A 227561-nucleotide genomic window follows, 5' to 3' on the forward strand; every position below is an offset into this window, starting at 1 on the left:
CGCCGCGTGCCGTGGCCGTGCCGGTGTTGCCGGCACTGCCGCTGCCGGCCGGGGCGCCCAGGCCGGCCAGTTGCCCGACATCCAGCGGGCGCGAAGAACCTGAAGAAGCCGAAGAAGCCGCAGCTTCGGGAAGCTGCGCCAGGAAGATGTACCGCCGGGACACGCCGCCGCTGCAGCCGGCCGACACCGTGGCGGTGATGACGGGCTCGTCCGCCGTGATGAAAGCCCGCACGCGCACGGACGGCACGCGGCCCGCCGCGGCGGGCACGGGCGTGACCTGCACCTTGGAATCCGGCACGGCCGTGTCGCCCGACTGGAGCCGCACGCGCACGCAGGAGGACGCGACGTCGGTACCCGCATCGGGCTGCACGTCGAAGACGAGATCCACCGGGGCGCCCAGCACCACCGTTCCATGGCTCGCGCCCAGCGACAGCGCAGCGGCGCCGGTGGCGAACGCCGTGATGCCGGCCCCGATGATTGCGTTACTTATTTTCACAACGGTTGCGTTTTTATTCAATCCATTCTTGCACATAAGCGGCCGCTCCCCCAACGCCATAATGGCGCTCCATGACCAACCCTTTCCCGATCGTAGGCATCATAGGCACGGGCGCCATGGGCCAGGGCATCGCCCAGATGGCGGCGCAGGCGGGCAGCCAGGTGCTGCTGTTCGACAACCGGGCCGGCGCGGCGGACGCCGCCCTCGACCATATCCACCAGCAGTGGCAGCGCCTTGTAGGCAAGTGGCGCATCAGTGAGGCCGAAGCAGCCAGCCTGCGCGGGCGCCTGTCGTCCATCGCTTCGCTGGACGAGGCCGCGCGGTGCGACTTCATCATAGAAGCGATCGTCGAGCGCCTGGACGCCAAACAGTCGCTTTTTGCAGAACTTGAAAAGATCGTCCGCCCCGATGCGGTGCTCGCCACCAACACCTCATCGCTGTCGGTGACGGCGATCGGCGCGGCCCTGCGGCATCCGGAGCGCTTCGCGGGCTTCCACTTCTTCAACCCCGTGCCGCTCATGAAGGTGGTCGAGGTGGTCGCCGGCCTGAAGACCGACCCCGCGGTGTGCGAGCGCCTCGCGGAGCATGCGCGGGCCATGGGGCACACCCCCGTGCGCGCACAGGACACTCCCGGCTTCATCGTGAACCACGCGGGCCGCGGCTTCGGCACCGAGGCGCTGCGCATCGTCGGCGAGGGCGTCGCCGACTTCGCCACCGTGGACCGCATCCTGCGCGACCAGGTCGGCTTCCGGCTCGGCCCGTTCGAGCTGATGGACCTGACCGCGCTGGACGTGTCGCAGCCGGTCATGGAATCGATTTATCGCCAGTATTACGAAGAGCCGCGGTACCGCCCCAGCGCACTGGCCGCGCAGCGGCTCGCCGCCGGCCTGCTCGGCCGCAAGACGGGCGAGGGCTTCTACCGGTACGTGGACGGAAAAGCGCAGGTGCCCGACGAGCCGCCCGCTCCCACCGTCGCGGAGATTCCGCCGGTGTGGGTGTCTTCCCGCGCCGCGCGGCGGGCCGAGGTGTTCCAGCTGCTGAAGGACCTGGGCGCGCGGATCGAGACCGGCAACTCGCCCTCGCCGCAGGCGATCTCGCTCGTCGCGCCACTCGGCTTCGACGTGACCACGGTGGCCGTGGTCGAGCGCCTGGACCCGGCGCGCACGATCGGCATCGACATGCTGGTCGAGGACGCCGCCACGCGCCGCCGCGTGCTGGCCACCAATCCGGCCACCCGTGTCGACATCCGCGACGCCGCGCACGCCCTCTTCGCGCGCGACGGCAAGCCGGTGAGCGTGATCCGCGACAGCGGCGGCTTCGTGACGCAGCGCGTGGTGGCCACCATCGTGAACATCGCGAGCGACATCTGCCAGCAGGGCATCTGCAGCCCGGCCGACCTCGAATCGGCGGTCACGCTGGGCCTGGGCTATCCGCTCGGCCCCCTGGCGATGGGCAACCGCTGGGGACCGGCCAACATGCTCGAAGTGCTGTTCAACCTGCAGACCGTGTACGGCGATCCGCGCTACCGCCCCAGCCCCTGGCTGCGCCGCCGCGGCGCGATCGGGCTGAGCCTGCTGCACGTCGAGGCCTGACCCTTCCCCCGGCACGCTCCGCCGCGGGAATGCGCCCTGCGCGCCGCGGCGGGCCCGCTGCTCATCCACCGCGCCGCGCGCCACCCGCGCACGCGCCGAACACCGTCCCGACATGCCCGCAAGACTCGAGAGCAGCACCCACGCCCAGCACACCCTCGTGCTGACCATCCACCATCCGGAGATGCGCAATGCGCTCGATCCGGCGATCTGCGTCGCCGGGGTGGAAGCGTTGAACGGCGCGGAGCGCAGCGCCGATGTGCGCGCGGTCGTCATCACCGGTGCCGGCGCGCACTTCTGCGCCGGCGGCAATCTGCAGCGGCTGCAGGCGCGGCGCCAGGAAGACGCCGAGGCGCAGGCCCAGGGCGTGGAAGCGCTGCACCAATGGATCGAGACGCTCAGCACCTACCCGAAGCCCGTCATCGCCGCCGTGGAAGGCGCGGCCGCGGGCGCGGGCTTCTCGCTGGCGCTGGCCTGCGACATGGTCGTCGCCGCGCGCGACGCGGCCTTCGTGATGGCCTATGCCGGCGTCGGCCTCTCGCCGGACGGCGGCGCCACCTGGAGCCTGGCGCGCGCGCTGCCGCGCCAGCTCGCCGCCGAACTGCTGCTGTGCGGCGAGCGCATCGGTGCCGAGCGCCTGCATGCGCTGGGCGTCGTGAACCGGCTCGCGCGCCCGGGCGAGGCGCTCACCTGCGCGCTGGCCCTGGCCGAAACCCTCGCCGCGCGGGCCCCCAACGCGGTCGCCAGCACGAAGGAACTGCTGTCGGAGGCGCCCGCCAACACCCTCACCCAACAGCTCGCACGCGAGCGCGACCAGTTCGTGCGCAACCTGCAGCATCCGAACGCCGGGGAAGGCATCGCCGCCTTCCTCGAAAAGCGCGCGCCCCGCTACCGCTGAACCATCGCCACCGCCCGGCCGGCCACTTCGGCGGCCTTTCCGGCATTGCGACACCCGGCTCGCATGCCGGGCCGGCGCGCGGCCCCCGCACCCGGGCCGCGCACCACGGCCAGAGACACGCGTGCGACATCGCAGCGCCCCCGCAGCGCTGGCGCGCACGTCCCCCGGGCGACAATGCCCCGGCTTCCAGTCACGCAAAAGACAGACCATGGACGACCCCATTCTTACCATCGAAGAACGAGAGGCGATCAATACCGGTCGCTGGTTTTCCTCCCTTTCCCCTTCGCTGCGGCACGACATACTCCGATGCGCCTACGTCAAACGCTTCAAGGATGGCGGCCTGATCGCCGCCCGCGGCGATCCGCCCGAGGAGTGGATCGCCTGCGCGAAGGGCGCGGTGCGCGTGAGCTCCACGTCGATCTCCGGCAAGCAGATCACGCTGACCTACGTCGAGCCGGGCATCTGGTTCGGCGACGTGGCGATCTTCGACGGCGACCGGCGCACGCACGATGCGTATGCGCACGGGGACACCACCATCCTCTGCGTCGCCAAGGCGGATTTCCGCAAGATCCTGGCCACCCACGTGGAGTTCTACGAGGCCATGCTGCGCCTGCATGCGCGGCGCATCCGCCAGCTCTACGGCCTGGTGGAAGACCTCAATACCCTGCCCCTGCGGGCGCGGCTGGCCAAGCAGCTGCTGCACCTGGTGCGCAGCTACGGCATCCCGAGCCTGTCGCACGGCGACGAGGTGCGCATCGGCCTGCAGTTGGCGCAGGAGGAACTGGCCCAGCTGCTGGGCGCGTCGCGCCAGCGCGTGAACCAGGAACTCAAGGCCATGGAGCGCGAGGACGCCATCCGCATCGAGCCGGGCGGCCTCGTCGTGCGCGACCGTGACGTGCTGATGCGCATCGCCGAAACCGACCACTAGAACCCTTTTTCGCCGACCCCTCCATGACCGCTTCCTACGAACACTTCACCGGCACGCGCCCCGTCTCCGCGCAGCACGCTTTCGATACGGACGCGCTCTCGGCCTGGATGGCGGCCCATGTGGAGGGCTTCGAGGGGCCCGTGTCGGTGGAGATGTTCAAGGGCGGGCAGTCCAACCCGACCTACAAGCTCGTCACCCCCGGGCGCAGCTACGTGATGCGCGCCAAGCCCGGGCCGGTGGCGAAGCTGCTGCCGTCCGCGCATGCGATCGAGCGCGAGTTCCAGGTGATGAACGGGCTCGCCGGCACCGCCGTGCCGGTGCCGCGCATGTACGCGCTGTGCGAGGACGAATCGGTCATCGGCCGCGCGTTCTACATCATGGAGTTCCTGCAGGGCCGCGTGATGTGGGACCAGGCCCTGCCGGACATGGACCCTGCCGGCCGCGGCGCCATCTACGACGAGATGAACCGCGTGATCGCGGCGCTGCACACGGTGCCCTTCGCCGAACGCGGCCTCGCGGGCTACGGCAAGCCGGGCAATTACTTCGAGCGCCAGATCGGCCGCTGGAGCAAGCAGTACGTGGCCTCCATCACGCAGCCCATCGAGGCGATGGACCGGCTCATGGAATGGCTGCCCGCGCACATGCCCGCGAGCGCGCGCGACGAAAGCCGCGTCTCGGTCGTGCACGGCGACTTCCGGCTCGACAACCTGATGTTCCACCCCACCGAGCCGCGCGTGATCGCGGTGCTCGACTGGGAACTCTCCACCCTCGGCCATCCGCTGGCGGACTTCAGCTACCACTGCATGGCCTGGCACATCCCGCCCGGCATGTTCCGCGGCATCGGCGGGCTGGACCACGCCGCGCTCGGCATCCCCACCGAGGACGAATACATCCGCCGCTACTGCGAGCGCACCGGCCTGGGCACGCCCGAGGCGCTGCGCGCGGACTGGAACTTCTACCTCGCCTACAACCTGTTCCGCCTCGCCTCCATCCTGCAGGGCATCGCCAAGCGCGTGGAGGACGGCACCGCGTCCAGCGCCCAGGCGCGCGCCTCGGGCGAAGGCGCCCGCCCGCTGGCCGAGATGGCCTGGGGCTTCGCGCAGCGCATGTAGGCATCGGCAGGCACGAGCGCCGCCCCCCTTTTCCGCGCACCCGCGCGGCCCGATTTCAACCGGAGACACCGCGATGGATTTCGACTACTCCCCCAAGACCAAGGACCTCCAGGCCCGCCTGCTGAAGTTCATGGACGAGCACATCTACCCGTCCGAGGCCGCCTACACCGCGGAACTGGCCGCCAACACGGCCGCTGGCCGGCGCTGGACGGCGCTCGACACCATCGAACAACTCAAGCCCAAGGCGCGCGCGGCCGGGCTCTGGAACCTGTTCCTGCCGGTGGATTCCGCCGCGGCCTCGGGCTATGACGGCGCCGGGCTCACCAACCAGGAATACGCGCCGCTCGCCGAGATCATGGGCCGCGTGCCCTGGGCCAGCGAGGTGTTCAACTGCTCCGCGCCCGACACCGGCAACATGGAGACCATCGCCCGCTACGGCAGCGAGGAGAACAAGGCCCGCTGGCTGCGCCCCCTGCTGGAAGGCGAGATCCGCTCGGCCTTCGCCATGACCGAGCCCGACGTGGCCTCCAGCGACGCGACCAACATCGCCACCCGCATCGAGCGCGAGGGCGACGAATACGTCATCAACGGCCGCAAGTGGTGGATCTCCGGCGCGGCCGATCCGCGCTGCAAGGTCTTCATCACCATGGGCAAGAGCGACCCCGAGGCGCCGAAGCACTCGCAGCAGAGCATGGTGCTGGTGCCCGCGGACACGCCCGGCATCCGCATCCTGCGCCCGCTCAACGTGCTCGGCTACGACGACGCGCCCCACGGCCACGTCGAGATGGTGTTCGAGAACGTGCGCGTGCCGGCCAGCAACATCCTGCTGGGCGAAGGCCGCGGCTTCGAGATCGCCCAGGGCCGCCTGGGCCCCGGCCGCATCCACCACTGCATGCGCCTGATCGGCCTGGCCGAGCGCGCGCTGGAGCTGATGTGCCGCCGCGCTTCGTCGCGCGTCGCCTTCGGCAAGACCGTGGCCCAGCAGACCGTGACGCAGGAGCGCATCGCCGAGGCCCGCTGCAAGATCGACATGGCCCGCCTGCTCACGCTCAAGGCCGCCTGGCTGATGGACGTGGCCGGCAACAAGGTCGCCAAGACCGAGATCGCGATGATCAAGGTGGTGGCGCCCAGCATGGCCTGCCAGGTGATCGACTGGGCCATGCAGGTGCATGGCGGCGGCGGCATGTGCGACGACTTCCCGCTCGCCTATGCCTATGCGGGTGCGCGCACGCTGCGCTTCGCGGACGGCCCGGACGAAGTGCACCGCAACGCCATCGCGAAGTGGGAGCTGGGCAAGTACTCGGAATACGGCCGGGCGGCCGAGGTGCCGGTCACGCGCGGCTGCTGAGGGGCCTGCTGCCGCGGCTCAGTGCGGCGGCAGCGTATCCCAGGTCTCGGGCGTCTCGGAATCGGTGACGCCGAAGCCGATCGTCGGCGTATCCGTGCGCCCGAACGGCATGCCCAGGGCGATGTGGCCGCTGCCGTGCAGCAGGCAGGTGGAGCGCCGCAGCGCCACCACCGTTTCGCTGCCGTCGAATCGCACCCAGCTGCCGAAACTGCTCAGATCGGTGAACACGATGGAGGCGCCGCGCCATTCGATGCGCGCGTGCAGCCGCGAGACGCGCGCGTCCGGCAGGCGCACGGCCGATGTCGAGGCCCGGCCGACGTGCAGCGGCCCGTCCGCAGCGCCGAAGGTGCGGAAGGTGCCGGCCCAGGCCAGTTCAAGCCAGACGTTCGGCGGCTGCAGCGGTGCCAGTTCGCTGAGGCCGGCGCTCTGGGTCAGCAGCCCGTGCTCGTCGCCCTCGCGCCAGTCCACCTGGTACACCACGAGCTGCTCGGCGCGGCCGCGCAACTCCAGCGAGCCGATGCGCACATAGCCCGCGCCGCCGATGGGCCCCGCGGATTCCACGGTGCTCGCATCCGCCAGGATCTCGCGGGCGCCGGCCCGCTCGCACAGGCGCGAGGCGACGTTCACCGCATCGCCGTAGGTATCGCCGTCCACTTCCACCAGTTCGCCATGGGCCATGCCCACGCGCAGGTCCATCGGAACGGCCGCGTGCGTCGCCTGGTCGTGGTGCCGCCGGGCCAGGTCCACGACGGCACCGACGGCCGCGCCCGGATCGCGGAACACCGCCAGCACGCCATCGCCCAGCATCTTCACGACCCGCCCGCCGTGGGAGGCGAGCACCGCGCCCATCCATTCGGTGATCCGGGTCACCGTGGCGGTCGCGCGCGTATTGCCGTGCGCCTCGAACAGCGCGGTGGTGCCGACGATGTCGCAAAACACGACCGTGCGCCAGGCCGTCTTCATCGCGCCCTCGCCTTCCAGGCCGGCCCGGGATGCCCGGGGCCCGGTGGGATGCCGCGCCGCGCCACGGGCCCGCGCTCCGGGTCCCGGCGGGGCCGGACGGGGCGGGAATGCGTACGGTCGGGCATGGCTCGGCGTGGGGAGGACAAGGTCTTGTGTCCGATTATGGGTCGCCTGTCCGACGCGTGCATCCTCACGCTGCCCTCCGCGCGGAAAGCACTCACATGCTGGCCGCCGCGAAACGTGCCTTACGCCAGATGCCCCCAGTAGATGAGCGCGTCACGCCCTTCCACCGACAGCGACACCGGCGCCCCCACCGGCAGCAGCACCTTGGTGGGCACGTGCCCGAACGGCAGGTTGGTGAGCACCGGCGCCTTGATGCGCGTGCGCAGCCAGTCCACCACCGATTGCAGCTTGAAGCCCTTGTCGTGCGGCGCGAGCTGGTAACCCGTGAACTGGCCCATCACCACGGCCTTCTGCTGCGCGAGCACGCCCGCGTGCAGCAGTTGCGTCAGCATGCGCTCGACGCGGTAGGGGTGCTCGCTCACGTCCTCGATGAACAGGATGCCGCCCTTCACCTGCGGCAGGTAGGGCGTGCCGACCAGCGAGCACAGCATGGCCAGGTTGCCGCCCCAGAGCGTGGCGTCGCGCAGGTAGACGTCGCGCACCGCGGGCTTGCCTTCGGCGGACGGCTTCTCGTTGTGCATGCGCCAGCCCGCGCCCTCGCCGTGGCCGGTGAGCAGATCGTCGAGGCAGGCCATCATGATGTCGTCGGGCTCGCCTTCGCAGCCCAGGTCGCCCACCAGCGCCGGGCCGGCCCAGGTCACCGCGCCGGTCTTGGCGAGCAGCGCGCACTGCAATGCCGTGAAATCGCTCAGGCCCACGAACTGCGTGCCGCGCTCGACCGCCTTGGCCACGGCCTTGTAGCGGATGCCGTCCAGGATGCGCGTGAGGCCGTAGCCGCCGCGCGAGATGAGGGCCACGTCCGCGCCGCTCGCCGCGGCCCGGTGGATGGCGGCGAGCCGCGTGGCGTCGTCGCCCGCGAAACGGGTGTGGGTGGCGAGCGCGTCGGCATCGACTTCCACCTCGTGGCCCAGCGCCTTCAGGCGGGCGACACCGCGCTTGAAGCTGGCCTTGTCGCGCACGGCACCGGCCGGCGAGTAGATGTAGATGTGGCGCGGGCCATGGTGGTGGCCGCAGGCGGAATGGTCGTGATCGTGATCGTGTTCGGACAAGGCGTGTCGGGCCGTGGGGCCCGCTCCGGCGGGAACGGAAAAGAAAGTGGGGCTTTGGCGGCGCGGCCGGCCGGAACCGCTTCGGTGGGTTCCCGCCGCTGCGGCCAAGGATCGTCATGGTGGCGGCGTCTGGGGCGCGCCGCTCATGGACGGAAGTATTCCACAGCGCGCCGCGCGAGTTCGGGGCCGTGGGTTTCGGGCAGCCGATGCCCTGCGTCGGGCCACGTCCACGGCGCGCCGCAGCCCGCGGGCCAGGGCGGTGCCGACCGGGCATCGGCCAGCGCCGCGGCGCCCCAGGCCGCGTCCCGCAGGCCGACGGCCACGGCGCTGCGGCGGCCGGGCGCGGCCCAGAAGGCGCGCGCGCCCTCGATGATCGGCGCGGCCACGGATTGCGCGTCGGCCGGCAGCCAGTGGAGACCCGCGCGCAGCGCGGCGCGGTAGCCGGCATCGGGGAACGGTGCCTCGGCAGCGGCGGCCGCAGCCGCATCCAGGCCCGGTGCGGCCCCGGGTCGCAGCACTGCGGCCTGCCGCGCGACGAGCGCCTTGCGCCACGCGGCCAGGCCGGCTGGCAGCGGCGCGCCAGCGCCCGGCGGCAGCCAGGCGTTGACGGCCAGCAGCCCGGAGACGCGGGCGGCCACGTCCGCCGACGCGGTGGGCAGCGCCATCCCGGGCAGGCCGCCCTCCCCGTGCGCCACCACCACCGTATTGCGAAGATCCAGACGCTCCACGAGTTCGGCCAGCGTGCGCCGGTGCCATTCCAGCGTGTGTACCGCCTCTTTCTTCGGCTTGTCGCTGCGGCCGAAACCGATGAAGTCGGGCGCCACCACGCGATCGCCCGCTGCCAGAAACACCGGCAGCATGTGCCGGTACAGGTGGCTCCAGCCGCCAGCGCCGTGCAGGCACAGCCAGGTGCGCGGCGCATCGCGCGGGCCTTCGTCCAGGTAGTGCATGCGCAGGCCCGCCAGCGCCGGCAGGTCGCTCACGCAGCGCGGCTCCCAGGGACTGTCCTGCAGCCCGGCGAAGCGCGCATCCGGCGTGCGCAGCGCATCGTCGCGCAGCGGGTGCGCGGCCCGGGCCCGGGCACGCTGGTCGTCGCGCCGCGACCGGAAGAAGGCACTCAGCTGCGCGCCGCATTCCTGCGCCAGCACGCCGCCCTCGATGCGGGTGTGGTGGTTCAACGCCGGCTGCGCGAACAGGTCCACCACCGAGCCGGCGGCCCCCGTCTTGGCGTCGGGGGCACCGTAGACCACCCGGTCCAGGCGCGCATGCAGCATCGCGCCGCTGCACATGGCGCAGGGTTCCAGCGTCACGTAGAGCGTGCAGCCGTCGAGCCGGTAATTGCCCAGCCGCGCTGCCGCGGCGCGCAGGGCCATGATTTCCGCATGCGCGGTGGGGTCGTGCCCGCCGATGGGCGCATTGCCGCCGCGCGCGATCACCTCGCCGTCCTTCACCACCACCGCGCCCACCGGCACCTCGCCGCGGGCGCCGGCACCGGCGGCCTCCTGCAGCGCGATCCGCATGCAGGCTTCGTCGTGGGTTCGCTGCGGGCCTGCGTTGCCTTCCGCCATCGCCCGCCCTACTTCGCAGCGTCGTCGGGAATGTCCCGGGGCTGCTGCATGAGCGATTCCATCTGCTGGCGCACCTGCTCCTGCATCTGGCGGCTCTGCGTCCGCACGTCGGGCGTGGATGCGTCCGGTGCCGGGGCCTGCGCGCCGGGCACGACCGGGGCCGCGACCCGCGCGGCGCCCAGCTGCTTCTTGGCGAGCACGGCCACCAAGGCCAGGGCGACCAGCAGGGCCACCATTCCCAATGCCATGCGCATACGGTGTTTCTCCTTCCAAAACGAACGTGCCGCGCCCGGACACCCGGGCGCGGCACGCCACTGTAGCGAAACGCTGCGGGCACGGGACCCGCAGCGCCGGCGAGGGGCCTCAGTTGAGGGGCACGCGCGCGTTCGCCGGGTAGTGGTAGAGCGTCACGGCCGGCGTGGTCAGCTCGCCCTTCGGCGTGAACGACACGTTGGCCGTCACGCCCTTGTACTGGGTCTGGGCGAGGAACGGCGTGTAGACCTTCGGATCGACGGAATTGGCGCGCTTCATGGCGTCCACCAGCACCATCGCCGCATCGTAGGCGTAGGGGCTGTAGATCTGGAACTGGCCGGGGAACTTCGCGTCATAGCGCTTTTTCCACTCGGCGCCGCCCTGCATCTTGGCGACGGAAGCACCGCCGGTCGCGCAGGTCACGTTCTTGAGCGCCGCCGACTTGGCGGCCAGGTCGGGCAGCTTCTCGGTGCACAGCGCGTCGCCGCCGAAGAACTTCACGTCGCCCATGCCGAGCTGCTCCATCTGGCGCAGCATCGGGCCGGCCTGCGCGTCCAGGCCGCCGTAGAACACGCCGTCGGGCTTCTTCGGCTTGATGGAGGTCAGGATCGCCATGAAGTCGGTGGCCTTGTCGTTGGTGAACTCCTCGGCCACCACCTTCAGGCCCTTCTGCAGCGCCGTCGCCTTGAACACCTGGGCCACGCCCTGGCCGTAGGCCGTGCGGTCGTCGATGACGGCCACGGTCTTGAGCTTGAGGTGGTCGGCCGCGTAGATCGCCAGGGCCGCGCCCAGTGCGCTGTCGTTGGCGATCAGACGGTAGGTGGTCTTGTAGCCGGGCTTGGTGAGGTCCGGGTTGGTGGCGGCGGCCGTGATGTGCGGCAGGCCGCACTTGTCGTAGAGAGACGAGGCCGGGATCGACGTGCCCGACTGCAGGTGGCCGACCACGCCCGCCACCTTCAGGTCGCAGAACTTCTGGGCGACGGCCGTGGCCTGGCGCGGATCGCCCGCGTCGTCCTCCGCGGCGATCTCGAAGTGGATCTTCTTGCCGCCGATGACGAGGTTCTGCGCGTTCAGGTCGTCCACCGCCATGCGCACGCCGTTCTCGGTGTCCTTGCCGATGTGGGCGATGCCGCCCGAAACGGGGCCGGCGTGGCCGATCTTGACGTTCTGCACGTCCTGCGCACTGGCGGAGGCAGCGAAGGCGGCCAGGGCGGTGGCCACGATGGTGCAGGACACGGAGGGGCGGAAGCGGAGGGCGGAAGGCACTGAGGGGTCTCCTGGTGGGTCTCTGTTGGGCGAAAAGGTGCTGCGCTCGGCAGTCACCGGCCTTATCGTAGCGCCACTCGCACCATTGGCGGGCCGATGCCGCGCCAAATCGGTGCATGCGCTGTCACGCAGCTGCCCGCGGGGCACCGGCGGCCCGTTCCGGCGCGCCTGGGATAATCGCGCCATGTCCCTCCTGCCCCACCAGCTCGAACTGCTCTCCCCCGCGCGCGACGCCGACATCGGCATCGAGGCGGTCAACCACGGCGCCGATGCCGTCTACATCGGCGGCCCCGCCTTCGGCGCGCGGGCCGGCGCGGGCAACGAACTGCGGGACCTGGAGCGGCTCGTGCGCCATGCGCACCGCTTCCACAGCCGCATCTTCGTCACGCTCAACACCATCCTGCGCGACGACGAGCTGGAAGACGCCCGCCGCATGGCCTGGCAGGTGTACGAGGCGGGGGCCGATGCGCTCATCATCCAGGACATGGGCCTGCTGGAGCTGGATCTGCCGCCCATCCAGCTGCACGCGAGCACGCAGACCGACATCCGCACGCCCGAGAAGGCGCGCTTCCTGCAGGATGCGGGCCTCTCGCAGATCGTGCTGGCGCGCGAGCTGGACCTCGGCCAGATCGCCGCCGTGCGCGCCGCGACCGATCCGGCGCGCACCACCATCGAATTCTTCATCCACGGCGCGCTCTGCGTGGCCTACTCGGGCCAGTGCTACATCACCCACGCCCACACGGGCCGCAGCGCCAACCGGGGCGACTGCAACCAGGCCTGCCGCCTGCCCTACGAGGTGCTGGACGCGGGCGGCCGCATCATCGCCCACGAGAAGCACGTGCTCTCGATGAAGGACAACAACCAGAGCGACAACCTGCGCGCGCTGATCGGCGCGGGCGTGCGCAGCTTCAAGATCGAGGGCCGCTACAAGGACATGGGGTACGTGAAGAACATCACTGCCCACTACCGCAAGCTGCTCGACGAGATCATCGAAGAGCGCGAGTTCTCGGCCGAACCGCTGGCGCGCTCGTCCTCCGGCCGCACCACCTTCACCTTCACGCCCGACCCGGACCAGAACTTCAACCGCGAGTTCACCGACTACTTCGTCAACGGCCGCAAGGAGGACATCGGCGCGTTCGATACGCCCAAGACGCCGGGCCGCGCGATCGGCTGGGTCACGAAGGTCGGCGAGAACTCCGTGGACCTGGAGCTCTCCAGCCCCGAGACCGTGCTGCACAACGGCGACGGCCTGTGCTACTACGACCTGCAAAAGGAGCTGGTGGGCCTGCAGATCAACCGCGCCGAGGCGGTGAACGCGAAGAAGGGCCTGTGGCGGGTGTTTCCCAAGGACCCGATCGCCGGGTTCAAGGATTTGCGCCGTGGACTGGAGATCAACCGCAACCGCGACATGGACTGGGTGCGCACGCTCGACAAGAAGTCCAGCGACCGCCGCATCGGCCTGTGGGCGCAGCTGTCGGAAACCCCGGACGGTTTCGCGCTCACGCTGACCGACGAGGACGGCTTCACGGGCAGCGCCGCCATCGTCCAGCCGCACCAGGCCGCCACCGACGCGGCGCGCGCCGAACCCGCGCTGCGCGAGCAGCTGGGCCGCTTCGGCGCCACGGTGTTCGCGGTGCACGACATCGCCCTGTCGCTGTCGCAACCGTGGTTCGTTCCGGCCTCGGCGCTCAACGCGCTGCGCCGCGACGCCGTGGAATCGCTGGAGGCGGCGCGCGCGGACGGCCTCGCGCGCCTGCCGCGCGCCGCGCCGGTCGAGCCGCCGGCGCCCTTCCCGGAAGACACGCTCACCTATCTCTCCAACGTCTTCAACCACAAAGCGCACGACTTCTACCTGAAGCACGGCGTGAAGGTGATCGACGCGGCCTACGAGTCGAAGGAAGAGGAAGGCGAGGTCAGCCTGATGATCACCAAGCACTGCGTGCGCTTTTCCATGAGCCTGTGCCCCAAGCAGGCCAAGGGCGTGATCGGCGTGAAGGGCACCATCAAGGCCGAGCCGCTGCAGCTCGTCAACGGCAAGGAGAAGCTCACGCTGCGCTTCGACTGCAAGCCCTGCGAGATGCACGTGGTGGGCAGGATGAAGAAGTCGGTGCTGAACCAGCACGCGAAGGAGATGCAGGCCGTGCCGATGCAGTTCTACCGCACGCGGCCGGCACCGGGCGCGCCGCACTGAGGCAGGCGCCGCAACCGCGCCATCTGGTGCGGGTTCGGCCTGGTCTCGGGGCAGACGCCGCCCCCGTGTTTGCCGGACGAAGCACCGGCATGTCAACCCGCCTTCGTTGCGGACCCAGGCCGGTCGATCCAGCGCTCCAGCCACTCCACGATGCGCCGCACCGCGTCCTGCCGCACCGACGGAGCGCCGGTGGACGTGAAGCCGTGTCCCTCGCCGGGATAGACCACGAGTTCGCACGGCGGATTGGCCCCGCGCTTGAGCGCGCAGAAAAGCGCTTCGCTCTGGCCCACCGGGCAGCGCTGGTCGTCCTCGCCCTGCAGGATGAGGGTCGGCGTGCGGGCCTGGGCCGCGCCCGGCAGCGTCGAACGGTCGAGGTAAGCCTGCGGCACGCTCCAGGGCGTGCCGCCGAAGTCGAACGGGTCGGCGTAGTAGCCGCTGTCGGACGTGCCATAGTGGCTGCGCGCGTCCGCCACCGGCGCCATCACGACGGCCGCCCGGAAGCGTTCCGTGTGCCCGATGGTCCAGGCGCTCAGGAAGCCGCCGTAAGATTTTCCGCCCACGGCAATTCTTGCATCGGCCACGCCCTCGGCCTGCAGCGCATCGACGGCGGCCAGCACCTCGGGCAGGTCGCGCTCGCCCCAGTGGCCGCGCAGCCGCTCCGCGAACGCACGCCCGTATCCGGACGAACCAGAGGGATTGAGCGCCAGCACCGACCAGCCGCGCGACCAGAGCACCGACCAGTAGGCCGTGGCCGGGTAATCGAAGAGCGCGAAGGCCGCCGGCCCGCCGTGCAGGTCCACGAGCAGCGGCAATGCGCCTTGCGCACCGGCCGGCCGCAGCAGCCAGCCGTCGATCCCGTGCTCGCCGCCTTCGCCGTCCGGCACGGTGAAGCGCCTCCGCTCCAGCGTGGCGCCGCCGTGCGCATCCCACCACGCCGCGTTGAACGAGGTGGCCTTGCGCTCGCCGCTGCCGTCGTGCGCGCAGGCATGGACCTCCATCGGCTCCACGGGCGTGTGCGCGACGAACGCCAGCCGCCGGCGGGTGTGGGCGAGCGACGCCATCTGCCGATCGCCCTGCGCGATGGTCCGCATCGCGCCGTCGCGCAGCCCCACGGACACGACGGCATGCACGCCGCGCCGCGCGACGATGGCGAGCACGCGCTCCGCGTCGTCGCCCACGAACCGCACGCTCGCGGTTTCGGTGCCGATCTCGATCGACGCATCCCCCAGCGGCTGCACGGTGGCGCTGCCCGGGTCGCACTGCCAGAGCCGCACCATGGCGTCGCCGTCATCGCGCGTTCCCGAGAAGACGATGCTGCGCCCGTCGGGGGACCACACCGGCGACAGCACCTGCGCCAGATCGTGGGTGAGTTGCCGCGCGCCGCTTCCGTCGGCCTGCAGCGTCCAGAGATCGGTGCGGTGCGCGTCGTCGCCATCGCGCGTGCGCACCATCGCCAGCCGGCTGCCGTCGGGCGACCAGGCCGCGGCGCGCACGTTGAACGCTCCGTCGGTGAGCCGGCTGCACTGCCCGTCGGCCAAGCGCAGCACGAACAAATGCGTCTCCTGGCCCAGCACATAGCCGAGGCCGTCCGCCTTGTACGGCAGCCGCCAGACCACGCGCGGGCCGCCCGTGCGCGGCGGCGGCGCGTCCAGGCCGGGACGGCGGCCGCGCAGTTCGGGGTCCACCGCCACGGTGCACAGCACGGCGAAAGAGGCGCCGTCCGGCGACCATTCGGCCGAGAGCACCGTGCCGTCCAGCGCACCCACCTGCCGCGCCTCCCCGCCGTGGCGGGAGATCACGAACACCTGGCTCTGCCCGTTGCGCGAGGAAATGAACGCCACCTGGCTGCCGTCCGGTGACCAGCGCGGGCTGTTGTCCGAAGTGCCCGCCGTGAGCGGCCAGGGTGCGGCCCCGCCATCCAGGGGCACGCACCAGAGCGCGGTCTCCGCGCGGTCGGCCGCCGCGTTGACGCCCTGCACCGTGCAGACCAGCAGTTCTTCTGTGGGCGAGCCCTGTAGTTCCCGGAGGGACTGGTGGCCGTGGATGTCTTGCGGGTTCCAGGGTGCGGCGCTCATGCGGTCGCCCCCTGCAGCGCGGGGCCCCCGTGGCGGATCGGAGATGAGGAAAGGATAGAGGCGGTCCGGCGGGGGCCGCCAGGCCAGGGGAAAGAGAAAAGCGGTCGTTCGAGGCTCATGGATCGGTGACGGAATAGGAAAATTTCAGCGCGCCGGGGTCGGCGCACGGCGCAGGGAAATCGGCAAACGGCATTCCCGGCCGTGCAGGGGTGCAAGGCAGGGCCCCCACGGGGGGGCATAAGCACATAGCGAACGGTTCGTTCCAACGCCCACTGCCGGCCGACACAATGGCCCGCAGCACCACCGCAGGAGACGATGCACCATGAAGATCGAAACCCTCGCCGTCCATGCCGGACAGGCACCCGACCCGACGACGCGCGCCGTGGCCGTGCCGATCTACCAGACGGCGGCCTATGCCTTCGACAGCGCCCAGCACGGTGCCGATCTGTTCGATCTGAAAGTGCCGGGAAACATCTACACGCGCATCATGAATCCCACCACCGACGTGCTGGAAAAGCGCGTCGCGGCGCTCGAGGGCGGCATCGCCGCGCTGGCGCTGGCCTCGGGCATGGCGGCGATCACCTACGCGATCCAGACCATCGCCGAGGCCGGCGACAACATCGTTTCGGCCGGCACGCTCTACGGCGGCACCTATAACCTGTTCGCGCACACGCTGCCGCGCCAGGGCATCACCACGCGCTTCGCCGATCCGCGCGATCCTTCCAGCTTCGCGCAGCACATCGATGGCCGCACCAAGGCAGTTTTCGTCGAATCCATCGGCAACCCGCTGGGCAACGTGACCGATATCGCCGCATTGGCGCAGGTGGCGCACGACCACGGCGTGCCGCTGATCGTGGACAACACCGTGCCCAGCCCCTACCTGCTGCGGCCCATCGAGCACGGGGCGGACATCGTGGTGCACTCGCTCACGAAGTACCTGGGCGGCCACGGCAACAGCGTCGGCGGCGCGATCGTCGACAGCGGCAAATTTCCGTGGGCGCGGCACAGGGAGCGCTTCGCGCGGCTGAACGAGCCCGATCCGAGCTACCACGGGGTGGTCTACACCGAAGCCCTCGGAGACGCCGCCTTCATCGGCCGCGCGCGCGTCGTGCCGCTGCGCAATACCGGCGCGACGCTGTCGCCGCACAACGCCTTCCTGATCCTGCAGGGCATCGAGACACTGGCGCTGCGCATGGACCGCATCTGCGAGAACGCCCTGGCGATCGCGCACTACCTGCAGCAGCACCCCAAGGTGGCGCAGGTGCGCTATGCCGCCCTGCCCGGCCACCCCGACCATGCGCTCACCCAGCGGCTGCTGGGCGGGCGCGCGTCGGGCATCCTGTCGTTCGAACTGCGCTCCGCCGCGGGCGACGATCCCCGGGCGGCCGGCGCGCGTTTCCTCGATGCGCTGCAGCTCTTCACCCGGCTCGTGAACATCGGAGACGCGCGCTCGCTGGCCACGCACCCGGCCTCTACCACGCACCGGCAGCTCGACCCGCAGGAGCTGCAGCAGGCCGGCGTGAGCGAAGGGATGGTGCGCCTGTCGGTGGGCATCGAGCACATCGACGACCTGACCGCCGACCTCGCGCAGGCGCTGGACGCGGTCTAGCCACCGACGGCGGAGCCGCCCGATGCTACGCGTCACGTGCGAGCCGCAGGCCCGAGAACTGCCACCGCGCCGTGGCCGGGAAGAAGTTGCGGTAGGTGGCCCGCACATGCCCGGCCGGCGTCGCGCACGAGCCGCCGCGCAACACGTACTGGTTCACCATGAACTTGCCGTTGTACTCGCCCACGGCCCCCTCCGCCACCCGGAAGCCCGGGTAGGCGGCATAGCTGGACTGCGTCCACTCCCAGACGTCGCCGAACATCTGCTCCAGCAGCGGCGGCCGCGCTGCATCGGCCGGCCGGGGCGCCGCCGGCGCGGGGCGCGGATGCAGCACGCCACTGTCCGCGAAGTGGCCCTGCCCCGCCCGGGGCGCGGCGGACGCTGCGGCGGCTTCCCATTCGGCCTCGGTGGGCAGGCGCGCACCGGCCCAGCGCGCATAGGCGTCGGCTTCGTAGTAGGAGAGGTGCACCACGGGCGCAGCAGCCTGCAGCGGGCGCAGCCCCGCGAGCGTGAATTCGTGCCAGCCGGCTTCCTGCGTGCCGTCGCCCCGCCCGCCATCGGGCAGGCAGCGCCAGTAGAGGGGATGCTCCAGCCCTTGCGACTGGATCCAGTCCCAGCCCTCGGCCAGCCACAGCGCAGGATCGCGGTAGCCGCCCGCCTCGACGAAAGCCAGGTATTCGCCCGTGCTCACCGGCCGCGAAGCGAGGGCGTAAGGCTGCAGGTAGACGCGGTGCCGCGGCGATTCGTTGTCGAACGCGAAGCCCGCGCCTTCCGCCTGCGCGGCATGGCCGATCTCGGTCACTCCCCCTTCGAAGCGGCGCCACAGCAGCGGTGCGGCTTCCGCCACGGTGGGCCGGGCGTCCGCAGCCGCCACCGCACCGCCGGCACTCTGCAGGCGGTAGGCGGGCCACAGCGGGCTGCACGACAGCAGGTGCTTCACGTCGGTGAGGATCAGCTCCTGGTGCTGCTGCTCATGCTGCAGCCCCAGTTCGACCAGGGCCGCCAGGCCGGCCTGCTGCTCCGCGGGCGCCCCGTCCAGCGCGGCGAGGAGGCGGTCCATCCGAGCGTCGACGTCATGCCGGTAGTCCAGCACCTGCGCCATGGAAGGGCGCGTGAGCAGCCCGCGCTGCGGCCGCGGGTGCTTCGCGCCCACGCCGTTGTAGTAGGAGTTGAACAGCACGCGGAACGCTGGATGGAAAGGCGCGAAACCCGTCTCCCGCGGCTCGAGCACGAAGGTCTCGAAGAACCAGGTGGTGTGCGCGAGATGCCATTTGACGGGGCTCGCATCGGGCATCGACTGCGCGCAGCAGTCCTCGTCGGACAGCGGCACGGCCAGCGCCAGCGAGGCGCCGCGCACCTCGGCGTACCGGGCCCGCAGACCGGCGCCGGACGGGGCCGGGCGGCCGGGTGCCGTGCGCACCAGGGAAAGGGAAGAGGTCATGGTGAAAAGTCTCCTGGAACGGCCGGGCCGCGGACCGCATCCGCCGTGCCCGGAGCGCGGGGAATCGCGCGGCCGCTGCGCTGCGGGGCCTCAGGGCCGGGCATAGACCATCGCGAACCAGCCGCGATCGTCGGTCCAGGCGCGGGCGCGGGAGAACCCCGCCCGCACGAGCATCGCCTGGAACGCGGGCAGCGTGTACTTGTAGCTGTTCTCGGTATGGATGCGCTCGCCGGGCGCGAAGACGCGCGAGCCGCCGGGCCAGCGCACGTGCGCGCCCTGGGGCGTTTCCAGGTGCATCTCGATGCGCGAGAGACGGCGATCGAAGAACGCGCGGTGCTGCCACTCCTGCGGCACGAAATCGCTGCCGATGAGCCGGTTCACGTGCGCGAGCGCGTTGCGGTTGAATTCCGCGGTGACGCCGGCGGCGTCGTCGTAGGCCGCCTCCAGCACCGCCGTGTCCTTGGGCAGATCGAAGCCGATGAGCACACCGCCGTCGCGGTCCACCAGGCCGCGCATGCGGGTGAGCAGCGCCAGGGCCTGCGGCGGATCGAAATTGCCGATCGAGGAGCCGGGATAGAACACCAGCCGCCGCGTGCGGGGCACGTCCTGCGGCAGCGTCACCGGGCCCGTGAGATCGCCCGCCACCGCCCGGGCATCCAGCCACGGCAGCTCCTCCTGCAGCCGCGCCACCGCCCCGCGCAGGAAATCCGCGGAGATGTCCACGCCCACGAAGCGCTCGGGGCGCAGCAGCCGGCACAGGGCACGCACCTTCTCGCAGTTGCCGGCACCCAGCTCGATCACCGTCTCCGCCGGCCCGACGGCCTGCGCGATGTCGGCGCCATGCTGCTCCACCACCGCCTTCTCGGTGCGGGTGGGGTAGTACTCGGGCAGGCGCGTGATCTGCTCGAACAGCGTGGAGCCGTGCTCGTCGTAGAAATACTTGGGCGAGATGCAGGCCGGGTGCTGGAGCAGCCCCTGGACGATGTCGGCATGCGCCGGGGCGGGTTGCTGGAGTGCGTGGGCGTTCATCGGTGGGTTTCCTGGAGGGGTGGCAGGACAGGCACGAGGGCATGCGGCGCGCAGGCGGGCTGCACGCGGCGATGCCTGAGAGGGCGACGCGGCCGATGACCAGCATTGCAGAGAGAGCGGGACCACCATGTAGGACGCGCCCTCGTCCGCAGGCCGCTGCCGCGGTGCCGGAACCTGCCGCCGGCAACGGCACCGGCGTTCCGCAGCCGATCGTCCCCACGGACGAGCCACCGATCCATGGGACGGCCCTAGAATGCGACGGCGCGCATGCCTCCTGCGCGCGCAGCCTGCGCGGCGCCCGTGCATCCGGCGCGCCGCCTTCACCACTTTCATGGACTCCCTGACCCAGATCGCCCTCGGCTCCGCCGTCTCCCTGGCTGCCATGGGCCGGCGCACCGCCGCCTGGAAGGCCGTGCTGTGGGGCGCCGTGGCCGGAACCCTGCCCGACCTGGACGCACTCATCGACCACGGCGATCCCGTCTCGAACATGGTGCTGCACCGGGGATGGAGCCATGCCCTGCTCTACCTCACCCTCGCCGCACTGCCCCTGGGCTGGGCCGTGGCGCGGCTGCACGGCGAGCCCGGCCAGTGGAAACGCTGGTGCTGGGCCCTGGGGCTCGCGCTGTTCACCCATCCGCTGCTCGACTGGATGACGGTCTATGGAACGCAGCTGCTGCGCCCGTTCTCCCGCGAGCCCTACGGGCTCGGCAGCATGTTCATCATCGATCCGCTCTACACGGTGCCCCTGATCGTGGGCACCGCCGCGGCGGTGGTGGTGGCCGGACGGCGCGGGCTGCGCTGGAACGCGGCCGGCCTGCTGCTCAGCACCGCCTACCTGGCCTGGAGCGCCGCCGCACAGCAGCACGTCGCTGCGGTCGCCCAGGCCTCGCTCACCGCCATCGGCTGGCCCACCGGCCAGGTGCTGGTCACGCCGACCCCGTTCAACACCCTCGCATGGCGGATCGTGGCCATGGCTCCGGGCCGCTACGCCGAAGGGTTCTACGCGTTCGCCGACGGCGGCCGTCCGGTGCAGTTCACTCTGCATGACCGCGGCGAAGACCTCTTCCACCGCTACGCCGCCCTGGAGCCGGTGCGGCAGGTGGCGCATTTCAGCCACGGCTTCTTCCGCATGCGGGAAGAGAACGGCCATCTCTTCCTCACCGACCTGCGCATGGGCCAGGAGCCCGCCTACAGCTTCCACTTCGACCTGGGAACGCCCGCGGAAGCCGCCGCGGGACGCGCCCGGATCACGCAATCCTGGCAGCGCCCCGACCCGGCGGCCGCCCTGCCCGCGCTCTGGCGCCGCATCCGCGGCCACGGCGGCGGCGACGGGCTGTTCGGCACACCGGCCGTTGCGCCTTGAGACCGCACCGCATGCCCCGGAACGCCCGCCGCCACGACGACCATGCCCTCGCCGCCACCCCGGCGGCCGCGGCGCATGGCAGGCGGCTGCGCGTGCTGGTGATGGGCTTCCTCGCGCTGGCGATCACGGTCACCTGGGTGATGGTGGCCGTCTCCCTGCACATCAAGTCGCAGGACGCCGTCCGCGCCGAGGAGCGGCAGAACAGCAACCTGGCGCGGGTGCTGCAGGAGCAGACGCTGCGGGTCTTCGCGGCCGCGGACCAGGCCACGCTGCGGGTGGCGGCGGAGATCCGCGCCGGGGAATTCACCCCCCAGGACTATGTGCTCTTCGCCAATGAAACGGGTCTGGCGCCCGACATCCTCACCCAGCTGTCGGTGGTGGGGCCCGACGGCCGCTTCCTGGGCAGCAACCTCGATGCCGACGGCACCAAGAACCGCGGGCTGGACCTGAGCGGGCGCGAGCACATCCGCGTCCACCTGCTGCCGGGCTCGGTGCCCGACGGCTCGCTGCAGATGACGGCCTCCGGGCTCTTCGTGGGCAAGCCGGTGCTGGGGGTCGTCTCCGGCCGGTGGACCGTGCAGCTCAGCCGCCCGCTGCTGGACCAGGACGGCGCACCGGCCGGCGTCGTCGTGGCGTCGCTCAATCCCGATTACTTCGACAAGGTCTATGGCGACGTGGACATCGGCCCACAGGGCGTGGTGGCGCTCATGGGCTCCGACTTCACCCTCCGCTCGAGGGTGGTGGGCGGCCGCGCGGACGGCATCGGGCAGGCGGTCGATTTCCCTCCCGGCCATCCGCTGCACGACACCTCCCGCACGCAGGGCACCTACCAGCGCGTGAGCCATCTGGACGGCCTCGAACGCATCACCGCCTTCCACCGCGTGCTCGGCTATCCGCTGAGCGTCGTGGTGTCCACCACCAACGACGCGGCGCTCGACGAATGGAAGACCATGCGCAATTTCGCCGTGGTCTTCGCGGGCCTGTTCTCCGCCGCGCTGGTGGCGATCGGCGCGGGCTTCCTCCAGGGCGTGCGCCAGCTCGAGCGCAAGAACCTCGAGCTGGCGGCCAGCGAGGCCGAAGCACGCTCCGCCAACCGCGCCAAGAGCGAATTCCTCACGGCGATCTCGCACGAACTGCGCACGCCCCTCACCAGCATCCGCGGTTTCGCCGAACTGCTGGAACAGCGCCTGGAGCAGCCCTCGTACCGCGAGGCGTCCGGGCTGATCCGCAAGGCCGCGGACCACCTCAACACCCTGCTGTCCGAGATCCTCGATCTCGCCAAGGCCCAGGCCGGCGCCATGCCGATCGTGCCGGGCGACCATGCGGTGCGGGAACTGGTGCGCACCACGGTGGACCTGTTCACGATTTCGGCGGAGCAGAAGGGCCTCGACCTGCAGCTGCACGTCGAGCCCGGCGTTCCGCACACCCTGCGGTGCGACGGCGTCCGGCTGCAGCAGATCCTCAACAACCTGCTGAGCAACGCGCTCAAATTCACCGAGCAGGGCAGCGTGCGCCTGGAGGTGGACGCGGCGAAGGCCGGCACCGTCCGCTTCCACGTGGTCGACACCGGCCCGGGCGTTCCCGAGGAACTGCAGGACACCATCTTCGAGAAGTTCAGCCAGGGCCACGCCGACACCAGCACGCGGCACGGCGGCACGGGACTGGGGCTGACGCTGTCGCGCGCGCTGGCCGAACTCATGGGCGGCCGGCTGGTGGTGGCATCGGAGCTGGCGGGCGGCGCCCGCTTCACGCTGGAGCTGCCCGTGGACGCACCCGAACCTCCGCCGGCCGGCTGACGCGCCACGGCGCCCGGAAGCGTCCGCGCACGGACAAAAAAAAGGCCGGCGCACAGGCGCCGGCCCTTCCCCACCTCACACATTGCACGGCTGGCGCGCCCGTGCGCGCCCACCGGGCTCCGCGCTCAGAAACGCCAGCCGAGGCCCACGCCCGCCAGCACCGGATCGATCTTGAGCGTACCCAGCTTGGCGCCATTGGCCGCCACGTCGGTCCGGATGTAGACCTTCTTGATGTCGAAGTTCAGCGACAGGTTCTTGGTCAGCGGGATGTCCACGCCGAGCTGCAGCGCGCCGCCCCAGCTGCTCTTGTCGATGCTCACGCCGGCCGGCAGGCGCACGCTGGAGAAGCGCGTGTAGTTGATGCCGGCGCCCACGTAGGGGGTGAAGCCGGGCGCATCGAAGTGGTACTGGATCATCAGCGATGGCGGCAGGTGCTTGAGCGTGCCGATCTGCGCGCCCAGTGCGTCGGAGCGCACGTCCTGCTTCTGGGGCACGGTCAGCACCAGCTCGGCGGCGATGTTCTTGTCGAAGAAGTACGAGATGTCGACTTCGGGGATCGTCTTGTCGTTGATGGACAGGCCCAGGCCGGTGCTGTCCTTGTTGGCGCTGTCCAGGTGCACCGCGCGGGCGCGGACCAGCCAGGGGCTCGGGCCGTCGGCGGCCTGCGCGTGGGCGGCGCCGGAAGACAGGAGGCACAGTGCAGCCAGAGCGAGCAGATTCTTTTTCATACGGGAAATCGATGCGGTTGAACGGGGACGGCCCCCGTGCATGCATTGGGCCCCGGAACCGCGGCCGCTGCCTTGCCGCAGATCAAAGGGAACCGGGGCGTCAGTGCGCCGCGCCGCCGCGGCCCCGCAGCCGTTGCACGATCGTCACGGCAGCGAGCACGAGCGCGCCGGCCACAATGCCGCTGACCGCGTTGAGCCCGTTCACGGCCAGCACCTGCACCCAGCCGCCGCCCGCCCGCGCCGCAAGGCCCTCCACCGCGTGGTGCAGCGGCGCGAGGCCATGCACGAGGATGCCGCCGCCCACCAGGAACATCGCCGCCGTCCCGGCCACCGACAGCAGCTTCATGAGCCAGGGGGCCGCCGCGACGATGCCGCGGCCCAGGCCGCGTGCGGCCGCGTTCGCGCGGCGGCTGAGCCACAGGCCCACGTCGTCGAGCTTCACGATCCCGGCCACCAGGCCGTAGACGCCCACCGTCATGATCAGCGCGATGCCCGCCAGCACGGCCACCTGCTGTCCGAACGGCGCACCGGCCACGGTGCCGAGCGTGATCGCGATGATCTCGGCCGAGAGGATGAAATCCGTGCGCACCGCCCCGCGGACCTTGTCCTTCTCGAAAGCCGCGATGTCGACGGCAGGGGCCGCGGCCGCCGTCACCTGGGCTTCCCGGGCGGCGCCGCTCCCGGTGTCGCCGGCTGGGGCGTGCAGGAATTTGTGCGCGAGCTTTTCGGCGCCTTCGTAGCAGAGGAAGGCGCCCCCCAGCATCAGCAGCGGCGTCACGGCCCAGGGAATGAAGGCACTGATGAGCAGCGCCGCCGGCACCAGGATGGCCTTGTTCACCAGCGAGCCCCTGGCCACCGCCCAGACCACGGGAAGTTCGCGTTCGGCGCGCACGCCCGTGACCTGCTGGGCGTTGAGCGCAAGATCGTCGCCCAGCACGCCGGCCGTCTTCTGCGCCGCCGTCTTGGCCATCAGGGAAACGTCGTCCGCCATCGCCGCGCTTTTCCGGGCGGCCACTTTGGTCATGAGGGCGACGTCGTCCAGCACCGTGGCGATATCGTCGAGCAGGGTCAGAAGGCTGGCACCGGCCATACAAGGCTCCGAAAAGGGGATCGGGGGATTATGGAGGGGCATGGCCCGCGCATCGCCGGCACGGGAAGACCGCAGCGCGAACGCATCGCAGGTTAGCCCTATTCATACAAATGCATACATAAACCCCGACAATTGCTTATGCTGTGCAGCGCCTGTTGCCGGCAAAAACCTGCCAGCGGCTTTCAGCACCGTTTTTCCGATCCCATGAACCCCTCTCTCAGCGCAGAACACAGGCGGCTGGCGGCCCTGCAGGCCACCGGCCTCCTGGACACACCGCCGTCCGAGGAGTTCGACCGCATCACCCGGCTGGCCTGCCAGCTCTTCGGCGTGCCCATCGCGCTCGTGAGCCTGGTGGACGCCGACAGGCAATGGTTCAAGTCGCGGGTCGGCCTCGCGGTCCCCGAGACCTGCCGCGAAGATGCGTTCTGCGACCATACGATCCGCACGACGCAGGTGATGGTGATCGAGGACACGCTGGAAGATCCACGCTTCGCGCAGAACGCCCTCGTCCAGGGCGAGCCCCGCATCCGGTTCTATGCGGGCGCGCCGCTGGTGCTGCGCGGGGGACATGCCCTCGGCAGCCTGTGCCTGATCGACACCGCGCCGCGCCCGTTCGGCATCGCGCAGCAGCGGCAGCTGGAAGACCTGGCGGCGATGGTGATGGCGCAGATCGATCTGCAATGCTCCAACGCCCGCGTGGACGAGGCCACCCTGCTGCCCAACCGCGCCCAGCTGCTGCAGGACCTCGTCGGCCTGTGCCGCGCGGAGCCCGGCGGGCACCGCGTGCTCGCGCTGCTCGAACTGCTGCCGCACGACGGCCTCATGGACGCCATCCGTGCCGTGGGCATGCAGCCCGTCGAGCAGCTCACCTACGAAGCCGGCCAGCGGCTCGCGCAGTTCCTGGGCAGCGAATCACGCATCTACCACACCAGCATCGCGCGGATCGCGCTCGTGCTGCAGCCGCAGGAAGGGGACGCGCTGCGGGATTTCGCCGGGCAGCTGCTGGGCACCTTCCTCACTCCGCTGTCCGACGGCAGCAGCGGGATGGTCATCAACCAGCGGCGGCGCGTGGGCCTCGCACCCTTCACGCTGGAGCCCGCCGACGCGATCGACGCGCTGCGGCGCGCCAATGCGGCGCTCTACCAGCATCCCTCGCCCGACACGGCGATCTGCGACTACGACGCCGCGGTGGACGCCAACTACCGGCGCTCCTACGAACTCATCGCCAGCGTTCCGCGCGCCCTGTCGGCGGGCGAGTTCCGGCTGGTCTACCAGCCGCAGTTCGAACGCGCCACGACGCGCTACACCAGCGTGGAGGCGCTGCTGCGCTGGGACCATCCGCAGCTCGGGCCCGTGCCCCCGGGCGATTTCATTCCGCTGCTGGAGAAAACCGTCCACATCCAGGCCGTCACGCGGTGGGTGCTGGAGACGGCGCTCGCCCAGATCCGCGCCTGGGAGGACGCCGGCCTCGTGGTGGACGTGGCGATCAACGTGTCGCCCCGCAACCTCGAGCAGCCGGATTTCGCCGCCACGCTCCGGGAGGCGTGCGCGCGGCACCGCCTCGCACCCTCGCGCCTGGAAATCGAATGCACCGAGAACGCCGTGCTCACGGACGGCCCCACGCTGCAGGGGATCAACGCAGCGCGGGCGCTCGGCGTGCGCGTGGCGCTCGATGACTTCGGCACCGGGTACTGCAATTTCGGGTGCCTCTACGGGCTCTCCGCGGAGGTGCTCAAGCTCGATCAGGCGTTGATCCGCCCGATCGGCTGCGACGCGCGTGCGCTCGACGTCGTGCGCGGCATGGTCCAGCTCGGACACACCCTGGGCTACCGCCTTCTCGCGGAGGGCGTCGAGAACGCCGAAGTGTTCGACCAGCTCATGCTCATCGGCTGCGACTAGGTGCAGGGGTACTACCTGAGCCGGCCCCTGCCGCCCGCCGAGGCGTTCGAGTTCGTGCGGCGGTGGAACCAGCTCGTCACGCCGGAATGACCGCCCGCCCCGGGGCGTGGCCTGCAAGGCGCGGGCGGCGCTCCGTGGCACCGCCCTGCGCCGCCCGGCCGGCCGGCGCCTCTGGGCTCACCCCACCCACTTGCGCGCATTGCGCCAGATCCGCATCCACGGGCTGAGCGCGCTGCGGTCGCCGCTGGTCCAGCTCATCTGGACGTTGCGGAACACCCGCTCGGGGTGCGGCATCATGGCCGTGAAGCGGCCGTCCGCCGTGGTCACGGCCGTAAGGCCGCCCGCGCTGCCGTTGGGGTTGAACGGGTACTGTTCGGTGGCGGCGCCGTGGTGGTCCACGAAGCGCATCGCCGCGATCGCCTGGGCGGCATTGCCGCGGCGCGCGAAGTTCGCATAGCCCTCGCCGTGCGCCACCGCGATCGGCAGCCGGCTGCCGGCCATGCCCGCGAAGAACAGGCTGGGCGACTCCAGCACTTCCACCTGCGACAGGCGGGCCTCGAAGCGCTCGCTCTGGTTGGTGGTGAAGCGCGGCCAGGCCTCGGCGCCCGGAATGATGTCAGCCAGTTCGGCGAACATCTGGCAGCCGTTGCACACCCCCAGGCCGAAGGTATCGGCACGTCCGAAGAAGCCCTGGAACTGCTCCGCCAGCACCGGGTTGAACGTGATCGAGCGCGCCCAGCCGATGCCGGCGCCGAGCGTGTCGCCGTAGCTGAAGCCGCCGCAGGCGACCACGCCCTTGAAGTCCGCCAGCTTCGCGCGGCCGGCCTGCAGGTCGGTCATGTGCACGTCGTAGGCATCGAAGCCCGCTTCCGAGAAGGCATAGGCCATCTCGATGTGCGAGTTCACGCCCTGCTCGCGCAGGATCGCGACCTTCGGCCGTGCGAGGTTCAGGAACGGCGCCGCCACGTCCTCGGCGGGGTCGAACGTCAATGCCACGTGCAGGCCCGGGTCTTGGGGAGCGCCCGCGGCCGCATGCTCGGCATCGGCGCAGGCCGGGTTGTCGCGCTGCTGGCAGATCTTCCAGCTCACGGCGTCCCACACCTGGTGCAGATCGGACAGCGATGCGCTGAACACCGCCTTCACGTCGCGCCAGACCTGCAGCTCGCCCTTGCCCACGTCCATGGCGGAGGCCGCGGGACGCGTCTTGCCGACGAAGTGGCTGAACTTCGAGAGGCCGTGCTCGCGCAGGGTCTGCATCACCTCGTTGCGCTCGGCGGTGCGCACCTGCAGCACCACGCCCAGTTCCTCGTTGAACAGCGCCTTGAGCGTCAGCTCCTCGCGCCGTGCGCTCACCTGCTGCGCCCAGTTCTTGGCGTCGCCCGTTTCCATGCGGCTGTCGGCGATGCCGTCGCCTTCCGTCACCAGCAGGTCGACGTTCAGCGCCACGCCCACGTGGCCCGCGAAGGCCATCTCGGCCACCGCGGCCAGCAGGCCGCCGTCGCTGCGGTCGTGGTAGGCCAGGATGCGGCCCTGCGCGCGCAGCGCGTTCACGGCATCCACCAGCTTCACGAGATCCTGCGCGTCGTCCAGGTCGGGCACTTCGCCGCCTTCCTGGCCCAGCACCTGCGCGAGGATGCTGCCGCCCATGCGGCAGCGGCCCTTGCCCAAATCGACCAGCACCAGCGTGGTGTCCTCTTCCTGCGCGTCGAGCTGCGGCGTCAGCGTGCCCCGCACGTCAGACAGCGTGGCGAACGCGCTCACGATCAGGCTCACGGGCGACGTGACCTTCTGCGCGGCACCGCCCTCATCCTTCCACTGGGTGCGCATGGACAGCGAATCCTTGCCCACCGGAATGCTGATGCCCAGCTGCGGGCACAGCTCCATGCCCACGGCCTTCACGGTGGCGTACAGGTCGGCATCCTCCCCCGGCTCGCCGCAGGCCGCCATCCAGTTGGCCGACAGCTTCACGCGGGGCAGCTCGATCGGGGCGGCCAGCAGGTTGGTGATCGCCTCTGCCACGGCCATGCGGCCCGAGGCCGGCGCGTCGATCGCGGCCAGCGGCGTGCGCTCGCCCATCGACATCGCCTCGCCCGCGAAGCCCTTGTAATCGGCCAGCGTCACGGCGCAGTCGGCCACCGGCACCTGCCAGGGGCCCACCATCTGGTCGCGGTGCGAGAGGCCACCCACCGTGCGGTCGCCGATGGTGATCAGGAAGCGCTTGGAAGCCACCGTGGGGTGCGCCAGCACGTCGATCACGGCTTTTTGCAGCGGCACGCCGGTGAGCTCGATCGGAGCGGCCTCGCGGCGCACCGTCTTCACGTCGCGGTGCATCTTGGGCGGCTTGCCCAGCAGCACGTCCATCGGCATGTCCACGGGGAATTTCTGGTCGCCCGCTTCCACGGCCGTGTCTTCCAGCACCAGCTGGCGCTCGCCCGTGGCCGTGCCGATCACCGCGAACGGGCAGCGCTCGCGCTCGCAGAACGCGCGGAAGGTGTCCAGCGATTCGGGCGCGATCGCCAGCACGTAGCGCTCCTGGCTCTCGTTGGACCAGATCTCCTTCGGCGCCAGGCCGGACTCCTCCAGCTGCACCGCTCGCAGGTCGAAGCGCGCGCCGCGGCCGGCGTCGTTGGTCAGTTCGGGGAACGCGTTCGACAGCCCGCCCGCGCCCACGTCGTGGATCGCCAGGATCGGGTTCTGCGCACCCTGCGCCCAGCAGTGGTTGATGACTTCCTGCGCGCGCCGCTCGATCTCGGGGTTGCCGCGCTGCACGGAGTCGAAATCCAGTTCGGCCGCGTTGGTGCCCGTGGCCATGGAGCTGGCCGCGCCGCCGCCCATGCCGATGCGCATGCCCGGGCCGCCCAGCTGGATCAGCAGCGTGCCGGCCGGGAACTCGATCTTCGTCGTCAGCCCGGCGTCGATCACGCCCAGGCCGCCCGCGATCATGATCGGCTTGTGGTAGCCGCGGCGCACGCCCGCCACGTCCTGCTCGTACTCGCGGAAGTAGCCCAGCAGGTTCGGCCGGCCGAATTCGTTGTTGAAGGCGGCGCCGCCCAGCGGGCCTTCCACCATGATCTGCAGCGGGCTGGCGATGTGCTCGGGCTTGCCGCCCGCCTCGTCGCTCCATCCTCCCCAGAGCCTGGACACCGTGAAGCCCGTGAGGCCGGCCTTGGGCTTGGAGCCGCGGCCCGTGGCGCCCTCGTCGCGGATCTCGCCGCCCGCGCCCGTGGAGGCGCCTGGGAACGGAGAGATCGCCGTCGGGTGGTTGTGCGTCTCCACCTTCATGAGCACGTGGTGCGTCGCATCGCTCTTGCGGTAGGCCGGCACTTCATGGGCGGCGCGCCCGGTGGCGGCCGGCGCGATGAAGCGCTCGACGGCATTGCCTTCCATGATGGAGGCGTTGTCCGAGTACGCGACGATCGTGTGCTGCGGCGCCAGCTGGTGGGTGTTGCGGATCATCGCGAACAGGCTCTTGTCCTGTTCCTGGCCGTCGATGGTGAAGCGCGCGTTGAAGATCTTGTGGCGGCAGTGCTCGCTGTTGGCCTGCGCGAACATCATCAGCTCGACGTCGGTCGGATTGCGGCGCAGCGCCGTGAAGGCATTCACCAGGTAGTCGATCTCGTCGTCCGCCAGCGCCAGGCCCCAGCGGGTGTTCGCCCCTTCCAGCGCGGCGCGCCCGCCGCCCAGCACATCGACGAACTCCATGGGCACGGCAGGCAGTTCGGTGAACAGGTCGGCCGCGCCGGCCCGGTCCCAGAGCACCGATTCCGTCATGCGGTCGTGCAGCAGCGCGGCCACGGCCTGCTTCTGCGCCTCGGTCACCGTGGGCACGCCGCCCAGCAGGCCCGGGCGCAGCGACAGGCGGTACTCGGTGACGCGTTCCACGCGGCGCACGTGCAGACCGCAGTTGCGCACGATGTCGGTGGCCTTCGAGGCCCACGGCGACACGGTGCCGATGCGTGGCGCGACCACGATGGCGGGGCCGGCGTCCGGGCCGGCATAGGGGTCGCCATAGGTGAGCAGGGCCGCCAGGCGCTCGCGGTCCGCGGGCGTCGGCTCCGCGTCGGTGGCCACCAGGTGCACGAACCGGGCTGCGATCCCCTCGATGCGGTCGTGGATGGCCTGCAGGCGGGGCAGGAGCTGCTGGACGCGGAAGGGGCTGAGGGCATTGCTGCCCTCGAACGAGGTAAGGTGCAGGGTCACTTTGGCGGCCTGTTGCGGGGGATGGAGATGGGGCTCGGGATTCGGGGCAAGGGGGCCGCGCTCCGCCGGCGGGGCCGCTGAATGGGGCCTGCCTGTCCGGGCGTCGCGGCACTGTCGCAAGCCCGCCATTTTACCGGGCCGCCGGCACCGCCCGCACGGCGGGGCCGCCGCGCTCCGCCCGGCACGGCGCGGGCCCGGATGGGATAATCCCGCCATGAGCATCACCATCAAGTCCGCCGAGGAAATCGCCGGCATGCGCGAAGCCTGCCGCCTGGCTTCGGAAGTGCTGGACTACATCACCCCCCACATCCGCCCCGGCATCACCACCAACGACGTCGATCGCCTTGCCGCCGAGTGCATGGCCGCGCAGGGCACGGTCTCCGCCACCATCGGCTACCAGCCGCCGGGCTACCCGCCCTACCCCAAGTCGCTCTGCACCTCGCTGAACCACGTGGTGTGCCACGGCATCCCGAACGACAAGCCCCTGAAGAAGGGCGACATCATGAACGTCGACGTGACGGTCATCACCAGGGACGGCTGGTACGGCGACAACAGCCGCATGTACCTGATCGGCGACGTCTCCATCGCCGCCCGGCGCCTCTGCCAGCTCACCTACGAGGCGATGTGGCTCGGCATCGTGCAGGTCAAGCCGGGCGCGCGCCTGGGCGATATCGGCCATGCCATCCAGAAGTTCGCCGAAGGCCACGGCCTGTCGGTGGTGCGCGAATTCTGCGGCCATGGCATCGGCAAGAAGTTCCACGAGGAGCCCCAGGTGCTGCACTACGGCCGCCCCGGCACGCTCGAGGAACTGGTGCCCGGCATGACCTTCACGATCGAGCCCATGCTCAACGCCGGCCGGCGCGAGGTGAAAGAGCACGGCAACGACGGCTGGACCATCGTCACCAAGGACCACAGCCTCTCCGCGCAGTGGGAGCACACCGTGCTCGTGACCGAGACCGGCTACGAAGTGCTCACCCTGTCGGCCGGCTCGCCCACGCCGCCGCCCTTCGTCACGGCCGTCAAGACCTGACGGTGCCGGCCGGGCGGTGGCGGCAACGCGGCACGACTGCAGCACGTTTCTTGCTTGCAGTGGCGCCATGCCCCACCACCGGTCCCCGACGCCCTCCCCGTCCGCCCGCACGCCCATGCCGCTCCCACTCTCGGACCTCCAGCCCCTGCGGGACGCCTACCGGCAGGACAAGGCCGTGCTGCTCGCCAGCCTGCAATCCACGGGCGCATCGACCCGGGGGGTGCGCACCCTGCTCGGCAAGCTCTCGGCACTCGCCGACCGGCTGCTGCGCACCCTGTGGCAGCGCGCCGGACTGCCCGACACGATGGCGCTGCTCGCCGTCGGAGGCTACGGCCGCGCGCAGCTGTTTCCCCATTCCGACGTGGACGTGCTCGTGCTGCTGCCGGATGGCGGCGAGGCCGCCTGCGACGGCCCCCTGAAGCCCGCGATCGAGGCCTTCATCGGCAGCTGCTGGGACGCGGGACTGGAGATCGGCTCCAGCGTGCGCACCGTGGCCGAATGCCTGACCGAGGCCGCGGCCGACGTGACGGTCCAGACCTCGCTGCTGGAAGCACGCCGCATCGTCGGCAGCGCCGCGCTGGTGGCCGACTTCCATCAGCGCTACGACGCGGCGATGGACCCGGAGGCCTTCCTGGTCGCCAAGACGCTGGAGCTGCGCCAGCGGCACACCAAGTACGAAAACACGCCCTACGCGCTCGAACCCAACTGCAAGGAGTCGCCCGGCGGCCTGCGCGACCTGCAGACCGTGCTCTGGGTCGCCCGCGCGGCGGGACTGGGCCGCAACTGGAAGGAGCTGGCCGCGCACGGCCTCGCCACCGAATTCGAAGTGCGGCAGATCGAGCGCAACGAGGCCCTGCTGTTCCTGATCCGGGCCCGGCTGCATGCCGTCGCCGGCCGCCACGAAGACCGTCTCGTCTTCGACCTGCAGACCGCCGTGGCCGAATCCTTCGGCTACCGCACGCAGAACGCCGAGGGCCATCGAATGCGGCTGCGCGCGAGCGAGACGCTGATGCGGCGCTACTACTGGGCCGCCAAGGCGGTGTCGCAGCTCAGCCAGATCCTGCTGCTCAACATCGAGGAGCGCCTGGAGCCGCCCGCGCACGAGCTGCGCCCGATCAACGAGCGCTTCTTCGACAAGTCCGGCCTGATCGAGGTCTCGGACGACGATCTCTACCACCGCCAGCCGCATGCCATCCTCGAAACCTTCCTGCTCTACGAGACCGAGGAAGGCCTGAAGGGCCTGTCGGTGCGCACGCTGCGCGCGCTCTACAACGCCCGCGGCGTGATGGATTCCGCCTTCCGGCGCGACCCCGTCAACCGCCAGCAGTTCCTGCGCATCCTGCAGCAGCCCGTGGGCATCACGCACGCGATGCGGCTCATGAACCAGACCTCGGTGCTGGGCCGCTACCTCTGGTCCTTCCGCCGCATCGTAGGCCAGATGCAGCACGACCTCTTCCACGTCTACACCGTGGACCAGCACATCCTCATGGTGCTGCGCAACGTGCGCCGGTTCTTCATGCCCGAGCATGCGCACGAATACCCGTTCTGCTCGCAGCTCGCGGGCGGCTGGGACAAGCCCTGGCTGCTGTACCTCGCGGCGCTGTTCCACGACATCGGCAAGGGGCGCGGCGGCGACCACTCCAGGATCGGCGCCGAAGAAGTCCGCCACTTCTGCCGCCAGCACGGCGTGGGCGCGGAAGACGCCGCGCTCGTCGAATTCCTCGTCGCCGAGCACCTCGCCATGAGCCAGGTGGCGCAGAAGCAGGACCTGTCGGACCCGGACGTCATCGCCGCGTTCGCCCGGCGCGTGGGCAGCGAACGCCGGCTCACCGCCCTCTACCTGCTCACGGTGGCCGACATCCGCGGCACCAGCCCGAAGGTCTGGAACGCCTGGAAGGGCAAGCTGCTGGAAGACCTCTACCGCGCCACCCTGCGCACGCTCGGCGGCCGCGCGCCCGATGCAGCGGCCGAAGTGGAGGCGCGCAAGCGCGAGGCGCTCGTGCTGCTAGCCCTGAGCGCCCAGCCCTTCGAAGGCCACAAGAAGCTCTGGGACACGCTGGACGTCGGCTACTTCATGCGCCACGAGGCCGCGGACATCGCCTGGCATGCGCGCCACCTCGCGCGCCACGTCGGCGGCGGGCGCTCCGTGGTGCGCGCGCGCCAGTCGCTGGCCGGTGAAGGCCTGCAGGTGGCCGTCTACGCGCCGGACCAGCCCGACCTGTTCGCGCGCATCTGCGGCTATTTCGACCGGGCGGGCTTCAGCATCCTCGATGCGCGCGTGCACACGGCCAGCAACGGCTACGCGCTCGACACCTTCCAGATCGTCGCCTCCGAGCAGGCGGGCCACTACCGCGAACTCACCCACATGGTGGAGAGCGAGCTCACGCGCACCATCGAGGAAGGCGGCGCGCTCCCCGAGCCCGGCCGCAAGCGCGTGTCGCGCCGCGTCAAGAGCTTCCCGATCACGCCGCGCATCGCCCTGCGGCCGGACGAGAAGGCGCAGCGCTGGATCCTGCACATCTCCGCCAGCGACCGCGCCGGCCTGCTCTACCTGGTGGCGCGCGTGCTCTCGCGCCACCACCTCAGCGTGCAGCTCGCCAAGGTGAGCACGCTCGGCGAACGCGTGGAAGACACCTTCCTCGTGCAGGGTCCGGAGCTGCAGCACAACGCGCGGCAGATCCAGATCGAGACGGAACTGCTGGAAGCGCTCTCGGAATGAGGCGTGCCGCGGCCCTGGCCGGGCCCTCGGCTGCGGCCGTGATGGCGGCCGCGATCGCGGTTCCGGCTGCGGCCGCGCTTCAGTCGTCTTCCTGGTCGGCGATGTCCGGGAACAGCACCTCGGTGTAGCCGAAGCGGGAGAAGTCGCGGATGCGCATCGGGTAGAGCTTGCCGATCAGGTGGTCGCACTCGTGCTGCACCACGCGGGCATGGAAGCCCTCCACCGTGCGGTCGATCGGCAGGCCCTGCTCGTCGAATCCCGTGTAGCGGATGCGCGACCAGCGCGGCACCACGCCGCGCAGCCCCGGCACGGAGAGGCATCCCTCCCAGTCCTCTTCTTCCTCGTCGCCCAGCGGGGTGATGCACGGGTTGACGAGCACCGTGGGCGGCACCAGCGGCCGGTCCGGGTAGCGGGGATTGCGCTCGGTGGAACCGAACAGCACCACCTGCAGGTCCACGCCGATCTGCGGCGCGGCGAGCCCGGCGCCGTTCACGGCGCGCATGGTGTCCCGCAGGTCCTCCACCAGTTGCAGCAACTCGGGGGTGCCGAACGTATCGACAGGCCGGGCGGTGCGCAGCAGGCGCTCGTCGCCCATCTTCAGGATGGAATGGATGGTCATGGAAAGAAGGTGGGAATGGCGGGCGGCGCACCGGGCCGCCCGCCGCATGGGGGATGCGCAGCATATCGCCATGGCGCGCCGCAGGCACAATCGGACGATGCCCGAGCCGCTTCCGGACCGAATCCCCCCGCCCCCTGCGCACGCGCCGCTGCCGGCCCCCGTGCGCTGGCTGCTGCTGGTGTTCGCGGCATGCAGCCTGGGCCTGGGGATCGTCGGCATCTTCGTGCCCGGCCTGCCCACCACCGTCTTCGTGCTGATGGCCGGCTGGGCCGCCGCGCGCAGCTCCCCGCGCCTGCACGCCTGGCTGTGGCGGCATCCGCTGTTCGGATCGATGCTGCGCAACTGGGCCGACGGCGGCCGCGTCAGCCGCCGCGCGAAGTGGAGCGCCACCGCCATGATGGCGCTGTGCGGCGCGGTGCTGGCCATCAGTTCCGCCCCGCGGTGGGTGGCGCTGGGCGCCTCGGCCTGCATGGCGTGCGTGCTCCTGTGGCTCTGGTGCCGGCCGGAATGACGTCTTTCGGACGCGTTCTTGCCAATTCGCCTGAGGGCCGTTTTTTTGTGTATATAATCTAAGTCTTGTTCCTCGATAGCTCAGTCGGTAGAGCGCCGGACTGTTAATCCGTAGGTCCCTGGTTCGAGCCCAGGTCGAGGAGCCAGAAGTTTTTCCAGCAGGCATTGCAACCGAACGACGCCTGCGCAGCACAATTCGAAGATATTCCTCGATAGCTCAGTCGGTAGAGCGCCGGACTGTTAATCCGTAGGTCCCTGGTTCGAGCCCAGGTCGAGGAGCCAAAATCAAAGGCCACCCCACAAGGGTGGCCTTTTTGTTTTCCGCGCAGCGCACAATGGCGCGCTGTCGCGTGCCTGCACGCTCCCGACCGGCTGCCGGGCCGTTTCCGGGCATGCCGCCCCCGTCACCCGATCCGCCTCGCCCCATGCACCAGCCCGCGCCGCTCACCTGGCTCGAACCCGCCGATCCGTTCCCGCCCGCCGAACGGGCCTGGGGTGCGCACGACCCCGCCCCCGGACTGCTCGCCGCGGGCGGTGCGTTGAACGTCGAGACGCTGCGGCGCGCCTACGGCAGCGGAATCTTCCCCTGGTACAGCGACGGCCAGCCCACCCTCTGGTGGAGCCCCGACCCGCGCATGGTGCTCCCGGTGGAGGATTTCCGCCTGCACCGCTCGCTGCGCCGCACCCTGCAGAAATTCCGCGAGGCCCCGGACTGCGAGATCCGCGTGGACCACGACTTTTCCGCGGTCATCCGCGCCTGTGCCCGCGCACCGCGCAACGGCCAGCACGGCACCTGGATCCTGCCGGAGATGATCGCCGCCTACGAGGCCTTCCACGAGGCGGGCTACGCCCACAGCATCGAGACCTGGAAGGACGGGCAGCGGCTCGGCGGCCTCTACTGCATCGGCATCGGCCGGGCGGTCTTCGGCGAATCGATGTTCGCCCGCGCCACCGACGCCTCGAAGATCGCGCTGGCGGCCCTGGTCTGCCTCTGCCGCAGCCAGGGCGCCGGCTGGATCGACTGCCAGCAGAACACCGCGCACCTGGCGTCGCTCGGCGCGCGCGAAATCCCGCGCGCCGACTTCCTGCACGGGCTGGAGGCCGCGCGCGACCTGCCGCCGATCGCCTGGCGGTTCGAATCCGTATACTGGGATGCGTTGCTGGCCCCCTCCTCCCGAACGGAATGACGCAGCTCAACGACCTCCCACTGCAGACGCTGCAGTTCTATGCCACCGCGCCGTATCCGTGCAGCTACCTGCCGGAGCGGCAAGCGCGCTCCCAGGTCGCCACGCCCAGCCACCTGATCCGCAGCGATGTCTACTCCGACCTCGTGGCACGGGGCTTCCGCCGCAGCGGCATGTTCACCTACCGGCCCTATTGCGACGGCTGCCAGGCCTGCACGCCGCTGCGCGTGCTCGCCCAGTCGTTCAAGCCCGACCGCAGCCAGCGCCGTGCCTGGAAGCGGCATGCCCATCTGCAGACCCGCATACTGCGCCTGGGCTACGAACCGGAACACTACCAGCTCTACCTGCACTACCAGCGCGAGCGCCACTCCGGCGGCGGCATGGACCACGACAGCATCGACCAGTACACGCAGTTCCTGCTGCAGAGCCGGGTCAACTCGCGCCTCGTGGAGTTCCGCGACCCCGCCCCGGAAGGCGAGACCGGCACCCTGCGCATGGTCTCCATCCTGGACGTGCTCGACGACGGCCTCTCCGCCGTCTACACCTTCTACGACCCGGACCCGGCCGCCAGCTACGGCACCTACAACGTCCTCTGGCAGATCGAGCAGGCCCGCAGCCTCGGCCTGCCGCACGTCTACCTGGGCTACTGGATCGCGCAGAGCCCGAAGATGAACTACAAGTCGCGCTTCCATCCGCATGAACTGCGCATCGATGGCGAGTGGCAGCGTACCGCCCCCTGACACCTGCGCCGGCGGCCTGGCGTTTCATAAGATAAAATTATGGAATATTGCCTTGGCGGAAAACCATGAAAAAAGACGACGCAGGCGCCGCTTCCAAACCCAGCGTGCAGGTGCTGGAGCGCATGTTCACCCTCATCGACGTACTCGCCTCGCGGGAGGAAGCCATCCCGCTGAAGGAGATCAGCGAGAAGACGGGACTGCATCCCTCCACGGCCCACCGCATCCTCAACGACCTCACCCTCGGCCGGTTCGTGGACCGGCCCGAGTCGGGCAGCTACCGGCTCGGCATGCGGCTGCTGGAACTCGGCAACCTCGTCAAGGCCCGGCTGAGCGTGCGCGACGCGGCCCTGCTCCCGATGCGCGGCCTGCACAAGCTCACGCAACAGCCCGTCAACCTCAGCATGCGCCAGGGCGACGAGATCGTCTATGTGGAGCGCGCCTACAGCGAGCGCTCGGGCATGCAGGTGGTGCGCGCCATCGGCGGCCGGGCCCCGCTGCACCTGACCTCCACCGGCAAGCTGTTCCTCGCGGCCGACGACCCGCAGCGCGTGCGCGCCTACGCGATGCGCACGGGGCTGGCGGGGCACACCCGCAACAGCATCACCCAGCTGCCCGTGCTGGAGCGTGAACTGGGCAAGGCCCGGCAGTACGGCATCGCGCGCGACAACGAGGAACTCGAACTCGGCGTGCGCTGCATGGCCGCCGGCGTGTACGACGACCAGGCCCAGCTCGTGGCGGGTCTTTCCATCTCCGCCCCGGCAGACCGGCTCGACGAAAGCTGGCTGCCCAAGCTGCAGGCCACCGCGGAAGAAATTTCCATGGCCCTCGGCTACCACCGCGCCAGGGCGGCCAAGGATGCCGAAGCCGGGCATCCGCACCGGTAGGCGACGGAGGCAGCTCGCCCCCTCGCACGCGCGGCTGCGTGACGGCGCGGTGGCTCTGCGCCAGCGCTTCACTGCACACGGGTCCGGCAAGCCGCCCCAAACGATTCGGGCCATGCACCTCGCGGTACATGGCCCATCGGATTCTCGCGGGGGTCGGCAGCTCAGTCGAGCTTGGCCACGCCGCCGCCACCGGCGTGCAGGGTGCCGGGCGCGCCCAGCGACGGCAGCTTCTCGACCCAGTTGCGCACCCGCTCGGCGTCGCCCAGGCGGCTGAACTTGCCGGCCGAATCCAGGAACACCATGATGAGCTTGCGGCCGGCGACGTGCGCCTGCATCACGAGGCAGCGGCCGGCTTCGGAGATGTAGCCCGTCTTCTGCAGGCCGATCTCCCAGGCGGGGTTCTTCACCAGGCGGTTGGTGTTGTTGTAGTGCAGCGTGCGGCGGCCGACGGCCACTTCATAGCCGGGCGAGGTGGTGAGCTCGCGCAGCAGCGGATCGGAATGCGCCACGTTGACCAGCGTCGCGAGATCGCGCGCGCTCGACTGGTTGCGGCTGGACAGGCCCGTGGGCTCCACGTAGCGCGTATCCGTCATGCCGAGCAGCTTGGCCTTGGCGTTCATGTGCTCCACGAACACGGCGAGCCCGCCGGGGAAGGTGCGGCCGAGCGCATGCGCCGCCCGGTTCTCGCTGGACATGAGCGCCAGGTGCAGCATCTCGCCGCGCGTGAGCGTCGTGCCCACGGCCAGGCGCGAGCTGCTGAATTTCTCGGTATCGACGTCGTCCTGCGTGATGGTGATGGCCTCGTCCATCGGCAGCTTGGCCTGGGAGATGAGCAGGCCCGTCATGAGCTTGGTCAGCGAGGCGATCGGCAGCACCGCATGGTCGTTCTTGCTGAGCAGCACCTCGTGGGTGTCCTGGTCGATGACGAGCGCCACGCTGGATTTCAGGTCGAGCGGATCGGTGGCCGTGTGCAGGCCGGCGACCTGCCCGAACGACTGGCGCTCCGGGACGATGGCCGCCACGCGCGGAGCGAGCCTGGCGCTCGCGGCCACGGACCGCGTCGCCTTGACCCGCGCCACCGCCTTGCGCGGCACGGCCTTGGTCGAGCGTGCCGCGCTGCGCTGCTGCTTCGCGCTGGCCGCGGCCGGCTTCTTCGCCCCTGCGCTTTTGCGCTCGGCCGCATGCGCCCCGGGCGCCGCCAGCGCAATGCCCAACGCACAGAAAGCCAGTGCATGGATGAGCCGGGGGACGGGACGGCGGCGTTCTAGCATCGGGTGCTCCAAGCGGCAAAAAATGTGTGAGAGAGTGTACTTACACAAAAAAAGTCGCGCAAGATCAATATCTTGCGCGACCTTCTCAATGAAGAGACTCAATTATAAGTAAGCACTTCGCGCACTGCCAGCGTGCCGGCGTCTGCCGACACGATCACAGGGGAATTACCGGAACCCGCGCGGGGTTTTCCGTGCCGTACCTGCATTCAACCCTGGGCGGCCACGCGGTCGGCCTTGCTTTGCAGCTTGTTCAACGCGCTGAGGTAGGCTTTGGCTGACGCGACGACGATGTCCGGATCGGCGCCCACGCCGTTCACCACGCGGCCGCTGTTCTGCAGGCGCACCGTCACCTCGCCCTGGCTCTCGGTCGACCCGCTGATCGCGTTCACCGAATAGAGCACCATCTCCGCCCCGCTGCGCACATGCGATTCGATGGCCTTGAGCGAGGCATCGACCGGGCCGTTGCCATCGGAATTGCCATGCACTTCCTTGCCGTCCACCGTGAACACGACCGTGGCGTGCGGACGCTCGCCCGTCTCGCTGCGCTGCGCGAGCGACACGAAACCGTAGCGCTCATCCTCCCCGGCCGCCGATTCGCCGCTCACCAGCGCGAGGATGTCCTCGTCGAAGATCTCGCTCTTGCGGTCGGCCAGCTCCTTGAAACGCAGGAACGCTGCGTTCACCTCCGCCTCGCTCTCCAGCTGCACGCCCAGGTCCTGCAGGCGCTGCTTGAAGGCATTGCGGCCGCTCAGCTTGCCGAGCACGATCTTGTTGGCCGTCCAGCCCACGTCCTCGGCGCGCATGATCTCGTAGGTGTCGCGCGCCTTGAGCACGCCGTCCTGGTGGATGCCGCTCGCGTGGGCGAACGCGTTGGCGCCCACCACCGCCTTGTTGGGCTGCACCACGAAGCCGGTGGTCTGGCTGACCATGCGGCTGGCGGCGACGATGTGCTGGGTGTCGATGCCCAGCTCCAGCCCGAAATAGTCGCGGCGCGTCTTCACGGCCATGACGATTTCTTCGAGCGAGCAGTTGCCCGCGCGCTCGCCCAGGCCGTTGATGGTGCATTCCACCTGGCGCGCGCCGCCGATTTTCACGCCGGCCAGCGAGTTGGCCACGGCCATGCCCAGGTCGTTGTGGCAGTGCACCGACCACACCGCCTTGTCGCTGTTAGGAATGCGCTCGCGCAGCGTCTTGATGAAGTGGCCGTACAGCTCGGGCACGGCATAGCCCACGGTGTCGGGCACGTTGATCGTGGTCGCGCCCTCGGCGATCACCGCCTCCAGCACGCGGCAGAGGAAGTCGGGCTCGCTGCGGTAACCATCCTCGGGGCTGAACTCGATGTCGCCCACCAGGTTGCGCGCGAAGCGCACGGACTGCTTCGCCTGCTCCAGCACCTGCTCCGGCGTCATGCGGAGCTTCTTCTCCATGTGCAGCGGGCTGGTGGCGATGAACGTGTGGATGCGCGCGCTCTGCGCGTCCTTCAGCGCCTCGGCGGCGCGCGCGATGTCGCGGTCGTTGGCGCGCGAGAGCGAGCAGACCGTCGAATCCTTGATCGCCTGGGCGATCGACTGCACGGCCTCGAAGTCGCCGTTCGAGCTGGCCGCGAAGCCCGCCTCGATCACATCCACCTTCAGCCGCTCGAGCTGGCGGGCGATGCGCAGTTTCTCGTCCCGCGTCATCGAGGCGCCGGGCGACTGTTCGCCGTCGCGCAGGGTGGTGTCGAAAATGATCAGCTTGTCTGCCATCGTGTGCTCCTGTGGTTCGTATAGCGGCCGGCGCCGCAGGCGCCGAAGCGCCGGACCTGCAGGGACGCCCGGCATCCGGGGCGGCGGGCATATCCGCGGCAATGTAGCACAGCCGTCCGGCGCGCCGGCCCGGCCCTCACTTGTGCAGGCCGCGCTCGTCCGGCTCGTCCGTGGAGATGCTGATGACGCTGCTGTACTGGCCCTTGGCCTTGCGCCAGGCATAGACGCCGTAGCCGCTCAGGCCATACAGCACGAACACGCTGAAGAGCACCGTGGGCGGATGGATGTTGACCACGGCGATGCCCAGGGCGATCAGCACGATCGTGGCGAACGGCACGCTGCGCTTCATCTGGATGTCCTTGAAGCTGTAGAACGGCACGTTGGTGACCATCGTCAGGCCCGCGTACAGGGTGACCGCGAACATCAGCCAGCAGATGTGCCGCCATTCCATCCAGGCATCCATGCCGCGCACGATGCCCAGCTCTGTCATCAGCCAGATGAACCCGGCCACCAGGGCCGCCGCCGCCGGCGAGGGCAGCCCCTGGAAGTACCGCTTGTCCACCACGGTGGTGTTGACGTTGAACCGCGCGAGCCGGAGCGCCGCGCAGGCGCAGTAGACGAAGGCGGCGATCCAGCCCCAGCGACCCAGGCCCTTGAGCGCCCATTCATAGGCGATCAGCGCCGGCGCGGCGCCGAAGGACACCATGTCGGAGAGCGAATCCATCTGCTCGCCGAAGGCGCTCTGGGTGTTGGTCATGCGTGCGACGCGCCCGTCCAGGCTGTCGAGCACCATGGCGCAGAACACGCCGACCGCCGCGAGGTCGAAGCGGCCGTTCATCGCCATCACGATGGCGTAGAAGCCACCGAACAGCGCCGCGAGCGTGAACAGGTTGGGAAGGATGTAGATGCCCTTGCGGCGCTTGCGCGTCATCACGCCCGGCGTGTCGTGCAGGTCCTTGCCGCCCTGCATCATTCGCGCCCCCGGCACGGTGCGGCGGCGGAGGCCGCAGCGGCGCATTCAGTGAGTGGCTTCATAGGCATAAGGTCCAGTGGCGTAGGCGGAAAACCCCGCAGTGTAGAGCGCTCCGCCGCTCTCTTCGCAAAAGAAAAGCAGGAAGGCCACCCGAGGGTGGCCTTCTTCGGAGCACGCGGCGCACGGGCGCCGCGGCGGGAAGCACTGAGGAAATCAGTTGCGGGTCTGGTCCACGAGCTTGTTCTTGGCGATCCAGGGCATCATGGCGCGCAGCTTGTTGCCCACCACTTCGATGCTGTGGTCGGCCGTGTTGCGGCGGCGGGCCGTCATGCTCGGGTAGTTCAGGCGGCCTTCCTGGATGAACATCTTGGCGTAGTCGCCGTTCTGGATGCGCTTGAGCGCATTGCGCATGGCCTTGCGCGACTCTTCGTTGATGACTTCGGGGCCCGTCACGTATTCGCCGAACTCGGCGTTGTTCGAGATCGAGTAGTTCATGTTGGCGATGCCGCCTTCGTAGATCAGGTCCACGATGAGCTTGAGCTCGTGCAGGCATTCGAAGTAGGCCATTTCCGGAGCGTAGCCGGCTTCGACCAGGGTCTCGTAGCCCATCTTGATCAGCTCGACCGCGCCGCCGCACAGCACGGCCTGCTCGCCGAACAGGTCGGTCTCGGTCTCTTCCTTGAAGTTGGTCTCGATGATGCCGGCCTTGCCGCCGCCGTTGGCCATGGCGTAGGAGAGGGCCAGGTCACGGGCCTTGCCGGACTGGTCCTGGTGCACGGCCACCAGATGGGGCACGCCGCCGCCCTGGGTGTAGGTGTTGCGCACCGTGTGGCCGGGGGCCTTCGGAGCCACCATCCAGACGTCCAGATCGGCGCGGGGCACGACCTGGTTGTAGTGCACGTTGAAGCCGTGGGCGAACGCCAGCGAGGCGCCCTGCTTGATGTTCGGCTCGACGTTGTTCTTGTAGACCTCGGCGATCTGCTCGTCGGGCAGCAGGATCATGACGACGTCGGCAGCCTTCACGGCCTCGTTCACTTCGAGCACCGTCAGGCCGGCCTTGCCGACCTTGTCCCAGGACGCGCCGCCCTTGCGCAGGCCGACCACGACCTTCACGCCGCTGTCGTTGAGGTTCTGGGCGTGTGCATGGCCTTGGCTGCCGTAGCCGATGATGGCCACGGTCTTGCCCTTGATCAGGCTCAGGTCACAGTCCTTGTCGTAGAAAACTTTCATGTTGTGGGCTCCAGGTTGAATCGGTAAATAGAAGAAGGAATAGGGGTTGCCGGACCGGACCGGGCCGGGCTAGACGCGGAGGATGCGCTCGCCGCGGCCGATGCCGCAGGCACCGGTGCGCACGGTCTCGAGGATGGCGGTGCGGTCGATCGCCTGCAGGAAGGCGTCGTTCTTGGACTGGTCGCCGGTGAGTTCGACCGTGTAGCTTTTCTCGGTCACGTCGATGATGCGGCCGCGGAAGATGTCCGCCATGCGCTTCATCTCCTCGCGCTCCTTGCCCACGGCGCGCACCTTCACCATCATGAGTTCGCGCTCGGTGTAGGAGCCCTCGGTGAGGTCGACCACCTTCACGACCTCGATGAGGCGGTTCAGGTGCTTGGTGATCTGCTCGATGACGTCGTCGGAGCCCGTGGTCTGGATGGTCATCCGCGAGAGCGATGCATCCTCGGTGGGCGCCACGGTGAGCGATTCGATGTTGTAGCCGCGGGCCGAGAACAGGCCCACCACGCGCGACAGCGCGCCCGGCTCGTTCTCCAGCAGAACGGCGATGATGTGTTTCATGACTGAGGATTCCTCTTTTCGCTGCCCTCCCCTGGGACCGGTAAGACCCAGGCTCGGCAGGCAATAGATTCGTCGAAGGGTGCCGCCCGAAGAGGCGGCGGGGAAGCGTGAAGCAGGATGGGGGAGCGCGGGGCGCCGGGCGCGGCCTGCGAGGCCAGACCGGACCTTCAGCGGATCAGAGATCCTCCGAGCCCAGCAGCATCTCCGTGATGCCCTTGCCGGCCTGCACCATCGGGAACACGTTCTCGGTGGGGTCGGTGCGGAAGTCGAGGAACACCGTGCGGTCCTTCAGCCTGCGGGCCTCGCGCAGCGCGGGCTCCACGTCCTGCGGCCGCTCGATCAGCAGGCCGACGTGCCCATAGGCCTCGGCGAGCTTCACGAAGTTGGGCAGCGCGTCCATGTAGCTGTGGCTGTAGCGGCCGGAGTACTCGATCTCCTGCCACTGGCGCACCATGCCCAGGTAGCGGTTGTTGAGCGAGCAGATCTTGATCGGCGTGTTGTACTGCAGGCAGGTCGAGAGCTCCTGGATGTTCATCTGCACCGAGCCTTCGCCCGTGATGCAGAACACCTCGCTCTGCGGCTTGGCGAGCTTGATGCCCATGGCGTAGGGAATGCCCACGCCCATGGTGCCCAGCCCGCCGGAATTGATCCAGCGCCGCGGCTCGTCGAAGCGGTAGTACTGCGCCGCCCACATCTGGTGCTGGCCGACGTCGGAAGTGACGTAGGTGTCCGCGTCCTTGGTCATGTTCCACAGCGTCTCGACGACGAACTGCGGCTTGATGACGTCCTGGTTGCCCCGGTCGTACCTGAGGCAGTCGCGGCGGCGCCAGCCTTCGATCGTGTCCCACCACGAGGACAGCGCGCCCGCGTCGGGCCGCACCGTGGATTCGCGGATCATCGAGATCAGCTCGGTGAGCACGTCCTTCACGTCGCCGACGATCGGCACGTCGACCTTCACGCGCTTGGAGATGCTCGACGGATCGATGTCGATGTGGATGATCTTGCGGTCGTTCTGCGCGAAGTGCTTGGGATTGCCGATCACGCGGTCGTCGAAGCGCGCGCCCACGGCCAGCAGCACGTCGCAGTTCTGCATCGCGTTGTTGGCTTCGATCGTGCCGTGCATGCCCAGCATGCCCAGGAACTTCGGCGAGCTCGCGGGATAGGCCCCCAGGCCCATGAGGGTGTTGGTGACCGGATAGCCCAGCATGTCCACCAGGGTGCGCAGTTCCTGCGTGGCGTTGCCGAGCAGCACGCCGCCGCCGGTGTAGATGTAGGGTCGCTTGGCGGTGAGCAGCAGCTGCAGCGCCTTGCGGATCTGGCCGCCGTGGCCCTTGCGCACCGGGTTGTAGGAGCGCATTTCGACGCTCTGCGGGTAGCCGTGGTAGGGCACCTTCTTGAAGGAGACGTCCTTCGGGATGTCGACCACCACCGGACCGGGACGGCCCGTGCGCGCGATGTGGAAGGCCTTCTTCATGGTGGCCGCGAGGTCGCGCGGATCCTTCACCAGGAAGTTGTGCTTGACGATCGGGCGGGTGATGCCCACGGTGTCGCATTCCTGGAAGGCATCCAGGCCGATCGCCGGCGTGGGCACCTGGCCGGAGACGATCACCATGGGGATGGAATCCATGTAGGCGGTGGCGATGCCGGTCACGGCGTTCGTCAGCCCGGGGCCGGAGGTCACCAGCGCGACGCCGACTTCGCCGGTCGCCCGCGCATAGCCGTCGGCCGCGTGCACCGCGGCCTGCTCGTGCCGCACCAGCACGTGCTGGATGGTGTCCTGCTTGTAGAGCGCGTCGTAGATGTAGAGGACGGCGCCGCCCGGATAGCCCCAGATGTACTGCACGCCCTCGGCCTGCAGCGACTTGATGAGGATCTCGGACCCCATGAGGTCCTGGGGGGCGGAAGAAGACGGGGAGCCGGCCGCCTGCGCAGCGGTGGATGCCGAGGAGAGTTCGGCCCTGGAGATTTCCATGATCAACCTTTGTGAATTTCTCTGACGAAAAACCTAGGGTGCCCCTTGCACGTCTCTTGTGGAGGCGGCGTGGAACTTGAGGCCCCGGACATGGGCGAAATGATGGATGCGCCGGACCGGGACCCGTTTGCCTTTTTGAATTGCAGCGTGGATTATGGCACTGTCGCCCTGCCGACGGGGCCCGGGATCCAAAAAACATCGGGCCGATGCGATAATGCAGCGCATAAACCGCCGTGCCCTGGTGCCCCCCCGCCGCACGGCTCCCCCTGCCAGCCCCCACGGGCCCCGATTTCACTTGGCGACCGAACAAGAACTGTCCGACTTCCTCAAAAGCGTCGAAAAACGAGCCTTCAAGCGCTCGGTCTACCACGTGCGCAACGAGGAAGCCGCCCTGGACATCGTGCAGGACAGCATGCTCAAGCTGGCCGAACACTACGGCGACAAGCCCGCGGCGGAACTGCCGATGCTGTTCCAGCGCATCCTGTCGAACTGCACGCTCGACTGGTTCCGCCGGCAGAAGACGCGCAATGCGCTCTTTTCCAACATGAGCGACTTCGAGGGCCCGGGCGACGACGGCGACGATTTCGATCTGCTGGAAGCCTATTCGGGCCTCGAAGAGACGCAGACGGCGCAGAGCGCGGAAGATCTGGCACGCCGCGCCCAGGTCTTCCGGGACATCGAATCCGAGATACAGGAGCTGCCCGCCCGTCAACGGGAGGCCTTTTTGATGCGTTACTGGGAGGAGATGGATGTTGCGGAGACGGCCGCGGCCATGGGCTGCTCGGAAGGCAGCGTCAAGACCCACTGTTTCCGCGCCATCCAGACCCTCAGCAAGGCACTGAAGGCAAGAGGAATCGAACTATGAACTCCACCACCCCGCACCTCTCCCCCCATGAGGACGCCGCCGAACGGTTCGCGCGCCGCGTCACCGCGCGCCTGTCGGAAGGCACCGCGGACATGCCCTACGACATCACCGAGCGGCTGCGCGCCTCGCGCGTTCAGGCGCTCGCGCGGCGCAAGCGTGTGGTGGCGGTGCCCGTCCGCCAGGCGGCCGGTGCTGCCGCCGTGCTCGGAGGCAAGGGCGGCGCGGCCATGCTGGGCCGGGGCGGAGAGCGCGGGAACTGGTGGCGGGCGCTGGTGTCCGCCATTCCCCTCACGGCACTGGCGGTGGGCCTCGTCGTCATCAACATGTCGCAGGACGAGAAGGGTCTCCACGAAGTGGCGGAGGTGGATGCCGCACTGCTCACCGACGACCTGCCGCCGTCCGCCTACTCCGACCCGGGCTTCGTGCAGTTCCTCAAGACTTCCGCACAGACACCGAACCGCTGACACCCCTGCCCTGCATGCCCATTGACTCGCTCGCCGCCCCCCGATTGATGCCAGCCGCCGTGCTGGCTTTCGCGTTGCTGGGCGTGCTCTCCGCCGCCGGGTGGCAGGCATGGCGCCAGGCGGGCATGGCGCCGGGCGCGCCCGTGCCGGCCGAGGCCCTGGCCGGCAAGCACACGGCCCGCGGGCCCGAGGTGCGGCTGGCCCTGCCCGATCCGGACGGTGCCGGCACGGGGCCCGCATGGTCCGAGCTGACGGTGGTGCAGAAGCAGGCGCTGGCGCCCCTGAGCGACCGCTGGGCCACGATGAGCGAAGCGCAGAAGCGCCACTGGCTGACCCTGGCCGCGTCGTTCCCCGGCCTGTCGCCGCGCGAGCGCGAGAAACTGCAGGACCGCATCACCGACTGGGCCAATCTGAGCGGCCAGCAGCGGAGCCAGGCGCGTCTCAACTATGCGCTGACCAACCGGCTGGCCGCCGACGACAAGCGCGCGCAGTGGGAGGCCTATCTCGCACTGAGCGAGGAAGAGAAGCGGCAGCTCGCCGCGCGCGCCGCGCCCCGGCCGGCCGGAGCGGCGACCGCGATCCGGCCCGTGTCGCCGCGCAAGCTCGCCCGGGTGCCCGCGGCGACTGCAGCGGCCAACCGGGCCAATGCGCCGAAGATCCCCACGCCGCCGGCTTCGCACCCGATGCAGGCCCTGCCCGTGCTGCTGGCGCCGTCGCCGGCCTCGGCACCCGCCGCTCCCGCCTCGGCCGCGGGTGTCGCGACCCAGCCGGTGGCCGTTCCGAGCGCCGTGCCCGCGCCGCTGCCTCCCCTCGTACCCGGGTCCGAATCACAGTCGCCCTCTTCTTCGCCGTCTCCCGCCTCCCAGCAGGAGTCGCGCGATACCGAATCGCAGTACGCGCCGCAATAATCGCGGGATGCCTTCCACCACCCGCCCCCAGGATCCTGGTCTTTCCTCCGTTCCCGCGGCCGCCGGCAATGCGCCTGGCGCTGGCGGCACGGCCGCCCTCCCCGTCCGCACGCCGTCGCTGCGCCGGCGCATGGCATGCTGGCTGTACGAGGGCATCCTGATGTTCGGCGTGGTGTTCATTTCGGGCTACCTGTTCGACGCGCTCAGCCAGTCGCGCCATGCGCTGGACCACCGCGCACTGCGGATGGCGTTCCTGTTCGTCATCTTCGGCATCTATTTCACGTGGTTCTGGGCCAAGGGCCAGACGCTGGCCATGAAGACGTGGCACATCCGGCTCGTGGACCGCCGCGGTGCGCCGGTGACGCAGGCCCGGGCCCTGTGGCGCTATGTATTGAGCTGGCTCTGGCTGCTGCCGCCCCTGGCCGTGCTCGGCCCGCTGGGCCTGGGCGCCGGAGAGATCACTGTCCTCACGCTGGGATGGGTCGCCATCTGGGCGCTGCTGAGCCGGTTCCATCCGGAGCGGCAGTTCTGGCACGATGCGTGGGCAGGGACACGGCTGGTGGGCACGGAGGGAACACCCCCCTGAGCGGCTGCGCCGTTTCTCCCCGCGCTCGCCGTGCTGCGCGGGCGGGAAGAGGGACGGCGCCAGCGTCCCTGCGCCTGCTGGCCTGGCCTGCTCCGCGGCCTTCTGACGGGTGAGGCCGCGTCAGATTCCAGCGCGCAGGCAATGTTTGATGCCAAGCGCCATGGCTCCCTCTTGTCCCTGCTTTTGTCTTCGTATGAACACACCGATCTTCGACAATCCCCAAAAGGCCCGGCGCGGCATCCACCGCATCTGGCATGCGGGCCTCCATTCCTGCAACGGCCTGCGGGCCGGCTGGACCGAGAAGGCGTTCCGGCTGGAGGCGATGCTGGCCTGCGTGCTGCTGCCGCTGGCCTTCTGGGTGGCGAGGGGCTGGGTGGAAGCGGCCGTGCTGTGCGGCGCGGTGGTGCTGGTGCTCGTCACCGAACTGCTGAATTCCGCCGTGGAGGCCGCGATCGACCGCATCGGGCCCGAGTGGCATGCGCTGTCCAAGCGCGCCAAGGACATGGGCAGTGCCGCGGTGCTGCTGAGTCTGCTGTTCTGTGCCGCGGTGTGGGCCGCGGCGTTGTTCCAGAGGTTTTTCGGATGACCGTTCCTGCTTTTTCGATCTGCGTGTACCTGGGCTCGCGTCCTGGGGAGAATCCGGCGTTCGCCGATGCGGCGATCGCCGTGGGCGAATGGATCGGCCGCCATGGCGGCCAGCTGGTGTATGGCGGCGGCCGCAGCGGCCTGATGGGCACGGTGGCGGAAGCCACGCGGCGCGCCGGCGGCCGCGTGGTCGGCATCATCCCGCAGGCCCTGGTGGACAAGGAACTCGCCAACCAGGACTGCGACGAGCTGCACATCGTGCAGACGATGCACGAGCGCAAGGCGATGATGGCCGAGCGCTGCGACGCGTTCCTGGCGCTGCCGGGCGGCATCGGCACGTTCGAGGAACTGTTCGAGGTGTGGACGTGGCGCCAGCTGGGCTACCACGACAAGCCGCTGGGCCTCCTGGACGTGGACGGCTACTACGCCGGCCTGCTCGATTTCCTGCGGCACAGCGTGCGCAGCGGCCTGATGAGCGAATGGCAGATGGGCCTGCTGGCCGTGGGCACGGAGCCGGACGCGCTGCTGCGCGGGCTGGTGGAGGCCGCCGGCACCCGGATGGACACGGTGCCGCTGCGGTCGGTGATCTGAGCACCGGGCCCGGCACCTCGTCCCGAGGCCGGGCCGCGACCTGGACGGGCCCGACGCCGCCCGCCCCCTGCGGTCAGACCGCCGCGTCGTCGAGGTCGCCCGTGCGGATGCGCACCACGCGCTCCACTTCGGTCACGAAGATCTTGCCGTCGCCGATCTTGCCGGTGCGCGCGGCGCCGACGATCGCGTCGACGCAGCGGTCCACGTCGTCGGTCTTGACGACCACCTCCACCTTCACCTTCGGCAGGAAGTCCACCACGTACTCGGCGCCGCGGTAGAGCTCCGTGTGGCCCTTCTGGCGGCCGAAGCCCTTGACCTCCGTCACGGTCAGGCCGGTGACGCCGCATTCGGCCAGGGCCTCCCGGACCTCCTCGAGCTTGAAGGGCTTGATGACGGCGGTGATCATTTTCATGGGGGACAGACTCCTGGGCAAAAAGTGGATCGGGCGGACGGCGCGCGGGAGCGAGCAGTACCTCAGGCCCGGAAGCGGTTGGTGATGGGATAGCGCCAGTCCTTGCCGAAGCTGCGGCGCGTGACACGGATGCCGACGGGGGCCTGGCGGCGCTTGTATTCGTTGATCTGGATGAGCCGCGTCACCCGCTCGACGTCCGCCCGCTCGTAGCCGGCGGCGACGATGGATTCGATGGGTTCGTCGTTCTCCATGTAGCGCGCGACGATGGCGTCGAGCACGTCGTAGGGTGGCAGGCTGTCCTGGTCCTTCTGGTCCGGGCGCAGCTCGGCGCTCGGCGGGCGCGTGATGATGCGCTCGGGGATGGGGGCGGCGCCGGTGCCGAAGGGGTCGTGCGCATTGCGCCAGCGGGCGAGCCCGTAGACCGCCGTCTTGGCGACGTCCTTGATGACCGCGAATCCGCCGGCCATGTCGCCGTAGAGCGTGCAATAGCCCGTGGCCATCTCGCTCTTGTTGCCGGTGGTGAGCACCACCGCGCCGAACTTGTTGGAGAGCGCCATGAGCAGCGTGCCGCGGATGCGCGCCTGCAGGTTCTCCTCGGTGGCGTCCTCGGCCCGGCCGGCGAACTCCTCCGCCAACGCACTTTTGAAGGATTCGAACGCCGGCGCGATCGCGATCTCGTCGTAGCGCACGCCCAGGCGCTCGGCCATGCCGCGCGCGTCGATCCAGCTGATGTCCGCGGTGTAGGGCGACGGCATCATCACCGCCCGCACCTTGTCGGCGCCGAGCGCATCCACGGCGATGGCGAGCACCAGCGCGGAATCGATGCCGCCGGACAGCCCCAGCAGCGCGCCGGGGAAACCGTTCTTGCCCACGTAGTCGCGCACGCCCAGCACCAGTGCGCTCCACAGATCCGCCTCGGGCGCGGGAATCGGCGCCACGTCGGGCACGAACCGGAGCCCGCCCTCCCCGCCGTCTTGAGCGGCCTCCACGGTGACGTGGACCAGCGCCTCTTGGAAGCCCGGCGCGCGGACGGTGACGAAACCGGTGGCGTCCAGCGCGAACGAACGCCCTTCGAAGACGACCTCGTCCTGTCCGCCCACGAGGTGCGCGTAGACGAGCGGCAGGCCGGTTTCGGCGACGCGCTCGCGCATGATCTGCTCGCGCTCGGCGCTCTTGCCGAGGTGGAACGGCGAGGCGTTCAGCGTGGCCAGCAACTGCGCGCCCGCATCGGCGGCCTGCCGCGCGGGGCCCGGGAACCATGCGTCCTCGCAGATCAGCAGGCCGATGCGCACGCCCCGCACGTCGAACACGCAGGGTTCGGTGCCGGCGTCGAAGTACCGGCGCTCGTCGAAGACGGCGTAGTTGGGCAGCTCCTGCTTGGCGTAGGTGTGCTCGATGCGGCCGGCGCGCAGCACGCTGGCCGCGTTGTGGCACCACTCCACGCCGTCCACCGTGCGCCGCCAGGGGTGGCCGACCACCACGGCGAGGTCGCCGAGGTCGGCCGTCGCGCGTGCGATGCCGTCCAGCGCCCGCTCGCAGGCGGCCTGGAACGCGGGGCGCAGGAACAGGTCTTCGGCCGCGTAACCGCACAGCGCCAGTTCAGGTGTCAGCAGCAGGGCCGCACCCTGGGCATGGGCATCGCGCGCGGCATCGACGATCCTGCGGGCATTGCCTTCGACATCGCCGACGATGAAGTTGAATTGCGCGATGCTGATGACGAATGGCATGGAGAAGGTACGGAAGGAGACTCCGTCGATTATGTCATCCGCCTTCCGGCCCGGCAGGGCGGCGCGTTATCCCCGCACGCACTGGACAACTCTGTGGATAAGCCGTGGCTTGCGCTGTAGGGCGCGGGTAAACCCTTGGATTCATTACAGATTTGTTGCAATGCTGATTTTTTAGGCAGTGGATGGACGTACCTGCGCGGCGCCGCGGGTCACGCCTTTTGCGCCATCATGGAGCCCGCACCGACCACCACCCACGCTACGGACCGCGCCTTGAGCCTGCACGACGACGCCCCCACGGATTCCCCCGGCGACTACACCCTGCAATGCCATCCCTCGCCCGACGGGGTGCAGCCCCACGAATGGGACGCGCTGCTGGAGGCGCAGGCGCACCCCACACCCTTCATGCGGCATGCCTACCTCGCGGCGCTGCACGACAGCGGCAGTGCCGTGCCGGACACGGGCTGGACGCCGGTCTTCTGCACGCTGCGGCGCGCCGGTACGCTCGTGGCGGCCTGTGCGGTGTATGCCAAATCGCATTCGTACGGCGAGTATGTGTTCGACCATGCCTGGGCGCATGCGTACGCGCGCCACGGCGTGGAGTACTACCCCAAGGCGGTGGTCGCGGTGCCGTTCACGCCCGTTCCGGGAGCGCGGCTGCTCGCGGTGGATGCTGCGGCCCGCGCGATGCTCGTGCAGGGGCTGGTGCAGTGGTGCACGGAGACAGGGCTGTCGTCGCTGCACCTGCTGTTCGCCGCCAGTGAAGACGTGGAGGCGGCCCGCGCGAACGGGCTCATGCTGCGGCAGACCGTGCAGTTCCATTGGCAGAACGCCGCGCCGGGAACGGGTGCGGCCTTCGGAAGCTTCGATGAATTCCTCGCCACGCTGTCGCAGGACAAGCGCAAGAAGATCCGGCAGGAGCGCCGCCGCGTGGCCGAGGCGGGCGTGTCGTTCCGCTGGGCGCAGGGGCGCGCGATCACGCCGTCGGACTGGGATTTCTTCTACCAGTGCTACGAACGCACCTACTGGGAACACGGCAACGCGCCCTACCTGACGCGCGATTTCTTCCAGCGCATGGCGCAGGACATGCCCGAGGCCTGGCTGCTGTTCGTGGCCGAGCGCGGGGGCGAGCCCATCGCCTGCAGCCTGATCGCCCTGGGGGCGCCCGACGCGCCGGGCGGCGCGGTGGCCTATGGCCGCTACTGGGGTGCGCTGGAACGCGTGGACTGCCTGCACTTCGAGGCGTGCTACTACCAGCCGCTGGCCTGGTGCATCGCACACGGCGTGCAGCGCTTCGAAGGCGGGGCCCAGGGGGAGCACAAGATGGCGCGCGCGCTGATGCCGGTGGCGACCACCAGCGCGCACTGGCTCGCCCACCCGGGTTTTGCATCGGCGGTGGAGGACTTTCTGCGCCGCGAGGGCCGGGGCGTGGACGGCTACCTGCAAGAGCTGCAGGAGCACAGCCCCTTCAAGGCGGAGGCTGGCGAAGGCGCGGGCTGAGGCGCAAGGAGAGCCCCCTTGCGCCGCCGCGCACGCGCTCCGGCCCGATGGAAACCGGCAAGGGCGCCAAGGCGCCCGCCCGTCAGTTGGTGGCGACCGAGCGCACCAGGCCCATCTCGGCGCTGCTGAGCAGCGATTCGATGTCCATCACGATCAGCATGCGCTCGCCGAGCGTGGCGATGCCGGTGACGAAGGCGGAATCCACCTGGCCCTGGAACTGGGGCGCGGGACGGATGGCCTCTTTCGAGAGCTCGACCACGTCGGCGACGGCGTCCACCACCGCACCCAGCACCGTGCCACCCACGTTCAGGATGATGACGACGGTGAAGTCGGTGTACTCGGCCTTGGAGCAGTTGAGCTTCAGGCGCAGGTCGACGATCGGAACGATCACGCCGCGCAGGTCGATCACACCCTTGATGAACTCGGGTGCGTGCGCCATGCGCGTGGGCTGCTCGTAGGAGCGGATTTCCTGCACGCGCAGGATGTCGATGCCGTATTCCTCCTGGCCCAGGCGGAAAGTCAGGTACTCGGCGGGTGGGGTGGCAGCGGCCTGGCCTCCCGAGCGGTGGTGCGAGGACGAGGGGGTGGACAGCATGTCGGATCCTTTGATGAAGCGGGGGCGGTGCGCGACCGGGCAACTTCACGCCGGCGCAGCCACCCCAGGTATGGGGCAGCATAGCAGCCCCGTGGTTACTTGTGGTGACATTTACGCATTTTCTATCATTGCGCGCTGTCGGCGGGGATCTCGTCCTCACGGCACCTGCAGGTATCCACCGCCCTGCCCGGCCCCACGGCCCCACGCCGACCGGCCACTGCCGGGCCGCGCAGCCCGGGGGGGGCCGGGGCCGGCGCTTTCAGGACGCCAGCAGCTTCACGCCGGTCCTGGCCTGCAGCGCGTCGAACTCCACGCCCGGCGCGAGTTCGACCACGCGCAGGCCTTCGGGCGTGACGTCCATCACGGCCAGGTCGGTGATGATGCGGTCCACCACGCCGACGCCGGTGAGCGGCAGCGTGCAGGCCGGCAGGATCTTCAGGTCCTCGGTGCCGTCCTTCTTCTTCGCGACGTGCTCCATCAGCACGATCACGCGCTTCACGCCGGCCACCAGGTCCATGGCGCCGCCCATGCCCTTGACCATCTTGCCGGGGATCATCCAGTTGGCGAGGTCGCCTTTCTCGCTCACCTGCATGGCGCCCAGGATCGAGAGGTTGATCTTGCCGCCGCGGATCATGGCGAACGACTGGTCGCTGCCGAAGATGGACGAACCGGGAATGGTGGTCACGGTCTGCTTGCCGGCGTTGATGAGGTCGGCGTCCACCTGGTCTTCGGTCGGGAACGCGCCGATGCCGAGCATGCCGTTCTCGGACTGCAGCCACACTTCCTTGTCGCCCGTGTGGTTGGCCACCAGCGTGGGAATGCCGATGCCGAGGTTCACGTAGAAGCCGTCTTCCAGCTCTTGCGCCGCGCGCGCGGCCATCTGGTCTTGGGTCCAGGGCATGTCAGGCTCCTTCTTTCTTGTTGGCGGGCACGGTGGGGACGACGGGCAGTTCGGCTTCGGCGGCAGCGGCGGCCTGGGCGATGGCGGTCTGGGCCTCGACCTTGGCGGCGACCGGATCGACCGGCGCCGCGGCGCTCACGGTGCGCTTCTCGATGCGTTTTTCCGGCGTGGGGTTGTGCACGATGCGGTGCACGTAGATGCCGGGCAGGTGGACATCGTCCGGTGCGATGGCGCCGGTCTCGACGATCTCCTCCACCTCCACGATGCAGACCCTGCCGGCCGTGGCCGCCGCCGGGTTGAAGTTGCGCGCGGTGAGGCGGAACTGCAGGTTGCCGGACTTGTCGGCGCGGTGCGCCTTGACCAGCGCCACGTCGGGTACCAGCGAGCGCTCCATGACGTAGGTCTCGCCGTCGAACTCACGCAGTTCCTTGCCCTCGGCCACCATGGTGCCCACGCCGGTCTTCGTGAAGAAGGCCGGGATGCCCGCGCCGCCGGCGCGCAGCTTTTCGGCCAGCGTGCCCTGGGGAGTGAACTCCAGCTCCAGTTCGCCGGCCAGGTACTGCCGCTCGAATTCCTTGTTCTCGCCCACGTAGGAGGAAATCATCTTCGTGATCTGCCGCGTCTCCAGCAGCTTGCCGAGGCCGAATCCGTCCACGCCGGCGTTGTTGGAGATGACGGTGAGGCCCTTCACGCCGCTGTCGCGCAGGGCGTCGATCAGCGCCTCGGGGATGCCGCAGAGCCCGAAGCCGCCGACGGCGAGCATCTGGCCGTCGGCCACGACGCCCTTGAGCGCCTCGGCCGCGGAAGGAAAAAGCTTGTTCACTGGAGACTCCTCAACATCAAGGTGGATGGCCGCTACGATACTACGTACCCTATTACGTAGTTTTCCCTAAATACTTCCATGGATGTCGCCGACTACCGCCTCGCGTTCGACATGGCCCCGGTGGGTCTGGTCATATCGCGCCACCGCACGATGGTGGATTGCAACCGCCATGTCTGCGAAATGTTCGGTGCCTCGCGCGAGGTGCTGATCGGCCAATCCTTCCGCATTCTCTACCCCAGCGCCGACGAATACGAGCGCCTGGGCAAGCGCATGGAGCCGATCCTGAACGCGAAGGGCCACTATGCCGACAACCGCATCATGAAGCGGGCGAGCGGCGAGGTGTTCTGGTGCCACGTTTCGGGCCGCGCGCTCAACCGCGAGACGCCGCACGAGTCGGGCATCTGGAGCTTCGAGGACCTGAGCGCGCAGCGCCCGGTGAAGGCCGAACTGACGGGCCGCGAGCGCGAGGTGGCCGCGCGGCTGCTGGACGGCATGACCTCCAAGGAGATCGGCCGGGCGCTGGAGATCAGCCACCGCACGGTGGAGATCTACCGCGCGCGGCTGATGCGCAAGTACGCGGCATCGACCGCGGCCGATCTCGTGCAGAAGCTGATGGCGGGTTGAGTCCCCCCGGCGGCGGCGCCCCCTCCCCCGCCGGCCCACGCCCGCTCAGTGCAGCTTGAGCCGGCCGGACACGCGCTGCTGCAGCAGCCGTGCCAGCGCGAGCACCACCGTCTTGCCCGTGCCCAGGATGGCGCGGTGGTGGTTCAGGTGCAGCGAGATGTACATCCACTTGGCGATCAGGCCCTCGACGAAGAAGTTGCGCCCGCCGAGGCCGCCCATGAGGTTGCCCACGCCCTTGTTGTCGCCCAGCGACACGAGCGAGCCGAAATCCTTGTAGACGAAGGGCTTCGTCACCTCCCGCTCGCGCAGCAGCGCTCCGAGCACCTTCGCGAGGTAGTCCGCCTGCTGGTGGGCGGCCTGAGCGCGGGCGGGCACGATCTTGCCCTCGCCCCAGGGGCAGGCGGCGCAGTCGCCCATGGCCAGCACGTCGGGCGCCGAGGTGCGCAGGCGGTCGTCCACGATGAACTGGTTGAGGCGGTTGACTTCCAGCCCCAGGCGGGCGTTGCCCTCGGCAGCCTTGATGCCGGCCGCCCAGACCACCATATCGGCGGGAATCTCGCCGGCGGGGGTGACGAGCGCGCCGCGGCGGATCTCGGTCACGCGCGTGCCGGTGAGCACCTGCACCTGCTTGCGGCGCAGCGCCACTTCGGCCTGCCCGGAGATCTTCTCCGGCAGACCGCCCAGGATCCGGCTGCCGCCCTCGACCAGGGTGATGTCCAGGCGGAAGCGCTGGCTGGTGCCGAGGCTTTCCAGCAGCTCGGCATAGGCCTCCAGCAGCTCGGCGGAGAGTTCCACCCCGGTCGCGCCCGCGCCGACGATGGCGATCGACAGTGCCCGGCTCTCGGAGAACGAGGCCCGCGCGCAGGCGCCGAGCCAGTCGGCATGGAAGCGCTGCGCATCGCGCACGTTCTCGAGCAGGTAGGCATGCTCGATGCCCGGCGTGCCGAAGGCGTTGGAGCCGCTGCCGATGGCCAGGACCAGCCGGGTGTAGCTCACCGTGCGGCGGGGCACCAGCAGGTCGCCTTCGGCATTGCGGATCTCGGCGAGCTCGATGGTCTTGCGCGCGGTATCGAGCCCGGTGAGGTCGCCGATGGCGAAGCCGAAATGGTTGCGCCGGGCGAGCACGGGGTACGACAGGCCTTCCTGGTGCGCATCGAGCGTGCCCGCGGCCACCTCGTGGAGGGTGGGTTTCCAGATGTGGAAGGGCGAACGGTCGACCAGCAGCACGCGCTCGCGCCCCTGCCGCGCCCCCAGGCTGCGCCCGAGGCGGGCCGCCAGTTCCAGCCCGCCGGCCCCGCCGCCCACGATCACGATGTCCGAGTGCATGAAATGGCTCTCCCAGTGATGCAATGGCCCAGTCTATTGCGGCAAACCCTGATCCGCCATCCCCGGGGGCCATGGCCGGCCCGCGGAGAAGGTCAACGCCGCCACGGGGCGGCGGTCAGCGCGCGGCGCCGAAGGGCACCGGCAGGGGCTTGCCGTTCAGCGTCAGCTGGCCCGGCCGCCACTGGATCGCGCTGGTCAGGAACTCGCCATCCTCAAGCAGGTAGCCCGACGACTGGGCCATGGCCACCATGGCATCCACGTCCTGCGGCCGGGCGTCCGGCCGGCCCATGGACTGCACCAGCGGCTGCGCCCAGGCCCTGGGAACGCGCGCCGAGGCCTGCAGCTCGGAGGTCTGCATCAGTGCCGGCACCCAGCCCGACTTCGCCACTTCGGCATCGGAGGGCGCGCGCTTCACTTCGGCGCCGTATTCCAGCGCGCCGGTGCGCCCCTGGTAGGTGGCCTTCATCTTCATCGAATACGCCGGCAGGACCGCGACCAGGCGGGGCGCATTCTCGGTGAGCACGGCCGCGCCGCGCTCTTCCATCGAGGCCATCGCCTGGGCGATGCCGCCCGCGCGGTAGCCGTCGAGCATCGTGCGCTGCAAGTTGCGCAGGGCTTCGATGTCGATGCGCTGGATTTTCTCCTCCAGGCCGATCGACTCGAAGTCCAGCGGGCCGATGCGTCCCGTCGCGTTCATCGTCGTCGTCATGCCCAGCGTGCTGCCGGTCGCGTCGATGGCGTAGACCGCCGCGGCGTTTTTGACATCCAGCCTGGGGCGGGGGTCGCCGCCCTCCGCCGGATGGACACTTGCGAGCACCCGCGCGAAGCGCATGTCGGTTTTGCCGGGCCCGATGCCCCAGAGTCCGTCGATCGGGACGTAATCGAAGCGGCCTTCCATGCCCTCCACCGTGATCGAGGTGCGGTCCACCGGCCCGGCGGAGGCCGTCTCGTCGGCATCGTTCTCTTCCTCTTCCTCTTCTTCTGCTGCCGCCTGCGCGGCGGAGTCCGGGAGGCCCGTCATGCTGAATTCGGGCCAGCGAAAGCGCCCTTGCAGGTGCCGGCCGTCACGGCCGATGGCCATATCGGTCACCATCTCCTGCCACCGCAGGACCACGCCATCTCCGCCCGCCGCCTCGCCCGCGGGCAGCCGCAGGTGCACGTCGTGGCTGCCCGTGAGGTGGTGCACGCTCTTCAGCTCGGGGGCGGGCGCCTTCGCCAGGCTGGCCCGGGCCTGGTCGTCCAGCCCTTCCAGCGTGAACCGGTAGTCCGCCACCGCGGCGGCCACCCGGGCACCGGCCAGCGGGCCGTGCCGCACCACGGTGTCCACGATCATCCGCAGCGGCGTGGGGGCGGGAGCGCCCTCCTCCGCGGCGGGCGGCGCCCACTGCAGCACCAGGCGGGCCCTGGACGAGAAGAACCCCTTGTCGTAATCGCTGGACACCACGGCCCCGTCGCCGAGCGCCTTGCGCAGCTCGGCCACGGCATCCTGGTAGCCCGCCTGCACGCGCTGGCCCAGATACCAGGTCGCGCCGCCGTAGGCCGCCACGACCACCGCGACCGCTGCCGCCACGGCTCCCACTCTCTTGTTGTTCATTGCCGGTTCCGTTCCGTGAAAAATCGGGTGCCCCGTGCACCGGCCGGGAGTATGCCGGCAGACGCGCCCGCGACGAAAAAAAAGCCCGCCGCCCCTTTCCAGGGCAGCGGGCTCGGCGGCATGCGGCGGGGCCGCTCCGGGCGGTCAGCGCAGGTCGAAACGGTCCAGGTCCATCACCTTGGCCCAGGCCGCGACGAAGTCCTGCACGAACTTCGCCTTCGCGTCGGCGCTGGCGTACACCTCGGCCAGGGAGCGCAGCACGGCGTTGGAGCCGAAGACCAGATCCACGCGCGTGCCGGTCCACTTCTTCTCGCCGGTCTTGCGGTCGCGGCCCTCGAACACGTCGCCGGCGGGCTTCCATTCGGTGGACATGTCCAGCAGGTGGGCGAAGAAGTCGTTCGTCAGCGCGCCCGGCGTGGTGGTGAACACGCCGTGCGTAGAGCCGCCCACGTTGATGTTGATGGCGCGCAGGCCGCCGACCAGCACCGTCATCTCGGGCGCCGTGAGCGTCAGCAGTTGCGCCTTGTCCACCAGCAGCACTTCGGCCGGCACGCTGTAGCGGGCCTTGGTGAAGTTGCGGAAGCCGTCGGCCACGGGTTCGAGCACCGAGAACGATTCCACGTCGGTCTGGTCCTGGCGGGCGTCGGTGCGGCCCGGGGTGAACGGCACCGTGGCGCTGGTGCCGGCGTTGCGGGCGGCCTGCTCCACGCCGGCCGCGCCGGCCAGCACGATCAGGTCCGCCAGCGAGATGCGCTTGTCGCCGTCGGCGGACTTGTTGAAGTCGCGCTGGATGCCTTCCAGCACCTGCAGCACACGGGCCAGCTGCTCGGGCTGGTTCACGGCCCAGTCCTTCTGGGGCGCCAGGCGGATGCGCGCGCCATTGGCGCCGCCGCGCTTGTCGGAGCCGCGGAAGGTGGAGGCGGACGCCCAGGCCGTGCCGACCAGCTCCTGCACCGTGAGGCCGGAGGCGAGCACGCGTTCCTTCAGGGCGGCCACGTCGGCGGCATCGACCAGATGATGGTTCACGGCGGGCACCGGGTCCTGCCAGATCAGCTCTTCCTTCGGCACCTCGGGGCCGAGGTAGCGGGCGCGCGGGCCCATGTCGCGGTGGGTCAGCTTGAACCAGGCGCGGGCGAAGGCTTCGGCGAAGGCCTGCGGATTCTCCAGGAAGCGGCGCGAGATCTTCTCGTAGGCCGGATCGAAGCGCAGCGACAGGTCGGTGGTCAGCATGGTGGGCACGCGCTTCTTCGACGGGTCGTGCGCGTCGGGAATGGTCGCGGGCGCGTTCTTCGCCTGCCACTGGTGGGCGCCGGCCGGGCTCTTGGTGAGTTCCCATTCGAACTTGAACAGGTTCTCGAAGAACTCGTTGCCCCACTGCGCGGGGGTGCTGGTCCAGGTGACTTCGAGGCCGCTGGTGATGGCGTCGCCGGCCTTGCCGGAGCCGAAGCTGCTGGCCCAGCCGAGGCCCTGCTGTTCCAGGCCCGCGGCTTCCGGCTCGGGGCCGACATGGTCGGCCGCACCGGCGCCATGGGTCTTGCCGAAGGTGTGGCCGCCGGCGATCAGCGCCACGGTCTCTTCGTCGTCCATGGCCATGCGGCCGAAGGTCTCGCGGATGTCGTGCGCGGCGGCGACCGGGTCGGGGTTGCCTTCGGGGCCTTCCGGGTTCACGTAGATGAGGCCCATCTGCACCGCGGCGAGCGGGTTCTCGAGGTGGCGGCCCTGGCTGTCGGTGCGGTCCTGCTCGTGGCCGTGCATGGCGGGGTCGGCCACCAGCGTGCCGTCGCCGGGCGTGCCCTTGCCGTAGCGCGCGTCGCCGCCGAGCCAGGTCTTCTCGCGGCCCCAGTACACGTCCTGGTCGGGTTCCCAGGTGTCTTCACGGCCGCCGGCGAAGCCGAACGTGCGGAAGCCCATGGTTTCGAGCGCCACGTTGCCGGTCAGCACCAGCAGGTCGGCCCAGGAGATCTTCTGGCCGTACTTCTGCTTGATGGGCCAGAGCAGGCGGCGGGATTTGTCGATGTTGACGTTGTCGGGCCAGCTGTTGAGGGGTGCGAAGCGCTGCTGGCCCCGGCCGGCACCGCCCCGGCCGTCACCGGTGCGGTAGGTGCCGGCGGCATGCCAGGCCATGCGCACGAACTGCGGGCCATAGTGGCCGAAGTCGGCGGGCCACCAGTCCTGGGAATCGGTCATGAGCGCGCGCAGGTCGCGCTTGAGGCCTTCATAATCGAGCTTCTTGAACTCCTCGGCGTAGTCGAAGCCGCCGTTCAACGGCGTCGATTTGGAGGAGTGCTGGTTGAGAAGGTCGAGGCGCAACTGGTTGGGCCACCAGTCCTTGTTGATGGTCCCGCCGTTGGCAGCGGCGGCGTGGAACGGGCACTTGGTGGCTTCTTGCGTCATGGGGCACTCCTGAAGTGGCTGGTGAATGAAAGGAATGCTACGCAACAGTGGAAGAAAGCAGAAATCAAATGATCAAATCCCTGTCATAGGGTTTACCAAACCCGCAACCGGTGCAACGGCAGCCCCGCCGCGTCCAGCGTGGTGCGCAGCACGCGGCCGTGCGTGGAGTCGGTCACGTAGAGCGTGCGCCGCCCTTCCCCGCCGAAGGTGAGGTTGGTGGTGGAGCTGCCGGGCACGCCGCGCAGCACCTGCACCGGCTCGGCCCGGGCGTTGAGCACCCAGACCACCCCGAGGCCCGGGTTGGCGACCAGCACGCGCCCCTCGGCATCCACGGCCAGTCCGTCCGGGCCGCTCGGGCCGTAGGACGTGAAAAACTGGCTCACCTTGGCCACGCTGCCGTCGGGCAGCAGCGGCACGCGCCAGACGCAGTTGCCGCGCGTGACGGCGAGGTACAGCACGCGGCCGTCGGGCGAGAGCGCCACGCCGTTGGGACTGGGCACGTTGTGCAGCAGCAGATCGAGCTGGCCATTGGGCCGCAGGCGGTACAGGCGCCCGGACGGATCGTGCAGGCCGCTCTGCCCCTGGTCGGTGAAGTACAGGTTGCCTTCGGCATCGAAGACGAGGTCGTTCACCCCTTTGAAGCGTTCGCTGTTGCGGCGCTGCAGGTAGGGCGATACCTGGCCGGTGGCGATGTCCAGCCGCATCAGGCCGTTCTTGTAGTCGGTGATGAGCAGCGAACCGGCATCGAGGAACTTCATGCCGTTCGGCTCGCCGTCGTATTCGGCCACGAGACTCCAGGCGCCCTCGGGATCGATGCGGAAGATGCGGCCCCAGGGGATGTCGCTGACGTAGAGGTGGCCGGCCTCGTCGAACACCGGTCCTTCAAGGAACGAGTCGGTGACCGTGCCGCCGCGGTTGGCGTCGGCCCAGTCGCTGCGCTCGGGGCGGCGCAGTCCGGCCGGCATGGCCGTGAAGATTTCCAGCTCACGGATCTGGGGAGGCTGCAGCAGGAACATGGGAGTCGCTTTCCTTGGAATTCGTCGGTGGCAGGGGTCGTGCGTGCGGTCGGACGGGTGCGCGGCGTTCAGGCCGCCCCGCCGAAGCCGTAGAGCCGTGCGGGGTTGTCCACCAGGATGGCATCCATGGCCCAGTCCGGGCCCGCCCAGGCCCGCAGCAGATCGACCAGCGCGGCATCGTCCACGGTGCCGGGCGCCTCGGTGGTGTGCGGCCAGTCGCTGCCCCACACCAGCCGCTCCGGCGCGGCCTGTACCAGCGCGCGGCCGAGGGGCAGCGTATCCGCATAGCCGGGGCCGTGCATCGCGGAGCGCATGTAGGCGCCCGAGAGCTTGACCCAGGTGTTGCCGCCGTCCAGCAGTCCGCGCAGCACCCCATAGGCCGGGGCCGCGGTGCCATCGGCCGGGTCGATGCGTCCCAGGTGGTCGATCACCAGCGGCAGCGGCAATGCCCGCAGCAAGGGGGCCAGCGCCTCGATCTGCTCCGGTTGTGCGAACAGCTGGATGTGCCAGCCGCCGCAGTCCGGGTGGCCGGCCACCTGCCGCGCCAGGCGGGAAAGCATGTCGGGCGTGGTTTCGCCCCAGGACTGCGGCGAGACGAAGTTGACGCGCAACCCCCGCACCCGCCGCGCCGCGAGGCGCGCCAGTTCGGCATCCGATACGTCCTGCCCGACCACGGCCACACCGCGCGCGCTGTCGCCCAGCTGGTCCAGCGCGTCGAGCGTGCAGGCGTTGTCGGTGCCGTAGGTGGACGGGGTGACCACGACCGCGCGCGACGTGCCCAGCCGCTGCTGCAGCCGTCGGTAGGCCGCCACCGGCGCATCGGGCGGCGTGCGCGGCCAGTGCGGCGACGGCGCGAAACGCGCATCGAAGATGTGCATGTGGCTGTCGCAGGCCAGCGCAGGCAGCACGCGCGACGGCCGCGCCAACCCCACGGAGTGCGGCACGGGTTCGGCCAGGTCGGGCGGATGCATCGCGTTCTAGTCGAGCTGGATGTGGCCCTTGCGCACCACTTCGCCCCATTTCGCATCTTCCTTCTTCAGGAAGGTGGCGAACTCGGCCGGCGTGGAGCCGATCGGCTGGGCGCCCAGGTCGGTCAGGCGCTGGCGCACGTCCTCGTCCTTGAGCACGTCCGCCACGGCCTGCTGGAGCTGCGCGGCGATCGGCGCGGGCGTGCCGGCGGGCAGGAACACGCCATTCCATTCGTAGGCTTCGTAGCCCGGGATGGCGGCTTCGGCCACGGTGGGCACGTCGGGCAGGCGCCTGGAGCGTTCGGGCGCGGACACGGCCAGCGCGCGCAGCTTGCCGCCGGACACCAGCGGGTAGGTGGCCGCCACGGTGCCGAACATGAAGTCGACCTGCCCGCCCATCACGTCGGCGATGGCGGGGCCGCCGCTCTTGTAGGGCACATGCACCATGTCCAGGCCCAGCTGCTGCCGGAACAGCTCCGCGGCCAGCCGCTGCACCGTGCCGCTGCCGCCCGAGGCGAAGTTGAGCTTGCCCGGTTGCGCCTTGGCCCGGGCGATCAGGTCGTTCACGTTCTTGAGCGGGGAATCGGCCTTCACGATGAGCACGTTGGGGGCCAGCAGCACCAGCGACAGCGGCTGCAGCGCGGTGCCCGCATAGGGCATCTTGGGGAACAGGTGCGGATTGATCGAGTACGGCGTGGCGTCGTAGAGCATGGTGTAGCCGTCGGCCGGCGCCTTGGCCACGAAGCTCGCGCCGATGGTGCCGCTGGCGCCGGGCTTGTTGTCCACGATCACGCTGCCGCCCAGTTTGGCCCCCATGCGGGTGGCGATCACGCGCGCCACCGCATCGGCGGCGCCGCCGGGGGCGTACGGCACGACGATGGTGATGGGGCGCTCCGGGAAGGCTGCGTGGGCGAGTCCGGCAGCCAGGGCCACGGCGGCGACGAGGGGTTTGATGAAACGGTGCATGGTGTCTCCTTGCGGTGGTGGTTTCTGCGGACTGCGCTCACTCCGCTTTCAGGTCGAGGTCCTTGGCGATCTGCGTGTAGGTCGCGACTTCGCGCTCCACCTGCGCGGTGAAGGCCTTGCCGCAGGTGGAGTCCGCATCGAGTCCGAGGCCGCGCAGCTTCTCGGCCGCCCCGGCGCTGCCGGCGAACTCGCGCGCCACCTTCTCCAGTTGCTGCGCGACGGGCCCGGGCAGGCCGGCCGGTGCCAGCACGCCGTACCAGGCATCGGCGGAATAGTTGCCGCCGCCGGCCTCGGCGAACGTGGGCACGTCAGGCAGCAGCGACGAGCGCTTCGGCGACGCCACGGCCAGCGCCGCCAGCTTGCCGCTCTTGATCTGCGGAAGCACCGAGCCCAGGGTGGCGAAGGAGCTGTCGAGCTGGCCGCCCATCAGGTCGGTGACCACGGGCGCGGCGCCCTTGTAGGGCACGTGGTTCAGCTTCAGGCCGTTGGCGCGCGCGAACATCTCGGTGGCGAAGTGCCCGGAGCTGCCCACGCCCGCGGTGCCCGCGGTGACGCGGCCCGGCTCCTGGCGGGCCCGCGCCATGTAGTCGGCCAGCGTCTTCACCGGCAGGCCGTGCCCCACCACCAGCACCGTGGGGCTGGTGGCCACGGTACACAGTGGCTGGAACGACTTCACGGCGTCGAACTTCACGCGGCCGCTGTAGAGGCCCGGGATCATCGTGTGGTTGGTGGCGCCGAACAGCAGCGTGTAGCCATCCGCCGGCGCGCTGGCCACGGCCTGCGCGGCCAGGATGGTGTTGGCGCCGGGCTTGTTGTCGATGATGAACGGCTGGCCCAGCGCGCGGCTGGCATGGTCGGCGAAGGCGCGCGCCACCACGTCGGTGGGTCCGCCGGCCGCGAAGCCGACGACCAGCTTGACCGGCTTGGCGGGGTAGGTCCCTGCCTGGGCGAAGCAGGCGGCCGATGCGGCGAAGAGGACCGTGGCGGCCAGCACCTTCGCGGCGGGCACGGCGAAGCGGGCGGACGGGGCGCGCCCGGAAAGGGCAGAAATGGAATGCATGCGCATGTCTCCTGTCGTGGGCCGCGTCGCGCGCGGCCTCGTATGTTGAATCGTGTCCGCGCGGGGGCCCGGCTTGGCCTGGCGGCGGCGGAAGCCGGCGGTGCGCGGAGTCGAGTTCGAGATCGAGGGCAAGGGTGAGGACACGGCCCCGCCCTGCCCTTCCCGTCGGTCACGCCGCAGCGGAAGCGCGCTCCAGCACGGCCAGCAGGTTCTTCGCCGCGCCCACGCCCATGTTCACGTAGGCATCGCTCGTCACGCCGCCGATGTGCGGGGAGAGGATGAAATGCTTCTCACCCTGGAACGGGTGGCCGGGCGCCATCGGCTCCACGGCGAAGCTGTCCAGGCCCGCCGCCATCACCTGGCGGGAGCGCACGGCCTCCAGCAGTGCCGACTCGTCGATCAGGCCGCCACGCGCGGTGTTGACCACGATCACGCCGCGCTTGCACTGCGCCAGCGTGGCGGCGTTCAGCATGCCGCGGTTCTCGTCGGTCAGCGGGCAGTGCAGCGAGATCGCGTCCGACTCGCGCCAGATGGCGTCGAGCGCAACGCTCTGCACATAGTCCGGCAGGTTCTTCGCGAACGGATCGAAGCCGATCACGCGCATGCCGAGCGCATCGGCCATCTTCGCGAAGCGCAGGCCGATGGCGCCCAGGCCCACCAGGCCCACCGTGCGGCCGCCCAGCTCCAGGCTCTTGTGCGTGGCCTTGTCCCAGTGGCCGGCATGCATGCGCGCATCGAGTTCGACCACCGACTTGGCGCAGGCCAGCAGCAGCGCCAGCGCCTGCTCGGCCACGGCCGCGGCGTTGGCGCCCACGGCGGCCACCACCTCGATGCCGCGCGCCTTCGCCGCCACCTTGTCGATGGTGTCGGTGCCGCTGCCGTGCTTGGAGATCACCTTCAGGGACGGCGCCGCGTCCATGATGGCCGCGCCCACTTTGCCGTAGCGCACGATGATGGCGACGGGATCATGCTGCTTGGCCAGGGCGATGAGGTCTTCCTCCGTCGGCGTCTTGCCGGCATACACGACCTCGAAATTCTTCAGCAGGTCGAGCGCCTGCGGCGCCAGGTCGGCACCCGTGACGATGATGGTGCCGGCGCTCACAGCGACTCCCCTTCCTTCAGCACGCCGGCGGCGCGCAACGCGGCGGGCAGCCACTTCGACGCCGTGTCGCCCCGTGCGATGGCCTCGATGCGGGCGGCCTCGTCGGCCACCTTCTTGTCGGCCAGGGCCATCATGGCCGGGGCCTTCGCGCGCTCGATCACCACCACGCCGTCGGCGTCGCCCACCACCAGGTCCCCGGGGTTCACCACGGCGCCGCCGGCCGAGATGGGGTGGTTGATGCGGCCGGGCACGTACTTGGTGGGGCCCGCGGGGTTGAAGCCGGCGCTGAACACGGGGAAGTCCAGTTCCAGGATCTCCAGCTTGTCGCGGATCGCGCCGTCCACGATCACGCCGGCGAGGCCGATCTTCTTGCAGGCACTGAGCATCAGGGTGCCCATCAGCGCGGCGGTCTGGTCGCCCTTGCCGTCGATCACCAGCACGTCGCCGGGTTTCGCCAGCGCGATGGCCGCGTGGATCATGAGGTTGTCGCCGGGGCGCACCTCGACGGTGAAGGCCGGGCCGGCCACCTTCATGGACTGGTGCACGGGGGAGACGCGGGCATGCATGGTGCCGCGGCGGCCGGCCACGTCGGCCAGGATGGCGGCCTGGAAGGTCGCGGCCTTGGCGACGACGTCGGCGCCCACGCGTTCGATGTCGCGGATGACTTCAGGAAGTTGGCTCATGGTGGAGTCCGTTGCTGGGGTTGGATGGAAAAAGAAAAGGGACCGGGCCCGTCACTCGGCCTTGATGTTTCCGTCCCGGATGACCTGGGCCCACTTGGCCGAATCGGCCTTTTGCAGGTCGCCGAGCTGCCGGGGCGTGCCGCCGACCAGCGTCACGCCGAGCTTGTCGGCCAGGGCCACGACGGCCGGGTCCTTCAGGGCGTTGTTGATCTCGAGGTTCAGGCGCTGCACCACGGCGGCGGGCGTCCTGGCGGGCGCGAACACGGCCTGCCACTGCTCGACCACGAAGTCCTTCATGCCGACCTCGCCCATGGTGGGCACGGCCGGCAGCGCCTTGAGCCGCTGCGCGGAGGTGACGGCCAGCGCGCGCAGCTTGCCGGCCTGCACGTGCGGCAGCGCCGCGGCCACCGGGGCGAACATGAACTGCACCTGGCCGGCCAGCGTGTCCTGCAGGGCGGGTGTGTCGCCCTTGTAGGGCACGTGGATGAAGCGCGCGCCCGTCTGCTGCTGCAGCAGTTCGCCCTGCATCTGCAGGATCGTGCCGTTGCCGCCGGAGGCGAACGCCAGCTGGCCGGGCTGGGCCTTGGCCGCCGCCACGAGATCGGCCACGGTCTTGAAGGGCTGGTCGGCGCCCACCACCAGGATGTGCGGAATCGTGCCGATGGTCACCACCGGCTCGAAGCCGGCGATCGGGTCGTAGGGCAGCTTGCCCATCAGGTGCGGCGCGATGGCCTGCGGGCCGATCGAGGTGCCGAGCAGCGTGTATCCATCGGGCGCGGCCTTGGCCACGAAGGCGGCGCCGATGGTGCCGGTGGCCCCCGCCTTGTTGTCCACGATCACGTTGGTGCCGAGGGCGGTGCCCACCCGCTGTGCGATGTTGCGGCCCAGCACGTCGGTGCTGCCGCCCGGGGGATAGGGTACGACCCAGGTGATGATCTTTCCGGCGGGCCAGTCGGATTGCGCCAGCGCCGGGGCCGTGGCCAGCGATCCCAGCAGCAGCGCGCCTGCGGAGGCGATCAGGCCGCGGCGGCCGATGCCGGCGCGCGCGCCAGCGGGGCGGGATGCCGATGGAGGGAGGAAGTCGTTCATGGAATGTCTCTCGGTGTTCTTGTGGAGGGTTTCAGGGCACGGCCGCGGCGGGCGCGAAGCCGTAGAGGGCGGCCGGGTTGTCCACCAGCACGCGGTGCAGCGCCAGGCCATCGCCCGTCTGCCGGGCCCAGCGTGCCAGGCAGTCCAGCTGCTGCGCGTCGTCGGCAAGCGGCTGCAGGCCGGCCGTCGCGGTGGCATGGGGCCAGTCGCTGCCCCAGAGCACGCGGCCGGGGGCGGCGCGCAGGTAGGTGGCGGCCAGGGCGTCCAGCGCGGGGTCGTCCACCGCATGGCGCTCGCTCACGATGTAGCCGCCGGAGAGCTTGATCCACGCGCGCCCGGCCTGCAGCAGCTCCAGCAGCAGCGCATGGGCGGGATGCCGACCGGCCAGCGCGGGCGCGATACGCCCGAAGTGATCGAAGACCAGCGGCACCGGCAGCCGGCGCAGCACGTCGGCCTGTTCCGCCAGCAGACCGGGGGCCATCAGCAGTTGCAGATGCCAGCCGAGCGGAGCGATGCGCTGCGCGAGCGGCAGCAGCGACTCCACCGTGCCGGCCACCCCGAGCGACAGGTTCAGCCGCACGCCGCGCACTCCCGCGGCGTGCAGCCGCTGCAGTTCGGCGTCGCTCTCTCCGCCGCCGATCACCGCCACTCCGCGCGCGCCGTCACCCAGGGCCGCCAGCCCCTGCAGCATGCAGCGGTTGTCGGTGCCGTAGGTGGACGGCGTGACCAGTACGGCACGCGTCGTGCCGATGCGCCGCTGCAGTGCGCGCAGGTCGGACACCTGCGCATCGGGTGGCCGCAGCCGGGCCGCGGGATCGGCCGGGAAGCGGCTGTCGTAGAGGTGCACGTGGCAATCGCAGGCGCCCACGGGCACCGGCGTGCGCGGCGCGGCGGTGCCGGCCGAGAAGCGTACGGGCGTGGCGGGGCGGTCGTCGCGGTCCATGGCGAGCGTCATGCGGAAACGCGGAAAACGTCGGCGGCGGGCGCGGGCGGTCAGTCCAGGCTCGCGCCGGAGTCCTTGACGATCTTGGCCCAGCGCGGCACTTCGGCCTTGAGCAGCACGCTGAACTTCTCGGGCGTGCCGCCCAGCACGTCGCCGCCCTCGGACTTGAGCTTGTCGGCCACGTCCGGCTGGGCCAGGGCCTGGTTGATGGCCTTGTTGAGGGTCTGCACGATCGGCGCGGGGGTGCCCGCGGGCGCCAGCACGCCGTACCACGATGCGGCCTCGAAATCCTTGTAGCCGGATTCCGCCAGCGTCGGCGTGTCGGGCAGTTGCGCCGAGCGCTTGAGCGAGGTGATGGCGATCGCCTTGAGCTTGCCGTTGCGCACCTGGCCGAGCAGCGTGGGCACGGCGGACATATAGAGGTCGATCTGGCCGCCCACCAGGTCGGTCATGGCTTGCGAGGCGCCTTTGTAGGGCACATGGCGCAGCTTGATGCCGGCGGCGTTCTCGGCCAGCTCGCCGGCCAGGTGGGCCACGGTGCCGTTGCCGGAATAGCCCAGCGTGATGCCGTCGGGCCGTGCCTTGGCGGCCGCCACGATGTCGGCGAAGGTCTTGTAGGGCGAGTTGGCGGGCGCGGCCATCACGATCGGCGCGGACGACACCAGCGCCACGGGCACCAGGTCCTTGACCGGGTCGTACGGCAGCTTGGCATAGAGCGACGGGTTGATGGCCAGGTTGCTCGTCTGGCCCATGACCAGGGTGTAGCCGTCCGGCGCGGCCTTGGCCGCGGCGTCCACGCCCAGGTTGCCGCCGGCACCGGGGCGGTTGTCCACCACCACGTTCCACTTGTGCTGGTCGGTGAGCTTCTGCGCGACGGTGCGCGCGATCATGTCCGTGCCGCCGCCCGGCGGGAACGGCACGATGAGGCGGATGGGCTTGTTCGGATAGGCGGCCTGGGCATGGACGCCTCCGGCGCACAGGGCGGTGGCGGCCAGGGCCAGCAGCAAGGCGCCGCGGCGCGGCAGGGCAAGGCGGGAAGCCGGAAGGAATGGCATGTCGGTTGTCTCCGTTGTGTTTGTCGGCCCGGCGCCGTGGCGGTCGACGCCCGGCGTGGCGCCACTGTAGAAAAACGTTTCGCTGCATACAATGACGTTTCGCACAATGCAACGCGTACTGCCATGAGCAACCCTTCACGCAACCCCGCCGGCCCCTCCTCCCCTGCGCCCGCCGCGGGCGATGCGCAATCGCCCGCCACCGCGCGCGACGGCGGGGTCACCGCCGTCACGCGCGCGCTGCAGGTGCTCGCGGCATTCGGCGTGGGCGAATCGCATCTGTCGCTCGCCGAACTGAGCCGGCGCTGCGTGCTGCACAAGACCACGGTGCTGCGGCTCGCGCGCACGCTGGCGCAGTCCGGTTACCTGGTGCAGCGCGAAGACGGCGACTGGCGCCTCGGGCCGGCCGCCGGCTGGCTGGGGGCGCGCTACCAGGCCGGGTTCGACGTGCAGAACGTGCTGGAGCCGGCCCTGCGCGCGCTCACCCAGGCGACCGGGGAGAGCGCGGCCTTCTACGTGCGCGAGGGAGAGGTGCGCACCTGCCTGGTGCGCGTGGAGGGCCCCCAGGCCCTGCGGCACCACGCGCGCATGGGGGAAGGCCTGCCGCTGGACAAGGGCTCGCCGGGCCGCGTGATCCTGGCCTTCTCGGGCGCGCCCGGCGCGGAGTACGAGCGCATCCGCCAGCGCGGCTACTACTGGTCCATCGGCGAGCGGGAACAGGGCGTCGCCACGGTCTCGGCGCCGGTGTTCGGGATGCACTGGCGGCTGCTGGGCTCGGTGTGCATCTCGGGGCCCGCGTCGCGCCTGCAGGCGGAAAAGCTCGAAGCGCTGGCGCAGACCGTGGTCGCGGCGGCCAACCAGCTGTCGTACGCGCTGGCCGGCAGCGCTTCGGCCCCGGGCGTCCCGGGCGTGCGCGCCAGCCACTGGCATCCGTGATACCGTTTTCGCCGCGCGACGCATTCCAACGACGACAGGAGACAACCCCCGTGAGCCGCTATCCCCTTCCCGATCTGCAGACGCTGCCCGAAGACATCCAGGCCCGCATCCTCGAGGTGCAGGAAAAGGCCGGCTTCGTGCCCAACGTGTTCCTGGCGTTCGCGCGCCGCCCCGCCGAATGGCGCGCCTTCTTCGCCTACCACGACGCACTGATGCTCAAGGAGGAAGGCTCGCTCACCAAGGGCGACCGCGAGATGATCGTCACCGCCACCAGCGCCGCCAACCAGTGCCTGTACTGCGTGGTGGCGCACGGCGCCCTGCTGCGCATCTACGAGAAGAAGCCCTTCGTGGCCGACCAGGTGGCCGTGAACCACCGCAAGGCCGACATCACCCCGCGCCAGCGCGCGATGCTGGACTTCGCGATGAAGGTCTGCCAGGAGTCGCAGGCGATCGGCGACGACGACTTCGCGGCGCTGCACGCCCACGGCTTCGACGACGAGGACATCTGGGACATCGCCGCCATCACGGCGTTCTTCGGCCTCTCCAACCGCATGGCGAGCTTCGCGGGCATGCAGCCCAATCCGGAGTTCTACCTGATGGGCCGGGTGCCGCGGCAGCGCTGAGCGAACATAGGCCCCTCAGCCGTCGGCGCGCAGCACGCCCCAGAGCATGCGCACCAGTTCGTCCTCGAAGGCCGGCTGCCCGAGCAGCGGGGAGTCCTCGAGCGACGCGCTGCGGATCGCGCCCATCACCGCGCGGGTGGCGACGAACATCATCGCGGGCGTGGGCGGGCGGATGGAGCCGTCGCCCCCGTCCACCAGCCGCGCGAGTGCCACGGCGTTGCGCTCCGCGCCCTCGCGCAGCGCGGCGGTGAAGCGTTCGTGCTGGTCCACGCGCCAGCCCAGGCGCACCATCGCGCGCCGCACCCGCGAATGCCCGCCCGTGCCGAAAGCCGACACCAGCAGCCGCACCACGTCCTGCAGCACCTCGCGTACCGCGCGCTGGCGCTCCAGCGCATCGTCGAGCAACCGCTGCATTTCCTGCTGCACGCGGCCCCGCTCGCGCTCCACCATCGCCAGCAGCACGGCCTCCTTGGAGGGAAAGTACTGGTAGAGCGTGCCGATGGATACGCCCGCCACCTGCGCCACGCGGTTGGTGGTGAGCGCCGCCTCGCCGTCGTTTTCCACAATCTGAGCAGTGGCGCCGAAAATCGCCTCGATGGTTTGCAGCGCGCGCTCCTGCGTGGGCTGGCGGCGCATGCCGGCGGGGCCTGCGGAGGCGGGGGGCTTCTTCATGGGCATGGCGGATGGAATGTGAGCCCCAGGCGAGTAGCGGTGGGCGTTGAAAACTGAATAATGCTCAGAAAACGCCGGAACCGCAAGCGCGCCGCGCTCCGCCGTCCCGCCAGGAGAACCGCCGATGACCGCCACCGCTCCCCGCACTCCTGCAGTGCCCTCCGCCGCCACCCTCCCGGTGCGCAAGCTCGCCGTCGACCTGGCCCGGGGCTTTCCGCGCCACTGGCACGGCGGCGATGCCTTCCGCACGCAGTTCTTCAATGCCCTGTCGATGAGCTTTCCCGTGGGCGAGCAGTTCTTCATCGATTCGGTGCGCGCCGCGGCCGAGCAGCTCGACGCAGGCAGGCCGGACCATGCCGCGCTGCGCGCACTGGTGCGCGGCTTCGTCGGCCAGGAAGCCACCCACCGCCACATCCACGGGCTCTACAACGCCGAGCTGGAGCGGCAGGGCCTCGACAACCGCTGGCAGCACTGGGCGCTGGCCCGCCTGAAGCGGCTGCACCAGCGCACGTCGAATCCCCTGCATGCACTCGCCATTACCTGCGCCTACGAGCATTTCACCGCCCTGCTGGCCGACGGCACGCTGCGCTATGCGCGCTGGCTGGACGGCGCCGACGCGCAGATGCAGACCGTGTGGCGCTGGCATGCGGCCGAGGAAACCGAGCACCGCGCGGTGGCATTCGATCTCTACCGCGCGCTCGGCGGCAGCAATACGTGGCGCGTGCGCTGGTACCTCTACGTGGGCATCGTCTTCATGGTGGATGCGATGCGCCAGACCGTGCTCAACCTGCGGCGCGACGGCACGCTCTGGCGCCCGGGCACCTGGATCAGCGCGGTGCGGATGTTCTGGGGCCGCGACGGCGTCGCCTGGCGCAGCCTGCCGGCGCTCTTGCGCTACCTGCGGCGGGATTTCCATCCCGACGAGGAACACGCCCAGCCCGCGGCCGCGGTGCTCGCGGGCGACTGGCTGGCGGCCAATGCCGACCGCCTGCGCGTGGTGGGCGGCGGCGCGGCCGCCGCGGGCTGAGCCCGCCCCCACGGCCGGGGGGCACGCGGCCGGGCTCAGGCCCCGAATCCGTCGTCCGCCGCGATCACCGCGCCGTTCACGAAATGGCTCTGGTCGCTCGCCAGCGTGACGATGAGCGCGTCCAGATCGCGCGGCTGGCCCACGCGCTTGCGCGGCAGCATGTCCACCAGCTTGCGGCCCTGCTCGGTCTGCCAGTGGTGGTGGTTGATCTCGGTGTCGATGTAGCCCGGGCAGATCGCATTCACGTTGATCCCGAAGCGCCCCCACTCCAGCGCCATGGCGCGGGTCATGTGCACCACGGCCGCCTTGCTCATGCTGTAGGCGGCGATCTGCGGCAGCACCTTGAGGCCCGCCATCGAGGCGATGTTGATGATCCGCCCGCCCGTGAAGCTGCCCGGCGCCGCGCCGCGGGAGCGCGCCAGCATGCGCTTGCCCACCTCCTGCGCGACGAAGAAGGCGCCGCGTACGTTCGTGTCGAATACGAAATCGAAATCGTCCGGCGTGACATCCTGGATGCGCTGCGTGGTGGAGACGCCCGAGTTGTTCACGAGGATGTCGATCGAGCCCATCTCGGTCTCGGCATGGGCCACGGCCGCCTTGATGGAATCGTGGTCGGTCACGTCCAGCTCCACCACGTGGGCGTCGCCGCCCTCGCCCTCGATGCGCGCGCGCAGCGCCTTCAGCCGTTCGACGCGCCGACTCGCCAGCACCACGCCCGCCCCCGCCCGGGCCAGGGTGCGCGCGAACTGCTCGCCCAGGCCGCTGGACGCGCCCGTCACCAGGGCCACGCGGCCCGACAAATCGATGGTGTATGCCATGGAAAACCGCCTCCGGAGGGACAAAAAAAGAACGATCGTTCGATTGTTGCGCCGCAGGTGCATACAATGGACCGCACAGCGCCCGCGCGGGGCCCCACGCCCAGCACGCGACATCGTTCGATTATCAAATGCCGAGACGAGACAACCCATGACGAAAGACGAAATCCTTGCCCAATACGGCCCGCGAGAGGCCATGGAATACGACGTGGTGGTGGTCGGCGGCGGCCCGGCCGGGCTGTCCACCGCCATCCGGCTCAAGCAGATGGCCGCCGAGAACGGCCAGGACGTCTCGGTCGTGGTGCTGGAAAAAGGCTCCGAGCCCGGCGCGCACATCCTCTCGGGCGCCATCATGGACCCGCGCGCGCTCACCGAACTGTTCCCCGACTGGAAGGAGCGCGGCGCGCCCCTGAACCAGCCCGTGACGGAAGACGCCATGATCTTCCTGGGCGAGAAGTCTTCCTTCCGCACGCCCAACTTCCTGCTGCCCGGCTGCTTCCAGAACCACGGCAACTACATCGTGAGCCTGGGCAACGTGGTGCGCTGGCTGGCCGCGCAGGCCGAGGAACTCGGCGTGGAGATCTTCCCGGGCTTCCCCGCGGCCGAGGTGCTCTACAACGAGGACGGCTCGGTCAAGGGCGTGGCCACCGGCAACATGGGCGTCGGCAAGGATGGCCAGCCCACGGGCGATTTCCAGCTCGGCATGGAGCTGCACGCCAAGTACACCATCTTCGCCGAAGGCTCGCGCGGCCACCTGGGCCGCCAGCTCATCGCGCGCTACAAGCTCGACGAGGGCCGCGATCCGCAGAGCTACGGCATCGGCATCAAGGAGCTGTGGGAGATCGACCCGCAGCGCCACCAGCCCGGCTTCGTGATGCACACGGCCGGCTGGCCGATGAAGAGCGACACCTACGGCGGCTCCTTCCTCTACCACGCGGAAGACAACAAGGTCACGCTCGGCTTCATCACCGGGCTGGATTATTCCAACCCCTACCTGAGCCCGTTCGAGGAGTTCCAGCGCTGGAAGACCCACCCGAACATCCGCTACTACCTGGAAGGCGACGAAGCCAAGGGCATCAAGCCTGCCAAACGCATCGGCTATGGCGCGCGCGCGATCACGGCCGGCGGCCTGCTGTCGCTGCCGAAGTTCGTGTTCCCGGGCGGCGCGCTCGTGGGCTGCGAGGCGGGCTTCCTGAACGTGAGCCGCATCAAGGGCAGCCACGCCGCCATCAAGACCGGCATGCTCGCGGCCGAGGCCGCCTACGACGCGGTCCGCGCCGGCCGCCAGCACGACGAGCTCACCGCCTTCCCGCAGGCCTTCGAGAACAGCTGGCTGCACGAGGAGCTGAACAAGGCGCGCAACTTCAAGGCCTGGTTCAAGAAGGGCCTGGCCACGGCCACGCTGATGAACGGCATCGAGCAGTTCGTGCTCAAGGGCAACATCCCCTGGACGCTGCACCGCGACAAGCCGGACTACGCCTACCTGAAGCCCGCGGCCGAATGCAAGCCCATCGTCTACCCGAAACCGGACGGCAAGCTCACCTTCGACCGGCTCTCCAGCGTGTTCATCAGCAACACCAACCACGCCGAGCACCAGCCCGCCCACCTGACGCTGAAGGACGCGAGCGTGCCGGTGAACATCAACCTGGCAAAGTACGCCGGGCCCGAAGCGCGCTACTGCCCAGCGGCAGTGTATGAATTCGTGCCCGACGAATCGCAGGGCGGCAACGCGCAGCGCCTGCAGATCAACGCGCAGAACTGCGTGCACTGCAAGACATGCGACATCAAGGACCCGACGCAGAACATCGTGTGGGTGACGCCGGAAGGCGGCGGCGGACCGAACTATTCGGGGATGTGACCCAGGGGCGCGGCGGGCGCCCGGCCGGCGGCCGGCCTAGCCGAGCGCCGTGTCCAGCAGCATCATCGCCACGAAGCCCAGCATGAGCCCGGCCGTGGCCGAGGTCTCGTGGCCCTGCCGGTGCGATTCCGGAATGATCTCGTGGCTGATGACGTACAGCATCGCACCGGCGGCGGCCGCCAGGCCCCAGGGCAGCAGCCCCGCCGACAGGCCGATCAGCGCGACACCGGCCACCGCCGCGACCGGCTCGATCAGGCCCGACACCAGCCCCAGCCCGGCCGACGCCCAGCGGCCGTAGCCGACGCCGCGCAGCGCGAGGGCGACCACCATGCCTTCGGGCACGTCCTGGATCGAGATGCCGGCGGCCAGGGCCTGGGCGCCCACGCCGTCCGGCCCGGCGAAGGCGACGCCGATCGCCAGGCCTTCGGGCAGGTTGTGCAGCGTGATCGCCAGCACGAACAGCCAGGCCCTCTTGAACGCCCTCGCCTGCGGGCCTTCGAGGCCCTTCACGAAATGCTCGTGCGGCACCGCGCGGTCGATCCAGAGCAGCAGGAAGGCGCCCAGGAGGATGCCCGCGCCCACCGTCCCGCCGGCCCCCCAGGGGCCCGCGCCCTGGGCCCGCGCCGCCGCGATGGCCGGGATCACGAGCGAGAACGCGCTCGCCGCCAGCATCACGCCCGCCCCGAAGCCCAGCATGGTGTCGTGCGTGCGCTGCGAGAATTTCTGCGACAGCAGCACCGGCAGCGCACCCAGTGCCGTGGCGGCCGCGGCCATCAGCCCGCCGACGAGCGCGCCCCGCATGCGTTCGTCGTTGGACCAGACGCCCTGGAGCGCCTGCGAAGCCAGGACCGCCGCCCCCACCGCGGCGATGGCGAGCCCCAGCCATTGCCGCCAGGTGAGCGGCCTCGGAACGGATGAGGGTGGCGGTGCCGTGGCGGCCGGGGGCGGACCGCTGTGGATCGTGGGCATGGTGACTCCTCCTCTGCTGCGTTCTCTGGATGGGAACGCCGGCCGGCAGGCGAAAGCGAACGCCCGCCGGGACCGGCCGGACTCGCCTTACATGTAGGCGCTGCTCAGGCGCAGGTTGCCATTGACGCCCGCCGGGAAGAAGCCGCCCTGGCTCGCCGCATCCCGCGTCAGGTAGACGATGTTCAGCACGTCGTCGGGCGAGCGGCTGTAGGCGATGCCGTTGGCGTCCAGCGGCACGATGTTGGCGGCACCGGCGGCATCGGGCGCGATGCCCTGGTCGACGTCCTTGGAGTTGTCGAGCGAATCGCGGGCGTCGGAGATCTTGCCGGCCGCCGCCTGCGCATCGACCCCCTTCGCGTACAGCACGGTGCGCACCAGCCCGGCGTGGTAGGCCTCCGCGGCGAGGATGCCGGCGGCTGCTTCCAGGTACGTCTTGTTCTGGATCAGCGGCGAGGCGCCCTTGTAGGCGGTCACGCCCACGTCCTCGAAGATGAAGGCGCCCAGCAGGAAGCTGAGGTCGTCCTTGTAGGGGTTGAAGGCGGTGCCCACCGGCACCAGGCCCGCGGCCTGCGCGGCCTTGGAGAAGGCGCCGTTGGGATCGGTGCCGCCCACGTCGATCGACGGCATGGCCACGGCCGAGGAGCCCAGGGCGTTGCGCAGGAAGGCGACGTGCGCCAGTTCGTCCGCGGCGATCTCCTTGGCGTAGGCCGCCACGACCGGGTCCGAGAACGGCACCCGGCTGCCGCCGCGCGCTGTGCCCCGCGTGCCCGTGCCGGTGGTGAGCGCATCGGGCAGGCCTGCGCCGGTCGTCGCGTAGAGATAGAACTGCGCTTCGAGGTATTCGAGGTTCAGCGCGAAGTTGAGGATTTCGGCGTCGGTGGGCGCGTCCGCGCCGATGGCGTCGCCCGAACCTCCGCCGCAGGCCGTCAGGATGGCCCCGCCGGCCATCCCGGCGGCGAACCCGCCGGTCTTGCGGAAGAACATCCGGCGCTCTTTGAGCTTGTCGGAACGGCGCTGCAGAATTTCCTGGGGCGATGCGGGAAGGTCGATCATGGTGGCTCCTGTGGGGTGCGCACGGCGCACGGAATGGCACATGTCGGTCCAGCGGCGGATACGCCGTTGCCGTGGGAAGGGCCGGGCACGGGCGGCGCGGCCCTGTTCGCGGCCCTCGCCTCCCGCAGCACGTCCCTGCATGCGGATACGCCGCGCGGCGCCGGCCGGATTCAGCTTTGCGAAAAGAATTCGGCGGCGGCGCATTCCCACGACCAGGTGCGCCCCGCGCCTACAGGGCGCCGCATGGCACCTCGCGAGACTCGTGGCATTTGCCCGTCCCTTTGCAGGAGCCCCGAGAGATGCCCCGTCCAGACCTACAGCGCTACACCACCCACCGCCGCACGCCCATCGCCACGCCGCTCGTACTGGGTGCCGCGGCGGCAGCGGCCGGAGCGGCGGCGGCGCTGTACCTGCGGGCCAACGTGCGGCCACCGGCCGGCGTACAGCCGGTGCGGGGCTTCAACATCGACCGGTACGCCGGCCACTGGTACGAGGTCGCGCGCATCGACCAGCGCTTCGAGCGCGGCCTGGTGCGCACCAGCGCGCACTACAGCCGCCGCGGCGACGGCAGCGTGCGCGTGGTGAACCGCGGCTACGACCCCGAGCGCGGCCGCTGGCGCGAAGCCGTGGGCCGGGCGGAATTCCTGGGCGACACCGGCACGGGCGCGCTCAAGGTGTCCTTCTTCGGCCCGTTCTATGCCGGCTACTTCGTTGCGGCGCTCGACGAGGACTACCGCTGGGCGATGGTGATCGGGCCGCGCCGGGACGCTTTCTGGATCCTGTCGCGCACCCCCACGCTGCATGCGGTGGTGCGTGAACGCCTGCTGGCCCGCGCGCGTTCGCTGGGCGTGGACGTGGCTCGCATCCTGTGGGTGCCGCAGGAGGATGCCTCCGCGCCGGTGCCGAAGCGGCGCTGAGCGGCCCTTCCCGCACCGACGCCCCCTCTCCAGCGGCTTTCCGCCGATCCGCAGCGCGGCGCTGCGGCATCGCGGCCGTTGCGGGCCCTGCCGCGGCGTGCGCAGTAGACTCCCCACCCCGGGCCCCGCGGGCGTTGCCGTCCATCGGGCCCGGTTCCGTTCCGGCGAAACCGCGCCCGCCTCCGGCGGGCATCCGCAGTCACGCCCCCGCGCCCCGCCCCGTGCGTGGCCGGGCAGGCAGAAAGTTCGAGCATGAATCAGCATCCGTTCGGCGCCCTCGCGCTGGCCGCCGCGGCCACCCTGGCCGCCGTCTCCGTCCCCGCCGTGGCCCAGCAGGCCGCCGCGCCCAAGTCCGTGGCCGTGACGGCCATCGTCGAGCACCCCGCGCTGGATGCGATCCGCGACGGCGTGAAGGCGAGCCTGCAGGCCGCCGGCTACGAAGACGGCAAGACGCTCAAATGGCAGTACCAGAGCGCCCAGGGCAACACCGGCACGGCCGCGCAGATCGCGCGCAAGTTCGTGGGCGACCAGCCGGATGCGATCGTCGCCATCGCCACCCCGTCGGCCCAGGCCGTGGTGGCCGCCACCAAGACGGTGCCGGTGATCTTCTCCGCCGTGACCGATCCGGTCGCCGCCAAGCTGGTGAAGAACTGGGAGCCGAGCAAGAACAACGTGACCGGCGTCTCCGACCTGCTGGCCCTCGACAAGCAGATGGAACTGGTCAAGCAGGTCGTGCCGGGCGCCAAGCGCGTCGGCGTGGTCTACAACCCCGGCGAGGCCAACTCCGCCGTCGTGGTCAAGGAACTCAAGGCCCTGCTGCCCAAGATGGGCATGACCCTGGTCGAGGCCGCCGCGCCCCGCTCGGTCGATGTGGGCAGCGCCGCGCGCAGCCTGATCGGCAAGGCCGACGTGATCTACACCAGCACCGACAACAACGTGGTGTCGGCCTACGAATCGCTGGTCAAGGTCGGCCAGGAAGCCAAGCTGCCCCTGGTGGCGGCCGATGCCGACAGCGTCAAGCGCGGCGCGATCGCCTCCTTCGGCATCAACTACCGCGACCTGGGCGAGCAGACCGGCCGCATGGTGGTGCGCGTGCTCAAGGGCGAGAAGCCCGGCGACATCAAGCCGGAGATCAGCACCAAGCTGGAGCTGACGGTGAACCCCGGTGCGGCCGAGAAGCAGGGCGTGAAGCTCTCCGACGCCTTCATCCAGTCCGCCGCGCACGTGGTGAAATAAGAGCCTGCCCCGGTCCGGCACCCGTGCCGGGCCGCACGCAGCCTCTCTTCTTCCCCAGCCCGCAGGAGCTTCGGCTCCTGCTTTGCTTTCGCAAGGCCTCCCGCCATGTCCCTCTTCTCCCTGCTCGGCGCCGTCGAGATCGGGCTGATCTTCAGCCTGGTCGCGCTGGGCGTCTTCATCTCGTTCCGGCTGCTGCGCTTTCCCGACCTGACGGTGGACGGCAGCTTCCCGCTGGGCGGCGCGGTCTGCGCCGTGCTCATCTCCACCGGCACCAACCCCTATGTGGCGACGCTCGCGGCCACGGCGGCGGGCGCGGTGGCCGGGCTCATCACCGGCTGGCTCAACGTCAAGCTGAAGATCATGGACTTGCTGGCCAGCATCCTGATGATGATCGCGCTGTACTCCATCAACCTGCGCATCATGGGCGGCCCCAACGTGCCGCTGATCAACGACCCCACGCTGTTCACGCTGCTGCAGCCCGAGGGCCTGGCCGATTACATCGCCCGCCCCGCCCTGCTGCTGGTGATCGTCGTCGCCGCCAAGCTGGCCATGGACTGGTTCTTCGCCACCGAGCGGGGCCTGGCCATCCGCGCCACCGGCTCCAACGCCCGCATGGCCCGCGCCCAGGGCGTGAACACCGGCGCCATGGTGCTGCTGGGCATGGCGGTGTCGAACGCGCTGGTGGCGCTGGCCGGCGCCCTGTTCGCGCAGACGCAGGGCGGCTCGGACATCTCCATGGGCATCGGCACCATCGTGATCGGCCTGGCCGCCGTGATCGTGGGCGAGAGCATCCTGCCCTCGCGCCGCCTCGTGCTGGCGACGCTCGCCGTCGTCATCGGCGCCATCGTCTACCGCTTCTTCATCGCGCTGGCGCTCAACAGCGACTTCATCGGGCTGAAGGCGCAGGACCTGAACCTGGTGACGGCCGTGCTGGTCACCGTGGCGCTCGTGATTCCGCAAATCAAGCGCAAGCTCGCGTCGAAGCAGCGTTGAAAGGGACCGCACCATGCTGAGCGCACAAGACCTGCACATCACCTTCAACCCCGGCACGCCCATCGAGACGCGCGCGCTGCGCGGCATGTCGCTGGACATTCCGGCCGGCCAGTTCGTCACCGTGATCGGCTCCAACGGGGCCGGCAAATCCACCTTCCTGAACGCCATCTCGGGCGACCTCTCGGTGGACACGGGCCGCATCGCGATCGATGGGGACGACGTCACCCGCCAGCCCGTCTGGGCGCGGGCGAAACGCGTGGCGCGCGTCTTCCAGGACCCGATGGCCGGCACCTGCGAAGACCTGACCATCGAAGAGAACATGGCGCTCGCCCAGCAGCGGGGCACGCTGCGCGGCCTGCGCGGCGCGGTGAAGGCGCAGCAGCGGGGCACCTTCCGCGAAAGGCTCGCCACGCTGGGCCTGGGGCTGGAGAACCGCCTCACCGACCGCATCGGCCTGCTCTCGGGCGGCCAGCGCCAGGCCGTGAGCCTGCTGATGGCGGCGCTGCAGCCCTCGCGCATCCTGCTGCTGGACGAACACACCGCCGCGCTCGACCCGCGCACGGCCGATTTCGTGCTGCGGCTCACGGCCCGCATCGTGGCCGAGAACCGGCTCACCACCATGATGGTCACGCACAGCATGCGCCAGGCCCTGGACGTGGGCCAGCGCACCGTGATGCTGCACCAGGGCCAGGTGGTGCTGGACGTGTCGGGCGAGGAACGCAGCCGCCTGGACGTGCCCGACCTGCTGCAGATGTTCGAGAAGGTGCGCGGCGAGAAGCTGGCGGACGACGCGCTGCTGCTGGGCTGATGCGCGCGGATGCCAGCGCCGCCGCCGGAGCCGGCGCGGAATCCGCCAGCGGCTCAGGACATCTCGGCCAGCGCCTCCTTCACGCCTTCCTCGCGCAGCGGATGGTCGCCGCCTTCCAGGTGCAGGGCGGCTTCCGCAGGCGCAGGCGTGGAGCACTCCTTGAAAATCGCGCCTTCCTTCATCACCAGCTGGATGCGGGCCGGTTCGGTGAGTACCGACAGGTCCGCCAGCGGGTCGCCGTCCACCAGTACGATGTCGGCGATGTAGCCCTCCTGCAGCTTGCCCAGCTCGTGGGGGCGCATCATGATCTCGCCGCCCAGGGCAGTGGCCGCCAGCAGCGCCTCCTTGGGGGTCATGCCGATGTAGTCCACGAAGTACTGCAGGTCGTTAGCGTTCGTCCCGTGCGGCATCCAGGCGAACCCGTAGTCCCCGCCGGGCAGGATGCGGATGCCGCGCCGGTGCATCTTGCGCAGGGTGTCCGATGCCACCTCCAGTTCGCGCCTGTAGCCCATCTGCGTGGCCACGGCTTCGGTGATGCCGTACTCGGCGGCATGGTAGGTGGTGCGCACCAGCCAGCCGATGCCGGGCGCGACGAAATGCCGGTCCTTGGCGGCTTCCAGCATGTCCAGCGCTTCTTCGTCCGCGAAGCTCGCGTGGTAGACCATCTCGATGCCGTGGCGCACGCAGAGCTTCACCGATTCGCTGGATCGCGCGTGCGCCGCGACGCGTTTGCCGTAGCGGTGGGCCTCTGTCGCCAGCATCGCCACCTCCTCCTCGGAGAAAGGCGACATCTCCGCCGGCAGGCCCGCAATGTATTCGCCCGACAGATTGATCTTCAGGTGATCGACCCCGTACTTGACGAAGGTGCGCGCGGAGCGGCGGATCTCCTCGGGGCCGCTGCAGACGCTGCCGAAGCTCAGTTCCTCGAACGGCATGTGGGGCAAGGTGTTGTCGCCCAGTGCGCCGATGGTGGTGATTTCCTGGGAGCCGGCCAGGTAGCGCGGTCCGGGGAATTCGCCCGCATCGATGGCGTTGCGCAGCACCACGTCGAGTCGGGGCTTGGCGGCGGCCGCGCCGATGGCCGAGGTCCAGCCCATCTCCAGGTAGCGCTTGGCGACGCGTACGCACCAGAGCATGTGCTCCTCGGGCGGCATGAACTGGATGGCCGCGAGCGAGGGCTGGTCGTTCCACGAGAAATGGGTGTGGGCCTCGGTCATGCCGGGCATGAGGAAACGGCCGCGCCCTTCGAACACGCGCGCACCCGCGGTGTCCACCGTCGCGGGAGCGCGCGCCACCCGCACGATCCTGCCGCCATCGACCAGCACGTCGCCGGGATAGGGATCGGCACCGGTGCCGTCGAAGATGCGGACGTTCGTGAATGCATATCGGGTCATGTCTCTCTCCTTCTGCTTTGTGGGGAATGCCCGGCGGAATGCGCGCGGCGGCGCACCCGTTCCGGAAAGGGAATGCAGTCGGTCTGGAAGCCGTTCAGCGCGGCAACCGTGCGTGGAAGCGCTGCAGTTCCTGGATGCAGCGCGCGGGCTGCTCCAGCGTCGTCCAATGGCCGCAGCCGGGCAGCACGGTCACTTCGGCTCCCGCGATGCGCTGCGCCATCTCATCGACGCGCGCTGGCGGCGCCACGCCATCCTGGTCGCCCGTCACCAGCAGCACGGGCACACGCAACTGCTCGATGGGCGCGGACTGCGCTCCGGCCAGCGCCTCGCAGCTGCGGGCGTAGCCCTCGGGCGGCTGGCGCATGACGAGTTCGCGGATGGCAGCCAGCGCCGCCGGGTTGCCGGCCTTGGTTTCCACGCTGGTCGCACCCTGCACGATCGCGTCCGCGATGTCCTGCATGGCCGCGGCGCCCTGCCGCGCGAGTTCGGCGCGCGCGCGTATGCCGGGCCGGCCCGCGTCGGGCGGCGCCACCAGGGGGCCGAACAGCGCCAGCGAGCGCACGCGCTCCGGGTGGGCGGTGGCCAGGTGCTGCGCGACGATGGTGCCCAGCGAATGGGCCACGACGTGCACGGCATCCACCTCCAGTGCAGCCAGCAGCGCGGCCATGCGATCGGCCAGCGCCTCGACGCACAGCGCGCCGTCCGGCAGTCCGGACCGCGCGCTGCCCGGCAGGTCCGGCGCGACGCGACGGAACGGCTGCAGCGCCTGCGCGATGGGCGTCCAGACGTTGGAGGAGCCGCCCAAGCCGTGGATGCAGAGCACCGCCTCGCCGTCACCGGCCATCTCCACGGCCATGCCTTCGATGATGTGTGTCGCCATGGGTCCTCCGGTCAGACAAATGCGTTCTCGATGAAGCCGATGCCGTCGATCTCGACGCGGACGCGATCGCCCGGACGCAGATAGCGCGGTGGCGAGAGGCCCATGCCCACACCGGCCGGCGTGCCCGTGGCGATCACGTCACCCGGGTACAGCGTGATGCCGCGGGAGACGGTTTCGATCAGTGTCGGGATGTCGAAGATCATCTGCTCCGTGGGGCCGTCCTGGCGCAATTCGCCGTTGACCCGGCAGCGCACGCGGGTGCGCGTGCCGTCCAGTGCGTCGGCCGTCACGATCCATGGGCCCATGGGGCAGAAGGTGTCGAACGACTTGCCCATGTCCCACTGCTGGTGGCGCATCTGCACGTCGCGCGCGGTCACGTCGTTGACGATCGTGTAGCCGAAGACATGCTGCAGCGCGTCGGCGCGGGCGATGTTCTTGCCGCCGCGGCCGATCACCACGGCCAGTTCGGCCTCGTAGTCGATCTGCTCGGACACGCCGGCCGGCAACTGCACGGGATCGTGCGGGCCGACCACGCATTCGGGCACTTTGGTGAACACGATCGGCCACGACTCGGGATTGGCGTCGTTGCCCTTGAACACGGATGCCGACAGCTCCTTGGCATGCGCGTGGTAGTTGCGGCCCACGCACCAGACATTGCGCAGCGGCCTGGGCAATGGTGCACGCAAGTGCACGTCGGCTACCGCATGGGTGCGGCCGGTAGCCGGAGGCAGGGGCTTGCCCCGCGCCAGGGCCTGGATGAGCGGCAGCACGCCCAGGGCGGCATCGGCAGCGGAGACGTCGAGTGCGGAGAGAGTCTGCCCGGATGGATCGGCCAGTCCGACCGCGGGAAGCCCGTCCACGATGAAAGCGGCAAGGCGCATGGTTTCTTGCTCCAGAGAGGGTTGCGTATCGGTGCGCCTGCACCGCGGCGGTTGCCGGTGCAGTGCGCGCCCGGTTCCCAATTTATGGGTTCGCCCCCGCGCGCGCTTATCGCGCCGTCGCGCGACATATCAAACAGTCTGATCGCGTCCTAAGGAGATACCCGGGTGGGGGCCAACCCGGCCGCTGCGCGGCCGGAGAATCCCGCCATCGATGGTCGGAGCAGCACATGGCGGAGGCATATGCGTTACACGAAGGGGCATTCGGCACGGCCGTCGTGCTGGAGCTGCGCGCGGACCTCGTGCCGCATGCACACTCCGAGGCACAGCTCGCCTTCTGGCTGGGCGGAACGCGCGCCACCGCGCGCGTAGGAACGCAGCAGGTGGACTACGGCGAGGACACCGCCCTCGGTGTGAACGCGTTCGAGTCGCACGACCTGGCGCTGCACGGCGATGGCGAATCCGCGGTGTTTCTGGCGTTCATGGTGCGCCACGACTGGCTGCAGGAGCGCGCTGCCGCCGCGGGGCGGGGCTTCCGCTTCGCATCGCCACGGCTGCACATCGACGGCGCGCTGCGCAGGGCCTGCTGGCAGGTGCTGGACCTCATCCTCTCCGCGCAGGCGGCCCCTGCGGACATCGACGACCGGGTGGAGGAATTGCTGGTGGCGGCCACGAGCGCCGCGGGGGAGGCGGAGCGCCGGCCCTGCATCGGCGTGGGCGCGTCGCTCGACGCCCGCTTGCGCAACGCCATCGCCCACATGCGCGAGCACGTCTCCAGCAAGGCGACGGTGGACGAGATCGCGGCCCGGGTGGGGCTTTCCCGCGCGCACTTCTTCGCGCTGTTCCGCGACCAGCTCAACACCACGCCACAGGTCTTCTGGAGCGCAGTGCGGGTCGAGGAAGCGATGCGCCGTGTGGGCCTGGGCGCGCCGCTGACCGACGTGGCGCTCGACCTCGGCTTCTCCGCACCCAGCAACTTCTCGCGGTTCTTCAAGGAGCACACGGGCGTGCCGCCCTCGATCTTCCGGCGCGCCGTGCGCACACCCATGCCGGCCACGGTCACCGGCATTCCGCGCCAGGCGGCAGCGGCAGCGGCAGCGCCGCTCAGTCCGCGCGCAGCGGCAGGTCCGCCTTCTTGAGCGTGCGCAGCACGAAGCTCGACCGGCTGTGGCGGATGCCCTTGATCTTGTAGAGCTTCTCGCGCAGCAGGCGCTCGTAGTCGCGCGTGTCCTTCACGACCACGCGCAGCAGGTAGTCGTAATCGCCGGAGACGAGGTGCGCCTCGATCACCTCGGGAATGCTCGCGAGCGTTTCGCCGAACTTCTCCAGCGTATTGTCGGAATGGCTGTCGAGCGTGACCTGCACGAGCACGGTGTCGGCGAGGTCGAGCGCCTGGGCGTTGAGGCGCACGGTGTAGCCCTCGATCACCCCGGCCTCTTCCATCTTGCGGATGCGGCCCCAGCACGGCGAGGGGCTCAGGCCCACGGCCTGGCCGATCTCCTGCAGGCTCGCGCGGGCGTCGTCCTGCAGCACGGCCAGAATTTTTCGGTCGATGCGATCCATGGATGCATTCTGCCGGCAAAGCCGGTTAGGCAGAAGATTTTTCTGCGGAACATGCGGACCTGCAGAAATTCGAAAAATTCGTCGGCCACTCCACCGGCACAATCGTTCCCACAGGGCGCCTCCACCGGGGCGCCAGGCGAATGGCAAGGCCCCGGCCGGTTACCGCCGGCCCGGGGCGCTTGGCACCCCATCACACGGTGCTCCTCCACGCGGCGCCGAGACAGGCACGTGGCGCCAGAACCCGGGCACGGACGAACTTCGCCGCAGGGCCGCCGCACAGCCGTTAGAATCCGCCGGGTCAGGAGAGAGCGCCGCGCCCGCAACGGGTGGCCGGCGCCGCCGAAGGCGCAGGGAATCCCGAACGCTCAGGCAAAAGGACTGGCAAGGCGCCCGCAGGGATGCGGGCGTTTCCCCGGCTGGAGAGAGGCCTGCCCTGCACGGCAGGCCCACCGAAGGAGCAAGCCCGCCACGCGCCGCCCCCAGGCCGCGCGCACGGCGTGGTGAATCTCTCAGGTAAAGCGGACAGCGGGCACAGGCGTGGCGCTTCGATGGCGGCACGCGCGTCGTCCGTCCCCGCTCGCCCGAAAGGCCGCTCCGCCCATGTCCGCCGAATCCGCCCCCCTGCACACCACGCCGCTGCACGCGCTGCACCTCGAACTCGGGGCCCGCATGGTGCCCTTCGCCGGCTATTCCATGCCCGTGCAGTACCCCGCCGGACTGATGGCCGAGCACCTGCACACGCGGCAGGCGGCCGGCCTGTTCGACGTCTCCCACATGGGCCAGCTGCGCCTCGTCGGCCCCGATGCCGCCGCGGCCTTCGAGACGCTGATCCCCGTGGACGTGATCGGCCTCGGCCTCCACAAGCAGCGCTACGGCTTGCTGCTGAACGACGAGGGCGGCATCATCGACGACCTGATGTTCGTGAACCGCGGCGACGACCTGTTCGTGATCGTGAACGGTGCCTGCAAGGCCGGCGACATCGCCCACATCCAGGAGCGCATCGGCGGACGCTGCGAAGTCATTCCCCTGCCCGACCAGGCCCTGCTCGCCCTGCAGGGCCCGCAGGCCGCCGCGGCGCTCGCGCGGCTCGCGCCGGGCACGGCATCGCTGGTGTTCATGACCGGCGGGCGCTTCGAGATCGCCGGCTGCGACTGCTACGTGACACGCAGCGGCTACACGGGTGAGGACGGCTTCGAGATCTCCGTCCCGGCCGCCCAGGCCGAGGCGCTGGCGCGCGCACTGCTCGCGCAGCCCGAGGTGAAGCCGATCGGTCTCGGCGCGCGCAATTCGCTGCGGCTCGAAGCCGGCCTGTGCCTCTACGGCAACGACATCGACACCACCACCACGCCTCCCGAGGCCGCGCTGAACTGGGCGATCCAGAAGGTGCGGCGCACCGGCGGCGCGCGCGCGGGCGGCTTCCCGGGCGCCGACAAGGTGCTCGCGCAGATCGACGACCCGGCGCTGCTGAAGCGCCGCCGCGTGGGCCTGGTGGCGCGCGAGCGCGTGCCCGTGCGCGAGCACACGCCCCTGCAGAGCATTGACGGCGTGGCCATCGGCGAAGTGACCAGTGGCCTGCTGGGCCCGAGCGTGAACCAGCCCGTCGCCATGGGCTATGTGGCGCCCGGGTTCGCAGCCGCCGGCACGGTGGTCCACGCGATCGTGCGCGGCAAGGCGGTGCCGATGGAAGTCAGCCCCATGCCCTTCCTGCCGGCCCGCTACCACCGCGGCTGACCGCGGCGCGCCGCAGTCCGCGCCCGAGGCCTGCCGGCCGCGGCTACAGTCGCCATCGCGTGCCCCTTCCAGGGCCGCACCACCCTTTTTTCGTTTTCCCCGCCGCCTTTTTCCGCGGACCCTTTCTTCCAGGAGCCCCCCATGACCGTCAAATTCTCCCGCGACCACGAGTGGATCAACAGCGCCGACACGGGCGCCGCCGTCGTCGGCATCACCGTCCATGCGCAGGACGCGCTCGGCGACGTGGTGTTCGTCGATCTGCCCGAAGTGGGCAAGACCTTCGCCCAGGGCGAAGTGGCCGGTGTGGTCGAGTCCGTGAAGGCAGCCGCCGACGTGTACATGCCCGTGTCCGGCGAAATCGTCGAGGTGAACGAGGCGCTGCGCGCCGATCCGTCGCTCGCCAACAGCGCGCCGCTGGGCGATGGCTGGTTCTTCAAGGTGCGCCTGTCCGATGCGTCGCAGCTCGACGCGCTCATGGACGAGACGGCCTACACCGAGTTCTCCAAGAACGCCTGACCGGCTCTCGCGGCGGGCGGCGCTGCCCCCCGCCCGCCGCGGTGCGCACCTGCCGGTGCACCGCACCCCTTTTCCTTTTTCCCCCCTCCTTCCGCTGACCGGGATCCCTCCCATGCCCACGTCCACCCTGCCGCCGCTCTCCGCGCTCGAAAACGCCGCCGAATTCCAGCCCCGCCACATCGGCATCGATGCCGCGGACGAGGAGCGCATGCTCTCGGTCATCGGCGAGGCATCGCGCGCGGCGCTGGTGGGCGGCATCGTTCCGGCCTCCATCGCCCGCACCGAGCCGATGGAGCTTCCGCCCGCCGCGACCGAAGCGGCCGCGCTCGCGGAACTGAAGGCGATCGCTTCGAAGAACCGCGTGCTGCGCAGCTTCATCGGCCAGGGCTACTACGGCACGCACACGCCGGGCGTGATCCTGCGCAACATCCTCGAGAACCCCGCCTGGTACACCGCCTACACGCCCTACCAGGCCGAGATCTCGCAGGGCCGCATGGAGGCCCTGGTCAACTTCCAGACGATGGTGTGCGACCTCACGGGCATGCCGATCGCCAACGCCTCGATGCTCGACGAGGCCACGGCCGCGGCCGAGGCCATGACGCTCGCCAAGCGCTCCGTGAAGTCGAAGAGCCAGACGCTCGTCGTCTCGGGCGACACGCATCCGCAGACCATCGAGGTGATCCGCACGCGCGCCGAACCGCTGGGCATCAGCGTGGTGACCGCGAACTCGGAAGCCGAGTGGAACGCCGCGCTCGAGGGCGACTTCTTCGCCGCCGTCATCCAGTACCCCGCCAGCAGCGGCTGGCTCGCCGACTGGAGCGCCGACGTGGAGAAGATCCACGCGAAGCAGGCTGCCGCCATCGTCTGCGCCGACCTGCTGGCGCTCACGCTGCTGGTGCCGCCCGGCGAATGGGGTGCCGACATCGTCGTGGGCAGCACGCAGCGCTTCGGCATGCCGATGGGCGCGGGCGGCCCGCACGCCGCCTTCATGGCCTGCCGCGACGACTTCAAGCGCTCGCTGCCCGGCCGCCTGGTGGGCGTGAGCGTGGACGTGCACGGCCAGCCGGCCTACCGCCTCGCGCTGCAGACGCGCGAGCAGCACATCCGCCGCGAGAAGGCAACCTCCAACATCTGCACGGCGCAGGTGCTGCCGGCGGTGATCGCCAGCATGTATGCGGTCTACCACGGCCCCGAGGGGCTCAAGCGCATCGCCCAGCGCGTGGCGAGCTTCACGGCCATCCTGGCCAAGGGGCTCGTGGCGCTCGGCCATACCGCGCACCATCACGAGTCGGCATTCGACACCCTGTGCCTGCACACGAAGGAGCAGACCGGCGCGCTGCTGGCCCGTGCCGTGGAACGCGGCGCCAACCTGCGCGTGGCCTGGAACGACTACCTCTGCATCTCGCTCGACGAAACCACGACGCGGGCCGACATCGAACTGCTGTGGTCGGTCTTCGCCGCCGACGGGCAGGCCCTGCCGCGCATCGAGGATTTCGCGGACGGGGTGAGCCCGCTGATCCCGGCCGAACTGCTGCGCACGAGCGCCTTCCTCACGCACCCGGTGTTCAACACCCACCATTCCGAGACCGGCATGCTGCGCTACATCCGCCAGCTCTCGGACAAGGACCTGGCGCTCGACCGCAGCATGATCCCGCTGGGCAGCTGCACCATGAAGCTGAACGCCACGAGCGAGATGATCCCGATCACCTGGCCGGAATTCGCGCAGGTGCATCCGTTCGCGCCCGCCGACCAGCTGGAGGGCTACCGCCAGCTCGACGAACAGCTGCGCGCCTGGCTCTGCCAGGCCACGGGCTACGCCGGCATCAGCCTGCAGCCCAATGCCGGATCGCAGGGCGAATACGCGGGCCTGCTGGCGATCCGCGCCTACCATGCGGCGCAGGGCCAGGGCCACCGCAACATCTGCCTGATCCCGAGCAGCGCCCACGGCACCAACCCGGCCAGCGCCCAGATGGTGGGCATGCAGGTGGTGGTGACGGCCTGCGACGCGAACGGCAACGTCGACATGGACGACCTGCGCGCCAAGTGCGAGCAGCACGCCCAGAAGCTCGCCTGCGTGATGATCACCTACCCCAGCACGCACGGCGTGTTCGAGACGCAGGTGAAGGAACTCTGCCAGCTCGTGCACCGCCACGGCGGCCGCGTGTACGTGGACGGCGCCAACATGAACGCCATGGTGGGCGTGGCCGCGCCCGGCGCCTTCGGCGGCGACGTGAGCCACCTGAACCTGCACAAGACCTTCTGCATCCCGCACGGCGGCGGCGGCCCCGGCGTCGGCCCCGTCTGCGTGGTGGAAGACCTCGTGCCCTATCTGCCGGGCCATGCCACGGCCGGCGTGGCGGGCGGCACGGGGGCCGTCAGTGCGGCTCCTCTCGGCAATGCCGCCGTGCTGCCGATCAGCTGGATGTACATCCGCATGATGGGCCCGGACGGCCTGCGCGCCGCCACCGAGACGGCCATCCTCTCGGCCAACTACATCAGCGCGCGCCTGAAGGACCACTACCCCACGCTGTACGCGAGCGCCAACGGCCACGTGGCGCACGAGTGCATCCTGGACCTGCGCGGCTTCAAGGAGACCAGCGGCGTGATGGCCGAGGACGTCGCCAAGCGGCTGATCGACTACGGCTTCCATGCGCCCACGCTGTCCTTCCCCGTGCCCAACACGCTCATGGTGGAGCCCACCGAGAGCGAGACGCTGGCCGAGCTGGACCGCTTCATCAACGCGATGATCGCCATCCGCGGCGAGATCCGCCGGATCGAGCAGGGCGAGTGGCCCCAGGACGACAACCCGCTCAAGAACGCGCCCCACACCGCGCACAGCCTGCTGGGCGGCGAGTGGACGCACCCCTACCCGCGCGAGGCCGCGGCCTATCCGGTCGCGGCGCTGCGCCAGGCCAAGTACTGGTCGCCCGTGGGCCGGGTGGACAACGTCTACGGCGACCGCAACCTGTTCTGCAGCTGCGTGCCGGTGTCCGACTTCGCGTGAGAACGCGCGCGGGCTACCATCGCATCTTTTGACCGGAGACCCGAACCGTGAAGAAGTCCCTGCTGCCCGTCCTCGCCGCCGTCCTGCTGGCCGGTACCGCCTGCGCCCAGAAACCGGCGGGCGCCCCGGCGGAGTCCGCCGCGAAGGCGCCCGTGACCACCGCGAGTGGCCTGGTGTATGAGTCGATCAAGGAAGGCACGGGCGAATCGCCCAAGGCCACCGACGTGGTGAAGGTGCACTACCGCGGCACGTTCCTGGACGGCAAGGAGTTCGACAGTTCCTACAAGCGCGGCGAGCCCACCGAGTTCCCGCTCAACCGCGTGATTCCCTGCTGGACCGAGGGCGTGCAGCGCATGAAGCCGGGCGGCAAGGCCCTGCTGACCTGCCCGCCCGCCATCGCCTACGGCGCGGCCGGCGCGGGCGGCGTGATCCCGCCGAACGCCACGCTGCGCTTCGAGGTCGAACTCGTGTCCGTGCGCCGCTGAAGCAAGGTCCCGGGCGTGCAGTGGCTCCGCGTGGGCGAACTGGCGCGCCGCACCGGCCTGACGGTGCGGGCGCTGCACCACTACGACGAAATCGGCCTGCTGGCGCCTTCCGGACGCTCGGGCTCCGGCTATCGCCTCTACAGCGAGGCAGACGTGCGGCGGCTGCATGCCATCCAGACGCTGCGCCACCTCGGGCTGCCGCTCGGCGACATCGCCGGACTGCTGGAGGACGGCGGTCCGGACCCCGGGCACCTCATCGCGCAACAGATCGAGTCGCTGGACCGGCAGATCGCCCAGGCCGCCGAACTGCGTGCGCGGCTGTCCCTGCTGCGCGACGGCCTGATGACCGGATCTGCGCCCAGCATGGGCGATTGGCTCGATTCGCTGGCGCTGATGGCCACCTACGGCAAACATTTCAGCGCGGCCGAACTGCAGTGGATCTTCCGCAACTGGAAGCGCATCGAGGCCGACTGGCTCGTGGTGCGCGATCTCGTGCGCGGCGCGATGGACCGCAGGCTGCCGGCCGATGACCCACATGTGCAGCAGCTCGCCCACCGCTGGATGGACCTCATGCTCCACTGGATGGAGGGCGACATGGACCTGCTGGAGCGCTGGGGGCACATGTTCCGCACCGAACCGGGCGCGCAGGGCCGCAATCACGCACCGCCGGGCGACATGATCGCGTACATCGAGGCGGCGATCGACCTGCGCATGGAGCGTCTGCTGCGGCACGTCGACATGGCGGACCTGCGCCGCATGGGCCATGTTCCCTACACCGAATGGGCGGCCCTCGAAGCCGACGTGCAGGCGCTGATGGACCGGCGGCGGCCCCCGTCCTGCGACGAAGCCGCGGCGGCGGTCCGGCGCTGGAGTGCTCTGTTCGACACGCTGTGCGGCCACGACCCGGACCTGCGGCGCAAGCTGCTCGCGGCCTCGGCCGCCGAGCCGCTGCTGCGCGCGGGCGCGCCGCTCGGCCCGGCCGTACGGGCCTATCTGGAGACCGCCGCCCTGGCGTCTGCGCAACGGCACCCGGCACCGCTTGACCCTCACGCAACGTGAGGCTCGATATTCGGGGCCCATGACATCCGCTCCGACCTCCTCCCCTTCCGGTGCCCCGGCGCCCCTGTCGCGCAACCGGGATTTCCGCTGGCTCACGGCCAGCTCGGCCCTGTCGCTGCTCGGTGACCAGTTCTCGCTGATAGCCCTGCCCTGGCTGGTGCTGCAGAACACGGACGACACGCGTGTGCTGGGTACCGTACTGGCCCTCACCAGCGTGCCCCGGGCCCTGTTCATACTTGCAGGCGGCGCCATCGTGGACAGGCACTCCCCGCTGCGCATCCTGCGCACCACGCGCTGGCTGAACGCCGGGCTGACCGGCCTGCTGGCCCTGCTGGTCCTGGCCGGCCCGTGCCCGCTCTGGGCGCTGTACGCACTGTCGCTGGCCATCGGCATCTCCACCGCCTTCAGCATCCCGGCCGCGACCTCCATCACGCCGCGGGTAGTCGAGGCAGCTCAGCTGCACGCGGCCAACGGCGTCGGCATGGGATTGCGGCAGTTGGGCATGTCCGTCGGTCCGCTGTTCGCAGGTCTGCTGATCGCCGGGCTCGGCGGAGCGGGTGCGCGCCAGCCGGCGGACGCGACCGGCACCGGGGTGGCCTTCGCGCTGGATGCGCTGAGCTTCGCCGTCTCCGGCTGGATGCTCGGCCGGGTGCGGACGCGGCCAGCGGCCGGGCAGACGCCACCGGCCGGCGCCGTGGCGCGCTCCATCGGCGAGGGCCTGGCCCATGCCTGGCACGACCGGCCGCTGCGCACCTGCTTCCTCTACTGGGGGCTGCTGTCGGTGCTGGTGATGGGACCGACGCAGATCGCCCTGCCGGTGCTCGCGCACGACCACCCGCAACTCGGCGCCGCCGCCTTCGGCATCCTGGTGGGCGTGCACGGGGCCGGCACGCTTGCGGGCATGGCCCTGGCGGGCGCGCTGCCCCGACTGCGGCTCGTGAACCTCGGCACCACCCTGTTGGTGGTGGACGCCGTCGTGGGCCTGCTGATCGCGCCTCTCGGCGGCATCTCGGCGGTCTGGCAGGGCGCGCTGTTGATGGGTGGCGTGGGCCTGCTCGGCGGTTTCATCCAGGTGGGACTGTTCACCTGGATCCAGCAGCGCGTGCCTTCCCGCCTGCTCGGTCGCACCATGGCACTGTTCATGTTCATCTTCATGGGACTGCAGCCTGTGGCGGCGGCGGCCACCGGCTGGCTGCTGCGGGTCTTGCCGGCGGACCGGCTGTTCTTGGTGTGCGGCGGCACCCTGGTGCTGGCCGCGGCCATCGCAGCCGTGGTCACGCCGATGCGCCGGATGGAGGATGTGCGCCGGCCGCTGCCTTGACCGCGCAGGGCCGCGGGCCTTGGCGCATGGCTGCCGGCCCGCGGCGTACACTGGCAGGCTACCCACCACCGTGCCGCCGTTTCACGCGCCGGGTAGCGCAACCGTTCCCGAGCCGCCCCCGCCGCCCATGAGCCGTCCCCATCTGTCCTTCCTGCTGCCCCCCGATCCGGAGGGTGATCGCGGCGCTCCCCCGGACGGCGGGCCGGCAAGCCCGCCCCCGGACGCCGCGCCTGCTGCGCCGGCGCCGGCCGTCGGCGAGGCCGGTGCCAACCGGCGCAGCCCAGGCCGACCCGAAGGGCCCGTGGCCGCCCTCATCGCGGAGCTGCGCGCCTACCAGGCCGAACTGGAAGTGCAGAACAAGGTCCTGCGCTACAGCCAGGCCGCGGCCGAAAGCGCTTCCGAACGTTTCGAGACGCTCTTCGCCAGCGTGCCGCTGGCCCTCATGGTGCTCGACGAGCACGACATGGTGGTGCAGGCCAACTCGATGGCGCACCGCTGCTTCCAGCCCACCGAGGCCGACCGGCCGCTCACCTCGCTGATGCCGTTCGTGTGCTCTGACGACGCCGACCGCGTGCGCGACACCTTCGCGCAGGCACGCGACCAGGGCCACGGCGAGGCCAGCGAAGTGGTGTTCCCGATCGGCCGGCACGGCGCGGGCATCACGGGCGACCTGTACATCGCGCGCATCGAGGCCCCGCAGGCGGACGGCGCCCCCGCCCAATTGCAGTACCTCTGCGCGGTGGTGGACCAGGGCCCGCTCGTGGCCGAGCGGCGCGCCCTGCAGCAGAGCGCCGCGGCCCTGCAGGAGCGCAATGCGCAGCTCTACGCCAGCGAGCGGCGCCTGGAGGCCGTGATCAATTCCGCGCTGGACGCCATCATCTGCGTGGACCAGCACCAGCGCATCACCGTCTTCAATCCCACGGCCGCTGCGCTGTTCCAGTGTTCCACCGCCGACGCGCTCGGCAGCCCGCTCGACCGCTTCCTGCCCGATGCCGTCCAGGCGCTCGCGTTCGCCCAACTGGCCACCCAGGCGGTGCTCGGCGAGATGGTGGCCCTCACCGCCAGCGGCAAGGAACTGGCGGTGGAAGTGAGCGTGTCGTTCGAGCGGCATGCCGAGGGCGAGACCACCACGGTGTTCGCGCGCGACCTCACCGGCCGCAAGAAGGCCGAGGCGCACCGCAGCGAGCTGGAAGCGCAGCTGCGCGAGTCGCACAAGATGCAGGCCGTGGGCACCATGGCCGGCGGCATCGCCCACGATTTCAACAACATCCTGAGCGCCATCCTCGGCAACGTCGAGCTGGCCAAGGCCGACTGCGCCGCCGATGCGCCGGCGCTGGAGAGCCTGCGCGAGATCGAAAAGGCCGGCCGGCGCGCGCGCGACCTGGTGCGGCAGATCCTCACCTTCAGCCGCAACGAGCCGCCGCAGCGCACCGCCGTGCCCGTGTCGGAAGCCGTGCACGACACCGAGCGCCTGCTGCGCGTGACGCTGCCGCCCGCCATCGAGCTGCGCCTGCAGATCGACGCGCCCCTGCCCGCCATGCTCGCCGACGCCACCCAGGTCGAACAGGCGCTGCTGAACCTCTGCACCAACGCGATCCACGCCATCGGCGATGCGCGCGGCACGGTGCGGGTGGAAGCCTCGGCCACGCAGCCCGACCAGCGCCTGTGCGAACGGCTCGCCCTGCCCCCCGGCGAGTACGTGGTGATCAGCGTGATCGACAACGGCCCGGGCATGGACGCCGCCACGCAGCAGCGCATCTTCGAGCCGTTCTTCACCACCAAGCCCGTCGGCCAGGGCACCGGCCTGGGGCTGGCCGTGGTGCACGGGGTGATGCGCACCCACGGCGGCGCGGTGGACGTGCAGAGCGCGCCCGGCGAAGGCAGCCGCTTCACGCTCTACTTCCCCGCGGTGCCGCAGGCCCCCGCCGCCGCGCCGGCACCCGAACGGGACCGGCCTGCCGCCGCCGCGCGGCCGGCCCCCGCGCCCGCTCCCGCCCCGCGCGAGGCGGAAACCGGTGCAGGTGCGGAGGCCGCCAGCACCGCACCGCCCCCGCCCCCGCCCCCGCCCCCGCCCGCACAGGCCAGCCCGCCCGAGCGCCAGCACCACGTGATGTACGTGGACGACGACCAGGCGCTGGTCTTCCTCGTGCAGCGGCTGCTGCGCCGGCGCGGCTACCGCGTGAGCGGCTTCACCGATCCGCGGGAGGCGGCCGTGGCGCTGGCCGGCGACCCGCAGGCCTACGACCTCGTGGTGACCGACTACAACATGCCCGGCTACTGCGGCGTGGATCTGGTGCGCGAGGCCAAGCGCATCCGCGCCGACCTGCCCGTGGCGCTCGCCTCGGGCCACGTCACGGCCGAGATCGAGCGCGATGCGCTGGCCGAGGGCGCGAATGCGCTGATCCACAAGCCCAACGACGTGGACGAGCTGTGCGCCACGGTGCACCGGCTGGTGCACGGCTCCGCGACGTGAGCGCCGTGAGCGGTCCCGCGCCGGACGGCGGCGCGCAGCCGCCCGTGCCCGAATGCCTCTACGCCGATGGCGACCTCATCGTGCTCGCCAAGCCCGCGGGCCTGCTCTGCGTGCCCGGCCGCGGCCCGGACAAGCAGGACTGCCTGAGCGCCCGCGCCGCGCGCCAGTGGCCCGGTGCCTGCGTGGTGCACCGCCTCGACCAGGCGACCTCGGGCCTCGTGCTGATGGCGCTCCATGCCGGGGCGCAGCGCGCGCTCGGCCACGCCTTCGCCGCGCGCGAGGTGCACAAGCGCTACGTGGCGGTGGTGCACGGGAGCCAGGGCACCGTCCCGGACGGCCCCTGGCAGGCGATCGATCTTCCCATCGCCGCCGACTGGGAGCGCCGTCCGCTGCGCGTGGTGGACCCGCAGCACGGCAAGCCGAGCCTCACGCGCTGGCGGCCGGCGCCGGCCACCGAAGGCGCCCCGGCACCGGCGCCCGACACCCTGCGCGTGCTGCTGGAGCCCGTCACTGGCCGCACGCACCAGCTGCGCGTCCACATGGCGGCCATCGGCCATCCGATCCTGGGCGATGCGCTCTACGCGCCGCCGTCCGTCCAGGCCCGCGCGCCGCGGCTGCTGCTGCACGCGCAGCAGATCGCGTTCGCGCATCCGCGCACCGGCGCTCCCCTGTCCTTCCATCTGCCCGCGCCGTTCTGAGCAGGCCGCCGCAGTACCATCGCGGCACCATGCAAGGCACTTCCCTCCCCTCGTCCTCCGCGGCTGCGGCCTCCCCCTCGGAGCCGCGCCCGCTCGTCATCCTCACCGGCGCCTCGCGCGGCATGGGCCTGGCCATGGCCCGGCAGCTGCTGCAGCAAGGCCATGCGCTCGTCACGCTCGCCCGCGCCACCAGCGGCGAGCTGGCCGGCATCGCGCAACAGGCCGGCGCGCCGCTCGAACAGTGGGAGCAGGATCTCGCGGACGGCGCCGCTGCCGCCGGGCGCCTGCGCCAGTGGCTCACGGCCCGGCCGGCCGGCAGCTACGCGAGCGCCACGCTCATCAACAACGCGGGCGTGGTGCCCCGCATCGCCCCGCTGTCGGACTGCGAACCGGCCGATCTCGCGAATGCGCTGCGCGTCGGGCTCGAAGCGCCGATGCAGCTCACCGCCGCGTTCCTCGCCGCCACGCGCGGCTGGGGCGTGCCGCTCAAGGTGCTGAACATCTCGTCCGGCCTCGGGCGCCGCGCCATGGCGTCGCAATCGGCCTACTGCGCGGCCAAGGCCGGCATGGACCACTTCACGCGCTGCCTCGCGCTCGATGAAGCGCAGCGGCCTGGCGGCGCCCGGGTATGCTCGCTGGCTCCCGGTGTGATCGACACCGACATGCAGGTCCATCTGCGCGCCGCCGACCCGGCCGCTTTTCCCGACCAGCAGAACTTCGCCAACCTCAAGACGGATGGCGCACTGACCTCGCCCGATGACGCCGCCGCGCGCGTGCTCGCCTGGCTCGCCCGCCCGGACTTCGGCGACACCCCCGTGGCCGACGTGCGGCAGCCCTGAGGCCCTCGCGCTGCCGGGCCGCGCCCGGCCATCGCGAAGATTCCGCCGCGCCTAGCGCTTGCCCGGTTGCGCGCGGCCTCCCGGCACGCCAAGAATGGCGGCCACCGCATACGAAGTATTTCCTTCCGGAGACAAACCACCCATGATCCGCACCGCGATTTCTTTCGCCGCCCTCGCCTTCGCGCTGGGCACCGCCACGGCCCAGACGGCCCCGTCCGCCGCGCCCCCCGGCAATGCCTACCCCGCCAAGCCCGTGCGGCTCATCGTGCCCTTCCCGCCCGGCGGCGGCACCGACATCCTCTCGCGCCTCGTCGCGACCAAGCTCACCGAGACCCTGCACTGGACGGTGGTGCCCGACAACCGCGCCGGCGCCGGAGGCACCATCGGCATCACCGAGACCGTCAAGGCCGCGCCCACGGGCTACGACCTCGTCATGGGCCAGAAGGACAACCTCGTCGTCGCGCCCTACCTCTACAAGAACCTGCCCTGGGACCCGACCAGAGACCTCGTGGCCATCGCGCACGTGGCCTACACCCCGGTGATCATCGCCACCAGCGCCAATTCGCGCTTCAAGACCCTGGCCGACGTGGTGGCCGCCGCGCGCGCCGAACCCGGCAAGGTCACCTATGGCTCGCCCGGCAACGGCACCACGATCCACCTCGCGGGCGACCTGTTCGAGAAGGCCGCGGGCATCAAGCTCAGCCACATTCCCTACAAGGGTTCCAACCCGGCCCTGATGGACGCGATGGCCGGCAACGTGGACCTGCTGGTGTCCTCCGTGCCCTCGGCCATGGGCCAGATCAAGTCCGGCAAGCTGCGCCCGCTGGCCGTGACCTCCATCAAGCGCAGTTCCTCGCTGCCCGACGTTCCCACCGTGGCCGAATCGGGCTACAAGGGCTTCGACGTCAGCTCCTGGTACGGCATCTTCGCGCCCGCGGGCACGCCGGCCGGCGTGGTCGCCACCGTGAACACCGAGGTCAACAAGCTGCTCGCCCAGCCGGACATGCGCGCCGCCATCCAGGCCCAGGGCGCCGAGCCGGAGTCGATGAGCAGCGCGCAATTCTCGACGCTGCTCAAGACCGACTATGCGAAGTGGAAGGGCATCGTGGAGGCGTCGGGCGCGAAGATCGAGTAAGGGCAACCGCGGCGCAGCCGCGGGGCAGCGCGCGGTTCACGCCGGGGCCCGCGCGTCCGGCACCCCGGCCTCTTCCCGCGCGATGATGAAATCGATCAGGGCGCGCACCGCCGGCGTCTGGTAGCGGTCGGGCACGTGCAGCAGGAATTTCTGCGTCGACAGGAAATCGAGCGCATCCGGCTCCAGCGCCAACAACTGCAGACCGCCGCGCGCGACCGCTGTCTCCACCATGTAGTCGGGCATCAGCCCGACCCCCAGCCCCTGCGATATGGCGTCCAGCAGGAAGTGGAAGTTCGCGGAGATGAGGCGCGGCCGGATGCGCGCGACGCGCCGGCTCGTCCCCTGCACCCAGGTGGTCCGCAAGCGCTCGCTGGTCTGCGACGAAGCGATCAGCGGCAGCGCCCGCAGCGCCTCCAGGTCCTGCGGCCGGCCGTGCCGCTCCAGGAACGCCGGGGCCGCGCACGCCACGTAGCGCACCGTGCCCAGCCGGCGGGCCACGAGCTGCGCCGGGGGCTCGGCCATGACGCGCACGGCGAAATCGATCGATCCCTTCACCAGGTCTTCGAGATCGTTGTTGAAGATCGCGTGCAGGGCGATGTCCGGATGCGTGCGCATGAACTCCGTGAGCCACGCCGACATGCGCAACTGGCCATAGCCGATCGGCACGCCCAGCCGCACCGTTCCCTGCAGCCCCTTTCCCAGGTCGTTCACCACTTCGTCGGCCGCCATGACCTCGTGGCGCATCGCCAGGCCGTGCTCGTAGAGCTTGAGCCCGATCTCGGTGGGAACCAGCTCCCGCGTGGTCCTGCGCAGCAGTTGCACGCCCAGCTGGCGTTCGAACCGGTTGATCCGCTGGCTGACGTTGGCACGGCTCATGCCGAGGGCCGCCGCCGCCCGGCTCAGGTTGCCGGCCTCGATGATGTCCACCAGCAGGCCCAGGGCTTGCACATCCATTGTCAACCTCCAGTTAGCATAACCATCACCAATTTCGCACGATTGTAAATTTTCACGAACGTCCGAATAATCGGGGTCCAACGCCGCCGGCAGCCCGCCTGCTGCGGCCTCTTCTTCGTCCGTTGCTTCCCTCCCTCCGCCCACGATGCACCCCGGCACCCCCGCCCCCCTCCCGCTCTCCGGCCTGCGCGTCCTCGATCTGTCGCGCGTGCTGGCCGGCCCGATGTGCGCCATGGCCCTGGCCGACCTGGGTGCCGACGTGGTCAAGGTGGAGCATCCCGAGCACGGCGACGACACGCGCGACTGGGGCGTGCGCATCGGCGCGCGCAATACGTCGTACTTCAACAGCGCGAACCGCAACAAGCGCTCCATCGCGCTCGATCTGCAGGACGAGGCAGGCCTCGCGGTCGCACGGCGCCTGGCCGCGCGGGCCGACGTGGTGATCGAGAACTTCAAGCCGGGCGGGGCCGACCGGCTGGGGCTCGGCTACGCCGAGCTGAGCGCGTCGAACCCGCGCCTGGTCTATTGCTCGATCTCGGGCTATTCGCGTGCCACGGCCGAAGCGCAGCGCCCCGGCTACGACCTGGTGGTACAGGGCGAGGCCGGGATCATGGCCATGAACGGCGAAGAGGGACAGGGCCCGCTCAAGTTCGGCGTGGCTGCGGTGGACATGTTCACCGGCATGTACGCGGGCCAGGCGATCCTCGCGGCGCTGTACGAACGCCATGCGACCGGGCGGGGCCGCCACGTTCAGATGGCCCTCTACGACTGCGGGCTGATGATCACTTCCTACTACGGCATGGAGGCGCTGCTGCGGGACGGCGACCCCCCGAAATTCGGCAACGCGCATCCGGCGATCGTGCCCTACGGCGTGTTCGACGCGAGCGACGGGCCGGTCGTCATGACCGTGGGCAACAACGGCCAGTTCGAACGCTTCTGCCGCGACGTGGTGGGCCGGCCGGAATGGGTGGCCGACGAACGCTTCGCCACCAACACCGCCCGCTCCGCGCACCGCGCCGTGCTGCTGCCCATGGTCCGCGAGGCGCTGCTGGGATTCAGCCGGCGCGAACTGCTCGCCCGCCTGGAGCAGGCCCACATCCCCTGCGGCGAAGTGCTCGGCATGCATGCCGCGCTGAACTCTCCGCGCACGGAAGCCGCGGGCCTGCTGCACCGCTACGAGGACACCGAGGCGGGCGCGCAGGCGGTGCTGTCGCCCCCCTACGTGATGGACGGCGAACGCCTGCGCGTGCGCCGCACGCCGCCCCGCCTGGGCGAGCACACCGACGAGATCCTGCGCGAACTGCAGGCCCTGGAAGACGCGGCGGCGGCCGGCTGAGGCCGGACGCTGCCCCGCCGGCGCGGCCCCCGCGGCCGCACCGGCGCAGACGACGATTCATTCAACAAGGAGACAAGCATGCACGCCCATCCGACCACCCCCCTCACCCGCCGACGGCTGCTCCAGGCCGGCGCGGCCGCAGCCTTGGCGGGCACCGGCCTGCCCGTCCTGGCAGCGGAAGAGGCCTGGCCTGCCAAGATCGTCAAGATGGTGGTGGCCTTCCCCGCCGGCGGGCCGACCGACACGGCCGCGCGCATCGTGTCGCAGAAGCTCGCCGACCGGCTTGGTACCGCGATCGTGGTGGACAACCGCCCCGGCGCCTCGGGTTCGGTGGGCACGGGGTCGTTCATCAAGTCGCCCCCGGACGGCAACACCCTGTCGATGTTCGGCATGCCCGCGCTGCTGGCGCCGCTCATGTACAACAACAACGCCTACGACGTGGAGAAGGATTTCCAGTGCGTGTCCACGGTGTACGACCTGCCCATGGCCATCGTCGTGAACCCGTCGGTGATGCAGGGCGTGGATTCCGTCCAGGCGATGATCGCGCAGGCGAAGGCGGCCAAGCCGGCGTTGAACTACACCAGCTCCGGCACGGGCAGCTTCGGTCACCTGGCGATGGAGCAACTGAAGGATCTGGGCGGCTTCGACATGCAGCACGTGCCCTACCGCGGCAGCGCGCCCGCCGTCACCGACCTGCTCGGCGGGCAGCTGGGCATCATGTTCGCCGACGTGGTCGCGGCCCTGCCGCACATCCGCGCCGGCAAGCTGCGGGCGATCGCGCTCAGCTCGCCGCGCGGCCGGCTGCTGCTGCCGGGCGTCAAGACGATCTCCGAGCAGGGCTTCCCGAATTTCGACTTCGACTCCTGGGGCGGGATCATCGCGCCGCTCGGCACGCCGCCCGCCGTGAGTGCGCGCCTGAACCGCGAACTCAAGGACATCCTCTCGAACGACAAGGACGTGCAGGAAAAACTGCTGCAGGCCGGGGCCATCGCCGCCTACCAGCCCGCGGACGCCATGCGCAAGCGCCTCTCGACCGACCGGGCCCGCTGGACGAAGGTCGCGAAGGACAAGAACATCAGCGCGGCGACCTGAGGGTCTGCGCCCGGGCCGGCCCCTGGCCATGAAAAAACGGCTCCCGCGGGAGCCGTTCTTGATGGGACGCCTGCGGGATCAGTCCCGCACCACCAGCACCGGCGTGTGCACCGCGCCCAGCACGCGCTGCGTGACGCTGCCCAGCACCAGCTTCTCCAGCCCGCGGCGGCCGTGCGACCCCATCACGATCAGGTCGGCACCCGTGCTCTCCAGCGCCTGCAGGATGCCGTCGTGCACGGCATGGCCTTCACCGATCACCGTGTTCACGGTCACGCCGGCTTCTTCCATCGCCTTGCGGGTGGCGTCGAGCGCGGTGTTGGCCTCGGCGGTGGCGGCGTTCATGTACTGCGACTGCCCGTAGGCGAAATCCGCGCCCACGCCGGTGAAGGGGTACGGGTCCACCACGTACACGGCGGTCACCTGGGCGCCGAAGGCCTTGGCGAGGCCGGCGGCCTTGGCCACGGCCGTCATGGAAGTGGGCGATCCGTCCACCGGAATCAGGATGTGCTTGAACATGGACTTCTCCTTCGTTGATGGTTGTGGAAATGACTGCACCAGTGTGCCGCAATTGGCCGCAGCAGGGTTGATTCGCATCAAGCCGGTGGGGTTGCAGCCTCGTCCTGCTGGAAGCCGCCGCGCCGGCAGGTGACCACGAGCGTGTCGCGGAAGCCGGCACCCTCGCCCAGGGGCTGGATCGGCGTGGTCTCGTGGATCATGCGCGCGTCGTCCAGCAGCATCAGCGACCAGGGCTCGCTGAGCGTGAAGCGGTGGCCGCTCGGGCCGGCCGCCTCGAAGATGCGGGTCTCGCCGCCCTTCACGCCCTGGCGGCCCACGAGGAACACGGCCACGAGGTCGACGCCGTCGCGGTGCGCGCCCTCCGGTGTCGGCCGGCCGATGCCGTCGGTGGTGTCGATGCGGAACTGGTGCGCCTCCAGGAACCACGGCTCGGGCCGCTCCGCCAGCGCCTCCTGCGACAGGCGGGCCAGCGCGGCGAGCAGCGCGCGCCAGGCCGGTTGCGCGGTGGTGGCGTCCAGCATGGGCGCGAACCAGCGCTGCATGCCGCCGTGCAGGGCGTTGTAGTCGATCGGCTGCCAGTGCGCGCGGTGCGGTACCTGCCTCACGCCCTCCGCCCCCGGCCCCTCGGCCACGAAGCAGGAATGCCGGCGCCGGCGGTAGCGGCCGCCATCCTTCAGGAACTCGTCGGGCGGCAGGGCCGGCCAGTCGGCATGCAGCGCCTGCAGTTGCGCGAGCGGCACGCCGATCCACGCGGCGGTGTCTTCGGGCCGCAGCACGGCGTAACCGGTACTGCGCAGGTGCGGGGCGACCTGCCCGGGCGGCAGGTACGGCGGGGGAAAGGTGATGTGCGCCATGGTGCGGGAAGCTTAACGCCCTGCGCGCGTGCCGGCTGCAGTAGCATGCATGCCGCCGCGGCTGCCGCCCGGCCGAGCCCCCAGGAGATTCCCATGGCCCATGAACGCCGCAACTATGTCCGCGTCGCCTTCGAGGCGCCCGCCCGCCTTGCCGTGAGCGGCCACGGCACCTTCGAGGTGCAGGTGCTCGACGTCTCGCTGCGCGGCGCGCTGGTGGAGCTTCCCGCGGGCCAGTCCCTGCCGCAGGGCGTGGCCTGCGCGCTCTCCATTCCGCTGATGGAAGGCCAGGAGCAGATCGCGATGTCCGGAGAGCTGGCGCACATGGAAGGCAGCTGCGCGGGCCTGCAGGGCGACACGATCGACCTCGACAGCGTCACCCACCTGCGCCGGCTGATCGAACTGCAGCTGGGGGATGCGGCCCTGCTGGAACGCGACCTGCAGGCGCTGGTGTCGGGCCACCGGGGCCGCGGCGTGCCCGCCCAGCCGGCCATGGGGCACTGAGCGAGCGCCTGCGGGGGGCGGCGCCCCCGGCGTGCGCCGGGGAGTCAGTGCGCCGGCGCCTCCGCGGCGGCCGGGGCCGCGGCCTCCGCCTCCTGCAGCTGCCGCCACATCACCTTGCCGCTGCCGCTCTTGGGCAGCGCGTCGGCGAACTGCACCACGCGCGGCACCTTGTAGACGGCCATGTTGTCGCGGCACCAGGCGACGATGTCGGCCTCGGACACCTGCCCCCGGTGCGAGGGCCGCAGCACCACCACGGCCTTGACCGTCTCGCCGCGGTAGCTGTCGCGCGCGGAGATCACGCAGGCTTCCTGGATGGCGGGGTGGCGGAACATCAGCGCCTCGACCTCGGCGGGCCACACCTTGAAGCCGCTCGCGTTGATCATGCGCTTCAGACGGTCGGTGATGAAGAAATAGCCCTCCTCATCCACGCGGCCCAGGTCGCCGGAACGGAAGAAGCGCTTGCCATCGAGTTCGATGAAGGCCGCCTCGGTCGGCACGGGCAGCTTCCAGTAGCCGCTGAACACGCCGGGCCCGTGGATGACGATCTCGCCCTGCTCGCCCGTGGGTACTTCCTGCAGCGTGTCCGGATCGATCACCCGGGCATCCGTGCTGATGAAGGGAATGCCCAGGCACTGCTGCTTGGGCCGGTCCGGCGGATTGGTGTGCGACGGCGCGGCGGTCTCGGTCAGGCCGTAGCCCTCGGAGTAGCGCAGGCCGAACTGATCCAGCAGCCGCTGCGCGACGGCCTGCGGCATCGCCGCCCCGCCGCCGCCGATGTAGACCAGGCTGGAGAGGTCGTACCCCCCGAAATGCGGGCTCGCCATCAGGTCGATCACCATGGTGGGGATGTTCGTCCAATTGGTGACGCGGTAGCGCGAGATGAGCCGGCCCGCCAGGTCGCGGTCCCAGCGCGGCATCATCACCAGCGTCGCACCGGCGTAGATGGACGAATGCATCAGGCTGACCATGCCGGTGATGTGGAACATCGGCACCACGGCCAGGGTCACGCTCTCGGACGTGGCCGTGCCCCAGAGCGCGCTGGCGACCGCGTTGTGCATGATGCTGCGGTGCGGATGCATGCAGCCCTTGGGCAGCCCGGTGGTGCCGCTGGTGTAGGGCAGCACGGCGAGATCGTCCGGGCCGGCCTCGGGCGCGGGGATCGCGTCCCGGCAGGCCAGGGCCTCGCGCCAGGCATGCACCGCGCCGCCGTCGAGCGCCGGCAGCGGCCGGGCGGTACGGAGCCAGTCGCGCCAGGCCTCCGGCATGGCCTGCGCCTCTTCCGATGCCGGATCGAAGGCATCCGCGAACTGCGACACCACCAGGTGCTGCAGCCGCCGGTCGGCAGGGAGCGCATTGCTCGCGGCGGCCAGCTCGGGCGCGAGGTCGGCCGTGGTGATGGCCACGCGCGCATCCGGATCGGTGATGTAGTGCTTGAGCTCTTCCGCGCGGTTCATCGGATTGACGGGCACCACGACGGCGTCGGCACGCAGGATGGCGAAGTGCGCGATGACCAGCTGCGGGCAGTTCTGCATGCACAGCAGCACCCGGTCGCCCCGGCGCACGCCCGACGCGCGCAGGTGCGCGGCCAGGCGCTCCGCCGCGTCCGCCAGCGCCCGGTAGCCCAGCCGCGCGCCGAAGAACACCAGCGCAGGCTTGTCCGGATAGCGCTGGGCATTGATGGCCAGGTTGCTCCACAGGGAGGTGGCGGGCGGGGTGAGGGAGTGCGGCAGGCGCTTGGGCCAGTGGGCGTAGTGGACTTGTGGAGCAGGCATGGGACGGGAGATTTCCTGAGTTTCCATGGATCGAAACGAAGCCCCCATCGTGGGCCGCATGCGCCGCACCCGTATTGGGGATGGCCCCTAGGCTCCGTCACCCAGGCGACGCGCGGCCGGCGCTTTGGCCAAGGCGCCCCGGGGACGTTGCGGGACCCGGCGTTTTTGTAACCGCTTGTCCCACAGGCCCCGTTCCGGGCCAGCGGGGCAGCCAGGGCCTTTCCCCATGAACGACAATGCGGGCTGCGTCTGCGCGCCACCGTGCCCCGCCCTCCGCCGGGCCGGCGGCGCCGCAGCTTTTTTCCCGCACCTTCATCGCTATTTCATGCCGGCCCGCGCGGTGCTGCGCGCGGTCACGGCCTGCGGCCCATGGACTCCATGAACATTGTCATCCTCGACGACTACCAGGACGCCGTCCGCAAACTCCATTGCGCCGCGCGCCTCGACGCCTACACCGCCAAGGTCTACACCAACACCGTCAAGGGCCTCGGCCAGCTCTCCGTGCGCCTCAAGGACGCCGACATCATCGTGCTCATCCGCGAGCGCACGCAGATCACGCGGCAGCTCGTGGAGAAGCTGCCCCGCCTCAAGCTGATCGCCCAGACCGGCAAGGTGGGCGCGCACGTCGACGTGGCCGCCTGCACCGAGCGCGGCATCGCCGTCGCCGAAGGCGTGGGCTCCCCGGTGGCGCCGGCCGAGCTCACCTGGGCGCTGATCATGGCGGCCATGCGCCGCCTGCCCCAGTACATCTCCAACCTGAAGCACGGCGCCTGGCAGCAATCGGGCCTGCGCTCGGCCTCGATGCCGCCGAACTTCGGCGTCGGCACCGTGCTGCGCGGCAAGACCCTCGGCATCTGGGGCTACGGCCGCATAGGGCAGATCGTCGCGGGCTACGGCCGCGCGTTCGGCATGAACGTGCGCGTCTGGGGCCGCGAGGCGTCGCGCGCGCAGGCGCTCAGCGACGGCCTGCAGGTGGCGACCACGCGCGAGGAATTCTTCTCGCAGTGCGACGTGGTCTCGCTGCACCTGCGGCTCAACGACGACACCCGCGGCATCGTGCGCCTGGAGGACCTCTCCTCCATGAAACCCAACGCCCTGCTCGTGAACACCTCGCGCGCCGAGCTGATCGAGCCCGACGCCCTGATCGCCGCCCTGAACCGCGGTCGTCCCGGCATGGCCGCCGTGGACGTGTTCGAGAGCGAGCCGATCCTGCAGGGCCATGCGCTGCTGCGGCTCGAGAACTGCATCTGCACGCCGCACATCGGCTACGTAGAGCAGGACAGCTACGAGCTGTATTTCGGCGCGGCCTTCGACAACGTGGTGAACTACATCCGCGGCACGCCGACGAACATCGTGAACCCGGGGGCCCTGCAGGTGCGGCGCTGAGGGTGCGGGGCCGCAGCCCGACGCAGGATTAGCGTCTCCGGCCTGCGTTCTCCGGCACAACGAAAAAAGGCCTCCGCACGCGGAGGCCTTTTCACTGGAACGAAGCCGCTCAGTTCAGAGGCGTCTTCTTGCCGTCCTTGTAGTTGTACAGGGTGATGGCGGGGTTCTTCAGTTCGCCGTTGGGCTCGAAGGCGATCTGGGCGGTCACGCCCTTGTAGTTCGACTTCTGCAGCTCGGGGATGTAGACCTTCGGATCCCACGAGTTGGCACGCTTCATGGCGTCAACCAGCAGCATGGTGGCGTCGTAGGTGTAGGGGCTGTAGACCTGGAACTGGTTGGGGTACTTGGCGTCGTACTTGGCCTTCCAGGCGGTGCCGCCGGGCATCTTGGCCAGCGAGGCGCCGCCTTCCGCGCAGATCACGTTGGCGAGCGTCTTGGCACCGGCGGCCAGCTTGGCCACTTCGGCCGTGCAGATGCCGTCGCCACCGAAGTACTTCACGTTCGACAGGCCGAGCTGTTCCATCTGGCGCAGCATCGGGCCGGCCTGGGGATCCATGCCGCCGAAGAAGATGGCGTCGGGGTTCTTGGACTTGATCGACGTCAGGATGGCCATGAAGTCGGTGGCCTTGTCGGTCGTGAACTGCTCGTCCACCACCTTGATGCCCTTGGTCGCGGCCGTCTTCTTGAAGACGTCGGCCACGCCCTGGCCGTAGGCCGTGCGGTCGTCGATGATGGCGACCGACTTGAGCTTCAGCGTGTCGGCGGCGTAGGCGGCGAGGCCGGCACCCAGGGCGTTGTCGTTCGCGATAATGCGGAACGTCGTCTTGTAGCCGGGCTTGGTCAGGTTGGGGTTGGTGGCGGCGCCGGTGACGTGCGGGATGCCGCAGTCGTTGTACACCTTCGATGCGGGAATGGTCGTGCCGGAATTCAGGTGGCCCACCACGCCGGCGACCTTGGCGTCGCACAGCTTCTGGGCGGCGGCCGTGCCCTGCTTGGGATCGGCGGCGTCGTCTTCGGCCTGCAGTTCGAACTTGATCTTCTTGCCGCCGATGGTGATCCCCTGGGCATTCAACTCTTCGACGGCCATGCGGGCGCCATTTTCGTTGTCCTTGCCGTAGTGAGCCTGCGGGCCGGAAACCGGACCCACGTGGCCGATCTTCACCACCTGCTCTTGTGCGGAGGCGACACCGGCAAACGCCGCGATAGCGGCAACCACGGTCAGTTTCAACTTCAATTGCATATGAATCTCCAATAAGGGTGATCGCTGAGAACCTTCTTTTCCCCCAGCGCCGGAAACATATCGCAATTTATGGGCCAGGGCACGGGTAGTTGCGAGCAAATGTGATCGAAAACCACAGGGGAATACCCTGTAGCCATCGGTCATGTGCCACGGGCCGCGCCACCGGGGCGTTCAGCGCGGCGGGGCGCCGGGTGCCGCGAGTTCGTCCGCCACGGCTTCGTACACCGCATGGCGCACCACGGATTCGACCTCCTCGCGCAGGCGAGGCACCATGGAGCGGGTCTGCTCCTGCACCACGGTGGCGATGGCCTCGCGCAGGCGCTGGTCGAGCACCACGTCCACGCGCTGGATGATGCGGTGGATCACCATCTCCTCGATGCCGGAGAAGTCCGCGGCGGTGAGCGGCGGAACGGAGGGACCCGATGGGGCCGCGGCGAGCACGGGCGCGGGCACGGCGGCTGGCACGGGCACGGCGGCGATCGGGTCGCCGTCCGCCGCCGTCTCGGTGGCAGCCGAAGCCGGAGCCGAAGGTGGAGCCGGGAATGGCGTTCCCGTTGCGGACGCCGGCCGGGCGTCGCCGGCAGGCGGTGGCTCCGCCCCGGGCGTCGCCGCGTCGTCCCGGGCAGCACCCGGCACCGCATCGCCCAGGACCTGCACCACATCGGTGAGGGTGGGCACGAATTTGGGAGGCCCCTTGGGCGGCGTCGTAGGCATCGCTCAGCCCCCCTTCAGCACCAGGTCGTGGCGCACGATGGCATAGCCGCGCTGGGCGTAGTGCCGCCAGCGCTCGCGCGCTCCGGCGCGGTCGGCCTCGTCGGTGGAGCTCACCACTTCCACCAGCCGGCCGAAGCGCTCGAAGCCCGCGGGGACCGCGGGGCCCAGGTTCAGCAGCACCTGCGCATGGGCAGCGGCACGGGGATCGGTCGCCAGCAGCACGGGCGAGGCCTCGCGCAGATCGGCCTCGTCCTCCTGCCGGCAATGCGCGACGAAGTCCTGCGGGCCCAATGCCCAGAGGGCGCGGTCCACCGCATCGAGCATGGCGGAAGGCCCCGTGATCACCAGCAGCGCATCGCTGCGCACCGCCTTGCGCGCGAAGCGGCACGCATAGGCGAGCTTGTCCGGCGCATTGAAATGGAAGGCGATCTCGGTCATGCGGGCTCGCGCGCCTTCAAGCGGAATGCGGCCGTGGCGATCACGCGGCGCGCGCAGACCGGGCAGCGCGCGCAGGCGCCGCGGCACGCCGGGTACGGCCGGCGGCGGGTGCCGGTACCACTGCCGGTGCCGGTACCACTGCCGGTGCCGGTGCCGGTGCGGGAGCCGGTGCCGCGGCTGCAGCCGCCGTGCGGGAGCGTGCGCGGGCCGCGGGAGCCTGCACGGAATCGAGCAGGAACTGCACGAGCAGGCCGACGGGGCGGCCCGTCGCACCCTTGCCGCCGCCGCTCTTCCAGGCGGTGCCGGCGATGTCCAGGTGGGCCCAGGGCTGCGTGCCCACGAACTTCTGCAGGAACTTGGCGGCCGTGACGGCGCCCGCGGCGCGGCCGGCCACGTTGCCCATGTCGGCGAAATTGCTCTTCAGGCCTTCGGCGTATTCATCGTCGAGCGGCATGCGCCAGCACGGGTCCATCGCGGATTCGCCCGCCTGCTGCAGGCGCGTGGCCAGGGCCTCGTCGTTGGCGAACAGGCCGCTGCGCACCCCGCCGAGCGCGATCACGCAGGCGCCCGTGAGCGTCGCGATGTCCACCATCGCGGAGGGCTTGAAACGCGCGGCGTAGGCGATCGCATCGCACAGCACCAGCCGGCCTTCCGCGTCGGTGTTGAGCACCTCGATCGTCTGGCCGCTGAGGCTGGTGACGACGTCGCCCGGCTTCACCGCGCGGCCGTCGGGCATGTTCTCGCAGGCGGGGATCAGGCCGACCACGTTGATCGCGGGCCGCAGTTCGGCCAGCGCGCGGAACACGCCCAGCACGCTGGCGGCGCCGCCCATGTCGAACTTCATCTCGTCCATCTCGGCGGCGGGCTTGATGGAGATGCCGCCGGTGTCGAACGTGATGCCCTTGCCGATCAGGGCGACGGGCGCCTCGGTGCGGCCGGCGCCCTGGTAGCGCAGCTCGATGAAGCGCAGCGGCTCTTCGGAACCCTTGGCCACCGCGATGAAGGCGCCCATGCCGAGCTTCTGCACCTCGGCGGGCCCCATCACCTTGACCTGGATCGGGCCGTGTTTGGCCAGCGCCTTGGCCGCGCCGGCCAGCAGCGTGGGCGTGGCATGGTTGCCGGGCCGGTTGGCCCATTCGCGGGCGTATTCGACGCCCAGGGCGAGCGCGGTGCCGCGGGCGAATCCGGCCTTGGCGGCGGAGGCGTCGGCGACGCCGACCACCACGCGGGACAGCGCGCGCGGCTCGGCCTGCGACTTGGTGGCCGTGTAGACGTAGCTGGCGTCGGCGATGGCCTGCACGGCGGCACACGCGGCCGCGTCGGCATCGGCCAGGGCCGCGAGGCACACGGCCGCGCGCTTCACCTGCGGCGCCTTCCACTGCGCCGCGGCGCCCGTGAGCGCCTGGCGCACCGCGCGCGGGCTGCCATCGCCCGCGCCCAGCAGCAGCACGCGGCGGGCCGCGACGGCCGGGGCCTGGTAGAGCGCGAGGCTCTTGCCGGGCTTGGTTTCGAAGTCGCCCTGGCGGGTGGCATGGGCCACCAGCGCGGACAGCGCGTCGCCGGAGGGCTTGAAGCCCTCGGGCACCAGCACGGCGAGCAGATCGCATTTCTCGGCAGCGGCGGCGGCCAGGGACAGGGTCTTCAGATCGAAGTTCATAATCGGCGTTTTCCTTCGAGCCAATGTTATTCGATTCATCCATTCGCAAGGAACTGGCCCGCAGCTTCGGAGCGACGCTGGTGGTGCTGGTCACCGTGGTCATGACCATGATGCTGATCCGCACGCTCGGCCAGGCGTCGCGCGGCAGCGTGAACCCGTCGGACGTGATGCTCGTGATGGGCTTCACCGTGCTCGGCCAGTTGCCCACCATCCTCACCCTGAGCCTGTTCGTGGCCGTGGTCGGCACGCTCTCGCGCATGTACCGCGACAGCGAGATGGTCATCTGGTTCGCCAGCGGCCGGGGCATGCTCCATCTGCTCAGGCCCCTGCTGCGCTTCGCGTGGCCGGTGATGCTGGCGATCGCCACGCTGGCCCTGCTGATCTGGCCCTGGGCCAACCAGCAGATCCAGGAGCTCAAGGTGCAGTACCAGCAGCGCGGCGACATCGACCGGATCGCGCCGGGCGAATTCCAGGAATCCGCCAACGGCAACCGCGTGTTCTTCATCGACCGCGAGACGCCTGACAACCAGCAGGCGACCAATGTGTTCATCGCCTCCACCGAGCGCGGCCGCGAGACCGTCACCTCCGCGCGCAGCGCGCGGCTGGAGACGCAGGGGGGCCAGCGCATGGCGCTGCTGAGCGACGGGCAGCGGCTGGAGACTTCCGCCGACAAGCCGGGGCTCAAGGTGAGCGAGTTCACCGAGTACGGCACACGCATCGGCTCGGCCTCGGCCAACCCCTCCGACGACGTGGCCGTGAAGACGCGCACCACGCCGGAGCTGTTCGCCTCCAGCGATCCCACCTTCCGCGCGGAACTCGGCTGGCGCTTCGGGCTGGCGCTCGCGGCGCTGAACTTCGTCGTCCTCGGCCTGGCGGTGGCGAGCGCCAACCCGCGGGCGGCGCGCAGCACGAGCCTCGTCTTCGCGCTGTCCGCCTTCGTCGTCTACTACAACCTCATGACGTTCGGCCAGAGCTGGGTGGGCTCGGGCCGGATGGGCCTGGGCGCGTTCATGCTGCTGCTGCACGGCGGCACGCTGGCGCTGGGCCTGCTGCTGCTGGTGGCGCGGCACAACCGCTGGTCGCCGCGCATGCTGTGGCAGCGGCCGGCCGGAGGCAGCGCATGAAGACGATCCGCCGCCTCATCTACCGCGAGGCCCTCTCGGCCGTGGCCTTCGTCACGCTGGGCTTCCTCGCGCTGTTCGTGTTCTTCGACATGGTGGACGAGCTGCGCTACGTCGGCCGCGCCCTGGGCTACGAGGTGTCGCACGCGCTGCTCTACGTCGCGCTGGGCATTCCGAGCCACCTGTACGAGCTGCTGCCGATCACGGTGCTGATCGGCACCATCTTCGTGATGGCGCGCTTCGCGCAGAGTTCGGAATTCACCATCATGCGCACCAGCGGCCTGGGGCCGTGGCGCGCGCTGCGCACGCTGCTGGTGCTGGGCCTGGGGTTCGTGGTGCTCACCTTCGCCGTGGGGGACTACCTCGCGCCCGCGACCGACCGGCTCGCGCAGCTCGTGAAGGCGCGCTACCTGGGGCAGATCACCACCGGCGCCACCGGCGCCTGGCTCAAGGAGCGGCAGGGCGACCAATCGGTGGCCGTGAACGTGCGCTCGCTGCGGCACGACGGCGGCATGGGCAACGTGCGGATCTTCGAATTCGACGGCGACGGCCGGGTGGCCTCCACCATCCAGGCGGAATCGGGCGAGTTCGGCGCCGAGGGCTGGAAGCTGCATGGCGTGAAGCGCAGCGTCTTCCACCGCAAGGGCGCGGCCGAGGCACGCGTCGAGCGGCTGCAGGAGGCTCAGTTCCTCTGGCCCACCCACATCAGCAGCGACATGGTGGCGGCCTCGCTGCTCAAGCCCGACCGCATGGCGACGATCGACCTCTTCCAGTACATCCGCCACCTGGAGTCCAACGGCCAGACCGCGCAGAAGTACGAGATCGAGTTCTGGCGCAAGGTGTTCTATCCATTGAGCTGCCTGGTGATGGTGGTGCTGTCGCTGCCGTTCGCCTACCTGCATTTCCGCTCCGGCGGCATCGCGGGCTACGTGTTCGGCGGCGTGATGGCGGGCATCAGCTTCTTCCTGCTCAACAACGTGTTCGGCTATGCGGGCAACCTGCAGAACTGGTCGCCCTGGCTCACCGCGGCGGCGCCGGGGATCATCTATTCATTGCTGTCGCTCGGGGCGTTCGGCTGGCTGGTCCTGAGGCGATGACGACTACCACTAAGACTACGACGATGGCAACGGCAACGGCAACGGAAACGGCGATCGAAGACGGCACGGAATCTTCCGGCGGGCAGCCGCGGGCGCCCCATCCCGGGCACGGCGTGGTGCTGTTCGCCCACGGCTCGCGCGATCCGCTGTGGCGCGCGCCGATCGAAGCGGTGGAAGCCCGCATGCGGCAGCAGGTGCCCGGCACGCAGGTGTGCTGCGCCTACCTCGAACTGGCCGAGCCCGACCTGCCCACGGCGGTGCGCGGGCTGGCCGGCCGGGGCGTGCGGCGGCTCACGGTGGTGCCGATGTTCCTGGGCACGGGCAAGCATGCGCGGGAAGACCTGCCCCTGCTCGTGCAGGCGCTGCGCGAAGAGCATCCGGAAATGGAGGTCATCGTGCAGGGCGCCATCGGCGAGGACCCGCGCATGACGGCGCTGATGGCCGAGATCGCGGCCGGCCGCTGAGCACGCCACCGGAGGCGGCCCACCCCGCCCCGCCCGCATCCTTCCGGCGGCACGGACCCTGGCGCCAGCGGCGCATGCCACGGTTTTCCACCGCCAGGCCGGCATGGCTTAGATGGCTGCCGCATAATTGCAACCATCTTTAGCAGCAATCAGATATGAACCTGCACCAGTTCCGCTTCGTCCAGGAAGCCGCCCGCCGCAACCTCAACCTGACGGAAGCCGCCAAGGCGCTCCATACGTCGCAGCCGGGGGTGTCCAAGGCCATCATCGAGCTGGAAGAGGAGTTGGGCGTGGACATCTTCGCCCGCCACGGCAAGCGGCTCAAGCGCATCACCGAGCCGGGCCAGCACGTCCTGAAAAGCATCGAGCTCATCATGCGCGAGGTGGGCAACCTCAAGCGCATCGGCGAGCAGTTCAGCGCGCAGGACAGCGGCACCCTGAGCATCGCCACCACCCACACGCAGGCGCGCTACGTGCTGCCGGTGCCCGTGGCGAAGCTGCGCGAGGCCTATCCGAAGGTGAACGTGAGCCTGCACCAGGCCACGCCGCACGAGGTGGCGCGCATGGTGATCGACGAGGTGGCCGAGATCGGCATGGCCACCGAATCGCTCGCGGACTATCCTGACCTCGTCACCCTGCCCTGCTACGAATGGCAGCACGTGCTGGTGATGCCCACGGGCCATCCGCTCGCGCAGCGTGAACGCATCAGCGTGGACGACATCGCCCACGAGTCGCTCATCACCTACCACCCCTCCTTCACCGGCCGCGGCAAGATCGACCAGGCGTTCGCGGCGCGCAAGCTCCAGCCGCGCATCGTGCTGGAGGCGATCGATTCGGACGTGATCAAGACCTACGTGCGGCTGGGCCTGGGCGTCGGCATCGTGGCCGAGATGGCCATGCGCGACGATCCGCTCGGCGATCTGGTGGTGCGCCCCGTGGGCCACCTGTTCGGCCAGAGCGTGGCGCGCGTGGCGTTCAAGCGCGGCGCGTACCTGCGCAACTTCGTGTACCGCTTCGCCGAGCTGCTGAGCGACCGGCTGAGCCGCGAACTCGTCGCGCGCGCGATGACCGGGCACGTGAACGACTACGAACTCTGAGACGCTGACTTTTTCCTTCCCTTTCCTGCCAAGCACATGACCACCACCGCTGCCGCGCGCACGCCGGCCCTTCCGAGCAAGCTGCCCCAGGTGGGCACGACGATCTTTGCCGTGATGTCCGCCCTGGCGGCGGAGCACGGGGCCGTGAACCTGGGCCAGGGCTTCCCCGATTTCGACTGCGACCCGGCCCTGGTCGATGCCGTGGCGCATGCGATGCGCGCCGGGCAGAACCAGTATCCGCCGATGCCGGGCGTGCCGGCGCTGCGCCAGGCGGTGGCGCGCAAGATCGAGGCACTGCACGGCCGGGCCTACTCGCCGGACACCGAGATCACCGTGACGGCGGGCGCGACGCAGGGCATCCTGACGGCGATCCTGGCGGTGGTGCAGGCGGGCGACGAAGTGATCGTGCTCGATCCCTGCTACGACAGCTACGTGCCCAACGTGGAGCTGGCGGGCGGCACGGCGGTGCGCGTGCCGCTCACGCCCGGCACCTTCCGCCCGGATTTCGGCCGCATCGCCGCAGCGCTCACGCCGCGCACGCGCGCGATCCTCATCAACACGCCGCACAACCCCTCGGCCACCGTGTGGACGGACGAGGACATGCGGGCGCTCGAAGCGCTGCTCGCGCCGACGGACGTGGTGGTGATCAGCGACGAGGTCTACGAGCACATGGTGTTCGACGGTGCCGAGCACCAGAGCGCCGCCCGCTTTCCCGGGCTGGCCGCGCGGGCCTTCATCGTGTCGAGCTTCGGCAAGACCTTCCACGTCACGGGCTGGAAGGTGGGCACCGTGGTCGCGCCCGCGCCGCTCATGGCCGAATTCCGCAAGGTGCACCAGTTCAACGTGTTCACGGTGAATACGCCCGTGCAGTATGGGCTGGCGGCCTACCTCGCCGATCCGGCGCCCTACCTGCAGTTGCCGGCCTTCTACCAGGCCAAGCGCGACCTGTTCCGCCAGGGGCTGGAAGGCTCCCGCCTGAAGCTGCTGCCGAGCACGGGCAGCTATTTCCAGTGCGTGGACATCTCGCAGGTGAGCGACCTGGGCGACGTGGAGTTCTGCCAGTGGCTCACGCGCGAGATCGGCGTGGCCGGCATCCCGCTGTCGCCGTTCTACGGCGACGGGTTCGACCAGCGCGTGGTGCGCTTCTGCTTCGCCAAGCGCGACGAGACGCTGCGCGAGGCGCTGCAGCGGCTGCGCCGGCTCTGACCGGAGGCCTGCGGCCTCTTCGCTATCCCTTCGCTATTCCTCCGCTACCCCGCCGCTATCCCGCCGCTATCCCGCCACCAGCCGCGCCAGGGCACGGCACGGCAGGCTGGCCGGGTCCTCGAACGCCTGCACGGCGTCGAAGTGGTCGGCCCCCGGCATCGGCTGCAGCTCGGCCGCGTTGCCGGCCGCGCGCCACGCGGCGTGGAAGCCCTGGGATTGCTGCGCGAAGGCCTCCTGCTCGGCCGCGCCCCAGCAGAGCGTGACCGGCGTGGCGCTGGGCCGCGCATGCAGCACGGGGGAATTGCGGCGCACCGTGCCCTCGTCCAGCTGGATCGCGGGCTGCAGGTAGCTGTAGCGCAGCGGCGCGATGTCGTAGAGGCCGCTCACCAGCACCGCGCCCGCGAACGGGTCGGCCGGCAGGCCGTAGTCTTCCTCCCAGGGCGTACACAGCAGCATCGCGCCCAGGTGCCCACCCGCCGAATGCCCGCCGACGACGATGCGGGCCGGGTCGCCGCCATGCTCGCCGATGTGGCGCACCACCCAGGCCGCCGCGGCGCGCACCTGCCGCACGATCTCGTCGATCGTGACGGCAGGGCACAGCGCGTAGTCCACCACCACCGTGGCGAAGCCCAGCGCATGCGGGCCCTGCGCCACGCAGCTGAAGTCGCGTGCGCTGCGGGCGCGCCAGTAGCCGCCGTGGATGAAGAAGAACACCGGCGCGCCGGCCCGGTCGGCCGGGAAGATGTCCAGCGTTTCCGCCCGCGTGGGGCCGTAGGGCACGGCAGGCCTGTACGGCAGCGACTGGCGCGTGGCCTCGCTGCGTTCGGCGAAATGCCGGTTCGACGCGGCGGCATCGTGCGCGCGCTTCAAGGGGTCGTAGGCGTCGTCGATTTCCTGCTGGTTCGCGAAGCCGTGGGGGAGCGTCATCGCCATCGGGGGCTCCTGCTCGTCAATCCGGCACCACGGCCGTGACCTCGATCTCCACCTTGGCGCGGTCCTCGATCAGCGCCGACACCTCCACCGCCGTCATCGCCGCGTTGAAGCTGCCGATGATCTCGCGGAAGTCCTGGCCGATCTGCCGCAGAGAGGCCACGTAGTCCTTCTTGTCCGTCACGTACCAGGTCATGCGCACGATGTGCTCGGGCCGCGCGCCGCCTTCCGCGAGCACCTCGACGATGTTCTGCAGCGCCTGCCGCACCTGGCCGCACAGCGTGTCGGTATGGAACACGCCCTGCGCATCCCAGCCGATCATGCCGGCCACGAAGACCATGCGGCCGCGCGCCGCGACGCCGTTGGAGTAGCCCTTGGGCCGGGGCCATCCGGGGGGAAGAAGGACTTGCATGCGAATCTCCTGTCCGTTCGTTTCTCGAAAAATCGTCATCGCTCTTGCGCCGGGTCACACGCCCACGTAGCCCTCCCACAGCGCCGGGTCGGCCGCGAGCGCGCCCGAATCGCCCTGCCACACCACACGGCCACGCTCGATGAGGGTGTGGCGGTCGGCGAGCCGCACGAGACGGCGCACGTATTTGTCGATGACCAGGATGGTCTGGCCCTGCGCGCGCAGGGCGTCCAGGCAGCGCCAGATCTCTTCGCGGACCAGCGGCGCCAGCCCCTCGGTCGCCTCGTCGAGCACCAGCAGGTGCGGGTTGGTCATGAGCGCGCGTCCGATGGCCAGCATCTGCTGCTCGCCGCCCGAGAGCTGCCCGCCCATGTGCGAGGCGCGCTCGGCCAGCCGCGGGAACAGGGCATGCACGCGGTCGAGCGTCCACGGATCGGCGGCGGCATTGCGGCGCGCGGCGAACGCCACGAGGTTCTCGCGCACCGAGAGGTTGGGGAAGATCTGCCGGCCCTCGGGCACCACCGCGAGGCCCATGCGGGCGATGCGGTCCGGCGCCAGCCGCTCTATGCGCTCGCCGCGGAAGCGCACCGATCCGGCCTTCGCGCGCGTGAGCCCCAGCAGCGCACGCACCGTGGTCGTCTTGCCCATGCCGTTGCGGCCGAGCAGCGTGGCGACCTCGCCGGCACGGATGTCGAATGCGATGCCGAACAGCACCTGGCTGCTGCCGTAGGCAGCTTCGAGCCCTTCGACTTCGAGCAATGCGCTCATGGCGTGGCCTCCTCCAGTTCGTCGCCCAGGTAGGCGCGGCGCACGCCGGGATCGTTGCGGATCTCCTGCGGGCTGCCGGTGGCGATCACGCGGCCCGCAACGAGTGCCGAGATGCGGTCGGCCAGGCGGAAGACGGCGTCCATGTCGTGCTCGACCAGCAGCAGGGTGACCTCGCCGCGCAGCCCCTGCAGCAGGCCGACCATGCGCTCGGATTCCTCCGGGCCCATGCCGGCCATCGGTTCGTCGAGCAGCAGCAGCCGGGCCCGCAGCGCCAGCGCCAGCCCCACTTCGAGCTGCCGCTGCTGGCCGTGCGACAGCGCGCCGGCCAGTTGCGACGATCGATCGCCCAGGCCGACGCGCTCCGCCACGGCCCGCGCCTCGGCATAGCGTTCGCCCTCCGCGCGCGCCGGGCGCCAGAACCCGCGGGCGCCGCCGGTGCGCGCCTGCACGGCGAGCGCGAGGTTGTCCAGCACCGGCAACCGGGGAAAGACGCTGGTGATCTGGTAGGAGCGCACCAGCCCGCGCCGCACCCGCGCATGGATCGGCAGGCCGGTGATGTCCGCCCCGTCGAAGTGGATGTGCCCGCTGGTGGGCGCCAGCGTGCCCGAGAGCTGGTGGATCAGCGTCGTCTTGCCGGCGCCGTTGGGGCCGATGAGCGCATGCACCTCGCCTTCGAGCACCGACAGGTCCGCATGGTCGGTGGCGAGCAGCCCGCCGAAGCGGCGCACCAGCTGCTCGGTCCGCAGGAGGACGCGCGCGCTCATGGCCGCCCCGCCTTCGCAGCCCGGGCGCGCGCGAGGCTCAGCAGCCCGTTGGGCGCCACCAGCACCACGGCGAGCAGCACCGCGCCCAGGCCGAACTGCCAGTGCATGGTGTGGGCCGCGAGCACCTCCTCGATCAGGAGGAACGCCACCGCGCCGACGAAGCCGCCGTAGAGCCGCCCCACCCCGCCCAGGATCACCATCACCATCAGCATGCCCGACTGGCTCCACTGGAGCGCCGCGGGGCTCACGAAGCCGGCCTGGTTGGCCAGCAGCGCGCCCGCGAGCCCGGCGATGGCGCCCGCGAGCGTGAAGGCCGCGAGCTTGGTGCGGTAGACGGGAACGCCGAGCGCGGCCATGCGCGTCTCGTTCTCGCGGATGCCCTGCAGCGCGTGGCCGAAGCGGGCGTTGAGCAGCCGCGCCAGGCCGATGAAGACCAGCACGCAGATCGCCAGCACGCAGTAGTAGAAGCGCGCGTCATCCGTCAGATCGAGCCAGGGGCCGACCTGCGAGCGCGACGCGAGCGAGAGACCGTCCTCGCCGCCATAGGCCTTGAGCGACACCATCAGGTAGAACAGCATCTGCGCGAACGCGAGCGTGATCATGATGAAGTACACGCCCTGCGTTCGCAGGCTGACCAGGCCGATCACGAAGGCGAACAGCGCGCCCGCGGCGACGGCGGCCGGCCAGGCGATCCACGCAGAAGCGATGCCCTCCTGCATCAGGATGCCTACCGCATAGGCGCCCACGCCGACGAAGGCCGCATGCCCGAAGCTGACCATGCCGCCGAAGCCGAGGATCAGGTTCAGGCTGGTGGCGGCCAGCGCGAAGACCAGGATGCGGCTCGCGACGCCGATGTAGAAGCCCTCGTCCAGCGCCTGCGCGATGGTGGGCAGCAGCGCCAGCAGCACCAGCAGCGGGATGCTCCAGCGCGGGTGCAGGCCGTGGTCCAGCAGGCTGGGGGGATGGGATGGGGTGGGCGGCATGGTGCTTTCAGCCATGGGAGGGGAACAGGCCGCGCGGCTTCCAGAACAGCACCGCCGCCATCAGCACGTAGATCAGGATCGAGGCCACGGCGGGGCCCGCGCCCGCCGCGGCCGCGGGCCCCAGCAGGCGCTCGGCCAGCAGCGGCACGAGGGTGCGGCCGGCGGTGTCCACCAGCCCGACCAGCAACGCCCCCACCAGCGCGCCGCGGATGGAGCCGATGCCGCCGATCACGATCACCACGAAGGCCAGGATGAGAATGCTCTCGCCCATGCCCACCTGCACGGCCAGCAGCGGCCCGAGCATGCCGCCCGCGATCGCGCAGAGCGCTGCGCCCAGCGCGAAGATGCCGGTGAACAGCCGGCGCACGTTGGTGCCCATGGCCATCGCCATCTCGCGGTTGGAGGCGCCGGCGCGCACCTGCATGCCGATGCGCGTGCGCGTGACCAGCACATAGAGCAGCAGCGCCACCGCAAGCCCGACGCCGATGATGAACAGACGGTAGGCCGGGTAGGAGAAGCCCGGCAGCAGTTCCACCGGGCCGGCGAGCGCCGGCGGCGGATTGAGCGCCACCGGCTGAGAACCCCATACCATGCGCACGGCCTCGTTGGCCATGAGCAGGATCGCGAAGGTGCCCAGCACCTGCGAAAGATGGTCGCGCCGGTAGAGGCGCCGCAGCACCGACACCTCCAGCAGCACGCCGATCGCCGCCGTGGCGAGCGTGCCGCCCGCGAGGCCGATCCAGAATGAGCCCGACGCCGTGGCGATGGACGCGATCAGGTAGGCGCCCACCATGTAGAGCGAGCCGTGCGCCAGGTTGATCATGTCCATGATGCCGAACACCAGCGTGAGGCCGGCGGCCAGCAGGAACAGCATCAGCCCGAACTGCAGGCCGTTGAGCGATTGCTCGAGAAGCAGGAGCCCCGTCATGCGCGCGACCGCCTCACGGCCTCAGGAAGGCATGCGGCATTCGCCGGCGTAGGCGTCGGCATGCGCCTCGAACACGCGGCCGACGGTCTTGTTGGTGATGCGGCCCTGCCCGTCCTTCACCACCTCGCGCAGGTAGTAGTCCTGCACGGGGTAGTGGTTGGTGTTGAAGCGGAACGGCCCGCGCACGGATTCGAACGGCGCGGCCTCCAGCGCCTTGCGCAGCGCGGCCTTGTCTTCCAGCTTGCCGCCCACGCGGCGCACGGCACCGTCGATGAGCCGGGCGGCGTCATAGCCCTGCGCGGCATAGAGCGTCGGCAGGCGGCCGTATTCCTTCTGGAAGTCGGCCACGAAACGCTTGTTGGCGGCGTTGTCCATGTCGTGCGCCCACTGCGAGCTGTTGAAGATGCCCACCATGGCATCGCCCACCGCGCGGATCACGTCCTCGTCGGCCGAGAAGCCCGGCGCGAACAGCTTCATCTCCTTGCCCAGCCCGGCGCCGGTGAACTGCTTGACGAAGTTCACGCCCAGGCCGCCCGGCAGGAACACGAACACCGCATCGGCGCCCGAGGCGCGGATCTTGGACAGCTCCGCGCCGTAGTCGAGCTGGCTCAGCGGGGTGTAGGCCTCCATCACCACCTCGCCCTTGTAGTAGCGCTTGAATCCGGCGAGCGCATCCTTGCCCGCCGGGTAGTTGGGCGCGAGCAGCGCCACCTTCTTGAAGCCGCGGTCCTGCACGGTCTTGCCCACGGCCTCGTGCATGTTGTCGTTCTGGTAGGAGGCGCTGAAGAAGTAGGGATTGCACTGCGCCCCCGCGTACTGCGACGGCCCGGCGTTGGCGCTGATGTAGAAGGTGCGCGACTGGAACACCGGCTGGCCCACGGCCAGCATCACGTTGGAGAACACGATGCCGGTCATGAAATCGACGCGCTCGCGCTTCACGAGCCGGTCGGCCGTCTGCTTGGCCGCGTCGGGGCTCTGCTGGTCGTCCGCCACCGTCACCTCGGCCGGCAGGCCGCCGAGCTTTCCGGCGCCCTGCTTCACGGCGAGCTGGAAGCCGTCGCGGATGTCGATGCCCAGGCCCGATCCCGGGCCCGACAGCGTGGTCAGCAGGCCGACCTTGACCTGGTCCGCCGCCTGGGCGCCGCCGGCCAGCAGGGCGATGGCGGCGCCGAGGGCGGCGGCGCGTGTCGAGGGGCGGTGCGCGCGGGACGGGAGGAATGGCATCGAAGGCTCCTTGGCAGTGGGCGGCAGGCAGTGGATGGAGGGGATGGATCGCGCGGGACACGGGAAGGCGTCGCGCGCCGGCATCACGCCGGGGCGTGTAGCTTAAAGCGCTGCAGCTTGCCCGTCGGCGTGCGCGGCAGCCGTTCGATGAATTCCACGGCGCGGGGGTATTTGTACGGAGCGACCGTGCGCTTGACGAAATCCTGCAGCAGCTGCACGGTGGACCCGTCCGCCGCGGTGCCGGGCCGCAGCACCACGAACGCCTTGACGATCTGGCCGCGGTGGTCGTCCGGCACGCCGATCACCGCGCATTCGGCCACGGCGGGATGGGCCATGAGCGCCTCCTCGACCTCGGGCGCGGCGATGTTGTAGCCGGCCGAGACGATCATGTCGTCGGTGCGCGCCTGGTAGAAGAAGTAGCCGTCGGCGTCCATCCGGTAGGCGTCGCCGGTGAGGTTCCAGCCGTTCTGCACGTAGGCCTGCTGGCGCGGGTCCGACAGGTAGCGGCAGCCCGTGGGGCCCTGCACCGCCAGACGTCCGATGGTGCCCGGCGGCACCTCGCGGCCCGCGTCGTCCACCACGCGGGCCCGGTAACCCGGCACGGGCCGGCCCGTGGCACCCGGCCGCGCCCCCGCCTCGTCGTGGGAAATGAAGATGTGCAGCATCTCGGTGGCACCGATGCCGTCGATCAGCTCGATGCCGGTCGCTTCCTTCCAGAGCGCGCGCGTCGAGGCGGGCAGTGCCTCCCCGGCGGACACGCACTTGCGCAGCGGCGTGCCGCGCAGCAGCGCGCCCTCGGCGGCCAGCGTGCGGTACGAAGTGGGCGCCGTGAACAGCACCGTCGCGTCGAACTCCTGGATCGCCTGCAGCAACTGCGGGGGCCCGGCCCTGTCCAGCAGCACCGCGCAGGCCCCCACGTGCAGGGGGAACAGCAGCAGCCCGCCCAGCCCGAAGGTGAAGGCCAGCGGGGGGCTGCCGATGAACACATCGTCCGCGCGCGGGCGCAGCACATGGGGCGGCCAGCACAGGCAGATCGCCATCACGTCGCGGTGGAAGTGCATCGTCGCCTTGGGCACCCCCGTGGTGCCCGAGGTGAATCCCAGCAGGCAGCAGTCGTCGGAGGCGGTGTCGACGTTGGTGAACTCGGCCGAAGCCCCGGCCATCAATGCCTCCAGGCCTTCGGGTCCGGCATCGTGGAAGTGGCGCACCGCGCGCAGCGGCGAGCCGGGCTCCGCCGCGGCCAGCGCCAGTTCCTCGGCCAGCGACGCGTCGCAGAGCGCATGCGTAACCTGGGCGATGTCGATGATCGCCTTCAGCTCCTTGGCCCGCAGCAGCGGCATGGTGGCCACGGCGATGCCGCCGGCCTTCATCACCGCGAACCAGCAGGCCGCAAGCATGGGGTTGTTGGGCGCGCGCAGCAGCACGCGGTTGCCGGGCTGCAGCCCCATGCGGTGCACCAGCACGTTGGCGATGCGGTGGGCCTTCTCCTGCAGCTCGGCATACGTCCAGCACAGGCCGCCCGGTGCGCGGATGCAGGGGCGCCCGCCGCGGCCTTCGCGCACGTGCACGTCCAGCAGCGGATCGGCGCAGTTGAGGCGCTCGGGGAACTGCAGTTCGGGCAGCGCGAACAGGTACTCGGGCTGCTGCGCGGGCGGCGGCAGGCGGTCGCGTGCGAAGGTATCGACATGGGCGCTGGCATGCATGGCGTCTTCCTTGTCCAATCCGGTGGGCGGAGCGAGGGGATCGGTCGTCGTGCCGGGCGAGCCGCGTCAGCGGCGGTCGGGGCCCGCTGCGGCGGCCGCGGACTTGAGCAGATCACGGCCGATGATGAGCTGCTGCACCTCCGTCGCCCCTTCGTAGATGCGCAGCGCGCGGATCTCGCGGTAGAGCCGTTCCACCGGCTGGCCGCTGACCACGCCCAGCCCGCCGAAGAGCTGCACGGCCGCATCGATCACCTGCTGCGCGTTCTCGGTGGCCGTCATCTTGGCCATGGCGGCCTCGCGCGTGACCACGGCGCCGCGGTCGCGCAGCCAAGCGGCGCGGTAGGTGAGCAGCGCCGCGCTGTCGATGGCCGTGGCCATCTGCGCGAGCTTCGCCTGCGTGAGCTGGAAGTCGGCCAGCACGCCGCCGAACATGCGGCGCGTGGTGGCACGCGCCAGTGCCTCGTCCATCGCGCGGCGCGCGAAGCCCAGCGCCGCGGCGGCCACCGAGGTGCGGAATACGTCCAGCGTGCGCATCGCCACCTTGAAGCCCTCGCCCGGCGCGCCCAGGCGCCGCGCGGCCGGCACGCGGCAGCCGTCGAAGCGCAGCCGCGCGAGCGGGTGCGGCGCGATGACTTCGATGCGCTCGGCGATCGAAAAGCCCGGCGTGTCCGCATCGACGATGAAGGCGCTGATGCCGCGCGCCGCCGGTGCCTCGCCGGTGCGCGCGAACACCACGTAGAAGTCGGCGATCCCGCCGTTGGAGATCCAGGTCTTCTCGCCGTCGAGCACGTAGCCGTCGCCTTCAGCGCGGGCCGTGCAGCCCATGGCCGCGACGTCGGACCCGGCTTCGGGCTCGGACAGCGCGAAGGCGGCGATCGCCTCGCCGCGCGCCACGCGCTCCAGGTAGCGCGCGCGCTGCTCCGGCGTGCCGTGCAGGCTGATCGCCCCGCTGCCCAGGCCCTGCATGGCGAACGCGAAATCCGCCAGGCCCGAATGGCGCGCCAGCGTCTCGCGGATCAGGCAAAGCGTGCGCGTGTCGATCGCGGCGCCGGATTCGCCCACGGCGTGGCGCAGCCAGCCGCCATCGCCGAGCGCGCGTACCAGCGCACGGCATTCGGCGTCCACGTCGGGGCCGTGCTCCGCATGCAGGTGGACCCGTGCCCAGGCATCCAGATCACGCGCCAGCTGCGCATGCCGCGGCTCGAAGAACGGCCAGTCGAGATAGGTGACGTCCGCCATGTCAGTTCCCCTCGAAACGCGGCTTCTGCCTGGCGACGAACGCATGGTAGGCACGCGAGAAATCCTCCGTCAGCATGCAGATCGCCTGCGCCTGCGCCTCGGCTTCGATGGCCTGCTCGATGGTCATGGCCCACTCCTGGTGCAGCATGGTCTTGGTGATGCCGTTGGCGAAGGCCGGCCCCTCGGCCAGCTGCGTGGCGAGCGCCTGCGCCTCGGGCAGCAGTGCGTCGGATGCGCAGAGGCGGTTGAAGAAGCCCCAGCGCTCGCCTTCCTCTCCGCCCAGGCTGCGCCCGGTGTAGAGCAGCTCGCTCGCGCGGCCCTGGCCGACGATGCGCGGCAGCATCGCGCACGCGCCCATGTCGCAGCCCGCCAGCCCCACGCGGTTGAAGAGGAAGGCCGTCTTGCTGCGCGCCGTGCCCAGGCGCAGGTCGGAGGCCATCGCCATGATCGCGCCCGCGCCGGCGCACACGCCGTCCACCGCCGCCACGATCGGCTGCGGGCAGGTGCGCATGGCCTTGACCAGCTCGCCCGTCATGCGGGTGAACATCAGCAGCTCGGGCGCCTTCAGGGCGACCAGCGGGCCGATGATCTCGTGCACGTCGCCGCCCGAGCAGAAGTTGCCGCCCGCGCCCACCAGCACCACCGCCCGCACGTCGTCGGCCAGCCGCAGGCCGTGGAACAGGTCGCGCAGTTCGGCGTAGCTGTCGAAGGTGAGCGGGTTCTTGCGCCCGGGGCGGTTCAGCGTGATCGTGGCCACGCCGGCCTGCACGTCCCACAGGAAGTGCTCGGCCCGGTAGCCGGCGAGCGGACGGCGGTTGCCGGCGACGAGCCGGGAATCGATGCGGGATTCGGTCATGAAAGGGGTTTCCTGCTGCGTTTCGGAATGGGTTTCGTGGCATCGCCGGCGGGCGCGCCGGACGCTGCGGACAGGGAGGACCCGCCGGCGATCTGGCGCTGCACCAGATGCACCCGCAGGTCGCCGAGGTGTTGGTAGAGCGCGTCCTTGGTGGCCGCGGGCAGGCCCTCGAACAGCCCGCCGAGCCAGCGCTCGTGCTCGCCCGCCATGGCGGCGAAATCCTCGCGGCCCTGGTCCGTCAGGCGCACGCGCCAGGAACGGCGGTCTTCCGGGTCTTCCGTGCGCTCCACCAACCCCTCCTTCACGAGCTGGTCCGTCAGGCCCGTGACGTTGCCGCCGGTGACCATCAGGAAGCGCGAGAGCACGTTCATGCGCAGCCCGTCCGGATGGCGGTCCAGCTGGGCGAGATAGTCGAAGCGCGGCAGCGTGGTGTCGAAGCGGGCACGCAGCCACTGCCGGATCTGCTGCTCGATCTGGGTGCTGCAGGCGAGCAGGCGCAGCCAGATCTTGACGTCGAGGTGGTCGCCGGCCTGGGCGCGGGCCTCCAGGCCGATATGCTCTTCGCCCAGGGCCTGGACGAGGCGGAAACTCTGCTGGCGGGTGGTCGCGGCGGGGTTCGCCTTTTTCGCCCGCGCGCTCACATGACCTCCCCGCCGCTCACCGACACGGACTGCCCGTTCACGGACCGCGCCGCCTCGGTACACAGCCAGGCCACCGCATCGGCGACCTCGTCGGGCGCCACCAGGCGGCCCTGCGGATTGGCGCGCACGAAGCCCTCGCGCGCCGCCTCGGCGCTGCGGCCGGTCTTGGCGACGATGCGGTCGATGCTCTCGCGCACGATGTCGGTATCGGTGTAGCCCGGGCACACGGCATTCACCGTGACGCCCTTCGCCGCCAGTTCGAGCGCCAGCGCGCGCGTGAGGCCGATCACGCCGTGCTTGGCCGCGCAGTAGGCGGCCACGTAGGCATAGCCCACCTGCCCCGCCGTGCTGGCCACGTTCACGATGCGGCCCCAGCCCGCCTCCAGCATGCCCGGCAGCGCCACCTGCGTGCAGACCATCGTTCCGGTCAGGTTCACGTCCAGCATGCGCTGCCAGAGCTGCGCGTCCGTCTTGAGGAACGGCGCGCTCTCCGCCTGGCCGGCATTGTTCACCAGCACCTGCACCGGGCCGAAGCGTTCCCGGGCAGCGGCGAAGGCACGCGCCACCTGGTGCGCATCGGCCACGTCGGCGGCCACGCCGTGCAGGTGCCCGGCATCGGTGGCGGCGAAGGCATGTGCGGCTTGTTCACTGCGGCCCAGCACCGTGACGTGCAGGCCGTCGGCCACGAGCCGGCGGGCGATGGCGGCACCGATGCCGCGCGTGCCGCCGGTGACCACGGCGTGCCCCGGAGAGCGGGACGGTAAATAAGAAGGCGACTGCTCCATCGCTTCAGCCCTTTCCACCCGTGGACGCCGCCAGGGACTTCTCGCGCTCGAAATGCGCTTCCAGCTGCTGCTTGCCGGAGCGGTACTGCCGCGGCCACTCCACCGCGGTATAGCCAATGCGCGCGGCTTCGGTCAGCGTCCAGGCGGGGTTGGCGAGGTGCGGCCGCGCCACGGCGCACAGATCGGCGCGGCCGGCGGCCAGGATGCTGTTGGCATGATCGGCCTCGCTGATCGCACCGACGGCGATGGTGGCGATGCCCGCCTCCTGCCGGATGCGGTCGGCGAACGGCGTCTGGAACATGCGGCCATAGACCGGCTTCTCGCGCTTGCTCACCTGGCCCGAGGAACAATCGATCATGTCCGCGCCCGCCGCCTTGAACGCGCGGGCGATCTCCACCGCATCCTGCGGCGTAGTGCCCCCCTCCACCCAGTCGTGGGCGGAGATGCGCACCGACAGCGGCTTGTCCTGCGGCCAGGCGGCACGCACCGCCGCGAACACCTCCAGCGGATAGCGCAGGCGGTTCTGCAGCGGGCCGCCGTAGTCGTCATTGCGCTGGTTGGTGAGCGGCGAGAGAAAGCTCGACAGCAGGTAGCCGTGCGCGCAGTGCAGCTCCAGCCAATCCGCACCCGCAGCATGGGCGGCGCGCGCGGCCTGGACGAACTGATCGCGCACCGCATCCATGTCGTCGCGCGTCATCGCACGCGCCTGCTGGCTCACGCCTTCCAGGTACTGCTGCGGCGAGGCGGACAGGATCGGCCAGTTGCCTTCCGGCAGCGGCTGGTCGATGCCCTCCCAGGCCCGGCGCGTGGACGCCTTCGCTCCCGCATGCCCGATCTGGATGCCGAACTTCGCATCGCTGTGCGCATGGATCCAGTCGGCGATGCGCCGGAAGGCCGCCGTGTGCTCGGGCCGGTAGAGGCCCGGGCAACCCGGGGTGATGCGGCCCTCGGCGCTCACGCAGGCCATCTCTGCGAACACGAGGCCGGCGCCGCCCAGTGCGCGCGCGCCCAGGTGCACCAGGTGGTAGTCGCCCACCAGGCCGTCTTCGGCCGAATACTGCGCCATCGGCGAGACCACGATGCGGTTCTTGAGCGCCACGCCGCGCACGGTGAACGGCGTGAACATCGGCGGCGGCGGGCGATGGCCCTCAGGCACCTCGACGCCCGCACGCCGCGCGAACCAGCGCTCGTAGCCTTCGAGCCAGCCCGCGTCGCGCAGCCGCAGGTTCTCGTGGCTGATGCGCTGGCTGCGGGTGAGCATCGAATACATGAACTGCTCGGGCTCCAGCTGGTCGCAGTAGCGGTCGCCGCACACCTCGAACCACTCCATCGCGTTCCAGGCCGCGTTCTGGATGCGCAGCGTCTCCACCCGGCGCGCTTCCTGGTAGGCCGCCAGCACCGCGGGAATGTCTTCCGTGCCACCGCCGATCCGCTGGAACTGGCGCGCGAGTTCGATCGCATCCTCGATCGCGAGCTTGGTGCCCGAGCCGATCGCGAAATGCGCCGTGTGCACCGCATCGCCCATCAGCACCACATGGCTGCCGCAGCGGTTGCGCAGCCACCACTGCCCGCACACCACGCGCTGGAAATTGAGCCACGCGGAGCCGCGCAGGTGCCGCGCGTTGCTCATCAGGGGCGCGCCCTCCAGCGTATCGGCGAACACCCTCTCGCAGAAAGCGATGGACTCCTCCTGGCTGGCCTGGTCCAGCCCGTGGGCCTTCCACACGGCCTCGGGGCATTCGACGATGAAGGTCGTGGTGCGGTCGTCGAACTTGTAGATGTGCGCCTGGAACCAGCCGTGCCCGGTGCGCTGGAAGTCGAAAGTGAAGGCGTCGAACAGCTTGTGCGTGCCCAGCCAGATGTAGCGGTTGGGCCGCGTGACGATGTCGGGCTGGAACACGTCCACATGGCGGCCGCGGATGCGCGAGTTGACGCCGTCGCTCGCGATGACGAGGTCGGCATCGGGATAGTCCTCGTCCGAGGTGGCATCGGTTTCGAACACGAGCCGCACGCCCAGGCGCTCGCAGCGCGCCTGCAGGATGTTGAGCAGCTTCTTGCGCCCGATGCCCACGAATCCGTGCCCGCCCGAACGGATCGTGCGGCCCTTGAAGCGCAGTTCGATGTCGTCCCAGTGGTTGAAGGCCTCCTGGATCTCGTCGGCCGTCTCGCGGTCCCAGGTGCGCATGTGGTCCATGGTGGCGTCGGAGAACACCACGCCCCAGCCGAAGGTGTCGTAGGGCTTGTTGCGCTCCACCACGGTGACGTCATGGGCGGGGTTCTGCTGCTTCATGAGCAGCGCGAAATACAGGCCCGCCGGGCCGCCGCCGATGCAAACGATCTTCATGCGCTGGTCTCCAGGGCCGTCGGGCCTCGGAGACAACTTTAGGAATAGATGATTTAGATGTCAACTAATTAGCATCCAATCTTTCTCCGGGAAAACACGCAGGCGGCGCACCGCGGAGCGCTGTGCGGAGAGGGTGGCAGAGGCCAGGCGGCGCGGAGTCAGGATCGCCGTCCGGCCTCGATGTCCGGCAGGGGCTGCGCGCCAAAGCGGTGCCGCGCCCAGGCCATGAGATCGCAGGACGTGCGCCGCAGGCCTTCGCGGACCGTGCGGGCCACGTAGGCGCCGCCCCCGGCGACGCAGGGAACCCCCAACTCGATGGTGCCGGACATCAATGCCATGAGCAGCACCGATGACGCCCGCTTGGCCGACAGCATGCCGGCGTCTGCACGGTCGGCAGGCATGCCGGCGGGTGTGCCGGCACGGTCGATGGTCGCGCCGGCGGCGAACAGCTCGGCGACGAAGCATCCCACCGTGGCCACCACCGCCACCGGCACAGGAGAGGTCACGAGCGATGCCGCGCCTTCCAGCGCGGCGGGGCCGATCCCCCGGAGCGATTTCCTCCAGGGCCGGCGCATCCGGTCTATCACGTCGCCCAGGTCACTGCGCAGCAGCATGCGCGCGTCGTAGGGAACCGCCTGCGAGAGCGTGTGCACGCCGCGCGCCCCAGCGGCCAGCATGCCTCCGAAGCCGTCGAGCAGCGAGGCGTCGATGCGGTCCGCCCACACACGGTTCACGCTGTGGTCGCCCCGGCCTTCGATGGCGGCCTGCACCAGAGGCTCCGCCACACGGGGCAGGTTCTTGGCGACGCTGAATCCGACCGACAGGCCGACGTTCCTGATGCGCTCGGCATGCATGTGGGGGCGCAGCACGCCGGGCAACCGTTCCAGCCCCGAGACACCGTTGTAGAAGCGCGGAGCGATCACGGCGTTGCCCACCGCCTTCACCAGCATATCGAGCGCGCCGATGCCCAGCCCGGCCAGCAGCCCCAGCCGCGCGGGGTCGCGCAGCAGATCCGCGGGCATGAGGGAGAGCAGCTTCTCGTTGGCGGCCGTGATCCCCGCCATGTACCCTGCCCCGTTGCTGAAGCCCAGGCCCGCGAAGCCCAGCAGCGCATCGTGGCGCCATGCGTCCGACAGAAACCGCTGCAGTTTCTCCGGCGTGTCGATGCCCTTGTCGAGAAGCACCTGCGCATTGCGGCGCAGCTGTCGTACCACGGCCGCATCGCGCGCCTGCGTAGGCTCCAGCAGGGCGCGGACCATGTCCTGGGCACTGTGCAGCACGGGCAGCGCGTGTGCCGGCAGCGGCACGGACCTCCGGTATGCGCGCCCATCCGCAGCCCCGGGCGCCGCCTCCGCAAGGACGCTGGAGCAGCCCATGGGGGTCGCCTCGGCCGACGGCCTGCGGGCCCGGAAGGCATCGGCAGCGGCGGCAGCATCCGGCGGCGGACCCGGGGACGGTGCCGGCGCCTGCGGCGAGGGAAAGGAGCACGACCGGCGCAGCGGGCCCAGGGGTCCGGTGTCGGGGGCCGGCCGGGAGCTGCGCGGCCCACGGGACACCTCCCCGGCGGCCACGGCACGGGGCGCCGCCCCGGGCACTGGTGCGGTGGTGGCGGAGGGCACGGACGTCGGGCGCGGGGAGGAGGGATGCATGGCGCGCAGCAGTGGGGATGGCGTTGGCGAAGGAAGAGGAAGCCGGGCTCGCGGCCCGGGGGAGGCATCCCCGGCTGCCCCAATCTACGGACCACCGGGTCCGCAAGGCACGCGGCGGGCGAAGGCGGGCATGCCGGAGCGAATCGCCGCCCGTGTTCCCCCGCGCGGACCCCGGCCATAGCCGCGCATGCCGCACGGCGGATCACCCATAATCACTGCGGTCGAGCGCGTCTGCTGCGCGCGCGCATCACCAGGAGTTCCCATGTCGGTCTCGGTCGGGCGAAGAAACAATGTGAAGATCCGGGGCAGCGGCCCCACCAGCCTCGTGTTCGCCCATGGATTCGGTTGCGACCAGAACATGTGGCGCCTGCTCGCGCCGGAATACGCCTCGCGGTTCCAGGTCGTCACCTTCGACATGGTCGGCAGCGGCCTGTCCGACCTCCAGGCCTACGATCCCGACAAATACGGCACGCTCGCGGGATACGCCAGCGACGTGCTGGAGGTCATCGACGCGTTCGCCCCGGGCCCGGTGATCTTCGTCGGGCATTCGGTGAGCGCGATGATCGGCATGCTGGCGGGCCTGCACGCGCCCGGCAGGATCGCGGGCCACGTGATGATCGGGCCCTCGCCCTGCTACATCAACGAAGGCGACTACGTCGGCGGCTTCACCCGCGAGGACGTCGATTCGCTGCTGGACACGCTCGAATCCAACTACCTGGGCTGGGCCAGCAACATGGCGCCCGTCATCATGGGCGCACCCGAACGCCCGGAACTGGCCGAGGAGCTGAACCAGAGCTTCTGCCGCACCGACCCGGACATCGCCCGCGACTTCGCGCGCGCCACCTTCCTCTCGGACAACCGGGCCGATCTGCCGAAGCTGCAGGAACCCGTGCTGATCATCCAGTCCACCGAGGATTTCATCGCCCCGCTGTCGGTGGGCGAATACATGCACCGCCACCTGCCGCGCAGCACCCTGCGCCTGGTCGACAACGTGGGGCACTGCCCGCACCTGAGCGCACCCAGCGCGAGCAGCGCCACGATGGACGAATTCTTCGCGGCGATCGGGTACTAGCCGTGTCGGCCCAACCCCGGCCGGCGCTGCCCGGCACCGAGGCGCTGTTCGACCAGATGCCCTGCGGCCTGCTGGTGACCAGCACCACCGGGCTCATCCTGCGCGCGAACCAGACCCTGTGCCGCTGGACCGGCCTGCCGGCCGAGGAGCTGGTGGGCCACAAGAAGCTGCAGGAGCTGTTCAACGTGGGCGGGCGCATGTTCCACCAGACCCACTGGCAGCCGATGCTGGAGATGCAGGGCTCCATCTCCGAGGTCAAGCTGGACATGCGCCGCAGGGACGGCGGCACCTTCCCCGTGTTGCTCAACGCGAACCGCCGCGTCACGCCGCAAGGCACCTACGACGAGGTCGCCGTCATGGTGGCCGAAGAGCGCAACAAGTACGAGCGCGAACTGCTGGCCGCCCGCAAGCGCGCGGATGAAATGGTGGCCAAGGAGCGCCAGGCCCAGCAGGCCCTGCAGGCCTCGCAGTCGCGGCTGCGGCAGGCCATGCAGTCGGGCGCCATCCATGTCTGGGACCTGGACCCGGCCACCGGCCGGCGGCGTTTCGGCGCGGACGTGGCCACCCTGCTCGGCCTCGACCCGGGGCGCCCCGTGGGCGAAGAGGAGTTCGTGGCCCACCTCGTGCCCGAGGACCGCGCGGCCGACCGCGCCGCACTCGACCATGCCTTGAGGAGCGGCGAGCCCTACCAGTTCAAACACCGCCTCGTGGACGCGGCGGGCCAGCGCCGCGTGCTCGTGTCATCGGGCCAGGGCTTCCGCGCCGAGGACGGCTCGCTGATGGAGTTCGTGGGCATCTTCAGCGACGTGACCGAAGCGGAGCACGGCCGCGCGCTCGCGGAAGACCGCGCCGTGTTCGCGGAGCAGATGGTGGGCATCGTCAGCCACGACCTGCGCAACCCGCTCGCCACCATCCTGCTCGCCACCGAAAAGCTCACCCGCCAGGCCGCCGATCCGGCGGATGCGTCGCGGCGCATGCTGGGCAACATCACCCGCGCCGGCCAGCGCGCCCGCCGCCTGATCGCCGACCTGCTGGATTTCACCGTCGTGCGCCTCGGCTCCGGGCTGAAGGTCTCGCGCCAGCCGGTGGACCTGCACCAGCTGGCCGCCCGGATCGTCGAGGAACTGGCCGAGGCCTTCCCCGGCCGCACCATCGAACACGCACCCCGCGGCGGCGGAGCGGCCAGCGCCGACCCGGACCGCATCGCCCAGCTCGTGGGCAATCTGGTGGGCAACGCCATGGCCTACGGCACGCCGGGCACCCCCGTCACCGTGGCGTCGTCGGTGGATGCGTCGGGCATCGCGCGGCTGGCCGTGCACAACTGCGGGGAGCCGATTCCCTCCCACACCCTCGGCCGCCTGTTCGAGCCCATGGTGCGCGGCGTGGAGGACGGCGACAGCTCGGCCCGCAGCGTCGGCCTGGGGCTGTTCATCGTGCGTGCGATCGCGCAGGCGCACGGCGGGCAGGTGCAGGTGCGCTCCTGCAGCGCGGAGGGGACCGAGTTCGCGTTCTCGTTTCCGGCGCAGGTGGGTGAAGCTGTGGCCGACGCGCACCGGGCCTGAGCCTCCGAGCGGACAGTTCCTACTCGGTTATCTCGATAGCCGACACTCCTCATAAAAATGAGGAACCAGCTCGACAGTTGCGCTTGGTAACCATGCGGCAGTCCAGTCTTGTCGCGTTGGAGACTTTTGCCTCCAGAATCCGTCCCTAACAAAAACACCAGAGGGATGGGGCTGCATGAACGATATCGTCCGTGTCGATAAGGAGCGCCTGCGTGCGCATTTGGAAGCCAAGCTGCCGCCGAAGGTGAGGCGGTTTCGTCTCGATGACATTCGAGGCGTGATGCGCTCGCGTTTGGGGTGGCCGGTGGCGGCGAAGTTGATGGAGCGGTGGTTCAGCGGCACGGCATTCGAGTTGCCGAATGCCATCAAAAGTGGTCAACGCCGTCTGGTGGATTTGGATCCCGCGCAATTGGATGAAGGCACGGTCACTATGCAATGGGCATTGGGCTTTGCTCGTGTTCAGGCTGCAATGTCTCGTCTGCAGAACCAGTGGAACAGCGTTGCCGGACTTGAGCAGTTGCAAAGAAAGGTCACACGGCAGATGGCGGGACGGAATCGGCCCTGGCGTTTTGGCGATCTGGCACAGTCTGCCAAGGTTCTGGACCACGACTGCCAAGTGAACTTCCTGAATGTCGGTCGATTCGGCGACCCTATGGACGACTTCTGCGGCGCCATGGGCGAAGCCTCGCTCAAGATCGCGGTATCAGGCTTGGTGGCACCGCAGGGGCCAAGCAAGGTGTCCATAGCGATCGACGAACTAGCCTTCTACCTACGCGACTCTTACGACTTCAACGACGACTCTTTCCTATCGCAGCCATTGGGCTTCTGGGGGCGCGGTGGCGTGGAGCGCTTTCTACCATCCCCCTTGGCCATCCCTCTTACCGAACAATGGATGCATGCCGATGCCGCAGAGGCAAACCGCCAGAACTATCTGGTACAGAACCAGCATTTCAGGCAGTGGCGCTCTCTGTATGGCATGGGCGGAGACTTTATGGTCGTCTCCGATGTACACCGCGTGCGCCTTGCCTTTCCGATCGAGTTGGAGTGGTGATGAAGATTTCCAACCTCAAGAACGTGCCCTGTATCGTCTGGTGCCTGGGCCTGAATATGGTGTTCCTGGCCATATGGGCGTTGGCGACGCCGACCTTCCTTGATGCCGAGAACAGCCCGCATCGGGTGTACCGCCTGGAATTTCACCAGGCATCCCTGCTGCAGCGCATCGCCCACCCAAGCTTCAAGATGCCTTACGTGGTCCGGCTCTACCGCATCGAGCCCAAGACATTGCTGGGCCAAAGCGACGTGGTCGACCTCTGGATGAATGGCGATATCGAATGGCAACTCGACCCGCCCGTGCAAGCCAGCAAGGTCTATGTGGGCAGAGACGTCGTCTTTAAAGACATTCCGCCGGAATGCATAAACGCAGCCCAGATTCCCAGTTGCCCCAACGCCAAGCCCTGAACCTTCACAGCAGCACGATGTCGTACTGCTCCTGCCCCAGCCCCCCCTCCGCCTGCAGCGAGATCGGCTTGCCGATGAAATCCGACAGCCCCGCCAGGTGCTGGCTCTCCTCGTCCAGGAACAGCTCCACCACCTTCGCCGAGGCCACCACCCGGAACTCGCGCGGATTGAACTGCCGGGCCTCGCGCAGGATCTCCCGCAGGATGTCGTAGCAAACACTGCGCGCCGTCTTGATCTGCCCGGAGCCCTGGCAATGCACGCACGGCTCGCAGAGCATGTGGGCGAGCGACTCCCGGGTGCGCTTGCGCGTCATCTCGACGAGGCCGAGCTGCGAGAACCCGCCGGTCATGGTCTTGACGCGGTCGCGCGCGAGCTGCTTTCTGAACTCCGACAGCACGGCGTGCTGGTGGTCCTCGCGCGCCATGTCGATGAAGTCGGCGATGATGATGCCGCCCAGGTTGCGCAGCCGCAGCTGGCGGGCGATGGCCTGGGCAGCTTCCAGGTTCGTCTTGAAGATCGTGTCGTCGAAGTTGCGCGCGCCGACGTAGCCGCCGGTGTTCACGTCGATGGTGGTGAGCGCCTCGGTCTGGTCCACGATCAGGTAGCCGCCGGATTTGAGGTCCACGCGCCGGCCGAGCGCACGCGCGATTTCCTCGTCGATGCCGTAGAGGTCGAAGATCGGCCGCTCGCCCTTGTAGAGCTGCAGCTTGGGCACGGCGGCCGGGGTGAATTCGCGGCCGAAGGCCTGCAGCAGCGCGAACTGCTCGCGGGAGTCGATGCGGATGCTGGCGGTCTCGTCGCCGACCAGGTCGCGCAGCACGCGCTGCAGCAGGTTCAGGTCCTGGTGCAAGAGCGAGGCCGGCGGCTGCCGCAGCGAGGCATCCTTGATGCGCCCCCAGGTCTTGCGCAGGTAGGCGATGTCCTCGGCCAGTTCCGCGTCGGAGGAATCCTCGCCGTTGGTGCGCAGGATGAAGCCTCCGCCGCCGCCCGTGGCCTTGTCGCCCACCAGCGCCTGCAGGCGCGCGCGCAGCGCGTCGCGCTCGGCGGCCGGGATCTTCTGCGAAACGCCGACGTGGTCGTCCTGCGGCAGGAACACCAGCAGCCGGCCCGCGATGCTGATCTGCGTGGAAAGGCGCGCCCCCTTGGTGCCGATCGGGTCCTTGATGACTTGCACCATCAGCGACTGGCCCTCGAACACCTGCTTCTCGATCGGCACCGGCGGCTCGCCCTTGCGCGCGAACATCGGCGCCTCGCCGCCCTCCTGCCGGTGCCACACGTCGGCCACGTGCAGGAAGGCCGCGCGCTCCAGGCCGATGTCGATGAATGCCGACTGCATGCCCGGCAGCACGCGCGAGACCTTGCCCAGATAGACGTTGCCCACCAGTCCCTGCTCCAGCGTGCGCTCCACGTGCAGTTCCTGCACGGCGCCGTGCTCGACGACGGCGACGCGGGTTTCCTGGGGGGACCAATTGATGAGGATGTCTTGTTGCATGGCGGGCGGCGCGGATCGCGATGGGCGGGACGGGGCGGGAGGGAGGAAGGAGGCTCGGGAAGCGATGATGCCTCAACGGCCCGGCCGGCGCCGGGCACCCGCCGGGTATCCCGGTCCCGGCTCCGTCAGTCCGGCAGCCCGGCCTCGCGCAGCAGCAGCGCCGTCTCGTGCAGCGGCAGGCCCATGATGCCGGTGTAGCTGCCGGAAATGCGGGCCACGTAGCGCGCCGCCGGCCCCTGGATGCCGTAGGCGCCGGCCTTGCCGAGCGGGTCGCCGCTGGCGGCGTAGGCGGCGATCTGCGCCCCGGTCATCGCGGCGAACACCACCTGCGACACCGACAGCACCGCATGGCGCGCGCCGCCCGGCACCTGCACGGCCACGGCGGTGAGCACGCGGTGGCTGCGGCCGGAGAGCCGCGCGAGCATCTCCCGCGCATGGGCCGCGTCGTCGGGCTTGCCGAGGATCTCGCGCCCCAGGGCCACGGTGGTGTCGGAGCACAGGATCGGCGCGGGCGCCAGGCCGCGCCGCGCATGCCGCGCCACGGCCGCATCCAGCTTGAGGCCCGTCACGCGCTGCACGTAGCGCGCAGGCGCCTCACCGGGCCGGGGCACTTCGATCGCCTCGGCATCCTCGGCGACGGCATCGCCATCGGCGTTGGGCAGCAGCAGCACGTGGCGCACGCCGATCTGGTCGAGCAGCTGACGGCGGCGCGGGCTCTGCGACGCCAGATAGACGAACGGAAGCGACGCGGACGACCCGGAAGGCGAAGAAGAAGGAGCGGGGGAGGAAGGGGATGGATTCGGGTTCACGGCGGCAGGATAGCGGATGCCGGGGCAGCCGCCGCGCGCGCCGCGTCCCTACTCGCGGTGGTAGGGATGGCCGGCGTTCACCGACCAGGCGCGGTACAGCTGCTCGATCAGCAGCACCCGCACCATCGCATGCGGCAGCGTGAGGTCGGACAGGCGGATGCGCTCGTGCGCGGCCTGGCGGAATGCCGGATCGAGACCGTCCGGGCCGCCGATGACCAGCGCCACGTCGTCGCCGCCCAGTTGCCAGTCCTTGAGGCGGACGGCCAGGGCCTTGGTGGTGAGCGGGGTGCCGCGCTCGTCGAGCGCCACGATGCGCGTGCCGCGCGGAATGGCGGCCTCGATGCGCTCGCGCTCGGCGGCGTAGAGCGTCTCCAGCGTCTTGGAGCCGCGCGGCTCGGTCTTGACGGCCTTGAGTTCGACCTTCAGTTCCGGCGGGAACCGCTTGGCATAGTCGTCGTAGGCGGTCTGCGCCCAGTCGGGCACGCGCTGGCCCACGGCCACGATGAGGAGTTTCATTGGTCAGTGATCCGCGGGCGTTCCGCCGGCACCCGGTGCATGCCCGGGGCCTTCGGCGGATCGCCCGCCTGCCGGCCCACTCAGCCGGCCTTCTTGCGGGCCGGGGCCTTCTTGGCGGCCGCGGCCTTGCGCGGTGCGGCAGGGCGGGCCGACGGCGCCTTCTTCGCGGCGGCGGACTTGGCCGCGGGCTTGCGGGCCGCCGGCTTCACCACCACGGTCTTTACCTTCGGTGCGGCGGACTTGGCTGCGGGCGACTTGCCGGCTGCGGTCTTGGCCGCCCCGGCCTTGCCCGCGGTCTTCGCGGGGGCCTTGGCCTTGGACGGGGTCTTGGTTGCAGCCGCCTTCACGGGCGCGGCCTTGCCGGCGGATTTCTTCGCGGGCGCGGGTGCGGCAGCCGCCGCTGCGGTGGCCGCCTTGCTGCGGCCCGGCTTGCGTGCCGGCACTTCCGCTTCGGCGGCCGCGGCCTTCTTGCGCGGCGCGGCCTTCTTCTTGGCGGACGCGGCATCGCCGGTTTCGGCGGCCTTCACGGGCTTGGCGGCGCCGAGCTTCAGTCGCACCGGCGTCTCGCCCCAGATCTCTTCGAGGCGGTAGTACTGGCGGATGGCCGGTTGCATGATGTGGGCCACGGCGGCGCCGCAGTCCACGATGATCCATTCGCCGTTGTCCTCGCCCTCGGTGCGCGGCTTGGGGAAGCCCGCTTCGCGCACGGCATCGCGCACGCTGGCGGCCAGCGCCTTGGTCTGCCGGTTGGAGGTGCCCGACGCCACGATCACCCGCTCGAAGAGCGGCGACAGCTTCTCGGTGTTGAACACCTGGATGTCTTGCGCCTTGACGTCTTCCAGGCCATCGACGATGGCGCGCTGGAGCTTGGTGACGTCTTTCTTGGCGGCGGATTCCGAACGGGTGGAGGTGGTCATCAGGGACGGGAAGAAATGGGGGGTGAGGGGCAATATAGCGCGCAACCCGCGCGGGGGCCAATGGCGCGGCGCGCGGACGCGAGGGGCCGCGCGCCGTGGATCGGCGCCATCGGGGCCGGTCGACATGGGGCGACGGAGCCGGACAGCTATTGAAATTATAGCTTTCCGGTCCGCGCGGTCCGTCGCGGCCGGGTTCAGAGCCAGTCGCGCCGCACCAGGAAGCGCCGCGTCAGCTCGCCTTCGGGCGTGCCGGGCGGGTCCTGCCGCTGGTAGGCCCAGCCCGCCAGCGGCGGCATCGAGAGCAGGATCGACTCGGTGCGCCCGCCGGACTGCAGCCCGAAATGCGTGCCGCGGTCCCAGACGAGGTTGAACTCGACGTAGCGGCCGCGCCGGTAGCACTGGAACGAGCGCTCGCGGTCGCCGAAGTAGATGTGCTGGCGCCGCTGCACGATCGGCAGATAGGCCCCCAGGAAGGCGTCGCCCACCGACTGCATCATCGCGAGGCTGCGCTCGAAGCCGAGCTCGGAGAAGTCGTCGAAGAAGATGCCGCCGATGCCGCGCTGCTCGTCGCGGTGCTTGAGGTAGAAGTACTCGTCGCACCAGCGCTTGAAGCGCAGGTAGAGGCCTTCGCCGAACGGATAGACCGCGTCGCGGCAGCTGCGGTGGAAGTGCACCGCGTCTTCCTCGAAGCCGTAGCAGGGCGTGAGGTCCATGCCGCCGCCGAACCAGCACACGGGCGGCTGCCCGTCGCGCGCGGCGGCGATCATGCGCACGTTCATGTGCACCGTGGGCACGTAGGGGTTCTGCGGGTGGAACACCAGCGACACGCCCATGGCCTCGAACGGCGCGCCGGCCAGCTCGGGCCGGTGCTGCGTGGCCGAGGGCGGCAGCGAGGCGCCGCGCACGTGCGAGAAGCCGCAGCCCGCGCGCTCGAACACGCGGCCGGCCTCCAGGATGCGCGTGACGCCGTCGCCCTGCAGCGGCTCGCCCGGGCCCTTGCTCCAGGCATCCGTGAGGAAGCGCGCGCCGCCCTGCCCCTCGACGCTCTCGATCGCGTTGGTGATGCGCGACTGCAGGTCCAGCAGGTAGGCGCGCACGCGGTCGACCGCATCGGCCGGCGGTGCGGGCACGCCCGCGGCGCGGCCCGGTCCCGGTGCCGTCGCCATCAGCTCTTCACCGCCCGGTGGCCGATGTCGCGCCGGTACTGCGCGCCGTCGAAGTGGACGCCGCGCGCCACGTCGTAGGCACGCTGCTGCGCCAGCTTCACGCTGTCGGCCAGCACCGTCACGCAGAGCACGCGCCCGCCCGTCGTGCGCACCACGCCGTCCTGCAGCTCGGTGCCCGCATGGAACACCACCGCATCGTCGGCATCGGCCGGCAGGCCGGTGATGGCATCGCCCTTGCGCGGGCTCTCGGGGTAGCCGTGGGCGGCCATGACCACGCCCAGCGCGGGGCGGCGGTCCCACTGCAGCTCGACCTGGTCGAGCTTGCCGTCCACGCCCGCGGCCAGCACGTCCACCAGGTCGCTCTTGAGGCGCATCAGGATCGGCTGGGTCTCGGGATCGCCCATCCGGCAGTTGAACTCCAGCGTCTTCGGATGGCCCTTGGCGTCGATCATCAGGCCGGCGTACAGGAAGCCGGTGTACGGAATGCCGTCCTTCTCCATGCCGCGGATGGTCGGCAGGATGATCTCGCGCATGGCGCGCGCATGCACGTCGGCCGTGACCACCGGCGCGGGGGAATACGCGCCCATGCCGCCCGTGTTGGGGCCCTGGTCGCCGTCCTTCAGGCGCTTGTGGTCCTGGCTGGTGGCCAGCGCGGCGACGTTCTTGCCGTCGCACAGCACGATGAAGCTCGCCTCCTCGCCTTCGAGGAACTGCTCGATCACCACGCGCGCGCCACCTTCGTTGTGGCTCACGCCGTACTTGTTGTCGACGAGCATGAAGTCCACCGCGTCGTGGGCCTCCTGCGCGGTCATCGCCACGACCACGCCCTTGCCGGCGGCCAGGCCGTCGGCCTTGACCACGATCGGCGCGCCCAGGCGGTCGATGAAGGCATGGGCCTGGGCCGGATCGGTGAAGGTGTCGTAGTCGGCCGTGGGGATGCCGTGGCGGCGCATGAACGCCTTGGAGAACGCCTTGGAGCTCTCCAGCTGCGCGGCGGCCTTCGTGGGGCCGAAGATGCGCATGCCGTGCGCGCGGAATTCGTCCACCACGCCGGCGGCCAGCGGCGCCTCGGGGCCGACCACGGAGAGCTGGATCTTCTGCTCCTGCGCCCAGGCGCGCAGCGCGCGCACGTCGGTCAGGGGCACGTTTTCGAGCTTGGGGTTGAGGGCCGTGCCGCCGTTGCCGGGCGCCACGTAGACCTTGGTGACCTTGGGAGACTGCGCGAGCTTCCAGGCCATTGCGTGTTCACGGCCGCCGCCTCCGATGACAAGAACTTTCATGGGGTGTCCGGGTGCCTCTCGGTCAGAGCGCGGCGTTGTGGTAGACCTCCTGCACGTCGTCGAGATCCTCGATCACGTCCAGGAGCTTCTGCATGCGTTCGGCGTCTTCGCCGGCCAGGTCGATGGTGACGTCCGGGCGCATGGTCACGTCGGCCGCGTCGGGCACGAGGCCCGCGGCTTCGAGCGCGTTCTTCACCGCCTCGAAATCGCCCGGCGCCGTGAGCACCTCGATGGCGCCGTCCTCGTCGGTCACCACGTCTTCCGCGCCGGCCTCCAGCGCGACTTCCATCACCTTGTCCTCGCTCGTGCCCGGCGCGAAGATGAGCTGGCCCACGTGCTTGAACTGGAAGGCCACCGAGCCTTCCGTGCCCATGTTGCCGCCGTACTTGCTGAACGCATGGCGCACTTCGGCCACGGTGCGCACGCGGTTGTCGGTCATCGTGTCCACGATGATGGCCGCGCCGCCGATGCCGTAGCCCTCGTAGCGGATTTCCTCGTAGGTCAGGCCTTCGGCATTGCCGGTGGCCTTGTCGATGTTGTACTTGATGCGGTCGGCCGGCATGTTCGCGGCCTTGGCCTTGTCGATGGCCAGCCGCAGGCGCGGGTTGGCCGAGACGTCGCCCCCGCCGGCGCGCGCGGCGACGGTGATTTCGCGAATGATCCGGGTCCAGATCTTGCCGCGCTTCTCATCCTGCCGCCCCTTGCGGTGCTGGATATTGGCCCATTTGCTGTGTCCTGCCACAGGGAGTCCTTGCTGTTGTGTCTATCGATTAATCTACCGGTCGGAAGCGATTTTACTTTTGACTCCCCACCGCCATGGCCGAACCGATCCTGATTGCGAAGCGCGACACCACCGAATGCCATCTGCTGCCCGCGCTGGCCAACCGCCACGGGCTCGTCACGGGGGCCACGGGCACCGGCAAGACGGTCACCCTGCAGACCCTGGCGGAGGGCTTTTCCCGCATCGGCGTGCCGGTGTTCATGGCCGACGTGAAAGGCGACCTGACCGGCATCAGCCAGCCCGGCCGCATCGGCGGGAAGATGGCGGCCACCCTGGCCGAGCGCGGCCTGCCCCTGCCGGAGCCGATGGCCTGCCCCACCACGCTCTGGGACGTGTTCGGCGAGCAGGGCCACCCGGTGCGCGCCACGATCTCCGACATGGGCCCGCTGCTGCTCGGCCGCATGCTGGGCCTGAACGAGACGCAGCTGGGCGTGCTCAACATCGTCTTCAAGATCGCCGACGACAGCGGCCTGCTGCTGCTCGACCTGAAGGACCTGCGCGCCATGCTCGCCCACGTGGGCGAGCATGCGAAGGAGCTCACCACCGAGTACGGCAACATCAGCGCCGCCAGCGTGGGCGCCATCCAGCGCGGGCTGCTGCAGATCGAGGCCCAGGGCGGCGACCGGTTCTTCGGCGAGCCGATGCTGGACATCAACGATCTGATGCAGACCGTGGATGGCCGAGGCGTGGTGAACATCCTCGCCGCAGACAAGCTGATGCAGTCGCCGCGCCTCTACGCCACCTTCCTGCTCTGGATGCTGTCCGAACTCTTCGAGCAGCTGCCCGAGATCGGCGACCCGGACCAGCCGAAGCTGGTGTTCTTCTTCGACGAGGCCCACCTGCTGTTCAACGAGGCGCCCAAGGTGCTGGTCGAGCGCATCGAGCTGGTGGTGCGGCTGGTGCGCTCCAAGGGCGTGGGCGTGTACTTCGTCACCCAGAACCCGCTCGACATTCCCGACAGCGTGCTGGCCCAGCTCGGCAACCGCGTGCAGCACGCGCTGCGCGCCTTCACGCCGCGCGACCAGAAGGCCGTGAAGGCCACGGCCACCACGATGCGCCCGCAGCCCGGGCTGGACATCGAGGCCGCCATCACCGAGCTGGCGGTAGGCGAGGCCCTGGTGAGCTTGCTCGACGCCAAGGGCCGCCCCGGCGTGACCGAGCGCGTCTTCGTGCTGCCGCCGGCCAGCCAGATCGGCCCGATCACCCCGCAGCAGCGGCAGGCGCTGATGGCGCAGTCGCTCGTGGCCGGCGTGTACGAGAAGGCCGTGGACCGTGAATCGGCCTACGAGAAGCTGCGCGGGCGGGCGGACAGCGCGGCGGCCCCTGCACCCGGCGCGGCCCCCGCCGGCACCGCGGGCCCGGCGGGCGCCGACGGCGGCGGCGGCCTGCTCGGCGGGCTGAACGACGTGCTGTTCGGCTCCACGGGCCCGCGCGGCGGCAGGAAGGACGGGCTGGTGCAGACGATGGCCCGCTCGGCCGTGCGCACCATGGGCACCTCGCTCGGCAAGGAGATCCTGCGCGGCGTGCTCGGCAGCGTGTTCGGCGGCCGCAAGCGCTGACCCTCTCCGGCCGGCCCGCAGCCGCTGCGGGGTTTTCGCGGCGGCCCAGTGCGGGGCGCGGCAGCGCCCGCTACATTGGCCCGTCGCCCCGCGGGGCGCACGGCCCGCCCGGGCACGCTCCGCCCATGTCCCACCCCTGCCTGGAGTCTTTCCGGATGATCGACCTGCACTACTGGACCACCCCCAACGGCCACAAGATCACGATGTTCCTCGAAGAGGCCGGCCTGCCCTACCGCGTGCTGCCCGTGAACATCGGCCGCGGCGAGCAGTTCCAGCCCGAATTCCTGCGCATCGCGCCCAACAACCGCATTCCCGCCATCCTCGACCACGACCCGGCCGGCGGCGGCGAGCCGGTGCCCGTGTTCGAGTCCGGCGCCATCCTGCTCTACCTGGCGGACAAGAGCGGCCGGTTCATCCCGCAGGACCTGCGCGGCCGCACGGAAGCCCTCCAGTGGCTGTTCTGGCAGATGGGCGGCCTCGGGCCCATGGCCGGGCAGAACCACCACTTCACGCAGTACGCTCCGGAGCCGGTGCCCTACGCCATCGAGCGCTACGTGAAGGAAACCGCCCGCCTCTACGGCGTGCTCGACAAGCACCTGGCGGACGGCCGCGAATACATCGCCGGCAGCTACTCGATCGCCGACATGGCCTGCTACCCCTGGATCGTGCCGCACGAGCGGCAGCGCCAGGACCTGAAGGATTTCCCGCACCTTGCGCGCTGGTTCGCGCGCATCGCCGAGCGCCCCGCCACCGTGCGCGCCTACGACGTGGCGAAGTCGATCAACACCGCACCCACGGTCGACGAGGACGCGAAGAAGATCCTGTTCGGGCAGGACGCGGGCACGGTGCGCCGCTGACAGGGCCCACCGCGCCGGCGGATGCGGCGCGGCGCGCGTCGCGCAGGTGACGGCCGGCGCCGCGGCATCGCGCCTAGAGTGCGCCGCATGACCGACACCGCCGCCCTCACCTGCTTCCGCCTGACCGTCTCGGACCACGTCGCGCACCTGGTGCTCGACCGACCGGAGGCGCTCAACACCATGCACCCCACCTTCTGGCGCGAGCTGGATGCGGTGCTCGCGCGGCTGCACCGCGCGGGCGATGCGCGCGCGCTGGTCATCAGCAGCACCGGCCGGCATTTCTCGGCCGGCATGTCGCTGGAGACCTTCGGCGGCGCCGTCGCGATGGACGACCAGAGCCCCGAAGGCCGGGCCGCCATCTTCGACCTGCTCACCGACATGCAGGCCACCTTCACGCGCATCGAATCGCTGCGCATTCCGGTGATCGCCGCCATCCATGGCGGCTGCATCGGCGGCGCGGTGGACATGGTGACCGCCGCCTGCATCCGCTACGCAAGCGAGGACGCGTTCTTCTGCATCCAGGAGATCAACATCGGCATGGTGGCCGACGTGGGCACGCTGCAGCGCCTGCCCAAGCTGATCCCGCTGGGCATCGTCAAGGAACTGGCCTACACCGGCCGCCGCCTGCCCGCTTCCCGTGCCCTGGCCTGCGGGCTGGTGAACGAAGTGTTCTCCACCCAGGAGGCGATGCTGGAGGCCGCCCTGGCCTGCGCGCGCGAGATCGCCGCCAAGCCGCCCGTCGCGGTCTGGGGCACCAAGCAGGCGGTGCACTATGCGCGCGACCATTCGGTGGACGACAGCCTGCGCCAGATGGGCTGGCTGCAGGGCGCGGTGTGGAGCAACCGCCACGTCGGCGAGGCCGTGGGCGCGATGCGCGAGCGGCGCGCGGGCGACTTCCCCGCTCTGGCGCCGGTGCAGCGCTTCAGCGAACTGGGCTGAGGGCCCGGCGGGCGCGTCAGGGGCCCGCGCGCAAAGATGGCCTGGCCGGGTCTATGATGCGGCAACCCTTTTTCCGGCCACGGCCCACCGGAGGCCGCACACGCTTCGCGAGGACGCCCATGGAACCGCACCGCCCCGCCCTGCCCACCTACGACGACGTCGCCGCCGCGGCCCGGCGCCTGGCGGGCATCGCCCACCGTACGCCCGTGCTGCGCTCCAGCACTGCCGACGAGGCGCTGGGCGCGCAGCTCTTCTTCAAGTGCGAGAACCTCCAGCGCATGGGGGCGTTCAAGTTCCGCGGCGCCTACAACGCCCTGGTGCAGCTGGACGCCGCGCAGCGCGGGCGCGGCGTGCTGGCCTTCTCGTCCGGCAACCATGCGCAGGCGATCGCGCTCTCGGCCCGCCTGCTCGACATGCCCGCCGTGATCGTCATGCCCGAAGACGCGCCCGCCTCCAAGATGGCGGCCACGCGCGAATACGGCGCCCAGGTGGTCACCTACGACCGCTTCCGCGAAGACCGCGAGGCCATCAGCCGGCGCCTGGCCGAAGAGCGCGGCATGGTGCTGGTGCCGCCGTTCGACCATCCGCATGTCATCGCCGGCCAGGGCACGGTGGCGCAGGAGCTGCTGGAGGATGTGCCCCAGCTCGATTACCTGTTCGTGTGCCTGGGCGGCGGCGGGCTGCTCTCGGGCTGCCTGCTTGCGGCCGGGCATCTCGCGCCCGGGTGCAAGGTGATCGGCGTGGAGCCCGAGGCCGGCAACGACGTGCAGCAGTCGCTGCGCGCCGGGCACATCGTGCGCATCGAGACGCCCCGCACCATCGCCGACGGCGCGCAGACGCAGGCGCCGGGCGAGATCACCTTCCCGATCATCCAGCGGCTGGTGCACGAAGTCGTCACCGTGTCCGACGCCCAGCTCGCCCAGGCGCTGCGGTTCTTCGCCGAGCGCATGAAGATGGTGGTGGAGCCCACCGGGGCGCTGGCGCTGGCCGGCGCGCACCACGGCGGCATCGACCTGCGCGGTGCGCGCGTGGGCATCGTGGTGAGCGGCGGCAACGTCGATCTGCCGCGGTATGCGCGGTTTCTGGCAGACTGACCGGTTGTCTCCCTTTTCTCTCCCTTTCCCACGCCCATGAGCACCGAGAACCCCTCCGGCAACGTCCACGTCATCACCCACCCCCTGGTGCAGCACAAGCTCACCCTGATGCGCCGCAAGGACGCCAGCACCAACAGCTTCCGCCGCCTGCTGGGCGAGCTGAGCACCCTGATGGCCTACGAGATCACGCGCGACATGCCGCTGTCCGACATCGAGGTCGAAACCCCGCTCGAAACCATGACCGGCAAGGTCATCGACGGCAAGAAGCTCGTACTCGTCTCCATCCTGCGCGCGGGCAACGGCTTCCTCGACGGCATGCTCACGGTGGTGCCCGGCGCGCGCGTCGGCCACATCGGCCTCTACCGCGACCCGCAGACGCTGCAGCCGGTCGAGTACTACTTCAAGATGCCCTCCGAAATGGAAGAGCGCGACATCATCGTGGTGGACCCGATGCTCGCCACCGGCAACTCGGCCGCCGCCGCCGTCGCCAAGCTGAAGGAACTGAAGCCGCGTTCGGTGAAGTTCATGTGCCTGCTGGCCGCGCCCGAAGGCGTGGCCACGCTGCAGAAGGCGCACCCGGACGTGCCGATCTTCACCGCAGCGATCGACCGCGAACTGAACGAGCACGGCTACATCCTGCCGGGGCTGGGGGATGCGGGGGACCGGATTTTCGGCACCAAATGAGGGACGTGCCGCGGAGCGCGGATGGCATGCATCCTGCTTGACTGCGGCAATCTCCCGTTACGTCACTCTTTTTCGACCCAAGGAACCCGCGATGACCTCCCGCCGCCTCTTCACCGGCCGCCTGCTCTGCACCTCCCTGGCCATCTCCGCCACGCTGGGCCTTGCGCCCGTGGCGGCCTTCGCCCAGGCCAAATTGAAGGTGGCGGGCATCTATACGGTGCCCTACGAGCAGCAGTGGGTGAGCCGCATCCACAAGGCGCTGAAGGCGGCCGAGGCGCGCGGCGAGATCGAATACAAGAGCAGCGAGAACGTGGCCAATGCCGACTACGAGCGCGTGATGCGCGAGTACGCCAACGGCGGCAACCAGCTGGTCTTCGGCGAGGTGTTCGGCGTGGAGTCCGCGGCCCGCAAGGTGGCCAAGGACTTCCCCAAGACGGCCTTCGTGATGGGCTCCTCGGGCAAGCCGCAGGCGCCCAACTTCAGCGTGTTCGACAACTACATCCAGGAGCCCGCCTACCTCACCGGCATGATCGCGGGCGGCATGACGAAGACGAACAAGATCGGCATGGTCGGCGGCTTCCCCATTCCGGAAGTGAACCGCCTGATGCATGCCTTCATGGCCGGCGCGAAGGAAGTGAATCCGAAGGTGGAGTTCACCGTCACCTTCATCAACAGCTGGTTCGATCCGCCGAAGGCCAAGGAAGCCACCTTCGCGATGATCGACAAGGGTGCGGACGTGCTCTATGCCGAGCGCTTCGGCGTGAGCGACGCGGCCAAGGAAAAAGGCAAGCTGGCCATCGGCAACGTGATCGACACGCAGCCCCAGTACCCCGACACCGTGGTCGCCTCCGCCTTGTGGCACATGGAGCCGAGCGTGGACCGCGCCATCGGGCTCGTGAAGGCCGGCAAGTTCACGGCCGAGGACTACGGCCCGTATTCGATGATGAAGCACAAGGGCTCGTCCCTCGCGCCGCTGGGCACGTTCGAGAAGAAGGTGCCGGCCGACGTGGTGGCCAAGGTGAAGGCGCGCGAAGCCGAGATCCTGGCCGGAAAATTCACCGTGAAGGTGGACGACAGCCAGCCGAAGTCCACAGCGAAGTAAGCCGGCGGCCCGCCTCCCTTTCTTCCCCATGCCCGCACCGCCACCGGCCGCCGCGCCGGACACCGTGCTGCGCCTGTCCGGCATCACCAAGCGCTTCGGCAGCCTGGTGGCCAACGACGGCATCTCGCTCACGCTCGCGCGCGGCGAGGTGCTGGCGCTGCTGGGTGAAAACGGCGCGGGCAAGTCCACGCTGATGTCCATCCTGTTCGGGCATTACGTGGCGGACGCCGGCAGCATCGAGGCGTTCGGCCGCCCGCTGCCGCCGGGGCAGCCACGTGCGGCGCTGGCGGCGGGCGTCGGCATGGTGCACCAGCATTTCACGCTGGCCGACAACCTGAGCGTGCTGGACAACGTGCTGCTGGGCAGCGAGCCGCTGTGGCAGCCGTTCTCGCGCCGCGGCGCAGCACGCGCGCGGCTGCTGGAGGTGTCGCGGCGCTTCGGCCTGCCCGTGGTGCCGGAGGCCCGCGTGGGCGATCTCTCCGTGGGCGAGCGCCAGCGCGTGGAGATCCTGAAGGCGCTCTACCGCGGCGCACGCATCCTCATCCTCGACGAACCCACGGCCGTGCTCACGCCGCAGGAGAGCGAGGCGCTCTTCGCCACGCTGGGGCAGATGGTGGCCGAGGGCCTGTCGATCATCTTCATCAGCCACAAGCTCGGCGAGGTGCTGCGCGTGTCGCACCGCGTGGCCGTGCTGCGCCAGGGGCGGCTGGTGGCCGAAGCGCCCGCCGAGGGCACCACGCAGGCGCAGCTCGCGCAGTGGATGGTGGGCCACGCCGTCGAGCGCGCCGAGCGCCGGCCCGCGCGGCACGTGGGCGATGCCGTCTGCACCCTCGACGATGTCCATACCGCCGGCGGGCGCGATGCGCTGCACGGCGTGCGCCTTCTGCTCCGCGCGGGCGAGATCACCGCCATCGCGGGCGTGTCGGGCAACGGCCAGGTGGCCCTGGCCGACGTGCTGTGCGGCGTGCGCATACCCACGCGGGGCACGGCCGTGCTGCAGGGACGGCCGCTGCCGGCGAATCCCCAGCGCCTCGTCGCCCAGGGCGTGGCCCGCATCCCCGAGGACCGCCACGCCGTGGGCGTGGTGGGCGATCTGCCGGTCTGGGAGAACGCCGTCTCCGAACGCCTGGGCAGCCGCTGGTTCTCCCGCCCCTGGTTCACCGCCGGCTGGGTCAAGCGCCGCGCCGCGCGCGAGCATGCCCGCCGCGTGGCCGAGACCTTCGACGTGCGCGGCGGCGGGCCTGACGTGCCGGCGCGGTCGCTGTCGGGCGGCAACATGCAGAAGCTGATCCTCGGACGGGCGCTGCTGTCGCCCGATCCGCACCATCCGGAGCCTCCGAGGCTGATCGTCGCCCACCAGCCCACCTGGGGCCTGGACATCGGCGCGGTCACCTTCGTGCAGCAGCAGCTCATCACCGCGCGCGACGCGGGCGCTGCCGTGCTCCTCATCTCGGACGATCTGGACGAAGTGCTGCAACTGGGTGACCGCGTGGCGGTGATGCACGGCGGGCACCTGACCGACGCCTTGCCGGCCGAAGCCTGGACGCGCGAGGCCATCGGCTTGGCGATGGCCGGGGAAGGCTCTGGCGCGGGCCACGCACCGGGCAACGACACCCCATGAGACTCGAAAAACGCCACCGCACTTCCGCCGCGGCCTACGTGGCCGCGCCCGTCGGGGCCGTGGCCTTCACCCTCCTCGTCTCCGCGCTGCTGGTGCTGTGGGCGGGCGCCCCCGTGGGCCGCACCTATGCGCTGCTGGCGCAAGGCGCTTTCGGCTCCGTCTTCGCGCTCACCGAAACGCTCACGCGCGCCACGCCGCTGATCCTGACGGGCCTGGCCGCGGCCGTGGCCTTCCGCGCGCGCCTCTTCAACATCGGCGCCGAAGGCCAGCTCTACGCCGGCGCCATCGCCGCGGTCGCCGTGGGCGGCATGCACGGCGGCACGGGCCTGGAATGGTCGCCCTGGGTGCTGTTCCCGCTGATGATGCTGGCGGCGGCCCTGGCCGGCGCTGCGCTGCTGCTCGGCCCGGCGCTGATGAAGGCGCGCCTGGGCGTGGACGAGGTGGTGACCACGCTGCTGCTCAACTTCGTGATGCTGCTGCTGGTGTCGGCCCTGCTCGACGGCCCGATGAAGGACCCGTTGGCGCTGGGCTGGCCGCAGAGCGTGGCGCTGCAGGGCGACCTGGAACTCTCGCGGCTGGTGGCGGGATCGCGCCTGCACACCGGCCTGCTGATCGCCGTGGGCCTGGCGGTGCTGCTGTGGGCGCTGCTGGCGCGCACCGTGCCGGGCTTCCACATCCGCGCGGCCGGCGCCAACCCGCGCGCCGCGGCGTTCGCGGGCGTGCCGGTCACGCGCACCGTGGTGCTCGTGGCCCTGCTCTCGGGCGGGCTCGCGGGCCTGGCGGGCGCGGTCGAGGTCGCGGGCCGCACGGGCTACGTCACGCTCGACATGTCGCCGGGCTACGGCTACAGCGGCATCGTGATCGCCATGCTGGCCGGGCTGCATCCGCTGGGAGTGGTGGCCGCAGGCATCTTCGTGGCCGGCGTGCTGGTGGGCGCCGACAGCATGAGCCGCGCCATCGGCGTGCCCACCTACATCGCCGACGTGATCGTCGCCGCTTCGCTGATCGCGGTGCTGGTGGCGGGGCTGCTGGCCCAGTACCGGGTGAAATGGAAATGACCGAGCTGCTCGACATCCTGGCCAACCCGGCCTTCTGGATCGCGACGCTGCGCGTGGCCACGCCCCTCATCCTCGGCACGCTGGGCGTGCTGCTGTGCGAGCGCGCGGGCGTGCTGAACCTGGGCATCGAAGGCATCATGGTCGCGGGCGCCTTCACCGGCTGGCTCACCGTGTATGCCGGGCACGGGCTGTGGGCGGGCGTGGCGGTGGCGGCGCTCACGGGTGCGGTGTTCGGCCTGCTGCACGCCTGGCTCACCGTGGGCCTGGCGCTGTCGCAGCACGTCTCGGGCCTGGGCATCACGCTGCTGGCGACGGCGCTCAGCTACTACGGCTACCGCGTCGGCTTCCCCAAGGTGAACACGCCGCCCACCATCACGCCGTTCGCGCCCATGGAGTGGCTGGGCGTGCCGATCCTTTCGGCGCAGACGCCGCTCACGCTGCTCGCGCTGCTGCTCGCTCCGCTGCTGGCCTGGGCGCTCTACCGCACGCCCCTGGGCCTGGCGGTGCGCATGGTGGGCGAGAACCCGCAGGCGGCCGAAGGCCAGGGGATTTCCGTGGCGGCCACGCGCACGGGCGCCATCGTGGCGGGCTCGGCGCTGATGGGCGTGGCAGGCAGCTTCCTCACGCTGTCGGCGTTCAACGCGTTCTTCTTCAACATGGTCAACGGCCGTGGCTGGATCTGCGTGGCCCTGGTGGTGTTCGCATCGTGGCGGCCCGGCAAGGCACTGCTCGGCGCGCTGCTGTTCGCGTTCTTCGATGCGCTGCAATTGCGCCTGCAGCAGTCGGGCGAGGCATGGCTGCCGTACCAGGTGTACCTGATGCTGCCGTATCTGCTGTCCATCCTGGCGCTGGTGCTCGTGGCCCGCAAGGCCGCGTACCCGCAGGCGTTGATGAAGCCGTACCGCAAGGGCGAACGCTGAGCCACAGGCGCTGGAAAACGAACGCTGAGGGCCCGCGCACGGCGGGCCTCCATCGCCTGCAGGCATGGGGCGCACTACCATCGGCGGATGCCGAAACCCATGCCAGACCCTGCCGCTCCGGGCCAGATGCCGGGCGGCCCCACTTCCATCGACCCGGCCCTGCTGCGCTCGCCCCGGCTGCGCCTGCGCCAGTGGACGCCCGCGGACCGCGCGCCGTTCGCTGCGCTCAATGCCGACCCCGTGGTCATGGAGCATTTCCCGGCGCCGCTGGAACGGGCGCAGAGCGATGCCATGGCCGACCGCATCGAAGCGCTGATCGGCCAGCAGGGCTGGGGATTCTGGGCGGCCGAACTGGTGGACGGACAGGACGGCCCGTGCGCGCCCGGTGGAACGTTCATGGGCTTCATCGGCCTGCACCAGCCCACGGCACCGCTGCCCTTCACACCCTGCGTGGAGATCGGCTGGCGGCTCGCACGGCCCTTCTGGGGCCGCGGCCTGGCCACCGAGGGCGCGCGGCTGGCGCTACGGGCGGGATTCGAGGCGCTGGGCCTGGAGGAGATCGTCGCCTTCACCGCGCAGCGCAACCGGCGATCGCAGGCGGTGATGGCCCGCCTGGGCATGCGCGAATCGCCCGCGGAGGCGTTCGAGCATCCGTCCGTGCCCGAGGGCCATGCGGTGCGCCCGCATGTGCTCCACCGGCTCACGCGCGCGGCGTGGCGAGCGTCCCTTCAACCCGCCTGCACGGGCGTGCACAGGCCCACCAGCACGCCATCGCCATCTTCGACATAGGCGATGGTCTGGCCCCAGGGCATGCGCTCCGGAGCGCGCACCTGCCGGCCACCGGCGGCCACGGCGCGCGCGAGCTGACGCCGCGCCACGAAACGACGAGCTTACTTCCCCGCGGCACAGCGCCTGACCATCCAGGCCGCCGGTGCCTGGGCGCTCGCGGAAGACCTTGCCATGGCTCCCTTTCCACCCGCAGGGCCACAATGGGGCATGCGACGCGTCTCCCTTTCCGCCCTCCTGCTCGCCGCTGCCATCGCAGCCGCAGCCGCCTGGACCCTGGGCAGCCGCCACGCCGCGCCCCCTGCTCCGGCGTCGCCGCCGCTGGTCGCGGTGGAATCCCTGGGCGACCTCGTCTCCGTGCGCGTGCGTTACGCCAACGTGGTCGAATTCCACCGCGCGATGACGCAGGGCATCCCCTGGACCCGCTGGGAACTGCCGATCGGCGAAACCCGGGTGCTGCTGGTGGCGCGCGGCGATTGCCTGGTGGGCACGGACCTGCGGGCCGCCCGCTACGGGCAGGTGGACACGGCCGCGCGCACCGCCGTGCTGGCGCTGCCCGCGCCGCGCACCGTTTCGGCCCGCGTGAACCACGGCCCGCGCGACGAGGGCGGCTCGTACTTCTATGCCCTGCACGGCAGCGGCCTGGAGCCCTTGGTGCCGGGATCGGAGCACCGCACCCAGGCGATCGAGGCGGCGTTGCGCATCGCCCAGCAGGACGTGGCCCAGGCCTGCGCCACACCCGAGACGCTGCGGGAAGCGCGTTCGAACACCGAGGCCGTGCTGAAGCCCCTGTTGTCGGCCTCCGGCTGGAACGTGGTGGTGCGCTGGCCTTGAGAGCGGCTAACACGACCCAGCGAAGCGGTTCTGGCTAGGCGCTGCATCGCAGGCAGTACGAGCAGTACGACAAGATGCGGCAACGACGCCAGAAGGGTCGTGTTAGCCGCTCTAAGCCCGCGGCACGCTGGCGACTGGCCCAGAATATGCAATCGGCAGAGGATGTCTCTGCCGCCCTCCCGATGACCCCAGATCCACGAACCCCGGTGACCCCATGCTCGACCTGCTGATCCACGACGCCACCCTGCCCGACGGCCGCACCTCCATGTCGGTGGCGGTGCAGGACGGCCGCATCGCCGAAGTCACCGAAGGCTTGCGCGCGCCGGCCCATGCCACCGTGGATGCCGCCGGCATGCTGCTGAGCCCGCCGTTCGTGGACGCGCATTTCCACCTGGACGCCGCGCTTTCCTACGGCCTGCCGCGCGTGAACGCCAGCGGCACGCTGCTCGAAGGCATCGCGCTCTGGGGCGAACTCAAGCCGCTGCTCACGCAGGAGGCCATCGTGGAGCGCGCCCTGGCCTATTGCGACTGGGCGGTGGCGCGCGGGCTGCTGGCGATCCGCAGCCACGTGGACACCAGCGACCCGAGCCTGCTGCCCGTGGAGGCGCTGCTGGAGGTGAAGCGCCGCGTGGCGCCCTACCTCGATCTGCAGTTGGTGGCCTTCCCGCAGGACGGCGTGCTGCGCACGCCGGGCGGCCTCGACAACCTGCGCCGCGCGCTGGACCTCGGCGTGGACGTGGTCGGCGGCATTCCCCATTTCGAGCGCACCATGGCACAGGGCGCCGAGAGCGTGCGCCTGCTCTGCGAACTCGCCGCCGAGCGCGGGCTGCGCGTGGACATGCATTGCGACGAGAGCGACGACCCGCTCTCGCGCCACGTCGAGACCCTGGCGCACGAGACGCACCGGCTGGGCCTGCACGGCCGCGCCACGGGATCGCACCTCACGTCGATGCACAGCATGGACAACTACTACGTGAGCAAGCTGATCCCGCTCATGGCCGAGGCGCAGCTGGGCGTGGTGGCGAACCCCCTCATCAACATCACCCTGCAGGGCCGGCACGACACCTACCCCAAGCGCCGCGGCATGACGCGCGTGCCCGAACTGCTCGCGGCCGGGCTGACCGTCGCCTTCGGCCACGACTGCGTGATGGACCCGTGGTACGGCGGGGGCAGTGCCGACATGCTCGAAGCCGCGCACATGGGCCTGCACGTGGCGCAGATGACCGGGCAGGAAGCGATGCGCCACTGCTTCGCCGCGGTGACGGAAAACCCCGCCCGCCTGCTGGGCCTGGAGGGCTACGGCCTCGCTCCCGGCTGCCATGCGGATTTCGTGCTGCTGCATGCGCGCACGCCGGCGGAAGCGATCCGACTGCGCGCCACGCGCCTGGGTGTCTGGCGTCGCGGACGGCGGGTGGCGGGCAGCCCCGCACCCGCAGCGGACCTGTCGCTGCCGGGCCGGCCGTCGCAGGTGGATTTCCTGCACGGCCGCTGACGCAGGAACTCTCCGCGCCCCAGCGGCCAGCCCAGGACCTCCCCTGACCCGGGCCGGTCCAGCGGCTATCCCTTCCAGCCGGCCCGGCGCAGGCAATCGGTGTAATACGCCATCTGCCCGGCGTCGGCGAAAGGGTGGCAGGCCTTCAGCGCCTCGGCCGGGTACGGGCCGAACCGGCGCGCCTGCTCCAGGGTGCGGCGGCCGTCGACGGCATGGCCGGCCGCGGTCTGGCAGGCGGCCAGCAGGTAGTGGTTGAACAGCCAGTCCGGGCGCTGCGCGAGCGCCTGCAAGGCGAACCCCTCTGCTGCGGGGTAGTCGCCCTCGACGAAGCGCGCGATCGCCCGCGTGCGCACCCAGAGGCTCGTCTGCGGATCGAGCGGACTGGCCTCGCAGGCCTGCCGGGCGCAGGCGTCCGCCTCGCGCGTGCGGCCGCTGAATGCCAGCAGCCGTCCGAGCTCGCCCGTGGCCGCGGCGAATTGCGGGCACAGCGACAGCGCCAGCTCCTGCTCGGACACCGCCTGCGCGAACTGGCCGGAGAACGACAGCGCGGTGCCGAGCGTGAAATGCGCGAAGGCATCGGTCTCGTCGCTGGCCACCGCCCGCAGCGCCAGCCGGCGGGCCTCGGAGGCATCCATGCGCACGCACGCCGACCGGCCCGCCCACACGCTGGCGATGCGCACGAAGGCCAGCAGCGACAGGCTGGGTGAATCGTCGGGCCGTGCCCGGAGTGCCCGCTCCGCGTAGTGCTCGGCCTGCCGCAAGTGGTCGCGGCCGGAGCGCCAGAAATGCCAGCGCGCGCGCATGAGCAGCGGCCAGTACTGGCCATCCTGCGGCGCCACGGCCCCGTGCAGGCCTTCCTCGCGCCGCAGGTGGACCGGCTCGACGGCCCCCGCGATGGCGGCGGCAATGCCCGACTGCGCCGCGGCGAGGTCGTCCGCGGGCCGCTCGTAGCTCTCGGTCCAGATGGTCTCGTTGCGTGGCGCGTCGATCAGCTCGGCCGTCACGCGCACGCGGCCCGCGTGGAAACGCGCCTGCCCCGACACCAGGTAGCGCACGCCGAGTTCGCGGGCGACCACGGCATTGGACGGCAAGGCATCGCCGTAGCGCTGCGTCGCGTTGCGCGCGATCACCCCCAGCCAGCGGGAGCGGGACAGCCGGTGGATCACGTCCTCGGCCACGCCGTCGGTGAAGTGCCGCTGCACGGCCTCGGCGCCTCCGCCGAACGGCAGCACGGCGACCGCCCGGCCGTCGACCTCCGGCATCGGCCCCACCCCCGCCTCGCGCGCCGGCAGCGGCTCCCGCGGCCCTGCCACCCTCCCCACGAAGCGGTATCCCTGGCCCGGAATGGTGACGATGCGGTCCGCGCCCACGAGCTTGCGCAGCGCGGAGACATGCACCTGCAAGTTGTTCTCCTCCACCACCACCCCGGGCCACACCTGCCGGAACAGTTCGGATTTCGTGACGAGCATGCCGGCGCGGTGCACCAGCGCGCACAGCACGTCGAAAGCCCGCGCGCCCACCGCCACGGGGCAACCGTGCGAAAGCAGTTGACGCTCATTCACTTTCAGCAAGAAATGATCGAATGCGAATTCTGAGGCCATCATTTTTCTCTGGTACGGGCTTCGCGGTTCCTCCCCGCGGAACGCACTCTAACGCGTGCGCCACGCTGCCACGCATGCATGTAATCAAATGCAATCGCAAGTGGCACTACGGTACACAAGCGGGCGATTTCCAGAGAATGCATAAATAATATTTATCGCCAGGGAAATAAATAATTCATTGAAATCCGGCATATGAAACCCCGCCAGATCCCGAGAGGAATAACGCCGGAGGCGCCCTTTCATAAATATTCAGGAAAATAAAGCGACCCTTCAAGCCTGAATAATCGGGAAACCACGGAATGCGTCTGCCTTCCCAGCAGAGTGCGGCCCGCGAAAAGCGGAGCACCTCACTCCGAAGGCACCCCCATGGCCGGAGGCAGAAACATTGCATCGCTCCGGCTTACTTCCAACGCAACTGAAATCAGAGAGAGGAAAATCATGTCCGACTGCAATTGCAATCAAAACAAGGCATCCAGCAACGAAGACCACCTGCCGAATTACGCGGTGGAGGGATTCGCTTCCAGCACGTCGCCGGACAATTTCGACGATGTGCGTGCGCAGCTGGTGGGCGTCGATGCGGTGGCCATCCAGTCCTGCGTCACGGGAACCTACAACCCCAGCACGCACCAGCTGTGCTTCAAGGCACCGATCATCGGCACGAAGTGCGTCACGGTCCCCTCGACCGTGCCTCTGCCGGCGGGGGCGGTGAAGGTGTGCATCGCGACCTGCGGCACCATTCCGTGCGGCGCCAAGGTGACGGCCTACCTCAACAACAGCCCGGTGTACACCACCAAGTTCGGTTGCTGCTGAGCACCGCCCGGGCCGCGCGCACCACGCCTCGGGCGTGACGGGCGCGGTCCAGGAACAGCCCTTCAGGCCCTGCCGGAACGGCTGTTCTTGCGTGCAATCCGCTGTCCGGCTGCCTGCCGGGGCGTGGCGTCCGGCACCGCCGCCGGGTCAGTCGCCCGGCCCGTCCGCCACATGGCACTCGCGCCGCAGCAGGGCGCGGGCTTCCTCCAGGCGCTCGTCCCGCGGGTCGAGCAGCGTGCGGCCCGACTCGTCCACGAACGACTTCCAGAGCGCGAGGTAGCTGGCACGGCGCACGCTGGCCGCATGGTCGCGGATGAACGCCTCCGCCAGTGCGGGCTGCCAGCCGTGGCGGCGCACGCGGCGCACCAGGCTCGCGGCGGCCTTCTCGGTCAGCACGGTCTTGCGCGGCACGCCGGCCGCGAGGCACAGGAACAGGGTGAGCAGCGAATGCTCGTCCTCGTGGCCCTGCGTGAGGCGTTCCCAGGTGCGGCTGGTGGGCGTGGCGGGCTCGCCACCGTCCTCTTCGCCGCCCGCCTCCAGCAGCGCATCCAGGCCGTGGTGGTAGTCGTCCACCTCGGCGAGCGGATCGTCCTGCAGAAAGTACCGGGCGCGGAAGCTGCCCATGGGCCGCAGCAGCGTGCGGGTTGCCACGGACTCATCGAGGATGCGCGCGGCATCGGCGAGCACGGCCGGGGCCTGTGCTTCCGCCACCGCCGCCGCGTCGGCGGGCATGCCGCCCGGCAGCGGCAGGCGGGCCGGCGGCGGGATGCCCTTGCGGCGCATCGCCGACAGGCGCTTCTCGAACGACACGGCATGCGGCCAGGCCTCGGCGGCCGGATGCATCCAGTGCCAGAGCAGGCCCATGCGCACCACGGCCTCGGCCTCGGCGCCCGATTCCTCCAGGGCGGATTCGTCCACGCCCAGCCGCTCGGCGAACCAGCGCGCGGCGGCGATCGCGGCGGCGATGCCGCTGCGCCGCTCCAGCTCGGCGCGGTATTCGGCATGGCTGCGCAGCGACCACACGGAGAGCTGCTGCACGTCCGGCTCGCCCGTGGTGGACAGGAAGCCGAAATTGCTGCTCTGCGGCAGCGCGATCAGCCGGCGCAGCCGGTCCGATCCCGCCTTGGAGCGCGACAGGAAGGTGTGTTCGCGCAGCATCTGCGCGGCACGGCCCAGATCGCCGCCGCTTTCTTCCAGCAGGTCGAGGCTGACGAGGTTCACCATGCGATCGCGCGCCCGCTCCAGGTCGGGCCGCAGGAATTCGGTGCCGAAATAGCGGGCGATCTGCACCATGCCCTTGGGCGCGTCGGCGCCGATGGCCTCCACCTTCTCCGGCGGCACGATGCCGTGGCGGATACCGTGGAGCAGCGCCTTCTCGAAGAACGCGCGCGCGTCGTGCAGCGAGAGCGCCGACGAGGCGCCCTGCCCGGACGGTGCGGAATCGGGGATGGAAGACGTCATCGCAGCGCGCCTCGCGGGGTTCTCAGATCGCCGACTCTTCGTCGGAGGCGCGCGCGGCCGGCGTGGCCTTGCCGCGGTCGGTCTCGCTGGTCTCGAACTTGCCGTCGTCGTCCTCGTCCGTGCCCGCCTCGTCGTCGCCCAGCCCTTCGTCGTGGGCCTGCGCCTTGGCGCGCAGCACGAGCAGCGTTTCGATGAACAGGTCCGGGCACTGGTAGCGCAGCAGCCAGGCGAGCTGCATCCAGTCGCGGTCGGCCACCTCGTCCTGGTCCACCTTCGGCGGCGCGTAGGCCACGTTGAAGAGCTGGTCCTCGGTGAGCGAGGGGCCGTAGTCCTCGGTGGCATCGAAGAGGCCGGTGCGCGCGAAGGCCTCCAGGCGGCTCCACTTCTCCGCGAAATAGTGGGCCAGGGCCTCGCTGCCGCCTTCCAGGTCGCCGATGGCGGTGATGAACTCCAGCGGATCGGCGTCGCCGCGGAACACCACCGCGTTCACCATGCTGCGCAGGTGGGTGTGGGTGGCGTCCTTGTACTGCTTCTCCAGCACCAGCGCGCGCGCGAATTGCTCCGGCGTGACCAGCATGTTCACTACCGACGCCTTGGATTCGTCGTATTCGCGCATCACGGCGAGCACGTCCTTGGGCGCCAGCTCGCCCAGCACTTCCACCAGCGCGCCGTCGCCCTGGGTGTCGGCCAGTTCGGAGAGGGCGGATTCCGCGCCCACGATGTCGCCGGCGGCGATCAGGGCCTGGGTCTGGGTGATGAGGGCGAGGTGTCTTGACATGGGTGGGCAGCGGAACGGAAGCGGGTTCGGCAAAAAAAGAGGGAAAGGCAGGCGTTGGCGCAGGCGACGGACGGGGTCAGTCCTTGCGATCGAAGCCCAGGTCGGCGAGCCATTCGGCGCCGGCCTCTTCGCGGTCGGCATGCGTGCGCGGCTCGGAAGCGTCGTCCGCGCTCCAGCGTGCGGAGTCGTCGTCGCCCGCATCGGCGGCGTCGTCCCCTTCGCCGTCCGCGTCGGCGCCGTCGGCGGCCGATGCGTCACCGGCGGCCGCAGCATGGCGGGCATGCAGGCGCTGGTACTCCAGCAGCGCTGCCATGGTGAGGAAGCGCGCGCCCGAAGGCTCGGCCAGCACCACGTCGGCCAGCGGCTGGGCCCAGGATTCGAGCGCCGCCGCGCCGCCCAGGGCGGACCACTCGGGCAGGTCGGCCCCGGAGCGCGCCAGCAGCGGCTCGAGCGCCGCCGGCCGTTGGAAGCGGAAGCCCTGGTGGAAAGCCACGGCCACCATCTCGGGGCTGAAATCGATCATCTGCGCCAGGAAGGCGATCTCGCCGCGCTTCTGGGCGAGGCGCTTGCGCAGCACGTCCTTGCCCTCGGAGTCCTGGGCGAGGTCGTCCAGCTCGGCCTGGTAGGCCGAGCGCAGGTCATGGAAGAAGGGAGAGAGTTTCACGAGGAGAGAAGATTCTTGGAATAGGACTGCCAGATCTCCCGCGCCGTCTGCAGCGGGTCGTCCAGCAGGTTGCGGCGGCGGTTGTCGTCGTAGGCCTGGCGCGCCGCGTCGTCCGACAGCACCTCGTAGGCCTTCTGCACCGCGCGGAAGCGCTCGGCCGCATCCGGCGAGGGATTGCGGTCGGGATGGTAGAAGGCGGCCTTCTGGCGGAAGGCCTTCTTGACGTCGGCCAGGGTCGCGTGGGCGCCCAGCCCGAGGGCGGCGTAGTGATCGGTCATGCGCGGGATGGAAGGGGTGGGGGCGGACGGGCGCGCGGGCACCGCCCCGGAGCCCGGGGAGGCGCGGTTATACACCAAGAGCGCCCGCCGCGCCCGTGTGCGGTTTCGCGGGCCCTGGTGCGCGGCCGGGCCGCGGCAGCCGGCGAACCCGGCCGTGCGATGTGTTGCGCCACGGCACATGGGGTGTACCACGGGTGTTCCACAACGGAACACATGGAACACCTTCCGCGGGCCCGCTACGGCCCCGGGCGCCCTGCAGCGCCCTGGCATGGCGATTGCGCAATGGAAGGCACCGGGGCTGCGTGGTGCAGCCCACGGCACACATCCACCCTCAGGAGACAAGCACCATGGACATGGCAGAAATCGCCAACCTCGGCATCGCCAACCCCTACAAGAAGCAGTATGGCAACTACATCGGCGGTGCCTGGACCGCCCCGGTGGACGGCCAGTACTTCGAGAACAGCTCGCCGATCGACGGCCAGCCGTTCACCTCGGTGCCGCGTTCGAACGACAAGGACATCAACGCAGCGCTGGACGCCGCGCACAAGGCCAAGGCCGCCTGGGGCAAGACCTCGACCACCGACCGCGCCAACATCCTGCTGAAGATCGCCGACCGCATGGAAGCGAACCTGCTCACGCTCGCCGTGGCCGAGACGATCGACAACGGCAAGCCGCTGCGCGAGACCATGGCCGCGGACATCCCCCTGGCGATCGACCACTTCCGATACTTCGCGGGCGCGGTGCGCGCGCAGGAAGGCGGCATCAGCGAGATCGACCACACCACGGTGGCCTACCATTTCCACGAGCCGCTGGGCGTCGTGGGCCAGATCATTCCCTGGAACTTCCCGATCCTGATGGCCGTCTGGAAGCTCGCGCCGGCCCTGGCCGCCGGCAACTGCGTGGTGCTCAAGCCCGCCGAGCAGACGCCCGCGTCCATCCTCGTGCTGCTGGAGATGATCGGCGACCTGCTGCCCGCCGGCGTGCTGAACGTGGTCAACGGCTTCGGCCTGGAGGCCGGCAAGCCGCTGGCCAGCAGCCCGCGCATCGCCAAGATCGCCTTCACCGGCGAGACCACCACCGGCCGTCTCATCATGCAGTACGCCAGCCAGAACATCATCCCGGTGACCCTGGAGCTGGGCGGCAAGAGCCCGAACATCTTCTTCGAGGACGTGATGAGCGCCGACGACGCCTTCTTCGACAAGGCGCTGGAAGGCTTCGCGATGTTCGCGCTCAACCAGGGCGAGGTCTGCACCTGCCCGAGCCGCGCGCTCATCCAGGAATCGATCTACGAGCAATTCATGGAGCGGGCGCTCAAGCGCGTGGCCGCGATCAAGCAGGGCCACCCGCTCGACAAGGGCACGATGATCGGCGCGCAGGCCTCGCAGGAGCAGCTGGAGAAGATCCTCTCGTACCTCGACCTGGGCCGGCAGGAAGGCGCGGAATGCCTGATCGGCGGCGAACGCAATGCGCTGGAAGGCTCGCTCGCTGGCGGCTACTACGTCAAGCCCACGGTCTTCAAGGGCCACAACAAGATGCGCATCTTCCAGGAGGAGATCTTCGGCCCGGTGGTGTCCGTCGCCACCTTCAAGACCGAGGAGGAAGCGCTGGAGATCGCCAACGACACGCTCTACGGCCTGGGCGCGGGCGTGTGGAGCCGCGACGGCGCGCGCGCCTTCCGCATGGGCCGCGGCATCCAGGCCGGCCGCGTCTGGACCAACTGCTACCACGCCTACCCCGCGCATGCGGCCTTCGGCGGCTACAAGCAGTCCGGCATCGGCCGCGAGAACCACAAGATGATGCTCGACCACTACCAGCAGACCAAGAACCTGCTCGTGAGCTACAGCCCCGACAAGCTGGGCTTCTTCTGACGGCTTGACCTGCATCAGCAGCGACCGAGGGAGGGCGGCATATGGTGGAAGCCAGCCCTCCCCGTTGAGAACCTGCCCAGGTTCCGACTCTTCCGACACAAGAAAGGACTCCCATTCCATGCTTCCCAAGACCATGAAAGCCGCCGTCGTCCGCGAATTCGGCAAGCCGCTGACCATCGAAGAGGTACCGGTGCCGACGCCCGCCGATGACCAGATCCTCGTGAAGATCGAAGCCTCGGGCGTGTGCCACACCGACCTGCACGCCGCCGAGGGCGACTGGCCCGTCAAGCCCAACCCGCCGTTCATTCCCGGCCACGAAGGCGTGGGCTTCGTCGCGGCCATCGGCAAGAACGTGAAGCACGTCAAGGAAGGCGACCGCGTCGGCGTGCCCTGGCTGCATTCGGCCTGCGGCTGCTGCACCCACTGCCTGGGCGGCTGGGAGACGCTGTGCGAATCGCAGAGCAACACCGGCTACTCGGTCAACGGCGGCTTCGCCGACTATGCGCTGGCCGACCCGAATTTCGTGGGCCACCTGCCCAGGGATGTGAGCTTCGTCGACATCGCCCCGGTGCTGTGCGCGGGCGTGACGGTCTACAAGGGCCTGAAGGTGACGGACGCCAAGCCCGGCGACTGGGTGGTGATCTCCGGCATCGGCGGCCTGGGCCACATGGCGGTGCAATATGCCAAGGCCATGGGCATGAACGTCGCGGCCGTGGACGTGGAGGACGACAAGCTCGAACTCGCGAAAAAGCTGGGTGCGAGCGTCACGGTGAATGCGAAGCACACCGACCCGGCCGCCTACCTGCAGAAGGAGATCGGCGGCGCCCACGGAGCGCTGGTGACGGCCGTGTCGCCGAAGGCGTTCGAGCAGGCCCTCGGCATGGTGCGGCGCGGCGGCACGGTGTCGCTCAACGGCCTGCCGCCCGGCAACTTCCCGCTGCCGATCTTCGACATGGTGCTGCGCGGCATCACCGTGCGCGGCTCCATCGTCGGCACGCGCCTGGACCTGCAGGAATCGCTGGAATTCGCGGCCCGCGGCCAGGTGAAGGCCACCGTGGCGACCGAGAAGCTGGAGAACATCAACGACGTGTTCGCGCGCATGCACAAGGGCCAGATCCAGGGCCGCATCGTGCTGGACATGTCGGCGCACTGACGGCCGGGCCAGGCACGCCCTGCGCCCCGGCGGCAGGCGTGTGCCGCCACCGGGCGTGCGCCGCCGCCGCGCTTCGGGCACACTGCCGGAAGCGCCGATCCCATGACAGGAGACACCGCATGACGACGACGACGACCGCGCCCCCCGTTTCCGCCACGCCAGCCCCGGCCGGTGCCGCCACCCGCGTCTCCGCCACGCCCGAGGCCATCGCCCTCATCGAGCGGCTGCGGGCGCAGCACGGGCCGCTCATGTTCCACCAGTCCGGCGGCTGCTGCGACGGCAGCGCGCCGATGTGCTTCGCGCTCGGCGAGTTCATGCTCGGCGACTCGGACGTGCTGCTCGGCGAGATCGCGGGCACGCCCTTCTACATGAGCGAATCGCAGTTCGCGTACTGGGAACACACGCACCTGATCATCGATGCCGTGCCCGGCAACGGCGGCATGTTCTCCCTGGAGCGCCCCACCGGGCTGCGGTTCCTCACGCGCTCGCGGCTCTACGGGGACGAGGAGTGGGCCGCCGTCGAGGCGCTGGGGCCGCCGCAGCGCGGAGGCAGCTGAAGACGCGGCCCGGCACGCCGCTCGCAACGCGGCGAAGACGTGGCATGCTGGATGCTTTCAGAACCGTTCCGTCTCATGCGAACCTTTCTCGGACTGGCGGGCCTGGCCGTCGCATTGCTCGCGTGGGGCACTGCCATCGCCGTCTCGCACAGCGGGCTGCCGTACCTGGACAAAGACGCGGGTGCCCTGATCACCTGGGTGCTGTTCTGCCCGGCGGTGCTCTGCTTCCTGCCCTTCGCCGGCATGGCGCTGCAGCGGAATGCGGTGGCGGCGGTCTGGCTGGTGGCCGTCGCGCCCATCGCGGGCGTTGCCAATTTCTTCGTCCCTGCGTCCCTGGGCACTCCCGAACCCGATTCGCGCTGGGTGGTATGGGTGCTGTCCTTCCTCTGGGCATGCCCTGTCGGTTACGTGGGGTTGCGGTCCTTGTTTGCGTCGAGGTCAGCCAGGGAGCAGGCCCGGCGTTCGACCGACGAAGACCGGTTTTAGCAGGCCGGCAGCGCTCCACCGGGCCCGCGCGCAACGCCCGGCCTTTCGCCCCCGCCCCCGCAGGGCGTCCCCCCCTCAGTGCGCGGAAGGTGTCCCGTTCATGGCCTTGAGCCGCCGGTACACGGTATTGCGCGACACGCCGAGCGCGCGTGCCACGGCAGAAACGTTGCCGCCATGCACGGACAGCGCATGCCGCAGCGCATCCTCCACCGTCTCGTCCCACGACCGTACGGCGGACGGTGCCGGCGCTGCCGGAGCCGCGGCCGCAGCGGCGGGCGCTGCCACCTCGCGCCGCACGTGCGCCGAGTCCATCGCTTCGCCCGAGGACCCGCCGCCCGTGGGCAGCGGTGCCGCCGGGGCCGATGGGTCCTCCGCATCGAACAGATCCTCGGGCAGGTGGTCGATGTCGATCTCCTGCGCATCGCCGGCCATCAGCGCCGCCGTGCGCAGCGCGTTCGAGAGCTGGCGCAGATTGCCGGGCCAGCGGTGCGCGAGAAACAGTTCCATGGCGCGGGCCGAGACGCGCAGCGGCCCCGTGCCGCGAGGCCGCGGCCATCCGCCGGGCGCCGATGCATGCCCGGATGCGTTCGCGGCGCCTGCCGCGCGCTCGCGGTCCTGCGCCTGCAGCAGCCGCTGCACGATCACGCGCAGGTCGGTGCGCTCGCGCAGCGCCGGCAGGCGCACCACCAGCCCGTTGAGCCGGTAGTAGAGGTCGTCGCGGAACAGCCCCCGGGCCATCATGTCGCGCAGGTTGCGGTGGGTGGCGCACAGCACGTACACGTCCACGGGAATCTGCCGCGCCGATCCCAGCGGCGCCACGGTGCGCTCCTGCAGCACGCGCAGCAGCCGGGCCTGCATGGCCAGCGGCATGTCGCCGATCTCGTCCAGGAACAGCGTGCCGCCGTGCGCCTGGGCGATCTTGCCCACGCTGCCCTTGCGGCGCGCCCCCGTGAAGGCGCCCTCTTCGTAGCCGAACAACTCGGCCTCGATCAGCGTCTCCGGGATCGATGCGCAATTCACCGCCACGAACGGCCCGCGCGCACGGGGACCGTCCTGGTGGATCGCCTGAGCCAGCAGTTCCTTGCCCGTGCCCGTCTCCCCGAGGATCAGCATCGGCACATCGCTGCCCAGCACGCGCGAAACGCGGTCGAGCACCTGCGCGAGCTGCGCGTCGCCAGTGTCCAGATAGCGCAGGCCGGACATGCGGCCACCCGGCATCGCGCCCGCCGGCCGCGCCCATGGAAGCGGCACGGCCTGCCCGGGTCCGGGCTCCTGCCCGGTCCTCTGCCCCTGCCCCCGTGCCCGTTCGGGCGCCTGCCGGTCCGGCGACGGCAGCGGGCCGCGGCCCGAGACCCCGTCCGCCGCCCCGGCGGCATCGGGCATCCAGCCCAGCGCCGAGGCGCCCCTGGGCCGGAACTCCACCATCGCATTGACCACCACGCCGCCCGGCAGCGCCAGCCGCAGCGGCTGCGGCGTGGCGCTGCGGGCATGGGCCAGCAGCGCGCTCATCGGCATGCCGAAGAGCGAAGGAAAGGTCTGCGCCTGCATCGCGTTCGACGACAGGCCCAGCTGGAACTGGCCGCTGCGGTTCGCCGCGAGGAAGCGCCCTTCGGGCGTGAATGCCGCCAGGCCCTCCACCAGCGTGCCGAGGAACTCCGGCCGGGCATGGAAGCGCAGCCGCACGGCATCCTCGTAGACCTTGCCGAAGAGGTGGTTCTCCACCATGCGCGCCGACATGCGCACCAGCGCCAGCGTGTGGGCGCTCTGCTGGTGGCGGTCGCCGCTCACGTCGAGCGCGCCGATCACCTGCCCCTGCGGATCGCAGATGGGCGCGCAGGAACAGGTGAGGAACTGGTTCGCCGCCAGGAAGTGCTCGTCGCCGTTCACCTGCACCGCGTCGCCCAGTGCCAGTGCCGTGCCGATGGCGTTGGTGCCCTTGCTCTGCTCGGACCAGGTGCCCCCCGGGCGCAGCGCCACGCGCTGGGCGCGGCCCAGGAATTCCTCGTCGCCGAGCGCATGCAGCACGATGCCCTGCGCGTCGGTGAGCAGCACCATGCTCTGGGTGCCGGCGATCTGGGCGGAAAGCGTCTCCATCACCGGCACGGCATGCGCGCACAGCGCCTCGTTGCGGGCGACGGTCCAGGCCAGCGCATCGGCCGCCAGGGGCTGCAGATCGGCGGACGCGTGCCGGAGCAGCCCGAAGGAGCGGGAGCGCTCGTGCGCTTCGGCGATCACGCGGGCCGGCGGCAGCGGTACGAAGGCGGCGTGCTGTGCCGGCCCCGCACCGTTAAGGGAGCTCTGCATGGACTGTCTCCTCGGTGGCGCGGGCTCGCGTTCAGGGCGCGGCCCACTGCGTTATCCGGGCACCATAGCACCATCGGCGGGCACCGTCGCGCAAAACCGCCTGCAGCTCCGGGTCATGCGCCCGGCGAGGCTCCACCGGCCACGGCCGGGTCGTCCGCCAGGGCGCTCACCAAAGCCTCCAGCACACCGCCCACGTCGTCCTCGAGCTTGACCGCGATCAACCCGTCGGCGCGCGTCACGCCGCGGTTCACGGCGGCCACGGGCAGCCCGGCGTCCGCGGCCGCCTGCACGAATCGGAAGCCCGAATACACCATCAGCGACGATCCGGCCACGAGCAGGCCGTCGGAGCGCGCAAGCGCCGCCCGCGCGGCTTCCACGCGTTCGCGCGGCACGCTCTCGCCGAAGAACACCACGTCCGGCTTCAGCGGCCCGCCACCGCAGTGCGGGCAGGACGGCAGCGCGAACGTGGAGAAGTCGCGCCCGTCCAGGTCGGCGTCGCCGTCCGGCGCCGCGGCAGCCGTCAGCGCGGCCCAGGCCGGGTTGCGGTCCTCCAGCCAGGACTGCAGAGTGGCACGCGGCATGCGCGCCTCGCAGGCCATGCAGCGCACCGTGTCGATGCGCCCATGCAGGTCGATCACCCGCCGCTGCCCCGCGGCCCCGTGCAGGCCGTCCACGTTCTGCGTGAGCAGCATTTCCACGCGGCCCATCGCCTCCAGCGCGGCCAGGGCGCGGTGCGCCGTGCCCGGCGCGGCACCGCCCATGACGCGCCAGCCGATCATGCTGCGCGCCCAGTAGCGTCGGCGCACTGCCTCGTCGCCCATGAAGGCCTGGTAGGTGACGGGCGGAGAACGCTTCCAGGCGCCGCCCTCGTCACGGTAGTCGGGAATGCCGGAGGCCGTGCTGCAGCCGGCGCCAGTCAGCACGAAGAGCCGCGGGCAGGCGCGCGCCCAGGCCAGCAAGGCGTCCAGCCCGTCAGAAATCGGGAGCGATGCTTTCTGCATACTCGTACAGTGCTCCCAGGATCGCCTCGCCGCGCTCGTCCGCCGTCTCGCCCAGCGTGTCCAGCCGCGCGAACAGCGCGTCGAAGGTCAGGCCACCGCCCTCGCCTTCCATGAGGCGCGCCACGCGCAGCGCCTCCCAACGCTCGCGGTCCGCCCCGTCCAGCGTCTCGGGGAAATTGCGCGCACGGTAGCGCCAGGCCAGTTCCTCCAGGCGCTCGTCGTCGAAGCCCGGCCGGGCGAGCGCCAGCTCCTGCGGAGGCAGCGCGCGCAGCCGCTCCAGGCGCCGCCGGTCCTCGTTGCCGACGAAACCGCCGTACAGGTCCTGGTCCACGTCGGCCGGCCCCTCCTTGGGGCGCGCGAACACGTCCGACCAGATCGCGCTCATGTCCGGCAGCCCGCGCGCGATCTCCGCATGGGCGGCGGCGCGCTCCATGTCGATGCCCCAGCGCTGCGCCATCGCCGGCGTGAGGGTGTTGACGTTGCCCACCACCATCGGCGATTTGTTCAGGTGTACGCTCTTGACCGGCAACCGCACCACGCCTTCGGGCAGATCGGCCGTGCGCGTGAACATTCGCTCGCGGATGCGCGCGGCGTCCAGCCCGGCCAGCTCGGACGGGTCGTGCGCCAGATCCCAGGCGATCAGCTCGTTGCGGTTTGTGGGGTGGCTGGCGAGCGGCCACAGGATCCCCAGGCAGCCCCGGTCCGCCGAGAACATGCCCGACACATGCAGGAAGGGGCGCGCGGTATCGGCCGTGGCCGGCAGGCGCAGCTCCGCGGCCACGCGGTCCTTGCGGCGCAGGCCGAGCGCGAACTCGAACAGCCGCGGCTGGCGGTCGCGGATCAGCCGCGCCAGCGCGATCGTGGCGCGCACGTCCGACAGCGCATCGTGCGCGGCCTCGTGCACCAGCCCGTTGGCGCGCGACAGGTGTTCCAGCTTCAGGCTCGGCGATCCGTCCTCCTTGCGCGGCCATTCGATGCCGTCGGGGCGCAGCGCGTAGGTGAGGCGCACCACGTCCAGCAGATCCCAGCGGCCGCAGTCGTTCTGCCACTCGCGCGCATACGGGTCGATCAGGTTGCGCCAGAACATGAAGCGCGTGATCTCGTCGTCGAAGCGGATGGTGTTGTAGCCCACGCCGATCGTGCCGGGCCGGGCCAGTTCCGCCTCGATGCGGGCGGCGAACTCGTGTTCCGGCAGGCCGCGCTCCAGGCACAGCTGCGGCGTGATGCCGGTGAGCAGGCAGGACTCCGGATCGGGCAGGTAGTCCGGCGCCGGGCGGCAGTAGACCATCACCGGCTCGCCGATCTCGTTCAGGTCCGCGTCCGTGCGGATGCCCGCGAACTGCGCCGGGCGGTCGCGCCGCGGGTCCGCGCCGAAGGTTTCGTAGTCGTGCCAGAAAAACGTGTGCATGGATCGCGTCGTGGAAAAGAAAGGCTTGGCCGCAGGTAAAGCGCCAGCCCCCGAGTATGCCGGCACGGCCATGGCGCGTGACAATGGGGGGATGCAACGCAGAAACACGACGCCCGCCTCCGCCCTCCGTCCGTCCTCGCGCACTGCCGCCGCGCCGCCGCGGCCCTGGTGGCCCCTTGCCGGGGCCGGCCTGCTCGGCGCCCTGCTGGCCGGCTGCGCCTCCGCCCCGCCCGCCGCGCCCGGCGTGGTCTCCACGGGCGCGCCTGCCGGCAGCGCCCCGACCGCGCCGGCACCTGCCACGCCGGCGGTTCCCGTTCCCGTTCCGGGCGCGCAGGGCGCCACGCCGGCAGATACGGTGCCCCAAGCCTCCGCAGAGGCCGAGAAGGCCGGTTTCGCGCAGTGGCTCGCCACCTTCCGCCAGGAGGCCCTGCAGGCCGGCATCCGCCCGGCCACCGTCGCCGCCGCGCTGGACAGCGCCGAGTGGCTGCCCCGCGTGATCGAGCTGGACCGGTCCCAGCCCGAGTTCACGCGCACGCCCTGGGCCTACCTGGACAGCGCCGTCTCCGACGCGCGCCTCCAGCGCGGCCGCGCCGTCCTCGGCGAGCAGCGCGGCGCGCTCGATGCCGCGTCGGCCCGCTATGGCGTGCCCGCGGAGGTCATCACCGCCATCTGGGGCATGGAGAGCAACTACGGCTCCAACTTCGGCAGCTTCCGCACCGTGGACGCGCTCGCCACCCTCGCCTACGAAGGCCGGCGGCGCGACTGGGCGCGGGGCGAACTGCTGGCCGCGCTGCGCATCATCGACCAGGGCGACATCGCCGCCGACCGCATGATCGGCTCCTGGGCCGGCGCCATGGGCCATACCCAGTTCCTGCCTTCCGTGTTCCTGGGCTACGCGGTGGACGCCGACGGCGACGGCCACCGCGACATCTGGGGCAGCGTGCCGGACGTCGCCGCCTCCACCGCCAACTTCCTCTCGCGCATGGGCTGGCAGCCCGGCCAGCCCTGGGGCGTGGAAGTGCGCCTGCCGCAGGGCTTCGACTACGAGCGAGCGGAACTCGCCGTGCGCCATCCGTCCACCCAATGGGCGGTCGAAGGCGTGCAGTCCATCGACGGCCAGCCGCTGCCCGCGCTGGACGGCGCCTCCATCCTGGTGCCCGCCGGCGTGCGCGGCCCGGCCTTCATGGTGGGGCCGAACTTCCGCGTGCTGCTGCGCTACAACAACTCCACCAACTACGCCCTGGGCGTGGGCCTGCTCGCGCGCCAGCTCACGGGCGGCCCCGGCGTGACCGCGCCCTGGCCGCGCGATCTGCAGCCGCTCACGCGCACCCAGACGCGCGAACTGCAGAATGCGCTGAACGCGCGCGGCTTCGCGGCCGGCACCGCCGACGGCGTCATGGGCCCGTCCACGCGCGCCGGCCTGCGCCGCTTCCAGCAGAGCGCCGGGCTGGTGGCGGACGGGTACCCCACGCTGGAGCTGCTGCAGCGGCTGCAGGCGCCCTGAAGCACACGCGGCGCCCGGCGGTGCGGGAGCGGTCCGCCCGGGTCCGCGCCCGCCAGCGGACCGGTCTCACTGCCTGCCGGGAACGATATGGACGCCGATCCGCTCCGCGAGATCGAGCACGGCTTCATAGGTCGCCGCATCCCCGTGCAGGCTGCGCGATGCGCCCTGCGGCTGCAGCGCGCCTTCCGGAACGCGGTCGCCGAACAGCAGGAAGGCCCGCGCGGAGTCGTCCTGCCGGGAGATCCACGACAGCCCCTGCGCCAGCGGGCACTGCCGGTGGATCGCCCGCGCCCATTCGCGGGTTCTCGGGTACTGGTCCTTTTCGGTGTCGATGAGCTGCTTGCGCGTGACGCCCAGCCTGCGCAGGGCCACGCTGGAGAGGTCGGCCAGCTGCAGGCCCTGGCGTACTGCCACGGTCGAGTGCCATTGGTCCGACAGCTTGCTCTTGTCGAAGGTCTTGGTGCCCGCCGTGTGGGGAACGTCGTGGAAGACGGTTTCCATCAGCGCGCAATCCCGTGTGGTGCCGGCATACAGGGTCGGGACCGGCCGGCCCTGGTCGTCCCGGAGGGGACTGAACCGCGCATTTCCTTGGACCCCTGGGTTGAACTGGACCGCGCCGTATTGCGCCAGATGCACCCGGTGCAGGAGCTGCCCTGCCGGTAGCCCGATGAGTCGAAGCTGTAGCGCGTGCGCAGGCTCCGGGGTGATCGCCGCCGTGGAGAGGCCCTCGGGCACTGCCGGCTCCGAAGCGCCGGCCGGCGCCTCAGCCATGCGCAATGTCCTGCACCTCGTCCCGGGCTGCCTCGATCACCCTCTCGGGCTCCGTGGCGAGCAGGTCCTGCGGGCGTTGGCCCCCGAGGAAGCCGTTGTCGGAGTGGAACCAGTAGGCCATGCCCCAGCCGTCCTTGTGCCCGCCGAACGCCTCGATCACCTTCGCCAGTGCCTTCACCGGCCGGAACTGGCTGCCGGGGTCCAGCCCAAAGCCGGGAAAATAATCCACGCCGTTGTGGTGGATGGCGAAGATCGCTCCCTGCCGCTTCCACTTGTTCGGCTGGGTACTCGGGTTGACGCGGCTCAGGCCGGCCAGCTCGGCGATCTGGGCCGCGGTGAGCCAGTCGCCGCTGTCCAGCACCGCCCTGCGCGCCTTCACCCACATGGCGGCTTCCTTGAGCAGCCGGGGCGCCACGGGCGCACGAGGCACCAGCACCTCGGCGAGGCGCTCCAGGGATTCGTTGTCGTGCCGCTGCAGCAGCACATCGAACATCGAAGAGGCGACGCTGCTGACGTTCGCTGCCAGGGTTTCGAACACGGACCCATCGATCTTGTCGAAAGCGAGCACGAGCACCTGGTCCGCATGCGACCGGCCGAGGCGGGCCTGCACTTCCTTGGGGGTGCCACCCCAGGTGGCGACGCCCGTGCGGTCTTCGGCAACCTTCATGGCCCACTCCAGGAATATATGAATGATCAAAATTTACCATATCCACCATAGCCCTTCAAGCCATGCCTCGACGTGCCGAGAGGGTTTCGTCCCGGCCGGACCGGGCGGCCCGCAATCCGCCGGGCCAAAATGCTGGACGAAAAAAAGCCCGCAGACCCCAAGGGGGCTGCGGGCTCGGCGCGGTGCCGCAGGGCACCGGCGCATGGGGCGGGTGACGGTCAGTCGGCCGTGGCCTCTTCCGGCTCCGCCGGCTCCGATTTGGCCGAGCGGTCCCTCTTCGGCAGCGGCTGGATGTCCAGCAGCACCTCGGGCGTCTCGGTGCCCTTGTCGTCGGTCTTGACCTCGATGTCCACCGTCAGGCGGCCACCGTCGGTCAGGCGGCCGAACAGCAGTTCGTCGGCCAGCGCCCGGCGGATCGTGTCCTGGATGAGGCGCTGCATCGGCCGTGCGCCCATCAGCGGATCGAAGCCCTTCTTGGCGAGGTGCTTGCGCAGCGTGTCGGTGAAAGTGACCTCCACCTTCTTCTCGGCCAGCTGGGTTTCGAGCTGCAGCAGGAACTTGTCCACCACGCGCAGGATGATCTGCTCATCGAGCGGCTTGAAGTTGACGATCGCATCCAGCCGGTTGCGGAACTCGGGCGTGAACAGGCGCTTGATGTCGGCCATCTCGTCGCCGGCCTGCCGCGGGTTGGTGAACCCGATGGTGGCCTTGTTCATGGTCTCGGCACCCGCGTTCGTCGTCATGATGATGATGACGTTGCGGAAGTCGGCCTTGCGTCCGTTGTTGTCCGTCAGCGTGCCATGGTCCATCACCTGCAGCAGCACGTTGAAGATGTCCGGATGCGCCTTCTCGATCTCGTCGAGCAGCAGCACCGCGTGCGGCTTCTTCGTGATCGCCTCGGTCAGCAGGCCACCCTGGTCGAAGCCCACGTAGCCCGGGGGCGCGCCGATCAGGCGGCTCACGGCGTGGCGCTCCATGTACTCCGACATGTCGAAGCGGATCAGCTCGATGCCCAGGATGTAGGCCAGCTGCTTGGCCGCCTCGGTCTTGCCGACGCCGGTCGGGCCGCTGAAGAGGAAGGAGCCGATCGGCTTGTCGCCCTTGCCCAGGCCCGAGCGCGCCATCTTGACCGCGGAGGCGAGCACCTCCAGCGCCTTGTCCTGGCCGAACACCACGCTCTTCAGGTCGCGCTCGATGGTCTGCAGCTTGCTGCGGTCGTCGTTGGAGACGTTCGCGGGCGGAATGCGCGCGATCTTCGCCACGATTTCCTCGATCTCGGCCTTGCCGATGGTCTTCTTGCGCTTGCTGGCCACCTGGATGCGCTGGGCCGCGCCGGCCTCGTCGATCACGTCGATCGCCTTGTCGGGCAGATGGCGGTCGTTGATGTACTTGGCCGACAGCTCCGCCGCCGCCTGCAGGGCCGCGGTGGCGTACTTCACGCTGTGGTGCTCCTCGAAGCGGCTCTTGAGGCCCTTGAGGATGTCCACCGTCTCGGCCACCGTCGGCTCGACCACGTCGACCTTCTGGAAGCGCCGCGACAGGGCCGCGTCCTTCTCGAAGATGCCGCGGTACTCGCTGAACGTGGTCGCGCCGATGCACTTGAGCTGGCCGCTCGAGAGCGCCGGCTTGAGCAGGTTCGATGCGTCCAGCGTGCCGCCCGAGGCCGCGCCGGCACCGATCAGCGTGTGGATCTCGTCGATGAACAGGATGGCGTTCGGCTTGTCCTTGAGCGACTTGAGCACGCCCTTCAGGCGCTGCTCGAAATCGCCGCGGTACTTGGTGCCGGCCAGCAGCGCGCCCATGTCGAGCGAGTACACCGTGGCCTCGGCGAGGATCTCGGGCACGTCGTTCTGCGTCACGCGCCAGGCGAGGCCTTCGGCGATCGCGGTCTTGCCCACGCCCGCCTCGCCCACCAGCAGCGGGTTGTTCTTGCGGCGGCGGCAGAGGATCTGGATCGTGCGCTCGACCTCGTAGTGGCGGCCGATCAGCGGATCGATCTTGCCTTCCTTGGCGGCGACGTTCAGGTTCTGCGTGTACTGCTCCAGCGGCGAGGCCTTCTCGCTGCGCTCGCCGCCGTTGCCGCCCTCTTCCGATTCGGCGGGATTCTCGGCCTTGGCGGGCTCCGGCGGCTCGCCCTTCTTGATCCCGTGGGCGATGAAGTTGACCACGTCCAGGCGGGTGACGCCCTGCTGGTGCAGGTAGTAGACGGCGTGCGAATCCTTCTCGCCGAAGATCGCGACCAGCACGTTCGCGCCGGTCACTTCCTTCTTGCCGTTGCCGGTGGACTGCACGTGCATGATGGCGCGCTGGATCACCCGCTGGAATCCCAGCGTGGGCTGCGTGTCCACCTCGTCCGTGCCCGCCACCTGCGGGGTGTTGTCCTTGATGAAATTGGCCAGCGACGAGCGAAGGTCTTCGACGTTGGCGGAGCATGCGCGCAGCACTTCGGCTGCGCTGGGGTTATCAAGCAGTGCAAGCAACAGATGCTCCACGGTGATGAACTCGTGGCGCTGCTGGCGGGCCTCGACGAAGGCCATGTGCAAGCTGACTTCCAGTTCCTGGGCAATCATGTGAACTCCTTTGTGCTTGCGAGGAAGGGATAACGGTAGATCGGGACCCGGGGGCGGTTATTCAACCGGCTCGCTCAGGCATTGCAGCGGGTGGCCCGCCTTGTGCGCGGCCTCGCGCACCTGTTCGACCTTGGTGGCCGCCACGTCGCGTGAATACACGCCGCAGACGCCTTTGCCGTCCAGGTGGATCTTCAGCATGATCTGGGTGGCCGCTTCCCGGTCTTTGCTGAAGAACTCCTGCAGTACGACGATCACGAACTCCATGGGCGTGTAGTCGTCGTTGAGCATCACCACCTGGTACATCTGGGGCGGCTGGGTCTTCTGCGTGCGCCGTTCGAGCACGACCGAACCGCCATCGTCCCGTGACGGCGCTCCCGTGGGAGGCACCGGGGTGATTGAGGGTGGTTTTGTTGCCATGCGGACCATTCTAGAGCGTCTGGAGCAGTTTGCCCCAGAGCGAAAAGGCCCATTGCCGGGGTGCAAATTCCGGTCTCGCGACACGGCTCGGCACGGGTAGCGGCAGGGGCGGAAAATCCGCTGGAGAGAGACGCACCGTCCCATTTGCCGGCGGACACCGGAATTTCAAGATGGCAGCCCGGCCCGGGGCCACCCGCCCTTCAGCCGGCGTCGTACACCACGTTGACCACGCCGCTGCCGGCCTCCGCGCTCCAGGCCGCCAGGGCGGCGTCGGAGGGGAAGAACCGGCTGCCCTCGCCCAGCTGCAGTTCGGCCACGGCCTGCTGCCCTTCGGCCTGGCAGCGCACGCCCATGCGCACGCGCAGGCCGTGCACCAGCACCTCGCCCTCGGGCGTCTCCTGGCGCTTCGGCGGGAACTCGCGCACCAGCCGCTGCACATCCGGGGCGCAGTCGCCCACGGCCACCTGCAGGTAGCGGCCGAACTTGGCGCGCGCGCTGGCGAGATCCCAGCCCTGCATCACCTTCACGCGCAGCCCGCCGCTGAAATGGTCCAGCTGCAGCCGGCCCAGCAGCACCACGAATTCGTCGTCCTTCAGCAGGTCGCGGTGGGCGTTGATCACGTTCTCGTCGGCCGAGGCCTCGATGGTGGCCGACTTGTCGTCGAGCTTGAAGAGCGCCAGGCGTCCGCGCTGCCCGTTGATCACCCGGAAGTCGCTCACGATGCCCGCCATGATCTGCGGCTCGCGGCTGTCGGACAGCTCTTCGATCGGCGTGCGCACGAAACGCCGCACCTCCTTCTCCACCTCGTCGAACAGGTGGCCCGAGAGGTAGAAGCCGATGGCCGTCTTCTCCTGCGTGAGCCGTTCCTTCACGCCCCAGGGCACCATCTCCACGAGGTCCGGGTCCTGCGTGCTCGAACCGTGGGAATCGTCGCCCATCATGTCGAAGAGCCCGCCCTGGTTGGCATTGGCGATCAGCGCATTGGCGAAGTCGAACGCCCGGTCGATGGAGGCCGCGAGCGATGCCCGGTTCATCTCCATGGCATCGAAGGCGCCGCCCTTGATGAGCGCTTCCAGCGTGCGCTTGTTCAGGCGGGTACGGTCCACGCGCGCGCAGAAATCGAACAGGCTCGCGAACGGGCCCTTGGTCTCGCCGCGCGGTCCCACGCCGCGGCCCTCGCGGGCGGCGATGATGGCCTCGATGGCCTGCTGGCCGGTGCCCTTGATGGCGCCCAGCCCGTAGCGGATCACCTTGTCGGTCACCGGCTCGAAGCGGTACATGCCGCGGTTCACGTCCGGCGGCTCGAAGGTGAGCCCCATCTTCACGGCGTCTTCGTACAGCACCTTCAGCTTGTCGGTGTCGTCCATTTCCACCGTCATGTTGGCGCAGAAGAACTCGGCCGTGTAGTGCACCTTGAGCCAGCCGGTGTGGTAGGCCAGCAGGGAGTACGCGGCGGCGTGCGACTTGTTGAAGCCGTAGCCCGCGAACTTCTCCATCAGGTCGAACACCTCGTCGGCCTTGTCCTGGCCGATGCCCTTCTCGGCCGCGCCCTTGCGGAAGATCTCGCGGTGCTCGGCCATCTCCTCGGCCTTCTTCTTGCCCATGGCCCGGCGCAGCATGTCGGCGCCGCCCAGGCTGTAGCCGCCCAGCACCTGGGCGGTCTGCATCACCTGCTCCTGGTAGACCATGATCCCGTAGGTCTCGGCCAGCACCGGCTCCACCAGCGGATGCGGGTACTCGACCGGCTCCTTGCCGTGCTTGCGGTTCACGAAGGTGGGGATCAGGTCCATCGGGCCCGGGCGGTAGAGCGCGTTCAGGGCGATCAGGTCTTCCAGCCGGCTCGGGCGCGCTTCCTTCAGCATGCCCTGCATGCCGCGCGATTCGAACTGGAACACCGCTTCGGTCTTGCCGTCGGAGAACAGCCGGTAGGTGGGCGCGTCGTCGAGCGGAATGTTCTCGAACGCGAAGTTCTCCTGCCCCTTGTGGCGCTTCATGATGAACTCGCGGGCGATCTCCAGGATCGTCAGCGTCGCCAGGCCCAGGAAGTCGAACTTCACGAGGCCGATCGCCTCCACATCGTCCTTGTCGTACTGGCTCACGGCCGATTCGCTGCCCGGCTGCTGGTAGAGCGGGCAGAAATCGGTGAGCTTGCCCGGGGCGATCAGCACGCCCCCGGCGTGCATGCCGATGTTCCGGGTCATGCCCTCGAGCTTCTGCGCCATCTCGATGACGGTCTTGACGTCCTCTTCCTTGCGCACGCGCTCGTAGAGCATGGGCTCGAGTTCGAGCGCGTAGTTGTTCTTGTCGCCCTCCTTCTTCACCTCGGGCGGATAGGCCAGCGTGTAGGACATGCCGGGCTTGCCGGGCACCAGCTTGGAGATGCCGTCGCAGAAGGTGTAGCTCATGTCCATGACGCGGCCCACGTCGCGGATCGCCGCCTTGGCCGCCATGGTGCCGAAAGTGGCGATCTGGCTCACGGCGTTCTTGCCGTACTTGTCCTTCACGTAGTCGATCACCCGGTCGCGGTTGGACTGGCAGAAGTCGATGTCGAAGTCGGGCATCGACACCCGCTCCGGGTTCAGGAAACGCTCGAACAGCAGGTTGTACTGCAGCGGATCCAGGTCGGTGATCTTGAGCGCGTAGGCCACGAGCGAGCCGGCGCCGGAACCCCGGCCCGGGCCCACCGGGCAGCCGTTCACCTTGGCCCACTGGATGAAGTCGCCCACGATGAGGAAGTAGCCCGGGAAGCCCATCTTCAAGATGGTGCCCAGCTCGAACTCCAGCCGCTCCACGTAGCGCGGGCGCTCCTTGTCGCGCTGGGCTTCGTTGGGGAACAGGTGCGCGAGCCGCTCCTCCAGGCCCTGGAACGAGGCGAAACGGAAGTACTCTTCCGCCGGCATGCCGTTGGGCGTGGGGAAGTCCGGCAGGCGCGGCTTGCCGAGCACCAGCGACAGGCTGCAGCGCTTGGCGATCTCGAGCGTGTTGGCGATGGCCGTGGGCACGTCGGCGAACAGGGCCTCCATCTGCGCGCTCGACTTGAAGTACTGCTCGCGCGTGAAGCGGCGCACGCGGCGCGGGTTCGCGAGGATCTCTCCCTCGGCGATGCAGACGCGGGCCTCGTGCGCCTCGTAATCGTCGGCGGTGAGGAACTGCGTGGGGTGCGTGGCCACCACCGGCAGTTGCAGGCGCGCGGCCAGCTGCACGGCCGCCACCACCTGGGCTTCGTCCTCCGGGCGGCCGGCGCGCTGCAGTTCCAGGTAGAAGCGGTGCGGGAACAACCCGGCCAGGCGCAGCGCGGCCCGGGAGGCGCCCTCGTCGTCGCCGCGGGTGAACGCCTGGCCCACGGGGCCGGTGTGGGCTCCGGAGAGCGCGATCAGGTCGCCGCCCAGCTCTTCCAGCCATTCCCAGGTACACAGCGGAACGTTCTTCACGACGTTGCGCGTCCAGGCGCGGGCGAGCAGCTCGCAGAGGTTCAGGTACCCCTGCCGGCCCTGCACCAGCAGCAGGATGCGCGACGGGCCGCCGCTGCCGGATTCGGGCTCCAGGCTGACCTCGGCGCCCAGCACGGGCTTGACGCCCTTGCCCCGGGCTTCCTTGTAGAACTTGATGGCGCCGAAGAGGTTGTGGAGATCGGTGATGGCCAGCGCGGGCTGGCCATCCCTGGCCGCCGCCTTGGCCACTTCGTCGATGCGGGCGGTGCCGTCGACGACGGAAAACTCGGTGTGCAGGCGCAAATGGACAAACATGGACGGTATTGTAGGAATCCGCCCCTTCCCGGGCGGCCCGAGCGGGTGTCGGGCGGCCGGTACAATGGTCCGGGAACGTGCCCACGATCCAAGGGGCCGCCGGCCGGCGCCGCCGCGCGCGGCCCCGCCCGACCTCTTTTCACCGATTGTCAGAAAGCCGCTGCCATGCCGCGTTTTTCCCTGCCGCTGTTGACCGCCCTGCTCGCCGCAGGCGTGCTCGCGGGCTGCTCCACCACCACCGAAGACAAGACCGCCGGCTGGAGCCCCAACCGCATCTATTCCGAAGCGCGCGACGAGATGGGCAGCAACGCCTACGACAAGGCCGTGCCGCTGTTCGAGAAGCTCGAAGGCCGCGCCGCCGGCACGCCGCTCGCCCAGCAGGCGCAGCTCGAGAAGGCCTACGCCCAGTACAAGGGCGGCGAGAAGGCCCAGGCCATCGCCACGCTCGACCGCTTCATGAAACTGCATCCCGCGAGCCCGGCGTATGACTACGCGCTCTACCTGAAGGGCCTGGTCAACTTCAACGACAACCTGGGCCTGTTCTCGTGGCTGTCGCGCCAGGACCTGTCCGAGCGCGACCAGAAGGCCGCCAAGGATTCGTTCGAGTCCTTCCGCGAACTCGTCACCCGCTTCCCCGATTCGCGCTACGCCCGCGACGCGCAGCAGCGCATGACGTACATCGTCAATTCGCTCGCGCAGTACGAGGTCCACGTGGCCCGCTACTACTACCAGCGCGGCGCCTACGTGGCCGCCATCAACCGCGCGCAGATCGCCCTGGCCGACTACAAGGACGTACCGGCGCTGGAAGAGGCGCTCTACATCCTCATCAAGTCGTACGACGCTCTCGGCATGACCCAGCTGCGCGACGACACCGAGCGCGTGATGGCCGCCTCCTACCCGCAGAGCAGCTACATGCGCAACGGCTTCAAGGCGAAGGACGATCCGTGGTGGAAGGTGTGGTGACGGCGGCCAGCTCCCGCAGCGCCTCCGCCCACTCCGCCTCGTCCTGGATCCGGCGCATGGGCGGCAGCGCGGCCAGCAGCCGCTTGCCGTAGCCCATCGTCGCCAGGCGCACGTCCGCCACCGCCAGCAGGCCGCGGTCCTGCTCGTGGCGTATCAGTCTTCCCGCCCCCTGCTTGAGCGCAATGGCCGCCTCCGGCAGCGCGAAATGCCGGAATGCGCTCCGGCCTTCCTGTTCCAGCCGCTGCGAGCGCGCCTCCACCACCGGATCGCCCGGCGGCGGGAACGGCAGCTTGTCGATCACCACCAGCTGCAGCGCGTCGCCGGGCACGTCGAACCCTTCCCAGAACGTGGCCGAGGCCACCAGCACGCACCCCGGCCGCATGCCGTCGCCGTCGCCCTCGCGGAAGCGCTCCATCAGCCGGCGCTTCGGCCACTCGCCCTGCACCAGCACCTCGATGCCCGATCCGTCCGCGAAGCGCGCCTTCAGCGCATCGCCGATGGTGCGCAACGCGCGCAGCGTGGTGGTGAGCACCAGCGTGCGCCCGCCCAGCACGCGCGCCGCGTCGCCCGCCCAGCGGGCCACGGCCGCGCCGTGCCCCGGGTCGGACGGCGCGGGCAAGTGGCGCGGCACGTAGAGCCCGGCCTGCGCCGCGTAGTCGAAGGGGCTCGGCACCTGCAGCACGCGCGCGCCCTCCAGCCCGCACGCCTCGGTGAACCAGCGCAGCGAGGCGTCGTCGCCCAGGGTGGCCGACGTGAAGATCCAGGCACGCGGGCGTCCAGGCGGACCGGAGTCGGCATGCGGGGCGCCGTCGCGCCCCTCCAGCCCTTCCAGTCCGCCGGTCCCGGCGGGGCCCTGCGGCCAGAGCGGCTGCGCCAGGGGCGGCACGGGCGGCTCGTCGGCCTGCGCAGCGGCGACCGCTGCGGCGGGTTCGTCGCTCCAGGGCAGGTCCGGGTCGGCGCCGGCATCCTCCGGGACCGCCGGCGGGCCACTGCCGCCCGCTTCGTCGGCGGCGGCGGCAGCAGCAGCAGCGGCACTCTCGGGGAACCAGAGGCCGCGCAGCGGGACGGCGATGTCCAGCGGCGCCTGCGCGGCGCGCACATGGTGCGTGCCGATCTCCACCCAGCGCACGGCGCTGCCCGGCGCCGCGTCCAGGAACAGCCCGAGCCTCTCCATCAGCGCCACGCAGCGCTCGTGCAGGCGCACGAAATCCGGCGCGATCTCGCTCACCGTATCGAGGGCGGCCAGCGCCTGGCGGCAGGCGGCCGACAGGTCCTGCAGCGCCCGGCTCCAGCCCTCGGCATCGACGCCGTCCGGCACCTCCCCGGCCCAGCGCAGCCGGGAGCCGGGCGTGCGGGCCCCCACGGCCATGCGCCAGTCCCGCGCGGCATGCTCCAGTGCGGCGGCGACGCCCTGCCAGTCCGCCAGCCCCCGCGCCCACTGCAGGCCCGACGCCAGCACGTCGCGCGCCAGGTCGAGCCACTGCGAGGACGCCATCTGGCTGCCCAGGAACTGCACGCCCGTGTCGCTCAGCTGGTGCGCTTCGTCGAACACCACCACGCGGGTGCTCGGCAGCAGCTCGGCCACGCCGGTGCCGCGGATGGCATGGTCCGCGAAGAACAGGTGGTGGTTGATGACGACCACATCGGCCGCCATCGCCTCGCGCCGCGCCTGGTACACATGGCAGGCGCGGAAACGCGGGCAGGCCGATCCCAGGCAGTTGTCGCGCGTGGACGTGAACAGCGGTGTGGCGGCCGAGCGTTCGTCCCAGCCCGGCAGCTCCGCGAGATCGCCCGTGGCGGTGGCCTGCGACCAGACCTCCACGCGCGCCAGCATCCGGGCGACGGCGGAATCCTCCGCCGAGGGGTGCTGCCGCGCCAGCTCCAGCCGGTGCAGGCACAGATAGCTGCCACGCCCTTTCAGCAGCGCCACGCGCGCCGGCAGCGCGAGCGCCTGCAGCAGCTTGGGCAGATCGCGGCCGTGGAGCTGGTCCTGCAGGGCCTTGGTGGCCGTGGAGACGAGCACGCGCTCGCCGCTCAGCAGCGCCGGCACCAGGTACGAGAAAGTCTTGCCGACGCCGGTGCCTGCCTCGACGACCAGCGCTCCGCCCTGCTCGATGGTCTCGGCGACGGCCTCGGCCATGGCGGCCTGGCCCGGGCGCGGCTGGAAGCGGGCCTGCGCCAGCGCCAGGGCCCCGTCTTCCGCGAACGCCGCCGCCACGGCCTGCAGCAGCGTGGTGGGGTGCAGCGCGCCGGCGCTCATGCAACGGCCCCGCGGAGGGAGCGGGTGGGAGACACTTCTCCGAAACGGCTGTCCATCCCTCGATAATAGGGCCCCCGCCCGCATGCGGCCGCCTGCCGGCCCTCCTTCCTTTGCCTGACAACGCCATGAACCAACCGTTTCGCCTGATCGCGTCGACCGGTATCCACAGGGGCGACCGCGAGTACCAGCAGGACCAGGTACTGGTCATCGCGCATCCGCGGCACAACGGCTGTGTGCTGGGCGTGGTGGCGGACGGCATGGGCGGGCGCAGCGGAGGTCGCAAGGCCTCTGACCAGGTCATGCTGACCGCGCGCCAGCTCTTCGACCGCTACGCACCCGACAGCGACGATCCGGTGGCCATGCTGCGGCACATGGTGGAAGAAGCGCATCTCGTGATCCGGCTCACCGCGATCTCCGCCGAGCAGGAGCCGCACAGCACCGTGGCCGTGTTCCTTATCAACCCGCGCGGGGACTGCCACTGGGCCCATGCCGGCGATTCGCGCATCTACCATTTCCAGGGCACGCGGCTCGTGCACCGCACCAGCGACCACTCCTACGTGCAGGCCCTGGTGGACCGCGGCGAGATCACCGAGGCCGAAGCCCACGTCCATCCGCAATCCAACATCCTCGTGGGCTGCCTCGGCACCGAGAGCGACCCGCCCGTGGCGATCCACACCATTCCCCAGCTCGTGCCGGGCGACGTGCTGCTGGCCTGCAGCGACGGGGTCTGGCACTACTTCTCGCCGGCGGAACTCGGCGCGGTCGTGGATTCGCTCTCGCCGCGAGAAGCGAGCGAATTCCTGATCGAGAAAGCGCGGATGCGCGCACGCGGCGGTGGCGACAACCTCTCGCTCGCGATCGTGAAGATCGAGGCCATGGCCGAGCCCGTGCGCGGACCGGCGGCGCGGGCCCTGCCGGGCGCGGCCTGAGCAGGCCGGAAGACGGCCAGCACCGCCCGGCCAGGGGCACCACCGCGCGCGCGGCCTGTGGCGCAAAGTGAGGTTCAGGGCGCCGACGCCGTTCCGGCGGGCGGCGGGGGCGGCAGCGGCGACGCCGGCGTGCGGCCGGAGGCGGCGGCCTGCGCATTGGCACGCTCGCGCTTCTCCCGGCGCTCACGCGCGGCCTCCTGCTTGGCCTCGTAGCTCGCGCGCGCGGCCGCCGATCGCGCCGGCTGCGCGGCGGCCCGCTCGGCCTGGTCCGCTTCATGGGATTGCACGCGCGCACGCTGCTGGGCGGCGCGCGAGCGGGCCTCTTCCTCGCGCTGCGCGCGTTCCTGCGCCTGCGACTGCAGCTGCTCCTGCGCCGACGGCTGCGCGCCGGACGCCGGCCGCGCATGCGACCGCGAAGAGCGCGACTCCGCCCGCATCGGCGCGGGCCTCTCGCCGCTTTCGATCTTCTGGCGCTGCTCGGCCTGCTTCTGCTCGATGGACTGCATGCGCAGGGCGGCCTTCTCGCGGCGCTCCGCATCGTTCAGCACCACCTCGCGCCGGCGCAGCACCGCCTCGGCATCGCGCACCTGGGAGCGCACCTGGGCGAGGCAGTCCTCCACCGAGAAGCGCTGGTAGCAGACGGCCTCTTCCTTCACCTTGCGCTCGTTCAGTGCGCGGCGCTCCTGCGCGATGCGGGCGTGCTCCGCCTGGCGGGCGGCCTGCGCCTGCTCGAACGCGGCACGGGCGGTCGCGTCGCCCTCGGGCGCCGCGGCCCGGGCCCCGGTGGACACCATGCATGCAGCAGCCAGCGCGAAGGCCGTTGCGGTGCGGAAAATGGGGAAGATCTGCATTCGGAATCCTTTGCCGGCGGCAAGGCCGGCGTGCAGGGGGCTCAGGTCAGCCCGGTGTCCACCACCCGGCGCTCGAGCGCCAGGAATTCCTTGGACTGCATCTCGTTGAGGCGGGACACGGTGCGGGGGAACTCGTGCGCGAGCGGCCCTTCGGTGTAGAGCTGCTCGGGCGGCACGGCGGCCGACAGGATCAGCTTGACGCGCCGGTCGTACAGCACGTCCACCAGCCACGTGAAGCGCCGCGCCGGCGACGCCATCGCCACCGGCATGTAGGGCACGTTCGACAGCAGCACGGTATGGAACTGCGAGGCGATCTCGAGGTAGTCGTTCTGCGAGCGCGGGCCGCCGCAGAGCACCGAGAAATCGAACCACACCACGCCCCCGGCCTTGCGGCGCGCCAGGATCTCGCGCGCCTCGATGTGCAGCACCGGGTCTTCGTCGCGGGTCTCGGCGAGCTGGTCGAACGCGGCTTCCATTTCCGCATCGGCCTGCGGGCCCAGAGGGCAGTGGTAGAGCCGTACCTGCTCCAGCGTGCGCCGCCGGTAGTCGGTGCCGTTGTCCACGTTGACCACTTCCAGCTTCTGGTTGAGCAGGTCGATCGCCGGCAGGATGCGGTCGCGGTGCAGGCCGCCCGGGTACAGGTCGTCGGGCTTGAAATTCGAGGTGGTGACGAAGCCCACGCCGTTGTCGAACAGCGACACCAGCAGCCGGTGCAGGATCATGGCGTCGGTGATGTCGGCCACGTGGAACTCGTCGAAGCAAATGAGCTTGTAGCGCTTGGCGATGCGCTCGCCGAGCACGTCCAGCGGGTTCACCGTGCCCTGCAGCCCGGCCAGCTCGCGGTGGACCTCCCGCATGAATTCGTGGAAATGCAGCCGCACCTTGCGGCGGATCGGCACCGCGTTGAAGAAGCAGTCCATCAGGAAGCTCTTGCCGCGGCCCACGCCGCCGTACATGTAGACGCCGCGCGGCACCTCGGGGCGGTGGATGAGCTTCTTGAGCGCGTTGGAGCGCTTTTCCTTGTAGGCGGCCCAGTCGTCCGCGCAGCGCTGCAGCGCCTCGACGGCGCGCAACTGGGCCGGGTCGCTGCGGAAACCCTTGGCAGCCAGCTCGGCCTCATACGCCTGCTTCACGTTCACGGACGTCTCTCCCACGCAATCATCGATCCACGCATCCACACCAGAAAACGGCGGCTGCCGGAGCGCGGATGCGCGCGCCGGCAGCCCGGGGGAGCGCAGCGCGCTCCCGGTCGGCGCACGATCAGAAGTTGAGCGTGCGCTTGTCCACGGCCAGGGCCGCTTCCTTGGTCGCCTCGGAGAGCGAGGGGTGCGCGTGGCAGATGCGCGCGATGTCTTCCGCGCTCGCCTTGAACTCCATGGCCACCACGGCTTCGGAGATCAGCTCGCTGGCCATCGGGCCGACGATGTGCACCCCCAGGATCTCGTCCGTCGTGGCATCGGCCAGGAACTTGACCATGCCGGTCGTGTCGCCCAGCGCGCGCGCGCGGCCGTTCGCCAGGAACGGGAAGGTGCCGGCCTTGTACTGCACGCCGTCGGCCTTGAGCTGCTGCTCGGTGCGGCCCACCCATGCGATCTCGGGGTGCGTGTAGATGACCCAGGGAATCGTGTTGAAGTTCACGTGGCCGTGCTGGCCCGCGATGCGCTCGGCCACCGCCACGCCTTCTTCCTCGGCCTTGTGCGCCAGCATCGGGCCGCGCACCACGTCGCCCACCGCCCACACGCCGGGCAGGTTGGTCTTGCAGTCCGCATCCACCACGATCGCGCCACGCTCGTCGAGCTGCAGGCCCACGGCTTCGGGATTCAGGCCGATGGTGTTGGGCACGCGGCCGATCGACACGATCAGCTTGTCCACCGCCAGCTCGCGGGCCTCGCCCTTGGCATCGGTGTAGGCCACGGTGACGCCTTCGCCGCCCGTCTTCACTTCGCCGATCTTCACGCCCAGCTCGATCTTCAGGCCCTGCTTGTCGAAGGCCTTCTTGGCTTCCTTGGCGATCTGCTCGTCGACCGCGCCCAGGAACGTGGGCAGGCCTTCGAGCACCGTCACCTCGGCGCCCACGCGGCGCCACACGGAGCCCATTTCCAGGCCGATCACGCCGGCACCGATCAGGCCCAGCTTCTTCGGCGTGGCACCGATGCGCAGCGCGCCGTCGTTGGACAGCACCTTCTCTTCATCGAACGGCACGCCCGGCAGCGCGCGGGCGTTGGAGCCCGTCGCCACGATGATCTGCTTGCCCACCAGGGTTTCCTGGGCGGCGCCGGCCACCTGGATCTCGTAGCCGCCCGTGGAACCGGAGGTTCCACCCTCACCGGCTGGAACGGCCTTCACGAAAGAGCCGCGGCCGTGGAAGAAGCTGACCTTGTTCTTCTTGAACAGGTACAGGATGCCGTCGTTGTTCTGCTTCACGACCGCGTCCTTGCGGCCGATCATCTTGGCCACGTCGATCTGCACGTCGGTGGCGGTGATGCCGTGCTCGGCGAAGTGCTTGACGGCGTGCTCGTAGTGCTCCGAGGACTGCAGCAGCGCCTTGGAGGGGATGCAGCCCACGTTCGTGCAGGTGCCGCCGGGCGCGGGTCCGCCCTTCTCGTTCTTCCACTCGTCGATGCAGGCCACGTTGAAGCCCAGCTGGGCCGCGCGGATGGCGGCGATATAGCCGCCGGGGCCGCCGCCGATGACGATCACGTCGAATTGTTTGCTCATGTCGTTCTCACTGTGTCAGTTGGAGAAAGACCCACTGCCCGGCTGGCCCAGGGCCAACCATGCATGTGGGTCCGTCAATGGATTTCGGTCTTCACGGCGCTATGCAACACTCCTGCCCCCGCCATGCGCGCGGCCCAGGCCAGCCACCGCCGCGCAAGGGCCGCCCCGCAGCGCTGGCGGTGTCCCCCTTCCCGGATTGCGCAGCGATCCGAGAGAAGGGGGAAGGCGCGAAGCGCCTCAGGGGGTTGGTCCATCAAATATCGAACAGGAGGCGGGCCGGGTCTTCCAGCGCTTCCTTCATCGCCACCAGGCCCAGCACGGCTTCGCGGCCGTCGATGATGCGGTGGTCGTACGACATCGCCAGGTAGTTCATCGGGCGCACCACGATCTGGCCGTTCTCCACCACGGCGCGGTCCTTGGTGGCGTGCACGCCCAGGATGGCCGATTGCGGCGGGTTGATGATGGGGGTCGACAGCATCGAGCCGAAGGTGCCGCCGTTCGAGATCGAGAACGTGCCGCCGGTCATGTCCTCGATGCCGAGCTTGCCTTCCTGGGCCTTCTTGCCGAACTCGGCGATCTTCTTCTCGATGTCGGCGAAGCTCATCTGGTCGGCGTTGCGCAGGATCGGCACCACCAGGCCGCGGGGCGAGCCGACCGCGATGCCGATGTCGAAGTAGCCGTGGTAGACGATGTCGTTGCCGTCCACCGAGGCGTTCAGCACCGGGAACTTCTTGAGCGCATGCACGGCCGCCTTCACGAAGAAGCTCATGAAGCCCAGCTTCGTGCCGTGCTCCTTGGTGAAGCTGTCCTGGAACTTCTTGCGCAGGTCCATCACCGGGGCCATGTTCACCTCGTTGAAGGTGGTCAGGATGGCGTTGGTGGACTGCGACTGCAGCAGGCGCTCGGCGATGCGGGCGCGCAGGCGGCTCATCGGCACGCGCTGCTCGGGGCGGTCGCCCAGGTTCGGCGCGGCGGGCGAGGACACCTGCGGCAGCGACTTGGTGGGCACGCCCGTGGGGATGGCGGCCGGGGCGGCGGAAGGCTTGGCGCCGCCGGCCACGGCGGCCAGCACGTCGCCCTTGGTCACGCGGCCGTCCTTGCCGGTGCCGGCCACGGCCGACACGGACAGGTTGTTGTCGGCCAGCAGCTTGGCGGCGGCCGGCATGGCCACGTCGCCCTTGGAGCCGCCCGCGGCGGGAGCCGCTTCGGCCGCGGCGGCCGCCACGGCGGGTGCCTGGGCGGCGGCGGTCGGAGCGGACTGCGCGGGCGCAGCGGCCGCGCCGGCCTTGCCTTCGGTATCGATCTTGGCGATGACCTGGTCGGCCACCACGGTGGCGCCGTCGCCTTGCACGATCTCGGCCATCACGCCGGCGGCCGGCGCGGGCACTTCGAGAACCACCTTGTCGGTCTCGATCTCGATCAGGATCTCATCGATGGCGACGGCCTCGCCGGCCTTCTTCTTCCAGGTGAGCATCGTGGCCTCGGCCACGGATTCGGACAGTTGGGGGACTTTGACTTCTACGATAGCCATGACGATTCTTTCGATTCTTTCAGAACGTGTACGTGTCGCTGTGGGATGCGGATCGTGGGGGGCGCGCGGCGCTCACTTGGAGAGCACGAAGCCCTTGAGCTTGCCGAACGCACCTTCGACCAGCGCCTTCTGCTGTTCCTGGTGCAGGTGCGAGTAACCCACGGCAGGCGATGCGGAGGCAGCGCGGCCGGAGTAGCCCAGCTTCTGGCCATCCTGCATGTTCTCGTGGATGTAGTGCTGCACGAAGAACCAGGCGCCCTGGTTCTGCGGCTCGTCCTGGCACCACACGATCTCGGTCGCCTGCGGGTACTTCTTGACCTCTGCGGCGAAGGCCTTGTGCGGGAACGGATAGAGCTGCTCCACGCGGATGATCGCCACGTCGTCGGTGCCCTTCTCCTCGCGCTTCTTCACGAGGTCGTAGTACACCTTGCCCGAGCAGGCGATGATGCGCTTGACCTTGTCGGCCTTCTGGTCGATGGCCGCGTTCTGCTCCGGGATCACCGTCTGGAAGCTGCCCTTCGTGAACTCGGACAGCGGCGAGGTCGCGTCCTTGTTACGCAGCAGCGACTTCGGCGTCATGATGATCAGCGGCTTGCGCAGGTGGCGCACCATCTGGCGGCGCAGCACGTGGAAGATCTGGCTGGCCGTGGTGGGCTGGACCACCTGCATGTTGGCGTCGGCCGACAGCTGCATGAAGCGCTCGAGGCGCGCCGAGCTGTGTTCCGGGCCCTGGCCTTCGTAGCCGTGCGGCAGCATCAGCGTGATGCCGTTCACGCGGCCCCACTTCACTTCGCCGGAGGCGATGAACTGGTCGATCACCACCTGGGCGCCGTTGGCGAAGTCGCCGAACTGCGCTTCCCAGATCACCAGGGTGTTGGGATCGTTGGAGGCATAGCCGTATTCGAAGCCCAGCACCGCCTCTTCGGACAGGATGGAGTCGATCACGACGAACGGAGCCTGGTTCTCGCTCGCGTTCTGCAGCGGCACGTAGGTGCCTTCGTTCCACTTCTCGCGGTTCTGGTCATGGATCACGGCATGGCGGTGCGTGAACGTGCCGCGGCCGCAGTCCTCGCCGGACAGGCGCACCGGGAAGCCGCTGGCCACGAGCGATGCGAAGGCCATGTGCTCGCCCATGCCCCAGTCCACGTTCACTTCGCCGCGGCCCATGGCGGCGCGGTCGTCGTACACCTTCTTGACCAGCGGGTGCGGCGTGACGCCTTCGGGGATCGTGGTGATGCGCTCGGCCAGGCGCTTCCACTCGGTGAGCGGAATCGCGGTGTCGCCGGCATCGGTCCACTTCTTGCCCAGGAACGGGCTCCAGTCGACGGCGTACTTGCTCTTGAAGTTGGTCAGCACCGGATCGACCGTGTGCTTGCCGGCGTCCATGGCGGCGCGGTAGGCCTTCGACATGTCGTCGCCCAGCGTCTCGCCCAGGCCCTGCGCGCCCAGCTTGTCGGCATAGAGGCGGCGCGTGCCGGGATGCTGGCTGATCTTCTTGTACATCAGCGGCTGCGTGAGCGCCGGCGTGTCCTGCTCGTTGTGGCCCAGCTTGCGGTAGCAGATGATGTCCACCACCACGTCCTTCTTGAACTCCATGCGGAATTCGAGGGCGAGCTGCGTGGCGAGCACCACGGCTTCCGGATCGTCGCCGTTCACGTGCAGCACGGGCGACTCGATCATCTTGACCACGTCCGTGCAGTACAGCGTGGAGCGGCTGTCGCGCGGGTCGGAGGTCGTGAAGCCGATCTGGTTGTTGATCACGATGTGCACCGTGCCGCCCGTGGAGTAGCCACGGGTCTGGGCCAGCGCCAGGGTTTCCTGGATGACGCCCTGGCCGGCGAAGGCCGCATCGCCGTGCACCAGCACCGGCAGCACCTGCTGGCCGTGCGGATCGCCGCGGCGGTCCATGCGGGCGCGCACCGAGCCTTCCACCACCGGGTTCACGATTTCCAGGTGGGAGGGGTTGAAGGCCAGCGACAGGTGCACCGGGCCGCCGGGGGTGGAGACGTCGGAACTGAAGCCCTGGTGGTACTTCACGTCGCCGGCGGGCAGGTCTTCGGGGGCGGTGTGGTCGAACTCGGCGAACAGGTCCTTGGGCATCTTGCCCAGGGTGTTCACGAGCACGTTCAGGCGGCCGCGGTGGGCCATGCCGATGACGATTTCCTGCACGCCCTTGGTGCCGGCCGACTGGATCAGCTCGTCCATGGCGGCGATGAAGCTCTCGCCGCCCTCGAGCGAGAAGCGCTTCTGGCCGACGTACTTGGTGTGGAGGAAGCGCTCCAGGCCTTCGGCGGCCGTCAGGCGGTCGAGGATCTGCTTCTTCTTCTCATTGCCGAAGTTGGGCTTGCTGCGGATGGTTTCGAGCTTTTCCTGCCACCAGCGCTTCTGGTTCTGGTCGGAGGCGTACATGTACTCGACGCCGATCGTGCCGCAGTACGTTTCGCGCAGCGCGTTGATCAGCTCGCGCAGCGGCATCGATTCCTTGCCGAAGAACGTGTTGCTGGTGTTGAACACGGTCTCCTGGTCGGCGTCGGTGAAGCCGTAGAAGGAGAGTTCCAGCTCGGGGATGGAGGGGCGCTCGGTGCGCTTCAGCGGGTCGAGATCTGCCCAGCGCTGGCCGACGTTGCGGTAGGCGGAGATGAGCTGCTGGACGGCGGTGCGCTTGCGGCCGAGTTCGGAGTCGGCGCCGGTGGCCACCACGACCTGCGTGCCGCCCTGCTTGGCGCGCTCCGCGAAGGCGTTGATGACGGGCTGGTGCGGGACGTCCTTGGCGTTGGAGCCATCGACGGCGGGCACGTGCTGCAGCGCGTCGAAATACTCGCGCCACGTGTCGGGCACGCTGCCCGGGTTCACGAGATAACTCTCGTACATTTCTTCGACATAGGGCGCATTGCCGCCGAAGAGGTAGGTGTTGCCCTGGTAGGCTTGGTAGACGGATGTCGTCTCGCTCATTTCCGCTGACCTCCGCTTCCCTGAGGGAAGCATTAGCTGGTTGGTGAAACCTTCCGCGACACGGCTGAACCGGTTGGCGGATGCGACTGTGGCTGGGAAGGGCCTTGAATCTTGCGCCCATGATTGTGCCACCGATCGCAGGAACGCGCCTGCGCGGCCGTGTCCCACAGGGCGGCAGCTCCGTCCTCGCGTACATTTGCGCCACTTTTCGCCACTGCCGAGCCATGAAGACCACCCTGCTGCAGAACCGCACGTTCATCGCCCTGCTGATCGCCGTCAGCGCGGCCTTCGTGGCCATCCTCTGGCCCTTCCACGGGGCCGTCTTCTGGGGGATCATCCTCGCGATCCTGTTCGCGCCGCTGCACCGCCGGCTGCTGCGCCTCATGCCCCGCCACACCAACCTGGCGGCCCTGTGCACGCTCACGCTGTGCCTGCTGATCGTGATCCTGCCGATGACGCTGATCACCGTCTCGCTGGTGCAGGAAGCCAGCCTGGTCTACGAGCGCATCCGCTCCGGGCAACTGGATTTCGCGGCTTATTTCCACCAGGTGGTGCAGGCCATGCCTTCCTGGATGATGCAGATCCTCGACCGGCTCAACCTCACCACCGCGTCCGATCTGCAGGCGCGGCTGTCGTCCGTCACCGTGCAGGCCACGCAGTTCGTGGGCAGCAAGGCGATCGACTTCGGGCAGAACACGCTGCAGTTCCTGGTGAGCTTAGGCATCATGCTGTATCTGCTCTTCTTCCTGCTGCGCGATGGCCCGGCCCTCGCGGCACGCATCCGCGAGGCGACGCCGCTCGACGAAGGCCACAAGCGCCAGCTCGCCACCAAGTTCACCACCGTCATCCGCGCCACCGTCAAGGGCAACATCGCCGTCGCCGCGGTGCAGGGCGCGCTGGGCGGGCTCGCCTTCTGGTTCCTGGGCATCCAGGCCCCGGTGCTCTGGGGTGTGCTCATGGCCTTCCTCTCGCTGCTGCCGGCCGTGGGTGCCGGGCTCATCTGGGCGCCCGTGGCGATCTACCTGCTGGCCACCGGCGCGTTCTGGCACGGCGTGGGACTCGCAGCCTACGGCATTGCCGTGATCGGGCTCGTGGACAACGTCCTGCGCCCGGTGCTCGTGGGCAAGGACACCAAGATGCCCGACTACATCGTGCTGATCTCCACGCTGGGCGGCATGGCGCTCTTCGGCCTGACGGGCTTCGTGATCGGGCCGGTGATCGCCGCGCTCTTCATCGCCACCTGGGATCTGTTTGCGCCGCCCAACCACACGCGGCAACAATAGCGCACCCTGCCCAGGCGGGCCGCGTTCCCGCAACGATCCCGCGCGGGGCGGCGCGCTGCCGGCGGCTCCCTCCGCCACCGCCCATGCGTCTTCCTCTGCACCACCGACTGACCCTGCTCGCCCTGGCGCTGTCCGTCGGCATCGGTGCCCTGTTCGCGCGTGCCATCCTCACCATCCGCGACGATGAGTGGTCGTACGCGCGCGACGCCAATGCGGCGCTGGCCCGCACGCTCGAGCAGAACATCGGCCGCACGCTCGACGGTTTCGACCAATCGCTGCAGGGCGTGGTGGAAGTGCTGGGCCGGCCGGACTACGACGACGTGCCGGTGGAGATCCGGCGCGCCATGCTGTTCGACCACTCGCTGCGGACGCGGGGCCTGGGCGGCGTGGTGGTGCTCGATCAGGGTGGCAACGTGCTGCTGTCCTCCTACGACCGGAAGGGCGGCATGCCCAATCTCGCGGACCGGGACTACTTCCGCGTCCACACGCGAGAAAAGGTGCAGGGCGTGTACGTCGGCAGGCCGATCCAGGGACGGGTGACGGGCGAGTACAGCATCCCGATGAGCCGGGGGTACTACCGCGAGGACGGCAGCTTCGGCGGGGTGGTGGTGGGCACCGTGCAGCTGTCCTACTTCAACGAGCTGTTCGATTCGCTCGGCCTCGGGCCGCAGAGCCTGGCGGACATCGTGCGCACGGACGGCACCGTCGTCTCCCGTTCCCCGTTCCGTTTGGCCGACATCGGGAAGCCCGTGCCCGCCGCCCGCCTGCGGCAGCTGGACGCCGGCCGCGAGGGGCATTTCACCGAGTCCGCCGACCCGTCGGGCGACGGCGTCGCGCGCCTCTACGCGTACCGGCACGTGGGCAGTTACCCGCTCGTGGTGTCCGTGGCCCAGTCGGTGGACAGCATCCTGTCGAAGTGGCGCAGGAGCGCACTCGTGCTCGGCAGCTTCGCCGCGCTGCTGATGCTGTCGAGCCTGGGCCTGGCACTGCTCTTCGCACGGGAACTCTCGCGCCGCCAGGCCGTGGCCGCGCAGCTGGAACGGGCGCACCACGACATGGGCACGATCCTCGACAACCTGCCCTCGATGGTCGTCTACTGGGACCGCGACCTGCGCAACCGCTTCGCCAACAAGGCGTACCTCGACTGGGTGGGCATGTCGCAGGACCGGATCCGCGGCGCGCACATCCGGGATCTGATCCCGGCGGAGGCTTTCGACGTTGCGCGCCCCCACCTCGAGCGCGCATTGCAGGGGCGCACGGAAGTGTACGAGCGCACGATCCAGCAGCCCTCGGGCGAGGTGCGCCACGTGGCCGTATCGTGTGTGCCCGACCTGGACGGCACGGAAACCCAGGGCATCTTCGTGCAGATCGACGACCTGACGGAACGCAAGCGCATGGAAGACGTGCTCTTCGAGGAAAAGGAGCTGGTCCGCCTCACGCTGCAGTCGATCGGCGACGCGGTGCTGTGCACCGACGCCGCGGGCCACGTCACCTACGTCAACCCCGCCGCGGAGACGATGACGGGCTGGCAGGGCTTCCACGCGGCCGGGCAGGACATCGACACGGTGGCGCCGATCCAGGCCGCCAGCGGAGTACGGTCGGACCATCCCGCGCGCCGCGCGCTCGCGGGCGCTGGCGCGGCGCCGACCGAGCGCGGGCTCGTGCTGCACTGCCGCGACGGCCGGCGCATCGACGTGGAGACCACCGTGGCCCCGATCACCGACCGGCATGGCCAGATCACCGGCAGCGTCACCGTGCTGCGGGACGTGACCGAGGCGATGGCGCTCGCGCGGCGCATGGCGCATCTGGCGCAGCACGACATGCTGACCGACCTGCCCAACCGGATGCTGCTGCAGGACCGCGCGCAGCAGGCCATCGCGAAGGCGCAACGCGACGGGCACGGCCTCGCCCTGATGTACCTCGACCTGGACGGCTTCAAGCAGATCAACGACACGCTGGGCCACGACGCCGGCGACCTGCTGCTGGTGCAGGTGGCCCGGCGCCTGCGCCGCTGCGTGCGCCGTTCGGACACCGTGTGCCGCCAGGGGGGCGACGAGTTCATCGTGCTGCTGCCGATCGTGGAGCGAGCGGAGCAGGCCTGCCATGTCGCGCGCAAGATCATGGCGGCCTGCGAGGCTCCCATCGTGCTGGACGGGGAGCCGCGCCGGATCGGCGTGAGCGGCGGCATCGCGCTGTACCCGCAGCACGGCGAGGGCTTCGAGGAACTCGCCCGCAACGCGGACGTGGCGCTCTATGCCGCCAAGCGCGCCGGCCGCGGGCAGTTCATGCTCAGCGACGGCCCCGGCCGCGACCCGGTGCCGGCAGGCGCAACGGCGACCGCCCCGGCAGCGGAAGCCGAGCCGCCGCCGGCGTAGCCCGGCCCCGCCGCCGGCAGGGGGACATCCGCACCGGGGCACGTGCGCGCATGCGGCGCCAGCCACGCCGCGGCAGCCGTCACGCCGGGGGCAACGCGCCCTCCTCGGCCGCGGCCACCAGCCGCCGGGTGTAGGGGTGGCGCGGCGCATCGAGCACCTGCGCCACCGGGCCGGCCTCGACCACTTCGCCGTCCTTCATGACGATCACGCCGTGCGCCATGGCGCGGATCACCGCCACGTCGTGGGTGATCAGCAGATAGCTCAGGCCCCGCTCCTTCTGCAGGCGCTGCAGCAGGACCAGCACCTGCTGCTGGATCGTCACGTCGAGCGCGCTCGTGGGCTCGTCGAGCACCAGCAGCTGCGGCTCCAGGATCAGCGCACGGGCGATCGCGATGCGCTGGCGCTGGCCGCCGGAGAATTCGTGCGGGTAGCGGCCCAGCAGCCCCGGGAACTGCGCCTGCGTGAGTCCCACGTCGGCGAGCGCGGCCTCGACGCGCGCGCGCCGCTCGGCCGCGCCGCCTTCCGGGGCATGCACGCGCAGGCCCTCGCCCACGATCTCCTCCACCGTGAGGCGCGGCGACAGCGAGGAGAACGGGTCCTGGAACACCACCTGCACGCAGCGGCGCAGCGCCTGGTTGGCGGCGCTGTTGCGTTGCGCCGGCATCTCCCAGGTGCCGCCGGCCACCGCCAGCTCGCCCTGGAAGGGCAGCAGCCCGAGCAGCGCCTGCGCCAGGGTCGATTTGCCCGAGCCCGACTCCCCCACCACGCCCAGCGTGCGCCCGGCGGGAATGTCCAGGTCGGCCCCCTGCACGGCCACGAACTCGCCGCGGCGGAACCAGCCGCGCAGTCCGGGCTGTGGAATGGAATAGGCCACGCGCAGCCCCCGGGCCCGCGCTGCCGCGGGCCGATCCGCATCGGCAGGGGTCTCCACCACGTCGCGGCGCGGCACGCTGCCCAGCAGCCGGCGGGTGTAGGCATGCGCGGGCGCCGCGAACACGTCGGCCACGGGGCCCTGCTCCACCAGTACGCCCCGCTCCATCACCGCCACCCGGTCGGCGAAGCGCCGCACCAGGTGCAGATCGTGCGTGATCAGGAGCACCGCCATGCCGGTCTGGCGCTGCAGGTCCGACAACAGCCCCAGGATCTGCCCGCGCAGGGTGACGTCGAGGGCGGTGGTCGGCTCGTCGGCCAGCAGCAGCCGCGGGCGGCTCGCCAGCGCCATCGCGATCATCGCGCGCTGCCGCTGCCCGCCCGAGAGCTGGTGCGGGAACGCCCCGGCGCGGCGCGCCGGCTCCGGCACGCCCGTGGACGCCAGCAGCTCCACCGCCTGGGCCGTCGCCTGGCCCCGCGTGAGGCCCTGCTTGAGCTGCAGCACTTCCGCGATCTGCGCGCCGACCGACATCAGCGGGTTCAGCGCCGTCATCGGCTCCTGGAAGACCATCGCGATGTCGCCGCCGCGCAGGCCGCGCATCGCCTGCTCCGGCAGCGCCAGCAGATCCTGCGCGGGTGCGCCGTCGCGACCCTGCAGCAGCGCGCGGCCCGTGACGTGAGCGTCCGGCACCAGCCGCAGCAGCGACAGCGCCGTGATGGTCTTGCCCGACCCGGATTCGCCCACCAGCGCCAGCTTCTCGCCGGCCCCGATGTCGAAACCCACGCCCTGCACCACCGCCTTGTCGCCGAAGCGCACGTGCAGGCCCTCGACGCGCAGCAGCGGCGCGGTGGCCGACGGAGAAGGAGATGGGGTACTCATTGTTTCCGCGGGTCGAGGGCGTCGCGCAGCGCATCGCCCATGAAAGTGAGCAGCAGCAGGGTGCCCGCCAGCACGGTGAAGGTGAAGATCGAAATCCACCAGGCGTCGATGTTGTTCTTGCCCTGGTTCAGCAGCTCGCCGAGCGACGGCGTCCCGGGCGGCACGCCCAGGCCCAGGAAATCGAGCGACGTGAGCGACAGGATCGCCGCGCTCATGCGGAACGGCAGGAAGGTGACGACCGGCGTCATGCTGTTGGGCAGGATGTGGCGCCAGATGATCTGCCCGTTGGGCACGCCCAGGGCGCGGGCGGCCTTGACGTAGTCGAGCTGCCGGTTGCGCAGGAACTCGGCCCGCACGTAGTCCGACAGGCCCATCCAGCCGAACAGGCTCAGCAGGATCAGCAGCAGCGACAGGCTGGGCGAGAACAGCGCGCTGAAGATGATCAGCAGGTACAGCTCCGGCATCGAACTCCAGATCTCGATGAAGCGCTGGAACGCCAGGTCCGTCCGTCCGCCGAAGAAGCCCTGCACGGCCCCGGTGGCGAGCCCCAGCAGCACGCCGGTCACGGTGAGCGCCAGCCCGAACAGCACGCTCACGCGGAAGCCGTAGAGCAGCTGCGCGAGCATGTCGCGGCCGCGGTCGTCCGTGCCCAGCCAGTTCTCGGCCGTGGGCGCGGAAGGATTCGGCGATTTCGCGAAATAGTTCAGCGTGTTCGGGCCGTACCGGTTGATGGTGTAGAGCGCCCAGCTGTCGCCCGCGCTCAGGCGCTCCTGGATGTACGGGTCGAGGTAGTCGGTCGGCGTGTCGAAATCGCCGCCGAAGGTCGTCTCCGGGTAGGTCTTGAACAGCGGGAAGTACGTCTGCCCTTCGTAGCGCACGATGAGCGGCCGGTCGTTGCTGACCAGTTCGGCGCCGAGGCTGATCACCACCAGCACGCAGAACACCACGAGGCTCCAGAACCCCAGCCGGTTGCGCTTGAAGCGCTTCCAGGCGCGGCGGGACGGCGACAGGGACGCCGGCGCGGCGGGCACCGCCGCCTGCACGGAAGGATCGGTGGGAGGAATGCTCATGCGCTCAATCGAACTTCACGCGGGGATCGACCCACACATAGCAGAGGTCGCTGACGAGCTTGGTCACCAGCCCGATCAGAGTGAACAGGTAGAGCGTGCCCAGCACTACGGGGTAGTCGCGGCGGATCACGCTCTCGTAGCTGAGCAGGCCCAGGCCGTCGAGCGAGAACAGCGTCTCGATCAGCAGCGAGCCCGTGAAGAACGCGCCGATGAACGCGGCGGGAAAGCCCGTGATGATGGGGATCAGCGCATTGCGGAACACGTGCTTCCAGAGCACCTGGCGCTCCGACAGCCCCTTGGCCCGCGCCGTCAGCACGTACTGCTTGCGGATCTCTTCCAGGAAGGCGTTCTTGGTGAGCATGGCCGTCACCGCGAAGCTGCCGGCCACCATCGCCGTCACCGGCAGCGTGATGTGCCACAGGTAGTCCACGATGCGCGCGCCCCAGTTCATCTGCTCCCAGTTGGAGGACACCAGGCCCCGCAGCGGGAACCACTGCAGCTGCCCGCCGAACACCACGAGCAGCGCCACGCCCAGCACGAAGCCCGGAATGGCATAGCCCACGAGCACGAGCAGCGTGGTCACGAAGTCGAACCGCGAGCCCGCGCGCACCGCCTTGGCCACGCCCAGCGGCACGGCCACCAGGTAGCTGATGAAGAAGGTCCACAGCCCCAGGCTGATGGAGACCGGCAGCTTCTCCAGGACCAGATCCCACACTTTCTTGTTCTGGAAGAAGCTCTGCCCCAGGTCGAAGCGCGCGAACTGCGACAGCATCTGCAGGAACCGCTCGTGCGCGGGCTTGTCGAAGCCGTACAGCGCCTTGATCTGCGCCAGCCGCTTCGGGTCCACGCCCTGATCGCCGCGGTAGCTCATGCCGCCCGATTCCGCGCCGCCCCCGCCCTTGCCCGCGGCCGTGCGGGCCTCCGCCAGGTACTGCTCCACCGGCCCGCCGGGCACGAACTGGATGACGGCGAAGGTGAGCAGCAGCACGCCCAGCAGCGTGGGCAGCATCAGCAGCAGGCGTTTGGCGATGTAGGCGAGCATGCAGGCGTCCAGAAAATGAAAGCTTCAACGGTCCGGGCGCTGCGCGCCGTCCAGGCTCCACCATGTGGACATCACCCACTCCTCCGCACGCGCATATGGCGGCATGGGCGCCTGGTAGTCCAGGCGCTGCTGGTTGTAGACGAAGCGGTGCGAGGACAGCCGCCACTGCGGGATCAGGTAGTGGCTGTGCATGATCACCCGGTCCAGCGCGCGGCACACGGGCAGCAGTTCGGCCTTGGATTTCGCACGCGTCAGGGCGCCCGCCAGCGCATCGACCGCCGGGCTCTTCACGCCGGCATAGTTGCCCGATCCCTCGACGTCGGCCCGCTGGCTGCCGAAGAGCTCCTGCATCTCCTGCCCGGGGTTGTAGGTGCCGGCGAAATTCAGCGTGATCAGGTCGAAATCGAATTTGTCCAGCCGCTGCAGGTACAGCGCGAAATCCACCGAGACGAAGCGCAGCGTGATCCCCAGTTTCTCCAGGTTGCGCATCCAGGGCGTCACGGTGCGCGCGCCGGCCTCCTTGCTGTCGAGGTAATCGAGCACCATGGGCTCACCGCGGGCATTGCGCAGTGCGTCGCCCTGGTACGTCCAGCCCGCGTCGGCCAGCAGTTGGCGGGCGCGGCGCAGGTTGGCGCGCAGCGAATGTCCCTCGCCTTCGGTCACGGGCGGCTGGTACATCGGCCCGTACACGGCGTCGGGCACCTTGCCGCGCCACGGCTCCAGCAGCGCCAGTTCTTCCGGCCCCGGCGTGCCCGTGGCCTGGCAATCGGTGTTGCCGAACAGGTCCGTCACGCGCGGGTAGCTGCCGTAGAACATCTGGCGGTTCATCCACTCGTGGTCGACCGCCAGCCCGAGCGCCTCGCGCACCCGCGGGTCCTGCAGCAGCGGCCGCCGGGTGTTGAGCACGTAGCTCTGGAAGCCCGCGGGCAGGCGGTGCTCCAGCTCCTTCTTGACCAGCACGCCCTGCCGGAACAGCTTGCCATCGATGCGGCGCGCCCAGTCGCCGGCCGAGTACACGGTCATGAAGTCGAACTCGCCCGCCTTCACGGCCTCCAGGCGCGCGGTGTTGTCGCGGTAGATCTTGACGGTGATGCGGTCGAAATTGTGCGCGCCCCGGTTCACGTTCAGATCGCGCCCCCAGTACTGCGGATCGCGCACGTAGGTGATGTCGCGCCCGAACGCCACCGGGCCGATGCGGTAGGGCCCGCTGCCGATCGGCGTGTCGGTCACGATCTCGTCGAAGCGCTTCGGTTTGCCGTCCGGCCCGCGGCCCCACGCGCGGCTGAAGATGGGCAGGCTGCCCACGGTGAGGGGCAGCTCGCGGTTCGGGTGCTTGAAGCGGAAGCGCACGGTGCGCCGGTCGATGACGTCCACCCCGGCCACGTCCTGCAGCAGCGTGGCGTAGCTGGGCGAGGCGTAGGGGCCGATCAGCGTCTCGTAGGTGTATTTGACGTCTGCCGCCTCCACGGCGCCGCCGTCGTGGAAGCGCGCCTCGGCCCGCAGCCGGAAGGTGGCGCTCAGCCGGTCCGGCGGCACCTGCACGTCCTCGGCCAGGAGGCCGTAGCCGGAGGCGGTTTCGTCCATGGAGCCGGTCAGCAGGCTCTCGAACAGCAGATCGGACAGGTAGGCCGGGGGCGAACCCTTCATCGTGAACGGGTTGTATTTGTCGAACGTGGAATAGCGCAGGTTGCTCACCATGCGCAGCTCGCCGCCCCTGGGTGCGTCGGGGTTCACGTAGTCGAAATGGCCGAAGCCCGGCGGGTACTTGAGGTCGTCCCACAGCGCGTACCCATGCGCGGCCCATGCCGGTGCCGCGCACAGCCAGCTTGCCAAGACCCCAAAGAGCATCCAGAACCGCATGCGACAATTCTGCACTACGGTGGCGGGCCGCCCATGCCCGGCGGGGATTTTCCCGGCCCGGCGCATCTCCGCCGTGCCGTCCGCCCCGGGGCCGCATGGCACGCTCCGCCAGTCCCCTCGCCATCCCCCTCTCATCGCATTTCATTGGAGAACAACAAATGGGTTTCCTGTCCGGCAAGAAGCTTTTGATCACGGGCGTGCTGTCCAACCGCTCCATCGCCTACGGCATCGCCAAGGCTTGCCATGCGCAAGGCGCCGAACTGGCCTTCAGCTACGTGGGCGAGCGCTTCAAGGACCGCATCACCGACTTCGCGGCCGAGTTCGACTCCCAGCTCATCTTCGACTGCGACGTGGCGAGCGACGAGCAGATCGAGCGCATGTTCACCGACCTGTCGGCCACCTGGCCGAAGTTCGACGGCTTCGTGCACAGCATCGGCTTCGCGCCGCGCGAAGCGATCGCGGGCGACTTCCTCGAAGGCCTGTCGCGTGAATCGTTCCGCATCGCGCACGACATCAGCGCCTACAGCTTCCCGGCCATGGCCAAGGCCGCCCTGCCCTACCTGAACGACAAGGCCGCGGTGCTCACGCTCAGCTACCTGGGCGCGCTGCGCGCGGTGCCCAACTACAACACCATGGGCCTCGCCAAGGCCAGCCTGGAAGCCAGCGTGCGCTACCTGGCCGAATCGCTCGGCCCCAAGGGCATGCGCGCCAACGGCATCAGCGCCGGCCCGATCAAGACCCTGGCCGCCAGCGGCATCAAGGACTTCGGCAAGCTGCTGGGCACCGTGGCCGATGCCTCGCCGCTGCGCCGCAACGTGACGATCGAGGACGTGGGCAATGCCGCGGCCTTCCTGCTCTCCGACCTCGCGAGCGGCGTGACGGCGGAGATCATGTACGTGGACGGCGGCTTCAGCCAGACCGGCGGCATCAGCCGCGACAGCGCCAACCTGGCCTGACCGCACGCCCGCGCCGGCGGGCGGTGCCGGCGGCCTGGCGGCCACCGGATCTGCGCTTACTTGGGCAGCAGCACCTTGTCCACGACGTGGATCACGCCGTTGGACTGGTAGACGTCGGGGATGGTGACGGTGGACATGCCGCCCTTTTCATCCGTGAGCGCGATCGACGAACCGCTGGCCTTGGCCGTCAGCGTGCCGCCGGCCACGGTCTTCAGGCTGGCCGAGCCCTTGCCGTCGGCGATCATCTTGGAGAGCGCGGCGGCATCGATCTTGCCCGGCACCACGTGGTAGGTGAGCACCTTCGTCAGCGTGGCCTTGTTCTCGGGCTTGAGCAGCGTGTCCACCGTGCCGGCCGGCAGTGCGGCGAAGGCGGCGTTGGTGGGCGCGAACACCGTGAACGGACCCGGGCCCTTGAGCGTGTCCACCAGGCCCGCGGCCTTCACCGCGGCGACCAGCGTGGTGTGGTCCTTGGAGTTCACGGCATTGTCGATGATGTCCTTGGTGGGGAACATCGGCGCGCCGCCGACGGTCACCTGCGCGAAAGCGGGCAGCGCGGCTGCGGAGAGGGCGAGCGTGAGGCCGGCAACGGCCAGACGGGCATTCAGGCGGAAGGTCATAGGGGTCTCCATGCGTTCGGTGTGAGTGAAGGCCGCCGGAAAACCCGTGCGGCTGCACACTGATACGGGGCACGGAGCCGCCTGGATTCAACCGCACCACGTCCCGATGAAAAAAAAGCCCGGGGCGCTGGCGCGCCACCGGACTTGCGGATTCCGTGCCGGGGCGGGCGGTGCCGCCCGGCGTGCCGTCAGATCGTGCGGCCGAACGGGCCGTCGCTGCCCACCTGCACGATGTCCTCGGCATCCGGCGCGTCCTTGCGGCCGCCGCGGCGGCCGGGCTTGGCCTGCACCGTCCTGGTCACGCAATCGGCGTAGTAGCGCACGTGGCCGTTGTCGTCCTCGATCTCCACCAGGCCGTGGATGTCGGTCTCGAAGCCCGGGCAGAGCTTGGCGAACTCGCGCGCGAACTTGAGGTAGTCCACGATCTTCTTGTTGAAGACCTCGCCCGGGATCAGCAGCGGAATGCCCGGCGGGTACGGAGTGATCAGGCTGGTGGTGATGCGGCCTTCCAGCTCGTCGATCTCCACGCGCTCGGTCTTGCGGTGCGCGATGTGGGCGAACGCGTCGCTGGGCTTCATCGCGGGCGTGAGGTCCGAGAGGTACATCTCGGTGGTCAGGCGCGCGATGTCGTATTTCGCGTAGAGCTCGTGCACGTGCTGGCACAGGTCCTTCAGGCCCATGCGCTCGTAGCGCTTGTGCTGCTGGCAGAACTCCGGAAGGATGCGCCACATCGGCTGGTTCTTCTCGTAGTCGTCCTTGAACTGCTGCAGCGCCGCCAGCAGCGTGTTCCAGCGGCCCTTGGTGATGCCGATGGTGAACATGATGAAGAAGCTGTAGAGCCCCGTCTTCTCCACCACCACCCCGTGCTCGGCCAGGTACTTGGTCACGATCGACGCGGGAATGCCGGTCTTGTCGAACTTGCCGTCCAGGTTCAGGCCGGGCGTCACGATGGTGGACTTGATCGGGTCCAGCATGTTGAAGCCGTCGGCCAGCTGGCCGAAACCGTGCCACTTGCTGGCGTTCTTCCTGCCCTTGCCGTCGCTGCGGATGATCCAGTCCTCGGCACGGCCCAGGCCCTCGTCCACCAGCTTGTCCGGGCCCCAGACCTTGAACCACCAGTCGTCCTTGCCGAACTCCTCTTCCACCTTGCGCATCGCGCGGCGGAAGTCCAGCGCTTCGAGCAGGCTCTCTTCGACCAGCGCGGTGCCGCCGGGCGGCTCCATCATCGCTGCGGCCACGTCGCAGCTGGCGATGATGCTGTACTGCGGGCTGGTCGAGGTGTGCATCAGGTACGCCTCGTTGAAGAGCGGGCGGTCGAGCTTCACCGTCTGCGAATCCTGCACCAGCACGTGGCTCGCCTGGCTGATGCCGGCCAGCAGCTTGTGGATGGACTGGGTCGCATACACCACCGAGTGCTTCGGGCGCGCGCGCTTCTTGCCCATCGCGTGGTAGCTGCCGTAGAACGGGTGGAAGGCCGCGTGCGGCAGCCAGGCCTCGTCGAAGTGCAGGTTGTCCACGTAGCCGTCCATCATCGACTTGATGGTCTCGGTGTTGTAGAGCACGCCGTCGTAGGTGGACTGCGTGATGGTCAGCACGCGCGGCTTCACCGTCGCGGCGTCCACGCCCTTGAGCAGAGGGTTGGCGCGGATCTTGGCCTCGATCGCATCGCGCTCGAACTCGCTTTTCGGGATCGGGCCGATGATGCCGAAGTGGTTGCGCGTCGGCTTCAGGAACACGGGGATGGCCCCGGTCATGATGATCGAGTGCAGGATCGACTTGTGGCAGTTGCGGTCCACCACCACCACGTCGCCCGGGGCCACCGTGTGGTGCCACACCATCTTGTTCGAGGTGCTGGTGCCGTTGGTCACGAAGAAGCAGTGGTCGGCGTTGAAGATGCGCGCCGCGTTGCGCTCGGATTCACCGATGGCGCCGTTGTGGTCCAGCAGCTGCCCGAGTTCCTCGACCGCGTTGCACACGTCGGCGCGCAGCATGTTCTCGCCGAAGAACTGGTGGAACATCTGGCCCACGGGGCTCTTGAGGAACGCCACGCCGCCCGAGTGGCCCGGGCAGTGCCACGAATAGGAGCCGTCTTCCGCGTAGTCCAGCAGCGCCTTGAAGAACGGCGGCTGCACGCCCTCCAGGTAGCTCTTGGCCTCGCGGATGATGTGCTTGGCCACGAACTCCGGCGTGTCCTCGAACATGTGGATGAAGCCGTGCAGCTCGCGCAGGATGTCGTTGGGCAGGTGGCGGGCCGTCTTCGTCTCGCCGTGCACGTAGATCGGCACGTCGGAATTCTTGCGGCGCACTTCGGCGATGAACTTGCGCAGGCTGAGCACCACCGGATCGAGCCCCGAGCCGAGCGTGAACTCCTCGTCGTCGATCGACAGGATGAAGGCGCTGGCGCGGCTCTGCTGCTGCGCGAACTGCGTCAGGTCACCGTAGCTCGTGACGCCGAGCACCTCGAAACCCTCGGCCTCGATCGCCTGTGCCAGGGCCCGGATACCCAGGCCCGATGTGTTCTCGGAACGGTAGTCCTCGTCGATGATGACGATGGGAAAGCGGAATTTCATGCGCAGCCTCCGAGCGAGCGGGCCCAAAAAACGAAATAGGCGCGAAGTGTAAGGAATAACGGTGTCATTCCTTTGAAGACATCGGCATTTGACCCAGAATGGACGGGAAAGCGCCGGCCCGCCGGGCACAGGCACAAACGCGAACGCGAACGCGACGACACAAGACACGACAAGGAGGACCCGACCCGTGATGCAGCATTCCACCCTCTGGTGGCTGATGGCCGGCGCCATGGTCGCCGCCGAACTCGTGACGGGCACCTTCTACCTGCTCATGCTGGCCGTCGGGCTCGCGGCCGGCGCCCTCGCGGCGCATGCCGGCCTGCCGATCACCGCGCAGCTCGTGGTGGCATCCTGCGTGGGCGTGGCCGGCGTCTTCGCCTGCCACCAGCTGCGCCGCCGGCGCATGGCCGCCGTGCAGCCCGCCGCGAGCAACCGCGACGTGAACCTCGACGTCGGCGAAACCGTGCAGGTGGGCGCCTGGAACCCCGACGGCACCGCCCAGGTGCGCTACCGCGGCGCGCAGTGGACCGTGGTGCTGCGCAGCGGCCCGGCTGGCGCGGCCACGGCCCTGCCCGGCACCTACCGCGTGGCGGAGGTGGTCGGCAACCGGCTGGTGGTGGACGCCGCCGCCTAAGCCGCGCGCGCCGCGGGCACGCGGCCCGGTTTCGCGGCCGCCCGGCTGCGCCGACACGCCCCGTGTGTTTCTTTCCGCCTGCGCCCCGGCGCAGGATTCCATCCACCCATCCCCTTCCCGGAAACGCGCCGGGGCAGCAAAGGACTCCATGGAAATCGCACTCATCCTCTTCGTCATCGCCGGCATCTTCGTCGCCCGCTCCATCAAGGTCGTGCCCCAGCAGAACGCCTGGGTCAAGGAGCGGCTGGGCAAGTACGCGGGCACGCTCACGCCGGGCCTCAACTTCCTGGTGCCCTTCGTCGACCGCGTGGCCTACAAGCACAGCCTGAAGGAGATCCCGCTGGACGTGCCCAGCCAGGTCTGCATCACGCGCGACAACACGCAGCTGCAGGTGGACGGCATCCTGTATTTCCAGGTCACGGACCCGATGCGCGCGAGCTACGGGTCGAGCAACTACATCATGGCCGTCACCCAGCTCGCGCAGACCTCGCTGCGCAGCGTGATCGGCAAGCTGGAGCTGGACAAGACCTTCGAGGAGCGGGACATCATCAATGCACAGGTCGTCCAGGCCATCGACGAAGCGGCGCTGAACTGGGGCGTGAAGGTGCTGCGCTACGAGATCAAGGACCTGACTCCGCCCGCCGAGATCCTGCGCTCCATGCAGGCGCAGATCACCGCCGAGCGCGAGAAGCGCGCGCTGATCGCCGCCTCCGAGGGCCGCCGCCAGGAACAGATCAACATCGCCACCGGCGAGCGCGAGGCCTTCATCGCCCGCTCCGAGGGCGAGAAGCAGGCGCAGATCAACAACGCCCAGGGCGAGGCCGCCTCCATCACCGCCGTGGCCGAAGCCACCGCCCAGGCGATCGAACGCGTGGCCGCCGCCATCCGCCAGCCCGGCGGCGAGCAGGCCGTGCAGCTCAAGGTGGCGGAGCGCGCCGTGGACGCCTACAGCCGCGTGGCCGCGGACGCCAACACCACCCTGGTCGTGCCGAGCAACATGACCGAGGTCTCGACCCTCATCACCTCCGCGATGAAGATGGTGCAGGGTGCGCAGCGGCCCTGAGCGCGGATCGTCGTCGCAGGTCGTGGGTCGTGTGCTGCAGGCGCGGCTTCGGGCGATGCAACGGGCCACGCGAAAAATTCCTGCGCCGGCTCGCCGGGAGGCCCCGGAATCGCTGCTATACTTGCGGGCTTCCGGAGAGGTGGATGAGCGGTTTAAGTCGCACGCCTGGAAAGCGTGTGTGGGCTAATCCCCACCGCGGGTTCGAATCCCGCCCTCTCCGCCAGATGCACAGCCCAAGTAGTTCGCGCTACTTGGGCTTTTTTGCTTGGGGTGCCACGCGTTCCCGCACGCTGGCATTCCATCGGAACGCGGCACCCTCGGGTTTTCCTGCATGCGTGGGCCCGCACGCGGGCGCCCGGCAGCCGTTAAGGTCAGGGGCCTTCACACCCCACACGCCTCCCCAGGAAACTCCCCGTGTCGATCCGGCTCCTCCCGGCCCTGTGCGCTACCGCCCTGTCGCTGTGCCTCACCACGGCCGCAGCCGGCCCGCTGGGCCGCACCGAGTGCATCGTCCCCGCCAAGCCGGGCGGCGGCTTCGATCTGACCTGCGGGCTCGTGCAGGCCGCGCTGCAGCAGAGCGGAGGCATTTCAGAGCCGATGCGCGTGAGCTATCTGCCCGGCGGCATCGGCGCGGTGGCATACAACACGGTGATCGCCCAGCGCCCCGGCCAGGCCCAGGCGCTGGTCGCGTTCTCCAGCGGCTCGCTGCTGAACCTGGCGCAGGGCAAGTTCGGCCGGCACACCGAGCAGGACGTGCGCTGGCTGGCCGCGCTGGGCACCGACTACGGCGCGGTGGTGGTGGCGGAGGATTCGCCCTACCGCACCCTGGCCGACGTGATGCGCGCGCTGCGGGACGATCCGGCCAGGGTCGCCCTCGGCGCGGGCGGCACGATCGGCAGCCAGGACTGGATGAAGGCGGCGCTGCTGGCCCGGGCCGCGGGGTCGCACCCGAAGCGGATGCGCTTCGTGGCCTTCGAGGGTGGCGGCGAGGCGATCCGGGCGCTGCAGGGCGGCTACATCCAGGTGCTCACGGGCGACGTGGCGGAAACCCGGCGCCAGCGCGAGGCCGGCGCGAAGGTCCGCATCCTCGCCGTGATGGCGCCACACCGCCTGCCGGGCGATCTGGCCGGCGTGCCGACGGCGAAGGAGGCCGGCGCGGACATCGAGTGGCCGATCCTGCGCGGCGTGTACCTGGGGCCGGGCGTCTCCGATGCGGACTATGCGGCCTGGGCGCAGGCCTTCTCGCGGACCGTGGCCACGCCCGCGTTCGAGCAGTTGCGGGCGGGGTACGGGCTGTACCCGCCCGCGCTCGTGGGCCGGCCGCTGGACGAGCGCGTGCGGCAGCAGGTGGCGCGGTACCGCCAGCTGGCGGAGGATTTCGGGCTGCGCACGGCCCGGTAGGTCGCCTGCACCGGCACGCGGGCCCTCCTGCCTTCAAGGCAGCGGGAATTCCAGGCCCACGACCAGGCCACCTTCGCCCGTGGCGGGCGCCAGCACCAGGCGCGCGCCATGCCGCCGGGCGATCGCGGCGACGATGGCGAGGCCCAGGCCGGAGCCCGAACCCTGGGTGTTGCCGGCCCGGAAGAACCGCTCGGTCACACGCGGCAGGTCTTCGGCCGGAATCCCCGGTCCGTCGTCGGCCACGCTCAGAACCACTACCCCATCGCTGGCAGCCACGTGCACGGTGACGCATCCGCCCTCCGGCGTGTACTTCAACGCGTTGTCGATCAGGTTCGACAGAGCCTCTTCCAGCAGCCCCGGGTCGGCCTGCACGGCGGGAACCGGCTCCGGCATCTCGAAGCCGAGGTCGATGCGCCGGCTCCGCGCGGCGGCCCAGTGGCGCCGGGTCACGTCGCCCGCGAGCCGGCCCAGGTCCACGGGCTGCAGGGCCGCGTCGGGCGTGTCGGCCCGGGCCAGCGCCAGCATCTGGTTGGTCTGGCGGATCGTGTGCTTGAGCTGTTCGCGCAGGGCCGCGAGCGCGTCCTGCATGCTGTCCATGTCGCCGGCCCGCTGGGTGAAGGTCACCTGGGTGAGCAGCGTGCTGAGCGGCGTGCGCAGCTGGTGCGATGCGTCGTCCACGAACCGGCGCTGGCCCTCCAGCAGTTCCCGGTAGCGGAAGATGTGCTGGTTCATGGCCTCCACCAGCGGCAGCACGTCGCGCGGCACGCGGTGGGTGTCGATCGGCGAGAGGTCGTCCGGCGCGCGCGCCTGCAGGTCCCGGCGCAGTTGCCGCAGCGGGCGCAGCGACCACGCCACGGCCGCGGCGACCATGCCGGCGGCCAGCGCCGCCAGCAGCAGGTCCGGCCCGATCGCGCCGACGAGGAACTGCCGGCTGAACTGCTCGCGCGAGGCGAACGGCTCGGCCACCTGCACCACCAGGCGCCGGTCGCTGCTGCCGCCCACGGCATGCCGCAGCGGCCGCGTGTAGGTGCCCACGCGCACGGTCTCGCCCGCATAGTCCACGGTCTCGAAATGCGGCTGACGGTCCCGCAGCAGATGGGGCGCCGGCATCGGCAGGTCGGGGTTGCCGATCTCCACCAGCCCGTCCTGCGTGGCCACGCGGTAGTACACGGGCCCGGCGGCCGTCAGCTCGAAGAATTCGAACAGCGCATAGGGCAGCTCCACCGCCAGGCCGCCGCTTTCGGTGGAGACGTTGGCATCGATCGCCTTGATCGCACCGAACAGCGACCGGTCGAAGGCGGCATCCACGGCCGAGCGCGCCGTGTGCCAGGTCAGCCAGACCTGCACGAAGCTGCCGACCATCACGCCGGCGAGCAGCACCACGATCAGCGTCCTGCGCAGGCTGACGCGGTGCAGCGCATCGACATTCATGCGGCCGGCTCGAGCAGGTAGCCCAGTCCCCGCAGCGTCGCGATCTGCACGCCGGTGCCGGTCAGGCGCTTGCGCAGGCGGTGGATCAGCACCTCGATCGCCTCCGCCTGCACGCCCGAGTCGTCCGGGAACACGCGGTCGAGCAGTTCCCGCTTGGTGAGCGGTTCACCGCCGCTCTGGATGAGCGTCCGCAGCAGGGCGTGCTCGCGGGCCGTGAGGGTGAGCAGCGCGTTGCCGGCCTCGAACCGCTTGGTGGTGGCGTCGAACGTGAGGTTGCCGCAGGTGAAGCGCCGGGTCTCGCGCCCGCGGGCCCGGCGGGTGAGCGCGAGCAGGCGGGCCTCCAGTTCTTCCACCTCGAACGGTTTGGCGAGGAAGTCGTCGGCGCCCGCCTTCAGCGTGGCGACGCGCTCGGCCAGCGTATCGCGGGCCGTCAGGATGAGGATAGGGACCGGGTCGTCGTCCTCGCGCAGGCTCTTCAGCACCTCGTCGCCCGCCAGCCCGGGCAGGCCCAGGTCGAGGATGAGCGCGTCGTAGCGTTCGGCTCGCAGGGCCCGGCGCACCAGGCGCCCGTCGGCGACCCAGTCCACCTGGTTGCCGCCCTGGGCCAGGGTGCGCACCAGCCAGTCGGCCAGGGCCGCTTCGTCTTCGGCGAGGAGCAGTCGCATGCGGTGTCGTTCAGTGTGCCGGAATGGTCCGGCCACCGATTGTGCAGGCCGCGGGCGGCGCGCGCCATGCAGGCGCACGCGCGTGCCGAGGTCAATCGGGCTTGATCTGCGCCCGGGCGATCACTTTCTTCCAGCGCGCCTGCTCCGATGCGATGAACTCGGCGAACTGCGCGGGCGTTCCGCCGATCGCCTCGGCCGCATCGCCGGAGAGCCTGCGCATCGATTCCGGCGCCTTCACCGCCTTCATGGTCTCCGCGGCCAGCTTGTCGATGTGGGCCTGGGGCAGGCTGGCGGGTGCGAGCATGCCGTACCACTGGGTCATCTCGAAGCCGGGGTAGCCCTGCTCGGCCACCGTCGGCACGTCTGGCAACTGGGGCAGGCGCTGCGCCGAACCCGTGGCGATGCAGCGCACCTTGCCCGACTTGATGAACGGAATGATCGCCGCCGCGCCGATGGCGGAGGCATCCACGCGGCCCGAGATCAGGTCGGTGAGCATGGGGCCTGTGCCCTTGTAGGGCACGTGCAGCATGAACACGTCCGAGGCCATCTTGAGGTATTCGAATGCCAGGTGGCCGGCGCTGCCGTTGCCGGCGGAGCCGTAGCTCAGCTTGGCGGGATTGCGCTTGGCGTAGGCGATGAATTCGCGCAGGTTCTTGGCGGGAACGTCCGGATGCACCACGTAGAGGCTCGGCACCTTCGCGAGCAGGCTCACCGGCTTGAAGTCGCTCGGCGACCACGGCAGCTTGGAGAAGATGTACGGGTTGACGGCCAGCGTGCCGATGTGCCCCAGGATGATCGTGTGCTGGTCGTCGGCGCGCGCCACCTCCGACATGGCGATGTTGCCGGCGGCGCCGGGCTTGTTGTCCACGTACACGTTCTGCCCCAGCGTCTTCGACAGCTCGGCCGCGGTGGAGCGGGCGACGATCTCGGAGCTTCCGCCCGGGGCGAACGGCACCACGAAGCGCACGGATTTGGACGGCCACGCGGCTTCCGCGCGCGACATCCGAGGCCACAGGCCCAGGGCACCGGCCGTGCCCGCGGCGGCACCGGCGAGCAGCAGGCCGCGCCGGGCGATGAGGGGATGGCGGTCGTCCGCCGTAGAGAGGATGGGGGCCACGCGTGTCTCCGGTGTTGTCGTCGATGCGGCGATCATGTCGCCGCCCGCCTTTCAGCGGGCTTTCACGCGGCCCCCCTGTTTACCCCAGGTTCCGTCCCGGGCCAGGTATGGTCTGGCGGCTCAGGCGCCCTGCTCCACCACCGGCACGGGCACCGCGGGAGCCCGCCCCCGCTGGCGGAAGAACGACACCACCTGCCAGAGGATGAACGCACCGACGAAGGTGAGCAGCGTGCCGCTGATCGGCCGCGACACGAACACGCCGAAGCTGCCGCGCGACAGCAGCATCGCGCGCCGGAAGTTCTCCTCCAGCATCGGCCCCAGGATGAAGCCCAGCATCAGCGGGGACGGATCGAGCTCCAGCCGCATGAACAGGTAGCCCAGCACGCCGAACACCACGGTGATGTAGATGTCGTCCAGGTTGTTGTTGATGCTGAACGTGCCGATGCAGCAGAAGAACAGGATCGCCGGGAACAGCACGTTGTACGGGATCTTGAACACCGACAGCCAGTAGCGCACCAGCGGCACGTTCAGGATCAGCAGGAAGCAGTTGCCGATCCACATGCTCGCCACCAGGCCCCAGAACAGTTCGGGGTGGCCGGCGATCATGTTGGGGCCGGGCTGGATGCCCTTGATGATGAAGGCGGCCATCATCAGCGCCATCACCGCGTTCTCCGGGATGCCGATGCTCATGAGCGGGATGAAGCTCGTGCGCGCGGCGGCCTCGTCGGCGGCGGCCTGCCCGGCCACGCCCTCGATGCAGCCGGTGCCGATCTCGTGCTTGTACTTGCTGACCTTCTTGTCCAGCGCGTAGGCCGCGAACTGCGCGATCACCGGGCCGCCACCGGGCAGGATGCCGAGGGCCGAGCCGACGACGCTGCCGCGCAGCGCACTCGGGACGATGCGCTTGAATTCGGCCCAGGTCGGGATCAGCTTGATCTTGCCGTTGAAGGGCGAGCGCTCCTCGCGCGAATCCAGGTTCTTCGTGATCTCCGCGATGCCGAAGCAGCCCAGCGCGATGCTCACGATGCCCACGCCGTCGGCCAGGAACGGCAGGCCCAGCGTGAAGCGCTCCGCGCCGCTGTTCACGTCGGTGCCCACCGAGCCGAGCAGCACGCCCACCAGGCACATCGCCAGGCCGTTCAGCAGGCTGCCCGTGGTCACGAAGCTCACGCACACGAAGCCCACGAGCATCAGCGCGCAGTAGTCGGGCGGGCCGAACAGGAACGCCACCTCGCCCAGGCTGGGCGCCAGGAAGGCCAGCACCACGATCGCCACCGTGCCGCCGATGAAGCTCGACACCCCGGCCGTGAACAGCGCCAGCCCGGTCTTGCCCTTGAGCGTCATCGCGTAGCCGTCGATGCACGCCACGATGCTGCTGGCATGCGGTATCTTCATCGTGATCGCGCTCACGCTGTCGCCGTACTGCGCGCCGTAGTAGATGCCGGCGAGCATGATGAGCGCGCCGGTCGTGTCCATCGAATAGGTGAGTGGCAGCAGCAGGCTGATGGTGGCGAGCGGGCCCAGGCCGGGCAGCAGGCCCACCAGGGTGCCCACGGTGCAGCCCAGCGCGCAGAACATCAGGTTCTGGACCGTGAGGGCGTGGCCGAAGCCGAACGCGAGGTTGTGTAGGACGTCCATGTCGTGGCTCTCCGTCGGCTCAATAGAGCGGCAGGCTCAGGCCCAGCAGCTTCTGGAACGCGAACGCGATGGCGATCAGCACCGCCGCGATCTTCACGTTGCGCGCCACCGAATACGACGTGCCCGCGAACCCGGAGCAGAACACCAGGAAGACGATGCCCGCGATCATGTTCACGAAGTGCGAGATCAGCGCGAAGCCGCACAGGCTGGCCAGGATGATGGCGATGTTGCGCGGGTTGAAATTCAGCGGCACCGGAGCCACCAGCCGCGCGCGCAGCACCGTGATGCCGCCGATCACGAACAGCATGCAGCTCACGATGAACGGGAACATCCCCGGCCCCGCGTGGCTGAGCGAGCCCAGCGAGTAATGCACCGACGGCAGGCCGAAGGCCAGCGCCAGCGCCATGAGGACCAGGCCCCGGACGAGATTGCGGTTGTTCATGATCGATGCGTCTCCTTGTGATTTCGCCGCGCATTGCGGCCACGCGGCGGCGCCGGTGGCTGCGGTATGCTGGCGAGGGCACTATTGCCGTCCAACCTGATCGCGGGCTGACCCTCAGCGTGCGTAGTTCCACGTAGCCCCACGTAGCCCCTTTCCTCGCCGCGATGCGCATCCTTCTCGTGGAAGACGACCCCGTCCTGAGCCGCACCATGGCGCAGGGACTCGAACGCGCGGGCCACCGCGTCGAACTCGCCCGCAACGTGGAAGAGGCCCGGCACTGGTGGGCCGTGCAGCCCTTCGACGCGGTGCTGCTGGACCTGAACCTGCCCCACGGCCCGCAGGCCCGCAGCGGACTGGGCAACGGCCTCGCCGCGCTGCGCGCCGCACGCGCCCGCGGCGACCGCACGCCGGTGCTGGTGCTGAGCGCGCGCGACAGCACCGAGGAACGCATCGCCGGCCTGGACGCCGGCGCCGACGACTACCTCGGCAAGCCCTACGAACTCAAGGAAGTGGAGGCGCGCCTGCGTGCCCTGGCGCGGCGCGCTACCGGCTCGGGCGACCTCGTCGCCGTCGGCCGCCTGCAGCTCGATCGCACGGCGCGCCGCTGCAGCGTGGAGGACCAGCCGCTCGAACTGCCCGCGCGCGAGTTCGAACTGCTCTGGGAACTGATGACGCCGCCGGGCCGCGTGCTGAGCAAGAGCGAGCTGTCGCAGCGCCTCTCCGACGCGGGCGAGGCACTGGGCGACAACGCGCTCGAGGCCTTCGTCTCGCGCCTGCGCCGCAAGCTCGCCGGCAGCGGCGCGGCGATCCGCACGCTGCGCGGCCTGGGCTACACGCTCGAAGAAGATGCCGCCTGAGCCGCGCCCCGCGGGCAAGCCGGCGCTGCGCCAGCGCATCGGCCGGCACGTGCTGCTGTCGCTGCTGCTCATCTGGGCCCTGGGCAGCGCGGTGGTGCTCGTCGTCGGCGGCCACTTCGTGGCCGAGGCCTTCGACCGCGCGCTGCTCGACGACGCGCACGCCCTGGCGCTGCACGTGCGCGGCAGTCCTGACGGTGCACTGCACCTGGACCTGACGCCCCGCGAGGCGGACCTGCTGCGCTTCGACCAGCACGAGTCCGTGCGCTTCGCGGTGTGGAGCGACACGGGCGCGCTGCTGGGCGGCGACGAAGCCCTGGCCGCAGGCGCCCTGCCCGGCGGCACCAGCAGCGGCATCGCCGGCGGCGACCACCGCTACCGCTTCTCCGACACCGTGGTGGAGGGCCGCGCCATGCGGCGCACCACGCTGCGCGTCGAAGGCCCGCCGGGCTACACCGTCGTGATGGCCGAGACCACCTCCCAGCGCGCCCAGTTGCTGGGCAGGCTGCTGCTGTTCTCGGTGCTCGCGCAGCTGTGGCTGCTGGTGGTGCTGGGTTCGTGGCTGCTGCGCGGCATCGAGCGCGACCTGCGGCCCCTGGCCGACCTGCAGGACGCCATGGCACGGCGCGACGCGGCCGACCTGCAGCCCCTGCCGGGCGCCCTGACCGCCGGGGCCCGCACGAGCGACGTGGAACGGCTCGGCGAAGCGCTGGACGGCCTGCTCGCCCGCGTGCGCCGCGGCCTGCAGGCGCAGCGCGAATTCGCGGGCAACGTGGCCCACGAACTGCGCACCCCGCTCGCCGGCATCCGCGCGCAGGCCGCCAACGCGCTGGCCCAGGACGACCCCGCTGTCTGGCGCAGCGAGCTGCAGGGCATCGCCGACGCCGAACAGCGCGCGAGCCGCACCGTCGATCAGTTGCTGGCACTGGCACGCGCCGCCGAGGGCGAGATCGCCCTGCCCCTGCAGACCGTGGCGCTCGACGCCCTGGTGCGCGGCGTGCTGCTGCGCTACCTGCCCCGTGCCGACGCCCTCGGCGTGGACCTCGGCGCCGAAGGCCTGGACGTACCGGTCGCCGTGCGCGGCGACGCCGGCCTGATCGAAGGCCTCCTGCACAACCTTCTGGACAACGCCCTGCGCTACGGCCGCGGAGAGCCGCCGCGCATCACGGTCATCCTGGAGTGCGCTGCGCCCTGGGCGGTGCTGCGCGTGGCCGACAACGGACCCGGCATGGATGGGAGCCTGGAGGGTGGCGGCGATGGCGAAGACGCTCCCCTGGCCCGGCGCTGGATGCAGGGGGAGCAAGGCCAGCGCCTCGGCCAGGGCGCAGGGCTGGGCCTGGCGATCGTGACGCGGTATGCGGAGCTGATGAAAGGCCGCATGTGGATGGAGGAGTCGCCGGGCGGGGGGGCGACCGCGTGCGTGCGTTTGCCGCTGGCGGCGACAGAGCCGGATCAGAATGCGCCAGGCATCCAACCGCCCACGGCCCAATTCAACACCAGACCCTGCAGGGCATAAAAAAACCGCCACACGCTGGGAGTTCCAGTGTGTGGCGGTGTCCTGAGTGGTGGAGCTGGCGGGAATTGAACCCGCGTCCGCAAGCCTTCTTCGGGCAGATCTACATGTTTAGCGGTCTGTTTTGGATCTCACCTTCCGAGCCGCGCAGTCGCACGCTGCAAGGAAGGCCAGCACCCTTGGATCTCGCCCCATGCCAAGGTACCCGGCAGGAGGCCAGCTGACGTGAATAACCTTGCAGCCGGGAGGCCTTGCGGCCCCCTTGCCCAGCCCGTCAGCGTGCTGTTGCAAGGCTCACCGGTGTTTAAGCGGCGAGTGCGAAACGTTCGTCGTTTGCAGTTGGTTTGTTGAATGCAGATTTACGAGCGCCAATCAAGCTCGACATGCACCACACCGATTCCGAACCCACGTCGAAACCAGGGCAGCCCCAGACCTCCCATTTTAGGCCCTGGGAAGCCATTGCAAGAGGTCGAGGGGAAATTTAATTGCGCAGTGCGCCCCCCAAAGCTCCGGCTCCTTGTGCTGGCCGAGGTAGCCGTAGAGCGCCGCGACGGTGCCCATGCCGGCCGCGTTACCCGCGACGATGTCGCGCTCGTCGTCGCCGACGTAGAGGCACTCTTCGGGCGGGACGCCCAGGCGGGACGCGGCTTCCAGCAGGGGCGCGGGATGCGGCTTGGCATGCGGCGTGGTGTCGCCGCTCACCAGCACGCCGGACGTGCGGAACAATGGGATCGCCTCCGTGAGGGGCACGGAAAAGCGCGTGGCCTTGTTGGTGACGACGCCCCACGGCAGGCCGGCCTGCGCCAGCCGTTCGATGAGCGCCTCGACGCCGTCGAAGACGATCGTGCGGTCGTGGATGCAGGCTTCGTAGTTGACGAAGAACTCCTCCCGCAGGGCCGGAAAGTCGGGATGGTCGGGCGCCATGCCCAGCGCCACGGCGAGCATGCCGCGCGCACCGGCGCCCGCCATGGGCCGGTAATCCGCCAAGGCCAGCGACGGCAGGCCGCGGTCCGTGCGCATCTTGTCCGCGGCCGCGCCGAGGTCGGGCGCGCTGTCCACCAGCGTGCCGTCGAGGTCGAAGAGCACCGCACTCACGCGGGACGGGAAAGGGGGCATTTCCGCCATCACGCCTGCGCCCTCCGGCACGCGAGCAGGTAATTGACGCTGGTATCCCCACTCAGCGCATAACGCCGCGTCAACGGGTTGTATTCCATTCCACGGGAATGCTGCACGTCCAGATGCGCGGAACGGCACGCGGTGGCCAATTCGCTGGGTTTGATCAGCTTGGCATATTCATGCGTTCCGCGTGGCAGCATACCCAGCACATATTCGGCGCCCACGATCGCCAGCAGAAACGCCTTCGCATTGCGATTGATGGTGGAGAAAAACACCCAGCCACCCGGTTTGACGAGCCGTGAACAGGCCTGAACCACCGAGCCGGGATCGGGCACGTGCTCGAGCATTTCCATGCAGGTGACGACGTCGAATGCCGCCGGAGATTCGTCGGCCAGCGCCTCGACGCTGACTTCACGGTATTGGATATTCGGCGTGCCGGTTTCCAGGGCGTGGAGCTGCGCGACCTTCAGCGATTTGGTGGCCAGGTCGATGCCGGTGACCTCGGCCCCCCGGCGGGCCATGGCGTCCGCCAGGATGCCGCCGCCGCAGCCCACGTCGAGCACGCGGCGCCCGTGCAGCGGTGCGATCGAATCGATCCATCCCAGCCGCAGCGGGTTGATCTCGTGGAGCGGCCGGAACTCGCTCTCGGTATCCCACCAGCGGTGGGCCAGTTCGGAGAATTTGGCCAGTTCGGCCGGGTCGACGTTGGCGGAGGATGGGCTCATTGCCAAATTGTGCCCCATCGCCGCGCGGCCATAAAAAAAGCCCCGGAGACCGGGGCTTTCAGAGGCTGGAAACCTGTCGAAATCAGTTGGCGCGGGTGCCGACCACTTCGATTTCCACGCGACGGTTCTTGGCGCGGCCTTCCTTCGTCTTGTTGTCGGCGATGGGCTGCTTCTCGCCCTTGCCTTCGGTGTAGACGCGGTTCTTCTCGATGCCCTTGGACACGAGGTAGGCCTTCACGGCTTCGGCGCGGCGCACGGACAGCTTCTGGTTGTAGGCATCGGTACCGATGGAGTCGGTGTGACCCACGGCGATGATGACTTCCAGGTTCACGTTCTTGACCTTGGAGACCAGATCGTCCAGCTTGGCCTTGCCTTCGGGCTTCAGCACGGACTTGTCGAAGTCGAAGAAAGCGTCGGCGGCGTAGGTCACCTTGCTGGCCACGGCGGGAGCCGGAGCGGGAGCAGGAGCCGGAGCAGCGGAAGGTGCGGGGGCTGCGGCAGGAGCCGGAGCAGCCTGGGCCACCAGGGCGCCGTCGCAGCCTGCAGCGGCGGTGGCGGGCGTCCAGTTGGCATCGCGCCAGCACAGTTCGTTGGTGCCGTTCTTCCACACCAGCTCGCCGGTGCCGTTTTGCCAGTTGTCGATCACCTTGCCGCCGTCAGCGGCCTTGACTTGGGCACCAGCCGAGGTAGCCAGCACGGCAGAGGCCAACAACATCGCCACTTTGTTCAGTTTCTTCATGGTTCTCCTCTTGGGGAAAAAGCCGCAGCCGCGCTGCGAATATGGACGTCGTTAGTGACCATCACCAAAAACGTTGAATTGATTGTGCCATACGTAACAAGGCAAAGTGACCGCACCCCAACCCTCAACCGTAGGACAAAAGCGCTTTACCCCCCGATCTGTTGCGCACTTGCGACAAGGCGTTGCGCCTTAGAATGTCCGACCTCCGCCGCCCCGATCCTGATCGCCGATCCCCATGACCCAGTTCGCCAAAGAAACCCTGCCCATCAGCCTCGAGGAGGAGATGCGGCGCAGTTATCTCGATTACGCGATGAGCGTGATCGTCGGCCGCGCGCTGCCGGATGCGCGGGACGGCCTCAAGCCAGTTCACCGCCGCGTGCTGTTCGCGATGCACGAGCTGAACAACGACTGGAACCGCCCTTATAAGAAGTCGGCGCGTATCGTCGGCGACGTGATCGGCAAATACCATCCGCACGGCGACAGCGCGGTGTACGACACCATCGTGCGGATGGCGCAGGACTTCTCGCTGCGCCACATGCTGGTCGACGGCCAGGGCAACTTCGGCTCGGTGGACGGCGACGGCGCGGCCGCGATGCGGTACACCGAAATCCGCCTCTCGAAGATCGCGCACGAGATGCTCGCCGACATCGACAAGGAAACCGTCGACTTCGGCCCCAACTACGACGGCAGCGAGAAAGAGCCGCTGGTGCTGCCCAGCAAGCTGCCCAACCTGCTGGTGAACGGCTCCGCCGGCATCGCGGTGGGCATGGCGACGAACATCCCGCCGCACAACCTGAACGAAGTGGTGGACGGCTGCCTGCACGTGCTGCGCCACCCGGATGCGACGGTGGACGAGATCATGGAGATCATCCCCGCGCCCGACTTCCCCACCGCGGGCATCATCTACGGCATCAACGGCGTGAAGGACGGCTACCGCACCGGGCGCGGCAAGGTCATCATGCGCGCGCGCTGCCACTTCGAGGACATCGACCGCGGACAGCGGCAGTCCATCATCGTCGACGAGCTGCCCTACCAGGTCAACAAGAAGACGCTGCAGGAGCGCATGGCCGAACTGGTGCACGAGAAGAAGATCGAGGGCATCAGCCACATCCAGGACGAGTCCGACAAGTCGGGCATGCGCCTCGTGATCGAGCTCAAGCGCGGCGAAGTGCCCGAGGTGGTGCTGAACAACCTCTACAAGCAGACGCAGCTGCAGGACACCTTCGGCATCAACATGGTGGCGCTGGTGGACGGCCAGCCGCGGCTGTGCAACCTGCGCGACCTGATCGTCGTCTTCCTGCAGCACCGCCGCGAGGTGGTGACGCGGCGCACGGTGTTCGAGCTGCGCAAGGCGCGCGAGCGCGGCCACGTGCTGGAAGGCCTCGCCGTGGCGCTGGCCAACATCGACGATTTCATCCGCATCATCCGCGAATCGCCCACGCCGCCGATCGCCAAGACCGAGCTGATGAACCGCGCCTGGGACAGCCAGCTGGTGCGCGAGATGCTCACGCGTTCCCGCGCCGACGGCGGCGTGGTCAACGCCGACGACTACCGCCCGGAGGGCCTGGAGCGCGAATACGGCATGGGCCAGGACGGCCTCTACCGCCTTTCGGAAACGCAGGCCCAGGAAATCCTGCAGATGCGCCTGCAGCGCCTGACCGGCCTGGAGCAGGACAAGATCGTCGCCGAGTACAAGGACATCATGGCGGTCATCGAGGACCTGCTGGACATCCTGGCCAAGCCCGAGCGCGTCTCGGCCATCATCGGCGACGAGCTCACCGCGATCAAGCAGGAGTTCGGCCAGCACAAGCTCGGCATGCGCCGCACCCTGGTCGAGCACAGCGCGCAGGATCTCTCCACCGAGGACCTGATCACGCCGACCGACATGGTGGTGACGCTCTCGCACACCGGCTACATCAAGAGCCAGCCGCTGTCCGAATACCGCGCGCAGAAGCGCGGCGGGCGCGGCAAGCAGGCCACGGCCACGAAGGAAGACGACTGGATCGACCAGCTCTTCATCGCCAACACCCACGACTACATCCTGTGCTTCTCCAACCGCGGCCGGCTGTACTGGCTCAAGGTGTGGGAAGTGCCGGCGGGCTCGCGCGGCTCGCGCGGCCGGCCGATCGTGAACATGTTCCCGCTGCAGGAAGGCGAGAAGATCAACGTGGTGCTGCCGCTCACCGGCGACATGCGCACCTTCCCGGCCGACCGCTTCGTGTTCATGGCGACCAGCATGGGCACCGTGAAGAAGACGGCGCTCGACGAGTTCAGCAACCCGCGCAAGGGCGGCATCATCGCCGTGAACCTGGACGACGGCGACTATCTGATCGGCGCGGCGCTCACCGACGGCAAGCACGACGTGATGCTGTTCTCCGACGGCGGCAAGGCCGTGCGCTTCGACGAGAACGACGTGCGCCCGCTGGGCCGCGCGGCGCGCGGCGTGCGCGGCATGATGCTCGAAGAAGGCCAGAGCGTGATCGCCATGCTGGTGGCCGAGGACGAGACGCAGAGCGTGCTCACGGCCACCGAGAACGGCTACGGCAAGCGCACTTCCATCGTCGAGTACACCCGCCACGGCCGCGGCACCAAGGGCATGATCGCCATCCAGCAGAGCGAGCGCAACGGCAAGGTCGTGGCCGCGACGCTGGTGCATGCCGACGACGAGATCATGCTGATCACCGACAAGGGCGTGCTGGTGCGCACCCGCGTGGGCGAGATCCGCGAGCTGGGCCGCGCGACGCAGGGCGTGACGCTGATCGCGCTCGACGAGGGCGCGAAGCTGAGCGGCCTGCAGCGCATCGTCGAGAACGACGCGAACCCCGTGGTGGCCGAGGACGGCGACGAGCCGGCGCCCGATGCCGGCCCGGAAGCGGACTCCGGCACGGACGGCTCCGCCGACGCGTGACCGCGCAGTGCGCCGGCACAGGCCCCTCGGCCCGCGCCGGACGCCTTTCCCCAACGGCCCTGCCGCCCCGCGCGGCACGGCCTTTTCGATCGCCTGAACCGATGAACCGCCCGTACAACTTTTCCGCCGGCCCCGCCGCCATCCCTGCCGAAGTCCTGCAGCAGGCCGCCTCCGAAATGCTGGACTGGCACGGCAGCGGCATGGGCGTGATGGAGATGAGCCACCGGGGCAAGGAATTCCTGTCGATCTACGAACAGGCCGAGGCGGACCTGCGCGAGCTGCTCGCCGTGCCGCAGAACTTCAAGATCCTGTTCATGCAGGGCGGCGGACTGGCCGAGAACGCGATCGTGCCGCTGAACCTGTCGCGCGCCGCGACGGTGGACGTGGTGGTGACCGGCAGCTGGAGCCAGAAATCGCTCAAGGAAGCGCGCAAGTATGCTTCCGAGGTGCATGTCGCCGCGTCGGCGGAGGACAGCGGCTTCACCACCCTGCCCGATCCGGCGAGCTGGCAGCTGAGCCGCGGCGCGAGCTACCTGCACCTGTGCAGCAACGAGACGATCCACGGCATCGAATTCCACGAACTGCCGGACCTGCGCGCGCTGGGCAGCGATGCCCCGCTGGTGATCGACTTCTCGTCGCACGTGGCCTCGCGCCCGGTGGACTGGTCGCGCGTGGGCCTGGCCTTCGGCGGCGCGCAGAAAAACCTCGGCCCCGCCGGCCTCACGCTGGTGGTGGTGCGCGAAGACCTGCTGGGCCACGCCCTGCCCGCCTGCCCGAGCGCCTTCGATTACAAGGTGGTGGCCGACAACCAGTCGATGTTCAACACGCCGCCCACCTGGGGCATCTACATCGCGGGCCTGACGTTCCAATGGCTCAAGCGCCAGCGCGAGGGCGGGCTCTCCGGCGTCGCGGCGATGGAGGCGCGCAACGTCGCGAAGGCGCGGCTGCTCTACAACTTCATCGACCAGTCGCAGTTCTACGTGAACAAGGTGTCGCCGAACGCACGGTCGCGGATGAACATTCCCTTCTTCCTGCGCGACGAGTCGCGCAACGATGCCTTCCTGGCCGGCGCGAAAGAGCGCGGGCTGCTGCAGCTCAAGGGCCACAAGTCGGTGGGCGGCATGCGCGCGAGCCTCTACAACGCCATGCCGCTCGCGGGCGTGGAGGCGCTGGTCGCCTACATGCAGGAATTCGAGCAGCGCAGCGCCTGAAACGCGGCGGCGCACCGCGGCCCCTTCCGGCCGCCGCGCGCCGCCCGCAGTACCGATCCGATCGACCGAGCCATGTCCACTTCCCCACAAGCCTCCCCCGATCTCGCCAGCCTGCGGGTGCAGATCGACAACATCGACCAGCAGCTGCTCACCCTGCTCAACCAGCGCGCGCTGGTGGCCGAGCGCGTCGGCGAGGTCAAGAAGCGCGAAGGCACGCCCTTCTTCCGCCCCGACCGCGTCGCCCAGGTGATCGAAAAAATCCAGACGGCCAACCCGGGCCCGCTCAAGGGCCCGCACGTCGCGGCGATCTGGCGCGAGATCATGTCGGCCTGCCTGGCGCTGGAATCCCCCCAGCGCGTGGCGGTGCTGGGCCCGGCAGGCACGTTCTGCGAGCAGGCCGCCGTGGAATTCTTCGGCGGCGCGGCCGACCTGATGTACTGCGCCAACTTCGACGAGGTGTTCCACGCCACCGCCGCGGGCAGCGCCCAGTACGGCGTGGTGGGCGTGGAGAACTCGGTCGAAGGCGTGGTGACGCGCTCGCTCGACCTGTTCCTGCACACGCCCTGCCACGTGGTGGGCGAGGTCAGCCTGCTGGTGCGGCACAACCTGCTGCGCCTGTCCGATTCGCTGGAAGGCATCGAGGTGGTGCTGGCGCATCCGCAGGCGCTGGCGCAGTGCCAGGCCTGGCTCTCCAAGCACCTGCCGCATGCGGAACGCCGCCCCGTGTCGAGCAATGCCGAGGGCGCGCGCCTGGCCGCCGGCAACCCGGCGTGGGCCGGCATCGCCAGCGAGCGGGCGGGCACGCAGTTCGGCCTGCACCTCGTGTCGCACGCGATCCAGGACGACGCCTACAACCGCACGCGGTTCGCCGTGATCTGCCTGCCGCACACGCTGCAGACGCCGCCGCCTTCCGGCAAGGACTGCACGAGCCTCGTGGTGTCGGTGCCCAACCGCCCGGGCGCGGTGCACGACCTGCTGGTGCCGCTCAAGACGCATGGCGTGTCGATGACGCGCTTCGAGTCGCGCCCCGCCCGCACGGGGCAGTGGGAATATTATTTCTACATCGACCTCGACGGCCACCCGAGCCAGCCGCACGTGGGCAAGGCCCTCGAAGAACTGCGCTCGCTGTGCGCGTTCTACAAGGTGCTGGGCACCTACCCGGTGGCGCCATGAGCGCGGCATCGCCCCCCCCGGTGTTCGAGCAGCTCGGCCTCATCGGCTGCGGGCTGATGGGCGGCTCGTTCGCGCTCGCGATGAAGAAGGCCGGCCTCGTCAAGCGCGTGGTCGGCTACAGCAAGTCGCCCTCCACCACCGACCGCGCGCGCCAGATGGGCGTGATCGACGTCGAGGCGCCCTCCGCCCTGCTCGCGGTGGCCGGCGCCGACATCGTGCTGCTGGCGGTGCCGGTGGCGGCCACGGAATCCACGCTGCGGGCCATCAAGCACCTCGTCACGCCGCAGATGCTGGTGATGGACGTGGGTTCGACCAAGGCCGACGTGGTGCAGGCCGCCCGCAGCGCGCTGCGCGACCAGATCGGCTCGTTCGTGCCGGCGCATCCGATCACGGGCAGCGAATCCTCCGGCGTCGATCACGCGGAGGCCGAGCTCTATACCGGGCGGCAGGTCATCCTGACGCCGACCGAGCGCACGCTCACCGGACAGCTGCGCCGCGCCGAGGCGCTCTGGACCGCGCTCGGCTGCAAGGTGCGCAGCATGTCGCCGGAATCGCACGACGCGGCCTTCGCCGCGGTGAGCCACCTGCCGCACCTGCTCGCCTTCGCGCTGATGAACGGCATCAACGCCCAGCCGGAGGCCGACACCTTCCTCTCGCTCGCCGGCCCGGGCTTCCGCGATTTCACGCGCATCGCCGCCAGCGACCCGAAGATCTGGCGCGACATCCTGCTCGCCAACCGCGAGGAGCTGCTGGCGCAGTCGCGCCACTTCGGCCAGGCACTCCAGCAGATGGAGCAGGCCATGCAGCAGGGCGACGGCCAGGCGCTCGAAGACCTCATCACCCTGGCCAGCGAGACCCGCGCGCACTGGCGCATGGGCGCGCGCCGCGCCTCCTAGTTGCTCCGTTCCGCCGATGTACAGCACCGCCTTCCTCGACCTCCCTCCCCTGGCCGCCGCGGGCGGCACCGTGCAGTTGCCGGGCTCCAAGAGCATCTCCAACCGCGTGCTGCTGCTGGCCGCTTTGAGCGAGGGCACGACCGACGTGCACGACCTGCTCGCCTCGGACGACACCCGGGTGATGCTGGACGCGCTGCGCGAGATCGGCTGCGGCGTCGATGAGAGCGGCGCGGCGCAGGGCGTGGTGCGCATCACGGGCCTGGGCGCTGCGCCCGCGCGCTCTCCGGCGAAACTGTTCCTGGGGAATGCCGGCACGGCCATGCGTCCGCTCACGGCGGCGCTCGCGCTGCTGGGCGGCGAGTTCGAGCTCTCGGGCGTGCCGCGCATGCACGAGCGGCCGATCGGCGACCTCGTGGAAGCGCTGCTGCAGCTCGG

195 protein-coding genes, 3 tRNA genes, 1 other RNA gene and 2 riboswitches (1 of these 201 running past the window's edge) are annotated in these 227561 nt (G+C 69.9%); of the genes, 92 read left to right on the forward strand and 107 right to left on the reverse strand.

Annotated elements, in window-relative coordinates:
• On the reverse strand, positions 1 to 496 hold a 496-nt coding region (locus Q9R47_RS00005; protein WP_404977076.1), incomplete at its 3' end, for a FimV family protein.
• Between the two features lie 71 nt (positions 497 to 567).
• Between Q9R47_RS00005 and Q9R47_RS00010 the strand changes: the two genes are divergently transcribed.
• From Q9R47_RS00010 to Q9R47_RS00030, 5 genes are all read left to right on the forward strand, one after another.
• Positions 568 to 2088 (forward strand): 3-hydroxyacyl-CoA dehydrogenase, encoded by a 1521-nt coding sequence (locus Q9R47_RS00010; RefSeq protein ID WP_311231213.1) that lies wholly within the window; start codon positions 568 to 570, stop codon positions 2086 to 2088.
• A 112-nt stretch (positions 2089 to 2200) separates the two neighbouring features.
• Positions 2201 to 2983, forward strand: coding sequence for an oxepin-CoA hydrolase, alternative type (locus Q9R47_RS00015; RefSeq protein ID WP_311231214.1), 783 nt, complete (start codon positions 2201 to 2203; stop codon positions 2981 to 2983).
• Between the two features lie 208 nt (positions 2984 to 3191).
• Complete coding sequence (locus Q9R47_RS00020; RefSeq protein ID WP_311231215.1) at positions 3192 to 3911, forward strand: Crp/Fnr family transcriptional regulator; 720 nt, start codon at positions 3192 to 3194, stop codon at positions 3909 to 3911.
• A gap of 23 nt (positions 3912 to 3934) precedes the next feature.
• On the forward strand, positions 3935 to 5023 hold the full coding sequence (locus Q9R47_RS00025; RefSeq protein ID WP_311231216.1) for a phosphotransferase: 1089 nt from the start codon (positions 3935 to 3937) through the stop codon (positions 5021 to 5023).
• A 73-nt stretch (positions 5024 to 5096) separates the two neighbouring features.
• Positions 5097 to 6371 carry an acyl-CoA dehydrogenase family protein gene (locus Q9R47_RS00030; protein ID WP_311231217.1) on the forward strand — a complete coding sequence of 425 codons (1275 nt, stop codon included), beginning with the start codon at positions 5097 to 5099 and terminating at the stop codon, positions 6369 to 6371.
• 18 nt (positions 6372 to 6389) lie between these two features.
• Here Q9R47_RS00030 and Q9R47_RS00035 read toward each other — a convergent pair whose 3' ends face one another.
• The 5 genes from Q9R47_RS00035 to Q9R47_RS00055 all read right to left on the reverse strand — a co-directional run bounded on the left by Q9R47_RS00035 (position 6390) and on the right by Q9R47_RS00055 (position 11652).
• Entirely contained in the window at positions 6390 to 7334 is a 945-nt protein-coding gene (locus Q9R47_RS00035) for an adenylate/guanylate cyclase domain-containing protein (RefSeq protein WP_311231218.1), read from the reverse strand.
• Between the two features lie 245 nt (positions 7335 to 7579).
• Complete coding sequence (locus Q9R47_RS00040; protein ID WP_311231219.1) at positions 7580 to 8566, reverse strand: LD-carboxypeptidase; 987 nt, start codon at positions 8564 to 8566, stop codon at positions 7580 to 7582.
• Between the two features lie 143 nt (positions 8567 to 8709).
• On the reverse strand, positions 8710 to 10134 hold the full coding sequence (gene tadA, locus Q9R47_RS00045; protein ID WP_311231220.1) for a tRNA adenosine(34) deaminase TadA: 1425 nt from the start codon (positions 10132 to 10134) through the stop codon (positions 8710 to 8712).
• An 8-nt stretch (positions 10135 to 10142) separates the two neighbouring features.
• Positions 10143 to 10382 carry a hypothetical protein gene (locus tag Q9R47_RS00050; RefSeq protein ID WP_311231221.1) on the reverse strand — a complete coding sequence of 80 codons (240 nt, stop codon included), beginning with the start codon at positions 10380 to 10382 and terminating at the stop codon, positions 10143 to 10145.
• A gap of 115 nt (positions 10383 to 10497) precedes the next feature.
• Positions 10498 to 11652: a branched-chain amino acid ABC transporter substrate-binding protein gene (locus Q9R47_RS00055; RefSeq protein ID WP_311231222.1), complete on the reverse strand. Its 1155-nt coding sequence runs from the start codon at positions 11650 to 11652 to the stop codon at positions 10498 to 10500.
• A gap of 184 nt (positions 11653 to 11836) precedes the next feature.
• On the opposite strand from Q9R47_RS00055, the gene Q9R47_RS00060 reads away from it, so the two are divergent.
• Positions 11837 to 13843, forward strand: a complete 2007-nt coding sequence (locus tag Q9R47_RS00060; protein ID WP_311231223.1) for a U32 family peptidase — start codon at positions 11837 to 11839, stop codon at positions 13841 to 13843.
• A 92-nt stretch (positions 13844 to 13935) separates the two neighbouring features.
• Here Q9R47_RS00060 and Q9R47_RS00065 read toward each other — a convergent pair whose 3' ends face one another.
• The gene (locus Q9R47_RS00065) at positions 13936 to 15918 is read right to left on the reverse strand and encodes a S9 family peptidase (RefSeq protein WP_311231224.1); all 1983 of its coding nucleotides are present in this window, start codon (positions 15916 to 15918) and stop codon (positions 13936 to 13938) included.
• A gap of 322 nt (positions 15919 to 16240) precedes the next feature.
• On the opposite strand from Q9R47_RS00065, the gene Q9R47_RS00070 reads away from it, so the two are divergent.
• Entirely contained in the window at positions 16241 to 17527 is a 1287-nt protein-coding gene (locus tag Q9R47_RS00070) for an aminotransferase class I/II-fold pyridoxal phosphate-dependent enzyme (RefSeq protein ID WP_311231225.1), read from the forward strand.
• A gap of 25 nt (positions 17528 to 17552) precedes the next feature.
• Here Q9R47_RS00070 and egtB read toward each other — a convergent pair whose 3' ends face one another.
• Positions 17553 to 18965: an ergothioneine biosynthesis protein EgtB gene (egtB, locus tag Q9R47_RS00075; RefSeq protein ID WP_311231226.1), complete on the reverse strand. Its 1413-nt coding sequence runs from the start codon at positions 18963 to 18965 to the stop codon at positions 17553 to 17555.
• Positions 18966 to 19055: 90 nt separating this feature from the next.
• The gene (egtD, locus tag Q9R47_RS00080) at positions 19056 to 19994 is read right to left on the reverse strand and encodes an L-histidine N(alpha)-methyltransferase (protein WP_311231227.1); all 939 of its coding nucleotides are present in this window, start codon (positions 19992 to 19994) and stop codon (positions 19056 to 19058) included.
• A 331-nt stretch (positions 19995 to 20325) separates the two neighbouring features.
• On the opposite strand from egtD, the gene Q9R47_RS00085 reads away from it, so the two are divergent.
• A complete protein-coding gene (locus Q9R47_RS00085; protein WP_311231228.1) occupies positions 20326 to 21357 on the forward strand; it encodes a metal-dependent hydrolase in 1032 nt (343 codons plus the stop codon).
• Between the two features lie 11 nt (positions 21358 to 21368).
• Complete coding sequence (locus tag Q9R47_RS00090) at positions 21369 to 23153, forward strand: ATP-binding protein (RefSeq protein ID WP_311231229.1); 1785 nt, start codon at positions 21369 to 21371, stop codon at positions 23151 to 23153.
• Between the two features lie 125 nt (positions 23154 to 23278).
• Here Q9R47_RS00090 and Q9R47_RS00095 read toward each other — a convergent pair whose 3' ends face one another.
• Together Q9R47_RS00095 and Q9R47_RS00100 are read right to left on the reverse strand one after the other, a co-directional pair.
• Positions 23279 to 23881, reverse strand: coding sequence for an OmpW family outer membrane protein (locus Q9R47_RS00095; RefSeq protein ID WP_311231230.1), 603 nt, complete (start codon positions 23879 to 23881; stop codon positions 23279 to 23281).
• Between the two features lie 100 nt (positions 23882 to 23981).
• Entirely contained in the window at positions 23982 to 24971 is a 990-nt protein-coding gene (locus Q9R47_RS00100) for a DUF808 domain-containing protein (protein WP_311231231.1), read from the reverse strand.
• A gap of 204 nt (positions 24972 to 25175) precedes the next feature.
• Between Q9R47_RS00100 and Q9R47_RS00105 the strand changes: the two genes are divergently transcribed.
• Positions 25176 to 26870 carry an EAL domain-containing protein gene (locus Q9R47_RS00105; RefSeq protein WP_311231232.1) on the forward strand — a complete coding sequence of 565 codons (1695 nt, stop codon included), beginning with the start codon at positions 25176 to 25178 and terminating at the stop codon, positions 26868 to 26870.
• Positions 26871 to 27047: 177 nt separating this feature from the next.
• Here the strand turns inward: Q9R47_RS00105 and purL are convergent, their stop codons facing one another.
• Positions 27048 to 31070, reverse strand: coding sequence for a phosphoribosylformylglycinamidine synthase (gene purL, locus Q9R47_RS00110; RefSeq protein ID WP_311231233.1), 4023 nt, complete (start codon positions 31068 to 31070; stop codon positions 27048 to 27050).
• A 214-nt stretch (positions 31071 to 31284) separates the two neighbouring features.
• On the opposite strand from purL, the gene map reads away from it, so the two are divergent.
• Positions 31285 to 32100 carry a type I methionyl aminopeptidase gene (map, locus tag Q9R47_RS00115; protein ID WP_311231234.1) on the forward strand — a complete coding sequence of 272 codons (816 nt, stop codon included), beginning with the start codon at positions 31285 to 31287 and terminating at the stop codon, positions 32098 to 32100.
• A gap of 115 nt (positions 32101 to 32215) precedes the next feature.
• Entirely contained in the window at positions 32216 to 34819 is a 2604-nt protein-coding gene (locus Q9R47_RS00120; RefSeq protein ID WP_311231235.1) for a [protein-PII] uridylyltransferase, read from the forward strand.
• Positions 34820 to 34898: 79 nt separating this feature from the next.
• Here the strand turns inward: Q9R47_RS00120 and def are convergent, their stop codons facing one another.
• Entirely contained in the window at positions 34899 to 35438 is a 540-nt protein-coding gene (gene def, locus Q9R47_RS00125; protein WP_311231236.1) for a peptide deformylase, read from the reverse strand.
• Between the two features lie 97 nt (positions 35439 to 35535).
• On the opposite strand from def, the gene Q9R47_RS00130 reads away from it, so the two are divergent.
• From Q9R47_RS00130 to Q9R47_RS00155, 6 genes are all read left to right on the forward strand, one after another.
• Positions 35536 to 35949, forward strand: coding sequence for a YbaN family protein (locus Q9R47_RS00130; RefSeq protein ID WP_311231237.1), 414 nt, complete (start codon positions 35536 to 35538; stop codon positions 35947 to 35949).
• Positions 35950 to 36018: 69 nt separating this feature from the next.
• A tRNA-Asn gene (locus Q9R47_RS00135) sits at positions 36019 to 36094 on the forward strand.
• Positions 36095 to 36154: 60 nt separating this feature from the next.
• A tRNA-Asn gene (locus Q9R47_RS00140) sits at positions 36155 to 36230 on the forward strand.
• 143 nt (positions 36231 to 36373) lie between these two features.
• A complete protein-coding gene (gene aat, locus Q9R47_RS00145) occupies positions 36374 to 37135 on the forward strand; it encodes a leucyl/phenylalanyl-tRNA--protein transferase (RefSeq protein WP_311231238.1) in 762 nt (253 codons plus the stop codon).
• Positions 37132 to 37872 (forward strand): arginyltransferase, encoded by a 741-nt coding sequence (locus Q9R47_RS00150; protein WP_311231239.1) that lies wholly within the window; start codon positions 37132 to 37134, stop codon positions 37870 to 37872. The genes aat and Q9R47_RS00150 overlap by 4 nt, the downstream gene beginning before the upstream one ends.
• 65 nt (positions 37873 to 37937) lie before the next feature.
• Positions 37938 to 38756 (forward strand): IclR family transcriptional regulator, encoded by an 819-nt coding sequence (locus Q9R47_RS00155; protein ID WP_311231240.1) that lies wholly within the window; start codon positions 37938 to 37940, stop codon positions 38754 to 38756.
• 161 nt (positions 38757 to 38917) lie between these two features.
• Here the strand turns inward: Q9R47_RS00155 and Q9R47_RS00160 are convergent, their stop codons facing one another.
• From Q9R47_RS00160 to Q9R47_RS00185, 6 genes are all read right to left on the reverse strand, one after another.
• A complete protein-coding gene (locus tag Q9R47_RS00160) occupies positions 38918 to 40027 on the reverse strand; it encodes a serine hydrolase (protein WP_311231241.1) in 1110 nt (369 codons plus the stop codon).
• Between the two features lie 206 nt (positions 40028 to 40233).
• Positions 40234 to 41772 carry a 2-isopropylmalate synthase gene (locus tag Q9R47_RS00165; RefSeq protein ID WP_311231242.1) on the reverse strand — a complete coding sequence of 513 codons (1539 nt, stop codon included), beginning with the start codon at positions 41770 to 41772 and terminating at the stop codon, positions 40234 to 40236.
• A 136-nt stretch (positions 41773 to 41908) separates the two neighbouring features.
• Entirely contained in the window at positions 41909 to 42742 is an 834-nt protein-coding gene (gene pssA / locus Q9R47_RS00170) for a CDP-diacylglycerol--serine O-phosphatidyltransferase (RefSeq protein WP_311231536.1), read from the reverse strand.
• A 216-nt stretch (positions 42743 to 42958) separates the two neighbouring features.
• Positions 42959 to 43975, reverse strand: coding sequence for a ketol-acid reductoisomerase (gene ilvC / locus Q9R47_RS00175; protein ID WP_311231243.1), 1017 nt, complete (start codon positions 43973 to 43975; stop codon positions 42959 to 42961).
• A gap of 69 nt (positions 43976 to 44044) precedes the next feature.
• Complete coding sequence (gene ilvN, locus Q9R47_RS00180; RefSeq protein ID WP_011796185.1) at positions 44045 to 44536, reverse strand: acetolactate synthase small subunit; 492 nt, start codon at positions 44534 to 44536, stop codon at positions 44045 to 44047.
• 175 nt (positions 44537 to 44711) lie between these two features.
• Positions 44712 to 46508, reverse strand: a complete 1797-nt coding sequence (locus Q9R47_RS00185; RefSeq protein ID WP_311231244.1) for an acetolactate synthase 3 catalytic subunit — start codon at positions 46506 to 46508, stop codon at positions 44712 to 44714.
• Between the two features lie 295 nt (positions 46509 to 46803).
• On the opposite strand from Q9R47_RS00185, the gene Q9R47_RS00190 reads away from it, so the two are divergent.
• The 6 genes from Q9R47_RS00190 (at position 46804) to Q9R47_RS00215 (ending at position 50507) form a co-directional block, all read left to right on the forward strand.
• Positions 46804 to 47373 carry an RNA polymerase sigma factor gene (locus Q9R47_RS00190; protein ID WP_311231245.1) on the forward strand — a complete coding sequence of 190 codons (570 nt, stop codon included), beginning with the start codon at positions 46804 to 46806 and terminating at the stop codon, positions 47371 to 47373.
• The gene (locus Q9R47_RS00195) at positions 47370 to 47837 is read left to right on the forward strand and encodes a DUF3619 family protein (RefSeq protein ID WP_311231246.1); all 468 of its coding nucleotides are present in this window, start codon (positions 47370 to 47372) and stop codon (positions 47835 to 47837) included. The genes Q9R47_RS00190 and Q9R47_RS00195 overlap by 4 nt, the downstream gene beginning before the upstream one ends.
• Positions 47838 to 47851: 14 nt before the next feature.
• Positions 47852 to 48745, forward strand: a complete 894-nt coding sequence (locus Q9R47_RS00200; RefSeq protein ID WP_311231247.1) for a DUF3106 domain-containing protein — start codon at positions 47852 to 47854, stop codon at positions 48743 to 48745.
• A gap of 7 nt (positions 48746 to 48752) precedes the next feature.
• Entirely contained in the window at positions 48753 to 49331 is a 579-nt protein-coding gene (locus tag Q9R47_RS00205) for an RDD family protein (RefSeq protein ID WP_311231248.1), read from the forward strand.
• Between the two features lie 193 nt (positions 49332 to 49524).
• Positions 49525 to 49917, forward strand: coding sequence for a diacylglycerol kinase (locus tag Q9R47_RS00210; RefSeq protein WP_311231249.1), 393 nt, complete (start codon positions 49525 to 49527; stop codon positions 49915 to 49917).
• Positions 49914 to 50507 carry a TIGR00730 family Rossman fold protein gene (locus tag Q9R47_RS00215; RefSeq protein WP_311231250.1) on the forward strand — a complete coding sequence of 198 codons (594 nt, stop codon included), beginning with the start codon at positions 49914 to 49916 and terminating at the stop codon, positions 50505 to 50507. Before Q9R47_RS00210 ends, Q9R47_RS00215 begins: the two co-directional genes overlap by 4 nt.
• Before the next feature lie 73 nt (positions 50508 to 50580).
• On the opposite strand, the gene Q9R47_RS00220 is transcribed toward Q9R47_RS00215, so the two are convergent.
• Together Q9R47_RS00220 and Q9R47_RS00225 are read right to left on the reverse strand one after the other, a co-directional pair.
• Complete coding sequence (locus tag Q9R47_RS00220; RefSeq protein WP_311231251.1) at positions 50581 to 50919, reverse strand: P-II family nitrogen regulator; 339 nt, start codon at positions 50917 to 50919, stop codon at positions 50581 to 50583.
• Between the two features lie 62 nt (positions 50920 to 50981).
• The gene (locus Q9R47_RS00225; RefSeq protein WP_311231252.1) at positions 50982 to 52646 is read right to left on the reverse strand and encodes an NAD+ synthase; all 1665 of its coding nucleotides are present in this window, start codon (positions 52644 to 52646) and stop codon (positions 50982 to 50984) included.
• Between the two features lie 228 nt (positions 52647 to 52874).
• Here Q9R47_RS00225 and Q9R47_RS00230 point away from each other — a divergent pair, with 228 nt between their 5' ends.
• Positions 52875 to 54143 (forward strand): GNAT family N-acetyltransferase, encoded by a 1269-nt coding sequence (locus Q9R47_RS00230; protein WP_404977077.1) that lies wholly within the window; start codon positions 52875 to 52877, stop codon positions 54141 to 54143.
• Between the two features lie 82 nt (positions 54144 to 54225).
• Here Q9R47_RS00230 and Q9R47_RS00235 read toward each other — a convergent pair whose 3' ends face one another.
• The 3 genes from Q9R47_RS00235 to Q9R47_RS00245 all read right to left on the reverse strand — a co-directional run bounded on the left by Q9R47_RS00235 (position 54226) and on the right by Q9R47_RS00245 (position 56462).
• Positions 54226 to 54738, reverse strand: a complete 513-nt coding sequence (locus tag Q9R47_RS00235; protein ID WP_311231254.1) for a chemotaxis protein CheW — start codon at positions 54736 to 54738, stop codon at positions 54226 to 54228.
• A 259-nt stretch (positions 54739 to 54997) separates the two neighbouring features.
• A complete protein-coding gene (locus Q9R47_RS00240) occupies positions 54998 to 55639 on the reverse strand; it encodes a 3-oxoacid CoA-transferase subunit B (protein ID WP_311231255.1) in 642 nt (213 codons plus the stop codon).
• A 1-nt stretch (position 55640) separates the two neighbouring features.
• Positions 55641 to 56462, reverse strand: a complete 822-nt coding sequence (locus Q9R47_RS00245) for a CoA transferase subunit A (protein WP_311231256.1) — start codon at positions 56460 to 56462, stop codon at positions 55641 to 55643.
• A gap of 78 nt (positions 56463 to 56540) precedes the next feature.
• Between Q9R47_RS00245 and Q9R47_RS00250 the strand changes: the two genes are divergently transcribed.
• Positions 56541 to 57086 carry a PAS and helix-turn-helix domain-containing protein gene (locus Q9R47_RS00250; RefSeq protein ID WP_311231257.1) on the forward strand — a complete coding sequence of 182 codons (546 nt, stop codon included), beginning with the start codon at positions 56541 to 56543 and terminating at the stop codon, positions 57084 to 57086.
• A 45-nt stretch (positions 57087 to 57131) separates the two neighbouring features.
• Here Q9R47_RS00250 and Q9R47_RS00255 read toward each other — a convergent pair whose 3' ends face one another.
• The 12 genes from Q9R47_RS00255 to Q9R47_RS00310 form a co-directional block, all read right to left on the reverse strand.
• Positions 57132 to 58412 carry an FAD-dependent oxidoreductase gene (locus Q9R47_RS00255; protein ID WP_311231258.1) on the reverse strand — a complete coding sequence of 427 codons (1281 nt, stop codon included), beginning with the start codon at positions 58410 to 58412 and terminating at the stop codon, positions 57132 to 57134.
• A 115-nt stretch (positions 58413 to 58527) separates the two neighbouring features.
• Complete coding sequence (locus tag Q9R47_RS00260) at positions 58528 to 60006, reverse strand: DUF945 family protein (RefSeq protein WP_311231259.1); 1479 nt, start codon at positions 60004 to 60006, stop codon at positions 58528 to 58530.
• A 144-nt stretch (positions 60007 to 60150) separates the two neighbouring features.
• On the reverse strand, positions 60151 to 62400 hold the full coding sequence (gene katG, locus Q9R47_RS00265) for a catalase/peroxidase HPI (protein WP_311231260.1): 2250 nt from the start codon (positions 62398 to 62400) through the stop codon (positions 60151 to 60153).
• A gap of 92 nt (positions 62401 to 62492) precedes the next feature.
• Positions 62493 to 63416 (reverse strand): SMP-30/gluconolactonase/LRE family protein, encoded by a 924-nt coding sequence (locus Q9R47_RS00270; RefSeq protein WP_311231261.1) that lies wholly within the window; start codon positions 63414 to 63416, stop codon positions 62493 to 62495.
• A gap of 68 nt (positions 63417 to 63484) precedes the next feature.
• Positions 63485 to 64387: an amidohydrolase family protein gene (locus Q9R47_RS00275; RefSeq protein WP_311231262.1), complete on the reverse strand. Its 903-nt coding sequence runs from the start codon at positions 64385 to 64387 to the stop codon at positions 63485 to 63487.
• A gap of 6 nt (positions 64388 to 64393) precedes the next feature.
• A complete protein-coding gene (locus Q9R47_RS00280; protein ID WP_311231263.1) occupies positions 64394 to 65350 on the reverse strand; it encodes a tripartite tricarboxylate transporter substrate binding protein in 957 nt (318 codons plus the stop codon).
• A gap of 37 nt (positions 65351 to 65387) precedes the next feature.
• Entirely contained in the window at positions 65388 to 66410 is a 1023-nt protein-coding gene (locus Q9R47_RS00285) for a tripartite tricarboxylate transporter substrate binding protein (RefSeq protein ID WP_311231264.1), read from the reverse strand.
• 169 nt (positions 66411 to 66579) lie between these two features.
• Positions 66580 to 67512, reverse strand: coding sequence for an NAD(P)-dependent oxidoreductase (locus tag Q9R47_RS00290; RefSeq protein WP_311231265.1), 933 nt, complete (start codon positions 67510 to 67512; stop codon positions 66580 to 66582).
• The gene (locus Q9R47_RS00295) at positions 67509 to 68195 is read right to left on the reverse strand and encodes an RraA family protein (protein ID WP_311231266.1); all 687 of its coding nucleotides are present in this window, start codon (positions 68193 to 68195) and stop codon (positions 67509 to 67511) included. Before Q9R47_RS00295 ends, Q9R47_RS00290 begins: the two co-directional genes overlap by 4 nt.
• A 51-nt stretch (positions 68196 to 68246) precedes the next feature.
• On the reverse strand, positions 68247 to 69284 hold the full coding sequence (locus tag Q9R47_RS00300) for a tripartite tricarboxylate transporter substrate binding protein (RefSeq protein ID WP_311231267.1): 1038 nt from the start codon (positions 69282 to 69284) through the stop codon (positions 68247 to 68249).
• Positions 69285 to 69315: 31 nt separating this feature from the next.
• Positions 69316 to 70239, reverse strand: a complete 924-nt coding sequence (locus Q9R47_RS00305) for an amidohydrolase family protein (RefSeq protein WP_404977078.1) — start codon at positions 70237 to 70239, stop codon at positions 69316 to 69318.
• Between the two features lie 38 nt (positions 70240 to 70277).
• Positions 70278 to 71282: a tripartite tricarboxylate transporter substrate binding protein gene (locus tag Q9R47_RS00310; protein WP_311231268.1), complete on the reverse strand. Its 1005-nt coding sequence runs from the start codon at positions 71280 to 71282 to the stop codon at positions 70278 to 70280.
• 123 nt (positions 71283 to 71405) lie between these two features.
• On the opposite strand from Q9R47_RS00310, the gene Q9R47_RS00315 reads away from it, so the two are divergent.
• Together Q9R47_RS00315 and Q9R47_RS00320 are read left to right on the forward strand one after the other, a co-directional pair.
• Entirely contained in the window at positions 71406 to 72215 is an 810-nt protein-coding gene (locus tag Q9R47_RS00315; RefSeq protein WP_311231269.1) for an IclR family transcriptional regulator, read from the forward strand.
• 50 nt (positions 72216 to 72265) lie between these two features.
• Complete coding sequence (locus Q9R47_RS00320) at positions 72266 to 72838, forward strand: peroxidase-related enzyme (protein WP_311231270.1); 573 nt, start codon at positions 72266 to 72268, stop codon at positions 72836 to 72838.
• A 15-nt stretch (positions 72839 to 72853) separates the two neighbouring features.
• On the opposite strand, the gene Q9R47_RS00325 is transcribed toward Q9R47_RS00320, so the two are convergent.
• Positions 72854 to 73510 carry a TetR/AcrR family transcriptional regulator gene (locus Q9R47_RS00325; protein WP_311231271.1) on the reverse strand — a complete coding sequence of 219 codons (657 nt, stop codon included), beginning with the start codon at positions 73508 to 73510 and terminating at the stop codon, positions 72854 to 72856.
• Between the two features lie 124 nt (positions 73511 to 73634).
• Here Q9R47_RS00325 and Q9R47_RS00330 point away from each other — a divergent pair, with 124 nt between their 5' ends.
• Positions 73635 to 74537 (forward strand): metal-dependent hydrolase, encoded by a 903-nt coding sequence (locus Q9R47_RS00330; RefSeq protein ID WP_311231272.1) that lies wholly within the window; start codon positions 73635 to 73637, stop codon positions 74535 to 74537.
• A 35-nt stretch (positions 74538 to 74572) separates the two neighbouring features.
• On the opposite strand, the gene Q9R47_RS00335 is transcribed toward Q9R47_RS00330, so the two are convergent.
• The gene (locus tag Q9R47_RS00335) at positions 74573 to 75355 is read right to left on the reverse strand and encodes an SDR family oxidoreductase (RefSeq protein WP_311231273.1); all 783 of its coding nucleotides are present in this window, start codon (positions 75353 to 75355) and stop codon (positions 74573 to 74575) included.
• A gap of 148 nt (positions 75356 to 75503) precedes the next feature.
• On the opposite strand from Q9R47_RS00335, the gene Q9R47_RS00340 reads away from it, so the two are divergent.
• Entirely contained in the window at positions 75504 to 77210 is a 1707-nt protein-coding gene (locus Q9R47_RS00340; protein ID WP_311231274.1) for an electron transfer flavoprotein-ubiquinone oxidoreductase, read from the forward strand.
• A 36-nt stretch (positions 77211 to 77246) separates the two neighbouring features.
• Here the strand turns inward: Q9R47_RS00340 and Q9R47_RS00345 are convergent, their stop codons facing one another.
• On the reverse strand, positions 77247 to 78179 hold the full coding sequence (locus Q9R47_RS00345; RefSeq protein ID WP_311231275.1) for a ZIP family metal transporter: 933 nt from the start codon (positions 78177 to 78179) through the stop codon (positions 77247 to 77249).
• A gap of 87 nt (positions 78180 to 78266) precedes the next feature.
• A complete protein-coding gene (locus Q9R47_RS00350) occupies positions 78267 to 79232 on the reverse strand; it encodes a ferritin-like domain-containing protein (RefSeq protein ID WP_311231276.1) in 966 nt (321 codons plus the stop codon).
• Between the two features lie 299 nt (positions 79233 to 79531).
• Between Q9R47_RS00350 and Q9R47_RS00355 the strand changes: the two genes are divergently transcribed.
• The 4 genes from Q9R47_RS00355 (at position 79532) to Q9R47_RS00370 (ending at position 83186) form a co-directional block, all read left to right on the forward strand.
• Positions 79532 to 80149 (forward strand): lipocalin family protein, encoded by a 618-nt coding sequence (locus Q9R47_RS00355; RefSeq protein WP_311231277.1) that lies wholly within the window; start codon positions 79532 to 79534, stop codon positions 80147 to 80149.
• Between the two features lie 252 nt (positions 80150 to 80401).
• Complete coding sequence (locus tag Q9R47_RS00360) at positions 80402 to 81385, forward strand: ABC transporter substrate-binding protein (protein WP_311231278.1); 984 nt, start codon at positions 80402 to 80404, stop codon at positions 81383 to 81385.
• A gap of 105 nt (positions 81386 to 81490) precedes the next feature.
• Positions 81491 to 82378: an ABC transporter permease gene (locus Q9R47_RS00365; RefSeq protein ID WP_311231279.1), complete on the forward strand. Its 888-nt coding sequence runs from the start codon at positions 81491 to 81493 to the stop codon at positions 82376 to 82378.
• Between the two features lie 13 nt (positions 82379 to 82391).
• Complete coding sequence (locus Q9R47_RS00370) at positions 82392 to 83186, forward strand: ABC transporter ATP-binding protein (RefSeq protein ID WP_311231280.1); 795 nt, start codon at positions 82392 to 82394, stop codon at positions 83184 to 83186.
• A gap of 53 nt (positions 83187 to 83239) precedes the next feature.
• On the opposite strand, the gene Q9R47_RS00375 is transcribed toward Q9R47_RS00370, so the two are convergent.
• The 3 genes from Q9R47_RS00375 to Q9R47_RS00385 form a co-directional block, all read right to left on the reverse strand.
• Complete coding sequence (locus tag Q9R47_RS00375; protein ID WP_311231281.1) at positions 83240 to 84580, reverse strand: amidohydrolase family protein; 1341 nt, start codon at positions 84578 to 84580, stop codon at positions 83240 to 83242.
• 94 nt (positions 84581 to 84674) lie between these two features.
• Positions 84675 to 85460, reverse strand: a complete 786-nt coding sequence (locus Q9R47_RS00380; protein ID WP_311231282.1) for an alpha/beta fold hydrolase — start codon at positions 85458 to 85460, stop codon at positions 84675 to 84677.
• 11 nt (positions 85461 to 85471) lie between these two features.
• Complete coding sequence (locus tag Q9R47_RS00385; RefSeq protein ID WP_311231283.1) at positions 85472 to 86341, reverse strand: fumarylacetoacetate hydrolase family protein; 870 nt, start codon at positions 86339 to 86341, stop codon at positions 85472 to 85474.
• Between the two features lie 227 nt (positions 86342 to 86568).
• Between Q9R47_RS00385 and Q9R47_RS00390 the strand changes: the two genes are divergently transcribed.
• Positions 86569 to 87477: an AraC family transcriptional regulator gene (locus Q9R47_RS00390; RefSeq protein WP_311231284.1), complete on the forward strand. Its 909-nt coding sequence runs from the start codon at positions 86569 to 86571 to the stop codon at positions 87475 to 87477.
• Here the strand turns inward: Q9R47_RS00390 and Q9R47_RS00395 are convergent.
• Positions 87443 to 87901: an Lrp/AsnC family transcriptional regulator gene (locus Q9R47_RS00395; protein WP_053843023.1), complete on the reverse strand. Its 459-nt coding sequence runs from the start codon at positions 87899 to 87901 to the stop codon at positions 87443 to 87445. The genes Q9R47_RS00390 and Q9R47_RS00395 overlap by 35 nt on opposite strands.
• 289 nt (positions 87902 to 88190) lie before the next feature.
• A riboswitch (glycine riboswitch) is annotated at positions 88191 to 88288 on the forward strand.
• Between the two features lie 19 nt (positions 88289 to 88307).
• A riboswitch (glycine riboswitch) is annotated at positions 88308 to 88437 on the forward strand.
• Between the two features lie 64 nt (positions 88438 to 88501).
• Here Q9R47_RS00395 and gcvT point away from each other — a divergent pair.
• The 10 genes from gcvT (at position 88502) to Q9R47_RS00445 (ending at position 101162) form a co-directional block, all read left to right on the forward strand.
• Positions 88502 to 89632, forward strand: coding sequence for a glycine cleavage system aminomethyltransferase GcvT (gcvT, locus tag Q9R47_RS00400; protein WP_311231285.1), 1131 nt, complete (start codon positions 88502 to 88504; stop codon positions 89630 to 89632).
• A 141-nt stretch (positions 89633 to 89773) separates the two neighbouring features.
• Positions 89774 to 90148 carry a glycine cleavage system protein GcvH gene (gene gcvH / locus Q9R47_RS00405; protein ID WP_311231286.1) on the forward strand — a complete coding sequence of 125 codons (375 nt, stop codon included), beginning with the start codon at positions 89774 to 89776 and terminating at the stop codon, positions 90146 to 90148.
• Between the two features lie 112 nt (positions 90149 to 90260).
• Positions 90261 to 93152, forward strand: a complete 2892-nt coding sequence (gene gcvP, locus Q9R47_RS00410; RefSeq protein ID WP_311231287.1) for an aminomethyl-transferring glycine dehydrogenase — start codon at positions 90261 to 90263, stop codon at positions 93150 to 93152.
• 47 nt (positions 93153 to 93199) lie between these two features.
• Positions 93200 to 93637, forward strand: a complete 438-nt coding sequence (locus Q9R47_RS00415) for an FKBP-type peptidyl-prolyl cis-trans isomerase (protein WP_311231288.1) — start codon at positions 93200 to 93202, stop codon at positions 93635 to 93637.
• Positions 93638 to 93652: 15 nt separating this feature from the next.
• Positions 93653 to 94696, forward strand: a complete 1044-nt coding sequence (locus Q9R47_RS00420) for a MerR family transcriptional regulator (protein WP_311231289.1) — start codon at positions 93653 to 93655, stop codon at positions 94694 to 94696.
• Between the two features lie 19 nt (positions 94697 to 94715).
• Positions 94716 to 96017, forward strand: a complete 1302-nt coding sequence (locus Q9R47_RS00425; protein WP_311231290.1) for an MFS transporter — start codon at positions 94716 to 94718, stop codon at positions 96015 to 96017.
• A 127-nt stretch (positions 96018 to 96144) separates the two neighbouring features.
• On the forward strand, positions 96145 to 98490 hold the full coding sequence (locus Q9R47_RS00430; protein ID WP_311231291.1) for an ATP-binding protein: 2346 nt from the start codon (positions 96145 to 96147) through the stop codon (positions 98488 to 98490).
• Positions 98491 to 98495: 5 nt separating this feature from the next.
• Complete coding sequence (locus Q9R47_RS00435; RefSeq protein ID WP_311231292.1) at positions 98496 to 99188, forward strand: RluA family pseudouridine synthase; 693 nt, start codon at positions 98496 to 98498, stop codon at positions 99186 to 99188.
• Between the two features lie 29 nt (positions 99189 to 99217).
• Entirely contained in the window at positions 99218 to 100027 is an 810-nt protein-coding gene (locus Q9R47_RS00440) for an SDR family NAD(P)-dependent oxidoreductase (protein WP_311231293.1), read from the forward strand.
• 142 nt (positions 100028 to 100169) lie between these two features.
• Complete coding sequence (locus tag Q9R47_RS00445; RefSeq protein WP_311231294.1) at positions 100170 to 101162, forward strand: tripartite tricarboxylate transporter substrate binding protein; 993 nt, start codon at positions 100170 to 100172, stop codon at positions 101160 to 101162.
• A 36-nt stretch (positions 101163 to 101198) separates the two neighbouring features.
• On the opposite strand, the gene Q9R47_RS00450 is transcribed toward Q9R47_RS00445, so the two are convergent.
• Complete coding sequence (locus Q9R47_RS00450; RefSeq protein WP_311231295.1) at positions 101199 to 102116, reverse strand: LysR family transcriptional regulator; 918 nt, start codon at positions 102114 to 102116, stop codon at positions 101199 to 101201.
• A 145-nt stretch (positions 102117 to 102261) separates the two neighbouring features.
• Here Q9R47_RS00450 and Q9R47_RS00455 point away from each other — a divergent pair, with 145 nt between their 5' ends.
• Both Q9R47_RS00455 and Q9R47_RS00460 read left to right on the forward strand, forming a co-directional pair.
• Positions 102262 to 103452 carry a CaiB/BaiF CoA-transferase family protein gene (locus Q9R47_RS00455; RefSeq protein ID WP_311231296.1) on the forward strand — a complete coding sequence of 397 codons (1191 nt, stop codon included), beginning with the start codon at positions 102262 to 102264 and terminating at the stop codon, positions 103450 to 103452.
• Between the two features lie 78 nt (positions 103453 to 103530).
• Positions 103531 to 104544, forward strand: coding sequence for a tripartite tricarboxylate transporter substrate binding protein (locus tag Q9R47_RS00460; protein WP_311231297.1), 1014 nt, complete (start codon positions 103531 to 103533; stop codon positions 104542 to 104544).
• 78 nt (positions 104545 to 104622) lie between these two features.
• Here the strand turns inward: Q9R47_RS00460 and Q9R47_RS00465 are convergent, their stop codons facing one another.
• Positions 104623 to 105060 carry a universal stress protein gene (locus tag Q9R47_RS00465; protein ID WP_311231298.1) on the reverse strand — a complete coding sequence of 146 codons (438 nt, stop codon included), beginning with the start codon at positions 105058 to 105060 and terminating at the stop codon, positions 104623 to 104625.
• A gap of 77 nt (positions 105061 to 105137) precedes the next feature.
• Complete coding sequence (locus tag Q9R47_RS00470) at positions 105138 to 105914, reverse strand: 2OG-Fe dioxygenase family protein (protein ID WP_311231299.1); 777 nt, start codon at positions 105912 to 105914, stop codon at positions 105138 to 105140.
• 93 nt (positions 105915 to 106007) lie between these two features.
• On the opposite strand from Q9R47_RS00470, the gene Q9R47_RS00475 reads away from it, so the two are divergent.
• Positions 106008 to 106415, forward strand: coding sequence for a PilZ domain-containing protein (locus Q9R47_RS00475; protein ID WP_311231300.1), 408 nt, complete (start codon positions 106008 to 106010; stop codon positions 106413 to 106415).
• A gap of 44 nt (positions 106416 to 106459) precedes the next feature.
• Here the strand turns inward: Q9R47_RS00475 and Q9R47_RS00480 are convergent, their stop codons facing one another.
• Complete coding sequence (locus Q9R47_RS00480) at positions 106460 to 108187, reverse strand: long-chain fatty acid--CoA ligase (RefSeq protein WP_311231301.1); 1728 nt, start codon at positions 108185 to 108187, stop codon at positions 106460 to 106462.
• 378 nt (positions 108188 to 108565) lie between these two features.
• Between Q9R47_RS00480 and Q9R47_RS00485 the strand changes: the two genes are divergently transcribed.
• Positions 108566 to 109573 carry a D-2-hydroxyacid dehydrogenase family protein gene (locus Q9R47_RS00485; RefSeq protein WP_311231302.1) on the forward strand — a complete coding sequence of 336 codons (1008 nt, stop codon included), beginning with the start codon at positions 108566 to 108568 and terminating at the stop codon, positions 109571 to 109573.
• 109 nt (positions 109574 to 109682) lie between these two features.
• Here Q9R47_RS00485 and Q9R47_RS00490 read toward each other — a convergent pair whose 3' ends face one another.
• The 4 genes from Q9R47_RS00490 to Q9R47_RS00505 all read right to left on the reverse strand — a co-directional run bounded on the left by Q9R47_RS00490 (position 109683) and on the right by Q9R47_RS00505 (position 113622).
• Positions 109683 to 110813 carry a branched-chain amino acid ABC transporter substrate-binding protein gene (locus Q9R47_RS00490; protein ID WP_311231303.1) on the reverse strand — a complete coding sequence of 377 codons (1131 nt, stop codon included), beginning with the start codon at positions 110811 to 110813 and terminating at the stop codon, positions 109683 to 109685.
• A 171-nt stretch (positions 110814 to 110984) separates the two neighbouring features.
• A complete protein-coding gene (locus tag Q9R47_RS00495; protein ID WP_311231304.1) occupies positions 110985 to 111527 on the reverse strand; it encodes a hypothetical protein in 543 nt (180 codons plus the stop codon).
• Between the two features lie 3 nt (positions 111528 to 111530).
• A complete protein-coding gene (locus Q9R47_RS00500) occupies positions 111531 to 111965 on the reverse strand; it encodes a DNA polymerase III subunit chi (protein ID WP_311231305.1) in 435 nt (144 codons plus the stop codon).
• A gap of 40 nt (positions 111966 to 112005) precedes the next feature.
• Positions 112006 to 113622: a leucyl aminopeptidase gene (locus tag Q9R47_RS00505; RefSeq protein ID WP_311231306.1), complete on the reverse strand. Its 1617-nt coding sequence runs from the start codon at positions 113620 to 113622 to the stop codon at positions 112006 to 112008.
• A 23-nt stretch (positions 113623 to 113645) separates the two neighbouring features.
• Here Q9R47_RS00505 and lptF point away from each other — a divergent pair, with 23 nt between their 5' ends.
• The 5 genes from lptF (at position 113646) to Q9R47_RS00530 (ending at position 118607) form a co-directional block, all read left to right on the forward strand.
• Positions 113646 to 114746, forward strand: a complete 1101-nt coding sequence (gene lptF / locus Q9R47_RS00510) for an LPS export ABC transporter permease LptF (RefSeq protein WP_311231307.1) — start codon at positions 113646 to 113648, stop codon at positions 114744 to 114746.
• Positions 114743 to 115840 carry an LPS export ABC transporter permease LptG gene (lptG, locus tag Q9R47_RS00515; protein WP_311231308.1) on the forward strand — a complete coding sequence of 366 codons (1098 nt, stop codon included), beginning with the start codon at positions 114743 to 114745 and terminating at the stop codon, positions 115838 to 115840. The genes lptF and lptG overlap by 4 nt, the downstream gene beginning before the upstream one ends.
• Before the next feature lie 119 nt (positions 115841 to 115959).
• On the forward strand, positions 115960 to 116304 hold the full coding sequence (locus Q9R47_RS00520; RefSeq protein WP_311231538.1) for a CbiX/SirB N-terminal domain-containing protein: 345 nt from the start codon (positions 115960 to 115962) through the stop codon (positions 116302 to 116304).
• Between the two features lie 155 nt (positions 116305 to 116459).
• The gene (locus Q9R47_RS00525) at positions 116460 to 117401 is read left to right on the forward strand and encodes a CysB family HTH-type transcriptional regulator (protein ID WP_311231309.1); all 942 of its coding nucleotides are present in this window, start codon (positions 116460 to 116462) and stop codon (positions 117399 to 117401) included.
• Positions 117402 to 117437: 36 nt separating this feature from the next.
• A complete protein-coding gene (locus tag Q9R47_RS00530; RefSeq protein ID WP_311231310.1) occupies positions 117438 to 118607 on the forward strand; it encodes a pyridoxal phosphate-dependent aminotransferase in 1170 nt (389 codons plus the stop codon).
• Positions 118608 to 118673: 66 nt separating this feature from the next.
• Here the strand turns inward: Q9R47_RS00530 and Q9R47_RS00535 are convergent, their stop codons facing one another.
• The 14 genes from Q9R47_RS00535 to Q9R47_RS00600 form a co-directional block, all read right to left on the reverse strand.
• Positions 118674 to 119540 carry an alpha/beta hydrolase gene (locus Q9R47_RS00535; RefSeq protein ID WP_311231311.1) on the reverse strand — a complete coding sequence of 289 codons (867 nt, stop codon included), beginning with the start codon at positions 119538 to 119540 and terminating at the stop codon, positions 118674 to 118676.
• A 16-nt stretch (positions 119541 to 119556) separates the two neighbouring features.
• Positions 119557 to 119949, reverse strand: coding sequence for a RidA family protein (locus tag Q9R47_RS00540; protein WP_311231312.1), 393 nt, complete (start codon positions 119947 to 119949; stop codon positions 119557 to 119559).
• A gap of 54 nt (positions 119950 to 120003) precedes the next feature.
• On the reverse strand, positions 120004 to 120714 hold the full coding sequence (locus Q9R47_RS00545) for an ABC transporter ATP-binding protein (protein WP_311231313.1): 711 nt from the start codon (positions 120712 to 120714) through the stop codon (positions 120004 to 120006).
• Positions 120711 to 121478, reverse strand: a complete 768-nt coding sequence (locus Q9R47_RS00550; RefSeq protein ID WP_311231314.1) for an ABC transporter ATP-binding protein — start codon at positions 121476 to 121478, stop codon at positions 120711 to 120713. Before Q9R47_RS00550 ends, Q9R47_RS00545 begins: the two co-directional genes overlap by 4 nt.
• Positions 121475 to 122461 carry a branched-chain amino acid ABC transporter permease gene (locus Q9R47_RS00555; RefSeq protein ID WP_311231315.1) on the reverse strand — a complete coding sequence of 329 codons (987 nt, stop codon included), beginning with the start codon at positions 122459 to 122461 and terminating at the stop codon, positions 121475 to 121477. Before Q9R47_RS00555 ends, Q9R47_RS00550 begins: the two co-directional genes overlap by 4 nt.
• 7 nt (positions 122462 to 122468) lie before the next feature.
• A complete protein-coding gene (locus Q9R47_RS00560; RefSeq protein WP_311231316.1) occupies positions 122469 to 123389 on the reverse strand; it encodes a branched-chain amino acid ABC transporter permease in 921 nt (306 codons plus the stop codon).
• A gap of 21 nt (positions 123390 to 123410) precedes the next feature.
• Complete coding sequence (locus Q9R47_RS00565; RefSeq protein ID WP_311231317.1) at positions 123411 to 124613, reverse strand: ABC transporter substrate-binding protein; 1203 nt, start codon at positions 124611 to 124613, stop codon at positions 123411 to 123413.
• A gap of 83 nt (positions 124614 to 124696) precedes the next feature.
• Positions 124697 to 126316 (reverse strand): AMP-binding protein, encoded by a 1620-nt coding sequence (locus tag Q9R47_RS00570; protein WP_311231318.1) that lies wholly within the window; start codon positions 126314 to 126316, stop codon positions 124697 to 124699.
• 66 nt (positions 126317 to 126382) lie between these two features.
• Positions 126383 to 127555 (reverse strand): acyl-CoA dehydrogenase family protein, encoded by a 1173-nt coding sequence (locus Q9R47_RS00575; protein WP_311231319.1) that lies wholly within the window; start codon positions 127553 to 127555, stop codon positions 126383 to 126385.
• A 1-nt stretch (position 127556) separates the two neighbouring features.
• Positions 127557 to 128411 carry an enoyl-CoA hydratase family protein gene (locus tag Q9R47_RS00580; protein ID WP_311231320.1) on the reverse strand — a complete coding sequence of 285 codons (855 nt, stop codon included), beginning with the start codon at positions 128409 to 128411 and terminating at the stop codon, positions 127557 to 127559.
• Positions 128408 to 129052 (reverse strand): MarR family transcriptional regulator, encoded by a 645-nt coding sequence (locus Q9R47_RS00585; RefSeq protein WP_311231321.1) that lies wholly within the window; start codon positions 129050 to 129052, stop codon positions 128408 to 128410. The genes Q9R47_RS00580 and Q9R47_RS00585 overlap by 4 nt, the downstream gene beginning before the upstream one ends.
• On the reverse strand, positions 129049 to 129837 hold the full coding sequence (locus Q9R47_RS00590; RefSeq protein WP_311231322.1) for an SDR family NAD(P)-dependent oxidoreductase: 789 nt from the start codon (positions 129835 to 129837) through the stop codon (positions 129049 to 129051). The genes Q9R47_RS00585 and Q9R47_RS00590 overlap by 4 nt, the downstream gene beginning before the upstream one ends.
• Before the next feature lie 4 nt (positions 129838 to 129841).
• Complete coding sequence (locus tag Q9R47_RS00595) at positions 129842 to 132181, reverse strand: bifunctional salicylyl-CoA 5-hydroxylase/oxidoreductase (RefSeq protein ID WP_311231323.1); 2340 nt, start codon at positions 132179 to 132181, stop codon at positions 129842 to 129844.
• Positions 132182 to 132339: 158 nt separating this feature from the next.
• Positions 132340 to 133488, reverse strand: a complete 1149-nt coding sequence (locus Q9R47_RS00600; RefSeq protein ID WP_311231324.1) for a hypothetical protein — start codon at positions 133486 to 133488, stop codon at positions 132340 to 132342.
• A gap of 604 nt (positions 133489 to 134092) precedes the next feature.
• On the opposite strand from Q9R47_RS00600, the gene Q9R47_RS00605 reads away from it, so the two are divergent.
• The 4 genes from Q9R47_RS00605 to Q9R47_RS00620 all read left to right on the forward strand — a co-directional run bounded on the left by Q9R47_RS00605 (position 134093) and on the right by Q9R47_RS00620 (position 137922).
• Positions 134093 to 134902 carry an alpha/beta hydrolase gene (locus Q9R47_RS00605; protein WP_311231325.1) on the forward strand — a complete coding sequence of 270 codons (810 nt, stop codon included), beginning with the start codon at positions 134093 to 134095 and terminating at the stop codon, positions 134900 to 134902.
• 2 nt (positions 134903 to 134904) lie between these two features.
• Positions 134905 to 136464: an ATP-binding protein gene (locus Q9R47_RS00610; RefSeq protein WP_311231326.1), complete on the forward strand. Its 1560-nt coding sequence runs from the start codon at positions 134905 to 134907 to the stop codon at positions 136462 to 136464.
• A 175-nt stretch (positions 136465 to 136639) separates the two neighbouring features.
• A complete protein-coding gene (locus Q9R47_RS00615) occupies positions 136640 to 137515 on the forward strand; it encodes a DUF6402 family protein (RefSeq protein ID WP_311231327.1) in 876 nt (291 codons plus the stop codon).
• Positions 137515 to 137922: a hypothetical protein gene (locus Q9R47_RS00620; RefSeq protein ID WP_311231328.1), complete on the forward strand. Its 408-nt coding sequence runs from the start codon at positions 137515 to 137517 to the stop codon at positions 137920 to 137922. Before Q9R47_RS00615 ends, Q9R47_RS00620 begins: the two co-directional genes overlap by 1 nt.
• Positions 137923 to 137926: 4 nt before the next feature.
• On the opposite strand, the gene rng is transcribed toward Q9R47_RS00620, so the two are convergent.
• From rng to Q9R47_RS00655, 7 genes are all read right to left on the reverse strand, one after another.
• Positions 137927 to 139414 carry a ribonuclease G gene (rng, locus tag Q9R47_RS00625; RefSeq protein ID WP_311231329.1) on the reverse strand — a complete coding sequence of 496 codons (1488 nt, stop codon included), beginning with the start codon at positions 139412 to 139414 and terminating at the stop codon, positions 137927 to 137929.
• Between the two features lie 125 nt (positions 139415 to 139539).
• Positions 139540 to 140142: a Maf family protein gene (locus Q9R47_RS00630; RefSeq protein WP_311231539.1), complete on the reverse strand. Its 603-nt coding sequence runs from the start codon at positions 140140 to 140142 to the stop codon at positions 139540 to 139542.
• 129 nt (positions 140143 to 140271) lie between these two features.
• The gene (gene rlmH, locus Q9R47_RS00635; protein WP_311231330.1) at positions 140272 to 140739 is read right to left on the reverse strand and encodes a 23S rRNA (pseudouridine(1915)-N(3))-methyltransferase RlmH; all 468 of its coding nucleotides are present in this window, start codon (positions 140737 to 140739) and stop codon (positions 140272 to 140274) included.
• A gap of 80 nt (positions 140740 to 140819) precedes the next feature.
• Positions 140820 to 141656 (reverse strand): ribosome silencing factor, encoded by an 837-nt coding sequence (gene rsfS, locus Q9R47_RS00640; protein WP_311231331.1) that lies wholly within the window; start codon positions 141654 to 141656, stop codon positions 140820 to 140822.
• Between the two features lie 194 nt (positions 141657 to 141850).
• Positions 141851 to 142822 (reverse strand): oxygen-dependent coproporphyrinogen oxidase, encoded by a 972-nt coding sequence (hemF, locus tag Q9R47_RS00645; RefSeq protein WP_311231332.1) that lies wholly within the window; start codon positions 142820 to 142822, stop codon positions 141851 to 141853.
• Positions 142822 to 144102, reverse strand: a complete 1281-nt coding sequence (gene purD, locus Q9R47_RS00650; RefSeq protein ID WP_311231333.1) for a phosphoribosylamine--glycine ligase — start codon at positions 144100 to 144102, stop codon at positions 142822 to 142824. Before purD ends, hemF begins: the two co-directional genes overlap by 1 nt.
• Before the next feature lie 22 nt (positions 144103 to 144124).
• Positions 144125 to 144844, reverse strand: a complete 720-nt coding sequence (locus tag Q9R47_RS00655) for a YebC/PmpR family DNA-binding transcriptional regulator (RefSeq protein ID WP_019703071.1) — start codon at positions 144842 to 144844, stop codon at positions 144125 to 144127.
• 74 nt (positions 144845 to 144918) lie between these two features.
• Here Q9R47_RS00655 and Q9R47_RS00660 point away from each other — a divergent pair, with 74 nt between their 5' ends.
• The 12 genes from Q9R47_RS00660 (at position 144919) to Q9R47_RS00720 (ending at position 157829) form a co-directional block, all read left to right on the forward strand.
• Positions 144919 to 146442: a helicase HerA-like domain-containing protein gene (locus tag Q9R47_RS00660; protein WP_311231334.1), complete on the forward strand. Its 1524-nt coding sequence runs from the start codon at positions 144919 to 144921 to the stop codon at positions 146440 to 146442.
• A gap of 155 nt (positions 146443 to 146597) precedes the next feature.
• Positions 146598 to 147299, forward strand: a complete 702-nt coding sequence (locus tag Q9R47_RS00665) for a glutathione binding-like protein (RefSeq protein ID WP_311231540.1) — start codon at positions 146598 to 146600, stop codon at positions 147297 to 147299.
• Positions 147300 to 147386: 87 nt separating this feature from the next.
• Positions 147387 to 148238, forward strand: a complete 852-nt coding sequence (locus Q9R47_RS00670) for an enoyl-CoA hydratase-related protein (RefSeq protein WP_311231335.1) — start codon at positions 147387 to 147389, stop codon at positions 148236 to 148238.
• 119 nt (positions 148239 to 148357) lie between these two features.
• The gene (locus Q9R47_RS00675; protein ID WP_311231336.1) at positions 148358 to 149332 is read left to right on the forward strand and encodes a threo-3-hydroxy-L-aspartate ammonia-lyase; all 975 of its coding nucleotides are present in this window, start codon (positions 148358 to 148360) and stop codon (positions 149330 to 149332) included.
• 36 nt (positions 149333 to 149368) lie between these two features.
• Positions 149369 to 150016, forward strand: coding sequence for a uracil phosphoribosyltransferase (gene upp / locus Q9R47_RS00680; RefSeq protein ID WP_026431280.1), 648 nt, complete (start codon positions 149369 to 149371; stop codon positions 150014 to 150016).
• A gap of 91 nt (positions 150017 to 150107) precedes the next feature.
• Positions 150108 to 151118 carry a BMP family protein gene (locus Q9R47_RS00685; RefSeq protein WP_311231337.1) on the forward strand — a complete coding sequence of 337 codons (1011 nt, stop codon included), beginning with the start codon at positions 150108 to 150110 and terminating at the stop codon, positions 151116 to 151118.
• A 28-nt stretch (positions 151119 to 151146) separates the two neighbouring features.
• Positions 151147 to 152739 carry an ABC transporter ATP-binding protein gene (locus tag Q9R47_RS00690; protein ID WP_311231338.1) on the forward strand — a complete coding sequence of 531 codons (1593 nt, stop codon included), beginning with the start codon at positions 151147 to 151149 and terminating at the stop codon, positions 152737 to 152739.
• Entirely contained in the window at positions 152736 to 153797 is a 1062-nt protein-coding gene (locus Q9R47_RS00695) for an ABC transporter permease (RefSeq protein WP_311231339.1), read from the forward strand. Before Q9R47_RS00690 ends, Q9R47_RS00695 begins: the two co-directional genes overlap by 4 nt.
• Complete coding sequence (locus Q9R47_RS00700; RefSeq protein ID WP_311231340.1) at positions 153794 to 154717, forward strand: ABC transporter permease; 924 nt, start codon at positions 153794 to 153796, stop codon at positions 154715 to 154717. Before Q9R47_RS00695 ends, Q9R47_RS00700 begins: the two co-directional genes overlap by 4 nt.
• A 126-nt stretch (positions 154718 to 154843) precedes the next feature.
• The gene (locus tag Q9R47_RS00705) at positions 154844 to 155506 is read left to right on the forward strand and encodes a GNAT family N-acetyltransferase (RefSeq protein ID WP_311231541.1); all 663 of its coding nucleotides are present in this window, start codon (positions 154844 to 154846) and stop codon (positions 155504 to 155506) included.
• Positions 155507 to 155713: 207 nt separating this feature from the next.
• Entirely contained in the window at positions 155714 to 156337 is a 624-nt protein-coding gene (locus Q9R47_RS00715) for a DUF4230 domain-containing protein (RefSeq protein ID WP_311231341.1), read from the forward strand.
• A gap of 214 nt (positions 156338 to 156551) precedes the next feature.
• Positions 156552 to 157829, forward strand: coding sequence for an amidohydrolase family protein (locus tag Q9R47_RS00720; protein WP_311231342.1), 1278 nt, complete (start codon positions 156552 to 156554; stop codon positions 157827 to 157829).
• A 65-nt stretch (positions 157830 to 157894) separates the two neighbouring features.
• Here Q9R47_RS00720 and Q9R47_RS00725 read toward each other — a convergent pair whose 3' ends face one another.
• Entirely contained in the window at positions 157895 to 159391 is a 1497-nt protein-coding gene (locus tag Q9R47_RS00725; RefSeq protein ID WP_311231542.1) for a winged helix-turn-helix domain-containing protein, read from the reverse strand.
• A 477-nt stretch (positions 159392 to 159868) separates the two neighbouring features.
• Here Q9R47_RS00725 and Q9R47_RS00730 point away from each other — a divergent pair, with 477 nt between their 5' ends.
• Positions 159869 to 160240, forward strand: a complete 372-nt coding sequence (locus Q9R47_RS00730; RefSeq protein ID WP_311231343.1) for a hypothetical protein — start codon at positions 159869 to 159871, stop codon at positions 160238 to 160240.
• A 147-nt stretch (positions 160241 to 160387) separates the two neighbouring features.
• Here Q9R47_RS00730 and Q9R47_RS00735 read toward each other — a convergent pair whose 3' ends face one another.
• The 4 genes from Q9R47_RS00735 to Q9R47_RS00750 form a co-directional block, all read right to left on the reverse strand.
• The gene (locus Q9R47_RS00735) at positions 160388 to 161701 is read right to left on the reverse strand and encodes a hypothetical protein (RefSeq protein WP_311231344.1); all 1314 of its coding nucleotides are present in this window, start codon (positions 161699 to 161701) and stop codon (positions 160388 to 160390) included.
• Positions 161702 to 161723: 22 nt separating this feature from the next.
• Entirely contained in the window at positions 161724 to 162479 is a 756-nt protein-coding gene (locus tag Q9R47_RS00740; protein ID WP_311231345.1) for a hypothetical protein, read from the reverse strand.
• 76 nt (positions 162480 to 162555) lie between these two features.
• A complete protein-coding gene (locus Q9R47_RS00745) occupies positions 162556 to 163143 on the reverse strand; it encodes a hypothetical protein (RefSeq protein WP_311231346.1) in 588 nt (195 codons plus the stop codon).
• Positions 163140 to 163421, reverse strand: a complete 282-nt coding sequence (locus tag Q9R47_RS00750) for a DnaJ domain-containing protein (protein WP_311231347.1) — start codon at positions 163419 to 163421, stop codon at positions 163140 to 163142. Before Q9R47_RS00750 ends, Q9R47_RS00745 begins: the two co-directional genes overlap by 4 nt.
• A gap of 347 nt (positions 163422 to 163768) precedes the next feature.
• On the opposite strand from Q9R47_RS00750, the gene adh reads away from it, so the two are divergent.
• The 4 genes from adh to Q9R47_RS00770 all read left to right on the forward strand — a co-directional run bounded on the left by adh (position 163769) and on the right by Q9R47_RS00770 (position 167485).
• Complete coding sequence (adh, locus tag Q9R47_RS00755; protein ID WP_311231348.1) at positions 163769 to 165289, forward strand: aldehyde dehydrogenase; 1521 nt, start codon at positions 163769 to 163771, stop codon at positions 165287 to 165289.
• Between the two features lie 118 nt (positions 165290 to 165407).
• Positions 165408 to 166442 (forward strand): alcohol dehydrogenase AdhP, encoded by a 1035-nt coding sequence (gene adhP, locus Q9R47_RS00760; RefSeq protein ID WP_311231349.1) that lies wholly within the window; start codon positions 165408 to 165410, stop codon positions 166440 to 166442.
• A 119-nt stretch (positions 166443 to 166561) separates the two neighbouring features.
• Complete coding sequence (locus Q9R47_RS00765) at positions 166562 to 166999, forward strand: DUF779 domain-containing protein (RefSeq protein ID WP_311231350.1); 438 nt, start codon at positions 166562 to 166564, stop codon at positions 166997 to 166999.
• Between the two features lie 51 nt (positions 167000 to 167050).
• Positions 167051 to 167485 carry a hypothetical protein gene (locus Q9R47_RS00770; RefSeq protein WP_311231351.1) on the forward strand — a complete coding sequence of 145 codons (435 nt, stop codon included), beginning with the start codon at positions 167051 to 167053 and terminating at the stop codon, positions 167483 to 167485.
• A gap of 75 nt (positions 167486 to 167560) precedes the next feature.
• Here Q9R47_RS00770 and Q9R47_RS00775 read toward each other — a convergent pair whose 3' ends face one another.
• The 3 genes from Q9R47_RS00775 to sbcB form a co-directional block, all read right to left on the reverse strand.
• Positions 167561 to 169789, reverse strand: a complete 2229-nt coding sequence (locus Q9R47_RS00775) for a sigma-54-dependent Fis family transcriptional regulator (protein WP_311231352.1) — start codon at positions 169787 to 169789, stop codon at positions 167561 to 167563.
• 113 nt (positions 169790 to 169902) lie between these two features.
• Positions 169903 to 170790, reverse strand: a complete 888-nt coding sequence (locus tag Q9R47_RS00780; protein ID WP_311231353.1) for an NAD-dependent protein deacetylase — start codon at positions 170788 to 170790, stop codon at positions 169903 to 169905.
• A complete protein-coding gene (gene sbcB / locus Q9R47_RS00785; protein WP_311231354.1) occupies positions 170762 to 172198 on the reverse strand; it encodes an exodeoxyribonuclease I in 1437 nt (478 codons plus the stop codon). The genes Q9R47_RS00780 and sbcB overlap by 29 nt, the downstream gene beginning before the upstream one ends.
• A 91-nt stretch (positions 172199 to 172289) precedes the next feature.
• Here sbcB and Q9R47_RS00790 point away from each other — a divergent pair, with 91 nt between their 5' ends.
• Positions 172290 to 173702, forward strand: coding sequence for a lytic murein transglycosylase (locus tag Q9R47_RS00790; RefSeq protein WP_311231355.1), 1413 nt, complete (start codon positions 172290 to 172292; stop codon positions 173700 to 173702).
• A gap of 66 nt (positions 173703 to 173768) precedes the next feature.
• Here the strand turns inward: Q9R47_RS00790 and Q9R47_RS00795 are convergent, their stop codons facing one another.
• The 5 genes from Q9R47_RS00795 to dnaE form a co-directional block, all read right to left on the reverse strand.
• Positions 173769 to 174473, reverse strand: coding sequence for an RES family NAD+ phosphorylase (locus tag Q9R47_RS00795; RefSeq protein WP_311231356.1), 705 nt, complete (start codon positions 174471 to 174473; stop codon positions 173769 to 173771).
• Positions 174466 to 175140, reverse strand: a complete 675-nt coding sequence (locus Q9R47_RS00800) for a hypothetical protein (protein WP_311231357.1) — start codon at positions 175138 to 175140, stop codon at positions 174466 to 174468. Before Q9R47_RS00800 ends, Q9R47_RS00795 begins: the two co-directional genes overlap by 8 nt.
• 218 nt (positions 175141 to 175358) lie before the next feature.
• Positions 175359 to 177710, reverse strand: coding sequence for an ATP-dependent Clp protease ATP-binding subunit ClpA (clpA, locus tag Q9R47_RS00805; RefSeq protein WP_311231358.1), 2352 nt, complete (start codon positions 177708 to 177710; stop codon positions 175359 to 175361).
• A gap of 57 nt (positions 177711 to 177767) precedes the next feature.
• A complete protein-coding gene (clpS, locus tag Q9R47_RS00810; protein WP_311231359.1) occupies positions 177768 to 178136 on the reverse strand; it encodes an ATP-dependent Clp protease adapter ClpS in 369 nt (122 codons plus the stop codon).
• 191 nt (positions 178137 to 178327) lie between these two features.
• On the reverse strand, positions 178328 to 181873 hold the full coding sequence (dnaE, locus tag Q9R47_RS00815) for a DNA polymerase III subunit alpha (protein WP_311231360.1): 3546 nt from the start codon (positions 181871 to 181873) through the stop codon (positions 178328 to 178330).
• Between the two features lie 165 nt (positions 181874 to 182038).
• Here dnaE and Q9R47_RS00820 point away from each other — a divergent pair, with 165 nt between their 5' ends.
• On the forward strand, positions 182039 to 182836 hold the full coding sequence (locus Q9R47_RS00820; RefSeq protein WP_311231361.1) for an outer membrane protein assembly factor BamD: 798 nt from the start codon (positions 182039 to 182041) through the stop codon (positions 182834 to 182836).
• Here the strand turns inward: Q9R47_RS00820 and Q9R47_RS00825 are convergent.
• The gene (locus Q9R47_RS00825) at positions 182799 to 185096 is read right to left on the reverse strand and encodes an ATP-dependent DNA helicase (protein WP_311231362.1); all 2298 of its coding nucleotides are present in this window, start codon (positions 185094 to 185096) and stop codon (positions 182799 to 182801) included. The genes Q9R47_RS00820 and Q9R47_RS00825 overlap by 38 nt on opposite strands.
• Positions 185097 to 185221: 125 nt before the next feature.
• Between Q9R47_RS00825 and Q9R47_RS00830 the strand changes: the two genes are divergently transcribed.
• Entirely contained in the window at positions 185222 to 186025 is an 804-nt protein-coding gene (locus Q9R47_RS00830) for a protein phosphatase 2C domain-containing protein (protein WP_311231363.1), read from the forward strand.
• 74 nt (positions 186026 to 186099) lie between these two features.
• Here the strand turns inward: Q9R47_RS00830 and Q9R47_RS00835 are convergent, their stop codons facing one another.
• The 5 genes from Q9R47_RS00835 to Q9R47_RS00855 all read right to left on the reverse strand — a co-directional run bounded on the left by Q9R47_RS00835 (position 186100) and on the right by Q9R47_RS00855 (position 194077).
• On the reverse strand, positions 186100 to 186876 hold the full coding sequence (locus Q9R47_RS00835) for a hypothetical protein (RefSeq protein ID WP_311231364.1): 777 nt from the start codon (positions 186874 to 186876) through the stop codon (positions 186100 to 186102).
• Between the two features lie 41 nt (positions 186877 to 186917).
• The gene (gene zapE, locus Q9R47_RS00840; protein WP_311231365.1) at positions 186918 to 188015 is read right to left on the reverse strand and encodes a cell division protein ZapE; all 1098 of its coding nucleotides are present in this window, start codon (positions 188013 to 188015) and stop codon (positions 186918 to 186920) included.
• 121 nt (positions 188016 to 188136) lie between these two features.
• Complete coding sequence (gene lpdA / locus Q9R47_RS00845; protein WP_311231366.1) at positions 188137 to 189594, reverse strand: dihydrolipoyl dehydrogenase; 1458 nt, start codon at positions 189592 to 189594, stop codon at positions 188137 to 188139.
• Between the two features lie 253 nt (positions 189595 to 189847).
• Positions 189848 to 191125, reverse strand: a complete 1278-nt coding sequence (gene odhB, locus Q9R47_RS00850; RefSeq protein WP_311231367.1) for a 2-oxoglutarate dehydrogenase complex dihydrolipoyllysine-residue succinyltransferase — start codon at positions 191123 to 191125, stop codon at positions 189848 to 189850.
• 72 nt (positions 191126 to 191197) lie between these two features.
• Complete coding sequence (locus Q9R47_RS00855) at positions 191198 to 194077, reverse strand: 2-oxoglutarate dehydrogenase E1 component (RefSeq protein WP_311231368.1); 2880 nt, start codon at positions 194075 to 194077, stop codon at positions 191198 to 191200.
• A gap of 224 nt (positions 194078 to 194301) precedes the next feature.
• On the opposite strand from Q9R47_RS00855, the gene Q9R47_RS00860 reads away from it, so the two are divergent.
• A complete protein-coding gene (locus Q9R47_RS00860; protein ID WP_311231369.1) occupies positions 194302 to 195360 on the forward strand; it encodes an AI-2E family transporter in 1059 nt (352 codons plus the stop codon).
• A gap of 83 nt (positions 195361 to 195443) precedes the next feature.
• Complete coding sequence (locus tag Q9R47_RS00865) at positions 195444 to 197735, forward strand: diguanylate cyclase domain-containing protein (RefSeq protein ID WP_311231370.1); 2292 nt, start codon at positions 195444 to 195446, stop codon at positions 197733 to 197735.
• Positions 197736 to 197814: 79 nt separating this feature from the next.
• On the opposite strand, the gene Q9R47_RS00870 is transcribed toward Q9R47_RS00865, so the two are convergent.
• From Q9R47_RS00870 to Q9R47_RS00885, 4 genes are read right to left on the reverse strand one after another with little or no spacing between them, the layout of a single operon-like run.
• Entirely contained in the window at positions 197815 to 199485 is a 1671-nt protein-coding gene (locus tag Q9R47_RS00870; protein WP_311231371.1) for a dipeptide ABC transporter ATP-binding protein, read from the reverse strand.
• Positions 199482 to 200555 carry an ABC transporter permease gene (locus Q9R47_RS00875; protein WP_311231372.1) on the reverse strand — a complete coding sequence of 358 codons (1074 nt, stop codon included), beginning with the start codon at positions 200553 to 200555 and terminating at the stop codon, positions 199482 to 199484. The genes Q9R47_RS00870 and Q9R47_RS00875 overlap by 4 nt, the downstream gene beginning before the upstream one ends.
• Before the next feature lie 4 nt (positions 200556 to 200559).
• A complete protein-coding gene (locus tag Q9R47_RS00880; RefSeq protein WP_311231373.1) occupies positions 200560 to 201597 on the reverse strand; it encodes an ABC transporter permease subunit in 1038 nt (345 codons plus the stop codon).
• 24 nt (positions 201598 to 201621) lie between these two features.
• Positions 201622 to 203457 (reverse strand): extracellular solute-binding protein, encoded by a 1836-nt coding sequence (locus tag Q9R47_RS00885; protein ID WP_311231374.1) that lies wholly within the window; start codon positions 203455 to 203457, stop codon positions 201622 to 201624.
• Between the two features lie 158 nt (positions 203458 to 203615).
• Here Q9R47_RS00885 and fabI point away from each other — a divergent pair, with 158 nt between their 5' ends.
• Positions 203616 to 204413, forward strand: a complete 798-nt coding sequence (fabI, locus tag Q9R47_RS00890) for an enoyl-ACP reductase FabI (protein ID WP_311231375.1) — start codon at positions 203616 to 203618, stop codon at positions 204411 to 204413.
• Between the two features lie 56 nt (positions 204414 to 204469).
• On the opposite strand, the gene Q9R47_RS00895 is transcribed toward fabI, so the two are convergent.
• Positions 204470 to 205030 carry a fasciclin domain-containing protein gene (locus Q9R47_RS00895; RefSeq protein WP_311231376.1) on the reverse strand — a complete coding sequence of 187 codons (561 nt, stop codon included), beginning with the start codon at positions 205028 to 205030 and terminating at the stop codon, positions 204470 to 204472.
• 188 nt (positions 205031 to 205218) lie between these two features.
• Positions 205219 to 207600: an arginine/lysine/ornithine decarboxylase gene (locus Q9R47_RS00900; RefSeq protein ID WP_311231377.1), complete on the reverse strand. Its 2382-nt coding sequence runs from the start codon at positions 207598 to 207600 to the stop codon at positions 205219 to 205221.
• Positions 207601 to 207790: 190 nt separating this feature from the next.
• On the opposite strand from Q9R47_RS00900, the gene Q9R47_RS00905 reads away from it, so the two are divergent.
• From Q9R47_RS00905 to Q9R47_RS00920, 4 genes are all read left to right on the forward strand, one after another.
• A complete protein-coding gene (locus Q9R47_RS00905; RefSeq protein WP_311231543.1) occupies positions 207791 to 208234 on the forward strand; it encodes an NfeD family protein in 444 nt (147 codons plus the stop codon).
• Between the two features lie 148 nt (positions 208235 to 208382).
• Positions 208383 to 209297 (forward strand): stomatin-like protein, encoded by a 915-nt coding sequence (locus tag Q9R47_RS00910; RefSeq protein ID WP_311231378.1) that lies wholly within the window; start codon positions 208383 to 208385, stop codon positions 209295 to 209297.
• Positions 209298 to 209430: 133 nt separating this feature from the next.
• A tRNA-Ser gene (locus tag Q9R47_RS00915) sits at positions 209431 to 209520 on the forward strand.
• Between the two features lie 191 nt (positions 209521 to 209711).
• Positions 209712 to 210698, forward strand: coding sequence for a tripartite tricarboxylate transporter substrate-binding protein (locus tag Q9R47_RS00920; protein ID WP_311231379.1), 987 nt, complete (start codon positions 209712 to 209714; stop codon positions 210696 to 210698).
• 33 nt (positions 210699 to 210731) lie between these two features.
• Here the strand turns inward: Q9R47_RS00920 and Q9R47_RS00925 are convergent, their stop codons facing one another.
• The 5 genes from Q9R47_RS00925 to Q9R47_RS00945 form a co-directional block, all read right to left on the reverse strand.
• Entirely contained in the window at positions 210732 to 212129 is a 1398-nt protein-coding gene (locus Q9R47_RS00925; protein ID WP_311231380.1) for a sensor histidine kinase N-terminal domain-containing protein, read from the reverse strand.
• A complete protein-coding gene (locus Q9R47_RS00930) occupies positions 212126 to 212794 on the reverse strand; it encodes a response regulator (RefSeq protein ID WP_311231381.1) in 669 nt (222 codons plus the stop codon). Before Q9R47_RS00930 ends, Q9R47_RS00925 begins: the two co-directional genes overlap by 4 nt.
• A 91-nt stretch (positions 212795 to 212885) precedes the next feature.
• Positions 212886 to 213911: a tripartite tricarboxylate transporter substrate binding protein gene (locus Q9R47_RS00935; RefSeq protein WP_311231382.1), complete on the reverse strand. Its 1026-nt coding sequence runs from the start codon at positions 213909 to 213911 to the stop codon at positions 212886 to 212888.
• A gap of 120 nt (positions 213912 to 214031) precedes the next feature.
• Complete coding sequence (locus tag Q9R47_RS00940) at positions 214032 to 215549, reverse strand: tripartite tricarboxylate transporter permease (RefSeq protein ID WP_311231383.1); 1518 nt, start codon at positions 215547 to 215549, stop codon at positions 214032 to 214034.
• A 19-nt stretch (positions 215550 to 215568) separates the two neighbouring features.
• Complete coding sequence (locus Q9R47_RS00945) at positions 215569 to 215991, reverse strand: tripartite tricarboxylate transporter TctB family protein (RefSeq protein ID WP_311231384.1); 423 nt, start codon at positions 215989 to 215991, stop codon at positions 215569 to 215571.
• A 164-nt stretch (positions 215992 to 216155) separates the two neighbouring features.
• Here Q9R47_RS00945 and Q9R47_RS00950 point away from each other — a divergent pair, with 164 nt between their 5' ends.
• Together Q9R47_RS00950 and Q9R47_RS00955 are read left to right on the forward strand one after the other, a co-directional pair.
• A complete protein-coding gene (locus Q9R47_RS00950; protein WP_311231385.1) occupies positions 216156 to 216848 on the forward strand; it encodes a response regulator transcription factor in 693 nt (230 codons plus the stop codon).
• Positions 216838 to 218361, forward strand: coding sequence for a sensor histidine kinase (locus Q9R47_RS00955; RefSeq protein WP_311231386.1), 1524 nt, complete (start codon positions 216838 to 216840; stop codon positions 218359 to 218361). Before Q9R47_RS00950 ends, Q9R47_RS00955 begins: the two co-directional genes overlap by 11 nt.
• 47 nt (positions 218362 to 218408) lie before the next feature.
• Here Q9R47_RS00955 and ssrA read toward each other — a convergent pair.
• The 4 genes from ssrA to ompA all read right to left on the reverse strand — a co-directional run bounded on the left by ssrA (position 218409) and on the right by ompA (position 220938).
• Positions 218409 to 218787, reverse strand: a transfer-messenger RNA (tmRNA) gene (gene ssrA / locus Q9R47_RS00960).
• A gap of 12 nt (positions 218788 to 218799) precedes the next feature.
• Positions 218800 to 219483, reverse strand: a complete 684-nt coding sequence (gph, locus tag Q9R47_RS00965; RefSeq protein WP_311231387.1) for a phosphoglycolate phosphatase — start codon at positions 219481 to 219483, stop codon at positions 218800 to 218802.
• Positions 219483 to 220199, reverse strand: a complete 717-nt coding sequence (ubiG, locus tag Q9R47_RS00970; RefSeq protein ID WP_311231388.1) for a bifunctional 2-polyprenyl-6-hydroxyphenol methylase/3-demethylubiquinol 3-O-methyltransferase UbiG — start codon at positions 220197 to 220199, stop codon at positions 219483 to 219485. The genes gph and ubiG overlap by 1 nt, the downstream gene beginning before the upstream one ends.
• 82 nt (positions 220200 to 220281) lie before the next feature.
• Positions 220282 to 220938, reverse strand: coding sequence for an outer membrane protein OmpA (gene ompA / locus Q9R47_RS00975; protein ID WP_311231389.1), 657 nt, complete (start codon positions 220936 to 220938; stop codon positions 220282 to 220284).
• A 235-nt stretch (positions 220939 to 221173) separates the two neighbouring features.
• On the opposite strand from ompA, the gene gyrA reads away from it, so the two are divergent.
• From gyrA to Q9R47_RS01000, 5 genes are all read left to right on the forward strand, one after another.
• Positions 221174 to 223846, forward strand: a complete 2673-nt coding sequence (gene gyrA, locus Q9R47_RS00980; RefSeq protein ID WP_311231390.1) for a DNA gyrase subunit A — start codon at positions 221174 to 221176, stop codon at positions 223844 to 223846.
• Between the two features lie 101 nt (positions 223847 to 223947).
• Complete coding sequence (gene serC, locus Q9R47_RS00985; RefSeq protein ID WP_311231391.1) at positions 223948 to 225057, forward strand: 3-phosphoserine/phosphohydroxythreonine transaminase; 1110 nt, start codon at positions 223948 to 223950, stop codon at positions 225055 to 225057.
• 72 nt (positions 225058 to 225129) lie between these two features.
• Complete coding sequence (gene pheA / locus Q9R47_RS00990) at positions 225130 to 226230, forward strand: prephenate dehydratase (RefSeq protein ID WP_311231392.1); 1101 nt, start codon at positions 225130 to 225132, stop codon at positions 226228 to 226230.
• A 20-nt stretch (positions 226231 to 226250) separates the two neighbouring features.
• Positions 226251 to 227126, forward strand: coding sequence for a prephenate dehydrogenase/arogenate dehydrogenase family protein (locus Q9R47_RS00995; protein ID WP_311231544.1), 876 nt, complete (start codon positions 226251 to 226253; stop codon positions 227124 to 227126).
• A 16-nt stretch (positions 227127 to 227142) separates the two neighbouring features.
• Positions 227143 to 227561, forward strand: partial view of a bifunctional 3-phosphoshikimate 1-carboxyvinyltransferase/cytidylate kinase gene (locus Q9R47_RS01000; protein ID WP_311231393.1) — the 5' end (the start) only. Its footprint extends 1621 nt past the window's final position; only the first 419 of its 2040 coding nucleotides appear in the window; its start codon is at positions 227143 to 227145; its stop codon lies off the right edge, out of view.

This window comes from Acidovorax sp. PRC11, from assembly GCF_031844105.1.
Classification (GTDB): Bacteria; Pseudomonadota; Gammaproteobacteria; order Burkholderiales; family Burkholderiaceae_C; genus Paracidovorax.

Excerpts from the sequence above, each read along its gene's own strand:
- Q9R47_RS00010 (WP_311231213.1), top strand. The coding sequence starts at position 568 with ATGACCAACCCTTTCCCGATCGTAGGCATCATAGGCACGGGCGCCATG.
- Q9R47_RS00015 (WP_311231214.1), top strand. The coding sequence starts at position 2,201 with ATGCCCGCAAGACTCGAGAGCAGCACCCACGCCCAGCACACCCTCGTG.
- Q9R47_RS00020 (WP_311231215.1), top strand. The coding sequence starts at position 3,192 with ATGGACGACCCCATTCTTACCATCGAAGAACGAGAGGCGATCAATACC.
- Q9R47_RS00025 (WP_311231216.1), top strand. The coding sequence starts at position 3,935 with ATGACCGCTTCCTACGAACACTTCACCGGCACGCGCCCCGTCTCCGCG.
- Q9R47_RS00030 (WP_311231217.1), top strand. The coding sequence starts at position 5,097 with ATGGATTTCGACTACTCCCCCAAGACCAAGGACCTCCAGGCCCGCCTG.
- Q9R47_RS00035 (WP_311231218.1), bottom strand. The coding sequence starts at position 7,334 with ATGAAGACGGCCTGGCGCACGGTCGTGTTTTGCGACATCGTCGGCACC.
- tadA (WP_311231220.1), bottom strand. The coding sequence starts at position 10,134 with ATGGCGGAAGGCAACGCAGGCCCGCAGCGAACCCACGACGAAGCCTGC.
- Q9R47_RS00050 (WP_311231221.1), bottom strand. The coding sequence starts at position 10,382 with ATGGCATTGGGAATGGTGGCCCTGCTGGTCGCCCTGGCCTTGGTGGCC.
- Q9R47_RS00060 (WP_311231223.1), top strand. The coding sequence starts at position 11,837 with ATGTCCCTCCTGCCCCACCAGCTCGAACTGCTCTCCCCCGCGCGCGAC.
- Q9R47_RS00065 (WP_311231224.1), bottom strand. The coding sequence starts at position 15,918 with ATGAGCGCCGCACCCTGGAACCCGCAAGACATCCACGGCCACCAGTCC.
- Q9R47_RS00070 (WP_311231225.1), top strand. The coding sequence starts at position 16,241 with ATGAAGATCGAAACCCTCGCCGTCCATGCCGGACAGGCACCCGACCCG.
- egtB (WP_311231226.1), bottom strand. The coding sequence starts at position 18,965 with ATGACCTCTTCCCTTTCCCTGGTGCGCACGGCACCCGGCCGCCCGGCC.
- egtD (WP_311231227.1), bottom strand. The coding sequence starts at position 19,994 with ATGAACGCCCACGCACTCCAGCAACCCGCCCCGGCGCATGCCGACATC.
- Q9R47_RS00085 (WP_311231228.1), top strand. The coding sequence starts at position 20,326 with ATGGACTCCCTGACCCAGATCGCCCTCGGCTCCGCCGTCTCCCTGGCT.
- Q9R47_RS00090 (WP_311231229.1), top strand. The coding sequence starts at position 21,369 with ATGCCCCGGAACGCCCGCCGCCACGACGACCATGCCCTCGCCGCCACC.
- Q9R47_RS00095 (WP_311231230.1), bottom strand. The coding sequence starts at position 23,881 with ATGAAAAAGAATCTGCTCGCTCTGGCTGCACTGTGCCTCCTGTCTTCC.
- Q9R47_RS00100 (WP_311231231.1), bottom strand. The coding sequence starts at position 24,971 with ATGGCCGGTGCCAGCCTTCTGACCCTGCTCGACGATATCGCCACGGTG.
- Q9R47_RS00105 (WP_311231232.1), top strand. The coding sequence starts at position 25,176 with ATGAACCCCTCTCTCAGCGCAGAACACAGGCGGCTGGCGGCCCTGCAG.
- map (WP_311231234.1), top strand. The coding sequence starts at position 31,285 with ATGAGCATCACCATCAAGTCCGCCGAGGAAATCGCCGGCATGCGCGAA.
- Q9R47_RS00120 (WP_311231235.1), top strand. The coding sequence starts at position 32,216 with ATGCCGCTCCCACTCTCGGACCTCCAGCCCCTGCGGGACGCCTACCGG.
- def (WP_311231236.1), bottom strand. The coding sequence starts at position 35,438 with ATGACCATCCATTCCATCCTGAAGATGGGCGACGAGCGCCTGCTGCGC.
- Q9R47_RS00130 (WP_311231237.1), top strand. The coding sequence starts at position 35,536 with ATGCCCGAGCCGCTTCCGGACCGAATCCCCCCGCCCCCTGCGCACGCG.
- aat (WP_311231238.1), top strand. The coding sequence starts at position 36,374 with ATGCACCAGCCCGCGCCGCTCACCTGGCTCGAACCCGCCGATCCGTTC.
- Q9R47_RS00150 (WP_311231239.1), top strand. The coding sequence starts at position 37,132 with ATGACGCAGCTCAACGACCTCCCACTGCAGACGCTGCAGTTCTATGCC.
- Q9R47_RS00155 (WP_311231240.1), top strand. The coding sequence starts at position 37,938 with ATGAAAAAAGACGACGCAGGCGCCGCTTCCAAACCCAGCGTGCAGGTG.
- Q9R47_RS00160 (WP_311231241.1), bottom strand. The coding sequence starts at position 40,027 with ATGCTAGAACGCCGCCGTCCCGTCCCCCGGCTCATCCATGCACTGGCT.
- Q9R47_RS00165 (WP_311231242.1), bottom strand. The coding sequence starts at position 41,772 with ATGGCAGACAAGCTGATCATTTTCGACACCACCCTGCGCGACGGCGAA.
- pssA (WP_311231536.1), bottom strand. The coding sequence starts at position 42,742 with ATGCAGGGCGGCAAGGACCTGCACGACACGCCGGGCGTGATGACGCGC.
- ilvC (WP_311231243.1), bottom strand. The coding sequence starts at position 43,975 with ATGAAAGTTTTCTACGACAAGGACTGTGACCTGAGCCTGATCAAGGGC.
- ilvN (WP_011796185.1), bottom strand. The coding sequence starts at position 44,536 with ATGAAACACATCATCGCCGTTCTGCTGGAGAACGAGCCGGGCGCGCTG.
- Q9R47_RS00185 (WP_311231244.1), bottom strand. The coding sequence starts at position 46,508 with ATGGAAATCTCCAGGGCCGAACTCTCCTCGGCATCCACCGCTGCGCAG.
- Q9R47_RS00195 (WP_311231246.1), top strand. The coding sequence starts at position 47,370 with ATGAACTCCACCACCCCGCACCTCTCCCCCCATGAGGACGCCGCCGAA.
- Q9R47_RS00200 (WP_311231247.1), top strand. The coding sequence starts at position 47,852 with ATGCCCATTGACTCGCTCGCCGCCCCCCGATTGATGCCAGCCGCCGTG.
- Q9R47_RS00205 (WP_311231248.1), top strand. The coding sequence starts at position 48,753 with ATGCCTTCCACCACCCGCCCCCAGGATCCTGGTCTTTCCTCCGTTCCC.
- Q9R47_RS00210 (WP_311231249.1), top strand. The coding sequence starts at position 49,525 with ATGAACACACCGATCTTCGACAATCCCCAAAAGGCCCGGCGCGGCATC.
- Q9R47_RS00215 (WP_311231250.1), top strand. The coding sequence starts at position 49,914 with ATGACCGTTCCTGCTTTTTCGATCTGCGTGTACCTGGGCTCGCGTCCT.
- Q9R47_RS00220 (WP_311231251.1), bottom strand. The coding sequence starts at position 50,919 with ATGAAAATGATCACCGCCGTCATCAAGCCCTTCAAGCTCGAGGAGGTC.
- Q9R47_RS00225 (WP_311231252.1), bottom strand. The coding sequence starts at position 52,646 with ATGCCATTCGTCATCAGCATCGCGCAATTCAACTTCATCGTCGGCGAT.
- Q9R47_RS00230 (WP_404977077.1), top strand. The coding sequence starts at position 52,875 with ATGGAGCCCGCACCGACCACCACCCACGCTACGGACCGCGCCTTGAGC.
- Q9R47_RS00235 (WP_311231254.1), bottom strand. The coding sequence starts at position 54,738 with ATGCTGTCCACCCCCTCGTCCTCGCACCACCGCTCGGGAGGCCAGGCC.
- Q9R47_RS00240 (WP_311231255.1), bottom strand. The coding sequence starts at position 55,639 with ATGCCCTGGACCCAAGACCAGATGGCCGCGCGCGCGGCGCAAGAGCTG.
- Q9R47_RS00250 (WP_311231257.1), top strand. The coding sequence starts at position 56,541 with ATGGATGTCGCCGACTACCGCCTCGCGTTCGACATGGCCCCGGTGGGT.
- Q9R47_RS00255 (WP_311231258.1), bottom strand. The coding sequence starts at position 58,412 with ATGCACTCGGACATCGTGATCGTGGGCGGCGGGGCCGGCGGGCTGGAA.
- Q9R47_RS00260 (WP_311231259.1), bottom strand. The coding sequence starts at position 60,006 with ATGAACAACAAGAGAGTGGGAGCCGTGGCGGCAGCGGTCGCGGTGGTC.
- katG (WP_311231260.1), bottom strand. The coding sequence starts at position 62,400 with ATGACGCAAGAAGCCACCAAGTGCCCGTTCCACGCCGCCGCTGCCAAC.
- Q9R47_RS00270 (WP_311231261.1), bottom strand. The coding sequence starts at position 63,416 with ATGTTCCTGCTGCAGCCTCCCCAGATCCGTGAGCTGGAAATCTTCACG.
- Q9R47_RS00275 (WP_311231262.1), bottom strand. The coding sequence starts at position 64,387 with ATGCATCCGCCCGACCTGGCCGAACCCGTGCCGCACTCCGTGGGGTTG.
- Q9R47_RS00280 (WP_311231263.1), bottom strand. The coding sequence starts at position 65,350 with ATGCACCGTTTCATCAAACCCCTCGTCGCCGCCGTGGCCCTGGCTGCC.
- Q9R47_RS00285 (WP_311231264.1), bottom strand. The coding sequence starts at position 66,410 with ATGCATTCCATTTCTGCCCTTTCCGGGCGCGCCCCGTCCGCCCGCTTC.
- Q9R47_RS00295 (WP_311231266.1), bottom strand. The coding sequence starts at position 68,195 with ATGAGCCAACTTCCTGAAGTCATCCGCGACATCGAACGCGTGGGCGCC.
- Q9R47_RS00300 (WP_311231267.1), bottom strand. The coding sequence starts at position 69,284 with ATGAACGACTTCCTCCCTCCATCGGCATCCCGCCCCGCTGGCGCGCGC.
- Q9R47_RS00305 (WP_404977078.1), bottom strand. The coding sequence starts at position 70,239 with ATGACGCTCGCCATGGACCGCGACGACCGCCCCGCCACGCCCGTACGC.
- Q9R47_RS00310 (WP_311231268.1), bottom strand. The coding sequence starts at position 71,282 with ATGCCATTCCTTCCGGCTTCCCGCCTTGCCCTGCCGCGCCGCGGCGCC.
- Q9R47_RS00315 (WP_311231269.1), top strand. The coding sequence starts at position 71,406 with ATGAGCAACCCTTCACGCAACCCCGCCGGCCCCTCCTCCCCTGCGCCC.
- Q9R47_RS00325 (WP_311231271.1), bottom strand. The coding sequence starts at position 73,510 with ATGAAGAAGCCCCCCGCCTCCGCAGGCCCCGCCGGCATGCGCCGCCAG.
- Q9R47_RS00330 (WP_311231272.1), top strand. The coding sequence starts at position 73,635 with ATGACCGCCACCGCTCCCCGCACTCCTGCAGTGCCCTCCGCCGCCACC.
- Q9R47_RS00335 (WP_311231273.1), bottom strand. The coding sequence starts at position 75,355 with ATGGCATACACCATCGATTTGTCGGGCCGCGTGGCCCTGGTGACGGGC.
- Q9R47_RS00340 (WP_311231274.1), top strand. The coding sequence starts at position 75,504 with ATGACGAAAGACGAAATCCTTGCCCAATACGGCCCGCGAGAGGCCATG.
- Q9R47_RS00345 (WP_311231275.1), bottom strand. The coding sequence starts at position 78,179 with ATGCCCACGATCCACAGCGGTCCGCCCCCGGCCGCCACGGCACCGCCA.
- Q9R47_RS00350 (WP_311231276.1), bottom strand. The coding sequence starts at position 79,232 with ATGATCGACCTTCCCGCATCGCCCCAGGAAATTCTGCAGCGCCGTTCC.
- Q9R47_RS00355 (WP_311231277.1), top strand. The coding sequence starts at position 79,532 with ATGCCCCGTCCAGACCTACAGCGCTACACCACCCACCGCCGCACGCCC.
- Q9R47_RS00360 (WP_311231278.1), top strand. The coding sequence starts at position 80,402 with ATGAATCAGCATCCGTTCGGCGCCCTCGCGCTGGCCGCCGCGGCCACC.
- Q9R47_RS00365 (WP_311231279.1), top strand. The coding sequence starts at position 81,491 with ATGTCCCTCTTCTCCCTGCTCGGCGCCGTCGAGATCGGGCTGATCTTC.
- Q9R47_RS00370 (WP_311231280.1), top strand. The coding sequence starts at position 82,392 with ATGCTGAGCGCACAAGACCTGCACATCACCTTCAACCCCGGCACGCCC.
- Q9R47_RS00375 (WP_311231281.1), bottom strand. The coding sequence starts at position 84,580 with ATGACCCGATATGCATTCACGAACGTCCGCATCTTCGACGGCACCGGT.
- Q9R47_RS00380 (WP_311231282.1), bottom strand. The coding sequence starts at position 85,460 with ATGGCGACACACATCATCGAAGGCATGGCCGTGGAGATGGCCGGTGAC.
- Q9R47_RS00385 (WP_311231283.1), bottom strand. The coding sequence starts at position 86,341 with ATGCGCCTTGCCGCTTTCATCGTGGACGGGCTTCCCGCGGTCGGACTG.
- Q9R47_RS00390 (WP_311231284.1), top strand. The coding sequence starts at position 86,569 with ATGGCGGAGGCATATGCGTTACACGAAGGGGCATTCGGCACGGCCGTC.
- Q9R47_RS00395 (WP_053843023.1), bottom strand. The coding sequence starts at position 87,901 with ATGGATCGCATCGACCGAAAAATTCTGGCCGTGCTGCAGGACGACGCC.
- gcvT (WP_311231285.1), top strand. The coding sequence starts at position 88,502 with ATGTCCGCCGAATCCGCCCCCCTGCACACCACGCCGCTGCACGCGCTG.
- gcvH (WP_311231286.1), top strand. The coding sequence starts at position 89,774 with ATGACCGTCAAATTCTCCCGCGACCACGAGTGGATCAACAGCGCCGAC.
- gcvP (WP_311231287.1), top strand. The coding sequence starts at position 90,261 with ATGCCCACGTCCACCCTGCCGCCGCTCTCCGCGCTCGAAAACGCCGCC.
- Q9R47_RS00425 (WP_311231290.1), top strand. The coding sequence starts at position 94,716 with ATGACATCCGCTCCGACCTCCTCCCCTTCCGGTGCCCCGGCGCCCCTG.
- Q9R47_RS00430 (WP_311231291.1), top strand. The coding sequence starts at position 96,145 with ATGAGCCGTCCCCATCTGTCCTTCCTGCTGCCCCCCGATCCGGAGGGT.
- Q9R47_RS00440 (WP_311231293.1), top strand. The coding sequence starts at position 99,218 with ATGCAAGGCACTTCCCTCCCCTCGTCCTCCGCGGCTGCGGCCTCCCCC.
- Q9R47_RS00445 (WP_311231294.1), top strand. The coding sequence starts at position 100,170 with ATGATCCGCACCGCGATTTCTTTCGCCGCCCTCGCCTTCGCGCTGGGC.
- Q9R47_RS00450 (WP_311231295.1), bottom strand. The coding sequence starts at position 102,116 with ATGGATGTGCAAGCCCTGGGCCTGCTGGTGGACATCATCGAGGCCGGC.
- Q9R47_RS00455 (WP_311231296.1), top strand. The coding sequence starts at position 102,262 with ATGCACCCCGGCACCCCCGCCCCCCTCCCGCTCTCCGGCCTGCGCGTC.
- Q9R47_RS00460 (WP_311231297.1), top strand. The coding sequence starts at position 103,531 with ATGCACGCCCATCCGACCACCCCCCTCACCCGCCGACGGCTGCTCCAG.
- Q9R47_RS00465 (WP_311231298.1), bottom strand. The coding sequence starts at position 105,060 with ATGTTCAAGCACATCCTGATTCCGGTGGACGGATCGCCCACTTCCATG.
- Q9R47_RS00470 (WP_311231299.1), bottom strand. The coding sequence starts at position 105,914 with ATGGCGCACATCACCTTTCCCCCGCCGTACCTGCCGCCCGGGCAGGTC.
- Q9R47_RS00475 (WP_311231300.1), top strand. The coding sequence starts at position 106,008 with ATGGCCCATGAACGCCGCAACTATGTCCGCGTCGCCTTCGAGGCGCCC.
- Q9R47_RS00480 (WP_311231301.1), bottom strand. The coding sequence starts at position 108,187 with ATGCCTGCTCCACAAGTCCACTACGCCCACTGGCCCAAGCGCCTGCCG.
- Q9R47_RS00485 (WP_311231302.1), top strand. The coding sequence starts at position 108,566 with ATGAACATTGTCATCCTCGACGACTACCAGGACGCCGTCCGCAAACTC.
- Q9R47_RS00490 (WP_311231303.1), bottom strand. The coding sequence starts at position 110,813 with ATGCAATTGAAGTTGAAACTGACCGTGGTTGCCGCTATCGCGGCGTTT.
- Q9R47_RS00495 (WP_311231304.1), bottom strand. The coding sequence starts at position 111,527 with ATGCCTACGACGCCGCCCAAGGGGCCTCCCAAATTCGTGCCCACCCTC.
- Q9R47_RS00500 (WP_311231305.1), bottom strand. The coding sequence starts at position 111,965 with ATGACCGAGATCGCCTTCCATTTCAATGCGCCGGACAAGCTCGCCTAT.
- Q9R47_RS00505 (WP_311231306.1), bottom strand. The coding sequence starts at position 113,622 with ATGAACTTCGATCTGAAGACCCTGTCCCTGGCCGCCGCCGCTGCCGAG.
- lptF (WP_311231307.1), top strand. The coding sequence starts at position 113,646 with ATGTTATTCGATTCATCCATTCGCAAGGAACTGGCCCGCAGCTTCGGA.
- lptG (WP_311231308.1), top strand. The coding sequence starts at position 114,743 with ATGAAGACGATCCGCCGCCTCATCTACCGCGAGGCCCTCTCGGCCGTG.
- Q9R47_RS00525 (WP_311231309.1), top strand. The coding sequence starts at position 116,460 with ATGAACCTGCACCAGTTCCGCTTCGTCCAGGAAGCCGCCCGCCGCAAC.
- Q9R47_RS00530 (WP_311231310.1), top strand. The coding sequence starts at position 117,438 with ATGACCACCACCGCTGCCGCGCGCACGCCGGCCCTTCCGAGCAAGCTG.
- Q9R47_RS00535 (WP_311231311.1), bottom strand. The coding sequence starts at position 119,540 with ATGGCGATGACGCTCCCCCACGGCTTCGCGAACCAGCAGGAAATCGAC.
- Q9R47_RS00540 (WP_311231312.1), bottom strand. The coding sequence starts at position 119,949 with ATGCAAGTCCTTCTTCCCCCCGGATGGCCCCGGCCCAAGGGCTACTCC.
- Q9R47_RS00545 (WP_311231313.1), bottom strand. The coding sequence starts at position 120,714 with ATGAGCGCATTGCTCGAAGTCGAAGGGCTCGAAGCTGCCTACGGCAGC.
- Q9R47_RS00550 (WP_311231314.1), bottom strand. The coding sequence starts at position 121,478 with ATGAGCGCGCGCGTCCTCCTGCGGACCGAGCAGCTGGTGCGCCGCTTC.
- Q9R47_RS00555 (WP_311231315.1), bottom strand. The coding sequence starts at position 122,461 with ATGCCGCCCACCCCATCCCATCCCCCCAGCCTGCTGGACCACGGCCTG.
- Q9R47_RS00560 (WP_311231316.1), bottom strand. The coding sequence starts at position 123,389 with ATGACGGGGCTCCTGCTTCTCGAGCAATCGCTCAACGGCCTGCAGTTC.
- Q9R47_RS00565 (WP_311231317.1), bottom strand. The coding sequence starts at position 124,613 with ATGCCATTCCTCCCGTCCCGCGCGCACCGCCCCTCGACACGCGCCGCC.
- Q9R47_RS00570 (WP_311231318.1), bottom strand. The coding sequence starts at position 126,316 with ATGCATGCCAGCGCCCATGTCGATACCTTCGCACGCGACCGCCTGCCG.
- Q9R47_RS00575 (WP_311231319.1), bottom strand. The coding sequence starts at position 127,555 with ATGGCGGACGTCACCTATCTCGACTGGCCGTTCTTCGAGCCGCGGCAT.
- Q9R47_RS00580 (WP_311231320.1), bottom strand. The coding sequence starts at position 128,411 with ATGACCGAATCCCGCATCGATTCCCGGCTCGTCGCCGGCAACCGCCGT.
- Q9R47_RS00590 (WP_311231322.1), bottom strand. The coding sequence starts at position 129,837 with ATGGAGCAGTCGCCTTCTTATTTACCGTCCCGCTCTCCGGGGCACGCC.
- Q9R47_RS00595 (WP_311231323.1), bottom strand. The coding sequence starts at position 132,181 with ATGAAGATCGTTTGCATCGGCGGCGGCCCGGCGGGCCTGTATTTCGCG.
- Q9R47_RS00605 (WP_311231325.1), top strand. The coding sequence starts at position 134,093 with ATGTCGGTCTCGGTCGGGCGAAGAAACAATGTGAAGATCCGGGGCAGC.
- Q9R47_RS00615 (WP_311231327.1), top strand. The coding sequence starts at position 136,640 with ATGAACGATATCGTCCGTGTCGATAAGGAGCGCCTGCGTGCGCATTTG.
- Q9R47_RS00620 (WP_311231328.1), top strand. The coding sequence starts at position 137,515 with ATGAAGATTTCCAACCTCAAGAACGTGCCCTGTATCGTCTGGTGCCTG.
- rng (WP_311231329.1), bottom strand. The coding sequence starts at position 139,414 with ATGCAACAAGACATCCTCATCAATTGGTCCCCCCAGGAAACCCGCGTC.
- rlmH (WP_311231330.1), bottom strand. The coding sequence starts at position 140,739 with ATGAAACTCCTCATCGTGGCCGTGGGCCAGCGCGTGCCCGACTGGGCG.
- rsfS (WP_311231331.1), bottom strand. The coding sequence starts at position 141,656 with ATGACCACCTCCACCCGTTCGGAATCCGCCGCCAAGAAAGACGTCACC.
- hemF (WP_311231332.1), bottom strand. The coding sequence starts at position 142,822 with ATGGCGACGGCACCGGGACCGGGCCGCGCCGCGGGCGTGCCCGCACCG.
- purD (WP_311231333.1), bottom strand. The coding sequence starts at position 144,102 with ATGAAAGTTCTTGTCATCGGAGGCGGCGGCCGTGAACACGCAATGGCC.
- Q9R47_RS00660 (WP_311231334.1), top strand. The coding sequence starts at position 144,919 with ATGGCCGAACCGATCCTGATTGCGAAGCGCGACACCACCGAATGCCAT.
- Q9R47_RS00665 (WP_311231540.1), top strand. The coding sequence starts at position 146,598 with ATGATCGACCTGCACTACTGGACCACCCCCAACGGCCACAAGATCACG.
- Q9R47_RS00670 (WP_311231335.1), top strand. The coding sequence starts at position 147,387 with ATGACCGACACCGCCGCCCTCACCTGCTTCCGCCTGACCGTCTCGGAC.
- Q9R47_RS00675 (WP_311231336.1), top strand. The coding sequence starts at position 148,358 with ATGGAACCGCACCGCCCCGCCCTGCCCACCTACGACGACGTCGCCGCC.
- upp (WP_026431280.1), top strand. The coding sequence starts at position 149,369 with ATGAGCACCGAGAACCCCTCCGGCAACGTCCACGTCATCACCCACCCC.
- Q9R47_RS00685 (WP_311231337.1), top strand. The coding sequence starts at position 150,108 with ATGACCTCCCGCCGCCTCTTCACCGGCCGCCTGCTCTGCACCTCCCTG.
- Q9R47_RS00690 (WP_311231338.1), top strand. The coding sequence starts at position 151,147 with ATGCCCGCACCGCCACCGGCCGCCGCGCCGGACACCGTGCTGCGCCTG.
- Q9R47_RS00695 (WP_311231339.1), top strand. The coding sequence starts at position 152,736 with ATGAGACTCGAAAAACGCCACCGCACTTCCGCCGCGGCCTACGTGGCC.
- Q9R47_RS00700 (WP_311231340.1), top strand. The coding sequence starts at position 153,794 with ATGACCGAGCTGCTCGACATCCTGGCCAACCCGGCCTTCTGGATCGCG.
- Q9R47_RS00705 (WP_311231541.1), top strand. The coding sequence starts at position 154,844 with ATGCCGGGCGGCCCCACTTCCATCGACCCGGCCCTGCTGCGCTCGCCC.
- Q9R47_RS00715 (WP_311231341.1), top strand. The coding sequence starts at position 155,714 with ATGCGACGCGTCTCCCTTTCCGCCCTCCTGCTCGCCGCTGCCATCGCA.
- Q9R47_RS00720 (WP_311231342.1), top strand. The coding sequence starts at position 156,552 with ATGCTCGACCTGCTGATCCACGACGCCACCCTGCCCGACGGCCGCACC.
- Q9R47_RS00730 (WP_311231343.1), top strand. The coding sequence starts at position 159,869 with ATGTCCGACTGCAATTGCAATCAAAACAAGGCATCCAGCAACGAAGAC.
- Q9R47_RS00735 (WP_311231344.1), bottom strand. The coding sequence starts at position 161,701 with ATGACGTCTTCCATCCCCGATTCCGCACCGTCCGGGCAGGGCGCCTCG.
- Q9R47_RS00740 (WP_311231345.1), bottom strand. The coding sequence starts at position 162,479 with ATGTCAAGACACCTCGCCCTCATCACCCAGACCCAGGCCCTGATCGCC.
- Q9R47_RS00750 (WP_311231347.1), bottom strand. The coding sequence starts at position 163,421 with ATGACCGATCACTACGCCGCCCTCGGGCTGGGCGCCCACGCGACCCTG.
- adh (WP_311231348.1), top strand. The coding sequence starts at position 163,769 with ATGGACATGGCAGAAATCGCCAACCTCGGCATCGCCAACCCCTACAAG.
- adhP (WP_311231349.1), top strand. The coding sequence starts at position 165,408 with ATGCTTCCCAAGACCATGAAAGCCGCCGTCGTCCGCGAATTCGGCAAG.
- Q9R47_RS00765 (WP_311231350.1), top strand. The coding sequence starts at position 166,562 with ATGACGACGACGACGACCGCGCCCCCCGTTTCCGCCACGCCAGCCCCG.
- Q9R47_RS00770 (WP_311231351.1), top strand. The coding sequence starts at position 167,051 with ATGCTTTCAGAACCGTTCCGTCTCATGCGAACCTTTCTCGGACTGGCG.
- Q9R47_RS00775 (WP_311231352.1), bottom strand. The coding sequence starts at position 169,789 with ATGCAGAGCTCCCTTAACGGTGCGGGGCCGGCACAGCACGCCGCCTTC.
- Q9R47_RS00780 (WP_311231353.1), bottom strand. The coding sequence starts at position 170,790 with ATGCAGAAAGCATCGCTCCCGATTTCTGACGGGCTGGACGCCTTGCTG.
- sbcB (WP_311231354.1), bottom strand. The coding sequence starts at position 172,198 with ATGCACACGTTTTTCTGGCACGACTACGAAACCTTCGGCGCGGACCCG.
- Q9R47_RS00790 (WP_311231355.1), top strand. The coding sequence starts at position 172,290 with ATGCAACGCAGAAACACGACGCCCGCCTCCGCCCTCCGTCCGTCCTCG.
- Q9R47_RS00795 (WP_311231356.1), bottom strand. The coding sequence starts at position 174,473 with ATGGCTGAGGCGCCGGCCGGCGCTTCGGAGCCGGCAGTGCCCGAGGGC.
- Q9R47_RS00800 (WP_311231357.1), bottom strand. The coding sequence starts at position 175,140 with ATGAAGGTTGCCGAAGACCGCACGGGCGTCGCCACCTGGGGTGGCACC.
- clpA (WP_311231358.1), bottom strand. The coding sequence starts at position 177,710 with ATGATTGCCCAGGAACTGGAAGTCAGCTTGCACATGGCCTTCGTCGAG.
- clpS (WP_311231359.1), bottom strand. The coding sequence starts at position 178,136 with ATGGTCCGCATGGCAACAAAACCACCCTCAATCACCCCGGTGCCTCCC.
- dnaE (WP_311231360.1), bottom strand. The coding sequence starts at position 181,873 with ATGTTTGTCCATTTGCGCCTGCACACCGAGTTTTCCGTCGTCGACGGC.
- Q9R47_RS00820 (WP_311231361.1), top strand. The coding sequence starts at position 182,039 with ATGCCGCGTTTTTCCCTGCCGCTGTTGACCGCCCTGCTCGCCGCAGGC.
- Q9R47_RS00825 (WP_311231362.1), bottom strand. The coding sequence starts at position 185,096 with ATGAGCGCCGGCGCGCTGCACCCCACCACGCTGCTGCAGGCCGTGGCG.
- Q9R47_RS00830 (WP_311231363.1), top strand. The coding sequence starts at position 185,222 with ATGAACCAACCGTTTCGCCTGATCGCGTCGACCGGTATCCACAGGGGC.
- Q9R47_RS00835 (WP_311231364.1), bottom strand. The coding sequence starts at position 186,876 with ATGCAGATCTTCCCCATTTTCCGCACCGCAACGGCCTTCGCGCTGGCT.
- lpdA (WP_311231366.1), bottom strand. The coding sequence starts at position 189,594 with ATGAGCAAACAATTCGACGTGATCGTCATCGGCGGCGGCCCCGGCGGC.
- odhB (WP_311231367.1), bottom strand. The coding sequence starts at position 191,125 with ATGGCTATCGTAGAAGTCAAAGTCCCCCAACTGTCCGAATCCGTGGCC.
- Q9R47_RS00855 (WP_311231368.1), bottom strand. The coding sequence starts at position 194,077 with ATGAGCGAGACGACATCCGTCTACCAAGCCTACCAGGGCAACACCTAC.
- Q9R47_RS00860 (WP_311231369.1), top strand. The coding sequence starts at position 194,302 with ATGAAGACCACCCTGCTGCAGAACCGCACGTTCATCGCCCTGCTGATC.
- Q9R47_RS00865 (WP_311231370.1), top strand. The coding sequence starts at position 195,444 with ATGCGTCTTCCTCTGCACCACCGACTGACCCTGCTCGCCCTGGCGCTG.
- Q9R47_RS00870 (WP_311231371.1), bottom strand. The coding sequence starts at position 199,485 with ATGAGTACCCCATCTCCTTCTCCGTCGGCCACCGCGCCGCTGCTGCGC.
- Q9R47_RS00875 (WP_311231372.1), bottom strand. The coding sequence starts at position 200,555 with ATGAGCATTCCTCCCACCGATCCTTCCGTGCAGGCGGCGGTGCCCGCC.
- Q9R47_RS00880 (WP_311231373.1), bottom strand. The coding sequence starts at position 201,597 with ATGCTCGCCTACATCGCCAAACGCCTGCTGCTGATGCTGCCCACGCTG.
- Q9R47_RS00885 (WP_311231374.1), bottom strand. The coding sequence starts at position 203,457 with ATGCGGTTCTGGATGCTCTTTGGGGTCTTGGCAAGCTGGCTGTGCGCG.
- fabI (WP_311231375.1), top strand. The coding sequence starts at position 203,616 with ATGGGTTTCCTGTCCGGCAAGAAGCTTTTGATCACGGGCGTGCTGTCC.
- Q9R47_RS00895 (WP_311231376.1), bottom strand. The coding sequence starts at position 205,030 with ATGACCTTCCGCCTGAATGCCCGTCTGGCCGTTGCCGGCCTCACGCTC.
- Q9R47_RS00900 (WP_311231377.1), bottom strand. The coding sequence starts at position 207,600 with ATGAAATTCCGCTTTCCCATCGTCATCATCGACGAGGACTACCGTTCC.
- Q9R47_RS00905 (WP_311231543.1), top strand. The coding sequence starts at position 207,791 with ATGCAGCATTCCACCCTCTGGTGGCTGATGGCCGGCGCCATGGTCGCC.
- Q9R47_RS00910 (WP_311231378.1), top strand. The coding sequence starts at position 208,383 with ATGGAAATCGCACTCATCCTCTTCGTCATCGCCGGCATCTTCGTCGCC.
- Q9R47_RS00925 (WP_311231380.1), bottom strand. The coding sequence starts at position 212,129 with ATGAATGTCGATGCGCTGCACCGCGTCAGCCTGCGCAGGACGCTGATC.
- Q9R47_RS00930 (WP_311231381.1), bottom strand. The coding sequence starts at position 212,794 with ATGCGACTGCTCCTCGCCGAAGACGAAGCGGCCCTGGCCGACTGGCTG.
- Q9R47_RS00940 (WP_311231383.1), bottom strand. The coding sequence starts at position 215,549 with ATGGACGTCCTACACAACCTCGCGTTCGGCTTCGGCCACGCCCTCACG.
- Q9R47_RS00945 (WP_311231384.1), bottom strand. The coding sequence starts at position 215,991 with ATGAACAACCGCAATCTCGTCCGGGGCCTGGTCCTCATGGCGCTGGCG.
- Q9R47_RS00950 (WP_311231385.1), top strand. The coding sequence starts at position 216,156 with ATGCGCATCCTTCTCGTGGAAGACGACCCCGTCCTGAGCCGCACCATG.
- Q9R47_RS00955 (WP_311231386.1), top strand. The coding sequence starts at position 216,838 with ATGCCGCCTGAGCCGCGCCCCGCGGGCAAGCCGGCGCTGCGCCAGCGC.
- gph (WP_311231387.1), bottom strand. The coding sequence starts at position 219,483 with ATGGCGGAAATGCCCCCTTTCCCGTCCCGCGTGAGTGCGGTGCTCTTC.
- ubiG (WP_311231388.1), bottom strand. The coding sequence starts at position 220,199 with ATGAGCCCATCCTCCGCCAACGTCGACCCGGCCGAACTGGCCAAATTC.
- ompA (WP_311231389.1), bottom strand. The coding sequence starts at position 220,938 with ATGAAGAAACTGAACAAAGTGGCGATGTTGTTGGCCTCTGCCGTGCTG.
- gyrA (WP_311231390.1), top strand. The coding sequence starts at position 221,174 with ATGACCCAGTTCGCCAAAGAAACCCTGCCCATCAGCCTCGAGGAGGAG.
- serC (WP_311231391.1), top strand. The coding sequence starts at position 223,948 with ATGAACCGCCCGTACAACTTTTCCGCCGGCCCCGCCGCCATCCCTGCC.
- pheA (WP_311231392.1), top strand. The coding sequence starts at position 225,130 with ATGTCCACTTCCCCACAAGCCTCCCCCGATCTCGCCAGCCTGCGGGTG.